Source organism: Pseudomonas sp. LLC-1 (assembly GCF_002992185.1).
GTDB classification, from domain to species: Bacteria; Pseudomonadota; Gammaproteobacteria; order Pseudomonadales; family Pseudomonadaceae; genus Aquipseudomonas; species Aquipseudomonas monteilii.
This window is the reverse complement of sequence record NZ_LUVY01000011.1, coordinates 115,344-322,774: the sequence shown is the minus strand read 5'-3', so window position 1 is coordinate 322,774 and position 207,431 is coordinate 115,344. Positions and strand designations below refer to the sequence as shown.

Annotated in this window: 177 protein-coding genes and 2 pseudogenes (1 of these 179 only partly in view); 95 read left to right on the top strand and 84 right to left on the bottom strand. The window is 62.9% G+C overall.

Annotation, left to right across the window (positions count from 1 at the left end; genetic code table 11):
• Positions 1–43: 43 nt before the first annotated feature.
• A complete protein-coding gene (gene cadR / locus A0O30_RS10920) occupies positions 44–487 on the bottom strand; it encodes a cadmium resistance transcriptional regulator CadR (RefSeq protein ID WP_016489679.1) in 444 nt (147 codons plus the stop codon).
• Between the two features lie 83 nt (positions 488–570).
• Here cadR and A0O30_RS10915 point away from each other — a divergent pair, with 83 nt between their 5' ends.
• The 5 genes from A0O30_RS10915 (at position 571) to A0O30_RS10895 (ending at position 7,687) form a co-directional block, all read left to right on the top strand.
• A complete protein-coding gene (locus A0O30_RS10915; protein WP_105946475.1) occupies positions 571–2,823 on the top strand; it encodes a heavy metal translocating P-type ATPase in 2,253 nt (750 codons plus the stop codon).
• Positions 2,824–2,832: 9 nt separating this feature from the next.
• Complete coding sequence (locus A0O30_RS10910) at positions 2,833–3,702, top strand: LysR family transcriptional regulator (RefSeq protein ID WP_105946474.1); 870 nt, start codon at positions 2,833–2,835, stop codon at positions 3,700–3,702.
• 156 nt (positions 3,703–3,858) lie between these two features.
• The gene (locus tag A0O30_RS10905) at positions 3,859–4,917 is read left to right on the top strand and encodes a putative 2-aminoethylphosphonate ABC transporter ATP-binding protein (protein WP_105946473.1); all 1,059 of its coding nucleotides are present in this window, start codon (positions 3,859–3,861) and stop codon (positions 4,915–4,917) included.
• Between the two features lies 1 nt (position 4,918).
• Positions 4,919–6,643: a putative 2-aminoethylphosphonate ABC transporter permease subunit gene (locus tag A0O30_RS10900; RefSeq protein WP_105946472.1), complete on the top strand. Its 1,725-nt coding sequence runs from the start codon at positions 4,919–4,921 to the stop codon at positions 6,641–6,643.
• Positions 6,644–6,661: 18 nt separating this feature from the next.
• Positions 6,662–7,687 carry a putative 2-aminoethylphosphonate ABC transporter substrate-binding protein gene (locus tag A0O30_RS10895; protein WP_105946471.1) on the top strand — a complete coding sequence of 342 codons (1,026 nt, stop codon included), beginning with the start codon at positions 6,662–6,664 and terminating at the stop codon, positions 7,685–7,687.
• A gap of 114 nt (positions 7,688–7,801) precedes the next feature.
• On the opposite strand, the gene A0O30_RS10890 is transcribed toward A0O30_RS10895, so the two are convergent.
• Entirely contained in the window at positions 7,802–9,166 is a 1,365-nt protein-coding gene (locus A0O30_RS10890; RefSeq protein ID WP_105946470.1) for a GTPase/DUF3482 domain-containing protein, read from the bottom strand.
• Positions 9,159–10,550: a DUF2868 domain-containing protein gene (locus A0O30_RS10885; protein ID WP_105946469.1), complete on the bottom strand. Its 1,392-nt coding sequence runs from the start codon at positions 10,548–10,550 to the stop codon at positions 9,159–9,161. The genes A0O30_RS10890 and A0O30_RS10885 overlap by 8 nt, the downstream gene beginning before the upstream one ends.
• 54 nt (positions 10,551–10,604) lie before the next feature.
• On the opposite strand from A0O30_RS10885, the gene A0O30_RS10880 reads away from it, so the two are divergent.
• Positions 10,605–11,120: a dihydrofolate reductase gene (locus A0O30_RS10880; protein ID WP_105946468.1), complete on the top strand. Its 516-nt coding sequence runs from the start codon at positions 10,605–10,607 to the stop codon at positions 11,118–11,120.
• Positions 11,121–11,180: 60 nt separating this feature from the next.
• Here the strand turns inward: A0O30_RS10880 and A0O30_RS10875 are convergent, their stop codons facing one another.
• Positions 11,181–11,402: a hypothetical protein gene (locus A0O30_RS10875; RefSeq protein WP_105946467.1), complete on the bottom strand. Its 222-nt coding sequence runs from the start codon at positions 11,400–11,402 to the stop codon at positions 11,181–11,183.
• A 133-nt stretch (positions 11,403–11,535) separates the two neighbouring features.
• Positions 11,536–12,927 (bottom strand): L-cystine transporter, encoded by a 1,392-nt coding sequence (locus tag A0O30_RS10870; protein WP_105946466.1) that lies wholly within the window; start codon positions 12,925–12,927, stop codon positions 11,536–11,538.
• Positions 12,928–13,171: 244 nt separating this feature from the next.
• Between A0O30_RS10870 and A0O30_RS10865 the strand changes: the two genes are divergently transcribed.
• Entirely contained in the window at positions 13,172–14,227 is a 1,056-nt protein-coding gene (locus tag A0O30_RS10865; protein WP_105946465.1) for a phosphorylcholine phosphatase, read from the top strand.
• Between the two features lie 2 nt (positions 14,228–14,229).
• Here the strand turns inward: A0O30_RS10865 and A0O30_RS27695 are convergent, their stop codons facing one another.
• From A0O30_RS27695 to A0O30_RS10855, 3 genes are all read right to left on the bottom strand, one after another.
• Positions 14,230–14,508: a hypothetical protein gene (locus A0O30_RS27695; protein WP_146256311.1), complete on the bottom strand. Its 279-nt coding sequence runs from the start codon at positions 14,506–14,508 to the stop codon at positions 14,230–14,232.
• Positions 14,509–14,692: 184 nt separating this feature from the next.
• Positions 14,693–16,534 carry a dihydroxy-acid dehydratase gene (ilvD, locus tag A0O30_RS10860; RefSeq protein ID WP_060544907.1) on the bottom strand — a complete coding sequence of 614 codons (1,842 nt, stop codon included), beginning with the start codon at positions 16,532–16,534 and terminating at the stop codon, positions 14,693–14,695.
• 271 nt (positions 16,535–16,805) lie between these two features.
• Positions 16,806–18,002: a class I SAM-dependent rRNA methyltransferase gene (locus tag A0O30_RS10855; RefSeq protein WP_060498080.1), complete on the bottom strand. Its 1,197-nt coding sequence runs from the start codon at positions 18,000–18,002 to the stop codon at positions 16,806–16,808.
• A 178-nt stretch (positions 18,003–18,180) separates the two neighbouring features.
• On the opposite strand from A0O30_RS10855, the gene A0O30_RS10850 reads away from it, so the two are divergent.
• Positions 18,181–18,999, top strand: coding sequence for an HDOD domain-containing protein (locus A0O30_RS10850; RefSeq protein WP_174244685.1), 819 nt, complete (start codon positions 18,181–18,183; stop codon positions 18,997–18,999).
• Between the two features lie 3 nt (positions 19,000–19,002).
• The gene (gene mutM / locus A0O30_RS10845) at positions 19,003–19,815 is read left to right on the top strand and encodes a bifunctional DNA-formamidopyrimidine glycosylase/DNA-(apurinic or apyrimidinic site) lyase (protein ID WP_016712536.1); all 813 of its coding nucleotides are present in this window, start codon (positions 19,003–19,005) and stop codon (positions 19,813–19,815) included.
• Between the two features lie 30 nt (positions 19,816–19,845).
• Here mutM and A0O30_RS10840 read toward each other — a convergent pair whose 3' ends face one another.
• The 5 genes from A0O30_RS10840 to A0O30_RS10820 form a co-directional block, all read right to left on the bottom strand.
• Positions 19,846–20,097 carry a YfhL family 4Fe-4S dicluster ferredoxin gene (locus tag A0O30_RS10840; RefSeq protein ID WP_016489663.1) on the bottom strand — a complete coding sequence of 84 codons (252 nt, stop codon included), beginning with the start codon at positions 20,095–20,097 and terminating at the stop codon, positions 19,846–19,848.
• A gap of 108 nt (positions 20,098–20,205) precedes the next feature.
• On the bottom strand, positions 20,206–20,685 hold the full coding sequence (coaD, locus tag A0O30_RS10835) for a pantetheine-phosphate adenylyltransferase (RefSeq protein ID WP_014861498.1): 480 nt from the start codon (positions 20,683–20,685) through the stop codon (positions 20,206–20,208).
• A gap of 112 nt (positions 20,686–20,797) precedes the next feature.
• Positions 20,798–22,396 carry a GMC family oxidoreductase gene (locus A0O30_RS10830; protein ID WP_105946464.1) on the bottom strand — a complete coding sequence of 533 codons (1,599 nt, stop codon included), beginning with the start codon at positions 22,394–22,396 and terminating at the stop codon, positions 20,798–20,800.
• A 20-nt stretch (positions 22,397–22,416) separates the two neighbouring features.
• On the bottom strand, positions 22,417–22,902 hold the full coding sequence (locus A0O30_RS10825; protein WP_105946463.1) for a twin-arginine translocation pathway signal protein: 486 nt from the start codon (positions 22,900–22,902) through the stop codon (positions 22,417–22,419).
• Between the two features lie 10 nt (positions 22,903–22,912).
• Positions 22,913–24,343, bottom strand: a complete 1,431-nt coding sequence (locus tag A0O30_RS10820) for a coniferyl aldehyde dehydrogenase (protein WP_105946462.1) — start codon at positions 24,341–24,343, stop codon at positions 22,913–22,915.
• A gap of 151 nt (positions 24,344–24,494) precedes the next feature.
• On the opposite strand from A0O30_RS10820, the gene A0O30_RS10815 reads away from it, so the two are divergent.
• Complete coding sequence (locus tag A0O30_RS10815; RefSeq protein ID WP_019097917.1) at positions 24,495–25,160, top strand: TetR/AcrR family transcriptional regulator; 666 nt, start codon at positions 24,495–24,497, stop codon at positions 25,158–25,160.
• A gap of 35 nt (positions 25,161–25,195) precedes the next feature.
• Positions 25,196–26,050, top strand: a complete 855-nt coding sequence (locus A0O30_RS10810; RefSeq protein WP_105946461.1) for a sulfurtransferase — start codon at positions 25,196–25,198, stop codon at positions 26,048–26,050.
• Positions 26,051–26,062: 12 nt separating this feature from the next.
• Here A0O30_RS10810 and A0O30_RS10805 read toward each other — a convergent pair whose 3' ends face one another.
• The 4 genes from A0O30_RS10805 to A0O30_RS10790 are packed head-to-tail and all read right to left on the bottom strand — an operon-like array spanning position 26,063 to position 30,568.
• Entirely contained in the window at positions 26,063–27,055 is a 993-nt protein-coding gene (locus A0O30_RS10805) for a hydrolase (protein ID WP_105946460.1), read from the bottom strand.
• A gap of 60 nt (positions 27,056–27,115) precedes the next feature.
• Complete coding sequence (rsmD, locus tag A0O30_RS10800) at positions 27,116–27,730, bottom strand: 16S rRNA (guanine(966)-N(2))-methyltransferase RsmD (RefSeq protein ID WP_060498072.1); 615 nt, start codon at positions 27,728–27,730, stop codon at positions 27,116–27,118.
• Complete coding sequence (locus A0O30_RS10795; RefSeq protein WP_105946459.1) at positions 27,730–29,220, bottom strand: pitrilysin family protein; 1,491 nt, start codon at positions 29,218–29,220, stop codon at positions 27,730–27,732. The genes rsmD and A0O30_RS10795 overlap by 1 nt, the downstream gene beginning before the upstream one ends.
• Positions 29,213–30,568, bottom strand: a complete 1,356-nt coding sequence (locus A0O30_RS10790; RefSeq protein WP_105946458.1) for a pitrilysin family protein — start codon at positions 30,566–30,568, stop codon at positions 29,213–29,215. Before A0O30_RS10790 ends, A0O30_RS10795 begins: the two co-directional genes overlap by 8 nt.
• Positions 30,569–30,799: 231 nt before the next feature.
• Here A0O30_RS10790 and ftsY point away from each other — a divergent pair, with 231 nt between their 5' ends.
• The 4 genes from ftsY to rpoH all read left to right on the top strand — a co-directional run bounded on the left by ftsY (position 30,800) and on the right by rpoH (position 35,024).
• Entirely contained in the window at positions 30,800–32,362 is a 1,563-nt protein-coding gene (ftsY, locus tag A0O30_RS10780; RefSeq protein ID WP_105946457.1) for a signal recognition particle-docking protein FtsY, read from the top strand.
• A 2-nt stretch (positions 32,363–32,364) separates the two neighbouring features.
• Positions 32,365–33,036, top strand: a complete 672-nt coding sequence (gene ftsE, locus A0O30_RS10775; RefSeq protein ID WP_012274659.1) for a cell division ATP-binding protein FtsE — start codon at positions 32,365–32,367, stop codon at positions 33,034–33,036.
• A complete protein-coding gene (gene ftsX, locus A0O30_RS10770; protein WP_016712522.1) occupies positions 33,033–34,058 on the top strand; it encodes a permease-like cell division protein FtsX in 1,026 nt (341 codons plus the stop codon). Before ftsE ends, ftsX begins: the two co-directional genes overlap by 4 nt.
• Before the next feature lie 111 nt (positions 34,059–34,169).
• Entirely contained in the window at positions 34,170–35,024 is an 855-nt protein-coding gene (rpoH, locus tag A0O30_RS10765; protein WP_015272155.1) for an RNA polymerase sigma factor RpoH, read from the top strand.
• Between the two features lie 95 nt (positions 35,025–35,119).
• On the opposite strand, the gene mtgA is transcribed toward rpoH, so the two are convergent.
• On the bottom strand, positions 35,120–35,830 hold the full coding sequence (mtgA, locus tag A0O30_RS10760) for a monofunctional biosynthetic peptidoglycan transglycosylase (protein WP_105946456.1): 711 nt from the start codon (positions 35,828–35,830) through the stop codon (positions 35,120–35,122).
• A 64-nt stretch (positions 35,831–35,894) separates the two neighbouring features.
• Here mtgA and A0O30_RS10755 point away from each other — a divergent pair, with 64 nt between their 5' ends.
• The 4 genes from A0O30_RS10755 to trmB all read left to right on the top strand — a co-directional run bounded on the left by A0O30_RS10755 (position 35,895) and on the right by trmB (position 38,167).
• On the top strand, positions 35,895–36,266 hold the full coding sequence (locus A0O30_RS10755) for a DUF423 domain-containing protein (protein WP_060498067.1): 372 nt from the start codon (positions 35,895–35,897) through the stop codon (positions 36,264–36,266).
• A 102-nt stretch (positions 36,267–36,368) separates the two neighbouring features.
• Complete coding sequence (thiS, locus tag A0O30_RS10750; RefSeq protein ID WP_012274654.1) at positions 36,369–36,569, top strand: sulfur carrier protein ThiS; 201 nt, start codon at positions 36,369–36,371, stop codon at positions 36,567–36,569.
• 53 nt (positions 36,570–36,622) lie between these two features.
• Entirely contained in the window at positions 36,623–37,435 is an 813-nt protein-coding gene (locus tag A0O30_RS10745; RefSeq protein ID WP_105946455.1) for a thiazole synthase, read from the top strand.
• A gap of 9 nt (positions 37,436–37,444) precedes the next feature.
• Complete coding sequence (gene trmB, locus A0O30_RS10740; RefSeq protein ID WP_019097204.1) at positions 37,445–38,167, top strand: tRNA (guanosine(46)-N7)-methyltransferase TrmB; 723 nt, start codon at positions 37,445–37,447, stop codon at positions 38,165–38,167.
• Between the two features lie 632 nt (positions 38,168–38,799).
• Here the strand turns inward: trmB and A0O30_RS10735 are convergent.
• The 9 genes from A0O30_RS10735 to A0O30_RS10695 form a co-directional block, all read right to left on the bottom strand.
• The gene (locus tag A0O30_RS10735) at positions 38,800–39,126 is read right to left on the bottom strand and encodes a DUF3392 domain-containing protein (protein ID WP_105946454.1); all 327 of its coding nucleotides are present in this window, start codon (positions 39,124–39,126) and stop codon (positions 38,800–38,802) included.
• A 9-nt stretch (positions 39,127–39,135) separates the two neighbouring features.
• Positions 39,136–40,311 (bottom strand): radical SAM family heme chaperone HemW, encoded by a 1,176-nt coding sequence (gene hemW / locus A0O30_RS10730; RefSeq protein ID WP_105946453.1) that lies wholly within the window; start codon positions 40,309–40,311, stop codon positions 39,136–39,138.
• Entirely contained in the window at positions 40,308–40,904 is a 597-nt protein-coding gene (rdgB, locus tag A0O30_RS10725; RefSeq protein ID WP_019097207.1) for an RdgB/HAM1 family non-canonical purine NTP pyrophosphatase, read from the bottom strand. The genes hemW and rdgB overlap by 4 nt, the downstream gene beginning before the upstream one ends.
• On the bottom strand, positions 40,901–41,335 hold the full coding sequence (locus tag A0O30_RS10720) for a DUF4426 domain-containing protein (RefSeq protein WP_028698439.1): 435 nt from the start codon (positions 41,333–41,335) through the stop codon (positions 40,901–40,903). The genes rdgB and A0O30_RS10720 overlap by 4 nt, the downstream gene beginning before the upstream one ends.
• Before the next feature lie 22 nt (positions 41,336–41,357).
• Entirely contained in the window at positions 41,358–41,978 is a 621-nt protein-coding gene (metW, locus tag A0O30_RS10715; RefSeq protein ID WP_003249106.1) for a methionine biosynthesis protein MetW, read from the bottom strand.
• A 7-nt stretch (positions 41,979–41,985) separates the two neighbouring features.
• On the bottom strand, positions 41,986–43,125 hold the full coding sequence (locus tag A0O30_RS10710; RefSeq protein ID WP_028698440.1) for a homoserine O-acetyltransferase: 1,140 nt from the start codon (positions 43,123–43,125) through the stop codon (positions 41,986–41,988).
• Positions 43,126–43,213: 88 nt separating this feature from the next.
• On the bottom strand, positions 43,214–43,804 hold the full coding sequence (locus tag A0O30_RS10705; RefSeq protein WP_012274648.1) for a YggT family protein: 591 nt from the start codon (positions 43,802–43,804) through the stop codon (positions 43,214–43,216).
• Between the two features lie 10 nt (positions 43,805–43,814).
• Complete coding sequence (gene proC, locus A0O30_RS10700) at positions 43,815–44,633, bottom strand: pyrroline-5-carboxylate reductase (RefSeq protein ID WP_105946452.1); 819 nt, start codon at positions 44,631–44,633, stop codon at positions 43,815–43,817.
• 38 nt (positions 44,634–44,671) lie between these two features.
• On the bottom strand, positions 44,672–45,358 hold the full coding sequence (locus tag A0O30_RS10695) for a YggS family pyridoxal phosphate-dependent enzyme (protein WP_105946451.1): 687 nt from the start codon (positions 45,356–45,358) through the stop codon (positions 44,672–44,674).
• A 65-nt stretch (positions 45,359–45,423) separates the two neighbouring features.
• Between A0O30_RS10695 and A0O30_RS10690 the strand changes: the two genes are divergently transcribed.
• Complete coding sequence (locus tag A0O30_RS10690; protein WP_105946450.1) at positions 45,424–46,422, top strand: type IV pilus twitching motility protein PilT; 999 nt, start codon at positions 45,424–45,426, stop codon at positions 46,420–46,422.
• A gap of 124 nt (positions 46,423–46,546) precedes the next feature.
• Here the strand turns inward: A0O30_RS10690 and A0O30_RS10685 are convergent, their stop codons facing one another.
• Complete coding sequence (locus tag A0O30_RS10685; RefSeq protein ID WP_105946449.1) at positions 46,547–47,173, bottom strand: C40 family peptidase; 627 nt, start codon at positions 47,171–47,173, stop codon at positions 46,547–46,549.
• A 166-nt stretch (positions 47,174–47,339) separates the two neighbouring features.
• Here A0O30_RS10685 and A0O30_RS10680 point away from each other — a divergent pair, with 166 nt between their 5' ends.
• Positions 47,340–47,756: an NINE protein gene (locus tag A0O30_RS10680; protein ID WP_016712505.1), complete on the top strand. Its 417-nt coding sequence runs from the start codon at positions 47,340–47,342 to the stop codon at positions 47,754–47,756.
• Positions 47,757–47,840: 84 nt separating this feature from the next.
• On the opposite strand, the gene A0O30_RS10675 is transcribed toward A0O30_RS10680, so the two are convergent.
• The 3 genes from A0O30_RS10675 to A0O30_RS10665 form a co-directional block, all read right to left on the bottom strand.
• On the bottom strand, positions 47,841–48,539 hold the full coding sequence (locus A0O30_RS10675; RefSeq protein ID WP_016712504.1) for an SPOR domain-containing protein: 699 nt from the start codon (positions 48,537–48,539) through the stop codon (positions 47,841–47,843).
• Between the two features lies 1 nt (position 48,540).
• A complete protein-coding gene (gene argS / locus A0O30_RS10670) occupies positions 48,541–50,277 on the bottom strand; it encodes an arginine--tRNA ligase (protein ID WP_016712503.1) in 1,737 nt (578 codons plus the stop codon).
• A gap of 119 nt (positions 50,278–50,396) precedes the next feature.
• Positions 50,397–52,616 (bottom strand): primosomal protein N', encoded by a 2,220-nt coding sequence (locus tag A0O30_RS10665; RefSeq protein WP_105946448.1) that lies wholly within the window; start codon positions 52,614–52,616, stop codon positions 50,397–50,399.
• A gap of 167 nt (positions 52,617–52,783) precedes the next feature.
• Between A0O30_RS10665 and rpmE the strand changes: the two genes are divergently transcribed.
• From rpmE to A0O30_RS10650, 3 genes are all read left to right on the top strand, one after another.
• Positions 52,784–52,999: a 50S ribosomal protein L31 gene (gene rpmE, locus A0O30_RS10660; RefSeq protein WP_012274639.1), complete on the top strand. Its 216-nt coding sequence runs from the start codon at positions 52,784–52,786 to the stop codon at positions 52,997–52,999.
• A 2-nt stretch (positions 53,000–53,001) separates the two neighbouring features.
• Positions 53,002–53,823 (top strand): thermonuclease family protein, encoded by an 822-nt coding sequence (locus A0O30_RS10655; RefSeq protein ID WP_105946447.1) that lies wholly within the window; start codon positions 53,002–53,004, stop codon positions 53,821–53,823.
• A 178-nt stretch (positions 53,824–54,001) separates the two neighbouring features.
• A complete protein-coding gene (locus A0O30_RS10650; RefSeq protein ID WP_060498054.1) occupies positions 54,002–55,270 on the top strand; it encodes a malic enzyme-like NAD(P)-binding protein in 1,269 nt (422 codons plus the stop codon).
• Between the two features lie 195 nt (positions 55,271–55,465).
• Here A0O30_RS10650 and A0O30_RS10645 read toward each other — a convergent pair whose 3' ends face one another.
• Positions 55,466–57,919, bottom strand: coding sequence for a penicillin-binding protein 1A (locus A0O30_RS10645; RefSeq protein WP_105946446.1), 2,454 nt, complete (start codon positions 57,917–57,919; stop codon positions 55,466–55,468).
• A gap of 191 nt (positions 57,920–58,110) precedes the next feature.
• Between A0O30_RS10645 and pilM the strand changes: the two genes are divergently transcribed.
• The 24 genes from pilM to A0O30_RS10525 all read left to right on the top strand — a co-directional run bounded on the left by pilM (position 58,111) and on the right by A0O30_RS10525 (position 84,503).
• On the top strand, positions 58,111–58,992 hold the full coding sequence (gene pilM, locus A0O30_RS10640) for a type IV pilus biogenesis protein PilM (RefSeq protein WP_105946445.1): 882 nt from the start codon (positions 58,111–58,113) through the stop codon (positions 58,990–58,992).
• Complete coding sequence (locus A0O30_RS10635) at positions 58,989–59,525, top strand: PilN domain-containing protein (RefSeq protein WP_105946444.1); 537 nt, start codon at positions 58,989–58,991, stop codon at positions 59,523–59,525. The genes pilM and A0O30_RS10635 overlap by 4 nt, the downstream gene beginning before the upstream one ends.
• Positions 59,526–59,536: 11 nt before the next feature.
• Positions 59,537–60,538, top strand: a complete 1,002-nt coding sequence (locus A0O30_RS10630; protein ID WP_105946477.1) for a pilus assembly protein PilP — start codon at positions 59,537–59,539, stop codon at positions 60,536–60,538.
• Complete coding sequence (locus A0O30_RS10625; protein WP_105946443.1) at positions 60,462–61,730, top strand: type IV pilus secretin PilQ; 1,269 nt, start codon at positions 60,462–60,464, stop codon at positions 61,728–61,730. Before A0O30_RS10630 ends, A0O30_RS10625 begins: the two co-directional genes overlap by 77 nt.
• A 4-nt stretch (positions 61,731–61,734) precedes the next feature.
• Complete coding sequence (aroK, locus tag A0O30_RS10620; protein WP_028698445.1) at positions 61,735–62,253, top strand: shikimate kinase AroK; 519 nt, start codon at positions 61,735–61,737, stop codon at positions 62,251–62,253.
• 97 nt (positions 62,254–62,350) lie between these two features.
• Positions 62,351–63,448: a 3-dehydroquinate synthase gene (aroB, locus tag A0O30_RS10615; RefSeq protein WP_105946442.1), complete on the top strand. Its 1,098-nt coding sequence runs from the start codon at positions 62,351–62,353 to the stop codon at positions 63,446–63,448.
• Between the two features lie 15 nt (positions 63,449–63,463).
• On the top strand, positions 63,464–65,077 hold the full coding sequence (locus tag A0O30_RS10610; protein ID WP_105946441.1) for an SPOR domain-containing protein: 1,614 nt from the start codon (positions 63,464–63,466) through the stop codon (positions 65,075–65,077).
• Between the two features lie 372 nt (positions 65,078–65,449).
• On the top strand, positions 65,450–69,895 hold the full coding sequence (gene gltB / locus A0O30_RS10605) for a glutamate synthase large subunit (RefSeq protein WP_105946440.1): 4,446 nt from the start codon (positions 65,450–65,452) through the stop codon (positions 69,893–69,895).
• A 123-nt stretch (positions 69,896–70,018) separates the two neighbouring features.
• A complete protein-coding gene (locus tag A0O30_RS10600) occupies positions 70,019–71,437 on the top strand; it encodes an FAD-dependent oxidoreductase (RefSeq protein ID WP_016712489.1) in 1,419 nt (472 codons plus the stop codon).
• 129 nt (positions 71,438–71,566) lie between these two features.
• The gene (gene hemE, locus A0O30_RS10595) at positions 71,567–72,631 is read left to right on the top strand and encodes a uroporphyrinogen decarboxylase (RefSeq protein WP_105946439.1); all 1,065 of its coding nucleotides are present in this window, start codon (positions 71,567–71,569) and stop codon (positions 72,629–72,631) included.
• 116 nt (positions 72,632–72,747) lie between these two features.
• Entirely contained in the window at positions 72,748–73,095 is a 348-nt protein-coding gene (locus tag A0O30_RS10590) for a YgiW/YdeI family stress tolerance OB fold protein (RefSeq protein WP_105946438.1), read from the top strand.
• Positions 73,096–73,215: 120 nt separating this feature from the next.
• Positions 73,216–74,685 carry an N-acetylglucosamine-binding protein GbpA gene (gene gbpA / locus A0O30_RS10585; protein WP_256589644.1) on the top strand — a complete coding sequence of 490 codons (1,470 nt, stop codon included), beginning with the start codon at positions 73,216–73,218 and terminating at the stop codon, positions 74,683–74,685.
• Positions 74,686–74,739: 54 nt separating this feature from the next.
• Positions 74,740–75,252 (top strand): cytochrome b, encoded by a 513-nt coding sequence (locus A0O30_RS10580; RefSeq protein ID WP_060498042.1) that lies wholly within the window; start codon positions 74,740–74,742, stop codon positions 75,250–75,252.
• Between the two features lie 88 nt (positions 75,253–75,340).
• Positions 75,341–75,748 carry a type II secretion system protein N gene (locus A0O30_RS10575; protein WP_177410269.1) on the top strand — a complete coding sequence of 136 codons (408 nt, stop codon included), beginning with the start codon at positions 75,341–75,343 and terminating at the stop codon, positions 75,746–75,748.
• Positions 75,745–77,586, top strand: coding sequence for a type II secretion system secretin GspD (gene gspD / locus A0O30_RS10570; protein ID WP_105946436.1), 1,842 nt, complete (start codon positions 75,745–75,747; stop codon positions 77,584–77,586). Before A0O30_RS10575 ends, gspD begins: the two co-directional genes overlap by 4 nt.
• Positions 77,583–79,034: a type II secretion system ATPase GspE gene (gspE, locus tag A0O30_RS10565; protein ID WP_105946435.1), complete on the top strand. Its 1,452-nt coding sequence runs from the start codon at positions 77,583–77,585 to the stop codon at positions 79,032–79,034. The genes gspD and gspE overlap by 4 nt, the downstream gene beginning before the upstream one ends.
• A 2-nt stretch (positions 79,035–79,036) precedes the next feature.
• Positions 79,037–80,242: a type II secretion system inner membrane protein GspF gene (gene gspF, locus A0O30_RS10560; RefSeq protein ID WP_105946434.1), complete on the top strand. Its 1,206-nt coding sequence runs from the start codon at positions 79,037–79,039 to the stop codon at positions 80,240–80,242.
• A 1-nt stretch (position 80,243) separates the two neighbouring features.
• Positions 80,244–80,690 (top strand): type II secretion system major pseudopilin GspG, encoded by a 447-nt coding sequence (gene gspG, locus A0O30_RS10555; RefSeq protein ID WP_105946433.1) that lies wholly within the window; start codon positions 80,244–80,246, stop codon positions 80,688–80,690.
• A complete protein-coding gene (locus A0O30_RS10550; protein WP_105946432.1) occupies positions 80,687–81,151 on the top strand; it encodes a GspH/FimT family protein in 465 nt (154 codons plus the stop codon). Before gspG ends, A0O30_RS10550 begins: the two co-directional genes overlap by 4 nt.
• Positions 81,129–81,512 (top strand): type II secretion system minor pseudopilin GspI, encoded by a 384-nt coding sequence (gene gspI / locus A0O30_RS10545; protein WP_060498036.1) that lies wholly within the window; start codon positions 81,129–81,131, stop codon positions 81,510–81,512. The genes A0O30_RS10550 and gspI overlap by 23 nt, the downstream gene beginning before the upstream one ends.
• Positions 81,499–82,077: a type II secretion system minor pseudopilin GspJ gene (gene gspJ / locus A0O30_RS10540; protein ID WP_105946430.1), complete on the top strand. Its 579-nt coding sequence runs from the start codon at positions 81,499–81,501 to the stop codon at positions 82,075–82,077. The genes gspI and gspJ overlap by 14 nt, the downstream gene beginning before the upstream one ends.
• Entirely contained in the window at positions 82,074–82,931 is an 858-nt protein-coding gene (locus tag A0O30_RS10535; protein WP_105946429.1) for a general secretion pathway protein GspK, read from the top strand. The genes gspJ and A0O30_RS10535 overlap by 4 nt, the downstream gene beginning before the upstream one ends.
• Positions 82,924–84,036, top strand: coding sequence for a type II secretion system protein GspL (gene gspL, locus A0O30_RS10530; protein ID WP_105946428.1), 1,113 nt, complete (start codon positions 82,924–82,926; stop codon positions 84,034–84,036). The genes A0O30_RS10535 and gspL overlap by 8 nt, the downstream gene beginning before the upstream one ends.
• A complete protein-coding gene (locus A0O30_RS10525; protein ID WP_105946427.1) occupies positions 84,033–84,503 on the top strand; it encodes a hypothetical protein in 471 nt (156 codons plus the stop codon). The genes gspL and A0O30_RS10525 overlap by 4 nt, the downstream gene beginning before the upstream one ends.
• Positions 84,504–84,513: 10 nt before the next feature.
• Here the strand turns inward: A0O30_RS10525 and A0O30_RS10520 are convergent, their stop codons facing one another.
• Positions 84,514–85,698 carry an MFS transporter gene (locus tag A0O30_RS10520; RefSeq protein ID WP_256589647.1) on the bottom strand — a complete coding sequence of 395 codons (1,185 nt, stop codon included), beginning with the start codon at positions 85,696–85,698 and terminating at the stop codon, positions 84,514–84,516.
• A 165-nt stretch (positions 85,699–85,863) separates the two neighbouring features.
• Here A0O30_RS10520 and A0O30_RS10515 point away from each other — a divergent pair, with 165 nt between their 5' ends.
• Entirely contained in the window at positions 85,864–86,763 is a 900-nt protein-coding gene (locus A0O30_RS10515; protein ID WP_105946425.1) for a LysR family transcriptional regulator, read from the top strand.
• Positions 86,764–86,839: 76 nt separating this feature from the next.
• Positions 86,840–87,613: a ParA family protein gene (locus tag A0O30_RS10510; RefSeq protein WP_105946424.1), complete on the top strand. Its 774-nt coding sequence runs from the start codon at positions 86,840–86,842 to the stop codon at positions 87,611–87,613.
• Here the strand turns inward: A0O30_RS10510 and trxC are convergent.
• The 4 genes from trxC to A0O30_RS10490 form a co-directional block, all read right to left on the bottom strand.
• Entirely contained in the window at positions 87,610–88,044 is a 435-nt protein-coding gene (gene trxC, locus A0O30_RS10505) for a thioredoxin TrxC (RefSeq protein ID WP_105946423.1), read from the bottom strand. The genes A0O30_RS10510 and trxC overlap by 4 nt on opposite strands.
• A gap of 129 nt (positions 88,045–88,173) precedes the next feature.
• Entirely contained in the window at positions 88,174–89,634 is a 1,461-nt protein-coding gene (gene selO, locus A0O30_RS10500; protein WP_105946422.1) for a protein adenylyltransferase SelO, read from the bottom strand.
• A 45-nt stretch (positions 89,635–89,679) separates the two neighbouring features.
• On the bottom strand, positions 89,680–92,988 hold the full coding sequence (mscK, locus tag A0O30_RS10495) for a mechanosensitive channel MscK (protein ID WP_025752287.1): 3,309 nt from the start codon (positions 92,986–92,988) through the stop codon (positions 89,680–89,682).
• Between the two features lie 35 nt (positions 92,989–93,023).
• A complete protein-coding gene (locus A0O30_RS10490; protein WP_105946421.1) occupies positions 93,024–94,766 on the bottom strand; it encodes a potassium/proton antiporter in 1,743 nt (580 codons plus the stop codon).
• A gap of 179 nt (positions 94,767–94,945) precedes the next feature.
• Between A0O30_RS10490 and A0O30_RS10485 the strand changes: the two genes are divergently transcribed.
• On the top strand, positions 94,946–96,982 hold the full coding sequence (locus A0O30_RS10485; RefSeq protein WP_105946420.1) for a dermonecrotic toxin domain-containing protein: 2,037 nt from the start codon (positions 94,946–94,948) through the stop codon (positions 96,980–96,982).
• A gap of 53 nt (positions 96,983–97,035) precedes the next feature.
• On the opposite strand, the gene betA is transcribed toward A0O30_RS10485, so the two are convergent.
• From betA to betI, 3 genes are all read right to left on the bottom strand, one after another.
• Positions 97,036–98,733, bottom strand: a complete 1,698-nt coding sequence (gene betA / locus A0O30_RS10480) for a choline dehydrogenase (RefSeq protein ID WP_105946419.1) — start codon at positions 98,731–98,733, stop codon at positions 97,036–97,038.
• 78 nt (positions 98,734–98,811) lie between these two features.
• Positions 98,812–100,284 carry a betaine-aldehyde dehydrogenase gene (gene betB, locus A0O30_RS10475; RefSeq protein WP_027614845.1) on the bottom strand — a complete coding sequence of 491 codons (1,473 nt, stop codon included), beginning with the start codon at positions 100,282–100,284 and terminating at the stop codon, positions 98,812–98,814.
• A 39-nt stretch (positions 100,285–100,323) separates the two neighbouring features.
• On the bottom strand, positions 100,324–100,980 hold the full coding sequence (gene betI / locus A0O30_RS10470) for a transcriptional regulator BetI (protein WP_003259891.1): 657 nt from the start codon (positions 100,978–100,980) through the stop codon (positions 100,324–100,326).
• Positions 100,981–101,513: 533 nt separating this feature from the next.
• On the opposite strand from betI, the gene A0O30_RS10465 reads away from it, so the two are divergent.
• Complete coding sequence (locus tag A0O30_RS10465) at positions 101,514–103,460, top strand: BCCT family transporter (protein ID WP_256589646.1); 1,947 nt, start codon at positions 101,514–101,516, stop codon at positions 103,458–103,460.
• A gap of 65 nt (positions 103,461–103,525) precedes the next feature.
• Here the strand turns inward: A0O30_RS10465 and A0O30_RS10460 are convergent, their stop codons facing one another.
• Positions 103,526–104,947 (bottom strand): serine protease, encoded by a 1,422-nt coding sequence (locus A0O30_RS10460; protein WP_105946417.1) that lies wholly within the window; start codon positions 104,945–104,947, stop codon positions 103,526–103,528.
• A 229-nt stretch (positions 104,948–105,176) separates the two neighbouring features.
• Here A0O30_RS10460 and A0O30_RS10455 point away from each other — a divergent pair, with 229 nt between their 5' ends.
• On the top strand, positions 105,177–109,745 hold the full coding sequence (locus A0O30_RS10455; RefSeq protein WP_256589643.1) for a dermonecrotic toxin domain-containing protein: 4,569 nt from the start codon (positions 105,177–105,179) through the stop codon (positions 109,743–109,745).
• A gap of 5 nt (positions 109,746–109,750) precedes the next feature.
• Here the strand turns inward: A0O30_RS10455 and A0O30_RS10450 are convergent, their stop codons facing one another.
• The 4 genes from A0O30_RS10450 to gpmI all read right to left on the bottom strand — a co-directional run bounded on the left by A0O30_RS10450 (position 109,751) and on the right by gpmI (position 114,907).
• A complete protein-coding gene (locus tag A0O30_RS10450) occupies positions 109,751–110,518 on the bottom strand; it encodes a divergent polysaccharide deacetylase family protein (RefSeq protein ID WP_105946415.1) in 768 nt (255 codons plus the stop codon).
• 8 nt (positions 110,519–110,526) lie between these two features.
• Positions 110,527–111,843, bottom strand: coding sequence for a S41 family peptidase (locus tag A0O30_RS10445; RefSeq protein ID WP_060500663.1), 1,317 nt, complete (start codon positions 111,841–111,843; stop codon positions 110,527–110,529).
• Positions 111,844–111,921: 78 nt separating this feature from the next.
• Positions 111,922–113,229, bottom strand: coding sequence for a murein hydrolase activator EnvC (locus A0O30_RS10440; RefSeq protein ID WP_105946414.1), 1,308 nt, complete (start codon positions 113,227–113,229; stop codon positions 111,922–111,924).
• Positions 113,230–113,371: 142 nt separating this feature from the next.
• On the bottom strand, positions 113,372–114,907 hold the full coding sequence (gpmI, locus tag A0O30_RS10435) for a 2,3-bisphosphoglycerate-independent phosphoglycerate mutase (protein ID WP_105946413.1): 1,536 nt from the start codon (positions 114,905–114,907) through the stop codon (positions 113,372–113,374).
• A gap of 206 nt (positions 114,908–115,113) precedes the next feature.
• On the opposite strand from gpmI, the gene A0O30_RS10430 reads away from it, so the two are divergent.
• Genes A0O30_RS10430 through secB form a run of 3 tightly spaced genes read left to right on the top strand, consistent with a single transcriptional unit; the run spans position 115,114 to position 116,308 of the window.
• Positions 115,114–115,527 (top strand): rhodanese-like domain-containing protein, encoded by a 414-nt coding sequence (locus A0O30_RS10430; RefSeq protein ID WP_105946412.1) that lies wholly within the window; start codon positions 115,114–115,116, stop codon positions 115,525–115,527.
• Position 115,528: 1 nt separating this feature from the next.
• Positions 115,529–115,783: a glutaredoxin 3 gene (gene grxC, locus A0O30_RS10425; protein WP_003249204.1), complete on the top strand. Its 255-nt coding sequence runs from the start codon at positions 115,529–115,531 to the stop codon at positions 115,781–115,783.
• A 39-nt stretch (positions 115,784–115,822) separates the two neighbouring features.
• Positions 115,823–116,308 carry a protein-export chaperone SecB gene (gene secB, locus A0O30_RS10420; RefSeq protein WP_016712467.1) on the top strand — a complete coding sequence of 162 codons (486 nt, stop codon included), beginning with the start codon at positions 115,823–115,825 and terminating at the stop codon, positions 116,306–116,308.
• 163 nt (positions 116,309–116,471) lie between these two features.
• Here the strand turns inward: secB and trmL are convergent, their stop codons facing one another.
• Positions 116,472–116,933, bottom strand: coding sequence for a tRNA (uridine(34)/cytosine(34)/5-carboxymethylaminomethyluridine(34)-2'-O)-methyltransferase TrmL (trmL, locus tag A0O30_RS10415; protein WP_105946411.1), 462 nt, complete (start codon positions 116,931–116,933; stop codon positions 116,472–116,474).
• Between trmL and A0O30_RS10410 the strand changes: the two genes are divergently transcribed.
• A complete protein-coding gene (locus tag A0O30_RS10410) occupies positions 116,932–117,369 on the top strand; it encodes a hypothetical protein (RefSeq protein ID WP_105946410.1) in 438 nt (145 codons plus the stop codon). The two genes, trmL and A0O30_RS10410, sit on opposite strands and share 2 nt — an antisense overlap.
• Before the next feature lie 387 nt (positions 117,370–117,756).
• A complete protein-coding gene (locus A0O30_RS10405; protein ID WP_105946409.1) occupies positions 117,757–117,945 on the top strand; it encodes a hypothetical protein in 189 nt (62 codons plus the stop codon).
• 91 nt (positions 117,946–118,036) lie between these two features.
• On the opposite strand, the gene ntrC is transcribed toward A0O30_RS10405, so the two are convergent.
• From ntrC to glnA, 3 genes are all read right to left on the bottom strand, one after another.
• On the bottom strand, positions 118,037–119,473 hold the full coding sequence (gene ntrC / locus A0O30_RS10400; RefSeq protein ID WP_105946408.1) for a nitrogen regulation protein NR(I): 1,437 nt from the start codon (positions 119,471–119,473) through the stop codon (positions 118,037–118,039).
• Positions 119,470–120,555, bottom strand: coding sequence for a nitrogen regulation protein NR(II) (gene glnL / locus A0O30_RS10395; protein ID WP_016712463.1), 1,086 nt, complete (start codon positions 120,553–120,555; stop codon positions 119,470–119,472). Before glnL ends, ntrC begins: the two co-directional genes overlap by 4 nt.
• 357 nt (positions 120,556–120,912) lie before the next feature.
• Positions 120,913–122,319, bottom strand: a complete 1,407-nt coding sequence (gene glnA / locus A0O30_RS10390; protein ID WP_060500655.1) for a type I glutamate--ammonia ligase — start codon at positions 122,317–122,319, stop codon at positions 120,913–120,915.
• 470 nt (positions 122,320–122,789) lie between these two features.
• Between glnA and thiI the strand changes: the two genes are divergently transcribed.
• The 5 genes from thiI to A0O30_RS10360 all read left to right on the top strand — a co-directional run bounded on the left by thiI (position 122,790) and on the right by A0O30_RS10360 (position 128,410).
• Positions 122,790–124,244, top strand: coding sequence for a tRNA uracil 4-sulfurtransferase ThiI (gene thiI / locus A0O30_RS10380; RefSeq protein WP_016712461.1), 1,455 nt, complete (start codon positions 122,790–122,792; stop codon positions 124,242–124,244).
• A gap of 128 nt (positions 124,245–124,372) precedes the next feature.
• On the top strand, positions 124,373–126,193 hold the full coding sequence (gene typA / locus A0O30_RS10375) for a translational GTPase TypA (protein ID WP_016712460.1): 1,821 nt from the start codon (positions 124,373–124,375) through the stop codon (positions 126,191–126,193).
• Between the two features lie 202 nt (positions 126,194–126,395).
• A complete protein-coding gene (locus tag A0O30_RS10370; RefSeq protein WP_105946406.1) occupies positions 126,396–126,980 on the top strand; it encodes a 2OG-Fe(II) oxygenase in 585 nt (194 codons plus the stop codon).
• 6 nt (positions 126,981–126,986) lie between these two features.
• Positions 126,987–127,817 (top strand): hypothetical protein, encoded by an 831-nt coding sequence (locus A0O30_RS10365; protein ID WP_105946405.1) that lies wholly within the window; start codon positions 126,987–126,989, stop codon positions 127,815–127,817.
• A 53-nt stretch (positions 127,818–127,870) separates the two neighbouring features.
• Complete coding sequence (locus A0O30_RS10360; protein WP_105946404.1) at positions 127,871–128,410, top strand: hypothetical protein; 540 nt, start codon at positions 127,871–127,873, stop codon at positions 128,408–128,410.
• A gap of 190 nt (positions 128,411–128,600) precedes the next feature.
• Here A0O30_RS10360 and A0O30_RS10355 read toward each other — a convergent pair whose 3' ends face one another.
• Positions 128,601–129,005, bottom strand: coding sequence for a YkgJ family cysteine cluster protein (locus tag A0O30_RS10355; RefSeq protein WP_016712459.1), 405 nt, complete (start codon positions 129,003–129,005; stop codon positions 128,601–128,603).
• A gap of 184 nt (positions 129,006–129,189) precedes the next feature.
• Between A0O30_RS10355 and A0O30_RS10350 the strand changes: the two genes are divergently transcribed.
• From A0O30_RS10350 to A0O30_RS10330, 5 genes are all read left to right on the top strand, one after another.
• Entirely contained in the window at positions 129,190–131,640 is a 2,451-nt protein-coding gene (locus A0O30_RS10350; protein WP_105946403.1) for a glycogen/starch/alpha-glucan phosphorylase, read from the top strand.
• 185 nt (positions 131,641–131,825) lie between these two features.
• Positions 131,826–132,836, top strand: coding sequence for a class 1 fructose-bisphosphatase (locus A0O30_RS10345; RefSeq protein WP_016712457.1), 1,011 nt, complete (start codon positions 131,826–131,828; stop codon positions 132,834–132,836).
• A 3-nt stretch (positions 132,837–132,839) separates the two neighbouring features.
• The gene (locus tag A0O30_RS10340; RefSeq protein WP_019098301.1) at positions 132,840–133,436 is read left to right on the top strand and encodes a DUF924 family protein; all 597 of its coding nucleotides are present in this window, start codon (positions 132,840–132,842) and stop codon (positions 133,434–133,436) included.
• A gap of 225 nt (positions 133,437–133,661) precedes the next feature.
• Complete coding sequence (gene bamE / locus A0O30_RS10335; RefSeq protein ID WP_003249234.1) at positions 133,662–133,916, top strand: outer membrane protein assembly factor BamE; 255 nt, start codon at positions 133,662–133,664, stop codon at positions 133,914–133,916.
• Positions 133,913–134,485 (top strand): lipocalin family protein, encoded by a 573-nt coding sequence (locus tag A0O30_RS10330; protein ID WP_019098302.1) that lies wholly within the window; start codon positions 133,913–133,915, stop codon positions 134,483–134,485. The genes bamE and A0O30_RS10330 overlap by 4 nt, the downstream gene beginning before the upstream one ends.
• Before the next feature lie 114 nt (positions 134,486–134,599).
• On the opposite strand, the gene A0O30_RS10325 is transcribed toward A0O30_RS10330, so the two are convergent.
• Positions 134,600–135,964 (bottom strand): formimidoylglutamate deiminase, encoded by a 1,365-nt coding sequence (locus A0O30_RS10325; protein WP_105946402.1) that lies wholly within the window; start codon positions 135,962–135,964, stop codon positions 134,600–134,602.
• A gap of 142 nt (positions 135,965–136,106) precedes the next feature.
• Here A0O30_RS10325 and hutC point away from each other — a divergent pair, with 142 nt between their 5' ends.
• The 7 genes from hutC to hutG all read left to right on the top strand — a co-directional run bounded on the left by hutC (position 136,107) and on the right by hutG (position 144,450).
• On the top strand, positions 136,107–136,817 hold the full coding sequence (gene hutC, locus A0O30_RS10320; RefSeq protein WP_156866887.1) for a histidine utilization repressor: 711 nt from the start codon (positions 136,107–136,109) through the stop codon (positions 136,815–136,817).
• Positions 136,814–137,386: a HutD family protein gene (locus A0O30_RS10315; RefSeq protein ID WP_105946401.1), complete on the top strand. Its 573-nt coding sequence runs from the start codon at positions 136,814–136,816 to the stop codon at positions 137,384–137,386. Before hutC ends, A0O30_RS10315 begins: the two co-directional genes overlap by 4 nt.
• Positions 137,387–137,541: 155 nt before the next feature.
• Positions 137,542–139,215, top strand: coding sequence for a urocanate hydratase (gene hutU, locus A0O30_RS10310; protein ID WP_104833819.1), 1,674 nt, complete (start codon positions 137,542–137,544; stop codon positions 139,213–139,215).
• A gap of 108 nt (positions 139,216–139,323) precedes the next feature.
• Complete coding sequence (gene hutH / locus A0O30_RS10305) at positions 139,324–140,856, top strand: histidine ammonia-lyase (protein ID WP_104833820.1); 1,533 nt, start codon at positions 139,324–139,326, stop codon at positions 140,854–140,856.
• 155 nt (positions 140,857–141,011) lie between these two features.
• A complete protein-coding gene (locus A0O30_RS10300; RefSeq protein ID WP_060500633.1) occupies positions 141,012–142,415 on the top strand; it encodes an amino acid permease in 1,404 nt (467 codons plus the stop codon).
• Positions 142,416–142,430: 15 nt separating this feature from the next.
• Complete coding sequence (gene hutI, locus A0O30_RS10295) at positions 142,431–143,636, top strand: imidazolonepropionase (RefSeq protein ID WP_105946400.1); 1,206 nt, start codon at positions 142,431–142,433, stop codon at positions 143,634–143,636.
• A 10-nt stretch (positions 143,637–143,646) separates the two neighbouring features.
• Positions 143,647–144,450 (top strand): N-formylglutamate deformylase, encoded by an 804-nt coding sequence (gene hutG, locus A0O30_RS10290; RefSeq protein WP_105946399.1) that lies wholly within the window; start codon positions 143,647–143,649, stop codon positions 144,448–144,450.
• Positions 144,451–144,494: 44 nt separating this feature from the next.
• Here hutG and A0O30_RS10285 read toward each other — a convergent pair whose 3' ends face one another.
• Complete coding sequence (locus tag A0O30_RS10285) at positions 144,495–150,017, bottom strand: dermonecrotic toxin domain-containing protein (protein ID WP_256589642.1); 5,523 nt, start codon at positions 150,015–150,017, stop codon at positions 144,495–144,497.
• Positions 150,018–150,187: 170 nt separating this feature from the next.
• Between A0O30_RS10285 and pip the strand changes: the two genes are divergently transcribed.
• From pip to A0O30_RS10250, 7 genes are all read left to right on the top strand, one after another.
• Positions 150,188–151,159: a prolyl aminopeptidase gene (pip, locus tag A0O30_RS10280; protein ID WP_060500625.1), complete on the top strand. Its 972-nt coding sequence runs from the start codon at positions 150,188–150,190 to the stop codon at positions 151,157–151,159.
• Complete coding sequence (dtd, locus tag A0O30_RS10275; RefSeq protein ID WP_019098637.1) at positions 151,156–151,593, top strand: D-aminoacyl-tRNA deacylase; 438 nt, start codon at positions 151,156–151,158, stop codon at positions 151,591–151,593. The genes pip and dtd overlap by 4 nt, the downstream gene beginning before the upstream one ends.
• Positions 151,594–151,856: 263 nt before the next feature.
• Positions 151,857–153,596: a glucan biosynthesis protein G gene (locus tag A0O30_RS10270; RefSeq protein ID WP_218274916.1), complete on the top strand. Its 1,740-nt coding sequence runs from the start codon at positions 151,857–151,859 to the stop codon at positions 153,594–153,596.
• A complete protein-coding gene (gene mdoH / locus A0O30_RS10265) occupies positions 153,589–156,162 on the top strand; it encodes a glucans biosynthesis glucosyltransferase MdoH (protein ID WP_105946396.1) in 2,574 nt (857 codons plus the stop codon). The genes A0O30_RS10270 and mdoH overlap by 8 nt, the downstream gene beginning before the upstream one ends.
• 214 nt (positions 156,163–156,376) lie before the next feature.
• On the top strand, positions 156,377–157,174 hold the full coding sequence (locus tag A0O30_RS10260; RefSeq protein ID WP_025752328.1) for a transporter substrate-binding domain-containing protein: 798 nt from the start codon (positions 156,377–156,379) through the stop codon (positions 157,172–157,174).
• A 79-nt stretch (positions 157,175–157,253) separates the two neighbouring features.
• Entirely contained in the window at positions 157,254–158,216 is a 963-nt protein-coding gene (locus tag A0O30_RS10255) for an amino acid ABC transporter permease (RefSeq protein WP_105946395.1), read from the top strand.
• The gene (locus tag A0O30_RS10250; RefSeq protein ID WP_025752329.1) at positions 158,209–158,943 is read left to right on the top strand and encodes an amino acid ABC transporter ATP-binding protein; all 735 of its coding nucleotides are present in this window, start codon (positions 158,209–158,211) and stop codon (positions 158,941–158,943) included. The genes A0O30_RS10255 and A0O30_RS10250 overlap by 8 nt, the downstream gene beginning before the upstream one ends.
• Positions 158,944–159,065: 122 nt before the next feature.
• On the opposite strand, the gene A0O30_RS28210 is transcribed toward A0O30_RS10250, so the two are convergent.
• The 13 genes and pseudogenes from A0O30_RS28210 to ubiE form a co-directional block, all read right to left on the bottom strand.
• The gene (locus A0O30_RS28210; protein ID WP_371921621.1) at positions 159,066–159,929 is read right to left on the bottom strand and encodes a methyl-accepting chemotaxis protein; all 864 of its coding nucleotides are present in this window, start codon (positions 159,927–159,929) and stop codon (positions 159,066–159,068) included.
• Positions 159,921–161,006, bottom strand: a pseudogene (locus tag A0O30_RS28205) (methyl-accepting chemotaxis protein); the annotation flags it as partial. The gene A0O30_RS28210 and the pseudogene A0O30_RS28205, both read right to left, overlap by 9 nt.
• A gap of 148 nt (positions 161,007–161,154) precedes the next feature.
• Entirely contained in the window at positions 161,155–161,868 is a 714-nt protein-coding gene (locus A0O30_RS28200) for a methyl-accepting chemotaxis protein (RefSeq protein WP_371257697.1), read from the bottom strand.
• A 141-nt stretch (positions 161,869–162,009) separates the two neighbouring features.
• Positions 162,010–162,954 (bottom strand): annotated as a pseudogene (locus tag A0O30_RS28195) (methyl-accepting chemotaxis protein); the annotation flags it as partial.
• Between the two features lie 217 nt (positions 162,955–163,171).
• A complete protein-coding gene (locus tag A0O30_RS10235) occupies positions 163,172–163,879 on the bottom strand; it encodes a 16S rRNA (uracil(1498)-N(3))-methyltransferase (RefSeq protein WP_105946392.1) in 708 nt (235 codons plus the stop codon).
• Positions 163,876–164,664 carry a twin-arginine translocase subunit TatC gene (gene tatC / locus A0O30_RS10230; RefSeq protein ID WP_016712436.1) on the bottom strand — a complete coding sequence of 263 codons (789 nt, stop codon included), beginning with the start codon at positions 164,662–164,664 and terminating at the stop codon, positions 163,876–163,878. The genes A0O30_RS10235 and tatC overlap by 4 nt, the downstream gene beginning before the upstream one ends.
• Complete coding sequence (gene tatB, locus A0O30_RS10225; protein WP_060500613.1) at positions 164,661–165,038, bottom strand: Sec-independent protein translocase protein TatB; 378 nt, start codon at positions 165,036–165,038, stop codon at positions 164,661–164,663. Before tatB ends, tatC begins: the two co-directional genes overlap by 4 nt.
• A gap of 3 nt (positions 165,039–165,041) precedes the next feature.
• The gene (locus A0O30_RS10220; RefSeq protein WP_105946391.1) at positions 165,042–165,314 is read right to left on the bottom strand and encodes a twin-arginine translocase TatA/TatE family subunit; all 273 of its coding nucleotides are present in this window, start codon (positions 165,312–165,314) and stop codon (positions 165,042–165,044) included.
• A 25-nt stretch (positions 165,315–165,339) separates the two neighbouring features.
• A complete protein-coding gene (locus A0O30_RS10215; protein WP_013974545.1) occupies positions 165,340–165,675 on the bottom strand; it encodes a phosphoribosyl-ATP diphosphatase in 336 nt (111 codons plus the stop codon).
• A gap of 1 nt (position 165,676) precedes the next feature.
• The gene (gene hisI / locus A0O30_RS10210) at positions 165,677–166,069 is read right to left on the bottom strand and encodes a phosphoribosyl-AMP cyclohydrolase (protein WP_003249284.1); all 393 of its coding nucleotides are present in this window, start codon (positions 166,067–166,069) and stop codon (positions 165,677–165,679) included.
• A gap of 72 nt (positions 166,070–166,141) precedes the next feature.
• Positions 166,142–167,761 carry a ubiquinone biosynthesis regulatory protein kinase UbiB gene (ubiB, locus tag A0O30_RS10205; protein WP_105946390.1) on the bottom strand — a complete coding sequence of 540 codons (1,620 nt, stop codon included), beginning with the start codon at positions 167,759–167,761 and terminating at the stop codon, positions 166,142–166,144.
• Positions 167,758–168,381 carry an SCP2 domain-containing protein gene (locus A0O30_RS10200; RefSeq protein WP_028698463.1) on the bottom strand — a complete coding sequence of 208 codons (624 nt, stop codon included), beginning with the start codon at positions 168,379–168,381 and terminating at the stop codon, positions 167,758–167,760. The genes ubiB and A0O30_RS10200 overlap by 4 nt, the downstream gene beginning before the upstream one ends.
• Positions 168,381–169,151 carry a bifunctional demethylmenaquinone methyltransferase/2-methoxy-6-polyprenyl-1,4-benzoquinol methylase UbiE gene (ubiE, locus tag A0O30_RS10195; protein ID WP_016712431.1) on the bottom strand — a complete coding sequence of 257 codons (771 nt, stop codon included), beginning with the start codon at positions 169,149–169,151 and terminating at the stop codon, positions 168,381–168,383. Before ubiE ends, A0O30_RS10200 begins: the two co-directional genes overlap by 1 nt.
• 124 nt (positions 169,152–169,275) lie before the next feature.
• On the opposite strand from ubiE, the gene A0O30_RS10190 reads away from it, so the two are divergent.
• Positions 169,276–169,551 carry a polyhydroxyalkanoic acid system family protein gene (locus A0O30_RS10190; protein WP_016712430.1) on the top strand — a complete coding sequence of 92 codons (276 nt, stop codon included), beginning with the start codon at positions 169,276–169,278 and terminating at the stop codon, positions 169,549–169,551.
• A gap of 29 nt (positions 169,552–169,580) precedes the next feature.
• Here the strand turns inward: A0O30_RS10190 and A0O30_RS10185 are convergent, their stop codons facing one another.
• A complete protein-coding gene (locus A0O30_RS10185) occupies positions 169,581–174,338 on the bottom strand; it encodes a dermonecrotic toxin domain-containing protein (RefSeq protein WP_105946389.1) in 4,758 nt (1,585 codons plus the stop codon).
• Positions 174,339–174,531: 193 nt separating this feature from the next.
• On the opposite strand from A0O30_RS10185, the gene A0O30_RS10180 reads away from it, so the two are divergent.
• Positions 174,532–174,951: a phasin family protein gene (locus tag A0O30_RS10180; RefSeq protein WP_012274565.1), complete on the top strand. Its 420-nt coding sequence runs from the start codon at positions 174,532–174,534 to the stop codon at positions 174,949–174,951.
• A gap of 10 nt (positions 174,952–174,961) precedes the next feature.
• Complete coding sequence (locus A0O30_RS10175) at positions 174,962–175,759, top strand: phasin family protein (protein ID WP_105946388.1); 798 nt, start codon at positions 174,962–174,964, stop codon at positions 175,757–175,759.
• 151 nt (positions 175,760–175,910) lie between these two features.
• Here the strand turns inward: A0O30_RS10175 and A0O30_RS10165 are convergent, their stop codons facing one another.
• The 14 genes from A0O30_RS10165 to gshB form a co-directional block, all read right to left on the bottom strand.
• On the bottom strand, positions 175,911–176,525 hold the full coding sequence (locus tag A0O30_RS10165) for a TetR/AcrR family transcriptional regulator (RefSeq protein WP_105946387.1): 615 nt from the start codon (positions 176,523–176,525) through the stop codon (positions 175,911–175,913).
• A 13-nt stretch (positions 176,526–176,538) separates the two neighbouring features.
• A complete protein-coding gene (phaC, locus tag A0O30_RS10160; RefSeq protein WP_105946386.1) occupies positions 176,539–178,221 on the bottom strand; it encodes a class II poly(R)-hydroxyalkanoic acid synthase in 1,683 nt (560 codons plus the stop codon).
• 42 nt (positions 178,222–178,263) lie between these two features.
• Positions 178,264–179,115: a poly(3-hydroxyalkanoate) depolymerase gene (gene phaZ / locus A0O30_RS10155; RefSeq protein WP_105946385.1), complete on the bottom strand. Its 852-nt coding sequence runs from the start codon at positions 179,113–179,115 to the stop codon at positions 178,264–178,266.
• Positions 179,116–179,177: 62 nt separating this feature from the next.
• Positions 179,178–180,857: a class II poly(R)-hydroxyalkanoic acid synthase gene (gene phaC, locus A0O30_RS10150; protein WP_105946384.1), complete on the bottom strand. Its 1,680-nt coding sequence runs from the start codon at positions 180,855–180,857 to the stop codon at positions 179,178–179,180.
• Between the two features lie 268 nt (positions 180,858–181,125).
• Entirely contained in the window at positions 181,126–181,503 is a 378-nt protein-coding gene (locus tag A0O30_RS10145) for a gamma-butyrobetaine hydroxylase-like domain-containing protein (protein WP_105946383.1), read from the bottom strand.
• Positions 181,504–181,691: 188 nt separating this feature from the next.
• Entirely contained in the window at positions 181,692–183,035 is a 1,344-nt protein-coding gene (hslU, locus tag A0O30_RS10140; protein ID WP_060500589.1) for an ATP-dependent protease ATPase subunit HslU, read from the bottom strand.
• Positions 183,036–183,111: 76 nt separating this feature from the next.
• Entirely contained in the window at positions 183,112–183,642 is a 531-nt protein-coding gene (gene hslV, locus A0O30_RS10135; protein WP_003249309.1) for an ATP-dependent protease subunit HslV, read from the bottom strand.
• A 212-nt stretch (positions 183,643–183,854) separates the two neighbouring features.
• Entirely contained in the window at positions 183,855–185,126 is a 1,272-nt protein-coding gene (locus tag A0O30_RS10130) for a dihydroorotase (protein ID WP_105946382.1), read from the bottom strand.
• Complete coding sequence (locus A0O30_RS10125) at positions 185,123–186,127, bottom strand: aspartate carbamoyltransferase catalytic subunit (protein ID WP_011536054.1); 1,005 nt, start codon at positions 186,125–186,127, stop codon at positions 185,123–185,125. Before A0O30_RS10125 ends, A0O30_RS10130 begins: the two co-directional genes overlap by 4 nt.
• Positions 186,128–186,139: 12 nt before the next feature.
• Entirely contained in the window at positions 186,140–186,658 is a 519-nt protein-coding gene (pyrR, locus tag A0O30_RS10120; protein ID WP_016712418.1) for a bifunctional pyr operon transcriptional regulator/uracil phosphoribosyltransferase PyrR, read from the bottom strand.
• A 49-nt stretch (positions 186,659–186,707) separates the two neighbouring features.
• Positions 186,708–187,133, bottom strand: coding sequence for a Holliday junction resolvase RuvX (ruvX, locus tag A0O30_RS10115; RefSeq protein WP_105946381.1), 426 nt, complete (start codon positions 187,131–187,133; stop codon positions 186,708–186,710).
• Positions 187,133–187,702 (bottom strand): YqgE/AlgH family protein, encoded by a 570-nt coding sequence (locus tag A0O30_RS10110; RefSeq protein WP_016712417.1) that lies wholly within the window; start codon positions 187,700–187,702, stop codon positions 187,133–187,135. Before A0O30_RS10110 ends, ruvX begins: the two co-directional genes overlap by 1 nt.
• Positions 187,703–187,872: 170 nt before the next feature.
• Positions 187,873–188,778 carry an energy transducer TonB gene (locus tag A0O30_RS10105; RefSeq protein WP_105946380.1) on the bottom strand — a complete coding sequence of 302 codons (906 nt, stop codon included), beginning with the start codon at positions 188,776–188,778 and terminating at the stop codon, positions 187,873–187,875.
• A gap of 91 nt (positions 188,779–188,869) precedes the next feature.
• A complete protein-coding gene (gshB, locus tag A0O30_RS10100; protein WP_105946379.1) occupies positions 188,870–189,823 on the bottom strand; it encodes a glutathione synthase in 954 nt (317 codons plus the stop codon).
• A 153-nt stretch (positions 189,824–189,976) separates the two neighbouring features.
• Between gshB and A0O30_RS10095 the strand changes: the two genes are divergently transcribed.
• The 7 genes from A0O30_RS10095 to A0O30_RS10065 all read left to right on the top strand — a co-directional run bounded on the left by A0O30_RS10095 (position 189,977) and on the right by A0O30_RS10065 (position 199,568).
• The gene (locus tag A0O30_RS10095; protein WP_060501047.1) at positions 189,977–190,378 is read left to right on the top strand and encodes a PleD family two-component system response regulator; all 402 of its coding nucleotides are present in this window, start codon (positions 189,977–189,979) and stop codon (positions 190,376–190,378) included.
• Between the two features lie 47 nt (positions 190,379–190,425).
• The gene (gene pilH, locus A0O30_RS10090; RefSeq protein WP_016712413.1) at positions 190,426–190,791 is read left to right on the top strand and encodes a twitching motility response regulator PilH; all 366 of its coding nucleotides are present in this window, start codon (positions 190,426–190,428) and stop codon (positions 190,789–190,791) included.
• Positions 190,788–191,342, top strand: coding sequence for a chemotaxis protein CheW (locus A0O30_RS10085; RefSeq protein ID WP_012274550.1), 555 nt, complete (start codon positions 190,788–190,790; stop codon positions 191,340–191,342). The genes pilH and A0O30_RS10085 overlap by 4 nt, the downstream gene beginning before the upstream one ends.
• 47 nt (positions 191,343–191,389) lie before the next feature.
• Entirely contained in the window at positions 191,390–193,429 is a 2,040-nt protein-coding gene (locus tag A0O30_RS10080; protein WP_232888512.1) for a methyl-accepting chemotaxis protein, read from the top strand.
• A gap of 9 nt (positions 193,430–193,438) precedes the next feature.
• Positions 193,439–198,388, top strand: coding sequence for an Hpt domain-containing protein (locus A0O30_RS10075; RefSeq protein ID WP_105946377.1), 4,950 nt, complete (start codon positions 193,439–193,441; stop codon positions 198,386–198,388).
• Positions 198,381–198,854 (top strand): chemotaxis protein CheW, encoded by a 474-nt coding sequence (locus tag A0O30_RS10070; protein ID WP_105946376.1) that lies wholly within the window; start codon positions 198,381–198,383, stop codon positions 198,852–198,854. Before A0O30_RS10075 ends, A0O30_RS10070 begins: the two co-directional genes overlap by 8 nt.
• A gap of 96 nt (positions 198,855–198,950) precedes the next feature.
• Positions 198,951–199,568, top strand: a complete 618-nt coding sequence (locus tag A0O30_RS10065) for a hemolysin III family protein (RefSeq protein WP_060501040.1) — start codon at positions 198,951–198,953, stop codon at positions 199,566–199,568.
• Here A0O30_RS10065 and A0O30_RS10060 read toward each other — a convergent pair whose 3' ends face one another.
• The 3 genes from A0O30_RS10060 to A0O30_RS10045 form a co-directional block, all read right to left on the bottom strand.
• Positions 199,569–200,288, bottom strand: coding sequence for a 16S rRNA (uracil(1498)-N(3))-methyltransferase (locus tag A0O30_RS10060; RefSeq protein ID WP_105946375.1), 720 nt, complete (start codon positions 200,286–200,288; stop codon positions 199,569–199,571). It lies immediately after the preceding gene.
• Between the two features lie 176 nt (positions 200,289–200,464).
• Entirely contained in the window at positions 200,465–201,871 is a 1,407-nt protein-coding gene (locus A0O30_RS10050) for an adenosylmethionine--8-amino-7-oxononanoate transaminase (protein ID WP_105946373.1), read from the bottom strand.
• Positions 201,872–201,950: 79 nt separating this feature from the next.
• Positions 201,951–202,442, bottom strand: a complete 492-nt coding sequence (locus tag A0O30_RS10045) for a hypothetical protein (RefSeq protein WP_105946372.1) — start codon at positions 202,440–202,442, stop codon at positions 201,951–201,953.
• Positions 202,443–202,653: 211 nt separating this feature from the next.
• Here A0O30_RS10045 and A0O30_RS10040 point away from each other — a divergent pair, with 211 nt between their 5' ends.
• The 3 genes from A0O30_RS10040 to A0O30_RS10030 all read left to right on the top strand — a co-directional run bounded on the left by A0O30_RS10040 (position 202,654) and on the right by A0O30_RS10030 (position 205,864).
• On the top strand, positions 202,654–204,510 hold the full coding sequence (locus A0O30_RS10040) for a flavin monoamine oxidase family protein (protein WP_105946371.1): 1,857 nt from the start codon (positions 202,654–202,656) through the stop codon (positions 204,508–204,510).
• 191 nt (positions 204,511–204,701) lie between these two features.
• Complete coding sequence (locus tag A0O30_RS10035; RefSeq protein WP_019096619.1) at positions 204,702–205,253, top strand: cytochrome b; 552 nt, start codon at positions 204,702–204,704, stop codon at positions 205,251–205,253.
• 32 nt (positions 205,254–205,285) lie between these two features.
• The gene (locus A0O30_RS10030) at positions 205,286–205,864 is read left to right on the top strand and encodes a YceI family protein (RefSeq protein ID WP_060501030.1); all 579 of its coding nucleotides are present in this window, start codon (positions 205,286–205,288) and stop codon (positions 205,862–205,864) included.
• Positions 205,865–206,017: 153 nt separating this feature from the next.
• Here A0O30_RS10030 and A0O30_RS10025 read toward each other — a convergent pair whose 3' ends face one another.
• On the bottom strand, positions 206,018–207,431 hold the 3' portion of the coding sequence (locus A0O30_RS10025; RefSeq protein ID WP_105946370.1) for a DEAD/DEAH box helicase. The gene runs 491 nt beyond the window's last position; the window shows 1,414 of its 1,905 coding nt (coding positions 492–1,905); its start codon lies off the right edge, out of view; the stop codon is at positions 206,018–206,020.

Below are 207,431 nucleotides of genomic sequence, written 5' to 3'. Positions count from 1 at the left end.
ACCTGTGGGAGCTGGCTTGCCGGCGATTAGGCCCTTGAGTCAATCAATGCCCGTGGCTTCGCCCTACATGCGAATGCTCGGTATCCGGCACCGATACCGCCCCGTTCGTCTCCAGTTGCTGCAAGATCGCGCACTCACTCCCCTGCGCATTGCAGCGCCGCCGCAGCTCCACCAGCTGCTCCTGTAACGCCACCAACCCATCGATCCGCGCCTGCACATGCTCGATATGCTCGTCGATCAGCGCATTCACGCTACCGCACGAGTCGTCCGGGCTGTCGCGCAGGCGTAGCAGGCTGCGGATTTCGTCCAGGGTCATGTCCAGCGTGCGGCAGTTGCGGATGAAGGTCAGCCGCTCGACGTGGGCCTGGGTATAGAGCCGGTAGTTGCCTTCGGTGCGCGCAGGCTCGGGCAAAAGGTTTTCACGCTCGTAGTAGCGGATGGTTTCCACCGCGCAGTCGGTGGCTTTGGCCAGTTCTCCGATTTTCATCACGAAATCTCCAGCAAATGGCTTGACCCTATAGTGGCTACAGGGTGTTCACTTGGCAACAGGCTCAATTTAAGGATGACCCCATGAACCAGCCTGTCAGCCACGAACACAAGCACCCGCACGATCACGCCCATGGCGAGGTCGACCATGGCCATGCCGCCCACGGCCACAGTTGCTGCGGCTCCAAAGCCGCGCCGGCGCTGGTGCAGCTGAGCGAGAAGGCCAGCAGCCACGCTCAGATCAGCCGTTTCCGTATCGAGGCCATGGACTGCCCTACCGAGCAGACCCTGATCCAGGACAAGCTGGGTAAGCTGGCCGGGATCGAGCAGCTGGAATTCAACCTGATCAACCGCGTGCTTGGCGTGCGCCATACCTTGAGCGGCACCGGCGATATCGAACGGGCCATCGACAGCCTGGGGATGAAGGCCGAGCCGCTTGGTGCCGAAGATGACGGCTCAGCCGCTGCACCGCAACCGGCCAAGACCCGCTGGTGGCCGCTGGCCTTGTCGGGCATTGCCGCGATCGCCGCCGAAGTCGTGCACTTTGGTGCGTTGGCGCCTGAATGGCTGGTGGCGGCATTGGCGCTGGCGGCTATTGCTGGCTGCGGCTTGGGTACCTACAAAAAGGGCTGGATCGCCCTGAAGAACCGCAACCTCAACATCAATGCGCTGATGAGCATCGCCGTGACCGGCGCCGTGCTGATCGGCCAGTGGCCGGAAGCGGCCATGGTGATGGTGCTGTTCACTGTCGCCGAGCTGATCGAAGCGCGCTCGCTGGACCGCGCACGCAATGCCATCGGCGGGCTGATGCAGCTGACCCCGGACATGGCCACGGTGCAGCAGGCCGACGGCCAGTGGCGCGAGGTAGAGGTGCGTGAAGTGGCCATCGGCGCCTTGGTGCGGGTGCGCCCCGGCGAACGCATCGGCCTAGATGGTGAAGTGACCAGCGGCCAATCCAGCGTCGATCAGGCGCCGATCACCGGCGAAAGCCTACCTGTAGAGAAGACAGTGGGCGACAAGCTGTTCGCTGGTACCATCAACCAGGCAGGGGCGCTGGAGTTTCGTGTTACTGCCGCCGCCGGGCAATCGACCCTGGCGCGAATCATCAAGGCCGTGGAGGAAGCGCAAGGCGCGCGGGCGCCGACCCAGCGCTTCGTCGACCGGTTCTCGCGCATCTACACCCCGGTGGTGTTTGTCATCGCCTTGGCCGTGGCGGTAATTCCGCCGCTGTTCATGGCCGGCGCCTGGTTCGACTGGATCTACCGCGCCTTGGTGCTGCTGGTGGTCGCGTGCCCGTGCGCCCTGGTGATCTCGACCCCGGTGACCATCGTCAGCGGCCTGGCTGCTGCGGCGCGCAAAGGCATCCTGATCAAGGGCGGTGTTTACCTGGAGGGTGGTCGCCACCTGGACTTCCTGGCCCTGGACAAGACCGGCACCATTACCCACGGCAAACCGGTGCAAACCGACGCCAAGGTGCTGCAGCCGCTGTTCGAAGGCCGCGCACAAGCTCTGGCCGCCAGCCTGGGCGAGCGTTCGGACCACCCGGTGTCCCACGCCATTGCCCAGTTCGGCAAGGCGCAAGGCCTGGCCTTGAGCGAGGTGAACGACTTCGCTGCCCTGGCCGGTCGCGGCGTGCGTGGCACCATTGCCGGTGAGGTTTACCACTTGGGCAATCACCGCCTGGTAGAGGAACTGGGGCTGTGCTCGCCCGCGCTGGAAGCCCAGCTGGATGCACTGGAGCGCCAGGGCAAGACCGTAGTCCTGCTGCTCGACCGCTCCGGCCCGTTGGCCCTGTTCGCCGTGGCCGACACGGTCAAGGACAGCAGCCGCCAGGCCATCGCCGAACTGCATGAGCTGGGTATCAAGACGGTCATGCTGACCGGCGACAATCCGCATACTGCGCAGGCCATCGCCGCCGTGGTAGGCATCGACCGCGCCGAGGGCAACCTGCTGCCGGCCGACAAGCTGAAAACCATCGAAGCCCTTTACGCCCAAGGCCATCGTGTGGGCATGGTGGGTGATGGCATCAACGACGCCCCGGCCCTGGCCCGTGCCGAAATCGGCTTTGCCATGGCGGCGGCTGGCACCGACACCGCCATCGAGACCGCCGATGTGGCGCTGATGGACGATGACTTGCGCAAAATCCCGGCCTTCGTCAGGCTGTCGCGCCAAAGTGCGGCGATCCTCATGCAGAACATCGTTCTGGCGTTGGGCATCAAGGCAATATTCCTGGCGATCACCTTTGCTGGCATGGCCACCATGTGGATGGCGGTGTTCGCTGACATGGGCGTAAGCCTGCTGGTGGTGTTCAACGGCTTGCGCCTGCTGCGCAAATAGAGGACGTGCATGCTGAGTTCGGAGCTGAAAGCCTTCTACATGGTGGCCCGCCTGGGCAGCATCACCCTGGCGGCGAAGAAGCTCGGGCTCAGCCAGCCCACGGTGACCACGCAGATCCGCAACCTGGAAAGCCAGTACGCGGTCGAGCTGTTCTACCGTGGCGGGCGGCGCCTGGTGTTGAGTGAAGAGGGCGTGCGCCTGCTGCCGATGGTCAAGGCGCTGCTGCAGCAAGAGGCCGATATCGAGTTCGAGCTGCGCAACAGTGGCCAGGCACAGGGCAGCCTGCGTATTGCCGCCACGGCGCCTTACTACATTCTCGACCTGGTGAAGATCTACCGCGAACGCCTGCCGCAAGTGGAGGTGGCGGTGGAGATCGGCAACTCGCAGCAAGTGCTGGAAATGCTTGAAGACTACCGGGTGGATATCGCCGCTTCGTCGCAGCTGGTGGAGGATGCCCGGTTGGTGCGGCGGGTGCTGGGCACGGATCCATTGGTTGTGGCGGTGCATCGCAACCACCCGTTGGCCCACCGCCAGGCGGTGTCCATCGACGTGGTGGCCGGGCATTGCCTGCTGATGCGCGAGAAGGGCTCGACCACGCGCAAGCTGACCGAGCAGATGATGCAGGAGGCCGGGGTGAAGGCCGGGGCTTTGCTGGAGATCGGCAGCCGTGAGTCGATCCGCGAGGCAGTGCTGCGCAATATCGGTATCAGCGTGATTGCCCGGCATGAGGTGCCGCATAACCCTGAATTGCGGGTGCTGGCGCTGGAAGATGCGCCGGTGATGCATGAGTATTTGTATTGCCTGAAGGAGCGGCGCCAGGCCCGCTTGCCGGCTGCATTCCTGGGGGTGGCGCAGGAAGTGGCTGGTTCGCACTTCTAGATCGGTGTGGGCTTCTTCGCGGGTTTACCCGCGAAGAAGCCTTTGAGGGCTAATACAAAATCTGCCAATACCACTATCACTTGCTTTTGCCTTAAAGCCACAGAACCTTCGCACAGCCTTCCTAGCATGGCCCCATCTCTTCGATGAGGCCCTGCCATGAACCACGCCACCCCCGGCGCACAGATGAAAGTGCGCAATATCCACAAGCGCTTTGGTGCCTTTACGGCGCTCAACGATGTCTCGCTGGACATCGCCGCCGGCGAGCTGGTGTGCCTGCTCGGCCCGTCCGGCTGTGGCAAGACCACGCTGCTGCGCTGCATCGCCGGCCTGGAGCGCCAGGACCGCGGCACGCTGTACATCGGCGAGCGCGATATTTCCGAGCTGCCGCCCCAGGCCCGTGATTACGGCATCCTGTTCCAGTCCTATGCGCTGTTCCCCAACCTCACCGTCGAGGCCAACATTGCCTATGGCCTGACTGGCAGTGGCCGCGAGCAGGCCCGTCAGCGGGTGGCTGAAATGCTTGAACTGGTAGGCCTTTCTGGCAGCGAGAAGAAGTACCCCGGCCAGCTTTCCGGTGGCCAGCAGCAACGTGTGGCCCTGGCTCGTGCGCTGGCACCGTCACCCTCGCTGTTGCTGCTCGATGAGCCCATGTCGGCGCTGGACGCACGGGTGCGCGAGCACTTGTGCACCGAATTGCGCCAGCTGCAACGCCAGCTGGGCATTACCACCTTGATGGTCACCCACAATCAGGACGAGGCCATGCTGATGGCTGACCGTATTGCGGTGATGAACAACGGCCAGGTTGAGCAGTACGCCACCCCACAGGAAATCTACGACCAGCCAGCCACACCGTTCGTCGCCGAGTTCGTTGGCCAGGGCAACTGGCTGCCGTTCCAGCGCAACGGTGACAGCCATGCCCAGGTCGGCGCCATGAGCATGCGTCTGGCGCCGGGCTCGGCCCAGGCCAGCAGCGGCCGGCTGTTCTGCCGCCCGGAGGCAATCACGGTCAACCCGGTGGTGCACGAGGAAAACCTGTTCCCGGCCATGGTCCACGAGATTACGTTCCTGGGTAACCGCTGCCGCATGAGCTTCGAACTCAAAGCCCTGCCTGGCCATGCCCTGCTGGCTGAACTGGCCCCCGAGGCCATGCCGCGCCTGGGCTCGCAGGACATCTGGGTGGCCCTGCCGCCGCAGAGCCTGCAGGTGTTTGCCTGAGATGGCCGCGCCAATGTCCCTGCCGCTGAGCCAGGCCAACGCCACGCCACGTGCTGGCGTCGCTCTGGGTGACCGGTTGTTCGTCGTCGGCGGCAAGAGCCTGCTGCTGATCCTTCTGGTGCTGGCTGTGCTGATGCCACTGCTGGCGATTTTCTGGCGTGGCTTCAGCGCTGACGCGGGCCAGGGTGGCGGCCTGCTGGCAGCCCGCGAACTGTTCGCCAGCGACAATTTCCATTGGTTGCTGGGCAACAGCCTGTCGGTGGCGTTCACCGTGGCGGCCATCGTGGTGCCGCTGGCGTACCTGTTCGCCTATGCGCTGCAACGCACGCGGATCCCGGGCAAGGGCGTGTGGCGGGGGATTTCCCTGCTGCCGCTGCTGGCGCCGTCGATGCTGCCGGCGATCGCGCTGGTCTACCTGTTTGGTAACCAGGGGCTGCTGCGCGGGTTGCTCAGCGACAACATCTACGGCTTCTGGGGCATCGTGCTGGGCGAGGCGATCTACACCTTCCCACATGCGCTGATGATCCTGTTGTCGGCGCTGTCGTTGGCCGATGCCCGGCTGTTCGATGCGGCCTCCAGCATGGGGGCCGGCCCGTGCCGGGCGTTTACCAGCATCACCTGGCCAGCCACGCGGCAAGCGGTATTCGCGGCGTTCTGCCTGGTGTTCACCCTGACCATCACCGACTTTGGTGTACCGGTCGTGGTCGGTGGTGACTATCAGGTACTGGCGCTGGAGGCCTACAAGGCGGTGGTGGGCCAGCAGCAGTTCGGCCGTGGCGCGTTGATCGGCATGGTGCTGCTGCTGCCGGCGCTGTTCAGCTTCACGGTCGATGCCTGGCTGCGTCGGCGCCAGGGCGAAGCCATGAGCGGCCGTGCCCAGGTGTTCGAGCCCAAGCCATCGCGCAGCCGAGATGCCTGCTTCCTGGCCATCGTGCTGCTGGTGTGCGCGGCGTTGCTGCTGGTGATCGGCATGGCGGTGTATTCCTCGCTGGTCACCTTCTGGCCGTACAACCTGTCGTTGTCGCTGCGCCATTACATGTTCGAAGACACCGCAGGTGGCGGCTGGCTGGCTTATCGCAACAGCGTGACCATGGCCATTGGCACTGCGCTGATCGGCAGCGTCGTCATCTTCACCGGTGCTTACCTGATGGAGAAAACCCAGGGCCAGCGCCTGCTCAACCAGATGCTGCGCCTGCTCAGTTTCATCCCCATGGCCGTGCCAGGCCTGGTGCTGGGCCTGGGCTACGTCTTCTTCTTCAACCTGAACGGCAACCCGCTGCATGTGCTGTATGGCGGCATGGGGCTGCTGGTGGTGTGCACCATTGCGCACTACCTGACTACCGCGCAGATGACCGCAACCACGGCACTGCGCCAGCTCGACGGCGAGTTCGAGGCCGCCGCGCTGTCGCTGAAGGCACCGCTGTACAAGCACTTCGTGCGGGTGACCGTGCCGATTTGCCTGCCGGCACTGCTGGACATCATCCGCTACCTGTTCGTGTCGGCCATGACCACCGTGTCGGCGGCGATCTTCCTGTACAGCCCCGACACCATTCTGGCCGCCGTCGCCGTGCTGAACATGGACGACGCCGGCAACGTGGGCGGTGCTGCTGCCATGTCCACCCTGATTCTGCTGACCAGTGCCGGCGCTTCACTGCTGCTGGCCGCAGCCTCACGCGGCCTGCTGCGCCGCTCCCAAGCCTGGCGCCAACGCGTCGCGACCGTCTGACCTGTAAGGAACCTACCCATGTACAAGCACCTTGCACTTGCCGCTGCCGTTTCTGCCGTGTTCAGCCTGCAGGCTTCGGCCGCCGGTACCCAGCTGACGGTCTACACCGCCCTGGAAGCAGAACAGTTGAAGAGCTACAAGCAGGCCTTCGAAAAGGCCAACCCGGACATCGAGATCAAGTGGGTACGCGACTCCACCGGCATCATCACCGCCAAGCTGCTGGCCGAGAAAGACCGCCCGCAAGCTGACGCCGTGTGGGGCCTGGCGGCGTCCAGCCTGGCCGTTCTCGACCAGAACGGCATGCTTGAAGCCTACGCGCCAAAAGACCTGGGCAAGATCGCCGCCAACTACCGCGATGCCGCCAACCCACCGGCCTGGGTGGGCATGGACGTGTGGGCCGCGACCATCTGCTTCAATACCATTGAGGCCGAGAAGCAGGGCCTGAGCAAACCGGTGAGCTGGCAGGACCTGACCAAGCCGGAATACAAGGGCAAGATCGTCATGCCCAACCCGGCCTCGTCCGGCACCGGTTTCCTCGACGTGAGCGCCTGGCTGCAGACCTTCGGCGAGCCGCAGGGCTGGGCCTACATGGACGCGTTGCACCAGAACATCGGCCAGTATGTTCACTCCGGCTCCAAGCCATGCAAGCTGGCGGCAGCGGGCGAGTTCCCGATCGGTATCTCGTTCGAGTACCCGGCTGTGCAGCTCAAGCGCCAGGGCGCGCCGCTGGATATCGTGTTGCCGAAGGAAGGCCTGGGTTGGGAGATCGAGGCGACTGCGGTGATCAAGGGCTCGCCCAAGGCGGATGCGGCCAAGCGTTTGGCCGATTTTTCGGCAAGCCCCGCAGCCATGGAGCTGTACAAGGAGAACTTCGCGGTGTTGGCTGCGCCGGGGATCGCTAAGCCGCAGACCGAGTTGCCAGCGGATTATGAACAGCGCTTGATCAAGAACGACTTTGCCTGGGCTTCGAAGAACCGCGACCAGATTCTGGCTGAATGGCGCAAGCGTTATGACGGCAAGTCGGAGAAGGTGGCCCAGCAGTAACCTGCACTGGCCCTATCGCCGGCAAGCCAGCTCCCACAGGTAATGCACAGGTCTCAAGGTCTGTGGTGATCTTGTGGGAGCTGGCTTGCCGGCGATGGGGCCAGACCTGTTTACTCAAAACTGAGAAACCAGCGCCTCCAGCTGTTCCTGCCGTTCAGCCTGATTCAGCTTCGCCCCTGGATTGAGGGTGGACCACTGCGGATGTGCCCGCGCCTTGACCAGCGCCTCTGGCAACTTGCCCTCGCGCCAGGCCTTTTCATCCAGCTCACCCAGCCTGATGCTGTCCTGCGCTGCATGCCCGCGGTTGTCCAGCGCAACCATCAACTGCTGCTGACGCAAGGCCAGCAAGCGCAATACCGTGTCGTCCACGGTCAGCTCGCGCTTGCCCTTAAGCTTGCCCATCAACCGCGACCCATAGTTGCGCGCGGTCTGCAGCGCACCGCCGGCAATTGCACCTGCCAAGGCCGCTGCACCGAGGGTAAGGCCGCCAACCAGCAAATCAACTCCGGCACCGGCGGCCGCCCCGGCCGCCACACCGCTGCCCAGGCGTACGCCCAGCAGCTTCAGGGTTTCGGGGTTGAACAGGTCGTCACCCCAGCGGCCATCCAGCAAAGGCAGGTCGCTGGCATGGGCGTCTTCGCGGCGGAAGGCATACAGTTTGAGCAGTGCCTCGACGCAGCGCTGCTCCCGCTGACGTATGTCCCGGCGTAGCGCTTCGATGGCCCGGGCTTCGGCCGCCGGCTCAGCCTCGACACTGCGCCGGCAGGCGGCGCAGTCCAGCAGCAGCTCGGCGATCAGGCGCTTGCCACTGTGCTGGCGCGCCAGGCGCTGCGCCTGCTGGTCGTCGATCAGCCGCTGCAGGGCAGGGCGAGCGTCTTCCAGCAACAGGGCCAGGCTCTCGTACAAACGCCGCTCGCCATCCTCGGGCGGGGCCACGCTGTCGAACCGCACCAACGCGTGAAGCCCAAGCCGGGCAAGGGCTTCACGCCATTGCGGCTCGCGGTGCTGGTGGCTGGCGACGAAGTTGAGCACCGGCAGCAACGGCTTGCCGCAGCTGGCCAGCACTTCCAGCTCGTCGCGGTATTTGGCCAACACCGGCTCACGCGCATCGATCACGTACAGGCCGGCATTGCTGGCCAGCAGCTGGCGCAGCACCTTGGCCTCCTGCTCGAAACGCTGGCGTGCCTCGCTGCCCTGCAGAAACCGCTCCAGGCGGGCCGGGCCGTCCAGGCGCTCGCCCGGGCGCTCCAGGCGTTCGAGGTAGTCGAGCAAGGCGATGGCATCTTCCAGGCCCGGTGTGTCGTACAGCTCCAGCAAGGGTTCGCCGTCCACCGACAGGCGCGCACCTTCCACATGGCGGGTGGTGCTGGGGCGGTGGGAGACTTCGCCAAAGCCGACGTCACGGGTGAGGGTGCGCAGCAGCGAGGTCTTGCCGACGTTGGTGTGGCCGACCACGGCCAGTTTCAGCGGCTCAGTCATGGCCATGCTCCAGCCAGGTCAATGGCGAGGTGTCGGCGTGCGCCAGGCCAAGGCGGTCGAGGGCTTCGTGCCAGTCACCCAGGCGCTGGGCATCGAGAGCCTGACCAGGCGCGGCCTGTAATAGCCAGATTCGGGTCGCACCGGCATTGCGCGCCAGTTCGGCGAGCAGCGCCAGGCTGCCGCGGTCGGGTGAGCGCCGTGGGTCGCAGGCGACGGCCAGGCGAGCAGGCGGGAAGCGGCCAAGTTGTTCAAGCAGGCGGTTGCGCGATTCACGGCTGTCGAGCACACCGGCATCGGTCACGTTTTTGGGCAGGGCGGGCGGCCAGGGGCGCTGGTCGTCCAGTTCCAGGCCGACCAGCAGGGCACCGCTGCTGCCGCTTTCCAGCTGGCCGGCAGCAAACTGTGGCAAAGCCTCGGGGGCCGCGTCCTGCACGCCGATGCGCTCGCTGCGGGGCATGAGCGCATCACGCAGGTGTGCGTAGCCGGGCAGGCTAAGGTCCAGCGTCAGGCGCTCGCGGCCCTGGCGCCAGCGCCACAGGCACAACGCGGCCAGCAGCAAGCGCGGCAGCAGGCCATACACCAGCACTACGCCGAGCAGCCAGCTGGCCCAGGCCTGGCGGGCCAGGTCCAGCGCGGGCAAGGTGTCGCCGCTGGCGCGGATCATGGCCTCGTCGGGTATGGCAAAGCCCAGCAGCGAGGGCAGGGCGCCCAGCGCCTGGGTCAGGTGGATGAACGGGTCGGCGGCAAGCAGCGTGGTTTCCCAGACAAAGCCATAACGCCGGGTAGCCAGCAAGGCCAGCAGCATGCCCAGCGCGGTGAGCATCGCCAGCAGCCACAGGCCGTGTACCAGCAGGCCGAGCAACCAGCGGTTGAGGCGCTGGCGTTGCAGCAGCACCAGCAGCGCAGGTGCCAGGTGCGCGGCCTTGGCATCGCGGGCAAGGCGTTCGCTAAGCCATAGCCACAGGCGGCCCAGCCCCGTGCCGTGGTCTCCACTGATGGCAAAGCCGACGGCCCAGCCCAGCAGCATCAGCAGGTTCAGCCCGAGCAGGCTGCCCAAGGCCCAGAATACGTTGACCGGCCGTTGCCCATCGCCCAGGGCCGCCAGCGCCATGCCTGCGCCGCTGAGCACGGCCAGCAGCAACAAGGCCAGCAGCGCCAGGCGCGCACCCTGCTTCCAGTGGTGCAAGGCGACAGTCATGCCGTCGCGTTCGGCCAGGCACAGCGCACGGGTTTCGATACGGGCCGCCAGGTCGCCGCCCAGTTGGCGGGCGCGGCGGTTGGCCTCCTGGTCTTCCAGAGGGCCGGCATGTTCTTCACGCAGGCGTACCGCTTCGGTGAGCCAGCGCTTGTCCAGTGAAGTGGGTGCAGTCACAAGGTCTTCCATTGCACAGGTCAGGGCAGAAGCATAACCCACACGCCCGGTGCTATCCTCGCCGGCATGAATACATCACTCCCTCTCAGCCTGATCGCGGCATACGCTGAAAACCGCGTGATCGGCATCGACAACTCCATGCCCTGGCATTTGCCGGGGGATTTCAAATACTTCAAGGCCACCACCCTGGGCAAGCCGATCGTCATGGGGCGCAAGACCTGGGACTCGCTGGGGCGGCCATTGCCCGGGCGGTTGAACATCGTCGTCAGCCGCCAGCCGGGGCTTGAGCTGGCAGGCGCCGAGGTGTTCGCTTCGCTTGAAGAGGCGCTGGTGCGGGCCGAACAGTGGGCGCGTGAGCAAGGCGTTGATGAGCTGATGCTGATCGGCGGGGCGCAGCTGTATGGGCAGGCGCTGGAGAAAGGGCTGGTCAGCCGCATGTACCTGACGCGGGTGGAAATGGCACCGGAAGGGGATGCTTGGTTTCCTGCGTTTGATGAGGGACAGTGGACGCTGGCGTCGAGCCAGGCCCAGGTGGAAGCGGGTAAGCCGGCTTACCACTTCGAGGTATGGGACAAGGTTTGAGATTGCCGGGGCTGCTGTGCAGCCCATCGCCGGCAAGCAGCGCAAGGTGGGCGGTGGTGCTCAGCTGAGCAGCTTGATGATCAGTGCGGTCACCGTCGCCACCGTGGTGACGAAACCGACGGCGATGGCAACCGGGTACCAGAAGGTTTCGCGGGTCATCTTGACGGCCTCGGCATTCAGCTTGCGTGTCTCGGCCATCAGTTTGTCGACTTCGACGCGAATCTTGGCCACCTCAATGCGAAGCTTTTCGGCTTCGGCCTGGGTCATGTCGTACTGGGGCATGGTGTTGCCTTTCCCTCGGAGTGTTCGCTAAGGCGAGCTAGCAGTATAGCGATGCTGCCAGCCGCCTGTTGCCCACTTCCCATGCCATTGCGTTACGGGATATTGGGGCTGTATAGCAGCCCCGGGTGATCCGTCAGGTATGGCTCAACTCAGCATGCTCATCGCCCGCCAGCACAGCCTTGTCGGTCTCTTTCAGCAGTTGGCTGGTGACCACGCCCGCCGTCATCGAACCGTTCACGTTCAACGCCGTGCGGCCCATGTCGATCAGTGGCTCTACCGAAATCAGCAACGCCACCAGCTCCACCGGCAAGCCCATGGCCGGCAGCACGATCAATGCAGCAAAGGTGGCCCCGCCGCCCACGCCGGCAACGCCTGCCGAACTCAGGGTGACGATGGCCACCAGGGTGGCGATCCACAGCGGGTCGAAGGTATCGATGCCTACCGCCGGCGCCACCATCACCGCCAGCATGGCTGGGTAGAGGCCGGCGCAACCGTTTTGGCCAATGGTGGTGCCGAACGAGGCGCTGAAGCTGGCGATGGATTGCGGCACGCCCAGGCGACGGGTTTGCGCCTCGATGTTCAACGGAATGCTGGCGGCGCTGGAGCGGCTGGTGAAGGCGAAGGTCAGCACCGGCCACACCTTGCGGAAGAAGCGCAGCGGGCTCACGCCAGTGGCGGCGAGGATGATGCCGTGCACCACGAACATCAGCCCCAGGCCCAGGTACGACACCACCACGAAGCTACCCAGCTTGAGGATGTCTTCCATGTTCGAGCTGGCCACGACCTTGGTCATCAACGCCAGCACGCCATACGGGGTCAGTTTCATCACCACGCGCACCAGGCGCATCACCCAGGCTTGCAGGGTGTCGATGGCCGACAAGGCACGTTCGCCTTTCTCGGCATCGTCCTTGATCAGCTGCAAGGCAGCCAGGCCGATGAACACGGCAAAGATCACCACGCTGATGATCGAAGTCGGCTTGGCCCGCGCCAGGTCACCCACCGGGTTGCTGGGGATGAACGACAGCAGCAGTTGCGGGATGTTGAGGTCGGCGACCTTGCCGGCATAGTCGCTGTGGATAACCTGCATGCGTGCGCTTTCCTGGGCGCCGGCCACCAGGCCTTCGGCGCTGAGGCCGAACAGGTTGGTCAGCACGATGCCGATCAGCGCGGCAATGGCGGTGGTCAGCAGCAGGGTGCCGATGCTCAGCACGCTGATGCGGCCCAGCGAAGAGGCATTGTGCAGGCGTGCCACGGCGCTGAGGATCGAGGCGAAGATCAGCGGCATGACGATCATCTGCAGCAGGCCGACATAGCCGTTGCCGACCAGGTCGAGCCAGGCGATGGTGGCCTTGAGCACCGGGTGGCCAGCGCCGTAGACCGTGTGCAGGGCCAGGCCGAAGAGCACACCCAGCACCAGGCCCAGCAGCACTTTCTTGGCCAGGCTCCAGTCGGTGCGGCGGGTTTGTGCCAGGCCCAGCAGCAGGGCCAGGAACGCCAGCAGGTTAAGAGACAGCGGCAGGTTCATTGAAGCTCCAGCGAAAAAAAGCAAAGGAAGCATCGCCTCTGTGAGCGATTGCGAACGGAAATGCTAACAGGCTGAAAACAAACGAATTTATATCCAAATAGAATGTGCATAGTCGTTTATGGAATAACGACGTGTCGCAGATTGCAATGAACACGGCGTTTGCAGCTGCATGGAGGTCGTTATCGAGGGCCGTTGGCGGGGAATGTTGCACTAGCGTTTCCGGGTCATTTCAGGAGATTCGTACATGAAGCGCGCCCCTAAAGCCGTGGCCCTCGGCCTGTCTCTGCTGTTCAGTATCGAAACCTTCGCCACCGAGCTCAAGCATTGGCCTGCAGAAGCAGCCAAACAGCTCGACAGCATGATTGCCGCGAATGCCAACAAAGGTAATTACGCGGTGTTCGACATGGACAACACCAGTTACCGCTATGACCTTGAAGAGGCCCTGCTGCCATTCATGGAAAACAAGGGGCTGCTGAGCCGCGACAAGCTTGATCCGTCGTTGAAGCTGATGCCGTTCAAGGACACCGCCGAGCACAAGGAAAGCCTGTTCAGCTACTACTACCGGTTGTGCGAAGTTGACGACATGGTCTGCTATCCGTGGGTGGCTCAGGTGTTCTCGGGCTTTACTCTGAAGGAGCTGAAGGTGCAGGTGGATGAGCTGATGGCTTCTACCAAGCCGATCCCCAGCACTTACTACGAAGGCGACCAAGTCAAGACTATTGAGGTACAGCCACCCAAGGTCTTCAAGGGCCAGGCCGAGCTTTACAACAAGCTGATGGAGAACGGCATCGAGGTGTACGTGATCTCGGCGGCTTCGGAAGAGCTGGTGCGCATGGTCGCGTCAGACCCCAAGTACGGCTACAACGTGAAGCCGCAGAACGTGATTGGCGTGAGCCTGCTGCTCAAGGACCGCGCGAATGGCCAGCTGACCACGGCACGCAAGCAGATCAGCGCCGGGCACTATGACGCCAAGGCCAACGAAGGGCTGGAACTTACCCCGTACCTGTGGACCCCGGCCACCTGGATGGCGGGCAAGCAGGCGGCGATCCTCACCTACATCGATGAGTGGAAGAAGCCGGTGCTGGTGGGCGGCGACACGCCGACCAGTGACGGTTACATGCAGTTTCATGGGGTGGATGTGGGCAAGGGCGGCATCCACCTGTGGATAAACCGCAAGGCCAAATACATGGACCAGCTCAATGGCATGATTGCCAGAAATGCCGCCGCTCAGGCCAAGGAAGGGTTGCCGGTGACGGCGGACAAGAACTGGGTGATCGTGACGCCGGAGCAGATTCAGTAGGCTCATGGTACGTGTACCGTGATTCGATAACTGCCGCTGGAAACACGTTTGCCGTAGCGGTCGTGGATGGCAAACGTGTGACCGACCTGGGTCTCTTGATGAATGACCGTGGCGTACTCGCCAGAGAAAATGTTCTTGGCTTGCAAATGGGCAGGAGGTGCGTTTGATGGGGGGATGGCGCTGGGGCAATCCGTAAAAACCAAACGCCCTTGTTCGGCATCCCAGGCATGGCGACAACCAGGTACATGTACCGAGCCCCTGAAACTGATGGCTCCGGTCATTGCACGCTCCTGACCTTGGGTAGAGGTGGGTACCAGGCATACGTACCCTATGGTCACGCTGTACAGCAGGCTTTTCCAGCTCATGGCTGCCATTGCCCCCTAAGGCTGCTTTTTAGGCAGTATGGGAGCAGAAAAGCAAAAAAAACCGGCGCACGGGGCGCCGGTTGGTGTTTTCAGACGCTTCTTACAGGCCTTCCAACATAGCCTTGTTGCGCACAGCACCCTTGTCGGCACTGGTCGCCAGCAGGGCATAGGCCTTCAGCGCGGTGGTCACCTTGCGTGGGCGTACTTCGGCAGGCTTCCAGCCCTTCTTGTCCTGTTCGACGCGGCGCTCAGCCAGCTCTTCGTCGCTGACCAGCAGGTTGATCGAACGGTTAGGGATGTCGATCAGCACCTTGTCGCCGTCACGCACCAGGCCGATGGCGCCACCCGCAGCAGCTTCTGGCGAGGCGTGGCCGATCGACAGGCCCGAGGTACCACCCGAGAAGCGGCCGTCGGTGAGCAGGGCGCAGGCCTTGCCCAGGCCTTTGGACTTCAGGTACGAGGTCGGGTACAGCATTTCCTGCATGCCCGGGCCGCCTTTCGGGCCTTCGTAACGGATGATCACGATGTCGCCGGCCTTCACTTCGTCAGCGAGGATGCCGCGTACGGCGCTGTCCTGGCTTTCGAAGATTTTCGCGGTGCCTTCGAACACGTGGATCGACTCGTCGACACCGGCGGTTTTCACCACGCAACCGTCGAGGGCGATGTTGCCGTACAGCACGGCCAGGCCGCCTTCTTGCGAATAAGCGTGCTCGAAGCTGCGGATGCAGCCGTTTTCGCGGTCGTCATCCAGGGTTTCCCAACGGGTCGACTGGCTGAACGCGGTCTGGGTCGGGATGCCGGCAGGGCCTGCCTTGAAGAAGGTGTGCACGGCTTCGTCATCGGTCTGGGTGATGTCCCACTTGGCGATGGCTTCTTCCATGCTGCGGCTGTGCACGGTTGGCAGGTCGGTGTGCAGCAGGCCGCCACGGGCCAGCGAACCGAGGATGCTGAAGATGCCGCCGGCGCGGTGCACGTCTTCCATGTGGTACTTCTGGATGTTCGGCGCCACTTTGCACAACTGCGGCACTTTGCGCGACAGGCGGTCGATGTCGCGCAGGTCGAACGCCACCTCGCCTTCCTGGGCGGCGGCCAGCAGGTGCAGGATGGTGTTGGTCGAACCGCCCATGGCGATGTCGAGCATCATGGCGTTTTCGAACGCCTTGAAGTTGGCGATGCTGCGCGGCAGTACCGACTCATCGTTCTCGCCGTAGTAGCGCTTGCACAGCTCGACGATGGTGCGGCCGGCGGTGAGGAACAGCTGCTCGCGGTCGGCGTGGGTGGCCAGGGTCGAACCGTTGCCTGGCAGGGCCAGGCCCAGTGCTTCGGTCAGGCAGTTCATCGAGTTGGCGGTGAACATGCCGGAGCACGAACCACAGGTCGGGCAGGCGCTGCGCTCGTATTCGGCGACTTTTTCGTCGGAGGCCGTGGAGTCGGCAGCGATGACCATGGCATCGACCAGGTCCAGGCCGTGGCTGGCCAGTTTGGTCTTGCCGGCTTCCATCGGGCCGCCGGAAACGAAGATCACCGGGATGTTCAGGCGCAGGGCGGCCATCAGCATGCCGGGGGTGATCTTGTCGCAGTTGGAAATGCACACGATGGCGTCGGCGCAGTGGGCGTTGACCATGTATTCCACGGCGTCGGCAATGATCTCGCGGCTTGGCAGCGAGTACAGCATGCCGTCGTGGCCCATGGCGATGCCGTCATCGACCGCGATGGTGTTGAATTCCTTGGCCACGCCACCGGCGCGCTCGATCTCGCGGGCAACCAGCTGGCCCAGGTCCTTCAGGTGCACGTGGCCCGGGACGAACTGGGTGAACGAGTTGGCGATGGCGATGATCGGTTTCTTGAAGTCTTCGTCCTTCATCCCGGTGGCGCGCCACAGGGCACGGGCGCCGGCCATGTTGCGGCCTTGGGTGGAAGTCTTGGAACGATAATCAGGCATGAAACACTCCTGGCGGCTTAATCAGGTCACAAAAAGGGGAGTGAGCTTCTCTTGTCCTTTGCGCCGCAGGCCGGTTGCCACTGGCACGGATGAGGCCGAAGACCGCGCGGGATCGCCGCGTGCTTGGCCAGAGCTCATAAACCCGCCGGGGATGACTGGCGATGAATAGGCCGATTCTACACCGCTGGCGCGGCGAGGGAATGCAGATGTGGATGGTTGGCGGGGAGTTTGCGGCAGGAAAGGGCCGCTGGGCGGCCCTTTTTAGCAGAGATCAGCTGTTTGGCAGCAACCGGCAGGTGATGCTCTTGATGTAGCGGGTCTCGGCAATGGCCGGGTGCACCGGGTGGTCCGGGCCTTGGCCGCCGCGCTCGAGCAGCTGCATGTTGCGGTCCAGGTGGCGGGCGCTGGTCAGCAGGATGTTGTGCAGGTCGTCCTCAGGCAGGTGCATCGAGCACGAGGCGCTGACCAGGATGCCGTCCTTGCTCAGCATGCGCATGGCCTGCTCGTTCAGGCGGCGGTAGGCCGCTTCGCCGTTCTTCAGGTCTTTCTTGCGCTTGATGAAGGCGGGTGGGTCGGCAATGATCACGTCGAAGCGCTCTTCGGCGGCCTTCAGTTCGCGCAGGGCCTCGAACACGTCGCCTTCGATGCAGGTCAGTTTCTCGCTGATGCCGTTGAGTGCCGCGTTGCGCTCCACGCCATCCAGGGCAAAGCCCGAAGCATCGACACAGAACACTTCGCTGGCGCCGAAGGCACCCGCTTGCACGCCCCAGCCACCGATGTAGCTGAACAGGTCGAGTACACGCTTGCCTTTTACATAGGGGGCCAGGCGTGCACGGTTCATGCGGTGGTCGTAGAACCAGCCGGTCTTCTGGCCTTCACGCACCGGGGCTTCGAACTTGACGCCGTTCTCTTCCAGCGGCACCCAGTCCGGTACTTCGCCGTAGACGGTTTCGACATAGCGCTGCAAGCCTTCGGCGTCACGCGCGGCGGAGTCGTTCTTGAACAGGATGCCGCTTGGCTTGAGCACCTGAACCAGGGCGGCAATCACGTCGTCCTTGTGCGCTTCCATGGTGGCCGAGGCCAGCTGCACCACGAGGATGTCGAAGAAGCGGTCGACCACCAGGCCCGGCAGCAGGTCGGAGTCGCCATAGACCAGGCGGTAGCACGGCTGGTCGAACAGGCGCTCACGCAGCGACAGGGCGACGTTCAGGCGGTGAACCAGCAGCGACTTGTCCAGCGGCAGCTTGATGTCGCGCGACAGCAAGCGGGCGCAGATCAGGTTGTTCGGGCTGAGTGCAACGATGCCCAGAGGCTTGCCGTTGGCTGCCTCGAGAACAGCCTGCTGACCGGCCTGGAAGCCTTGCAGCGGGGTCGCGCTGACGTCGACTTCGTTGCTGTAGACCCACAGGTGGCCGGCGCGCAGACGGCGGTCGGCATTGGCTTTGAGGCGAAGGCTGGGCAGGGACATGACGTCGCTCCGGGAAAAAAGAGCGGGAGTATAACCTGTTGGCCCGCACTTCTGTTCGAGGCGCGACAAAGCGCTTGCGCACTCAACTGGGTTAGAATCCCCCGTCCTAAACGAGTGTGCACGTATGTCCCAAGAACTCAGCGCCGAACAGATCCAGCAAGCCTTGCAAGGCATCACCATCCCGCCGCAACCGCAGATCATGGTTGACCTGCAGTTCGAGCAGTACATGCCTGACCCGGACCTGGAAACCATCGCCAAGCTGATTTCCCAGGACCCGGGCCTCTCCGGCGCCTTGCTCAAACTGGTTAACTCGCCGCACTTCGGCCTGTCCAACAAGATCGGCTCGATCCAGCGCGCGGTGAACCTGCTGGGCAGCCGTTCGATCATCAACCTGATCAACGCCCAGTCGATCAAGGGCGAGATGAGCGACGAGACCATCGTTACCCTCAACCGCTTCTGGGATACCGCCCAGGACGTGGCGAACACCTGCCTGACCCTGGCCAAGCGCACCGGTATCCAGGCTGCGGACGAGGCGTACACTCTGGGCCTGTTCCATGACTGCGGCGTGCCTTTGATGCTCAAGCGCTTCCCCAATTACATGGAGGTGCTGGAGGAGGCCTACGCCAAGGCCGGCGAAGAAACGCGCGTGGTCGATACTGAAAACCATACGTTCAACACCAACCATTCGGTGGTCGGCTATTTCACCGCCAAGTCCTGGCGCCTGCCCGAGCACCTTAGCGCGGCCATCGCCAACCACCATAACGCCCTGGCGGTGTTTCGCGACGAGAGTTCGCGCAATACCCAGAGCCAGCTGAAAAACCTGCTGGCGGTGTTGAAGATGGCCGAGCACATTTGCGCGTCCTACCGGGTGCTGGGCAACCAGGCGGTGGACCATGAATGGAATGTGGTGGGCCCGCTGGTGCTCGATTACATTGGGTTGTCGGAATACGATTTCGAAAACCTCAAGCAGAACATTCGCGAGCTGGGCGGGCACTGACACATGCCGGAATTGCCAGAAGTAGAAACCACCCGGCGCGGTATTGCGCCGCACCTGGAAGGCCAACGCGTCAGCCGTGTGGTGGTGCGCGACCGGCGTCTGCGCTGGCCCGTTCCGGAAGACCTGGATGTACGCCTGTCGGGGCAGCGCATTGTCAGCGTTGAGCGCCGTGCCAAGTACCTGTTGATCAACGCCGAAGTCGGCACGTTGATAAGCCACCTTGGCATGTCGGGCAACCTGCGGCTGGTCGAGCTGGGCTTGCCGGCGGCCAAGCATGAACATGTCGATATCGAGCTGGAGTCGGGGCTGATGCTGCGCTACACCGACCCGCGCCGCTTTGGGGCCATGCTGTGGAGCCTGGACCCGCTGAACCACGAACTGCTGCTACGCCTTGGGCCAGAGCCGTTGACCGACCTGTTCGATGGCGAACGCCTGTTCCAGTTGTCGCGCGGGCGGTCGATGGCGGTCAAGCCCTTCATCATGGACAACGCAGTGGTGGTGGGGGTGGGCAACATCTACGCCACCGAGGCACTGTTTGCCGCAGGGATTGATCCACGCCGCGAGGCGGGCGGGATTTCCCGGGCGCGCTACCTGAAGCTGGCGATCGAGATCAAGCGGGTGCTGGCGGCGGCAATCGAGCAAGGGGGCACCACCCTGCGCGACTTTATCGGGGGCGATGGGCAGCCGGGGTACTTCCAGCAGGAATTGTTCGTCTATGGTCGCGGCGGGCAGCCGTGCAAGGTGTGTGGCACGGAGTTGCGCGAGGTGAAGCTGGGGCAGCGGGCGAGCGTGTACTGCCCGCGTTGCCAGCGCTGAGGCAAGGGCGAGGCCCTTGCCTGGTGATGGTCAGTCCTTGCCGGTAATGCGGCGGTACTTGGCCATCAGCTGTTCTTCGGTTTCCGGGTGGGCTTCATCCAGCGGGATGCAGTCGACCGGGCAGACCTGCTGGCACTGCGGCTCGTCGTAGTGGCCCACGCACTGGGTGCACAGGTTAGGGTCGATCACGTAGATCTCTTCGCCTTGGGAGATGGCCTCGTTCGGGCACTCGGGTTCGCAGACGTCGCAGTTGATGCAATCGTCGGTGATGATCAGGGACATGGGGACTCCGGCCGGGGCTCACCGCCCGGGCATGTTCAACGCAATGGGCACAATTGTGCCGCATTCGCGCCCGCAGTGCACGCGGGCGCGACAATCAGGCGATCAGGCTTACTTCTTGAAGCGTTCGGTCAGCGCCTCGGCCACCACCGGATGGACGAATTTGCTGATATCCCCACCCAGTGCGGCAATTTCCCGGACCAACGTCGAGGAAATGAACGAATAACGTTCCGAAGGCGTGAGGAACAGGCTCTCGACATCGGGGGCCAGTTGCCGGTTCATGTTGGCCAGCTGGAACTCGTACTCGAAGTCGGACACGGCACGCAGGCCACGCAGGAAGACGTTGGCGCCCTGTTCCTTGGCGAAATGCGCCAACAGGGAAGAGAAGCCGATGACTTCGACATTGGGCAGGTGCTTGGTGACCTCACGGGCGAGCTCCACCCGTTGTTCCAGCGGGAACAGGGGGTTTTTCTTCGGGCTGGCCGCCACTGCGATGATCACATGGTCGAACAGCCGCGAAGCGCGCTCGACCAGGTCGCCATGGCCTTTGGTAATGGGGTCGAAAGTACCCGGGTACAACACTCGGTTCATCGCGTCATCCTGGCTGGAGTGCGTTGGGGAGTCGGATGGTAGCGCAGCGACGGCGCCCCGGCCAAGTCATGCGGCCGGCTGATGGCACTATAGACAGGGGGCGTATTCGTTGTCATGCGTTGCGTGCCAGGCGGGCGACCAGTGCTTCGGTGAGCCTGGCGCTGATGGCATACACCGAGAGTTGCGGGTTGGCGCCGATGCTGGTGGGGAACAGCGAACCGTCGTGGACGGACAGGTTTTCCAGCTGGTGGTGACGGCCCAGGCTGTCACACACCGCTTGGCGCGGGTCTTCGCCCAGCGCACAGCCCCCCATCACATGGGCACTGCCCAGGCGTGTGCGGAAGGGTTCCAGGCGCAACGTGTCGATCATGGCCAAGGCCTGTTCCAGGCTGGACGTGGCGCTGGCATCGCTGTGCACGGGGGTGACCTGGGTAGCGCCGGCGGCAAACTGGATCTGCGCCATGCTGCGATAGGCGCGGCGCAAGCCGTCGCGCAGGTAGTCGGTGACCGGGTAATCGAGCACCGGTGAGACATCGCCACGCAGCTCCACGGCACCGCCCTGGCTCTCGGGGTGGAAGCCATCGCGCAGCAGCGCCAACATCACATGGGTGTGCGGCAACTCGGCCATACGCTGGGCGTTTTCCTGTCCGTGCCCACCCAGCAGGGTGCTGGCCAGGGCCGGGTGCAACGGCGGCACTTCCAGTTTGTAGCCGACCGGGCCATCCGTGCCGCCTTGCCACTGGAAGTGGTCGCTGTAGATGGACTGCGGGGCGCCATAGTAGGGGTCGATCCGGTCCTTGAAGCGCGCAGCGCTGAAGTTCACCAGGTGCAGGAAGGTGCGCTTGCCCAGGCGACCATGGGGGTCCGGTGCGTCGGAACGCAGCAGCAGGGCCGGGCTGTTGATGCCGCCGCCAGCGAGCAGGTAATGGCGCGCGCGGACGCTGACCTGCCTGCCGGTGGGGTGTATGCCTCGGGCATCCAGGGCCTGGCATGTGAGGCTCTGGATGCGCTCGCCGTTGTGGGTGAAGCGCTCGGCCCGGGCCAGGTACAGCAGTTCGCCGCCATGGTCGAGGGTGGCGGGAATACGGGTTACCAACATCGATTGCTTGGCATTCACCGGGCAGCCCATGCCGCAGTAGCCCAGGTTCCAGCAGCCGCGCACGTTGCGCGGGATCACCGCCCAGCGGTAACCCAGTTGTTCGCAGCCCCGGCGCAGTACGTCGTTGTTGGCATTGGGTGGCATGGCCCATGGCGTAATGCCCAGTTCCTGCTCCATGCGTTCGAACCAGGGGCGCAGGTCATCTTCGCCCAGGCCCGTCACGCCGTGGGCCGAGGCCCAGTGGGCCAACGTCTGCGGCGGGGTACGAAAGCTCGACGTCCAGTTCACCAGCGTGGTGCCGCCAACGGCGCGGCCTTGCAGGATGGTGATGGCGCCATCCTTGCTCATGCGCCCCAGGCCCTCCTGATACAGGCTGGCATAAGCCTCGCTCTCCAGCAGGTGGAAGTCGCTGCTGGTCTTGAGCGGGCCTTCTTCGATCAGCAGCACCTTGAAACCGGCGGCGCTGAGCATTTGTGCGCTGGTGGCACCGCCGGCACCGCTGCCAATCACGGCAATATCGGCCTCCAGCAAAAGGTCGTGCTCCAGGCGTGACGCGTCATGGGTGATCCAGCCGCGTTCGAGGCCTTGGCGAAACGGGTCGGCTACAGGCATTGGCGATGCTCTTGTTGTTTTCAGATTTTCGGTGGGCCCGGGTAACCGCAGGCGGCCCAGGACTCGGGGCGTTCGTACCAGGCCATTTGCAGCAGCTGCAGCAATGAAGCGTGGCCCATGCGCAGCAGGTTCAGTGAGTTGTCCTGCCAACGTTGCAGGAAGGCTGTGACTTGGGTGGGGCTGGCCTGTTCCCAGGCGCCCCAGACGCCGGTCAACGGGCCACGGGTAAGCGGCAGGCTGAGCACGTCGAACAGTTGCCGGGTGAGCTTGAGCATTTCCGGCGACAAGGCCGCCAGCTTGTGGTCGAGGCTGTGCAGCACCGATTTATCGGTGGCCAGCGTGCCGGCCAGCACCACCGGGATCAGCGCACGCAGCAGTGGCAGGTCGTCGTCGCGCAGTAGTTGGTAACCCTGTGCGCTGGTTTGCGCGGCGCAGCCGACCAGGCCGGCTGCACTCAGAAAGATGCTGGCACCAAGGCTGAAACGCAGCAGGTCACGACGGTGCATAGGCTGCCCCTCAGCGGATGAACAGCTTGTAGACCAGGCGCTGCAAGGCTTTGCCATAAGGCGGGTAGATCAGCCGCGCGGCGTTGAAACGTTGCTTGGCCAGCACGGCCTTGGCCTTGCTGAAGGTCAGGAAACCGTCGTGGCCATGGTAGTGGCTCATGCCCGAGGGGCCGATGCCGCCGAAGGGCAGGTCGTCCTGGGCCACATGCAGCAGGGTGTCGTTCAGGCACACGCCGCCGGAGTGGGTGTGGCGCAGCACGCGTTCCTGCCCGGCCCGGTCATACCCGAAGTAGTAAAGCGCCAGCGGGCGCGGGCGTTGGTTGATGTAGGCCAGCGCCTGGTCGAGGCTGTCGTAGGGCACCAGCGGCAGCAGCGGGCCGAAGATTTCGTCCTGCATCACCTGCATGTCGTCACTCACCTCCAGCAGCAGGTGTGGTGGCAGGCGTCGGCCTTGGCGGGGCTCGCCAGGGTACAGGTCGAGCACTTGCGCACCTTTTGCGCGGGCATCCTCCAGCAGGTGCTGCAAGCGCTGCAGCTGGCGCGGGTTGATGATGGCGGTGTAGTCAGGGTTGTCGGCGACGCGCGGGTACAGGCGCTGAACGGCGCGCTGGTAGGCGTCGCTGAAGGCCGCCAGCCGATCACGTGGCACCAGCACATAGTCGGGGGCGACGCAGGTCTGGCCGGCGTTGAGGGTTTTGCCGAAGGCGATGCGCTCGGCGGCGGTGTCCAGGGGCACGTCGTCCGACACGATGGCGGGCGACTTGCCGCCCAGTTCCAGGGTGACCGGCGTCAGGTTCTGCGCCGCAGCCAGCATCACCTGGCGGCCCACGCTGGTGGCGCCGGTGAACAGCAGGTGGTCGAAGGGCAGGCGGGCGAAGGCCTGGCCCACCTCAACCTCGCCGAGTACCACTCTGACCAGGTCGGAGGGGAATACCCGTTCCAGTAGTTGCTTCAAAGCCTGGCCACTGGCGGGTGTGGCTTCGCTGAGTTTGAGCATGACCCGGTTACCGGCAGCCAGCGCGCACGTCAGCGGGCCGATGGCGAGGAATAGCGGGTAGTTCCACGGCACGATGATGCCGACCACCCCCAGCGGTTGGTATCGCACCTGCGCGCTGGCTGGCTGGAAGGCCAGACCAACGCGTCGCCGGCTGGCGCGCATCCAGCGTTGCAGGTGTTTTTCGGCGTGGCGCAGGCCCTGTATCGAGGGCAGCAACTCGGCCAGCAAGGTTTCGTCGGCGCTGCGTCCGGTAAAGTCCTCGCTGATGGCCTCGATCAGCTCATCCTGGCTGGCCAACAGGGCTTCACGCAGGCTTTTCAGCCATTGCCGGCGCTGGGCGGCCGGTGGCAGGGGGTTACCTGCAAAGGCCTGGCGCTGGGCTGCGAAAAACGCTGCAAGGTCGAGGTCGGATTGCACAGGGGGCAAGGCACTGGGCGAGTTCATGGCGGTGTCGAGTCCGGGCAGGGAATCTCTAGAGCCTATACTCTAATTTGCACGATGGTGCGAATTTTTCCACACGTTCGAACGGTGCATTCCACCTGCAATACGCCGTAAGATGGCCCTTTGAAGTAGGCCCGCAGACTGGGAGCTGAGCATGGCCCCGCGCATGAAGACCCGAGAGCGCATCGTGCAGAACAGCCTGGAGCTGTTCAACCAGCAGGGCGAACGCAGCGTCAGTACCAACCACATTGCCGCGCACATGGAAATCTCGCCCGGCAACCTGTATTACCACTTCCCCAACAAGCAGGCGATCATCGCCCTGTTGTTCAGCCAGTATGAAGAGTTGGTGGACAGCTTCCTGCGCCCGCCACAAGGCCGCGCGGCCACCGTGGAGGACAAGCGCTTCTACCTCAAGGCCTTGCTGGCCGCCATGTGGAACTACCGCTTCCTGCACCGCGACCTGGAGCACCTGCTGGACAGCGATGCCGAACTGGCCGCCCGTTACCGGCGTTTTTCCGAGCGTTGCCTGCGCCAGGGCCAGGCGATCTACCGAGGCTTTGTCGAGGCGGGCATTCTGGCCATGGCGCCGGCACAGATCGAGTCGCTGACCATCAATGCCTGGATCGTGCTGACATCGTGGGTGCGTTTTCTCAGCACCACGCGTGAACATTCCGCGCATTTGGGTGAAGAAGCTTTCAAACGCGGCGTCTATCAGGTGCTGGTGCTGGAGCTCGGCTACGTGACCGACAACGCCCGCGCTGCCGTGGACGCCCTGTGCCAGGAATTCCATGTACCGTTCAACCAGGCCCTGGAGCTCTAGCCCAGGGCCCAAGTGCCATCGATCAGGAGATTGTCATGCCCCTTGCGCAATTGATCACCCCGCAGCAGTTGGCCGAGCGCCTGGACGCGCCCAAGCTGGTGATTCTCGACTGCCGCTTTGCCCTTGAGGATGTGGACTATGGCCAGCGCAGCTATGCCCAAGGGCATATCGCCGGGGCGCATTTTGCCGACCTTGACCGCGACCTCAGTGGGCCGGTGAGCAAGGGGCGCACCGGGCGCCACCCATTGCCCGATGCGCAGCGGCTGGTCGCGCGCCTGCGTGAGTGGGGCCTGGACAACGACAGTGAGGTGGTGCTGTACGACGACGGCCCCGGTGCCTTTGCCGCCCGTGCCTGGTGGCTGTTGGTCTGGCTGGGCAAGCGCAGCGGTGTGGCGATTCTCGACGGTGGCCTGAAGGCCTGGCATGCCGCGCACCTGCCGCTGAGCCTGGACCCGCCGCCCAAACGCGGGGGCAACTTCAAGGGTGAGCCGGACGCCAGGCTGCTGATCGATGCCGACCACCTGGGCAAGCGCCTGGGTAGCAGTGACCTGACCTTGATCGATGCGCGTGCCTTGCCGCGTTTTCGCGGTGAAGTGGAGCCGATCGATCCGGTGGCGGGGCATATTCCCGGGGCCCAGTGCGCAGCGTTTACCGACAACCTGGGGGCTGATGGGTGCTTTTTGCCGACGGACCAGCTCAAGCAGCGCTTTGCCGAAAAGCTGGCCGGGCGCGCGCCGGAGCAGCTCGTGTCTTATTGTGGGTCTGGGGTGACGGCTTGCCACAACCTGTTTGCGCTGGCGCTGGCGGGGTACCCGTTGGGCAAGCTGTATGCCGGGTCCTGGAGCGAGTGGATCAATGATCCGGAGCATGGCGTAGCCACAGGCGAGTAATCGGTAAACGCCCTATTGGCCGTCCACCAGCCACTGCGGAATCCGCCGCTCCAGGTAGTACCCCGGATTTCGCAGGCTGCCATCGACAAAGCCCACATGACCACCGCGGCTGTGCAGTTCGAAGCAGGTGTGTGGCGCCAGCTCACGGGCCGTTGGCAGGCTATGGCCGGACACGAACGGGTCATCGCTGGAATGGATGATCAGCGTTGGCGTGCGGTTCTGGCCGAGGAAGAAGTGGCTCGATGAGCGGCGATAGTAGTCGTGCGCATCGCGAAAGCCGTTAAGCGGTGCGGTGACTTTGCCGTCGAAGTCCCAGAAGGTGCGCAAGTTGGTCAGTTGCCCCAGGCGCTCCAGCGCCGCCAGCCGATCATGCTGACCCTGCGCGTGGAAGTGCCGCTGTTTGAGCTGCACATACGCCAGCATTTCGCGCATGAAGTGCGCCTGATACACCTTGGAGAACCCCTGGCCGATACGGTCGGCACAGTGATCCAGACGAAAGGGCACCGACACTGCAACCGCTGCTTCCAGTTGGCTGGCAACCCCGCTTTCGCCCAGGTATTTCAACAGTACATTGCCACCCAGCGAGTAGCCCACTGCATACAGTGGCGCCAAGGGGCGTTGGGCGCGCAGGTGGCTGACAATTTCTGCCAGGTCTTCACTGGCGCCGGAGTGGTAGCTGCGTGGTAGCAGGTTGGGTTCGCCCGAGCAACCGCGCCAGTTCGCTGCCACGCTGGCCCAACCGCGCCCTTGCAGCGCTTGCTGCAAGCCTTTCACATAGGGTGAATGCGACGAGCCGGTCAGCCCATGCAGCACCAGCACCAATGGTGCATGGGGTTCATGGGGGCCATGCCAGTCGAGGTCGATGAAGTCGCCGTCGGCCAGCCACAGCCGCTCGCGGTTGCGCTGCAGTTCAGGCAGCTTGCGCCACAGGGGCCCCCACAGGGTTTGCAGGTGGGGGTTGGAAAGGCCGGTGGCCGGGCGAAATATGGCGCTTTGGCTGGGCATACTGGGCGACTCGTGATGTGCCTGCCTAGAGTGCCATGAAAAAGCGCCACAGTACCTGCGCTATTGGTCGGTTGTGGCCCTTTGCCAGAGCGCGTAGTGCACCTGACCGGTTTTCTTTTCGCGATGCAGGCGCCAGTTGCCCGGCAGTTGCAAGGTTGAAGGCGCGGCTTCGCTTTCGGTGTAGACCCACGCCTGTTCGCGCAGCCACTGGTTCTGCTCCAGCAGGTTGCAGGTGTTGGCCAGCAGGTCCTGGTGGAACGGCGGGTCGAGGAACACCACATCGAACTGCTGCTTGGCCGGGCCTTGCAGGTAGCGCAGGGCATCGGTTTGCAGGATCTGCCCACGCGGGCAGCGCAGGATTTCGAGGTTGTTCTTCAGGTTGGCGATGGCCGCCGGGTTGCTGTCCAGCGCCACGGCGTCTTCGGCTCCGCGCGACAGGGCTTCGAGCACCAGGGCGCCGCTACCGGTGAAGGCGTCCAGCACGCGGGCGCCCTCGATGTAAGGTGCCAGCCAGTTGAACACGGTTTCGCGCACGCGGTCGGGCGTTGGCCGCAGGCCTTCGCCTTCCGGTACCGCCAGGCGGCGGCTGCGCCACTCGCCGGCGATGATGCGCAGGTGGCCCTGGCCCTTGCTTTGGCCCGATTGGGGGCGGGCGGGAGGGGTGGATCTTGGCATTAGTGCTCCGGTACTCCGAGCGGCTGCTCGGAGGGCTTGTCAGTGGGGGCTGGCAGCGGTTTTTGTGGCACTTTCGGGCCAACGGTGACGATCACCAGTTTATCGGCTGACAGGTGTTTGTTCATGGCCGCCTTGACCTGTTCGACGGTGAGGGCCTGGGACTGCTGCATGAAGTCCTCCAGCCAGGTCAGCGGCAGGTTGTAGAAGCCGATTGCACCCAGTTGCCCGACGATGCTGGCGTTGCTGGCATTGGACAGCGGGAAGCTGCCGGCCAGTTCACGCTTGGCATCGTCCAGCTCTTGCTGGGTAGGGCCCTGTTTGAGGTAGTCGGCAAGAATGTCCTGCACCAGCTTCAGCGTGCCTTCGCTCAGCTCGGCGCGGGTTTGCAGGTTGATCATGAAGGGGCCGCGCACCTGCATCGGGCTGAACACCGAGTACACGCCGTAGGTCAGGCCGCGCTTTTCACGTACTTCGCTCATCAGGCGGGTGCCGAACGCACCGCCGCCGAGGATCTGGTTGCCCAGCGACAGGGCTGGCCAGTCCGGGTCCTGGCGGTCGATACCCAGTTCGGCCAGCATCAGGTGGGTTTGCTTGGACGGGAAGTCGATGTGAGTCAGGCCAGCCTTGGCGTCAGTGGGCTGGGCTGGCGCGGCCAGTGCCGGGCCCTTCGGCAGGCCGGCAGATACCTGGGCCGCAATGGCTTCGGCTTCGGCGCGGCTCAGGTCGCCGACCAGCGCGATGACCGCGTTGCCGCCGGTATAGGCTTTGGTATGGAAGGCGCGCAGCTGTGCCAGGGTGATGCCGTCGATGCTTTCGGCGGTACCGTCGCTGGGGTGGGCATAAGGGTGATCGCCGTAAAGCTTGCCGAACAGCGCCTTGCCCGCGATCTTGCCGGGGTTCTGCTTCTCGTATTCGAAGCCGGCCAGCATCTGGTTCTTGATGCGCTTGAGGGCGTCTTCGGGGAAGGTCGGCTTGCCGGCCACCTCGGTAAACAGTTTGAGGGCCGGTTCGCGCTTGTCCTTGGCGCTGAGGCTGCGCAGCGAGGCCACCGCCATGTCGCGGTAGGAGCCGTTGCCAAAGTCCGCCCCCAGGCCCTCGAAACCTTCGGCGATGGCGGTCACGTCCTTGCCGGCCACGCCCTCGTTGAGCATGGCGTTGGTCAGCGCGGCCACACCTGGCGTAACGCCGTCCTGGCTGCTGCCGGCGGCGAAGGTGACGCGCAGGTCGAACATGGGCAGTTCGCGGGCTTCTACGAACAGCACACGGGCGCCTTCGGCGGTGTTCCAGTGCTGAATGTTCAACTGGCGCCGGCTGGGTGCCTTGCCATCCAGTTCGGCCAAGGATTGCAAGGTGTTGGCTGGGCGAGCGGCGCTGCTGTCGGCCTTGGCGGCGTTGTCGGCCATGGCCGGGGCGGCCAGCACGGTCGCCAGCGCCAGGGCGCGGATACCCGTGGCCAGCAGGGTTGGGCGTGGTGCGCGGCGATCACTCATGAGCGGACTCCTCGGGCAGTACATGGGCAACGCTCAGGCGTTCGCGGGTGAAATAGGTGCGCGCGGCGTTCTGGATGTCCTGCGGGGTGACACGCTTGAGCTCGTCCAGCTCGCTGTCGATCAGCTTCCAGGACAGGCCGACGGTTTCCAGCTGGCCGATGGTGGTGGCCTGGCTGCTGATGGAGTCGCGGTCGTAGACCAGGCCTGCGATGACCTGAGCGCGTACGCGTTCGAGCTCTTCGGCGCTGGGCGGGGTGGTCTTGAGTTCTTCAAGCAACTGCCAGATGCCTTTTTCGACATCGGCGAGGGTTTTCTGCTTCTGCACGTTCGGCGTAGCCGAAATCAGGAACAGGCTGTCGCCGCGGGTGAAGGCGTTGTAGCTGGAAGAAGCGCCGGCCACCAGCTCCTGACCACGCTCCAGGCGTGCCGGCATGCGGGCGCTGTAGCCGCCGTCGAGCAGGGCCGAGATCAGGCGCAGGGCGTGCACGGTGCGTGGGTCCTTGGCGGTGGGCAGGCCGGGCACGTTGAAGCCGTAGATCAGGCTGGGCAGTTGGGTGCGTACATGCAGGGTCAACTGGCGCTGGCCAGGTTCGGCCAGTTCCAGGGGCAGTTTGGCCGGTGGCACGGCGCGCTTCGGAATGCTGCCGAAATACTTCTGCGCCAGGCCCTTGACCTCGTCGGCGGTCACATCGCCGACCACCACCAGCGTCGCGTTGTTGGGCGCGTACCAGGACTCGTACCAGTGGCGCAGCTCCTCGACCTTCATACGTTCAAGGTCGGCCATCCAGCCGATGGTCGGGGTGTGGTAGCCGCTGGCCGGGTAGGCCATGGCGCGGAACAGCTCAAACGCCTTTTGATTGGGCTGGTCGTCCGTACGCAGGCGGCGCTCTTCCTTGATGACCTCGATTTCGCGGCTGAACTCGTCGGCGGGCAGGCGCAAACTGGCCAGGCGGTCAGCCTCCAGCTCCAGGGCTACCGGCAGGCGGTCGCGGGCCAGCACCTGGTAGTAAGCGGTGTAGTCGTCGCTGGTGAAGGCGTTTTCGTCGGCGCCCAGGTCACGCAGGATGCGCGAAGCTTCGCCGGGGCCGACCTTGGCGCTGCCCTTGAACATCATGTGTTCCAGCGCGTGGGACAAGCCGGTCTGGCCCGGGGTCTCGTAGCTGGAGCCCACCTTGTACCAGATCTGCGAGACCACCACCGGGGCGCGGTGGTCTTCGCGCACGACCACTTTCAGGCCATTGTCGAGAATGAATTCGTGGGTGGGTTGCACATCGGCGGCGAGGGCCGCGAGCGGCAGGCAGAGCGTGCCGAACAACAGGCCAGCGGCGCGGCGGGCTAGAGCATTCATACGGTGTTTAACCTGTTCGGCGGCCCGCTGGGTTTAGCGTCGACGGGCCAGGAGGTGCTAGGATACTGATCCGGTTGCCTGGCGACCATGCCTGTCGCCGTTCTGGCCCACAGGACACTAAGACAAAACGTTGCGCATGAACCAGCAGGCTTCAAGATAGTCTGTTCTGCGTAGAGAGAATTCCCGATGTGCCATTGCTGGCTCATCGCTACCCTGAGATAGCCGTCCTCCATGTTTGGTTCCAACGACGACAAAAAAGCGCCGGCCGAGGCTGGCGAAAAGAAAGGCCTGTTCAGCTGGTTTCGAAAGAAGCCGCAGCAACCTGTCGCCGAACAGCCACAAGCCCCCGAACCCCAGGCTGCAGAACCCGTAGCGCCGCAGCCCGCCGTCGAGCGCCCTGAAGCCGCTCCGGTCGAGCCGGTGGTTGCAGCAGCCCCCGCAGCTGTAGCTGAGGCCCCTCGGGCTGCCGAGCCAGCCTTGGCCTCTGAGCCTGCAACGGCGCCAGTGGCGACTCCGGTATTCGAGCCGGCACCTGCCCCTGTGGTTACCCAGGCCCCTGAGCCAACCCCGGCCCCTGTGGTTACCCAGGCCCCTGAGCCAACCCCGGCCCCTGTGGGAGCGGGCGTGCCCGCGAATGCAGAGCCTGCCGCCCCGCAGGTCGAAACCCCTGCACCTGTAGCAGCCCCAGTCATTCATGCCGTCGAGCCCCCTGTCAGCAACCTGGTCCTGCCCGTTGCCGAAGAGCCCGTTGCTCTGGTTCCCGATCTGGAGCCAAAGGCCCCGCCAGCAATCCCCGAGCGCCCGGTAGCAGCGCCTGTCGAGCCAGAGCCGGCCCCTGTCGCTGCCCCAGCCGTTGTCGAACAAGCCAAACCCGGCTTCTTCGCCCGCCTGAAGCAGGGCCTGTCGAAGACCAGCGCCAGCATCGGCGAGGGCATGGCCAGCCTGTTCCTGGGCAAGAAAGTCATCGACGACGACCTGCTCGACGAGATCGAGACCCGTTTGCTGACGGCTGACGTCGGCGTGGAAGCCACCTCGGCCATCGTCCAGAACCTGACCCAGAAGGTCGCGCGCAAGCAGTTGGCCGACGCCGATGCCCTGTACAAGTCGCTGCAGGAAGAGCTGGCCGCACTGCTGCGCCCGGTCGAGCAGCCGCTTAAAGTACAGGCGCAAAACAAGCCTTACGTCATCCTCGTGGTTGGCGTGAACGGCGCCGGCAAGACCACCACCATCGGCAAGCTGGCCAAGAAGCTGCAGATGGAAGGCAAAAAAGTGATGCTGGCCGCTGGCGATACTTTCCGTGCCGCAGCGGTCGAGCAGTTGCAAGTGTGGGGCGAGCGTAACCAGATTCCGGTAATCGCCCAGCATACCGGTGCCGACTCCGCGTCGGTGATCTTCGACGCCGTTCAAGCCGCCAAGGCCCGTGGCGCCGACGTGCTGATCGCTGACACCGCCGGCCGCCTGCACACCAAAGACAACTTGATGGAAGAGCTGAAGAAGGTCCGCCGGGTTATCGGCAAGCTCGACGCCGATGCGCCGCACGAGGTGCTGCTGGTGCTCGACGCCGGTACTGGCCAGAACGCCATCAGCCAGGCCAAGTACTTCAACCAGAGCGTCGAACTGACTGGCCTGGCCCTGACCAAGCTGGACGGCACTGCCAAGGGCGGGGTGATCTTTGCCCTGGCCAAGCAGTTCAACATTCCGATCCGCTTCATCGGTGTGGGTGAAGGCATCGACGACCTGCGTACCTTCGAAGCCGAGCCGTTCGTCAAGGCTCTGTTCGCCGAGCGAGACTGACCATGATCCGATTCGAACAGGTTGCCAAGCGCTATCCCAATGGTCATGTGGGTTTGCATGAGCTGAGTTTCCGGGCGCGCCGGGGCGAGTTCCTGTTCGTCACCGGGCACTCGGGCGCTGGCAAGAGCACCTTGCTGCGCCTGTTGCTGGCCATGGAGCGCCCGACCAGCGGCAAGCTCATGCTGGCCGGGCAGGACCTGGGCCAGATCAGCAATGCGCAGATCCCGTTCCTGCGCCGGCAGATCGGCGTGGTATTTCAGAACCACCAGCTGTTGTTCGACCGCACGGTGTTCAACAACATCGCCTTGCCCCTGCAGATTCTCGGCCTGTCCAAGGCCGAGATCGCCAAGCGCGTGGATTCGGCCCTGGAGCGTGTATCGCTGTCCGACAAGGGCGAACTGTTCCCGGCCGACCTGTCCACCGGGCAGCAGCAGCGGGTAGGCATTGCCCGCGCCATCGTCCACCAGCCGGCCCTGCTGCTGGCCGACGAACCCACCGGTAACCTCGACCCGCGCCTGGCCGCAGAGATCATGGGCGTGTTCGAGGACATCAACCGCCTGGGTACCACGGTATTGATCGCCAGCCACGACCTGGCACTGATTGCGCGCATGCGCCACCGCATGCTGACCTTGCAGCGCGGCCGCTTGATCGGCGATGGGGAGGCCGGGCAATGAGCACTACACGTACGCCGAAGGTTTCCGAGCGGGTTGCACCAAAGCCCGCTGACCCGCAACCGGCGAAGAAAAAGCGCGGCGAAGACGATGATGGCCCGGATTTCCGCACGCTGCTGCATGCCTGGCTGGAAAGCCACCGTGCCAGCATGGCCGACAGCCTGCGCCGCTTGGGCAAGCAGCCGATCGGCAGCTTTTTCACCTGTCTGGTGATGGCGGTGGCGCTGAGCATGCCCATGGGCCTGTCGTTGTTGCTGAAGAACATCGAGCAGCTTGGCGGCTCGTGGCAGCGCGCCGCGCAAATTTCGCTGTTCCTCAAGCTGGATGCCGGCAGCCGTGATGGTGAGGCGCTGCGGGATGAGATCAAGGGCATGCCCGGTGTGGCGGACGCGCAATATGTCAGCCGTGAGCAGGCGCTGGAGGAATTTCAGCAGCAGTCCGGCCTGGGCGAGGCCCTGCGTGAACTGCCCGACAACCCATTGCCTGGCGTGGTGGTCGTGACCCCGACCGAGGTCGACAAACCGGCCCTGGAAGCTTTGCGTCAGCGTCTGTCGGAGCTGCCACGGGTTGAAGTGGCGCAACTGGACCTGGTGTGGGTCGAGCGCCTGGCAGCCATCCTCAAGCTGGGTGACCGCTTCGTCTTCGGCCTGGCCGTGATGCTGATTTCTGCCCTGCTGTTAGTAATCGGTAACACAATTCGTCTACACATTGAAAACCGCCGGATCGAGATCGAAGTGATCAAGCTGGTCGGCGGCACCGACGCCTACGTACGCCGGCCTTTCCTGTATATGGGAGCCCTGTATGGCCTGGGTGCGGGCCTGTTGGCGTGGGGCATCCTGGCGTTTGGCCTGAACTGGCTGAACGAGGCGGTTGTAGGGCTTTCCGGGCTGTATGGCAGTGATTTCGCCCTGGGGGGTGTGCCGGCGTCCGATGGTCTGTCGCTCTTGATCGGAGCAGTGTTGTTGGGGTATATCGGTGCATGGATCGCAGTCGCTCGTCACCTGAACGAGCTGGCACCGCGATAGTTTTTACATGCCAGCATTGACATTTTCTTCACTATGGAACTTGTACCGTCGTTCCAGGTCAATGTTGGCAGCGCCCACAAGGCGCGAGTTTAGTAAGTCGGAGGTTCTTGAATGACCACATCGTTGCAACCTGCCTATGCCCTGGTGCCCGGTGCAAACCTGGAAGCCTATGTGCACACGGTCAACAGCATCCCGCTGCTGACGGTCGAGCAGGAGCGTGATCTGGGCGAGCGTCTCTATTATGAGCAGGATGTCGAGGCCGCTCGTCAAATGGTGATGGCCCACCTGCGTTTCGTCGTACACATCGCCCGTAGCTATGCGGGTTACGGGCTGGCCCAGGCCGACCTGATCCAGGAAGGCAACGTCGGCCTGATGAAAGCCGTCAAGCGCTTTAACCCGGAAATGGGCGTGCGCCTGGTGTCGTTCGCCGTGCACTGGATCAAGGCAGAAATCCACGAATTCATCCTGCGCAACTGGCGTATCGTCAAGGTGGCGACCACCAAGGCCCAGCGTAAACTGTTCTTCAACCTGCGTAGCCAGAAGAAGCGTCTGGCCTGGCTGAACAACGACGAAGTGCATCGCGTGGCAGAAAGCCTTGGCGTAGAGCCGCGTGAAGTGCGTGAGATGGAAAGCCGCCTGAGTGGCCAGGACATGGCGTTCGACCCGGCAGCCGAGGCGGATGACGACAGCGCCTTCCAGTCGCCAGCGCACTACCTGGAAGACCACCGGTACGACCCGGCGGTGCAACTGGAGGATGCCGACTGGAGCGACAACTCCACCAGCAACCTGCACGAAGCGCTGCAAGGGCTGGATGAACGTAGCCGCGATATTCTCTACCAGCGCTGGTTGGCGGAAGAGAAGGCCACGCTGCATGAACTGGCAGACAAGTACAGCGTGTCGGCTGAGCGGATTCGCCAGCTGGAGAAGAATGCGATGAACAAGGTCAAGGCGTTGATCGCAGTCTGATCAAGCCTGGCTGCAAACAAAGCCGCTGGCCTGGATAGGGTGAGCGGCTTTTTTTGCCTGTGAAATATTGGGGCTGCGCAGCAGCCCCAAAAGACTCAAAGCTTGCGTGAAGTATCGAGTTGCATCAGGTAGCCAGGTCCACCCAACTGGCTCATCTGCCGGCGAATCCACCCGGCCCGGCTTGCCACATAGGCACTTGGCCGGCTGGCACTCCACTTGATCGGGCTCGGCAGCACCGCCGCCAGTTGCGCCGCTTGCTGGCGGCTGAGCCTGCTGGCATCCACGCCAAAGTGATAGCGCGCCGCCGCTTGGGCGCCGAACACGCCCTTGCCCCATTCGGCACTGTTCAGATAAACCTCAAGAATGCGTTCCTTCGACCAGAACAGCTCGATCAAGGCCGTGAACCACGCCTCCAGCCCTTTGCGGAACCAGCTGCGCCCGGACCACAAAAACAGGTTCTTGGCCACTTGCTGGGTCAGGGTGCTGGCACCGCGAACACTGCCGCCGCGCTCGTTATAAGCCAGCGCCGCCTGGATGGCCGGGATGTCGAACCCCCAATGGCTGGCGAACTTCTGGTCCTCGCCCGCAATGACCGCAACCTTCAGTTCATCGGAGATGTTCTCCCACGGCTCCCAGTCGCGTTGCAGGTCGATCGGCTCGCCGCTGACCCACGATTGCACCTTGCGCTCGATCATCAGTGCCGTACCGGGCGGTGGCACCCAGCGGAACACCAGCACCAGCACGATGCTGCCGGCTGCGAACCAGAGCAGGGCACGGGAAAGGCGGCGCAGAAGAGTTGGAAGCATGGCGATGGCTTGGCCGTACGGGTGGAAGGGGCCATTATACAGACCCGATCCAAGGAGTCGTCCCATGCTTCGCAGCTTCCTGATGCTTGCCGCCTTTTTCGGCTTTACCGGGGTCGCCCTGGGTGCCTTCGCCGCACACGGCCTGAAAAACCGTCTGACGGCTGACTACCTGGCCATTTTCCACACCGGCGTGACCTACCAGCTGGTGCATGCCCTGGCGATCTTCGGCGTTGCCGTGCTCTCGGCACACCTGCCCGGGCGCCTGGTGGGCTGGGCTGGCGGCCTGTTTGCCCTGGGGATCGTGCTGTTCTCCGGCAGCCTGTACCTGCTGACTCTCAGCGGCCTGGGCAAGCTGGGCATCATCACCCCGATTGGCGGCCTGTGCTTCCTGGCCGGCTGGTTGTGCCTGGGCCTGGCAGCCTGGCGGCTGGGCTGACCGAGTGGTCCACAATCGCGACTAATGGCGCGCACCGCCCTTGGGTTGCAGGGCGGTTCGGCGCTAGAATGCGGGCCCCAAAGAACAATGGTGGCCGTGCGCATGCGCATTCAATTGAACGGTGAACCTTACGAACTGCCTGCTGGCGAGAGCGTTGCAGCCCTGCTGACGCGCCTGGAGCTTGCCGGGCGCCGTGTCGCAGTGGAACTGAACCTGGACATCGTGCCGCGCAGCCAGCACGACAGCACGCTGCTGAACGACGGCGACCAGGTCGAAGTGGTCCACGCCATTGGTGGCGGCTGACAGCAGCCCTGCGGTTCACAAGCTAGCCCTGCAACCTTTCCCGAGGAACAACGATGAGCAACGTTCGTAGCGACAAGCCCTTCACCCTGGCCGGGCGCACTTTCCAGTCGCGCCTGCTGGTGGGCACCGGCAAGTACCGTGACATGGAAGAAACCCGCCTGGCCACAGAGGCATCGGGCTCCGAAATCGTCACCGTCGCCGTGCGCCGCACCAACCTTGGCCAGAATGCGGGCGAGCCGAACCTGCTCGACGTACTGTCGCCCGACAAGTACACCATCCTGCCAAACACTGCCGGCTGCTTTGACGCGGTGGAAGCGGTACGCACTTGCCGTCTGGCCCGCGAGCTGCTCGATGGCCGCAAATCGCACGAATCCCGCACGCTGGTAAAGCTGGAAGTGCTGGCCGACCAGAAAACCCTGTTCCCCAACGTGATTGAAACCCTCAAGGCCGCCGAAGTGCTGGTCAAGGAAGGTTTCGACGTGATGGTGTACACCAGCGATGACCCGATCATTGCTCGCCAACTGGCCGAAGCCGGCTGCATCGCGGTGATGCCACTGGCTGGCCTGATTGGTACCGGCCTGGGTATCTGCAACCCCTACAACCTGCAGATCATCCTGGAAGAATCCAAAGTCCCGGTGCTGGTCGATGCCGGCGTGGGCACCGCATCCGATGCCACCATCGCCATGGAAATGGGTTGCGAGGCCGTGCTGATGAACTCGGCCATTGCCCACGCCCAGCAGCCGGTGATGATGGCTGAAGCCATGAAGCACGCCATCGTCGCCGGTCGCCTGGCCTACCTGGCCGGCCGCATGCCGAAGAAACTCTATGCCAGCGCCTCTTCGCCGCTGGATGGTCTGATCAAGTAAGAGCCCCTGATGACTGAATCGCACGATACGCCGATCACCCCCGACGGCGACGCCCGCCCACACCGCCGCATCAAGAGCTTCGTGATGCGCGCCGGGCGCATGACCGAAGGCCAGCAACGCGGCCTGGACCAGGGTGGCCCGCTGTACATCCTGCCGCTGGCCGACAGCCCGGTGGACTACGACCAGGTGTTTGGCCGCTCGGCGCCGCGCACCCTGGAGATCGGCTTCGGCATGGGCCATTCCCTGCTGGAAATGGCTGCTGCCGCGCCTGAGCAGGACTTTATCGGCGTGGAAGTGCACCGCCCGGGTGTGGGCGCGCTGCTCAACGGCGTGCTGACCCAGGGCCTGAAGAACCTGCGGGTATACGACTGCGATGCCATTGAAGTGCTGAACCGCTGCGTGGCGGACAACAGCCTCGACCGCTTGATGCTGTTCTTCCCCGACCCATGGCACAAGGCGCGTCATCACAAGCGTCGTATCGTGCAGCTGGAGTTTGCCGAGCTGGTACGTCGCAAGCTCAAGCCTGGTGGTGTGTTCCACATGGCCACCGACTGGGAGCCGTATGCCGAGTACATGCTGGAAGTGATGAGCGCTGCCCCGGGCTATCGCAACCGTGCAGCCGACGGCACCTACGTGCCACGCCCGGAAGAGCGCCCGATCACCAAGTTCGAACGCCGCGGCGAACGACTGGGGCATGGGGTCTGGGATTTGAAGTTCGAGAAGGTGGATTGATCGGCTGAACTAGCCATTCGATGCGCTGGAGCTTGCAGAAATGCAGGCGAAAAAAAACCGCTCTGAGAAGAGCGGTTTTTTTGTGTGAGCGACAGGACTGAGTATCCTTCGCTCTTGGGTATCACCGAAAACACCCCCACGGTCAAAAGATCATAGGCAGGCTGAGATTGCTCGTCAATAATGAGAAACATCCAGCATTAAGTGTGTCGAAGCGTCTAACAGCTTTGGCAGTGCACACCAAGTATCATCAAGCTGCTCCTGTGGGGATGAGTTCGGTGATGGGCCGGGTAGGAGAAGAATTCTGCTTTCTGGCCCCTTCGACACGGCCTGAGAACCGTGCCGGTAACTGAAATCGAAGGGCCATCAACCTGGCCACTTCACCGAAAACACTCCCCCGGTTTTCGAAGGCATCGAAGTGCCGGTTAGATGCTGGAAGATTGGCCCGCCAACACGGAGGCCAAGGCATATGAAGCGTTTGCTTGATGCGCTGAGCCGCGCCTGGAAGCTTGTCCGGATCTTGATTGTGTTCAAGACTGTTCGGGACTTCATGCGCGACCACTTTGATGATGCCCGTTAAAGGCTAGTCAGGTGGTAGGGCTGCCCTGGTATCCCGGGGCAGCTTTTAGCAATGCTTACCCGCGGCGATCCGCCACCACACCAATCAACACCAGCACCACCACCAGCACCGGCGCCAGCGCGTAGTTGTTGAACTGGCTCAACCCCTTCACCACCCACGGCGTGGCGTAGATCAGCGCCGCACCGCTGCCGATCATCACCATCAGCGCCATGAACGGCACGCGCAGGGCGCCTGCCAAGCCACCTAGCCGCTGCTCGGCCCAGGCTTTGACATCGCTACCAAACAGCACCAGCAGGCAGCCTACCAAGGCCAGTGAAATCTCCGACAGGTTACCGCGGCTCCAGCGGGAAACCGTCGCGAGCAGATCAAGTACCAGATCCATGGGTCATCCTTAGGTCAAGAAATACTGCAGCAGGTCATTGAGGAACAACTGGCCCCTCGGCGTGGCCATCAGTCGATCCGGTTCGACCTGCAAAAGGCCCTTTTGTTCGGCGGCGCGGCGTGCCTCGCGCAGTTGCTCCAGTGGCAAACCGGTGCGCTGGGTGAACAGCTCGGCTTCCACTCCGTCGGTCAGGCGCAGGGCGTTCATCAGGAACTCGAATGGCAGCTCGTCCACCGGCAGCAGTTTCTCGCCGGCCTTGAATGGCTTGGCCAGGTTCAGGTAATCCTTGGGCAGGCGGGTCTTCCAGGTACGCAGGATGCGTCCGTCGGCGAAAGTCAGCTTGCCGTGGGCACCAGCGCCGATGCCGATGAAGTCCCCGAAGCGCCAGTAGTTCAGGTTGTGCCGGGCAGCGCGGCCCGCCTGGGCGTAGGCCGATACCTCGTACTGGCGGAAGCCATGCTCGGCCATCAGTGCCTGGCCGGCTTCCTGAATATCCCAAAGGATGTCGTCCTCGGGCAGCTCAGGCGGCTGGTTCCAGAACACCGTGTTTGGCTCCACGGTCAGCTGGTACCACGACAGGTGCGTCGGCCCCAGGTCGATGGCCTGGCGCAGGTCGCCCAGCGCATCCTCCAGCGACTGGTCGGGCAGGCCGTGCATCAGGTCCATGTTGAAGTTGTCGAAGCCGGCCGCACGCGCCATGCCGGCAGCACGGACCGCTTCATCGCCATTGTGGATGCGCCCCAGCGCCTCCAGCTTGGCGGGCTGGAAACTTTGCACGCCGATGGACAGGCGGTTGATGCCGGTTTGCCGGTAGGCCTTGAACTTGTCCTGCTCGAAGGTGCCCGGGTTGGCTTCCAGGGTGATTTCGATGTCGGGTGCGAACGGGATGCGTTGTTCCACGCCTCGCAGCAACCGGCCCAGGGCGTTGGCACTGAACAGGCTGGGCGTACCGCCACCGAAGAAGATCGAACTGATCGGGCGGCACTGTACGGCAGCCAGCTCCTGATCGAGGTCGTCCAGTAGTGCTGTGACGTAGGCGTCTTCCGGCAGTTCAGGCCCGGCAGCGTGGGAGTTGAAGTCGCAGTAAGGGCACTTGCGTACGCACCACGGAATGTGGATGTACAGCGCCAGCGGCGGCAGGCTGGTGAAACCCGCCGCGCCGGGGGTGGACAGCGTTGCGATCATGCCAGGCCCAGACGTTGGCGCAGCAGGGCCATGGCGCGGGCGCGGTGGCTGAGCTGGTTTTTGTCCACAGGGGCCAGGTCGGCGCTGGAGCAGTTGCGCTCCGGCACCCAGAACAGCGGGTCATAGCCAAAGCCATGCTCGCCGCTGGCCTCGAACAGGATGCTGCCGTGCCACAGGCCTTCGCACAGGATCGGCAGCGGGTCGTCGGCGTGGCGCACCAGCGCCAGTACGCAGACAAACTGCGCACCGCGCTCGGCTTCGGGCACGTCCTTCAAGGCTTCGAGCAGCTTGGCATTGTTGGCCGCGTCACCCTTGCCGTCGGCGTAGCGCGCCGAGTAGATACCCGGCGCACCACCAAGGAAGTCCACCGCCAGGCCGGAATCGTCAGCCAAGGCCGGCAGGCCGGAGATACGTGCGGCGTTACGCGCCTTGAGAATGGCATTTTCAACGAACGACAGGCCGGTTTCTTCTGGCTCTACCTGGCTGAATTCGCCAATCGAACGCAGTTGCACGGACTGGCCGAGCATGGCCTGCAGTTCCTTGAGTTTGCCGGCGTTGTGGCTGGCCAATACGAGTTGCTGGAAATTCATCATTCGCCTGGGAACACTTCCTGGTTGAAGCTAAGGGAATTGCTGATACCGCCGGTTTCGATATTCAGGTCGAAGGTAACGGTTTCTGGCTGTTCGATCTTGAACTGGGCGATGTAGTACACCGCGCCCTGTTCGGTAATCTGTTTGAACGACAGTGGGCTGCTACGCCCGGTCAGGTCCTTGACCGTGCCGCTGACCACCGCTGTGGCAGGTTTGTTGGCCTTGAGTACGGCAATGTTGAGCACGCCCTGGTTCTTGCTGCGCACCAGGCCGGTGGCTGCGGCCACCTCGGGCGTGAGCATGCTCGACGTGAACGCGCTGTAGTGCACCGTCACGTCGCCAAACACTTCCTTGCGCTCGGGCCGGGCGGCATCGGCAGCCAGTACCGGCAAGGCCAGGCACAGGCTGATCAGGAACAGGGCTAGGCGACGCATGGGGCGATTCCTCCGGTGGGCGTCAGACCGCGAGCTGGTGCTCTTGCAGGCCCGGGCTGCTGACGCGATAGATGCCGATCTCACCTAGAAGATTAGGCCAAAGCCGGCCACCCCACCCGTTGCGGTGCAAGTGATCGACGGCCAGGCGGTCGAGCACCTTGGCCCTGCGCTCGTGCACCAGCTCTTCGAAGTCGGCGAAGGTGCAGAAGTGGATGTTCGGCGTGTTGTACCAGGTATACGGCATGAAGTCCGATACCGGCATGCGTCCCTTGGTGGCCAGGTACCAGCGGCAGCGCCAATGGCCGAAGTTCGGGAAGGTGATGATGCACTGGCGGCCCACGCGCAGCATCTCGTCGAGGATGCGGTCGGGGTACTCCACGGCCTGCAGGGCCTGGGTCATGATCACTACGTCGAAACTGTTGCTGGCGAAGTTGCCCAGGCCTTTGTCCAGGTCCTGCTCGATGACGTTGACGCCCTTGGCCACGCATGCGGCGATGTTGTCGGCGTCGATCTCCAGGCCATAGCCGGTGACCTGCTTGCGGTCACGCAGCGAGGCCAGCAGTTCGCCGCTGCCGCAGCCCAGGTCGAGTACCCGGCTGCCGGCGGGGATCCAGTCGTGGATGATTTCCAGATCGGCTCTCATGCTGTCCTCAGATGGCAATGCGGTTCATGTAGTTCGAGAAACCCTGCATGTAGCGAGGTGTGGGGATCAGGAAGGCATCGTGCCCGTAAGGCGAGTCGATCTCCAGGTAACACACGTTCTTGCGGGCCGCCATCAGGGCGTCGACGATTTCGCGCGAACGGGCCGGCGAGAAGCGCCAGTCGGTTGTGAACGACATGATGCAGTAGTCCGCCTTGACGTGGGCCAGCGTGGCAGCCAGGTCACCGCCCTGGGCGGCGGCCGGGTCGAAATAGTCCAGCGCCTTGGTCATCAGCAGGTAGGTATTGGCGTCGAAACGGCCAGAAAACTCCTCGCCCTGGTAGCGCAGGTAGCTTTCGACCTGGAACTCGACACTGTGGAAGTCGTAGTTGAGCTTGTCGCTCTTGAGCTCACGGCCGAATTTTTCACCCATCGAGTCGTCCGACAGGTAGGTGATGTGGCCGACCATGCGCGCCAGCATCAGGCCGCGCTTGGGGATCACGCCCTGGTCCTGGAACGAACCGCCGTGGAACTCTGGGTCGGTAAGGATGGCCTGGCGTGCCACTTCGTTGAAGGCAATGTTCTGCGCTGACAGCTTGGGCGCCGAGGCGATGTCGACACAATGGCGCACACGCTCGGGGTAGGTCATGGTCCATTGCAGTGCCTGCATGCCACCCAGGCTGCCGCCGACGATGGCCGCCCATTGCGCAATGCCCAGGCGGTCTGCCAGGCGTGCCTGGCTGTGTACCCAGTCTTCGACAGTCAGCACCGGGAAATCGGCGCCGTAGGGCTTGCCGGTGGCCGGGTTGATGCTGCTGGGGCCGGTGCTGCCGTTGCAGCCGCCGAGGTTGTTCAGGCTGACCACGAAGAAGCGGTTGGTGTCGATGGGCTTGCCAGGGCCAATGCAGCTGTCCCACCAACCCGGCTTGCGGTCGGTGTCGGCATGGTAGCCAGCGGCATGGTGGTGGCCGGAAAGGGCATGGCAGATCAGCACGGCGTTGCTCGCGCTGGCGTTCAGGGTGCCATAGGTCTCGTAGACCAGCTCGTAACTGGCCAGGGAACGGCCACAGGCCAGGGCCAGCGGTTCATCGAACCGGGCGGTTTGCGGTACTACCAGACCGACGGAATCTTCGGGAAAGACAGTGGACATCGACCCTGCTCACGCTTGACGGAGGCGTAAGTCTAAAGAGCGCTACCCCCAGCGGCAAGCAAAGGCTTGCCGCTGGGGGTAACCAGGGTCAGATCATGCGCCACAGTTCCTGTGGCATGCCGGCGTAGGCGGCCAGCGGGGGCATGACGAACGACTGGATCACCTGGATCGCCAGGAAGGCGAAGATCGGCGAAATGTCCATGCCGCCCAGGTTAGGCACGAGGCGGCGGAACGGTGCCAGCACCGGCTCGCTGATCTGGTAGGCCAGCTCGGCCGCCGGGTTATGGCTGTTGGGCGCGACCCACGAAACGATCACCATCACGATCATCGCCACCCAGAAAATCTTCAGGAACAGCGAGGTGATGCCGATGATCGCCCACATCAGCAAGTGCAGGATGTCGCCGAACGTGCCGTAGGTGACCATCAGCACGAAGCCCATCAGCAGGGCCTGGATAACGATTGCCAGCAGCAGCGACGAGGTGTCGAGCCCGCCGACACTGGGGATGACCCGGCGGATCGGCTTGAGCAGCGGCTGGGTGGCGCGCACCGCGAACTGGCAAAGCGGGTTGTAGAAGTTGGCCTTGACCAGCTGCAGCACGAAGCGCAGCAGGACGATCACCAGGTACAGGCTGACCAAGGTTTGCACCACGAAGATCGCGGCACCGGACAGTGCATTCATCTAAAGCTCCTTATTTGCCCAGTTGTTCGGCCAGCTCGGCAGAGCGCGTGGCCGCAGCCTGCAGTGCCTGCTCGACGATGGCTTCGAAGCCGCTGGCCTGGAACGACTTGATCGCCGCTTCCGTGGTGCCGGCGGGCGAGGTGACGCGGCGGCGCAGTTCGGCGGCATCGACATCGCTGGCAACCGCCATGCGCGCAGCGCCCAAAGCCGTCTGCAAGGTCAGCTGAGAGGCGGTTTCGCGTGGCAGGCCGAGTTTTTCGCCTGCCGCTGTCATGGCCTCGATCAGCAGGAAGAAGTACGCCGGGCCACTGCCGGACACGGCAGTCACGGCATCCAGTTGCTGCTCCTGCTCCAGCCACAGGGCAGTGCCCACGGCCGACAGCAGTTGTTCGGCCTGCTGGCGCTGTTCGCCGGACACCTCAGCGGTGGCGTACAGGCCGCTCACGCCCTGACGCAGCAGCGCCGGGGTGTTGGGCATGCATCGCACCACAGGGCGAGCGCCCACCCAGCTTTGCAGGCTGGCGCAGGTGATGCCGGCGGCGATGGACACGATCAGCTGGCCATCCTGCAGGTTGGGTTGCAGGGCCTGGCACACGGCTTTCATGACCTGCGGCTTGACCGCCAGCACGATGACGTCGGCACCGTCGATGGCCTGGGCGTTGTTCTCGAAGGTTTCGATGCCGTGCTCGGCCTGGATGCGGCTGCGGGTCTCGGCGCCCGGGTCGCTGGCGCGGATCTGCGAGGCGTCCAGGCCCTGGGCACGCAGACCACCGATCAGGCTGGCGGCCATGTTGCCGGCGCCGATAAAGGCAATGCGAGTCTTGCTCATGTCAGGTCCTTGTGGAAAAGAGTGAGTGAAGCATGGAATCAGGTGTTGCCGTAGTCGCGTGCACCGAACAGGGCGGTACCGATACGCACCCAGGTCGCACCCTGAGCAATCGCCGCTTCCAGGTCGTGGCTCATGCCCATCGACAAGGTATCCAGGCCAAGGCCCAGGCCTTCTTGCAGCGTGCGCAGGCTGGCGAAGGCGGCCTCCTGGGCGGCGCGATCATCAGTGGGTTCGGGGATTGCCATCAGCCCGCGCAGGCGCAGGTTGGGCAGCGCGGCCACGGCCTTGGCCAGGGCCGGCAGGTCGGCGGGGGCGCAGCCGGACTTGCTGTCTTCGCCACTGACGTTCACCTGCAGGCAGATGTTCAGTGGCGCCAGCCCGGCAGGGCGCTGCTCGGACAGGCGTTGGGCGATTTTCAGGCGGTCCACGGAATGCACCCAGTCGAAATGCTCGGCAATGGCTTTGGTCTTGTTCGACTGAATGGGGCCGATGAAGTGCCAGATCAAGGGCAAGTCGCTGAGCGCCTGCTGCTTTGTCAGCGCTTCCTGTAGGTAGTTTTCCCCGAAGTCACGCACGCCGGCAGCGTGGACCTCGCGGATGGCGCTGGCGGGCTTGGTCTTGCTCACAGCCAGCAACTGGACGCTGGCCGGATCACGCCTGGCTGCCTGGGCAGCACTGGCGATACGGGCGGAAATCGCGGAAAGGTTGTCTGCTAGGGTGGACATGGATGGATGCCGGCAGCTGTAGGGTTTGCGGCATTCTACCTACTTGAAGGCCTTTGGGGAGTCTCATGGATGTGACCGACCTGTTGGCCCGGGCCGTGGAGGCGGGGGCTTCGGACCTGCACCTGGCGGCGGGCCAGATACCGATGCTGCGCCTGGACGGTGAATTGCAGCGCATGAACTTGTCGCCGCTGGTGGCGGCAGACCTGGCCGAGGGCATGGTGCCCTTGTTGGCAGAGCAGCAAAGGCGGCAATGGGCCGAGGGTGATGAACTGGACCTGGCGCTGGCGTTGCCCGCGCTCGGCCGTTTTCGGCTGAACCTGTTTCGCCAGCTGAATGGCCCTGGGGCAACCTTTCGGCTGATCCCCGGGCGGATTGCCACGCTGGATGAACTGGACCTGGGGGATGTGTATCAAGCTGTTGCGCACTGCCGAGATGGCTTGATCCTGGTGGGGGGGCCGACCGGCAGCGGCAAGTCCAGCACCCTGGCGTCGCTGCTTGACCAGCTGAACCGCGAACGGGCGCTGCATATCATTACCCTTGAAGACCCGGTCGAAGTTATCCACAGCAGCCAACGCAGCCTGGTCAATCAGCGTGAGATTGGCCGCCACAGCGGCGGCTTTGCCCAAGGGCTGCGCAGTGCCCTGCGACAGGACCCGGATGTGATCATGATTGGCGAATTGCGCGACCTGGAGACCGTTCGCCTCGCTTTGCGAGCGGCCGAGACTGGGCACCTGGTGCTGGCGACGGTGCATACGCGTTCGGCAGTCAACAGCGTTGATCGGTTGGTGGAGGTGTTTGCTGCCGAGGAAAAGCCGTTGGTGCGGGCGATGTTGGCTGAGTCGTTGCGCCTGGTGGTGGCGCAGGTGCTGGTCAGGCGCGTAGGTGGCGGGCGGGTGGCGGCGCGGGAAGTGCTGGTGGCAACGACAGCGGTGCGTAACCTGGTGCGTGAGGGGCGGATGGCGCAATTGTGTTCGGTGATGCAGGCGGGTGGTGCAGAAGGGATGCGGACGATGGAGGGGGCAATGCGAGGGCTGAAGCAGAAAGGGTTGATCGAGAATTTATAGTGCTTGCTCTGGCCCTATCGCCGGCAAGCCAGCTCCCACAGGTACAGCACAGCTTTTGAAAACTGTGAAGGAACCTGTGGGAGCTGGCTTGCCGGCGATAGGGCCAGTACAGACAGAGCAAGGGTCAGCGCTTGGCCAGGCTCAGCTGCTGCTGTTCTTTGGGCAGCACCCGCTTGGCCACTACGTAGTGCTTTTGCCAGTAAGGCTTGCTCAGGGTGTCGATGCTCACCCGCTTGCCACGCCGTGGCGCATGGATGAAGCGGTCGTTGCCCAGGTAGATGGCAACATGGTTCACCCGGCGGCTCTTGATGTTGAAGAAGATCAGGTCACCAGGCTTCAGGTCACCCTTGGCCACCTTCACGCCGTGGCCTTGGGCCATGGCATTGGAGGTACGCGGCAGGTCGACGTCGGCAACATCGTTGAAGGCGTATTTGACCAGGCCACTGCAGTCGAAGCCTTTTTTCGGGCTGCTGCCACCCCAAACGTAAGGGGTGCCGAGCACATTCACCGCACGGCTGAGCACATCGCTGCTCTGCTTCGGCGACATGGCAGCAACAGGCGCACCGCGACTGCTGGCAGCGTTGCTCGGGCGCGCGCGCAGGGTGGCCTGCTTGGTTGGCGCATGTCTCACCGAGGCATTGGTGGTGTAGCCGGTGAAACCATTGGGAAGACGTTGCTCACGATTGGTGGCGTGGGCGGCCAGGGGCAATAATAGACAGAGGGTCAGCCATGTCTTGAATAAAGGCGGCATAGATGAAGCTCTTATGAATAGTTATGTGTTGGGCGCGCAACTTTATAACAGCTTTTTGATCAATCTTTGATCCGTTGGTCGATTGCCCGGCTGCCGTACGTCGGCCTGCGACGAGAAAGTCACATTTTTTTTTAGAAAATTTTCAGATAACCCACGAGGGCTATGAATGAACAGTTATCAACAGGGTGTGCCCTACCACGACACTCACAGCAAGACCATCGGCTACCTGCTGTGGATTTTCGGCTTCACCGGCTCACATCGCTTCTACTACGGCAAGCCGATTACCGGGACGATCTGGTTCTTCACCTTCGGGCTGCTAGGCATTGGCTGGTTGATCGACCTGTTTTTGATCCCGTCCATGGACCGTGAAGCCGATCTGAGGTTCCAGTCCGGGCGTATCGACTACAACATCGCCTGGATCCTGCTGACCTTCCTCGGGGTGTTTGGCCTGCACCGGCTGTATCAGGGCAAGTGGATCACCGCGATCATCTACTTCTTTACTGGCGGGCTGTTCCTGGTGGGGGTGCTGTATGACTTCTGGACGTTGAACAGCCAGGTTTCCGAGAGGAATGCTTTGCGTTGAAAGGCTTCGCGGGTGAACCCGCGAAGCGGCCGCTAGCGCCCACAAAAAAGGCCTTGTCGCGTAGAAGCGGCAAGGCCTTTTTTGTTACTGGCGGGTTTGTCGCTGCTGCAGCAACAGGTTGCTGAACCCTGCCCCGGACAATTGCTTTTGCGCCCCGGTCAGCTGCTCGCGGTTGCTGAACGGGCCCACCAGCACGCGGTACCAGGTTTCGTCCTTGACCGTACCCGACTCCACCTTCACCGACTGGCCCAGCAGGATGATCTGCGCGCGCACTTTGTCGGCATCGGCCTGCTTGCGGAACGAGCCGGCCTGCAGGAAGTACTGGGTGGTGGCTGCGGGCTTGATCACCGGTGGTGCCGGTGGCGGGGTCTGGCCGAGCAAGGCCGCCTGGGCCCGTGCGGTGTCGATTTTCGCCGCTTCTGCTGGCGTCACCGGGGTGACCGGCTGGGCCGGCACCGGTGGCGTTTTCTCCGGCACGGCCTCTGGCGGCACGATCACCTCGGATTCCGGCAGCAGGGTGTAGAAGTCGTATTTCGGCTTCACCGGCTGCTGCGGGGAGGGCTGCGCTGCCTTGCTCGCTTCGGCCACTTTCTCAGGCTTTTGCTGCTCGGGCTTGGCGCGCTTGATGTCTTCGCTACCAGGTTCGAGCTTCATCAGGAACACGATGAATGCGCCTACGGTCAGGCCGACGGCCAGCCATACCCAGCCGGGGATCGGCTGTTTGGCCGGCGCCGTCTGGCGGCTGGCGCCGCGCTTGGGTGCGGGTTTTTTCTTGGCAGCCAACTTACATGCGCTCCAGGGTTTCCAGGCCGAGCAGTTCCAGACCTTGTTTGAGGGTGCGGCCGGTCAGGGCTGCCAGGCGCAGGCGGCTTTGCTGCTGCTCTGGGGTGTCCGCAGCGAGGATCGGGCAGTTCTCGTAGAAGCTGGAGAACAGGCCGGCCAGGTCGTACAGGTAGCTGCACAGTACGTGCGGCGTGCCCTTGTCAGCGACGTTGTTGAGGATTTCGCCAAACTGCGCCAGGCGTGCGGCCAGGTCCTGCTCGTGGGCAGCCTGCAGCACGATGTTGCCGTCGACTTCGTCAAAGCCCTTGCCCAGCTTGCGGAACACGCCAGCCACGCGGGTGTAGGCGTACAGCAGGTAAGGGGCGGTGTTGCCTTCGAAGTTGAGCATCAGCTCGAAGTTGAAGCTGTAGTCGCTGGTGCGGTGCTTGGACAGGTCGGCGTATTTCACCGCGCCGATGCCTACCACTTCACCGATGTGGCGCAGGTCTTCGTCGGCCAGGCTCGGGTTCTTTTCCTTGACCAGCGCATAGGCGCGTTCCTTGGCCTCGGTAAGCAGGTCGATCAGCTTCACGGTGCCGCCGTCACGGGTCTTGAACGGGCGGCCGTCGGCGCCGTTCATGGTACCGAAGCCCATGTGTTCCATCTGCATCGGGTGGCCGACAAAGCCTGCACGGCGTGCCACTTCGAACACCTGGTTGAAGTGCAGGGCCTGGCGCTGGTCGACGAAGTACAGGGCGCGGTCGGCCTTGAGCACGTTGCTGCGGTAGCGCACGGCTGCCAGGTCGGTGGTGGCGTACAGGTAGCCGCCGTCGGCCTTCTGCACGATGACCGGCAGTGGCTCGCCTTCGCTGTTCTTGAACTCTTCGAGGAACACGCACTGGGCGCCTTGGTCTTCGACCAGCAGGCCTTTGGCCTTGAGGTCGGCCACCACGTTGGCCAGGTCGTCGTTGTAGGCGCTTTCGCCCATCACGTCGGCCATGGTCAATTTGACGTTGAGCAGCTCGTAGGTCTTCTGGCAGTGCGACAGCGAGATGTCCTTGAAGCGCGTCCACAGGGCCAGGCAGTCCGGGTCGCCGGCCTGCAGCTTGACCACCAGGCCGCGGGCGCGGGTGGCGAACTCTTCCGACTCGTCAAAGCGCTTCTTGGCGGCGCGGTAGAAGTTTTCCAGGTCCGACAGCTCGTCGCTGGTGATCGGGTTTTCCTGCAGGTAGGCCATCAGCATGCCGAACTGGGTACCCCAGTCGCCCACGTGGTTCTGGCGAATGACGTTGTCACCCAGGAATTCCAGGACGCGAGCCACGCTGTCACCGATGATGGTCGAACGCAGGTGGCCGACGTGCATCTCTTTGGCCAGGTTCGGCGCCGACATGTCGATGACGACTTTCTCGCTCGGGCCGGCCTTGCGCACGCCCAGGTGGGCATCGGCCAGGGCAGCGTCCAGGCGGTTGGCCAGGGCGTCGGTGTTCTGGAAGAAGTTGAGGAAACCAGGGCCGGCAATCTCGACCTTGCTGATGTCGGCGCTGGCCGGCAGGGCATTGATCAGCTTTTCGGCCAGGTCACGCGGCTTCATGCCCGCCTGCTTGGCCAGCATCATGGCGATGTTGCTGGCGAAATCGCCGTGGGTCTTGTCCCGGGCGTTTTCCACCTGGATCGCCGGCGACAGCCCTTCAGGCAGCACACCGTCGGTGACGAGTTGGGTGAGGGCTTGCTGGATCAGCTGGCGAATGGTGTCTTTCATGGGGATCTCTTTTCGACCGCAAGCGCGGTGAGCGCCTGGATGCGCAGGTGGAAAAACTGGGCATTATCCGTGGCTGGGAGCGGGTTGCCAACCTTTGGGGCTGCAAAGCAGCCCGGACGTCAGTACAGGTCGACCGGGTCGACATCCAGTGACCAGCGCACTTGGCGCCCGCTCGGCATCTGCTCCAACACTAGCAACCAGGCGCTGATCAGTCGATGCAAAGGCGCCCGGGTATTGGCCTGTATCAACAGTTGCGCACGGAAGCGCCCGGCGCGGCGCTCCATGGGGGCCGGTACTGGGCCTAGCAGTTCGATACCTGGCAGGCATTGTTCGGCCACCAGGCGTTCGGCCGCGGCGCAGGCTTCGTCGAGGAAGCCTTCGGCCTGCCCCGGCTTGTGGGCTTCGGCGCGCAACAGCGCCAAATGAGAATAAGGTGGCAAACCGGCGGCGCGGCGCTCGTCCAGGGCCTGTTCGGCAAAGGCGAAGTAGCCCTGTTCGGTAAGCTGCACCAGCAGCGGGTGGTCGGCCAGGTGGGTCTGGATGATGACCTTGCCGGGCTCTTCGGCACGCCCGGCACGCCCGGCCACCTGCACGATCAACTGCGCCATGCGTTCGCTGGCGCGGAAATCACCCGAGAACAGCCCGCCATCGGCGTCGAGGATGGCCACCAGGGTAACCCGTGGGAAATGGTGACCCTTGGCAAGCATCTGCGTGCCGACGAGGATGCTCGGCTGGCCACGCTGGATGGTGCTGAACAGGTTGTGCATGGCGTCCTTGCGCGCCGTGCTGTCGCGGTCCACCCGCAGGATCGGGTAGTCCGGGAACAGCACCTTCAGGCGTTCTTCGGCGCGCTCGGTGCCGGCACCGACCGGGCGCAGGTCCACGTGGTTGCATTGCGGGCACTGGTGCGGCAGGCGCTCGTCATAACCGCAGTGGTGGCAGCGCAGCACGCCGGAGCGCTGATGCACGGTCATGCGTGCGTCGCAACGCGGGCATTCGGACAGCCAGCCGCAATCGTGGCACAGCAGGGTCGGGGCGAAGCCGCGGCGGTTGAGGAACACCAGCACTTGCTGACCGGCTTCCAGGGTCTGGCGGATGGCCTGCTGCAGCGGGCCGCTGATACCGCTGTCCAGCGGCAGGCTTTTCACGTCCAGGCGCAGCATGCGTGGCGGGCGGGCACCACCGGCACGCTGGTTCATGCGCAGCAGGCGGTAGCGGCCGGTCAGGGCGTTGTGCAGGGTTTCCAGCGACGGCGTGGCAGAGCCGAGCAGGATCGGGATGTTTTCCTGGTGGGCGCGCACCAGTGCCAGGTCGCGGGCGTGGTAGCGCAGGCCCTCCTGCTGTTTATAGGAGCCGTCGTGCTCTTCGTCGATGATGATCAGGCCGGGGTTTTTCATCGGCGTGAACAGTGCCGAGCGGGTGCCGATGATGATGTCGGCCTCGCCGTCGCGCGCTGCCAGCCAGGCGTCCAGGCGTTCGCGGTCGTTCACCGCCGAATGCAGCAGGGCAATACGGGCGTTGAAGCGTTGCTCGAAGCGCGCCAGGGTTTGCGGGCCGAGGTTGATTTCGGGGATCAGCACCAGCGCCTGCTTGCCGGCTTCCAGGGTTTCGCGGATCAGTTGCAGGTAGACCTCGGTCTTGCCGCTGCCGGTGACGCCGGCCAGCAGGAACGCGCCGAAGCCGCCAAAGCCCTCGCGTACGGCGTCAAAGGCATCGCGTTGTTCTTCGTTGAGCGGCAGTTCCGGTTGTGCCAGCCAGTGTTCGTGGCGCAGTGCCGGCAAATGGCGACGAACCTCGACCTGTACCAGTTCCTTGGCCAGTAGCAGGTCGAGGCTGTCCTTGTTCAGGTTGAGCTTGGCCAGCAGGGTGTGGGCCACGCCATGCGGGTGCTGGGCCAGGGTCTTGAGGGCGTCGCGCTGGCGCGGCGCGCGGGCAATGCGAGGGTCTTCCAGTCGTGCGCCGGGGGCAATGTGCCAGAAGCGCTCCTGGCGCATTTCGGCGGGTTCGCCCTGGCGCAGCAGTGTGGGCAAGGCCCAGCTCAGGGTGTCGCCCAGGCTGTGCTGGTAGTACTGGGCGGTCCACAGGCACAGCTTGAACAGCGATGCCGGGATGGGGGACACCGGGTCGAGCAGGGCGCTGGCCGGTTTCAGCTTGTCGGCAGGCACTTCGCTCTGTGCGCATACCTCCACCAGCACACCGATCATTTCGCGGCGGCCAAAGGGCACGCGGATGCGCATGCCCGGGGTCAAGGCCTGGCGCGCCATGCTCGCCGGCGCCTTGTAGTCGAACAGGCGGCGCAGCGGGGAGGGCAGGGCAAGGCGCAGGATGACGTCGGACACGCAAAAAGTCTCGGAGGGCGTTACAAGAACTGGCGAGCCTAGCAGACGACGGTCGGTGCAAGCGACATCTTGCACTGACGCTGTGCTCTGGTATTATTCGCCGCCTAATTACGTGCGGTATTCAACAATTGGTGTTGGGTGGCGGCACGCAGCTCGAGGAAGTGACCATGAAAGAAGGTATCCACCCGAACTACGAAGTAGTTGCAGTCACCTGCAGCTGCGGCAACAAGTTCGAAACCCGTTCGACCCTGGGCAATGTCCTGTCGATCGACGTTTGCAACCTGTGCCACCCGTTCTACACCGGTAAGCAGAAAGTCCTGGACACCGGCGGCCGCGTACAGAAGTTCGCCGATCGCTTCGGTATGTTCGGTACCAAGAAGTAATCATGCGCATGGCGAACCCCTCGGGTTTCGCAATGCTGCAAAAAAAGGCGCCCCTTGTGGGCGCTTTTTTTATGGGCGTCATCTGGGCCTTTCCCGCCATGGCATTCTGCCCGCTGCCACAGCAGCCACAGCAGGTGCTGGTGCGCCAGGTGGTGGATGGCGATACCGTGCGCCTGGCCGATGGCCGCAGCGTACGCCTGATTGGCATCAACGCCCCGGAAATTGGCCGCAACGGGCGCACCAGCGAGCCTTATGCCGAGGCTGCGAAGCGGCGCTTGCAGGCGCTGGTCAAGGCCAGTGACGGGCGTGTAGGGCTGGTGCCAGGCGTTGAGGCCAAAGACAAATATGGCCGCACACTGGCGCATATCTACGGTCGCAATGGCGACAATCTGGAAGCACAGTTGCTCAGCGAGGGTTTGGGCTACCGCGTGGCAGTTGCCCCGAATGTACGTCTCAGCGGTTGCCAGCAGCTTGCCGAGCAAGCGGCGCGCAAGGCAGGCAGCGGCTTGTGGCGCCGTTCGCCCGTGGTGCCGGCAGGGGAAGTCAGGCAGTCGGGTTTTGCTGTGGTTGGTGGCCGCATCAAGGGTATCGAACGCAACCGTGGCGGTGTCTGGCTGACCCTGGACGACGCCGTGGTGCTGCAGGTTCCCGCTCGTCTGCAACGTAACTTCCCCGCCAGCTTCTTCGATAACCTCAAGGGACGCCAGGTCGAGGCGCGTGGCTGGGTGCTGGATCGTTCCCGCAAGGGCGGCCTGAAGCCCGGGCAGCGACGCTGGGTGTTGCCATTGACCGATCCGAGCATGTTGGAGCGTATTTCAGGCTAAAAGATGTAGACATTTCGCTATTAGATTGTACACACTGTGAGCCGTATGCCCCCGTGGGTTATAGCGTAAAGTCGTAGGCTAAAGGCCTTGACACAAGTGACCGACCAGTCTTGTGACTCCCCGGCTCTTTGCGTATCCTCGGCGGTCCGTCAGAACAGTAAATAGCGGAATGCCCACCATGTCAGACCTGAAAACCGCCGCTCTCGAATACCACGCTCAACCTCGTCCGGGGAAACTGAGCGTCGAGCTCTCCAAGCCCACTGCCACCGCCCGTGACCTCGCCCTGGCCTACAGCCCAGGTGTTGCAGAACCCGTGCGTGAAATCGGCCGTGATCCAGAGCTGGCTTACAAGTACACCGGCAAAGGCAACCTGGTTGCGGTGATTTCCGATGGCACCGCCATCCTCGGTCTGGGCGACCTCGGCCCACTGGCTTCCAAGCCGGTCATGGAAGGCAAGGGTGTTCTGTTCAAGCGTTTCGCCGGTATCGACGTGTTCGACATCGAAGTCGAATCGGAAAGCCCGCAAGCGTTCATCGACACCGTTCGCCGTATTTCGATCACCTTCGGTGGCATCAACCTCGAAGACATCAAGGCGCCTGAGTGCTTCGAGATCGAGCGCACCCTGATCGAACAGTGCGACATTCCGGTGTTCCACGATGACCAGCACGGTACCGCCATCGTGACCGCTGCCGGCATGATCAACGCCCTGGAAATCGCCGGCAAGAAGCTGGAAGACGCCAAGATCGTCTGCCTGGGTGCTGGTGCAGCCGCCATCTCCTGCATGAAGCTGCTGGTGAGCATGGGTGCCAAGGTCGAGAACATCTACATGATCGACCGCAGCGGCGTGATTCACGCTGGCCGTGACGACCTGAACCAGTACAAGGCGCAGTTCGCCCACGCTACCGACAAGCGCACCCTGGCTGATGCCCTGAACGGTGCTGACGTGTTCGTAGGCCTGTCCGGCCCGAACCTGCTGAGCCCGGAAGGCCTGAAGTCGATGGCGGCCAACCCGATCGTGTTCGCTTGCTCGAACCCGGACCCGGAAATCTCGCCAGAGCTGGCGCACGCCACCCGTAACGACGTGATCATGGCCACCGGTCGTTCCGACTACCCGAACCAGGTCAACAACGTGCTGGGCTTCCCGTTCATCTTCCGTGGTGCTCTGGACGTTCGTGCCAAGCGCATCAACGAAGAAATGAAGATCGCTGCCGCTATCGCCCTGAAAGACCTGGCCAAGCTGCCAGTGCCGAAGGAAGTATGCGAAGCCTACGGCGTCGAAGGCCTGGAGTTCGGCCGTGAGTACATCATTCCGAAGCCGCTGGACGCACGTCTGATCACCGTCGTTTCCGACGCTGTGGCCAAGGCCGCCATCGAATCCGGCGTGGCTACCCTGCCGTATCCGAAGCACTACCCGCTGACCAGCGTGGATGACGTGTTCAACGGCTGATTGCCGCTGTAGCGACATGAAAAAGCCCCGGTTCGTATGAGCCGGGGCTTTTTATTGGCTGATGGGAATGTGTCAGGGCTGACAGGTGCTTGCCACAACAGGTTTGGCGCCTGTGAGATCGAGCGCCGCCCGCGCGGCGCTCGATTTACGCGCCCACGCAAAACCAGAGTCGGGCACCTAGCCAGGCACCCAGCCTCAGAACAAATCCATCGGCGCCGCTTCATCCGCAGGCAGCGGGCTGCCTGGTGCTGCGCCATTGCCCAGCTCATCCACCGACGGCGGCGAGTCTTCGGCCTTGAACAGCTCGAAGTACGCATTCGGCGTGCTCGGCGAGGCAGCGCGGCCACTGACCGGGTCCACACGCAGGCTGAGGATGCCTTCCGGCTCTGCTGGCGCATGCGCCGGCTTGTCCTTGAGCGCCGCGCCCATGAAGCTCATCCAGATCGGCAAGGCCGCCGTACCGCCGTATTCGCGACGGCCGAGGGTTTCTGGCTGGTCGAAACCGACCCACACGGTGGTCACGTAATCGGCGTTGTAGCCGGAGAACCAGGCGTCCTTGGATTCGTTGGTGGTACCTGTCTTGCCCGCCAGGTCGGTGCGGCCCAGTGCCAGCGCCCGGCGGCCGGTGCCGCGCTTGATCACGTCCTGCAGCATGCTGGTGAGGATGTAGGTGGTGCGCCCGTCGATGATTTGTTCGGCCACCGCAGGTGCTTGAGGTGCATTCGCAACCTGGCTGAAGGCCGGCGGCGCCTCACCTGGCATGACGGCGGTGCTGATCGGCTGTTCGGGTGCGGCCAGGCCAGCCTGGTCCTCGGCACCCTGCGGTACGCGGGCCGGGTTGGCGGTGAACAGCGTTTCGCCGCTGCGGCTTTCGATGCGGTCGATCAGGTACGGGGTGATCTTGTAGCCGCCGTTGGCGAATGTGCTCCAGCCGGTGGCGATTTCCATCGGGGTCAGGGTGGCGGTGCCCAAGGCCAGCGACAGGTTGCGTGGCAGGTCCTGCTTGTTGAAGCCGAACTTGGCAATGTAGTCGATGGTGCGGTCTACACCCATGGCCTGCAGCAAGCGGATCGACACCAGGTTGCGCGACTTGTACAGCGCTTCGCGCATGCGGATCGGGCCGAGGAAGGTGTTGGTGTCGTTCTTCGGCCGCCACACTTTGTCCACCGACTCGTCGACGAACACGATGGGCGCATCGTTGACCAGGGTGGCGGCCGTGTAGCCGCTGTCCAGTGCGGCACTGTAGATGAACGGCTTGAAGCTTGAACCCGGTTGGCGCTTGGCCTGCATGGCGCGGTTGTAGTTGCTCTGCTCGAACGAGAAGCCGCCAACCAGCGCACGAATGGCGCCGTTGTAAGGGTCGAGGGTGACCAGGGCGCTTTGTGCGCCAGGCACCTGGCTGAACTTGAGCTTGCCATCGTCCAGACGCTGCAGGCGCACCAGGTCGCCGACCTGGGCCACGTCGGCCGGCGACTGCGGTGTACGGCCCTGGGCGTTGCTGTTGATGAACGGGCGCGCCCACTTCATGGTGTCCCAGGCAACCTCGGCTTGCTGGCCGTCGCGGGTCAGCACCTTGAGGCCGGTTTTCTCGACATGGGTGACGATGGCCGGTTCCAGGCCCCCAAGGATGCGCTGCTTGCCCAGTTCCTGCAGCCAGGCTGCCTGGGTGCGGCCCGGGAAGCGGGCTTCGGGGCCGCGGTAACCGTGGCGCTCGTCGTAGTCGGAGAGGCCGTTGAGGATGGCCTTGTTGGCCATTTCCTGCATGTCGCTGGGCACCGTGGTGGTGACGCGGAAGCCTTCGGTGTAGGCGTCGCTGCCATAACGGCCGACCATTTCCGCGCGGGCCATTTCAGCGATGTAGGGGGCATTCACCTCAGGCGTCGGCACGTGATAGCTGGCATTGAGCGGCTCGGCCAGGGCAGCCTGGTAGCTGGCTTCGTCGATCTTGCCCAGCTTGTACATGCGGCCAAGGATCCAGTCGCGGCGCTCCTTGGCGCGCACCGGGTTGGCCAGTGGGTTGAAGCGTGACGGTGCTTTGGGCAGGCCGGCGATCATGGCCATCTGCGCCAGGCTCACGTCGCGGATCGACTTGCCGTAATACACCTGCGCGGCAGCGTCGATGCCGTAGGCGCGGTTGCCCAGGTAGATCTTGTTCACGTACAGCTCAAGGATCTCGTCCTTGGTCAGCTCGCGCTCGATCTGCAGGGCCAGCAGGATCTCGTTGGTCTTGCGCGAGAAGCTGCGCTCGCTGGTGAGGAAGAAGTTTTTCGCCACCTGCATGGTGATGGTGCTGCCGCCGGTCTGGATATGCCCGGTTTTTACCAGCTGGGTCGCCGCGCGCATCAGGCTGCTGGGGTCGACACCGTAGTGGTTGAGGAAATTGTCGTCCTCGGCTGACAGAAGTGCCTGAATGAACTGTGGCGGAATTTCCGCGAAGCGGATCGGCGAGCGGCGCATTTCGCCAAACTCGGCAATCAGCTTGCCATCGCTGCTGTACACCCTGAGGGGGATCTGCAACTGGATGCTTCTGAGCGACTCGACCGAGGGCAGGCTGGGGCTAAGATACAGAAACGCACCGCTCACACCGAGTACGAGCGCGCAGATGACTGCGACGGAAGACCACCAGAAGAACTTCAGCAGACGTATCAAGGCTTTTCGGTGTCCAGGTTGAGAGTGGATTGCACGCAGGTCCGGCGGACCAGAAAACGCTGGGCATTATAAGCATTTTTTCGCCTCTCCGGGTTACCGGCCAGGCTGCCCGTCGCCCCGATGAGCAGCCCTGGCCCAGTGTTACCGCGGGGTTGCGACAGACCGCTGCGACACGCAGCAAGGAAGCCGCGATGTTAGGACGCTTCGGCAAGGATGCCGGTTCACTGGTGGGGGTAGAAATTGCACCGGACGCTGTTCGGGTTGTACAGCTTCAGCGGCGCAGCCGGCGTTGTCGGGTGCTTGCCTCGGCGCAGGAACCGTTCGAGTCAGCGGCGGGCAAGGATTGGACAGCGGAGCCTGCTGCGGTGGTGGCAGCCTTGCGTCGTGCCTACCGGCGCAGTGGTCTCAGGCAGCGACGGGTAGCGTTGGCGTTACCCGCCAACCAGGTGATCTGCAAGCTGTGTCATCTGCCGATGGAGCAGGCTGGTGTGGGGCTGGAGGCGCAGTTGCTGGCCGATGCCGAGCGACTGTTTCCGTTTCCGTTGGAGGACCTGGCCCTGGATTTTCAGGTGTTGAGGGCGTCTCGCGTGCAGCCGGGATGCGCCGAGGTGATGGTGGCCGCATGCCGGCAAAGTGCGTTGGCGTCACTGGAGGCCATCGTCGACGAGGCAGGGTTGCAGCTGGAAGCCGTCGAGGTCGATAACATCGCCCTGTGCCGCATGTTGCCTCAGGGGTGCTTCGAAGGCTCGGCATTACTGCGTGTAGAGGCACATGGTGCAGTTCTGTATGACTGGCATCCCGGTCGGCCCAGCCAGCGTCGTGAATTGCAAACGCAGGGGCAGAAGGGGATGGGGCCGCTGTCGGAGGCGCTGCATGCGCTGCTTGCCGATGAGCATTTGCCTGCGGGCCTGTGGATAACCAGCAGTTGTTCGCTGGATCCTGACTGGCTGCAAAGCCTGGGCCGTCAACTGAAAACGACGTGCCGGCATTTGCCTGGCCAGGCCGGGCTTGAGCATGTCGACGGGTCGATGCTGCTGGCTTGCGCCCTCGCTTATGGAGGATTGCGGCCATGATGCGACTGAACCTGCTGCCTTGGCGTGAGCGGCAGCGCCAGGCCACGCTTCGGCGTTTTCGCTCCCGCTTGGTCGCTGGCGCCATTCTGGCGCTGTGCGCGGTGATGCTGGTCGACCAGTTGGCCCGTCAGCGCGGGCAGCAGCAGGCGCTGTCCAACACCCGGCAACAGGCCGCGCTTGAACGCCTGGCCGAGCAATTGCGGCCGTTGGATGATGTGCGTGCACAGCATCAGGCGCTACTTGAGCGTTTGGCTGCGCTTGAGCGTTTGCGCACTCAGCAGGGCATTCTGGGTGATGTGTTCACTGAGCTCGAAGGGGCGCTGCCGATGGGCGTGCAGCTTCTTGACCTCAACCTGGAAAACGGCCACTTGCAGCTGGCCGGGCTGGCTACCTCCGGCGCCGTGGTTGCGCAGTTCATGCGCGACCTGGAACATTCGCGTGTTCTGCTCGACCTGGAACTCAAGCGCATCAGGAGCGTGCCGGGTGGCGATGAGTTTCTGTTGGCCGCGCGCGTTTCGGCGTTCTGGTCGTGAATGTGGCGCCGATCTTTGCCTGGCTGGCGGTCGCCGAGCACTCCAGGCGTATCAGGTGCCTGGCGCCAGCCATGGTCGCTGTGCTGGTGTTCGGTCTGGGTTGCGCGTTGCGCCTGCCAGCAGCGCTCCAGCAACAGGCACAAGAGGCGTCCAGGCAAGCCTCATTAGATGAACAGCAGTCAGCCAGCACGGCGAAGCTGGTCGAGCTGGAGCAACTGCGGGCAGCGCTGATTGTTTCCGAGCAGGCGTTGCTGGAGGCTCACTGGCACCTGGCCAGCGGGGAGGACATGAGCGACTTGCTCGGCAGCCTGGCTTCGTCGGGGCATGCGCACGGCCTACTGGTCGAGCGGTTCGATGTGCATGAAAGCGAGCAGCAGGCAGGCTACCGCAAAACACCCCTGCAGGTGCAGGTGATGGGGCCTTACACGGCCTTGCGTCAATGGCTGCACGACTGGCTGGGCCAGGCGCGCCTGCTGCGTAGTGGCGACATCAACCTTTCTATTGTCGAGGGGCAGCCAAGGCTTTTGCGCCTGCAACTGGGTGTAGAGGCCTTCGAGGCAGCCGCACCTGTGCCGGCACCCGAGGCGTTTGCACGCACCTCGGCCCGGGCCGCCACACCAGAACCTGTGGTTGACCCCTTCACACCAGCAGCGAGACGAATGGCCGGCTTTGGGCTGGGCAGTGTGCCGTTGGCGCAATTGGAAATGGTCGGCAGCCTGTCGCGCGGGATGTCGCACGAGGCGCTGCTGATGGCGGCTGGCAGGCTCTATAGGGTTCGGGCAGGCGAGCGTTTAGGGCGTAACCACGGTGTGGTGGAGCGGGTCGACCAAGGCCAGGTCGAGGTACGCGAACGGCTGTTCATGGCGGGGGTGTGGCATGAGCGCACAGCGTTTATCACCCTTGCAAAGCGCCTGGGCAAGGAGGCCCCGGACCGGAATGAAAATGTTGATGAAATGGGTGTTGGCAGCCCTGCTGCCGATCCCGCTGGCGTCGGCGATGCCTTACCAGGGTGAGCCCCTGTCTTTGAACTTCCAGGATGTGGAAGTGCGCTCGGTGCTGCAGGTGCTGGCTGATTATGCGGGCGTCAACCTGGTTGCGGGTGACGATGTACAAGGTAACGTCACCTTGCGTTTACAGGATGTACCTTGGGATCAGGCACTCGACCTGGTGTTGCGAAGCAAGGGCCTGGCCCGGCGGCAGGAGGGTAATGTACTGCTGGTGGCGCCTGCGGCAGCGTTTGCCGCGCAGCCGTTCGATGCCCCCGTGGGGCTGGAGCCGGATGCGCAGGTGCAGCCGCTACGCCGTGAGCTGATACCGATCCATCATGCCAAGGCCGCCGAGCTGGTTGAGCTATTGCTGACCAGCCTGGCGGATGACGGCACCCTCACTGTCAGAGGCAGCCTGGCTGTCGACGAGCGCACCAACACACTGGTGGCGTACCAGCCCGCCGACCGCCTGGCGGAACTGCGGCAGCTGGTTGCGCAACTGGACGTGCCGGTGCGCCAGGTGGCGATCGAGGCGCGTATCGTCGAAGCCAACGTCGATTACGAGAAAAGCCTGGGGGTGCGCTGGGGCGGGCCGCTGTATAGCGAAAACCTGCGGCCGGGCCAGGAGCTGTTTGTCGATCTTGGTGTGGAGCGTGCGGGCAGTAGTCTCGGTCTGGGCCTGCTGCGTGGCGACGTGTTGCTTGACCTGGAGCTCAGCGCCATGGAAAAAAGCGGCAACGGCGAGATCATTTCGCAGCCCAAAGTGGTAACGGCCGACAAGGAAACGGCCAGGATCCTCAAAGGCACCGAGGTGCCCTATCAGGAAACCAGTCAGAGTGGCGCCACCTCGGTGTCGTTTCGTGAGGCCTCGCTGTCGCTGGAGGTGACACCGCAAATCACCCCGGACAACAAGGTGATCATGACCGTCAGGGTGACCAAGGACGAGCCGGATTACGTCAATGCCTTGAACAACGTACCGCCGATTCGCAAGAACGAGGTCAATGCCAAGGTTCGCGTGGCGGACGGTGAAACGATCGTGATTGGTGGCGTGTACTCGACTTCGCAAAACAATGTGGTCGACAAGGTGCCATTTTTCGGCGATCTGCCGTATGTTGGGCGGCTGTTTCGACGCGATGCATTACAAGAGAAAAAATCCGAGCTGCTGGTCTTCCTGACTCCGCGTATCATGAGTGACCAGGCGATTGCTGTGAGTCGTTGATTCTGTGCGAAATTTGATACTTGTGGGGCCCATGGGCGCTGGTAAAAGCACCATTGGACGCCTTTTGGCCAAAGAGCTGCGCCTGCTGTTCAAGGATTCCGACAAGGAAATCGAACTGCGATGCGGCGCCAATATCCCGTGGATTTTCGACAAGGAAGGCGAGCCGGGTTTTCGTGATCGCGAGCAAGCGATGATCGCCGAACTGTGCGCGCTTGACGGCGTGGTCCTGGCCACCGGCGGCGGCGCGGTGATGCGCGAAGCCAACCGCCAGGCATTGCACCAGGGTGGCCGGGTGATCTACCTGCACGCCTCGGTGGAGCAGCAGGTTGGCCGCACCGCGCGCGACCGCAATCGCCCGCTGTTGCGCACCGCCAACCCCGAGGCGACCTTGCGCGCCCTGCTGGAAGCGCGCGACCCGCTCTACCGCGAGATCGCCGACCTGGTGGTGGAAACCGACGAGCGGCCGCCACGCATGGTGGTGATCGACATTCTCGAGCGCTTGCAGCAGTTGCCGCCCCGTTAACCCGGGACTATTCTCGGCCACCAGCGCCGAGGCGAGGTTCAACGTTACCGCGCAGGTTGCCCATACGGCGCCGCGCCCAAGTACATTGTGGGGATACATGCAGACACTTAAGGTCGACCTGGGCGAGCGTAGCTACCCGATCTACATTGGCGAAGGCTTGCTGGACCAGCCCGAGTTGCTGGCGCCGCACATTGCCGGCCGGCAAGTTGCCATCGTTTCCAACGAGACCGTCGCGCCCCTGTATCTCGAACGCCTGACCAAGACCCTGGGCGCCTATTCGGTGCTGCCAGTGGTGTTGCCTGATGGTGAAGCCTACAAGAACTGGGAAACCTTGCAGCTGATCTTCGATGGCCTGCTCACCGCGCGCCATGATCGCCGCACTACCGTGGTTGCCTTGGGCGGCGGCGTGATCGGTGACATGGCAGGCTTCGCGGCCGCCTGCTACCAGCGTGGTGTCGATTTCATCCAGGTGCCGACCACCCTGCTGTCCCAGGTCGACTCCTCGGTGGGCGGCAAGACCGGTATCAACCACCCGCTGGGCAAGAACATGGTCGGTGCCTTCTATCAGCCCAACGCAGTGCTGATCGACACCACCAGCCTGAAGACGCTGCCAGCACGCGAGCTGTCGGCTGGCCTGGCCGAAGTGATCAAGTACGGCCTGATCTGCGACAAGCCGTTCCTCACCTGGCTCGAAGACAATATGCAGGCCCTGCGCGGCCTGGACCCTGTGGCCCTGACCGAAGCCATTCGTCGTTCCTGCGCGGCAAAGGCTGCGGTGGTCGGGGCGGATGAGCGTGAGTCCGGCGTACGGGCCACGCTGAACCTGGGGCATACCTTCGGGCATGCCATCGAGACCCACATGGGCTACGGCGTGTGGCTGCACGGCGAAGCCGTGGCAGCGGGCACGGTGATGGCCCTGGAAATGTCCATGCGCCTTGGCTGGATCGACCAGGCCGAGCGCGATCGCGGAATCCGCCTGTTGCAGGACGCAGGTTTGCCGGTGGTGCCACCACAGGAAATGACCCCGGCGCATTTCATGGAGCACATGGCGGTCGACAAGAAGGTGCTCGACGGTCGTCTGCGTCTGGTGCTGCTGCGCCAGATGGGCGAGGCCGTGGTGACCGACGACTATCCGAAAGAGATTCTACAGGCCACGCTGTCGGCGGATTACCGCGCGATCGTGGCCCAGCTTTGAGGTTGTGACAGCGCAATGACCAGTTTGCATGCCGATGAGGCCTTTCTCGACCATTACCAGTTGAGCCACGATCCGTTCGCACCCCGCGTGCCCGGCTTCAAGTTTTTCCCGGCCCAGCGCAAGCCCGTGCTTGGCCAGTTGCACCACCTGGCACGCTACAGCCAGTTGATGCTGGTAGTCAGCGGCCCGCTGGGCAGCGGCAAGTCGCTGCTGCGCCAGGCCCTGGTGGCCAGTACCAACAAACAGGCGGTGCAGAGCGTGGTGGTGTCTGCCCGCAGTGCCAGCGATGCTTCCGGCATGCTGGCCCAGGTCGCCCAGGACCTGGGGGTGGACCAGGCTGAAGTGCAGGCGATTCTGTCCAAGGTGGTGCAGTTGGCACTCACCGGGCAGGAAGTGTATTTGCTGGTAGACGATGCGGAACAACTCGACGAGTCGGCACTCCAAGCGTTGCTGGAATTGGCGGCCGGTGTACCGGAAGGGCGCCCGCATGTGTTCCTGTTCGGTGAACCGTCACTGATTGCCGGGCTGGATGAGCTCAATATCGAGGAAGAACGCTTCCACATCATCGAGCTCGCCCCCTACAGTGAAGAGGAAACCCGCGAGTACCTGGAGCAGCGTCTGGAAGGCGCTGGCCGGGGCATCGAGGTGTTCAGCCGTGAACAGATCGTCGATATCCATGAAAACTCCGACGGTTGGCCTGGCAACATCAACCAGGTCGCCCGTGACACTTTGATCGAAGCCATGATCGCCAGCCGCTCGACGGCCAAGCGACCATCCATGGGGTTCAAGATGCCTAAAAAACATGTGCTCGCGCTGTCCGCTGTGGTCGTGGTCGCCGTTGGCGCCGCGGTGTTGATGCCCAAGAAAGGCGACAAGGCGCCGGCCGATGCGCCAGCCGCCCAAGCCCAGTTGCCGCTTGGCGAAGGCAAGCAAGGTGCTGCCATCGAGTTCTCTGGCTCGTCCCAGCCGATGCCACTGCCTTTGGTTGGCCAGTCCCAGCCGGTGATGCGCGAACCGCTGGCCCAGGCCGCAGGCATGGGTGAAGGTGAAGAAGGCAGCCCGGCAGGCGATACTGCACTGCAGCCTGGCAACCCACCGCCCACCGTGACCACCATTGCCCCGCCGCAAGGCGTGCCGGCCGGCCCGGCACCTGCGCCTGCCCAGCCCGTTGCCAGTGTGCCTGCCCAGCCAGTGCAGCCGGTGGCGCCTGCGCCGAAACCCGTCGCAACCCAGCCGGCCAAACCGGTTGCACCTGCCAAGCCTGCGCCAGCACCGACCCAGGTTGCCGTGGCCAAGCCAGCCGCAAAACCGGCTGAAAAACCAGCGGCATCCGGTGGTGGCAGCGGTGGCTGGTACGCCGGGCAAAAGCCGGGTAACTATGTGGTGCAGATCCTCGGCACCAGCTCCGAGGCTTCGGCCCAGGCGTACGTCAAGGCCCAGGGTGGCGACTATCGCTACTTCAAGAAAAACCTGCAGGGCAAGCCGTTGTACGTCGTGACTTATGGCAGCTTCGCCAACCGCGATGCAGCGGTTGCGGCAATCAAGAACTTGCCAGCGAAGGTGCAGGCTGGTAAACCTTGGCCACGTACCGTCGCCAGCGTCCAACAAGAGCTGGCCTCGGCCCGCTGATACCTTCCGGGCGGCATCACCCCGCCGCCCAGTAGCTAAGCGAATTCTAGCTTTCGACTAGCCTGCTGCGTTTTAACGCGGCAGGCTTTTCTGTCCCAGACTGCCGGCCACAAGCCTTACTTGCAGTCATGGCTGAAACGCTTCAGACTCGAGCCAAGCCGCTATCACGGCGCATGGCGCAAAAACATTCAAAATTGCGACATAAATTTTCAATGGTGAGACATGAAAATTTGTGGGCATCGCTGTTGCTGTGCAACAATGGTTTTCCATGGCCACCGCAAAAAAGCTGGCGTTTGATCGGCGTGGATGGTAAGTGGTTGTTAAAAAAGAGATTTGCCTCCGTTGAGAGGTGAACCTGGTGAGAATGTGTCTATGAAAACAGGTCTGTACCATCCCGAAGAATTCAAGGACAACTGTGGTTTTGGCCTGATCGCCCATATGACGGGCGAACCGAGCCACCACCTTCTGCAAACCGCCATGCAGGCGCTGACCTGCATGACCCACCGCGGCGGCATCAACGCCGACGGCAAGACCGGTGACGGTTGCGGTCTGCTCATGCAGAAGCCCGATCAATTCCTGCGTGCCGTGGCCCAGGAGCACTTCGCCGTCGAGCTGCCCAAGCAGTATGCCGTCGGCATGGTGTTCTTCAACCAGGACCCGGTCAAAGCTGAAGCCGCCCGCGCCAACATGGACCGCGAAATCCTCGCAGCCGGCCTGAAGCTGGTCGGCTGGCGCAAGGTGCCGATCGACACCAGCGTGCTCGGCCGCCTGGCCCTGGAGCGCCTGCCGCAGATCGAGCAGGTGTTCATCGGCGGTGAAGGCCTGAGCGATCAGGAGTTCGCGATTAAGCTGTTCAGTGCCCGTCGCCGTTCGTCGGTGGCCAACGCCCACGACGCCGACCACTACATCTGCAGCTTCTCGCACAAGACCATCATCTACAAAGGCCTGATGATGCCGCGCGATCTCGCGGCGTTTTACCCAGACCTGGGTGACGAGCGCCTGCAAACCGCGATCTGCGTGTTCCACCAGCGCTTCTCCACCAACACCCTGCCGAAATGGCCGCTGGCGCAGCCGTTCCGCTTCCTCGCCCACAACGGCGAGATCAACACCATCACCGGCAACCGCAACTGGGCCATGGCCCGTCGCACCAAGTTCGCCAACGACCTGATCCCCGACCTCGAAGAGCTCGGCCCGCTGGTCAACCGCGTGGGTTCCGACTCGTCGAGCATGGACAACATGCTGGAACTGATGGTGACCGGTGGCATCGACCTGTTCCGTGGTGTGCGCATGCTGGTACCGCCAGCCTGGCAGAACGTCGAGACCATGGACGCCGACCTGCGCGCCTTCTACGAATACAACTCCATGCACATGGAGCCGTGGGACGGCCCGGCCGGTATCGTCATGACCGAAGGCCGCCACGCGGTGTGCCTGTTGGACCGTAACGGCCTGCGCCCGGCGCGCTGGGTGACCACCACCAACGGCTACATCACCATCGCCTCGGAAATCGGCGTATGGGGCTACCAGCCTGAGGAAGTACTGGCCAAAGGCCGTGTCGGCCCGGGGCAGATCCTCGCCGTGGACACCGAAACCGGCCAGATCCTCGACACCGACGCCATCGACAACCGCCTGAAGTCGCGTCACCCGTACAAGCGCTGGCTGCGTCAGCACGCCACCCGTATCCAGGCGACGCTGACCGACGACCAGGGCGTGGCCAGCTATGACGCTGACCAGCTCAAGCAATACATGAAGATGTTCCAGGTCACCTTCGAAGAGCGTGATCAGGTGCTGCGCCCGCTGGGTGAGCAGGGCCAGGAAGCCGTCGGCTCGATGGGTGACGACACGCCGATGGCCGTGCTGTCGCAGCACGTGCGTTCGCCGTACGACTTCTTCCGCCAGCAGTTCGCCCAGGTGACCAACCCGCCGATCGACCCGCTGCGCGAAGCGATCGTGATGTCGCTGGAAATCTGCCTGGGCGCCGAGCGCAACATTTTCCAGGAGTCCCCGGAGCATGCTTCGCGGGTGATCCTCAGCTCGCCGGTCATTTCGCCCGCCAAGTGGCGTTCGCTGATGAGCCTGGAGCGCGAAGGTTTCGACCGCCAGCTGATCGACCTCAACTATGAAGAGGGCGTCGGCCTGGAAGCGGCCATCCGCAATATCGCTGACCAGGCTGAAGAAGCCGTGCGCGCTGGCAAGACCCAGCTGGTGCTGAGCGACCGCTACATCGCCCCGGGCAAACTGCCGGTGCACGCTTCGCTGGCCGTGGGTGCAGTGCACCACCGCTTGACCGAACAGGGCCTGCGTTGCGACAGCAACATCCTGGTGGAAACCGCCACCGCCCGCGACCCGCATCACTTTGCAGTGCTGCTGGGCTTCGGTGCCTCGGCCGTTTACCCGTACCTGGCTTATGAAGTGCTGGCCGACCTGATCCGCACCGGCGAAGTGCTGGGTGACCTGGACGAAGTCTTCAAGTACTACCGCAAGGGCATCTCCAAGGGCCTGCTGAAGATCCTGTCGAAGATGGGCATCTCCACCATCGCCTCGTACCGTGGTGCGCAGCTGTTCGAAGCCATCGGCCTGGCCGAGGAAGTGGTCGGCCTGAGCTTCAAGGGCGTGTCCAGCCGTATCAAGGGGGCGCGCTTCGAAGACCTGGAAAGCGACCAGAAGCTGCTGGCGGCCGAAGCCTGGAGCGCGCGCAAGCCGATCCAGCAAGGCGGCCTGCTGAAGTTCGTTCACGGTGGCGAGTACCACGCCTACAACCCGGACGTGGTCAACACCCTGCAAGCCGCCGTGCAGCAGGGCGATTACGCCAAGTTCAAGGAATACACCACGCTGGTCGACACCCGCCCGGTGTCGATGATCCGCGACCTGCTGAAAGTGAAAGTGGCCGACCAGCCGCTGCCGCTGGAGCAGATCGAACCGCTGGAGGCCATCCTCAAGCGTTTCGATTCCGCCGGTATCTCGCTGGGTGCCCTGTCGCCGGAAGCCCACGAGGCGCTGGCCGAGGCCATGAACCGCCTGGGCGCGCGTTCCAACTCCGGTGAGGGCGGTGAAGACCCGTCGCGCTACGGCACCATCCGCAGCTCCAAGATCAAGCAGGTGGCCACCGGCCGCTTTGGTGTGACCCCGGAATACCTGGTAAACGCCGAAGTGCTGCAGATCAAGGTCGCCCAGGGCGCCAAGCCCGGTGAGGGCGGCCAGCTGCCGGGCGGCAAGGTCAACGGCCTGATCGCCAAGCTGCGCTATGCGGTACCGGGCGTGACCCTGATTTCGCCACCGCCGCACCACGACATCTACTCGATCGAAGACCTGGCCCAGCTGATCTACGACCTCAAGCAGGTCAACCCGCAGGCGCTGGTGTCGGTCAAGCTGGTGGCGGAAGCCGGCGTGGGCACCATCGCCGCTGGTGTGGCCAAGGCCTATGCCGACCTGATCACCATCTCGGGTTACGACGGTGGTACCGGTGCTTCGCCGCTGACCTCGATCAAGTACGCCGGCGCCCCGTGGGAACTGGGCCTGGCTGAAACCCACCAGACCCTGCGTGGCAACGACCTGCGCGGCAAGGTGCGGGTACAGACCGACGGCGGCCTGAAAACCGGCCTGGATGTGATCAAGGCGGCCATCCTTGGCGCCGAAAGCTTTGGCTTCGGTACCGCGCCAATGATCGCCCTGGGCTGCAAGTACCTGCGCATCTGCCACCTGAACAACTGCGCCACCGGCGTAGCCACCCAGAACGACAAGCTGCGCAAGGACCACTACATCGGCACCGTCGACATGGTGATCAACTTCTTCACCTTCGTCGCCGAAGAAACCCGTGAGTGGCTGGCCAAGCTGGGCGTGCGCAGCCTGGGCGAACTGATCGGCCGTACCGACCTGCTCGACGTATTGCCAGGCGACACCGAGCGCCAGCAGTACCTGGACCTGTCGCCGCTGCTGGGCAGCTCGCACATCCCGGCTGACAAGCCGCAGTTCTGCGAAGTGGACAAGAACCCGCCATTCGACCAGGGCGAGCTGGCCGAGAAAATGGTGGAAATGGCCATGCCGGCCATCCGTGACCAGGCCGGTGGCGAGTTCAACCTCGACATCTGCAACTGCGACCGTTCCATCGGTGCGCGTGTGTCGGGCGAAATCGCCCGCCTGCACGGCAACCAGGGCATGGCTGCGGCGCCGATTACCTTCCGCTTCAAGGGGACTGCGGGCCAGAGCTTCGGTGTGTGGAACGCCGGTGGCCTGAACCTGCACCTGGAAGGCGACGCCAACGACTACGTCGGCAAGGGCATGACCGGTGGCAAGCTCACCATCGTGCCGCCAGCCGGCAGCCCGTTCGAAACCCAGCACAGCGCCATCGTCGGCAACACCTGCCTGTACGGTGCCACTGGCGGCAAGCTGTTTGCTGCGGGTACTGCGGGCGAGCGCTTCGCTGTGCGTAACTCCGGCGCCCACGCTGTTGTCGAGGGCACTGGCGATCACTGCTGTGAATACATGACCGGCGGCTTTGTCTGCGTGTTGGGCAAGACCGGTTACAACTTCGGTTCTGGCATGACTGGCGGCTTCGCCTACGTGCTCGACATGGACAATAGCTTCGTCGACAAGCTCAACCACGAACTGGTGGAAATCCAGCGCATCAGTGGTGAAGCGATGGAGGCGTACCGCAGCCACCTGGCGCGTGTCCTTGCCGAGTATGTGGAAGAAACCGGCAGCGAGTGGGGGCGTGAGCTCTCGGAGAACCTGGACGACTACGTGCGGCGCTTCTGGCTGGTGAAGCCGAAGGCAGCCAACCTGAAGCAACTGCTGTCCAGCACCCGTGCCAACCCGCAGTAACAACAGCTGCAAGTGGCAAGCCTCACGCTGCATGTAAAGGCAGTACGAGGTTTGCCCGGCTTAAGTGATCGTCTTGCGGCTTGCAGCGTGTAGCTTGCAGCTGCTGTAAAGAGGTTTTGAAAAATGGCTGAACGTCTGAACAACGACTTCCAGTTCATCGAAGTGGGCCGCAAGGACCCGAAGAAAAAGCTGCTGCGCCAGCGCAAGAAAGAGTTCGTGGAAATCTACGAACCGTTCAAGCCGCAGCAGTCCGTGGACCAGGCACACCGCTGCCTGGGCTGCGGTAACCCGTATTGCGAATGGAAGTGCCCGGTACACAACTTCATCCCCAACTGGTTGAAGCTGGTTTCCGAAGGCAACATCCTGGCCGCCGCCGAGCTGTCGCACCAGACCAACACCCTGCCGGAAGTGTGCGGCCGCGTGTGCCCGCAAGACCGCCTGTGCGAGGGTGCTTGCACCCTGAACGACGGCTTTGGCGCGGTGACCATCGGTTCGGTGGAGAAGTACATCACCGACACCGCCTTCGCCATGGGCTGGCGCCCGGACATGTCCAAGGTCAAACCAACCGGCAAGCGCGTCGCCATCATCGGCGCCGGCCCGGCCGGCCTGGGCTGCGCCGACGTACTGGTGCGTGCCGGCGTGACCCCGGTGGTGTTCGACAAGAACCCGGAAATCGGTGGCCTGCTGACCTTCGGCATCCCCGAGTTCAAGCTGGAAAAAACCGTGCTCAGCAACCGCCGCGAAGTCTTCACCGGCATGGGCATCGAGTTCCGCCTGAACACCGAGGTGGGCAAGGACGTCACCATGGAACAGTTGCTCGCCGAGTACGACGCCGTGTTCATGGGCATGGGTACGTACACCTACATGAAGGGTGGCTTCCCGGGCGAGGACCTGCCAGGCGTGCACGACGCGCTGGACTTCCTGATCGCCAACGTCAACCGTAACCTGGGCTTCGAGAAGTCGCCGGAAGACTTCGTCGACATGCAAGGCAAGAAGGTGGTGGTGCTGGGCGGTGGTGACACCGCGATGGACTGCAACCGCACGTCGATCCGTCAGGGCGCCAAATCGGTGACCTGCGCCTATCGCCGTGACGAAGCCAACATGCCGGGTTCGCGCAAAGAGGTGAAGAACGCCAAGGAAGAGGGCGTGAAGTTCCTCTACAACCGCCAGCCTATCGCCATCGTTGGCGAGGACAAGGTGGAAGGCGTGAAAGTGGTCGAGACCCGCCTTGGCGAGCCGGATGCCCGTGGCCGCCGCAGCCCCGAGCCGATCCCGGGTTCTGAAGAGATCCTGCCGGCCGATGCCGTGGTGATCGCCTTCGGCTTCCGCCCAAGCCCGGCGCCGTGGTTCGAGCAGCATGGTATCCAGCTGGACAGCCAAGGCCGCGTGGTTGCACCGGAGAAAGGCAAGTTCAAGCACCAGACCAGCAACCCGAAAGTGTTTGCCGGTGGCGACATGGTGCGCGGTTCTGACCTGGTGGTGACGGCGATCTTCGAAGGGCGTACCGCTGCTGAAGGCATCCTGGACTACCTCGAAGTCTGAAATCATTTAGATTTTGTATACAAAATCTATTGATCCAGGACATACCCATAGAGAAAAGGCACGGCAATGAGCCGTGCCTTTTCTTTGTGCGTCTGAGAAAATGCCCGCACTATTTTTCCGGATGCCGACATGACTGCCCTGAAGAACGATCGTTTCCTGCGTGCACTGCTCAAGCAACCCGTAGACGTCACCCCGGTGTGGATGATGCGCCAGGCCGGCCGCTACCTGCCGGAGTACCGCGCCAGCCGCGCCAAGGCCGGTGACTTCATGAGCCTGTGCATGAACCCGCAGTTCGCCTGCGAGGTCACCCTGCAGCCGCTGGACCGCTACCCGCTGGACGCGGCGATCCTGTTCTCGGACATCCTCACCATCCCCGACGCCATGGGCCTGGGCCTGTACTTCGAAACCGGCGAAGGTCCGCGTTTCAAGAAGGTCATCAGCACCCCGGCCGACATCGAAGCGCTGCCAATCCCCGACCCGCAGAAAGACCTGGGCTATGTGATGGACGCGGTCAGCACCATTCGCCGCGAACTCAATGGCCGTGTGCCGCTGATCGGCTTCTCCGGCAGCCCGTGGACCCTGGCCACCTACATGGTTGAAGGCGGCTCGTCGAAAGACTTCCGCAAGACCAAGGCCATGGCCTACGACAACCCGCAAGCCCTGCACCTGCTGTTGGACAAGCTGGCTCAGTCGGTGACCAGCTACCTGAATGGCCAGATTCTGGCCGGTGCCCAGGCCGTACAGATTTTCGACACCTGGGGCGGCAACCTGTCGGCGGCGGCCTACCAGGAATTCTCCCTGGCCTACATGCGCAAGATCGTCAGCGGGCTGATCCGCGAGCACGAAGGGCGCAAGGTGCCGGTGATCCTGTTCACCAAGAACGGTGGCCTGTGGCTGGAAAGCATCGCTGAAGCCGGCGCCGATGCGCTGGGCCTGGACTGGACCTGCGAGATCGGCGACGCCCGCCGCCGCGTGGGTGACAAGGCGGCCCTGCAAGGCAACATGGACCCGACCGTGTTGTACGCCAAACCGGAAGCCATCCGCCAGGAAGTGGCGCGAATCCTGGCCAGTTACGGCCACGGCACGGGCCATGTGTTCAACCTGGGCCACGGCATTACGCCGGAAGTCGACCCGGAGCACGCGGGTGTGTTCATCAACGCCGTGCATGAGTTGTCGGCGCAGTATCATCAGTGATCTGAAGGCTGAAAACCCAAGCCCGGCCGTGTGCCGGGCTTTTTGTTGCATTAAGTTTTAATTCAGCGATCGTCGCTAATCTGGTCCCATCGAAACCCAAACAGGACCCGATCCTCATGAAAGCACGTTACCTTGCCCTGATCCTCGCCCCTCTGTTCAGCACCGCCGCACTGGCTGCGACCTATACCGGCCCCGGCGCTCAGTCGGTCACTACTGTTGCCGCTGCCAACGACGCTGCCGATGACACTCCGGTTGTGCTGCAAGGGTTTGTGACCAAGAAGATCAACAACGACGACAAGTACGAATTCAGGGACAACACCGGCACCATCACCGTCGAGATCGATGACGAAGACCTGCCGCCCACGCCGTTCAACGACAAGACCAAGGTCAAGTTGACCGGTGAGGTGGAAAAGCACCTGATGAGCCGTGAGGTTGACGTGGATATTGTCGAGATCATCAACTGATCCTTGAAGATGCCTGCTGATCGGCAGGAATTTTCCTATGTTTCGCAGCCTTTCGCATTTTTAGAATGACGCACTCCTGTCGGGAGCCCCCGACGCAAACTCAGCAGTTTGGAGTGCGTCATGAGTACACGAAAGCACCTACGAAGGGTTGTTGCCAGCAGCGCATGGCTGGCGATTGCCGGGGTGGGCATGCATGCCCAAATGGCCAGCGCACACGGTTACGCCAGTGAACCGCCTTCCAGGGCGTATGCGTGCCGACTTGGGATGAACACCGAGTGTGGCCAGGCCATGTACGAGCCGCAAGCAGTCGGGGAGGCCGAAAAAGGCTTCCCGGCCCGCGGCCCGGCTGATGGCAAACTCGCCAGTGGTGGCGTGCGGTCCGACTTCGCAGCGCTGGATGAGCAGTCTGCCAACCGCTGGTCGCTGACGCCCATCAAGCAGCGCGACGTCGCCTTCGACTGGTATTACACCGAAGGGCACAAGACGACGGGTTGGGAGTACTTCATCACCAAAGCGGGGTGGAACCCGAATGCACCCCTGGGGCGCGATGCGTTCGAGTCGACGCCTTTCTGTACCGTTGATGGGCATGGGAAGCCGGCTCGTGGTGAGGGGCAACCCACACATGGACCAGCCCTTGTAAAGCATCAGTGCACGTTGCCTGCTGACAAGACCGGGCAGCACATCATCCTGGGTGCCTGGACAGTCGATGACACTGCTGCAGCGTTCTACAACGTCATGGACGTGGATATTCAGTCTGAAGGTGGCCCCGCCCCTGAGTGGCCGCAAGTGGGCAGCATCAACCCACATCGTGACCTGCAGGTTGGCGACAAGGTCAGGGCTCGCGCGTTCGTGGCCGGCTCGGAAAGCGCTCAATTCAGCGTAGGTATCGTTATTGACAGCGCTGAGGAAGGCCTTGCAGCAAACTGGTCCTACAAGCTTGCAAAGCGCATCAATGAAACCCAGTCCTTGGTACAAGCGGGCCACCTTGATAGCGAGGGCAACATCAAGCCGGTCCAGGGTGCCAACAGCATCTTCGCCAAACCCGAGACGGGCATCAGCAGCTATCAGCTGGATTTCGAAGGCGTACCTGTCGATGACAGCTACCTGCACCTGCATGACCTCAAACCTGAGTACTTGCTGGAAGACGGTAAGGCGAACCTGGACTTCACGGTAATGACCAACCGTAAGCTGCAGGTCAGCGCGCGGCTGTTCGACAGTGCCAACCAGCAAGTCGGCTTCACTCGTCAGGACGTGGACGCCACTACCCGTCCGATGACGCTGCAAGCGAGCAGTGTCGAAGGCGAGCACCTGCTCAAGGTGGTCGGCGTGAACAAGGCCGGGCGCATCCTGCTGCAGGAAGAGCGCACGGTTCAGCTGAAGGCTGCAGGTGGCGAAGGCCACGACTTTGAATTCCCTCAATCGATTGCAAGCTACAAGGCCGGTACACGTGTACTGCAACCGAAGACGGGTGAAGTGTTCGAGTGCAAGCCGTTCCCGTTCGAGGGCTGGTGCAAGAGCTATTCGGCAAGTGCCACCCAATATGAGCCGGGCGTAGGCAGCCACTGGCAGGACGCCTGGATCAAACGCTGAAGGAATGTGCCCTGGCAGCCGGAGTAGCGGCCAGGGCACAACACGGTATTTTCGATGCAAGTACACAAATATTGCTGGCAGCAGATCCTGTTGCACTGGGTCTCTGCCTTGGTGATCGGCTGGGCGCTGGTCAGTGGCTTTTATGTTTCCGGCTTTGATGTCGAACCCGCCACTGCCCATCTGGTCGGTTTCGTGAATGTCGGGCTGACCACGCTGTTCATCCCGGTTTTCTTGCTGCGCTGGCTGGTGCGATTGGTCAAGGCCAGGCCGGGTGCGCTGAATGAGAACCCTCGGGCGCGCCGGGCTGCCCATGCTGTACACGAGGGTATGTACTGGCTGACCGCGCTGGTGCTGTTATCTGGTGTACTGATGATGGACCGCGCAATCGACGTGTTTGGATGGTTTGCCATCTCGCCGTTGATCAGCGACCCGTCATGGCTCAGTGCCTGGCTGAAGCTGCATGTTGCAGCCAACGTGGTGCTGACCATGGTTGTGGCGCTGCATGTCGGGGCCGTCATTCTGCACGAGTGTTCTGGGCGGCAGGTGCTTCGCCGGATGTTGCCCTGAGCCAATGAAGCCGTTTTCGACTCTGTCCTGGGTGGCAGCTCCCCTGTTGGCGATTGCTTTTCTGGTCGTGCGAGAAACGACCCGGCCCGTGGCAGAGCGCATCGGGCAGGAGCAGGTCGCGCCCGCATCAACTGCCCAGAAGCCATTACCCACAGCAACCCTGGCACTGGCATTTGGGTATAGCGAGCCAGTCGGCCAGGCTGCCAGCCAGGCCGAACTGGTTCTCAAGGCGTGTTTCGTATCAAGCCTGGGCCAGGCCCATGCGCTGGTTGCAAGCCGCGAGGGTGAAAGCCTGTACCGGGTTGGCGACCGTATGCCGGGCGGCAGCGTGTTGCGTCGGATCGATGTGCGTTCCATCACCCTTTGGAACGGTGAGCGCGAGCAAACGCTGGCGTTGTCCGGCAGCCGCGCCAGCGTCTTCGTTCAATCGGGCAGTACCCCTACGCGTGGTCCTGCCTCTGCCGATTTACCCCGCCTGCTGCGGGAGGTGCAATGACATTTCAACGCTTTCTACGGGTGGCCTCGTTCGGGGCCTGTCTGACTTTGACCTGCCCGCTGGCCCTGGCTGATGCGCCGACCTGGCAGCTGGCGATGAGCGATGCCGATGTACGCGATGTGGTGCGCGAAGTCGGGGCCATTCTTGACCAGACAATTGTGCTTGATCCGCGCGTGCAGGGCCGTATTACAGTCTTGTCCAATGAAGCGCACGATCGTGAGGGCGTGCGCCGGCTGTTCTACTCGGTGCTGAATGCACAAGGGTTCGCCGCAGTGAACGATGGTGATCGCTTGCTGGTGCTGCCGGCGAGTGAGGCAAAAGCCTGGGCCAACCAGCAGGTCGATGCCATTCCTGCCGCATTCACCACGCGCGTGTTCAGCTTGTCTGGAAGCACTGCGGCTGACCTGGCGGGCTTGCTGAGGCCGTTGGTGTCCAGCAATGGTTACATTGGCCCGTCCAGTTCGGCCAATGCCTTGGTCGTTACCGATTCGGCTGCAAACCTGGAGCGCCTGCAAAGCCTGGTGGCGCAACTGGACAGCGGTCAACGGCATGACTATGAGCTGGTGACCTTGCGTACCGCACAGGCCGTGGATGTGTTGCCTGTGGTAGAGGCTTCGGCGGGCGGCCCGGACAGTGGCGTGCGGGTGCTGTCCGACTCGCGCAGCAACCGCCTGTTGATACTCGGCCCGGAAAAGTCCCGGCAACGCCTTGCTCGCCTGGCCCGCGAGCTGGATGTGCCCGCGCCTGTCAGTTCGCAGAACTGGCGAGTGGTGCGCCTTCAGCATGGCAATGCCGAGCAACTGGCCGAGGTGCTCAGTGAAGTGGGCAAACGGCTGGATGGCAAGGCAGGTACTGAAACCTTGGGCCAGCCGCTTGCGGCAGGGGCCATGGTCAAGGCCGATGTCAGCCAGAATGCGCTGGTGCTTCTGGGTGAGCCCCAGACGTTGGGTAATGTGGTACAGATCATCGAGCAACTCGACCAGCCACGCGCGCAAGTGCTGATACACGCTGCCATCGTCGAGGTCAGCGGGGATATCAATGAAGCCTTGGGGCTGCAGTGGGGGATAGATACAGGCAGCCTCAAGGGCGGTGTGACATTCCCCGACAGCGGTGTGGCGTGGGCTGACCTGCTGGGCGCAGACAAGGCACTGCCGAGCGGTGCGGCACTGGCATTGGGTTCTGACCGTTTCGGCCTGCTGGTTTCCGCGTTGGCCAGCAATACCCGCAGCAATTTGCTGTCCACCCCCAGCCTGCTCACGCTAGACAACCAGGAGGCGCAGATCCTGGTGGGGCAGAACGTGCCCTTCAAGACCGGCTCGTACACCACATCAGGGAGTGGCGCCGACAACCCGTTCACGACCGTGGAACGCAAGGACATCGGTATTAGCCTGAAGGTGCGCCCGCACATCAATGAGGGCAGGAGTTTGCGCCTGGAAGTCGAACAGGAAAGCTCCGAACTGGCACCTGGCACGGTCGAAGGTGACCTGATCACCAGCAAGCGGACGCTCAAGAGCACCATCCTGGCTGCGGACGGCGAGATCATCGTGATCGGCGGCCTGATCAAGGACAGCGTGCGGACAGAGCAGCGCGCAGTGCCGTTGCTAAGCCGCATCCCGCTGCTTGGTGGCTTGTTCCGCTGGACCAGGGACACTCAGGAAAAGACCAACCTGATGGTGTTCCTGAGGCCTACCGTCTTGCGTACCCAGGAAGACCTGATCGACTCCGGCCGCCGCGCCTATGGCGACGTACAGGCGTCCGACCCGGCACGAGTACCGAAAGACCCCCGCCAAATGTTCGAGGCGCGCCCTGCACCGATGGGCGAGGAACCTGGCCGGTGAGCGATCTGATTCCATTCGGCTTTGCCCGGCGCTTTGGCATTTTGCTTGACCGCCACACGTTGCTGATGCGCAACGGCGCCTCGCTGGAGTCGCTTTCCGAAGCGTTGCGCGTGGTCGGGCAGCATGTTCCGCTGCGGGTGGTGGACGATGACGCGTTTGCCATCCACCTGGCCGGTTGCTATGGCGGCGCCCAGGATGCGGCACAGTCGGTTATCCAGGAGCTGGATGACCACATCGACCTGTCACGCATGGCTGAGGGCTTGCCGCAGGCCAGTGACCTGCTCGATCAACAGGACGATGCGCCGATCATCCGGTTGCTCAATGCGTTGCTCAGCGAAGCGGTCAGGTCACGCGCTTCCGATATCCACTTGGAAACCTTCGAGCAGCAGTTGCGTGTTCGCATGCGCATCGATGGTGTCATGCGCGAAGTGCTCACGCCGCCCAGGGCGCTCTCGGCATTGCTGGTATCGCGCATCAAGGTCATGGCGCGCCTGGACATTGCCGAGAAACGTGTGCCACAGGATGGCCGCATCAGCTTGCGGCTGGCAGGCCATGAGGTGGATGTGCGTGTGTCCACCTTGCCTGCAGCCCATGGGGAGCGGGTGGTGATGCGCTTGCTGGATAAGCAGGCGGTACGCCTGGACATACAACACATGCAGATGCAGCCCTCTGTGCAGAAGGCGTTCCTGGCATTGCTGGACAAACCCCATGGCATTTTCCTGGTGACCGGCCCCACCGGCTCTGGCAAGACCACTACGTTGTATACGGCGTTGTCGGTACTGAACCGTGAGTCGCGCAACATTCTCACCGTCGAGGACCCGGTTGAATATCACTTGCCGGGCATCGGCCAGACGCAGGTCAACAGCAAGGTTGAGATGACCTTTGCACGCGGGCTGCGGGCGATCCTGCGGCAGGACCCGGATGTCGTGATGGTGGGTGAGATCCGTGACAGGGAAACGGCCGAAATTGCCGTGCAGGCATCGCTGACGGGCCATCTGGTGCTGTCGACCCTGCATACCAACAGCGCACTGGGTGCCATCATGCGGTTGGCGGACATGGGGGTGGATACCTGCCTGCTTGCATCATCGCTCGCCGGTGTCATGGCTCAACGCCTGGTGCGCGTGTTGTGCCCGCATTGTAAGGTCGCGTGCGAGGTGGATGACGCCATGGCCGCTGCCCTGGGCAATCCCGATGACTTACCGCGGCAGCTGTATCAGGCTGTTGGTTGTGAGCTGTGCCAGTTGGGCTACAGCGGGCGTGTGGCTTTGCACGAAATGGTCGTGATCACCCCGCAGCTGGCACAGGCTATTCACGGCCGCGCATCCTTGGCACAGATGCGGGCATTGCTGTGCCCGCACTCGACCAGCTTGTTTCAGCACGGTATCGAGCGAGTCTGCCAAGGACAGACCAGTGTCGAGGAACTGCTGCGCGTCACAGGCCAGGACTGAGCATGGCGGTTTTCCGGTATCAGGCTCAGCGCATCGATGGCACGCGTCAGCGCGGCACGCTAGAGGCAGCCAGTGCACGCCAGGCCCGACAGCAGTTGCGCGAGCAGGGCTGGTCGGTATTGGTGATCGAAGAGGTACAGCCGTCGCCCTTTGCCGCGCTGACTGCACGCAACCGCCTCTCGCTCGTGCAGCGTTGCCTGCTGACACGACAGCTGGCAACACTGTTGCAGGCCGGCATCCCGTTGACTGAAGCATTGCAGGCGGTGGCTGCGCAGAGCGGCCAGCGTCTGGTCAGGCAGGTGTTGCTTGGTGTGGCTGAGCGGGTCGCCGAAGGTAATACCTTTGCCGATGCGTTGGCACATTACCCCTCGGCATTCCCGTTGGTCTACCGCGCCACGGTCGAGGCGGCAGAGCGTTCAGGGCACCTGGCCGGCGTACTGGAGCGGCTGGCTGAGCATGGCGAGGATCAGCGGGCACTGCGCCAGAAGGTGCAGTTGGCGATGCTTTACCCCTTGATCCTGACGGTCGTGGCACTGCTGGTGGTGGGGTTTCTGCTTGGCTATGTGGTGCCGGACGTGGTGCAGGCCTTTGCCCGCGACCAGGCGCAGTTGCCACTGGCAACGCAGGTGCTGATCGCACTCAGCGATGCCTTCGGCCGCTTTGGGCTGTTGGCCTTGCTGGTGATGCTGGCAGGCGCTACAGCGGTCGTCTTGCTGTTGCGCAAACCCGCCAGACGAAGGCAATGGCATGCCATGGTCCTGCGCATACCCGGTTACGCCGGTTTTGTGCTGGCCAGTGAAGCCGCGCGTTTCATCAGCACCCTGGCAATTCTGGGGCGCAGCGGCGTCGTGCTGGTCGATGCCATGAACATCGCAGCCGGCGTGGTGGGCAATCTGGTGCTACGCGATCGCTTGCAAGCCGCTGTGCGTGAAGTGGGCGAAGGCGCAACGCTGGCCCATAGCCTGGCACGTAGCCAGACCATGCCTGACCTGATGCTGCACATGATCGCCAGTGGCGAGCGTGCCGGGGAGCTGGACGGCATGCTGGAACGTGGCGCCGATCTTCAGGCCAGGCAACTGGCAGGTCGTATAACCCTTCTGGTGAGCCTGTGTGAACCCCTGATGCTTTTGGTGATGGGCGGCATCGTGCTGTTCATCGTGCTGGCCATCCTGCTGCCCATTCTCAACCTCAACCAACTGGTCAACTGATATGTCCTATGGCTTTGCACGCCGCGCGCAACGCGGTTTCACGCTGATTGAAATCATGGTGGTGGTGATCATCCTGGGGGTACTCGGTGCCTTGGTGCTACCCAATGTGATGAGCCGTCCGGACCATGCCAAGCTCACCGCAGCGCGTACCGATATCCAGTCCATTGCCACAGCGCTGGAAATCTACCGCCTGGACAATGGGCGCTACCCCACCACGGCTCAAGGCCTGGAGGCGCTCGTCCGGCGTCCAACCCTGGCGCCACTGCCCCGGCAGTGGAGCGCCCAGGGTTACCTCAAGCGTCAGGCGATGGACCCGTGGGGGGCACCTTATCAGTACGCCAACCCAGGTACGCGATCAGACCAGGGGTACGACTTGTTCTCTTTGGGGGCCGACGGCCAGCCCGGCGGTGAAGACGCGGATGCCGATATCGGTAACTGGGCCGAATGAGGCAGAACCGGTCGAGGGGCTTCACCCTGCTTGAAATCATGCTGGTGCTGCTGCTGGTGGGCGTTGTCCTGGCCATGGCCGGGCTACAGGTGGGGCAGGGGCCCCAACGGTTGGCACGGCAGGAAGCCGCCCTGTTTCTGCAACTGGTCCAGTACGCCAGGCAGCAGGCGGTCCTGGAGGGGCGGGATTTGGCTGTGCACGTCGACCCCCGCGGCTATCAGCTAGTGAAGGGTGAAGGGCACAGCGTGGCAGCGCAGGGGCAGCGCCGGGACACCGGGCTGGACCTGCATCTCGAAATCGACGGGCTGGCAGTGATGCCCGGCAAGCCGGAAGGCACTGCGCAACTGGTGTTTTCCCGTAGCGACGAGCACATCCCGTTTTCGTTGTCATTCCATGAGGCTGGCGTCAGCCTGGCCCAGGTATCAAGCGATGGCCTCAATGACCCCTGGCTCGAACGTTGAACGTGGGTTTACGTTGCTGGAAGTGCTGGTGGCGCTGTCTGTTTTTGCCGTGCTGGCTGCTGCTGTGACCACCGCCAGCCAGCATGTGCTGGAGCAGTCGCAGGGCCTGCGTGACCGGCTGTTCGCCAGCTGGATTGCCGATAACCACCTTGCTGAACTGCGTCTGCACGCGCCTGCGGCTGCACAGCGGCGTACCCTGGAGGTCCGGTTCGATGAGCGGGGCTGGTGGTTGGTCGAGGCGAGGCATCCTCTGGCTGATGCGCCCCTCGTCGAAGTGAACGTGAGTGTCGGTTTGGCGCCGGATCGGCAGCCACTTCATCACACGGTGGGCTGGCTGGAGGTTGTCGATGGTGCGCCGTGAGCCAGCCTGTACCCAACGCGGCTTTACCCTGCTGGAGTTGTTGCTGGCCGTCGCCATCTTCGCCTTGTTGGCGGCAGGCACCAGCCAGTTGCTGGCTGCATTCACCCGGGCCGATGCAGCGCGCCAGGCCCACGCCGACGAACTGCGTGCCTTGGGGCGGGCAATGAGTGTGATGCAGCGGGATGCACTGCAAGGGTACTGGCCCGCGAGCGGCAAGAACGGCACGAGCCACGGCGTCCTGTTGACGCCGCATCGGGTGAGCTGGTTGTTGGGTGCCGAGCGTGATCGGCAGCCCTTGCCGCGCAGCGATCTGAGGGTTGTCGAATACTGGCTGGAAGACGGTGTGCTGTGGCGCCAGCGGCGTACTCTGGAGCACGGGCAGGTACGCCCGCAGCGCGTGCTCGACGGTATTGTGGAATTGCGCTGGCGTATGTATGGCGCAGAGGGTGGCTGGGTTTCCAGCTGGACGGCTGCGCAGCCGCCACAGGCGCTCGAAATCACGCTTTCGACCCGGCGTTTCCAGGGCATACGTCGCGTGCTGCCAATGGCGGGGGCAAGCCTGTGAAGAACACTCGGCAGCGGGGCGTGGCGCTAATCACCGTGCTGTTGGTCATGGCGCTGCTGACCGTGCTGGTTGCCAGCATGTTGCGTAGCCATCAAGGCATGCTGGGTAGCGTCAGGCAGCAAATCGATGCCTCGCGCCTGCTGCAGTTGACGCATGCGGGGGAACGCCAGGCCTCGGTGCAACTGAAACAACAGGCTGCAACCCTGCTGCAAGTGACCCATGGTGGTCAGCCCTGGGCGAAAGCCCGGATGCTGGACCTTGAGCAGGGGCAGGTTCGCCTGCGTCTGGAAGACCTTTCCGGGCGCTTCAACATCGCTGCGCTGACCGCACGGAAAAATCTCGACCCTGTGCTGCTAGAGCGTTGGCAGCGGTTATGCCGTGCGCTGCAGATCGAGGCGCCAGTGCTGGATTCACTGGCAGGCCAACGCATGCTCGACCCTAGCCAGTTGCGCACCCTGCCAGGGGTTGATGATGACGTGATGACACGCCTGCGGCCATGGGTCGTGGCGTTGCCTGTGAATGCGGGGCTCAACGTCAATACCGCCCTGGCGCAGGTGCTCGAAGGCCTTGAAGGCGTGGAAGCATCCACGGCCCGGCGTTTGATAGGCGAACGGCCCGAAGAGGGTTTTGCCAGCGTTCAGCAGTTTCTGGCGCAACCGCGTCTGGTCGGTCTTGGTATCGACAGCCATGGACTTTCGGTGACCAGCCGCTGGTACCGCTTGGAGGTGCGCGCAGCGCTGGCAGGCAATGTTGGGTACCTGTACAGCGACCTTGAGATCGACCTGAACACGCATCAGGTGCGTGTGTTGCGTCGTGTTTTTTCTGCACAGCCGGAGCAAATGCCAGATGAGTGATGTTTACCTGTTTCTACTGGCGGAGGGTATGGCCGCAGCCGACGGGACATGGCCGGTGCTTGTGCGCACAGCGCAGGGGCAGCTTGACCGGTCAACGTTGGGCGATCTGCCGCCAACACTGGCCGATGCTGGCGTGGTGCTCGTCCTGCCGATGGAGCTGGCAGGGTACTGCAGGGTTGGGCCAGTGCCGGGCAGGCGCCCCGGCCGGGAGGCGTTGGGCTATGCGGCCGAAGAGCAGTTGGCAGCACCTTTGGAGGCCTCGCACCTGGCGTTCGGGCCAGAGGATGATGAGGGGCGGCGAAAGGTGCTGGTGATAGCGCTGGAGCGCCTGCGCCCGCTGATGTCGCTGCTGCTTGAGCAGGGTATCGACCCGGTCGCGGTGCACGTCGATGCCGACCTGCTGAGTGCCGCACAGGCGTGTGCCCTGTGGTTCGAGGGGCGCTGGTTGCTGGGAGGCACCGAAGGTGCGCGCCTTGCGGTCAGTGCCCAGGCTGCTCAGGTACTGAAGCAGAGCCATGCGTCGATACCCTGGATGGCCGAGGCAGGGGCAATGGGTGCGCACTGCTGCGATCAGGAGGTCGACAGTGCTGTGGAACTGCTGGTGCAGGGTAAAACTGGCGCCGTGGACCTGCGCCAGGGCACCTTGCGCCGACGGCGCAGTGCGCCGGCATGGCAAGCGATGGCAGGTAGTGTGGTGCTGGCATTGCTGATGGTTTGCCTGGCTGAATACTGGCGAACCGAGTGGTTGATGCGTCAGGTATCACTGCAGCACACCGACAATGTTCGGGTGCTGCAACGCTGGGCGCCTGAACCGCTGGCCGGAGGCGATTTGGCCACGCAAATCCGGTTGCTGGAACACATGCCCAGGCAGTCGACTGCTGTGGAGCAGCTTGCCCAGTTCTCCGAGCAGCTGGTCAGCAGCGGTAATCTGGTGATTGAACGAGCGGAAACGACAGCCGGGCAGGGCTGGCGTGTTGATGTCATCGCTCAAGGCTTTGACGATCTCGAACGGCTAGGGGAGCGTGTTGCCGGCATGCGGATGGAACAGGGGCGACAGACTGCCCAGGGCGTGCGGGCAACCCTCGCCTGGCAGGGGGCAGAATGAAAAATCTCAACGAGCATGCATGGGTTCGCCAGTGGAAAGAGATACCAGCAGGCCGGCGTGCGCTGTTGAGTGCAGCGTTTTGGGGCCTGCTGTCGATCGTGATCTGCCAGCTTCTCTGGTTGCCCGGGCAGGCTCGCATGCAGCAAGCGGAACACGCGCTGGCGCGTGAGCATGAGCTGGCGGCCACATTACAACGAATAGTACAGGGGCCGCGCCGGTCGCCAGGCGCCGTCGAGTTGCTGACACCGGCTGGGCTGAATGAGCGTGCCAAGGCGGCAGGGGTCCACATCGTCAGCCTGGAAGCCAAGGCAGGGCAAGTGGATGTCGGCCTGGAGGGGCCCGTCGCCGCAGTGCTGGCCTGGCTGCACGTACTGGAGCATGACGGTGGCGAAGCGCTGAACATCCAGTTGCAAGCCGAGGGCGAGCTGCTTCAGGCGCGCTTGGTGATGGCACTGCCCAAAGCCTGAGCACGGGCGCCTATCCCTTGGGAGGCAGCTTGCTCAAGTGCAAGGCCACCAGCAACGCCACCGTCAGCAAGCTGCCAATGAACAGCCCGATGCCATTCCAGCCCCACTGGTGCCAGAACATCCCGCCCGCTGTACCGGCCACGCTCGAGCCTGCGTAATAGCTGAAGAGGTACAGCGACGACGCCTGCCCCTTGGCCTTCAGCGCCCGGCGCCCGATCCAGCTGCTGGCCACCGAGTGCGCACCAAAGAAGCCGAAGGTGAACACCAGCATGCCGACGATCACCATCGCCAGCGGGCTGGCCAGGGTCATCAGCAAGCCACCTGCCATCACCACGATACTGGCCCAGAACACCTTGCGCCGGCCCAGCTTGTCCGCCAGTGCGCCGACCTGCGCCGAGCTGTAGATGCCAGACAGGTACACCACCGACAGCAGGCCGACCAGTGCCTGGTTCATGTGGTAGGGCTCAGCCAGCAGGCGGTAGCCGATGTAGTTGAACAGGGTGACGAAGGCCCCCATCAGCAGGAAGGCTTCAAGGAACAACCAAGGCAGGCCGGCATCCTTGAAGTGCATGACAAAGCCGTCCAGCAGGCTGCGCGGGTTCATCGACTGTGGGCGGAAGTTGCGCGATTCGGGCAATACCTTCCAGAACACCAGCGCGGCCACCAGCGCCAGGCCGCCGATGGTCAGCATCGCCGTGTGCCAGCTGACGAAGTCGATCAATACGCCCGTGATGAGCCGCCCACTCATGCCGCCAATCGCGTTGCCCCCGATGTACAGGCCCATGGCCAGGCCGATGTGCTGCGGGTGAATCTCTTCGCTGAGATAAGTCATTGCCACTGCCGCCAGGCCACTCAACGACAGGCCGACCAATGCGCGGGTGGCCAGTACCAGTTCCCAGCTCGGCATCACTGCGCTGGCCAAGGTGGAGAGGGCGGCGCAGACCAATGCAAACACCATCACCGGCTTGCGTCCGATGCGGTCAGAGATAGGGCCGGTGATCAACAGGCCGAACGCCAGCATGGCGGTGGACACCGACAGCACCAGGCTGCTTTGCGCCGCGTTGATGGCAAATTCCTTCGACAACAGCGGCATCATCGGCTGCACGCAGTACAGCAGGGCGAAGGTGGCGAAGCCGCCGCTGAACAGGGCCAGCACCGTCTTCATGAAGGCGGGGGTGCCTTTCTCGATCCACATTTCGTTCAGGGGGGCAGGTTCTGGCTCGGCGGGAAGGGGGGCTACAGCAGTTTTCACGGGCGGGTACCTCTGGCGCAATGAAAAAAGCATATAGCTGGCTAATGATTAGATCCAATATATTGTTCGACCTATTTAAGATGTTTTGCGACCTGTTTGGAGCCAACTATGGAACTGCGCCATCTGCGTTACTTCATCGCCGTGGCCGAAGAGCTGCACTTTGGCCGTGCCGCGCAGCAGCTGGGCATTTCGCAGCCGCCGCTGAGCCAACAGATCCAGGCCCTGGAGCAGGAACTGGGGGCTCGCCTGTTCGAGCGTACCAACCGTCGGGTGGAACTGAGCGAGGCAGGGCGGTTATTCCTTGAGGAAGCGCGTCAGGTGCTGGCGCAGGTGGAGAAGGCGGCCGATGTGGCCCGGCGTGCTCAGTTGGGAGAGCTGGGCGAGATGAAGATCGGCTTTACCTCGTCGGCACCTTTCACCTCGAAGATCCCCAAGGCCATCCATGCCTTTCGCCAGCGTTTCCCGGCGGTGCACCTGAACCTCAAGGAAATGAGCAGCCGTGATGTCGCCGAAGGGGTGTTCGATGAGTCCATTGAAGTCGGGTTGATGCGGCCGATGCCGTTGCCGGAAGGTTTGGTGGCCACAGAGTTGTTCCGCGAGCCCCTGGTGGCGGTAATCAACGCTTCGCATCCGCTGGCGGAGGGCTCTGAGCAGGGTGTGTACATGGCGGCGTTGGCCCATGAGCCGTTCGTGTTCTTCCCGCGCAGTTACGGCAGCGGCCTGCATGCGCAGTTGCTGAGCCTGGCACGACAGGCGGGTTTCAGCCCGCACTTTGCCCAGGAGGCGGGGGAGGCGATGACCATCATCGGCCTGGTGTCGGCAGGGCTCGGGGTGTCGGTGTTGCCGGCGTCGTTCCAGCGCATGCGCATTGACGGGGTGGTGTATCGCACACTGCTGGATGAGGGGGCGATGTCGGCGGTATGGCTGGTGCAGCGCGAGCGCGGTCATTCGGTGATGGCCAAGGCATTTGCCGAGCTGTTGACCGGGCAGGTGGTCGGCCAGGGCTGATGCCGGTCAAATGGCACTGGCCATTGCCGCAGTGCCGCCACATACTCGGGCATTCGTTGAAACACGGAGGTCAATCATGCGGCGCGTGGTGTTCAATCAGAAAGGTGGCGTGGGCAAGTCGAGCATTGCCTGCAACCTGGCGGCGGTCAGTGCCAATGAAGGCTATCGGACCCTGTTGATCGACCTGGATGCCCAGGCCAACTCGACCCAGTACCTCACCGGCCTTACCGGCGAGGACATCCCCATGGGGATTGCCGACTTCTTCAAACAAAGCCTGTCCAGCGGGCCGTTCAGCAAGAAGAACAAGGTCGATATCTACGAAACCCCGTTCGACAACCTGCATGTGGTTACCGCCACGGCCGAGCTGGCTGACTTGCAGCCCAAGCTTGAGGCCAAGCACAAGATCAACAAGCTGCGAAAGCTGCTGGACGAGCTGGATGAGGATTATGACCGGATCTACATCGACACCCCGCCAGCGCTGAATTTTTACGCGGTTTCTGCACTGATCGCCGCTGATCGTGTCTTGATTCCCTTCGACTGCGACAGTTTCTCACGCCAGGCGCTGTACGGCCTGTTGGCCGAGATCGAAGACCTCAAGGATGACCACAACGAAGACCTGCTGGTCGAAGGCATCGTGGTCAACCAGTTCCAGTCCCGCGCCAGCCTGCCGCAGCAGATGCTCGACGAACTGCTGGCCGAAGGCCTGCCGGTGCTACCGGTGTACCTGGGCAGCTCGGTGAAGATGCGTGAATCGCACCATGCCAGCCTGCCGCTGATTCACCTGGAGCCAAAGCACAAGCTGACGCAGCAGTTTGTCGAGTTGCATTCGTTGCTCGAAGAGAACGCTTAAACCCCCTGGCTGCGCACCCACTCCAGCAACGACTGAAGTGGGAATGCCCCGGCCTGGCGGCTGATTTCGCGGCCGTTCTTGAACAGCAGCAAGCTGGGGATCGAGCGGATGCCCAGTTGCCCGGCGAGGTTGCGGTTGGCTTCGCTGTCGAGTTTGGCCAGGCGGCAGCGACCGGCCAGTTGGCGGGCGGCTTGTTCGAAGGTGGGGGCGAAGGACTTGCATGGGCCGCACCAGTCGGCCCAGATGTCGACCAGCAGGGGCAAGTCGCCTTTGATCTGGCTGGCGTAGCTGGCTTCGGTGAGCTCGAAAGGGGTGCTCAGCAGCACGTCTTGTTTGCAGCGGCCGCATTTCGGGGCATCGCTCAGACGCTCGGCGGGCAGGCGGTTGAGGCCATTGCAGTGGGGGCAGGGGATTACCAGTGGGTCGGACATTTCATCTCCTTGGTTTTTTTGGGGCTGCTGTGCAGCCCATCGCGACACAAGGCCGCTCCTACAGGGGAATGCGTGCTTTTTGTAGGAGCGGCCTTGTGTCGCGAAAGGGCCGCGCAGCGGCCCCAGGGTTCATGACGAGCAGCTGATTTCCAGGTGCTTGCCCCACTCAGGCGGGCGTTCGGCGTAGGCCTGCATTCCAGACTGTTCCTCGAACGGCCTGCTCAGCACCTGATGCAACCGCCGCACTTCACTGTAATCCCCCGCTTCAGCCGCTTCGATGGCTTTCTGCGCCAGGTAATTGCGCAGCACATACAGCGGGTTCACCGCATGCATCCGCTCACGGCGGCCTTGGGCATTAACCGGCTCGCGTTCACAGCGGGCCAGGTAATCTGCGCCCCATGCATCGAAAGCGGCCAGGTCGATGAAATCATCACGCACTACGTTCAGCGCCTCGGCTACCGGCTGCTCGCCCAGTTTGCGGAAGAACAGGCTGTAGTCCACGCCACCCCGCTGCATGCATTGCAGCAGGCGCTCGACCAGCGCCATGTCGTCATCCTCGGCAGTGGTCAGGCCCAGGCGGCGACGCATGAGGTCCAGGTAGTGGGCCTGGTACAGCGGCAGGAACAGGCCCAGCGCTTCTTTCAGGGGCTCCACCTCGATCACCGTGGTCAGGGCCTGGGCCAGCGCGCTGAGGTTCCAGTGGGCGATGGGCACCTGATTGGCGTAGCTGTAGCGGCCGCGGTCGTCAGAGTGGTTGCAGATGAAGTTGGCGTCGAAGTCGTCGAGGAAGGCGTAGGGGCCGAAGTCGAAGGTGATGCCCAGGATCGACATGTTGTCGGTGTTCATCACCCCGTGGCAGAAACCATAGGCCTGCCAGCGGGCGATCAGTTCGGCATTGCGCTCGACGATGGTGCGGAACATGGCCAGGTACGGTTGCTCGGCATCCTGGCATTCAGGGTAATGCTGCTGCAGTACATGGTCGATCAGCACGCGCTGCTGCTCGGGCTGTTTGGTGTAGTAGAAGTATTCGAAATGGCCGAAGCGCACATGGCTCTGCGCCAGGCGGGTAAGCATGGCAGCGCTTTCGCGGGTTTCGCGCCATACCGGGGTGCTGGAGCCGACTACGCACAGCGCACGGCTGGTGGCGATGCCGAGGGCGTGCAGGGCTTCGGAGGCGAGGAACTCGCGGATCGACGAGCGCAGCACAGCACGGCCGTCGCCCATGCGCGAATACGGGGTCTGGCCGGCCCCCTTCAGGTGCAGGTCCCAGTGTTCGCCTTTGTCGTTGAGCACTTCGGCCAGCAGCAGGCCACGGCCATCGCCCAGGCGTGGGTTGTAGGAGCCGAACTGGTGGCCGGAGTACACCATCGCCCGTGGGTCGGCTTCTTCCCACAGTTTGTGGCCGCTGAACAGCTCGGCGAACACCGGCAGGTCGGCCTGGGCGGGGTCGAGGTCGAGCAGGGCCATGGCCGACTCGCTCGCGACGACCAGGCGCGGGTCTGCGATGGGTTCGGGCAGGACCTGGGTGGAGAACGCATCGCCCAGGCGGGCGAAGCGGTTGTCGAAAGTGAGTTGGTCGAGGGCTTTCACGGGCTGCTCCTGAGATTCAGCACAGAATAAAGCATTCGAGCCCACTCAGGCCGGTGCAGTGCCATCCGGTTTGGGCTGCTCCATCGGAATCAACTGCTGTTTGCCGCCGTTGGGGTCCATCAGGAACACCTCGACTTGGCGTACCGAGATCTTGATGTTGTGCGCCTTGAACTCCCGGCTGATGTAGCGGTTGATCTCGTCCAGCGTCGGGTTGCGGTCGCCCAGGTCGCGTACGTGCATGCGCAGCTCGTGGTCCAGCGAGCTTTCGCCGAAGTTGAGGAAGTACACGATCGGTTCCGGGTCCTTCAGCACCCGTGGGTTCTCATGCGCGCCCTTGAGCAGCAGGTCGCGTACCAGGTCCAGGTCGGAGCCGTAGTCAATGCCCAGTTTCAGCGTCACCCGGGTGACCGTGTCGGTCAGCGACCAGTTGATCAGCTGGCCGGTGATGAAGGTCTTGTTGGGGACGATGATGTCCTTGCGGTCGAAGTCGGTGATGGTGGTGGCGCGGATGCGGATCTTGCTGACCGTGCCGGACAGGTTGCCGATGGTGATGGTGTCGCCAATGCGCACCGGGCGCTCGAACAGGATCATGATGCCGGAGATGAAGTTGGCAAAAATCTCCTGCATGCCGAAGCCCAGGCCCACCGACAGTGCAGCCACCAGCCATTGCAGCTTGTCCCAGCTCACCCCCAGGGTGGACAGGGTGCTGACGATACCGACGCCGACGATGGTATAGGACAACAGCGTGGTGGTGGCGTAAGCGCTGCCCTGGGCCAGGTTCAGGCGTGACAGCACCAGTACCTCCAGCAGGCCTGGCAAGTTGCCGGCCAGGGCGAACGTGATGCCGACGATCACCAGCGCACCCAGCAGGTCGCCGAGGCTGATCGGTACCATGCTGGCGGCGGCGCCGGTGCCGCTGGTGTATTCATAGAGGACGAAGTTGTTGAGGTAGGCGAACACCGAAATCAGGTCTGCCCACACCCAGTACAGGCCGGCGATGAAGCCGCCGAGCAGGGCCAGGCGGATCAGGCGCAGCGACTGCTGGTTGACCTGCTCGATGTCCAGCGTCGGCTCTTCGGTGATGACTTCGCCATCCAGCCCTTCCTTGGCTGCAGCCCGCTTGCTCAGCGCCCGCTGGTAGGCCAGGCGCCGTGCCGCGACCGACAGGCCACGCACGAATGCAGCCTCGATCACCAGCCAGAACAGCAGCAGGTACAGGGTGTAGATCAGCCGGTCGGTGAGTTTCAGCGCGGTGTAGTAGTAGCCGAAGCACACGGCGACGAACAGGGCGATGGGCAGGGCGGTAAAGGCCACGCCCACTGCCTTGCGGAACAGTGAAGTGTCGCGGTGTGCGGGGCTGCTGAGCAGCAGGCGGCTGAGCAGCCAGGCCATCAGTGCGTAGCAGGTGAGTACCACGCCGATACCCAGCACGTCGTCGGCCAGCGCCGATGGTTGGTGCTCGGCCACCGCCACCACACCGACCAGCGCCAGTACCACGGTGCCCAGGCGGCGCACCCAGCCGCGCAGGAACTCGACCTGAGGCTTGTGCCAGCGGAAGTGGATTTCGGCCACGCCACCCGGGGCGAGGATGCGGTAGGCGGTGTAGAACACCAGCCAGGCCTGGGCCAGTTGCCAGAGGGCGGCGCCCAGGTTGGCGTTTTGCCCGCGGGCGTCGATCTGCAGGGCGTAGCTGCACAGCGCCAGGCCAAGGCTGACCGGCATCGCCAGCAGGATATTGATGAGGATTGCCTGGGGCGTGTGCCATTGGCTGTCACGGCGGAAATGGCCGATGTCCTGGTGCACCTTGCCCAGCCGTTGGTACAGGTACTTGCGCCGCCACAACAGGGCGCCAATCACCAGCAGCAATGGCAGGAACAGCAGCGGGCGCTGGCTGAGGCCGTCGGCCAGCTCCTTCAGGCCCGAACCCCACGGCAGGTTGGCGACCTGGTCAGCCAGGCGCTCTGGCACATAGCTCAGCCAGTCCCAGTCCAGCGGCTTGTTGCTGGGGATCCAGAACATCTGCTCGTCGAGGGTAGTGCGCAGGCTCTGCGCGGTGCCCAGCAACTGCTTCTGATTGAGCTGCAGGGTGATCGATTCGTTCAGCAGCGCCGACAGCTCGCGGTTCAACCGCTCCAGCAGGTCGCTACGGTTGATGGCCACTTCCAGCAGGGCCTTGCGCAGCTGAGGCGTCACCTCTTCCTGCGGTTGGGCGGCCAGCAGCTTGTCGACATAGGTGACCGGGCTGCTCATTTGCTCGCGCTGCTGGTTGACCTCGAACTGGTACAGGCGGGTGTCGGCGATCTGGTCGGCCAGGTCGCGGTCGACCTTCAGGTGCGGCAGGGTCTGCTTCTGCTTGTAGAGGATCTTGGACAGCAGCAGGCTGCCCTTGAGCACGTTGATCTGCTCGTCCAGCGCCTGGTCGGCCTGGGTCAGGCTGTCCAGTTGCTGCTTGGTGCGCAGGTTCTGCTGGGTCAGTTCGTTCAGGCGGTCGGTGCTTTTCAGCAGGTAGTCGGAAAGCTTGAGGTTAAGCGCGCTTTCGGTGGCCAGCAGGCTGCTGCCGCCGGCCTTCTGGGCTTCGATGGACTGCTGGGTTACCGCCTCCTGGGACTGGGCCAGGCGCTTGTCGTTGATCAGGGTCTGCAGGTCCTGGATTTCCTGCTCCAGGCGTGTGGCGCGTTCGATCAGCAGGTCGTGGCGGGCGTTGCCCAGGTCTTGCAGCAGGCTGTTGCCGGCCAGTTCCTGACGGCGCAGCAGGGTCAGCGCATTGAGCGAGGCCAGCTCGGCATTGAGCTGGTTGCGCTGGTCGGCGTTGATGGATTTGCCGCCGTCCTTGCCGGTTTTGAGGATGTTGTTGATCTGCTGGGTACGGGCCTGGCTGTTGCTGATTTCGGCCTGGGCGCGTTCCGGGCGGGTTTGCGAATTGATGATCAGGCTGTTGGCTTCGGACAGCGCCTTTTGCAGCTCGCCCTGTTGGGTGTTGCGCTCGCTGAGCATCTGCTCAAGCTGCGGCACGCTCAGCGTGGCATAACGCTGGGCGACGGGCTGGGGCTTGCTTTCCTTGAGCCTGGCGAGCTCTTTCTGGCTGTCGCTGGTTTCTTTCGGGGCCCCGGCCAGCTGCTGCTTCAGCGCGGCAAGCTTCTTCTCGCTGTCTTCCTTGCTGGCGAGCTGGCTCAAGGTCTGTTCGAGCACCTGCTGCAGGGCCTTCTGGTCGGCCTCGGGCAGCTTGCGCTCAGCGATCTTGTCGAGGCTGTTCTGGATGCTGGCGGTGGTCGGGGCCTCTGCGGCAGTGGCCGCAAAGGAAAGGGACAGGCACAGCCCGAGCAGGGCTGTGCGAAGGTACACGCGCAGGGACATAGGCAGACTACTTGTGGATCCGGCAGAAACGAAGTTTAGAGGAACAATCCTGGTCCGGGTCGCGTTCCTTCGGGGAATCTGACGCCCACTTTCTGGATCTTGTTCCCGTCCATGGTCGCCACGGTCCAGATCGTGCCATGCCATTCGACCTGGTCACCTACTACTGGAGCGCCTCCGACCTTCTGTCGGATGAACTGCGCCAACGGCATTTTCGCGTCCAGGCCATCGAGTTTCAGGCCGTACAACGCTGCCACCGCGCCCAGTTCGGCATCGCCTTCGAGTACGAAGTCGCCGAAGAAGCGCAGGTCCAGGCCACGCTGTGGCGCCTGGCTGAACAGTTTGCCCAGGGCCGGCAGGTTGTGCTCGTGGCCGATCACGCAGAGCATGTCGCCTACTTCCAGGACGGTACTGCCCGACGGGTGCAGCAGTTGCTCGTTACGGAACAGGGCGGCAATCCGCGTGCCTTCGGGCATTTTCAGCTCGCGCAGGGCGGCGCCGATGCACCATTTTTCGGCACCCAGGCGGTACACGAACAGCTCCCACTCGCTGGTGATGTGCACTTCCAGGGCAGAGCGGGAGATCGGTGCCGGGTCTGGCGGTACGGTCACTTTTAGCAGCTTGGCCATCCACGGCAGGCTGGTGCCTTGCACCAGCAGCGACACCAGCACGATGAAGAACGCCAGGTTGAAGAACAGCTGGGCGTCCGGCAGGCCGGCCATCAGCGGGAACACCGCCAGAATGATCGGTACCGCGCCGCGCAGGCCGACCCAGGAAATGAAGCCTTTCTCGCGGCCATGGAAGGCCTTGAAGGGCAGCAAGGCTGCGACCACCGACAGCGGCCGCGCCACCAGGATCATCCACAGCGCCAGGCCCAGTGCCGGCAGGGCGATGGGCAGCAGGTCGTGCGGGGTGACCAGCAGCCCCAGCACCAGGAACATGCCGATCTGGGCCAGCCAGGCCATGCCGTCGAGCATGTGCAGGATGCCGTGGCGGCTGCGGATCGGCTTGTTGCCCAGCACCAGGCCGCACAGGTACACGGCGAGGAAACCGCTGCCGTGCAGGGCGTTGGTCAGCGAGAACACCACCAGGCCACCAGCCACCACCAGGATCGGATACAGGCCGCCAGCCAGGTTGATGCGGTTGACCAGTTGCAGCATCAGCCAGCCGCCACCCAGCCCCAGCAGGCCGCCGATGCCGAACTCGCGCAGCAGGTGGGTGAGCAGGCTCCAGTGCAGGCCAGTCTGGCCGCTGGCGATCATGTCGATCAGGGTGACAGTGAGGAACACCGCCATCGGGTCGTTGCTACCCGATTCGATCTCCAGGGTGGCGGTAACCCGCTCGTTCAGGCCCTTGCCGCCCAGCAGCGAGAAAACTGCTGCGGCGTCGGTGGAGCCGACAATGGCGCCGATCAGCAAGCCCTGGATCAGGCTGAGGTTGAACAGCCAGGCGGCGACCAGACCGGTGAGGGCGGTGGTGATCATTACCCCGACCGTGGCCAGCGACAGCGCCGGCCACAGTGCCACGCGAAAGCTTGCCACCCGTGTGCGCAGGCCACCGTCGAGCAGGATCACGGCCAGTGCCAGGTTGCCCACCAGATAGGCGGTGGGGTAGTTGTTGAAGATGATGCCGCCACCATCCACACCGGCGACCATGCCGACGGCGAGGATGATGACCAGGATAGGGATGCCCAGGCGCGACGACAGCGAGCTGACCAGGATACTTGCACCCACCAGCAATGCGCCGATCAGGAACAGGCTATTGATGGTGCTTGCATCCAAAGGCAGGTACTCCGAAACAGCGGGGGAAGGGACTTGGTAGCGGATTTTTCAGCAAAAGCTAGCAGGTCGCGTGCCAATCGATTCTAACCTGAGGCTGATGCGGGCTGTAAAGCGATACCGCATCGTTGCTGTGGCTTGCGGATGTAGTGGCGCCCCCCACAGTCAGGCAGCCGAGTAGCATGAACGATAAACAACTCCTCCCTCTTGCCCAGGTGGCCCAGCGCCTGCTCGGGCAATTTCCGGATTTGCACGGCCTGGCGCGCCAGGCGGCGGGCCATGTGCTGCGCCAGCAGCTGGGATACTGGCTGGACCCGGACACGCTCTACTGGCATGAATTCCAGTCGGCGGCCAGCAGCTCGCGCAGCTACACCGGCTGGCGCCACCGTGGGCCGCCACGGCGGTCGCTGAGCCTGACCGAGCTGGTGATCCAGCGTTTCAGCCCTCAGCAGCAGACTGCTGCAGATGCGTTGAGTGTTTACGGTGGTTTCTACCGGGTAGATGCCAGCCACGCGCACTATGACGAGCGCAACGAAGTGCGGCTTGACCCGCAGCGGGTGCTGAAGGCGTTCTGGCAAATGGATTTTGCGGGGCGCTACAGCGAGGCACTGAGCCGTTTTCGTGAGCAGCGTGGCGAAGATTACTGCGTACTGGCCCGCGCCCGCTTTCTTGCCGCTGTCGGCCAGTCCGTGCTGAGCGAACTTGAGCGGCGTGAACTGCTTGCGGCAACGCTGCGTGTGACGCTGCTGCCGAGTAGCCTGAAAGCGCTGTGCGAGGATTATCCTGCAAATGCCCGGGGTGGCTGGCGTTCGCTTTCCAGCAGCGACCCCGGTGTCAGGCCGCTGTTCCTGTACTCACTCAAGACCGGCAGGCAGTGCGTCTATCTACCCGATGCGCAGAATGTGCTGGTGGTCTTGGACGATCGCGCAACGCTCCAGGCCTGGATAGAAGCACATGTGGCCTCGAATGACACGCAGCGGCAAGCTGTTGTGGGTGACCTGTTTATTCATGTTCGTGAGATGTTCATGGATCAGCTGACCCATGAGGCCCACGAACGGCTGACCACCAATGCACAGTTGCGCAAGGCTGAATGGCTGGCTGGGTTGCAGGCTGCAAGCATGTTGATTGCGCCTATGGCGCCACTTGGTTGGCCAGTGATCCTGACGTCGCTTGGCCTTGGCACGGCAAGCCTGGTACTGCACCTGGACAGAGCAATCAATGGCAAGGTTGCCTGGCGCACGGCAGCCTGGTGGGCAGTGCTTGTGGATGTGCTGTTCATCCTGCTCGATGGGGCAATGCTGCGGGCCAGTGAGTTGTTCGCCGATGCCCGGCTACCGCCACGTGTGGCTGGACTAGCGCAAACCCCCGCTGCTGCAGTGGACTGGGAGCGTTACATGGCACCGGCTGCAGATGAGTTACTGGCCATGTCGGACCAGGCGTTGGCACGGCAGGAAGCCCTGCTGGGGACGGTGCCTTGGGCCGATCTCGATAGCGTGAGTGCGAGCGGCACTTATCTCGATGCTTTTGGTGAGCCCTACCCGGTTTACCGCGATGAGCACGGTTTTGGCTCGGCCGCCATTGCCGAATACACCAGCTCGCCGGAGCGCTACAACAACTTGTGGCAAGGTTTGCCTTTGGAAGGCTCGCGTGCCGAGAGCATCCGGCGCAGCCACGACCTTGCACATGCGCTTGGGCAATTAGGCGTGAACAATCAAGTGCGGCTGTACCGTGCGGCGTCCGGCCTGCGTGGTTCTGGCATACCGACGACAGGCGAGGGTGCCCTTGCAGTGGGCGACGTGTTGGTGACCAGCGATTTCACGTCGTTCACAGAAAACCCTTATGCCCTGTGGGAGGTGTTCAACGACCCGCAGACCCAGGCGAGCGGCAAGGGGGCTTTTGGCGACAATGCGTTGGTGTATGTGCTGGAGCCGGGTGAGGACGTGCAGGCAACGCCGATCGGGCCGTTCTCAAGGCGTCCGGACGAGGCGGAGTCGCTGATGATGCCGGGGCGTTATTTGCAGGTTGAAAAGCTGACGCCGGTGAAGGGAGACAATCATCGCTTCATGGAGGTGTGCCTGAAGGCACTGGCGCGGGCGCCGGAGGGGGCGAGGGTGCGTGAGATGCGCACGGGGGCGTTGTTTGATCGCCAGGTGATGGCTGAACGATTGGGTGTGGAGGATGACGGGTTGATGCGCACGTTCTTTGCGCTACCGACCTGATGCCAGTCAGTCGAGAGATTTGGGGCCGCAAAGCAGCCCCATTACTACTGGTGTCAGGCCTGCTTCACTTCACGCATCGGCTTGCCCTTAACCGGTGCATCGCCTGCCACATAGTACTTGGCAGTGCTGCGCGCCAGCGGCTTGCGGCCACGGATCTTGTCCGAGATTTTCTCGGCGATCATGATCGTAGTGGCGTTGAGGTTGCCGGTGATGATCAGCGGCATGATCGACGCATCGACCACACGCAGGCCCTTCATGCCGTGCACACGGCCTTCGCCGTCGACCACTGCCATGTCATCGGTGCCCATCTTGCACGAGCAGGACGGGTGGAAGGCAGTTTCGGCGTGCTCGCGGATGAACTTGTCCAGTTCTTCGTCGGTTTGCACGTGGGCGCCCGGGCTGATTTCGCGGCCACGGTACGGGTCCAGCGCCGGCTGGGCCATGATTTCACGGGTCAGGCGGATGCCGTCACGGAATTCCTGCCAGTCCTGCTCGGTGGACATGTAGTTGAACAGGATGCTCGGGTGCTGGCGCGGGTTCTTCGATTTGGCCTGGATGCGGCCACGGGCCGGCGAGCGCATGGAGCCCATGTGCGCCTGGAAGCCGTGTTCCTTCACGCCATTGGAGCCGTTGTAGTTAATGGCGACCGGCAGGAAGTGGTACTGAATGTTCGGCCACTTGAACTCAGGGCGGGTACGGATGAAACCGCCAGCCTCGAACTGGTTGCTGGCGCCGATGCCGGTGCCGTTGAACATCCACTCGGCACCGATGGCCGGTTGGTTCCACCACAGCAGCGAAGGGTACAGCGATACTGGCTGGGTGCAGGCGTATTGCAGGTACAGTTCCAGGTGGTCCTGCAGGTTTTCGCCTACGCCTGGCAGGTCGTGCACCACCGGGATGTCGAGGCTTTCCAGCAGGGCACGCGGGCCGACGCCGGAACGTTGCAGCAGCTGTGGCGAAGCGATGGCGCCGGAGCTGACGATCACTTCCTTGCGCGCACGGGCTTCAACGCGCTCTTCGCTGTCGCCGACCAGGTAAGTCACGCCAACGGCGCGCTTGCCGTCGAACAGCACGCGGTCGCTCAGGGCGTGGGTGACGATGGTCAGGTTCGGGCGCTTCTTGGCCTGGTCCAGGTAGCCACGGGCAGTGCTGGAGCGGCGGCCGTTCTTGGTTACCGAACGGTCCATCGGGCCGAAGCCTTCTTGCTGGTAGCCGTTCAGGTCTTCGGTGCGCGGGTAACCGGCTTGTACGCCGGCCTCTACCATGGCGTGGAACAGCGGGTTGTTGCCAGCCTTTGGCGTGGCCACGCTGACCGGGCCTTCGCCGCCGTGGTAGTCGTTCGGGCCGATGTCGCGGGTTTCGGCTTTACGGAAGTACGGCAGGCAGTCCAGGTAGGTCCAGTCTTGCAGGCCTGGCAGCTCTGCCCAGCCGTCGAAGTCCATGGCGTTGCCGCGGATGTAGCACATGCCGTTGATCAGCGACGAGCCACCCAGGCCCTTGCCGCGGCCACATTCCATGCGGCGGCCGTCCATGAACGGCTCCGGGTCGGTCTCGTAGGCCCAGTTGTAGCGGCGGCCCTGCAACGGGAAGGCCAGGGCGGCTGGCATCTGGGTGCGGAAGTCGAAGCGGTAGTCGGGGCCACCGGCTTCCAGCAGCAGTACGGTAACGCCGGCGTCTTCGGTCAGGCGGGTAGCCAGGGTGTTACCGGCCGAGCCGGCACCGACGATGATGTAATCGAATTCTTGGGACATGAAAGTACCCTCGTGTTGGCGGTGATCAGGGAGCGGGAACGCCCGTGCGCGGGGGCACGGGCGTGGCTGGACAGGGCCTTAGAAGACCGAGTTGTAGCCGCCCAGCTCGACCTGGACCGACTTGATGCGGGTGTATTGAGCCAGCGAGCTGACGCCGTTTTCACGGCCGACGCCCGACTGCTTGTAGCCACCGACCGGCATTTCGGCCGGCGATTCGCCCCAGGCGTTGATCCAGCAGATACCGGCTTCCAGCTTGTGGATGATGCGGTGGGCGCGGGTGATGTCGTTGGTGCACACACCGGCGGCCAGGCCGTACTCGGTGTCGTTGGCGCGACGGATCACTTCTTCTTCGGTTTCGTAGGTGAGGATGCTCATCACCGGGCCGAAGATTTCTTCCTTGACGATGGTCATGTCGTCGGTGCAATCGGTGAACACGGTCGGGGCCACGAAGGCGCCCTTGGCGAAGTCACCGGCAGTCAGACGCTCGCCACCGCACAGCACACGGGCACCTTCTTCTTTGCCCTTGGCGATGTAGCCCAGCACGTTTTCCATGTGCGGGAAGCTGACCAGCGGGCCGAAGTTGGTGTTTTCGTCTTCTGGGTTGCCAACGCGAATGCGGGCAACGCGCTCGGCGATCTTGGCTTCGAAAGCCGCTTTCATCTCGGCAGGGATGAACACGCGGGTGCCGTTGGTGCACACCTGGCCCGAGCTGTAGAAGTTGGCCATCATGGCGATGTCGGCGGCCTTGTCCAGGTCGGCGTCGGCGCAGATGATCAGTGGCGACTTGCCGCCCAGTTCCATGGTGACTTCCTTCAGCGAGGAGCTGGAGGCGCTGGCCATGACCTTCTTGCCGGTGGTGGTGCCGCCGGTGAAGGACACTTTTTCAATGCGTGGGTGCTCGGTCAGCCAGGTGCCGACTTCGCGGCCGCTGCCGGTCAGTACGTTGAACACGCCGTTCGGCAGGCCGGCTTCGGTGTAGATCTCGGCCAGTTTCAGGGTGGTCAGCGAGGTGACTTCCGACGGCTTGAAGATCATCGCGTTGCCAGCGGCCAGGGCCGGGGCGGACTTCCACAGGGCGATCTGGATCGGGTAGTTCCAGGCACCGATACCCACGGTGACGCCCAGCGGCTCGCGACGGGTGTAGACGAAGGACGATTCGCGCAGCGGGATCTGTTCGCCTTCGATGGCCGGTACCAGGCCTGCGTAGTATTCCAGCACGTCGGCGCCGGTGACGATGTCGACGTAGCGGGTTTCGGAGTACGACTTGCCGGTGTCCAGGGTTTCCAGCATGGCCAGCTCATCGTTGCGCTCGCGCAGGATGTCGACGGCGCGGCGCAGGATGCGCGAGCGCTGCATGGCGGTCATTGCAGCCCAGACCTTCTGGCCGCGTTCGGCGCTTTCCACAGCCTTCTCGACGTCAGCCTGGGTGGCACGCTGTACGTGGGCGAGGACTTCGCCGGTAGCCGGGTTGATGGCTTCGAAGGTGGCATCGCTGCCAGCGTCGACGTAAGCGCCATCAATGTAGAGTTTTTGCGTTCCGAAACGGGCCATAGTGTCCTCGCAAGTGCAGTGTGTGGTTTGGCTTGCGCGTCACGCTCCAGCCGGGTTGGCAAGGGCCGTGCGCGGTTGTTCAGCGGCCTGGTCGTTTGTACCCAGGGTGTGCTGTTTAGCCAGTTGTAGATCCATGTATTCGTAAGCAATCCGTATCGCCTGGTCGGTGTCGAATGCATCACCCGACAGGGCACCACGCAGCCACAGGCCATCGATCAAAGCTGCCAGGCCGCGGGCTGCCTTGCGCGCATGGTAGAGCGGCAAGGCGCGGCGGAACTGGCAGCACAGGTTGGAATACAAGCGGTGGTCGTTGATCCGCTGCAACCTGTGCAAATCGGGCTGGTGCATGCTGGAAGCCCAGAAGGCCAACCAGGTTTTCATTGCCGGGCCGTTCACCTGGCTGGCATCGAAGTTGCCCTCGATGATCACTTTCAGGTGGGCGCGCGGGCTGTCGTCCGTCAGGGCCTGGCGACGTGCTCGAACACCTTCGTTGAGCATGTTCATGATGTAACCCATCGTCGCTGCAATCAGGCCGTTTTTGTCCCGAAAGTAGTGACTGATGATGCCGTTCGACACACCGGCCAAACGGGCAATCAGCGCAATGCTGGCGTCCCCCAGACCGACCTGATCGACCGCCTGCAACGTGGCTTCGATCAACTGCTGGCGGCGGATGGGTTGCATACCGACCTTGGGCATCTTGCTATCTCCTCAGGCCTGCGAGCAGACGACGGGCGGCTGACTCGGCGAAGGCCAGTCTATTTTGTTTTGATTGAACGTTCAATCAATAAAGAATAAGCTCTGCGACAATTTGTGCCATTGACAGTTTTTCAGGCGGTCGAGAAGGCACGAGTTGACACCCCAGGAAATCGCGTAACCCCCGGAATACAAGGCGTTGACGGGCATGAGCGATGCGAAATGCAGATTCTGCCGTACGGTCACTGGCCCTGCGACAGGCCCTTGGAGCGGGCGGGGTGATCTGTGACGAATGCGCGCACCTCTGCCGAGGTGTGGCTTTTTCAGCAGGCCACCTGTCTGTTTTTTTGCAACGTATCGATTCGGGATCACGGTTTCCAGGGTGCTTTTATAACACCTGATGCAGTGGGGATATTCCACCAATTGCTCGGGAAAGACTGATTAGCCTCCACAGCCGTACTGCCCGGAGCATTCGTGCAATGAGTTCTGCCTCACTTACCAAGCCCCCCGCCGAGAGGGTACGGGTCAACCGCGTGGTGTTCTTCACCTCCGCGCTGATGATCCTTGTTCTGACTGCCTTGCTGATCGCTGTACCCGAAACCGCCGGCCAGGTGCTGGGCGTGGCCCAGAAATGGCTGACGCGCACCTTTGGCTGGTACTACATGCTGGTGATCTGCGGTTACCTGCTGTTTGTCGTCTACCTGGCCTTCTCCGACTACGGCAGCCTCAAGCTGGGCGGCAAGGACGACCAGCCGGACTTCAGCTACGGCGCCTGGGCCGGCATGCTGTTCTCCTCCGGTATCGGTATTTCGCTGCTGTACTTCGGCGCCTCCGAGCCGCTGGACCACTACTTCAACCCGCCGGAAGGCACCCCGGCCAGCCTCGAAGCGGCGCGCCAGGGCCTGCAACTGACCTTCCTGCACTGGGGCCTGCACGGCTGGGCAATCTATGCCCTGGTCGGCCTGGCCGTGGGTTACTTTGCCTACCGCCACAACCAGCCGCTGGCACTGCGCTCGGCGCTGTACCCGCTGGTGGGTGAGCGTTGGGTCAAGGGCGCTGCCGGCAACGCCGTGGACATCTTCGGCATGTTCGTAACCCTGCTGGGCCTGGTGACCAACCTGGGGATCGGCTCGATGCAGGTGTCCTCCGGCCTGGAATACCTGTTCGGCATGGACCACAGCAAGACCAACCTGCTGGTGGTGATCCTGGTCATGGCCGGTGTGGCCACCGTGGCGGCGGTGTCGGGTGTGGAGAACGGCATTCGCCGCCTGTCCAACCTGAACATCATGCTGTTCAGCGGCCTGCTGATCTTCGTATTGCTGGGTGGTGAAACCCTGCACCTGCTCAACGGCTTCGTGCAGAACATCGGCGACTACCTCAACGGCATCGTGCTGAAAACCTTCGACCTGTACGTGTATGAAGGCGAGGCGGGCAAGTCCGAGCGCTGGCTGGGCCTGTGGACCGTGTTCTACTGGGCCTGGTGGATCTCCTGGGGCCCGTTCGTCGGCATGTTCATTGCCCGTATCTCCAAGGGCCGCACCGTGCGCCAACTGGTGATGGGTGTGCTGCTGATCCCGCTGGGCTTTACCCTGGCCTGGCTGTCGATCTTCGGCAATACCGCGCTGGACCTGGTGATCAACCAGGGCGCTGTAGAACTGGGCAAGACCGCGTTGGAACAACCGTCGATGTCGATCTACCAGCTGCTGGAATACTTCCCGGCAGCCAAGATCGTGATCGGTGTAGCGGTGTTTGTCGGTTTCGTGCTGTTCCTCACCCCGGCCGACTCCGGCGCGGTGATGATGGCCAACCTGTCGTGCAAAGGCGGCAAGGTCGACGAAGACGCTCCGCACTGGATGGTGGTGTTCTGGTCGGTGGTTATCACCCTGGTCACCATTGGCCTGCTGTTTGCCGGTAACTTCGAAGCCATGCAGACCATGGTGGTGCTGGCGGGCCTGCCGTTCTCGGTGGTGCTGGTGCTGTTCATGTTCGGCCTGTACAAGGCCATGAAGCAGGATGTGGCGGTGGAGAGCGAGCGCGCCGAGCTGGCCGCCCGTGGCCGCCGCGGCTTCAGCGAGCGCCTGACCCAGCTGGAGCTGCAGCCGACCCAGGCCGTGGTGCAGCGCTTCATGGACAAGCAGGTAAGCCCGGCGCTGAAAGAAGCGGCCGCGCAGCTGCAAACCCTGGGCTTTGAGGTGGAAACCCGTGTTGGCCAGTCGCGTAACATGATGGGCCTGCGGGTGATGATGGACGAGGGTAACCCGTTCGTTTACGAAGTAAGCCTGGACGGCTATATGGCCGCGCCGAGCGAGGCGCCGGTGGAAGGCGAGCCGGAAGTGCGCCAGCGCTTCTACCGTGCCGAGGTCTACTTGCACGATGGCAGCCAGGAGTACGACCTGATGGGCTTTGCGCCGGAGCAGATCGTGCGGGATGTGCTGGACCAGTTCGAAAGCCACCGCCAGCTGCTGGTGCGTGTGTATAGCTGACCCTGAACGGGTTGGATGAACGAAGGGCCTGTTTTCGAACAGGCCCTTTTTTTATGCGGTCAGGTTCAAGCCCCGCTTTCTTCCAGCAAATCGGTGCGATACGCCGAGCGTTGCTCGATCAGGTCGATGGCAACGCTGCACACCTTCAACGGCAATTTCGAGGCTTTGACCACGATGTGCTCCTGGCGCAACAGGCGGTAGCCTGCCGGGTCTTCGCAGTCGGTCGTGTCTGGCGCTCCACGCTTCACTCGGTAGAACAGCACGCCTGGTTCTTTATGCCAGGACAAGCTGATGTTTCCGTCCTCAAAGGCCTCACGGGTGACCTGTGCGGTAGGTTTGCCCGGTGGCAGCAATTTAAGCGCGATGCTGAGGCTATTGGCCATGAGCGCATGGGAGGGGCGTTGGTCTGCAGACTGCACACCCATCAGGCACAGGTAGTGTGTGCCAGGCTCAGGCCCCACTGCATCATTGATCAATGCCTCGCTGGCGAGGATGGTGCCGCTGTATCCGGTCGGCTCTTCACAGGCCAAGGCATCGGCAGCCAGCTTGTAGCGATAGCGCGGCGTGTCGATGTTGAAAGCAAAATTCCAGGTGGCTGGCTGCAAAGTGCCGTCATCCAGTGTGCGGGCTTTGGTGGAGGTTTTGAACGCGCTGTCAGGGCGTTGCTCAAGCTGGAAACCCGGTACCAGGTTGCAACCGTCCAGGCCCAGATCGACCTGGCCCGCCGCGAAACAGCCAGATATACGGTGTACAGGAATAGAACCGGCTTCATCGCCCTGGAGGCTGTTGATGACGCTGGTCAAGCGGCCAAGGTTGGGGTCGAATACCGGGCTACCCGAAACGCCTGTGCCAAGCCCTTGGCAGTCGTTGTTCCTGACATTGCGCCATACCCAGCTGCCCACACTTGAGGTAGGGGCATACCATTCCGAGCACTTGGAAAGCCTTAACCCATTGTCTGTCGACGCAGAGGGCTCGCCGATAACCCAGACTGCTGCGCCTGAGGCGGGCGAGGCGCCGAGTTTCAACGGGGTGATTCCCAAGGCCAATAGTTCATCGAGGGTGGCGTCAAGCTCAAGCAAGGCCAGGTCGGCACCCTGCGTGCTGTTCCAGACCGTGCGTTTCAAGGGGCGCGTATGGCGCTTTTGCACTGTGTCGGTGAAGTAATTGAACTGGATGCTGCCCTCTACGGGCTGGTCGACAAGTATCTTGCCATTCACACCGCCAGCGCAGTGGCCGGCAGTCAGGACATAGGCCGGGCCGTTCGGGCCCGCCAGGGCGTCATGTGTATCAAGCAGGGTGCCTATGCAGCGCTTGCCCGCCAGTGACAAACGCCCGATGCCTGTCCACTGAGCATTCTCGCCATTGCTGTTGGTCAAGGTGACAGGAGCAGTGGCCGGCGTACGTTGGGCTGCACTGTCGTTGCCTGTGGCATACGCCTGGGTACTGAGTAGTGCGCAGCTCAAGGCGATCAATAGGGATGGTTTCATCTCGAACCTCCTTTGAAATGGAGGTAACAGGGTGCAGAGCTGTTGGAAGGCCAGGCAGTAAATAGGTATGAGCCTGCAATAAGTAGCACCGGGAGCGCAGGCAATCGCGCAAGGCTTTCTGCTCACTCAAGAGGAAGTTATTGGCATGCCCCACTCCGACACATTCACATTTGACTTCAGGCGCGCTGCTGCCCAGCAGTTTGGCGAGCGTCCCACCTTGCGCCAGGTGGTGAGCCAGCAGTTGCTCAAGCTGTTGCTTGCAGAGCTACCGTGGCTAGCCTATGTGCAACCCGGTTTGCCGTCCGCCGATGCGTTGGCACTGGAGAGTCCGGCGCCGGGCTTGTCCTACTGGACCACTCAGCCACTGGTCGACCAGGTTCTGCAGGCCATGCTGGAGACTGGCTCGCTCGACCTGGAGCCACTTGGCGAGCGCCACTACAACCTGGGCCTCAGTGAACCCTATCGCTTCGCAGGCGCCAAAAGCCAGTTCGAATCGCGGCAGATCAGCGGCCTTACCGGCCCACTGAACGCACTGATCGAGCAGTTGCCGCAGCACTTTTGTGAGGCACAACTCGATTTCTGGCGTGGCCAGGGGCGCACCGGCACCAGCCGCGACCAATGGCTGCAGTTGCTGCTGAAGACGGCCCTGTTGCGTGGCCTGCCTCTACAAGGCCTGGATGCTCAGGAGCAGGCATGCATCCGTGGCCTGATACGCGGTGGTGCCGACCAACCGAATGTGAGCTTCGTGCAAGCCCGGCTGTCGAAGGGGGAAAACCATTCGGATGAAATGCTGAACCATCTGTTGGTGACGGGGGAGTGGGATGAACGTCAGGTGGTCTTATGGTGTGCGCCTTCCGGCCAAGTGCACAGCTTTGCGTCGTTGGCCGAGTTTGCCTTGGCCCTGCGTGACGACCTTGCTCGGCACTACAGCTTCGATGACATGACCTGGCAACGTTACCCGGTTGAGGGCAATGCCTTTGCGCAACAGGTTGCACAGCTGCTCGAAAGTGTGTTCGACAGGGTTGCGCGGGTGCGCTATGGGCGCCTGGCCGATGTTGCAGCGCTAGAAAAACTATTCGTCGAGCTGAGCGATCCGGCGCAGTGGTTCGTCACCTACCTCGACGACACGTCGGCGGTAACACCTCCTCCTGGCGTTTCGGCACGTTCAGGCTCCGGTGCCATTGCCTGCCATGGCGCCTTGCTGCAACTGGCGATCGACCAGTTGGACGCCGAAGGTGTCGGTGCGCTGGATGGTGTCCAGAGCCTGCACACCTACGCCCGTCAGCGCTTGAGTGAGCAGATGCTCAAGGCGCATGCCGACGACACATCGCCGGACGACCTGGTTCTTGAGTTCTACCTGGCGCAAGGCGTGCCCGGTGGTGCCGGGGTGGGAGCGGGAGGCGGCGAGCCCTTGGCCCTGGAAGGCGAGAAGACCCTGACCGAGTTCGCTATCGGCAACCTGAGCGCACTCAGCCAGGCTTCGGTCATACGTATTCGCCATGCTCGTGGGGCACAGGTACCTGAATGGCTGGATGCCAACGCCGCGAGGCGCTTGGTAACCCAGGTGGATATCGGCGGCACCTACCCTCGCTATGTCGCCGGTTTGCTGGACGACCCGCTCACCCGTGAGCAGCGGGTCAAACGGTTCGGCCGGGAGTGGCGCAGCACTCTGCGCTTCAGCGCGTTGCAGGGCAAACTGGATGGCAAGCTCACGGAGACGGGATTGCAGTGCGTCATGACGTTCTGTGCAGGCCATGACGACCCGGAAACCCCTCGAATGGTCCTGATGCCGCTGACCTTCAGGCGTCAGCCAGGCTCCCATCGGTTTGATCGGGTGCGAGGCATGTACCTGTTGTTCTGCGTCGAGCCGGCGCTGGTATTGCTGTACCGCCCGCTGTTCAAGCAGGACACGCTGCGCGAGTACGCGAGCCTGAGTGCGTTGCTTGAGCACATACAGGATTCGTCTCTTCTGCAAGCGAGCATTCTTGAGTGGTTGGAACCTGAGGTTCGGCATATCTATGACAATGGCGGCTTCCGTGAGCCGCATGTCAGCAGCGTGGGCATCGACCCTTACAGCTTGCCTGAGCCTGTGGTTGCGCCGGTCATTCATCCGCAGTTCTGGCGTACTGGCCTTGATGACAAGCTCTACAGTGCCAATCGCGACCTGCTCGTCGAAATGGCCGATCTGCAGTCCACGTCCAATGTGGAGCGTCGATGGGAAACCCTGTGCCAGGGCGCCTGGCTGCTGTTCGATGTGGTTACCCTGGTGCTACGGGGGCCGGTGGCGAGCGTGGCGTGGCTGGTGCAACTGCTGGCGTCCCTGCAGAACGATTTGCTTGCCCTTGAACAGGGCGGGGAATTTGATCGTTCCGCCGCGATAGCGGATTTATTGATGAACCTGGGCATGGTGCTGATGCATGCACGGCAACCGGGCCTGAAACCCGGCACATACGGGCAGCTTCCCGACCTCGCCAACTTTGAAAGCGTCTCTATGCAGCGTGGCGCATTTGCCGAAGTCTCGGTGACACCCACTGGCGGAGTGCCGCAGGCGATCGGCGCGTTAGCGGCCTTGCCGGAGCGCCGGCTGGACTTGTCCTGGCGTGGCAACCACGGCTTCAACTGGTTGCCACCCACACAGCGCCAGGCGCTGCGAGCCATGCGCTCAGGCGTACATTTCGAAGCCTCAGACTTGCAAACCCAGGGACAGGCTGCTGGCCTGTACCGGGTCCAGGGCCAGCTCTACGCCGTGATGGGCGGGGATGCTTACCCGGTCGACGTATCGGTGGGGGGCGTGCGTGTTCTGGACGGTAAAGGCGGCCATGGGCCGTGGTTGATCAATAGAGACGGGGGGTGGCGGGTTGACGGCACGCTACGTCTTGCGGGTGGCATGCGCCAGGGCGGCATGCGCGAAAAACTTGCCGAGCGCTTCAACAAACTGGTTCATGCTATCAACCAGCATGTCGATCAGGTCAATGAAGTAACCGAAAGATACACGGGGCTTCAAGGTGAGGTTAAAGCGTTGCAGAGTAAAACGGCCAAGCTGAAGGCCCTTCGGGACAAGGAACAGCTAAAGCTGGACACTGCGCACGCTGAAGATGACATGGGGGCTTCTGCAAGGCTTGTTGAGCAGTACGATGCGCGCCTCGCCGACTGGACATTGCAGCTCGCTGACAAACGCGAAGCAGCCGTACGATGCCTTGAAGAAATTGTGCGATATGACAGTGAAAAGTTGGCCAATCTCGAGACCATGCTTGAACCCAAGTTTACGGCGCAGCGAAGAAAAGGATGGGACGCTCAGTTGGCCACGCAGAAACGTACCGCTCTAATCAACCAGATAGCTAATAACGATTTCATCATCCACGAGTTGTGGCACTTGGCAGAGTATCCGCAGCTGGTTGCAATCCAGGACGCGGTCAATGGGCGGCCATTGCTGCAGGTTCATGAAGAGTACCTTGCATACCGCCGTAAGCTGGAAAGCGTTGTGGCATTTGAGGATCGGATTCTGCTTGCACATGAGCTCCTCGATGCGGCGGTAGTTGAGGCACCCGGTGAATGGGTGATCAGCAGCGAAGGCGAAGCGGTTGTTCGAACGGTCGACTCACTGATCGCCAAGCGTACCTTCAGTACGGTGCAGTACCGCTTCCATCAGGCATTGAATTTTGCAGGCCTGGCTTTGCACGCGGACTCTGTCAGTGGTCAGCGCAGCATCCGCATGTTCAAAGAGGAGCTGGCGGGGCGCGCCTTGCGCAATGCGGCGGGCGCGCACGGAACACTCGATTTTGCCAACCTGCCAGTCGAGGATCGAATCACCATTCTTCAAGACGCCTGGGACAGGTATGCAGAGGCCCTGCTCAACAGCGCGCGTATTCGTAAAGAAGGTGGGGCCCTGATCGAGGTTGCAATGATCGACCGCTACCGCACCGAGCTGGAAAAGCTAAAGCGGGATGCCGGTTCTCGTCTGGTCGAGGCATTCAAGGAGCAAGACGGTGTCAGCGCTCCGCCCCGGCGGCTTGCTTACTTGCCATCCAGCAAGCCGCAGTTCGTGGTGCGCAACGTCGAAGGGCAGCTACTTATCGGTAACGTACTCTCTGAAGGCGGGCGCAGGGTGCTTGAGGTGAACGAGCCATTCGGTGGCAAGGCACTGGCCCACTTTGAGTGGGAGGCGGGGAAGTGGCGTGAACGTAACCAACAGCAGGCCCAGGCGGATGCAGAGCCGGTCGATACGGCTGATCGTGTGCAGGCCTTGCTGGATGAAAACGAGCGGCTCATCCGTAAAGCGGACGAATATATTGGCAGTGATATCAAAGGCACCTTGCTTGCACAGCTGTTCGACCGCCAGTTGGTTGTGCTCGACAAGGCAGCCGTATCACCTGGTAACGCTGCCATTCGCCTGAAGGACGCGGCGGCCAGGCTGCGGTCGGAGAAAACCCTGAAACTGACTGCGCTCTACACCGGTACACGTTACCCAAGTGCCGAAGCACTCAAGTTCATGCATGAGCAGGAGTTGATCAAGGTGGAATATGTCAGCCCAAGGAAAACCATGAGCGATGGCAGTGCTTTTGACGAGTACAAGATCATGCTTGTGGCGCAGCCCGGTGCGAAGCCAGGGCGGACACTGTGGGTAGCGCACTTTCACATGCCCTCCGTTGACGCACTGCCACGGGCGTTCACGCGGGGCCACCTGAAAACCTGGCGTCAGCGACATATGGGTGGGCGTGAGGAAGGTGGGTCGGGTTATCGCGTGCACCGGGGTGAACTGACGCTGGAGCAGGCAACCGGCATCATCCCGTTCGATTGACGCCGTCAGCGGTTGCTGTATCGGCCATGGCTGCCATGTGCGGGCATGGCCTGGTTACCCCGTTCGGCGATCATCTGCGGCAGGCCGATCAACGTGATGCCTTGGGCCTTGAGTCTCGGTAGCTCGCGCTCAAGCACGTCCAGCGTTTGCGGGTAAGGGTGCCCGATCAGCACTGCGGATCCCTGCCGCTGAGCCAGCTGAACGGCCCGGCTCAGTTGCCCCATGATGGCCGCTGTGGTGCGTTCGTCGTCCAGAAACACGTCCCTTGAGACGTGGGCAAGCCCCACTGCCTGCGCCTGCGCGGCAGCCACCGTCGCGGCGCTGGTACGGCTGTCGACGAAGAACAGGTGTCGTTGCTGCAGTTCACCCATCAGCCAGGTCATGGCATCACGCTGGGCGGTCATTCGGCTGCCCATGTGGTTGTTGATGCCGGCGGCGAATGGCACCTTGGCCAAGGCTGCGTCCAGCCTGCTGGCCAGGACCGGCAGCGGCAACTCGGGGTGCCAGGCATAGGGACCGGTCGCAGGGTCCATCGGCATGTGCAGGATCACCGTCTTGCCAGCTTTGTGTGCCTGACGAGCGAAATCGCTGGCATGTGGGGTGTCGGGCATGATCGCCATGGTCACCGGGCCGGGCAGGGCGAGGGTGCGGCTGTCCCGCTCGGTGCTCTGGCCCAGGTCGTCGATGATGATGCTCATGTAGACCTTGTTGGCCGGTGCCGCTTGCGCGACCCCGGCCAACACGCAGAACAACAGACACAGCAGATACCGCATAGGGTGAATCACTTGCCTGAGGTGATGTTCAGCCCTTTGAGCAGGCTCAGCGCCTGGCTCAACTGGAAGTCGTCATCCTGTGGGCGCTCCTTGCGCTTGCTGCTGCCAGTCGGGCGGTCGGCGCCGCCGTTGCCGTTGCCCAGGTGGCCCTGCAGGTCGGCTTCCTTGAAGTTGTCGGTGTCGACTTCAGCGGTGAGCTTGGCCGGGCGCACTTCGATATCGGGGACGATGCCCTGGGCCTGGATCGAGCGGCCATTGGGGGTGAAGTACAGCGCGGTGGTGAGCTTCAGGGCGCGGTCGTTGGCCAGCGGCAACACGGTCTGCACTGAACCTTTGCCGAAGCTGTCGGTACCCATCAGCACAGCGCGTTTCTGGTCCTGCAGGGCGCCGGCGACAATCTCGGAGGCCGAGGCACTGCCGCCGTTGATCAGCACCACCAGTGGCACGCCTTCGCTGGCGTCGGCCGGGTCGGCGGAGAAGCGCAGTTCGGAGTTGGCGATGCGGCCTTTGGTGTAGACGATCAGGCCCTTGGTCAGGAAGTGGTCGGCCACTTCCACCGCCGATTGCAGTACGCCGCCCGGGTTGTTGCGCAGGTCCAGCACGACCCCGCGCAGCTTCTTGCCGTTGTCCTTGCGCAGCTTGGCCAGGGCCTTGCCCACTTCGTCGCCGGTCTTGACCTGGAACTGGGTGATACGGATGTAGCCGTAGTCATTTTCCAGCAGCTGGCTCTTCACGCTCTTGACCTGAATGACCGCGCGGGCCAGGGTCACGTCAAACGGGTTGCCGCCGTCGCGCACCAGGGTCAGGGTGATTTTTTCGCCGACCTTGCCGCGCATCTTGTCGACCGCCTCGGTCATGGTCTGGCCGCGGGTCGGGGCGCCGTTGATCTTGACGATCAGGTCGCCGGCCTGCACGCCAGCCCGTGAAGCCGGGGTGTCATCGATAGGCGAGACCACTTTGATGAAGCCGTCTTCCTGGCCCACTTCGATGCCCAGCCCGCCGAATTCGCCGCTGGTGCTTTCCTGCAGCTCCTGGAAGTCTTCGGGGCCGAGGTAGGCCGAGTGCGGGTCAAGGTTGCTGAGCATGCCTTTGATGGCATTTTCCAGCAGGGTCTTGTCGTCCACTGGCTCTACATAGGCCGCCTTGATGCGGTCCATGACCTCGGCGAAGGTGCGCAGCTCTTCCAGTGGCAGTGGTGCCTTGGCCGTGACCTCGGTGGCGGGCACTGCGGCGGCCTTGGCCGGCTCTGCAGCGACGGCCAGGGGCGCACCGACCGCCAGGGCGATGGACAGGGCCAGCTGGGTGAGACGAGGCGAGTGCAGCATGTCGAACGAACTCCTGATCCTGTAAGCGCTCCCTGGGGAGCATCGGCGCAGCACTCAGGCTACGCCGTAGAAATTTGACTAGCCCCGGCACCATTGCGAAGGGTCGGTCGGCCGGCCCTGCTGGCGGATGGCGAAGTACAAGCCTGCCGCGTCCTGGCCACCGCTGTCGCCAACGGTGGAAATGGCTTCACCGGCCTTGACGATATCACCGGCGCTCTTGAGCAGGCTCTGGTTGTGGCCGTACAGGCTCAGGTAACCGTTGCCATGGTCGAGAATGACCAGAAGGCCGGCACCGCGCAACCAGTCGGCGAACACTACACGCCCGCCGTGCACCGCACGTACCTGGGTGCCTGGGTTGGCGCTGATCATCACCCCGTCCCACTTGGCACGGGCATCGCTGCCGCGGGCATCACCAAAGCGTGCCAGCAGTCGACCATTGACGGGCCATGGAAGTTTGCCCCGCGCGGCAGAAAAAGCGCCGCCGTAGTTGGCGCCATCGCTGGAAACCATCGGGCCGAGGGTGGTGCGGGCCTTTTTCGGTGGCTCCACCGGCTCCTTGGCCTGTTCGCGGGCAGCGGCGGCGGCCAGGGCCTCCTGCTGGCGGCGTTTTTCCGCTTCCTGCTGGGCCAGCAAGGCTTTCTTGCGCGCTTCCTCGGCTTCGCGGGCCTGACGGGCCAGGGTTTCCTCGATGGTCTTGAGTACTTTGGACAGGTCGGCCTGGTCCTGCTCGCGGGCCTGCAGCTTCTGGTCGCGGTCCTTCATGTCGCCATTGAGCTTGGCCAGCACCTGCTGGCGCTTGCCGCGCTCGGCTTCCAGGGCCTGGCGGCGGCTGTCGAGGTCGGCGCGCTGGGCCAGCAACTGCTCTTGCTGGCTGGCAATTTCCTGCTCGACGTTGGCCAGCTGGCGCAGGGTCTCGTTGAAGGTACGCAGTTGTTCCAGGCGCGCCTTGCTGATGTAGTCGTAATACGTGAGGGTGCGGGCGAACTTCTCGGGGTTCTGCTGGTTGAGCAGCAGCTTGAGGTATTCCTCGCGGCCGTTGTTCTGGTAGGCCGAGCGGGCCTGGATGGCGATCAGTCGCTGTTGTTCAACGCGGGCGCTCTGGAGTTTTTTTTTCTCGGTATCAAGGCGCTCCAGATCGCCCTCGGTCTTTTTTAGCTCTTGCTGCAGTGCCTCCACCTGTTTTTCGAGGTCGCCGATGTCGGTCTCGGTGGCTTTGAGGTCCTTTTGCACGCCGGCCTTTTCTTCCTGGAGCTTGCCCAGCGTCTTCTTGAGCTCGGCAATGTCCTGGCGGGTGGCGTCCAGTTGCTGCTGGGTCTGCGCACGCTCATCGGCAAAGGCCGGGCTGAGCAGGCAAGACAGGGCTAGGAGAATCAGGGCGCGAAGCATGGGGTTTGGCGTACCAAGGATGGAGACTGGCCTAGTATGCCCGCCCGGGCAGGCAAAAAAAACGCCTCGCTGCGGGTGCAGAGGGGCGTTTGTCTGGAATTCATGTGTCATGGGGGCTCAAAGCGGCCCCCGATGCACAGAATCAGGCGTCAACCAGGATCGAGGTGCCGGTCATTTCCACCGGCTTCTCCAGCCCCAGCAGCTTCAGCATGGTCGGCGCCACGTCGGCCAGCACGCCGCCATCACGCACTTTCACGTTGCGCTTGCCCACATAGATGAACGGCACCGGCTCGGTGGTGTGTGCGGTGTGCGCCTGACCGGTGCATTCGTCTTCCATCTGCTCGACGTTGCCGTGGTCGGCGGTGATCAGCGCTTCGCCGTCCACCTTGGCCAGCGCTTCGACGATGCGGCCGACGCAGGTGTCCAGTGCTTCAACTGCCTTCACCGCAGCCTCGAACACGCCCGTGTGGCCGACCATGTCGCCGTTGGCGTAGTTGACCACGATCACGTCGTAGCGCTGCTGCTCAATGGCTTCGACGATGCGATCGGTTACTTCCGGCGCGTTCATTTCCGGCTGCAGGTCATAGGTGGCGACCTTTGGCGATGGAATCAGGATGCGCTCTTCGCCTTCGAACGGCTCTTCACGGCCACCCGAGAAGAAGAAGGTGACGTGGGCGTACTTCTCGGTCTCGGCAATCCGCAGCTGGGTTTTGCCGTTCTTTGCCAGGTACTCGCCCAGCACGTTGTTCAGGCTGGCCGGTGCAAAGGCTGCAGGTGCCGGAATCTTGGCCGAGTACTGGGTCAGGCCGATGTAGGCCGCCAGTTTTGGCAGGCGGGCACGCGGGAATTCGTTGAAGTCGGCTTCGACGAACACGCGCGACAGCTCGCGGGCACGGTCGGCGCGGAAGTTCATGAAGATCACGGCATCGCCGTCTTCGACCTTGACCGCTTCACCAATGCGCGTGGCCTTGACGAACTCGTCGCTCTCGTCACGGGCGTAGGCCGCTTCCAGGCCAGCCAGGGCGGTGTCGGCGGTATATTCGGCGGCGCTGTCGACGATCAGGTTGTAGGCGGCGCTGACGCGGTCCCAGCGGTTATCCCGATCCATGGCGAAGTAGCGGCCGATCAGGCTGGCGATGCGGCCCTTGCCCAGCTTGGCGAAGGTGGCGTCGAGCAGTTCGATGGACGACTGCGCGCTGCGTGGTGGGGTGTCACGGCCATCGAGGAAGGCGTGCAGGTAGATTTTTTCCGCACCGCGCTGTGCGGCCAGTTCGGCCATGGCCACCAGGTGGTCCTGGTGGCTGTGTACGCCGCCATCGGACAGCAGGCCGAGGATGTGCACGGCCTTGCCGGCGCTGGCGGCCTTGTCCACGGCACCAGTGAGCACCGGGTTTTCGAAGAATTCGCCGTCACGGATGGCCTTGGTCACCCGGGTGAAGTCCTGGTACACGACGCGACCGGCGCCCAGGTTCATGTGACCGACTTCGGAGTTGCCCATCTGCCCGTCCGGCAGGCCGACATCCATGCCTGAGCCGGAAATGAGGCCATGCGGCTGGGTAGCGCGCAGGCGGTCATAGACCGGCGTGTTGGCGGCAAAGATGGCGTTGTGTTCGGGGATTTCGCTGTGGCCGAAGCCATCCAGGATGATCAGGACCAGGGGTTTGGGCGTACTCGTCATCAATCAAACTCACGGTTGTTCAAAGATGATAAAGACACGCATTTTAGGGCAAATCCGCCACCAGCGGCGAATATTCGTCCTATTGCCTGACCAGTGCGCCCGATGTAGCAACATGAAGGTACCTTTCCCTCCGGCCTGTCGGGCTTTGGTGGCACTGGGGGGCTGTGTATACTGGCCGGCATTTTCAATCGCCTGGAACACCGCTGATGGTTGCTCACCTGATTCAATTCGCGACAGATCACTACATCCTGGTTGCGATCTTCGTTGTTCTGCTGGTCCTGCTGCTGCTCAATGAAATCCGCCGTGGCGGCCAGAGCCTGACCAACGGCCAACTGACCGCCCTGGTCAATGCCGACAAGGGCCTGGTCGTCGACATCCGTACGGCCAAGGAATACGCCGCCGGCCACATCGTCGGTGCGATCAACATTCCGCAGGACAAGCTGGCCACCCGCATGAGCGAGCTGGACAAGCACAAAGAGAAGACCCTGATCGTCGTCGACGCAATGGGCCAGCAGTCCGGCACCCACTGCCGCGAACTGCTCAAGGCTGGCTACACCGCTGCCAAACTGAGCGGTGGCGTTTCCAGCTGGAAAGCCGATAACCTGCCCCTGGTGAAGTGATATGAAGCCCGTCATCGTCTATTCCAGCGACTACTGCCCCTACTGCATGCGCGCCAAGTACCTGCTTGAAAGCAAAGGCGTGGCCTTCGAGGAAATCAAGGTCGACGGTAAACCGCAGGTTCGCGCCGAGATGAGCCAGAAGGCCGGCCGCACCTCGGTGCCGCAGATCTGGATCGGCAGCACCCATGTCGGTGGATGCGATGACCTCTATGCCCTGGAGCGCGCCGGCAAGCTCGACGCGCTGCTGGCGGCCTGATTTGCACTGCATTCAAAAACATTAGGATAAGGATCTGCCATGACTGACCAACAGACCAACGGCGCTGCTGCAGAAGACAACAGCCCTCAGTTCTCCCTGCAGCGCATCTACGTGCGCGACCTGTCGTTCGAAGCCCCGAAAAGCCCGCAGATCTTCCGCCAGAGCTGGGAGCCGAGCGTCGCGCTGGACCTGAACACCAAGCAGAAAGCCCTGGAAGGCGACTTCCACGAGGTGGTGCTGACCCTGTCGGTTACCGTCAAGAACGGTGACGAAGTGGCGTTCATCGCTGAAGTACAGCAGGCCGGTATCTTCCTGATCGCCAACCTGGATGCGGCTTCGATGAGCCACACCCTGGGTGCGTTCTGCCCGAACATCCTGTTCCCGTACGCCCGTGAGACCCTGGACAGCCTGGTGACCCGCGGTTCGTTCCCGGCCCTGATGCTGTCGCCGGTCAACTTCGACGCCCTGTATGCGCAAGAACTGCAACGCATGCAGGAAGCGGGCGCTGCGCCAACTGTGCAGTAATAGCTGCCGGTATCACGAAAGCGCCTCTCGGGGCGCTTTTTTATTGCCTGTACCGGCCCTTTCGCGGGCACGCCCGCTCCCACAGGAATGATGCAAACCTTGAGGGCGACGCTCTACCTGTGGGAGCGGGCTTGCCCGCGAAGAGGCCAGAGCAGGCTACAGATCAGCTCCCGGCAAACCCATTCTGCCGCCACGCCTCATACACCGTCACCGCCACGGTATTGGACAGGTTCAGGCTACGGCACCCTGGCCGCATCGGCAGGCGCAGGCGTTGTTCGGCTGGCAGGCTGTCCAGCACCTCGGCTGGCAATCCGCGGCTCTCTGGCCCGAACAGGAAGGCATCGCCCGGCTTATACGCCACTTCATGGAACGGGTGCGAGCCCTTGGTGGTGAAGGCGAACAGCCTTGGATTGCCCAGGCTTTCCAGGCATCCGGCCAGGCTCTCATGGCGCTTGAGCGTGGCATACTCGTGGTAATCCAGCCCCGCGCGGCGCAGGCGCTTGTCATCCAGTTCGAAACTGATGGGTTCGATCAGGTGCAGGTGGCAGCCGCTGTTGGCGCACAGGCGAATGATGTTGCCGGTATTCGGCGGAATTTCTGGTTGAAAAAGGATGACGTGAAACATGCACGGCTCCAAGCGTGAAGATGACGGGCATTCTACCCCTGAACCGGACGTGCGTTCGAAGGCCTTCCCACGGATGATGCTGTCGCTGGCGATCGTTGGCGTTATGGTCGGGTTGATGATTGGTCGCCTGACAACGCCCGAAGAGCGGGTGTTGCAGCAGGTGGAGGTGGTGCAGGATGGCTTGGACCTTTGGTTCAATGAAGAACCGCAGCTGCACGGCGAGAACGTGGAAGGGACGGTTGCGTTGCTGTTCCAGGCCCAGGGCAAGGCCCAGCAAGGGCAATTGAGCCTGGCGGGGAAGCCGGTGAGCTGGCGGGTGCAGAAGAGCAAGGAAGGCTTGTTGCTGACAGTGGTGGCCGCGCGTCCCCTGCACGGCGAGTGGGCCGGTGCAGAGGACGCTGGGCGCTGGCGTGTGCAGGTGCAACTGCACGAGTAAAAGAGGGGATATCCCGGCCTGCCTGTACCAGGGTCCCCAAAAGGGGTACTGCGTATTGCGTGTAAAGGGGGGATGTCCCGGCCTGCCTGTACCGAGGTCCCCAAAACGGGCGGTGTTGCAAATAAAAGAGGGGTTCACCCGGCCTGCCTGTACCAGGGCCCCCGAAACTGGGTATGTATTAGGTATTGCAGGGGGCGTGCCAATTTTGCAAAGCCCGTGAATATTGGGCTTTGAGGGGTATTTGGCCGGGTTTTGAGGGGATTTGTGCCTTCGAGAGGTGCATTGGGCACAGGAACGGTGCAGGAAGCATTACCGCATTTGATCATGGGTCGCGGAACTCTAACTTCTGGGTCGGCATATGCCATTTATGGAAACAGGAGTTGACCTATGAGTGAAATACAGCAGCCTGCCAATCTGAACGATGCAGTGGCGCTTTTGGATGACCTGTCCCAGCTGGGGAAAGTCGAAGAGATCAGTAACGATGAGCGGCAGTCTCTGGCGGATCAGGTAGACAAACTGCTAGGCGTGCAGGGGGCATTCAACAAGTGGCGAGAGAAAGCTAAATATAGCAAGTGAGCCAACAAGGGTAACGCATCGCCAGATACCACCTACCTGAGGCATAGGTAAGTGGTATCGCTCCAGCGAGTTGGGGTTCACCCGCACATCATCAATGTTCGTCCCCCTCTTCTTCATCCCCCCCCGCCACATTCATCCCCAGCTCCTTGATCTTGCGCGTCAGGGTATTGCGCCCCCAACCCAGTAACAGCGCGGCATCCCGGCGGCGGCCGGCGGTGTGCTTGAGCGCCGTCTCGATCATGATCCGCTCAAAGCTCGGCACCGCGCTGTCCAGCAGGTTCGACTGCCCGCGCGCCAACGCCTGGTCGGCCCACTGGCGCAGGGCCTGTTCCCAGTTGGTGACCGGTGCGGCATCCTGCGGCAGGTTCAGCAGCTCAGGCGGCAGGTCGCCGATCAGCACCTCGCGGCTGGAGGCCATCACGGTGATCCAGCGGCAAGTGTTCTCCATCTGTCGCACGTTGCCCGGCCACGGCAGGTTGCGGATGAACTCTTCGGTCTCCGGCTTGAGAATTTTCGGCTCCACCGCCAGCTCCTGGGCGGCGCGGGCGAGGAAGTGACGAGCGAGGGCGGGGATGTCCTCACGGCGGTCGGCCAGCCGAGGAATATGGATGCGAATCACGTTCAGGCGGTGGAACAAGTCTTCGCGGAACTTGCCGGCCTGCACCAGCGACTCCAGGTTCTGGTGGGTCGCGGCAATGATGCGCACATCGACCTTGACCGGCACGTGGCCGCCAACGCGATAAAACTCGCCATCGGCCAGCACCCGCAGCAGGCGGGTCTGGGTGTCGGCAGGCATGTCACCGATTTCGTCGAGGAACAGCGTGCCGCCATCGGCCTGCTCGAAGCGGCCCCGGCGCAGGTTGGCCGCACCGGTGAAGGCGCCTTTTTCATGGCCGAACAGTTCGGACTCCATCAAGTCCTTGGGGATGGCGGCCATGTTCAGGGCAATGAACGGCGACGCCGCACGCGGGCTGTGGCGGTGCAGTGCATGGGCGACCAGCTCTTTACCGGTACCCGACTCACCGTTGATCAGCACGGTAATGTTGGAGTGACTGAGGCGGCCGATGGCGCGGAACACCTCCTGCATGGCCGGTGCTTCGCCGATGATTTCCGGTGTGCGCGCCAGGTTCTGTGGCACATCCAGCCCTTGCTGTTCCTGGGCATGCTGGTTGGCACGCTTGACCAGCGAGACAGCCTCGTCCACGTCGAACGGCTTGGGCAGGTATTCGAAGGCCCCCCCCTGGTAAGACGCCACGGCGCTGTCCAGGTCGGAATGAGCGGTCATGATGATGACCGGCAGGCGTGGGTGCTGCTCGCGAATCTGTGCCAGCAGGTCGAGGCCGCTGGCACCCGGCATGCGGATGTCGGAAATGATCACGTCCGGTTGCTGGCGCGCAAGGCGGCCCATCACACCATCTGCGCTGTCGAAGCTCTGGGTGGTCATGCCTTCCTGTTGCAGGGCTTTTTCCAGTACCCAGCGGATGGAGCGATCATCGTCGACGATCCATACGGTTTCACTTCGGCTCATGAGGCGGTGGCTCCTTGTTCCAGAGGCAGGTAGATCGAAAAGGCGGTGTGGCCTGCGTGGCTTTCACACTCGATCAGGCCCTGGTGCTGGCTGATGATGTTCTGGGTAATGGCCAGGCCCAGCCCGGTACCGTCGGGGCGGCCACTGACCATGGGATAGAAGAGGGTGTCTTGCAGTTCCGGCGGGATGCCCGGGCCGTTGTCGATGATCTCCACCCGCGCCACCAGGCGATGGCGCACATGGCCGATGGTGAACTGGCGCAAGGCGCGGCTGCGCAGGGTGATGCGGCCCAGGCGCAGCTCGTTCTGCGAACTGATCGCCTGCATGGCGTTACGCACGATGTTGAGGACGGCCTGGATCATCTGCTCGCGGTCGATCAAGACGTCCGGCAGGCTTGGGTCGTAATCGCGCACCAAAGTGATGCAACCCTGGCTTTCGGCCTCGACCAGGCTGCAGACCCGCTCCAGCACTTCGTGGATGTTGGTCATGGCCAGCGATGGCAGCTTGTTCGAGCCGAGCATGCGGTCCACCAGGTTACGCAGGCGGTCGGCTTCTTCGATGATCACGTTGGTGTAGTCGCGCAGGCCTTCCTCGGGCAATTCGCGTGACAGCAACTGCGCCGCGCCACGGATGCCGCCGAGGGGGTTCTTGATTTCGTGGGCCAGGCCGCGCACCAGCATCTTGGTGGTTTCCTGCTTGCTCAGCTGGGCCTCTTCCTTGGTGATGCGCAGCAGCCGGTCGCGCGGGTGCACCTCCAGCAACAGCAGGGTCTGGCCCTGGTTGAGGATAGGGGTTACCGCGTAGTCGACGGTGATGGTCTGCCCGGTCAGCGAGGTGAGCTGCGCTTCGCGCTTGGTGAACGGGTGCGCCTGTTCGACCGCCTGGCGCAACGAGCTGAGCGCTTCGGTCGACTCGGTGAACAGCTCGCTGATGAACTGCCCATGGCTACGTTGGCCGCTGACGGCCAGCAGCATTTCTGCGGCTGGGTTCATGTACTCCAGGCGCAGCTCGGCATTGAGCAGCAACGTGGCGGTGGTCAGGTTGTCCAGAAGCAGACGGTGCTGTGCATCGCTGATGGTCATAAGGCGTCGTTGACCTCTTTTGGCGCTTGCCTGGCACTGCTTTGGCCAGGGCCAGGTGCGGTGGCCCCGCCGATGCGAGGCTCTCTACCTGCTAGAAATGCAAGAAACAAACCAAAGCTCCGAAAAGAAGCGGGATTTGCCGATAAAGGCCTGTATCTGCGCAAATTCGGATCAGAAACTCTGGATGAAACGTTTCATTTGAACCAGATTGGGGAGCAAATAGGGGCAAGGCGCTTTGTTGTGCACCAAGATAGAGCATAGCGTGGGTGAGGTGATTTCTGTGTGGCGCAGAAACGAAAACGGCCTCCCGAGGGAGGCCGTTCCTGATCATGTCATCGGCGCGAGGCGCCGATCAGATCAGCAGCTGTAGTACAGCTCGTATTCCAGCGGGTGCACGAAGGTACGGACCTTGATCTCTTCTTCCGACTTCAGCTCGATGAAGGCATCGATGAAGTCGTCGGAGAACACGCCGCCCTTGGTCAGGAACGCACGGCCTTTGTCCAGCTCTTCCAGGGCTTCTTTCAGGCTGCCGCACACTTGCGGAATGTCCTTGGCCTCTTCTGGTGGCAGGTCGTACAGGTTCTTGTCGGCAGCATCGCCTGGGTGGATCTTGTTCTGGATGCCGTCCAGGCCAGCCATCAGCAGGGCCGCGAAGGCCAGGTACGGGTTGGCCGATGGGTCCGGGAAGCGTGCTTCGATACGGCGGGCTTTCGGGCTGCCGACGTAAGGAATACGGATCGAGGCGGAACGGTTGCGAGCCGAGTAGGCCAGCATTACCGGGGCTTCGAAGCCTGGTACCAGACGCTTGTACGAGTTGGTCGACGGGTTGGTGAAGCCGTTCAGGGCCTTACCGTGCTTGATGATACCGCCGATGAAGTACAGGGCGGTGTCGGACAGGCCGGCATAGCCTTCACCCGAGAAGGTGTTCTTGCCGTCTTTCCAGATCGACATGTGTACGTGCATGCCCGAACCGTTGTCGCCGTACAGTGGCTTCGGCATGAAGGTGGCGGTACGGCCGTAAGCGTCGGCAACGTTGTGCACGACGTATTTCAGGGCTTGTACTTCGTCAGCCTTCTTCACCAGGGTGTTGAACTTGACGCCGATTTCGTTCTGGCCGGCAGTCGCCACTTCGTGGTGGTGAACTTCAACGGTCTGACCCATTTCTTCCAGTGCGTTGCACATGGCAGTACGGATTTCGTGGTCGTGGTCGAACGGCGGAACCGGGAAGTAGCCGCCTTTCACGCCTGGGCGGTGGCCTTTGTTGCCGCCTTCCACGTCAGCACCGGTCATCCACGAGCCTTGCTCGGAGAAGATCTTGAACATCGAGCCGGAGATGTCCGACTGGAACTTCACTTCGTCGAAGATGAAGAACTCAGGCTCTGGGCCGGCGAATACGGTGTCACCGATGCCGGTGCTCTTCAGGTACTCTTCGGCGCGCTTGGCGATTGCACGTGGGTCACGATCGTAGCCCTGCATGCTCGACGGGTCGACGATGTCGCAGGTGATGATCAGGGTTGGTTCTTCGGTGAACGGGTCCAGAACGGCGGTATCGTCAACCGGCATCAGGATCATGTCGGAAGCTTCGATGCCTTTCCAGCCAGCGATGGAGGAACCGTCGAACATCTTGCCGACTTCGAAGAAGTCCTCGTCCAGCGCATCACGCGACGGCATGGTCACGTGGTGCTGAATGCCTTTGGTGTCCGTGAAACGCAGATCAATCCACTTGACGTCATGATCTTTGATGAGTTGAACCGACTTCGACATGTTGTCCTCCGGATGGTCTAGAGCGCGGTGGGCCGCTGCCCTGGAAAAAGGGTGTTGCCGGGCGCGGATAGTCGGCCAAGCTTACCTGCCTCACAAGGGAGCAAATTGCATGCCAGTGCCCGAAAATGGCGAGCGCGGGATAAAAGGGGGCGTTTGCGGGCATTTGGCGCGGGGCTGGCGGCGAAAAATGCACCCTTAAGATGCGAATTCCGGCAGGCATGCACCAATAGTGTGCATTGGCGAGTTGATGTGCTTTTTTTGAGGGCCCTATCGCCGGCAAGCCAGCTCCCACAGGTAGGGTGCAAGTCTTGCGGCCTGTGGATGGCCTGTGGGAGCTGGCTTGCCGGCGATGAGGCCGGTGCAGGCAATATAAATCCGACCTTCTGTACAAAAGTTGGTCAAATCCTGAGCAATTTCCGCTATAATTCGCGCCCCTCATTTTCGGCAGGCCCTGCGCGCGCTGTTAACCAATGAAACTTATCGTCAAAGTCTTCCCAGAAATCACCATCAAGAGCCGGCCGGTGCGCAAGCGCTTCATCCGCCAGCTCGGCAAGAACATCCGTAACGTGCTCAAGGATCTCGACCCTGAGCTCGCGGTCGATGGTGTCTGGGACAATCTCGAAGTGGTCACCCGCGTCGAAGACGAGAAAGTCCAGCGCGAGATGATCGAGCGCCTCACCTGCACGCCGGGTATCACCCACTTCCTGCAGGTAGAGGAATACCCGCTGGGTGACTTCGACGACATCGTCGCCAAGTGCAAGCACCACTTCGGCCATCTGCTGGCCGGCAAGCACTTCGCCGTGCGCTGCAAGCGCGGTGGCCACCATGACTTCACCTCGATGGACGTCGACCGCTACGTCGGCAGCCAGCTGCGCCAGCAATGCGGCGCCGCCGGCATCGAGCTGAAGAACCCTGAAGTGCTGGTGCGCATCGAAATCCGCGACCAGCGCCTGTACGTGATCCACAACCAGCACAACGGCATCGGCGGTTACCCGCTGGGCGCCCTGGAGCAGACCCTGGTGCTGATGTCCGGTGGCTTCGACTCCACCGTGGCGGCCTACCAGATGATGCGCCGTGGCCTGATGACCCACTTCTGCTTCTTCAACCTCGGCGGCCGTGCCCACGAGCTGGGCGTGATGGAAGTGGCCCACTTCCTGTGGAAAAAGTACGGCAGCAGCCAGCGCGTGCTGTTCATCAGTGTGCCGTTCGAAGAAGTGGTCGGCGAAATCCTCAACAAGGTCGACAACAGCTACATGGGCGTCACCCTCAAGCGCATGATGCTGCGCGGTGCCGCGCACATGGCTGACCGCCTGCAGATCGACGCGCTGGTCACCGGCGAGGCGATTTCCCAGGTGTCCAGCCAGACGCTGCCGAACCTGTCGATCATCGACTCGGCCACCGACAAGCTGGTGCTGCGCCCGTTGCTGGCCAGCCACAAGCAGGACATCATCGACCAGGCCACCGAAATCGGCACCGCCGACTTCGCCAAGCACATGCCAGAATACTGCGGCGTGATCTCGGTAAACCCGACCACTCACGCCAAGCGCCACCGCATGGAGCATGAAGAAAAGCAGTTCGACATGGCCGTGCTGGAGCGCGCCCTGGAACGCGCCAAGTTCATTTCCATCGACCATGTGATCGACGAGCTGGGCAAGGACATCGAAATCGAGGAAGTGGCCGAGGCGTTGCCAGGCCAGATCGTCATCGACATTCGTCACCCCGATGCCCAGGAAGACGAACCCCTGGCACTGGAAGGTATCGAAGTCCAGGCCATGCCGTTCTACGCGATCAACAGCAAGTTCAAGCACCTGGACCCCACGCGCCAGTACTTGCTGTATTGCGACAAGGGTGTGATGAGCCGTTTGCACGCACACCACCTGCTCAGTGAGGGACATGCCAATGTGCGTGTTTATCGTCCGACATAAGACGCCGGGGCTGTATGGCGGCAGTATCCGCCATCGCCCTCCCGACCGCCGGGCCCGCTGAGCCTTAAACAGTACATATTGGCCGCCTACACTGGGCGGCAACCGAATCCTCTGATCGAGATACACTTGTGATCGAAAATCTGCGTAACATCGCCATCATCGCCCACGTTGACCATGGTAAAACCACCCTGGTCGACAAACTCCTGCGTCAGTCCGGCACTCTGGAGCGTAACGAGCTCAACGACGAGCGCGTCATGGACTCCAACGACCAGGAAAAAGAGCGCGGTATTACCATTCTGGCGAAAAACACCGCCATCAACTGGAACGGCTACCACATCAACATCGTCGACACCCCCGGCCACGCCGACTTCGGTGGCGAGGTTGAGCGTGTAATGTCGATGGTCGACTCCGTGCTGCTGCTGGTCGACGCCCAGGACGGCCCTATGCCGCAAACCCGCTTCGTGACCAAGAAGGCCTTCGAAGCCGGCCTGAAGCCAATCGTCGTGATCAACAAGGTTGACCGTCCGGGCGCGCGTCCTGACTGGGTTCTGGACCAGATCTTCGACCTGTTCGACAACCTCGGTGCTACCGACGAACAGCTGGACTTCAAAGTCGTCTACGCCTCGGCCCTGAACGGCATCGCCGGCCTGGACCACACCGAGATGGGCGAAGACATGACCGCCCTGTACCAGTCGATCGTCGACAACGTACCTGCGCCGTCTGTTGACCGTGACGGCCCGTTCCAGATGCAGATCTCCGCACTGGACTACAACAGCTTCCTCGGCGTTATCGGTGTTGGCCGTATCGCCCGTGGTCGCGTCAAGCCGAACACCCCGGTTGTCGCCATCGACACCAACGGCAAGAAGCGTAACGGCCGTATCCTGAAGCTGATGGGCCACCACGGCCTGCACCGTGTAGACGTTGAAGAAGCCCAGGCTGGCGACATCGTCTGCATCAGCGGTTTCGACGAGCTGTTCATCTCCGACACCCTGTGCGCCCCGGATGCGGTAGAAGCGATGAAGCCGTTGACCGTTGACGAGCCGACCGTTTCCATGACCTTCCAGGTCAACGACTCGCCGTTCTGCGGTAAAGAAGGCAAGTTCGTCACCAGCCGTAACATCAAGGATCGTCTGGACAAAGAGCTGCTGTACAACGTTGCTCTGCGCGTTCAGGAAACCGATTCCCCTGACAAGTTCAAGGTATCGGGCCGTGGTGAGCTGCACCTGTCGGTTCTGATCGAAACCATGCGCCGTGAAGGCTTCGAGATGGCCGTAGGCCGTCCTGAAGTAATCATCCGCGAAGTTGACGGCGTGAAGCAGGAGCCGTTCGAGAACGTCACCATCGACATCCCTGAAGAATCCCAGGGCAAGGTGATGGAAGAGATGGGGCTGCGTAAAGGCGACCTGACCAACATGGTTCCGGATGGCAAGGGCCGTGTGCGCCTGGAGTACAACATTCCAGCCCGTGGTCTGATCGGTTTCCGTAACCAGTTCCTGACCCTGACCAACGGTGCAGGCATCCTGACCTCGATCTTCGATCGCTACGACACCATGAAGTCGGGCCAGATGTCCGGCCGCCTGAACGGCGTACTGGTTTCGGTCGAAACCGGCAAGGCGCTGACCTACTCGCTGGAAACCCTGCAGGCGCGCGGCAAGCTGTTCGTCGAGCACGGTCAGGAGATCTACAACGGTCAGATCATCGGCCTGAACAGCCGTGACAACGACCTGGGCGTGAACCCGACCAAAGGCAAGAAGCTCGACAACATGCGTGCTTCGGGCAAAGACGAAGTCATCGCCCTGGTACCGCCAGTTCGCCACACTCTGGAACAGGCTCTGGAATTCATCCAGGACGACGAGCTGTGTGAAGTGACTCCTAAGTCGATCCGTCTGCGCAAGAAGATCCTGGACGAAGGCGAGCGTACCCGCGCTGCCAAGAAAGCCAAGAACTGAGTTAGCTCAGGCTGAATGAAAACGCCCCCGGTCGAAAGGTCGGGGGCGTTTTTTTATGCCTTACGTTCATCCAAAGTTAGTTTTTTCAGGTGTGTAGATTTCTGGTAAATACCACTGCGCCAGTACATATTTCCATATGCCTGGATGTTTAAATATTCTTTAGCCTCATCTCTCTACTTTATTTGAGGCTGAGGAATTGAGTATGTCTGATGTGATTGTCGGCAAAGATATATGCATTATCGATGACGGCATTACCGATAAAGAGCATGCGCAAATCTTGCGGCTCCTTACGGATTCGGTGTGGCGCTATGGGTGGCCTTATCCTTATTCGCCGCTTGAGCGCCCTTGCTGGCACAGTTTCATAGCCGGCTCTCGCAGAGACGCGTTGGAAGATTGCGAGCAGGAGCTGCGTGAGCGCTCGGACTGGGGTTTTCTGGCGGACATCTGGGCACGCATTAAAGCCGCTCACATGCCTTCAGCTGTATTGCTGGGTGTGTACGCGAACGGACAAACCACCAGTCAGGATGGGCCGATACATCGGGATAATACCGCGAAGGCGCCGGGACGAACTGTCATGCTGTTCTGTAGTGAACATTGGGCTACTTGCTGGGGAGGAGAGTTAATGTTCTACGACGCCGGCAAGGAGACCATCATTATGTCGGTACAGCCCAAGCCAAGAAGGGTTGTCGTTTTCAATGGCGAGATACCGCACGCCGCACGGGCACCTGCAGCAAGCTGTAACCGTCTGCGTATGAGTATCGCCTTCAAGACGATGATAAAGGAGTGATGGCAGATGGCTAAAACAGTTGAAATAATCCTGGGCTATGTCGATGCACCCGTCGCGGTGGGGGCGGCTTCGACCTCCATAGTGGATCAGTACGATAGCGACAAGTCTGGTTTCGATTTGGTGAACCAGAGTGCGCAGACAGGTGCTGCGGTCGCAGGCGTCACGTCGATTGTAAAGCTGACAGCGGGTTTTACACCATTTCTGAACATAAAAACGAATACCCTGGCGGCAACTACAGTGCTTCTAAAGATTACAGCGAGGTACAAGACGAAGCAGGAATTTGAAACCGGAGATGTCTTAAGTCTGATTGGGAATGTTGCTGGGATTGTCGGAGGAATTACCTTGCTGGCTGGTGCAAGTTCAGCTGCAGTGGCATTCACAGCTGTGGGTGTAGGGGCTAATGCGTTTGGGGTTTTTAATTCTGATGTGGCGAAGAAATTGTATCATTCTGCAATTATCCCTGTTCTGGAAAAATATTTTGTTGCGGATACAAACGCGGTGTTTCCAGATTACTGGGTTGCACCGGACTTGACACTTGCATCTCTTGATCAAATAATTGCGAGCTACTCAGGTGGTATTGCGGTAAGTCAGTGGAATCCTGATACACATGACGTTTCGCTTGGCAGTAACTCCGTTTACATATTTGGAGTAGGCGCGGGAAGTGGGGGCGGATATATAGAGGGTGACAGTGGAGGGAGTCAGGTCATTCCACTGACTGGCTCCGGTTGGGGTATTGGCGTCGGTCCTCTAGAGTACCCAGGGTGGAATATTGATATTGGTCCCATACAAATTATCGAGCCTGGCGGTAGTAATTGGGGTGTTGACAGGTATCACTGAAGAGCGTAGTTCTGCATTGTTTTGGTAAGATATAAGGAGGGGGTGTGCATTCAATGTCTGGTTTTTTCAAAATATACAGAGCCTCCCCTCCGTTTAAACGTATTCAATTGCTATCAATTGTTTTGGTTGCAATGCTGTCATTTACAGCGCTGTATTACAGTGACTTAAAAGTATACAAAGCTCCGGATTTTTCCAAGTTGACGTTTGTTGAAGGGCGTGTATCGGGTTACCCGGACACTTGGGAGCATAATCGTTCGATTATACATTTCGCAGTTGCATACACGCTGGATGGAGTACGGTATGGTAAAGGGATCTACACGTATCCGGCGTTGTACAAGGAGTCAGGGCTGCGAATAAACAAGAAGGTATCCTTGACGGTGGAGCGCCTGGACGACGGCAGCCAAGTGCGTGAACTGGCCACCTTGGATGGCCGTGTCCTTTTCGATGATCGATTCCATCAGCAAGTCATCGCTTGGAACAATCAATCAATAAAGTTCAAGGTGGTGTTGGCAGGCCTGATGTCATTTGGGCTCGCTGTCGCGGCTTTGGTCGTAGCTATACGTCATCGGGGCAAGCTTTTTCAGGCTGGTTGAGCTCAGGATTGCTTCAACTAGAAATACGACGCCCCCAGTCGAAAGGCCGGGGGCGTTTTTTTATGCCTTCAGGAGTTGTGTTGCCCCTTTCGCGGGCTTGCCCGCTCCCACAGGTTTTGCACAGGTCTGAATGATGTGGAGATCCTGTGGGAGCGGGCAAGCCCGCGAAGAGGCCCTTGAAGGCTACAGATCAGCGCCCAACGACCTTGGGTTTATAGGCGCAGTAACCAGGCCGCGGCCCAACCTTGGGGTGGTTGCGGCAGGTATCCGGGCGCTTGTCATAAATGGTGCACAGCCGGCTCTTACGATCCAGATACATGCAGTCATCGTTGCTCATCCGGGTCAGGGTGAAGATGCCTGACTTCTGGTTGAAGCGTTCGATGATGCCTTCTTTTTGCAGGCGCTTGGCCACGTTTTTCGGCGGCTCGTCTTTTTCGAACTCGTCTACCACGCCGATACGGATCAGATCCTTGATCTTCACCTCCACCGGCAGGGTGCAACAGGTCGAGTGGCAGCCACCGCACATGTGGCTGGCATAGCGCTGCCAAGTCTCCAGGCGGTCGACTTCGGCGGCGGCGATCAGGGTCGTTTTCATCTTTATAGGGTGGATCACGGTCTTGGGGCGCGCGATGATACCGGAATTGTTCAATTTATGAACAACCTTTTGCCGGAATCGCAGAGTGGGCATGAAAACTGCGAACCGTAACTGTCACTCCCGGTCGAAGGGTCTAGTCTCAACAATCTCCCTCCGCTTTCGTCAACTTGCCCGAGGATGTCGCATGTCCCAGGAACCCAAAGCACGTGACGCCGAAGTCGCGGATTTTCGCGCCGCCGTACTGAACAAGCTGACCTATGCGGTCGGCAAGGACCCGGAGCACGCCTTCGACCATGACTGGTTCGAAGCCATTGCCCTGGCTGCGCGCGATCACATGGTCGACCACTGGATGGACCATACCCGCCAGGCCTATCGACGCAGCCAGAAGCGGGTCTACTACCTCTCCCTGGAGTTCCTTATCGGGCGCCTGCTGTACGACAGCCTGAGCAACCTGGGGCTGCTGGACATCGCCCGCGATGCACTGGAAGGGTTGGACGTGGACCTGGAGCGCATCCGCCTGCTCGAACCCGACGCCGCGCTGGGTAACGGGGGCCTTGGCCGGCTGGCGGCGTGCTTCATGGAAAGTATGTCCACCTTGGGCATTGCCGCCCATGGTTACGGCATCCGCTACGAGCATGGGCTGTTCCGTCAGGCCGTGGTCGATGGCTGGCAGCAGGAGCAGACCGAAAACTGGCTGGATTTCGGCAACCCCTGGGAGTTCGAGCGTGCCGAGGTGATCTACCCGATCAGTTTCGGCGGTAGCGTCGAAACGGTGCACGATGGCAACGGTGCCCAGCGCCAGGTCTGGTCGCCGGGTGAGACAGTGCGGGCGGTAGCCTATGACACGCCCGTGGTCGGCTGGCGCGGGTCCAGCGTCAACACCTTGCGCTTGTGGCGTGCGCGGGCGCTGGAAGAGCTGCACCTTGAACGCTTCAATGCGGGCGACCACCTGGGGGCCGTGGCCGAAGTGGCGCGGGCCGAGAGCATTTCTCGCGTGCTGTACCCTGCGGATAGCACCGAGGCGGGGCAGGAACTGCGCCTGCGTCAGGAGTACTTCTTCGTGTCGGCTTCGTTGCAGGATTTGCTCCGCCGTCACCTGAACATGCACAAAGACCTGCTCAACCTGCCCGATGCGGCAGCCATCCAGCTCAACGACACCCACCCATCGATTGCCGTGGCGGAGTTGATGCGGCTGTTGGTGGATCAGCATGAAGTACCGTGGGAAAAGGCCTGGGAACTGACCGTCGGCACGCTCGCCTACACCAACCACACGCTGCTGCCCGAAGCCCTGGAAACCTGGCCGGTCGCGCTGATGGAGCGCATGTTGCCCCGGCACATGCAGATCATCTACCTCATCAATGCCTACCATATCGACTCGCTGCGCGCCAAAGGCCTGCACGATTTCGACGTGCTGCGCGCCGTGTCGCTGATCGAGGAAGACAACGGCCGCCGCGTGCGCATGGGCAACCTGGCATTCCTTGGCTCGCACAGCGTCAACGGCGTGTCGGCGCTGCACAGCAAATTGATGAAGAGCACCGTGTTCTCCGAGCTGCACAAGCTTTACCCGCAGCGTATCAACAACAAGACCAACGGCATTACCTTCCGCCGCTGGTTGTACCAGTCCAATCCTCAGTTGACCGACATGCTGGTCGAGGCGCTCGGGCCGGAACTCAAGGACGACCCTGAAGGGCGCCTGGCCGGCCTGGTGCCGTTTGCCGACAAGCCCGGTTTTCGCAAGCAGTTCGCCGCCCAGCGCCTGCACAGCAAGCGCGCCCTGGCCAGCATCATTCAGGATCGCATCGGCGTCACGGTAAACCCCGAGGCGCTGTTCGACGTGCAGGTCAAGCGCATCCACGAGTACAAGCGCCAGTTGCTCAACCTGCTGCACACCGTGGCGTTGTACCAGGCCATACGCAACGACCCCGGTACCAACTGGGTACCGCGGGTGAAGATTTTCGCCGGCAAGGCGGCAGCCAGTTATCACCAGGCCAAGTTGATCATCAAGCTGGCCAACGACATCGCCCGGGTGGTGAACAACGACCCGACTGTCCGTGGCCTGCTGAAGGTGGTGTTCCTGCCCAACTACAACGTCAGCCTGGCCGAGAGCATCATCCCGGCGGCAGACCTTTCCGAGCAGATTTCCACGGCCGGCTATGAAGCCTCCGGTACCAGCAACATGAAGTTCGGGCTGAACGGCGCGTTGACCATCGGCACGCTGGATGGCGCCAACGTGGAGATGTGCGAACAGGTGGGCGCCGACAACATGTTCATCTTTGGCCTGACCGCCCAGCAGGTCGAGGCACGCAAGAAGGCGGGTGATTTTGGTGCCAGTGCGGCGATTGCCGCGTCCAACCGCCTGAATGACGTGCTGCAGGCGATTCGCAGCGGTGTGTTCTCGCCAGACGACCCTTCGCGCTACGCCGGCTTGATCGACGGGCTGGTGGCGTATGACCGCTTCCTGGTGTGCGCCGACTTCGATGCCTACTGGGATGCCCAGCGGCGGGTCGAGGAACTGTGGCACACGCCGCAGGAGTGGTGGCGCATGGCGGTGCTGAACACGGCGCGGATGGGGTGGTTCTCGTCGGACCGGACCATTCGGGAGTATGCCACCGAGATCTGGAAGGCTTTGGATTGATGTGGGGCCATTCGCGGGCGGTCCCGCGAATGGCCTCACAACCAGACCACCGGCCTGGCGAAGGCTGAACTAGCGACCTATTGTGCCGTCAGAGAGCCGTGGCGAGTCTCATCACTCGCTAGCCTGCAACTCTCCCTGTAAACTGCGGGGGTTTTTCATCCCCCCCAATCCGTTCGGAGCCATACATGTCCCGCGTTACCCTGAGTCGCTATCTGATTGAGCAGACCCGCAGCAACAATACCCCTGCCGATCTGCGCTTCCTGATCGAAGTGGTGGCGCGTGCGTGCAAGGAAATCAGCCATCACGTGTCCAAAGGCGCCCTGGGTGGTGTGCTGGGCAGCATGGGCACTGAAAACGTGCAGGGCGAAGTCCAGAAGAAACTGGACGTGATTTCCAACGATATCCTGCTGGAAGCCAACGAGTGGGGCGGCCACCTGGCCGGCATGGCGTCCGAAGAAATGGACAACGCCTACCAGATTCCGGGCAAATACCCGAAAGGCGCCTACCTGCTGGTCTTCGACCCGCTGGACGGTTCGTCGAACATCGACGTCAACGTGTCGGTCGGCACCATCTTTTCGGTACTGCGTTGCCCTAACGAATACCTGAGCCAGAACGAAACCCTGAACGAAAACGCCTTCCTGCAGCCAGGCACCCAGCAGGTCGCCGCCGGTTACGCCATCTACGGCCCGCAGACCATGCTGATCCTCACCCTGGGCAATGGCGTGAAGGGCTTCACCCTGGACCGCGAGCTGGGCAGCTTCGTTCTGACTCACGAAAACATCCGTGTGCCGGAAAGCACCGCCGAATTCGCCATCAACATGTCCAACCAGCGCCACTGGGAAGCCCCGGTACAACGCTACGTGGGCGAGCTGCTGGCAGGCGAGACCGGCCCGCTGAAGAAGAACTACAACATGCGCTGGATCGCCTCGATGGTGGCCGACGTGCACCGCATCCTGACCCGTGGCGGTCTGTTCATGTACCCACGTGACGCCCGTGAGCCAAGCAAGCCGGGCAAGCTGCGCCTGATGTACGAAGCCAACCCGATGTCCTTCATCATCGAGCAGGCCGGCGGCGCCTCTACCAACGGTTACGATCGCATCCTCGACATCAAGCCAGAAAGCCTGCACCAGCGCGTGTCGGTGATCCTCGGCTCGAAGGAAGAGGTCGAGCGCGTTACCGCCTACCACAAGGAGTAAGTCATGCTCGCACCTTGGCAGCCGTTGCTGGAATGGTGGTTCGGTTGGGGCACCAGTCCCCAGGCCGTGGCTGACGAGAAGAGCACGCTGTGGTTCGGCAAGCATCACGATGCCGATGCCCATGCGCTGTTTGGCGACCTGACCGAGCAGGCCTTGGCCGGCGGGCTCGACGAGTGGCAGCAAAGCCCGCAGGGCTGGCTGGGCCTGCTGATTCTGCTGGACCAGTTGCCGCGCATGATCTACCGCGACACGCCGCGGGCCTTCGAGGGCGACCGGCGTGCCCAGGTGGTGGCCATGCAGGGCCTGCAGAAGGGCTGGGACTACCAGTTGCTGCCCATCCAGCGGGTGTTCGTGCTGCTGGTGCTGGAGCATGCCGAGGTGCTGGACTGGCAGAACCTGTGTGTCGAGCGTTATCAGGTATTGCTCGACGAGCAGCCAGAGGCCCATCGCCGGCTGTTCGAAGGCTTCCTCGACTATGCCGAGCAGCATCAGCGCGTGATTGCCCGGTTCGGGCGCTTCCCGCACCGCAATCTGGTGCTGGAGCGGCCGAGCACCAGTGAAGAGATGGACTTTTTGCTGGAGCCCGGGTCCAGGTTCTGAGGCATTGGGCCTGCTGCGCAGGCCGTCGCGACGCAAGGCCGCTCCTACAAGGGGCGGCCTTTTTTATTGGGAGATGACTATTACTTTGTGATTAATCGCACGGTAGTGGCCACCCGACCAATGGTGTAGGGGTAAATGGGGTGGGGCAGGGAACCCGGGAGGGTTTTTTCCGTCGAAGGTCACTGCAGGCCACTCGCCTGTATCCCCTCTCCAGGAGTGTCCTTCATGTCGTTGCGTTCCCTCGCCCTGTTGTCGCTGTGCGTCGTCCTGACTGCCTGCAGCAAGATCAACCAGGAAAACTATTCCAAGATCAAGGCCGGTATGAACAAGGCCGAGGTCGAGCAGTTGCTCGGCACGCCGACCGAGTGCTCTGGCGCGCTGGGCATGAGCAGCTGCACCTGGGGGGACGAGAAGAGCTTCATCAGCGTGCAGTACGCAGCTGACAAGGTGCTGATGTATTCAGGGCAGGGTCTCAAATGAGGCGTGCGTACCTGCTGATGGGGGTATGCCTGGCGTTGCTGCTGGGCGGTTGTGCAGGCTCCGTGCACGACCCGCTGGCGCCGAAAACCGCCGGCAATGTCGACCTCAAGCGCTATCAGGGCAAATGGTTCGAGCTGGCACGCCTGCCTATGCGCTACCAGACCGGCTGCGAGCAGTCCGAGGCGCACTACAACCTCAAGCCGGATGGCAGCTTTGGCGTGCTCAACCGCTGCCGCACCATGGGTGATGAATGGCTGCGTGCCGAGGGGCACGCCAGCATTCAGGAACCGGGGCATACCGACAAGCTGTGGGTCGAGTTCGATAACTGGTTCACCAAGCTGGTACCGGGCGTGGCTCGGGGCGAGTACTGGATTTTGTATGTGGATGACCGTTACCGCACGGCGGTGGTCGGCAGCCCGGATCGCAAGCACCTGTGGATTCTGTCGCGTACGCCGACATTGCCGGCGTGGGAGCGCGAGAACCTGCTGTCCAAGGCACGACAGCAGGGGTATGACACCAGCCGACTGATCTGGCGGGCGTCCGATCAGCAAATAGTAAAAATGCACTGATTTTCTGGGGTTGCTTTGCAACCCTTCGCGGGCACGCCCGCTCCCACAGGGTTTAGCGCAGAACCTGTGGGAGCGGGCGTGCCCGCGAAGGGCTGCAAAGCAGCCCCAATATGCTCAGCCCAAGAGTTGCCGCAACACCCCAGCAAACGCCCGCCCGCTTTCCTCTTCCTGTGCATGCCGCCCCTGGCGCACTACCCACTGCCCATTCACCATCACATCCCGCACCTGGCGATCCCCGCCCGCAAACAGCCAGCGGTTGAGAATGGCATCGCCATCGGCCAAGGCGATGTAAGGGTCCTGCCCGTCGAGCACCAGCCAGTCGGCACGCTTGCCCACGGCCAGCTCTCCAATTCCTTGCCCCAGCGCCTGCGCACCACCTGCCAGTGCCGCGTCATACAGCGTGCGCCCGACTATCGGCTGATCGCCGCGGTACAGGCGGTTACGCCGCTGGTCACGCAGGCGCTGGCCATATTCCAGCCAGCGCAGTTCTTCCACCACGCTCAGCGACACATGGCTGTCGGAACCAATGCCCATGCGCCCGCCCTGCGCCAGGTAGTCCACCGCCGGGAAAATACCGTCACCCAGGTTGGCCTCGGTGGTCAGGCACAGCCCGGCCACGGCACCGCTGCGGGCCATGGCGGTGACTTCATCCGGCTCGGCATGGGTGGCATGCACCAGGCACCAACGGTGATCGACATCCACATGTTCGTACAGCCATTGCAGCGGGCGCAGGCCGCTCCAGGCCAGGCAGTCGTCCACTTCCTTCTGCTGCTCGGCGATATGGATATGCACCGGGCAATGCTTGTCGCTGGCCGCCATCACGTCGGCGATCTGCCCAGGCGTTACCGCACGCAGCGAGTGGAAGCACAGGCCCAACTGCTGTGCAGGCTGCGCGGCCAGGATCGGGGACAGTTGCGCCTGCAGTTGCAGGTACCCTTCGGTGGAATTGATGAAGCGCCGCTGCCCGTCGTTCGGTGCCTGGCCACCAAACCCGGCGTGGCTGTACAGCACCGGCAGCAAGGTCAGGCCAATGCCGCTGTCGGCCGCAGCCGCGCTGATGCGGCGGGAAAGCTCGGCCGGGTCGGCGTAGGCCTTGCCGGCATTGTCATGGTGCACGTAATGAAACTCGGCTACCGAGGTGTAGCCGGCCTTGAGCATCTCGATGTACAGCTGGCGGGCGATGACCTGCAGCTGGTCCGGGGTGATCTGCCCGACCAGGCGGTACATCAGGTCGCGCCATGTCCAGAAACTGTCGTTGGGGTTGCCGGCGACTTCCGCCAGGCCTGCCATGGCGCGCTGGAAGGCATGCGAGTGCAGGTTGGGCATGCCGGGCAGCAACGGGCCGGCCAGGCGTTCAGCCCCTTCGGCCGAAGCGCCCGGCTCGATGCTGGCTACATGGCCATCGCTGGCGACCTCGATACGGACATGGCTGGCCCAGCCCGTTGGCAGCAGGGCGCGTTCGGCGAAGTAGGCGGACATCGGTGAAATCCTGTTATTGTTAACTTGTATATACATATACAGGCGTTTGCCTGCCGGGTAAACTGCGGCAAGCTACCGCTCATTCCATTGCAAAGGACTCAACGCCGTGCCGACACCTCCTGTCTCCGCGCTGGTTGCCCAGATGGGCGAGGGCCCGGCGCCGCTGTATGCCCGGGTCAAACAAATGATCGTCCAGCAGATCGACAACGGCAGCTGGCCGCCACACCACCGGGTTCCCTCCGAGAGCGAACTGGTCAGCGAGCTGGGTTTCAGCCGCATGACCATCAACCGCGCCCTGCGCGAGCTTACGGCTGAAGGCCTGCTGGTGCGCATGCAAGGCGTGGGTACCTTCGTGGCTGAGCCCAAGGGCCGATCGGCGTTGTTCGAGGTCAACAACATTGCCGACGAAATTGCCGCGCGCGGCCATCAGCATAGCTGCCAGGTGATCACCCTGGCTGAGGAAGCCGCCGGCTCCGAACGGGCCCTGGCGCTGGACATGCGTGAAGGCCAGCGGGTGTTCCACTCGTTGATCGTGCATTTCGAGAATGGCGTGCCGGTGCAGATCGAGGACCGCTACGTCAACGCGGCAATCGCACCCGACTACCTCAAGCAGGATTTCACCCGGCAGACGCCTTACGCCTACCTGTCCCAGGTGGCGCCGCTGACCGAGGGCGAGCACGTGGTCGAGGCCATCCTGGCCGAGCCGGACGAATGCACCCTGTTGCAGATCGAGCGGGGCGAGCCTTGCCTGCTGATTCGCCGCCGCACCTGGTCCGGCCGCCAGCCGGTGACCGCTGCACGGTTGATACACCCCGGTTCCCGTCATCGCCTGGAAGGACGTTTCAGTAAATGAGCCAACTGCAGTTGTTGCGTGCGCAGGATTACCCGCGCATGCCGTGGAAGAACGGTGGTGGTTTCACCGAAGAAATTACCCGCGACAGCGGTGAAGGGCTGGACGGTTTTGGCTGGCGCCTGTCGATTGCCGATATCGAGGAGTCGGGCGGCTTTTCCACGTTCGCCGGCTACCAGCGGATCATCACTGTGCTGCAGGGCGATGGCATGCGACTGCTGGTCGATGGCCAGGCCAGCCGACCGTTGTTGCCGTTGGATGCCTTTGCCTTCAGCGGCGAAAGCCAGGTCAGCTGCAAGCTCTTGGGCGGGCCGATTCGCGATTTCAACCTGATCTATGCACCGCTGCGGTATCGGGCGCGGTTGCAGTGGTTCGATGGCACCAGCCGGTTGTACAGCTCGGCGTCGACGGTGTTGTTGTTTGCGGCCAGTAGCCAGGTTGAGGTGACCATGGCAGGGCGTGAGGTGCAGCGGTTGGGGTTGCATGACTGCCTGCGGCTGGAGGGCAATGACGAATTGCTTGGGCTGGAGGTTCAGGGGCGGTTCTGCCTGATCGAACTCATTTCACACTGAGATAGCCGGGGCCGCAAAGCGGCCCCGTTTTTTTCAACCATTCAGCGGATCAGTCCGAAATTTTTAGTTGTCCATGCTTGTACATACAAGTAAAGGTGTGTTTGTATATTGACCACGACATACCCGCCCGCGGACGACCGCAGAGGACCTTTCCCGTGACCGACAACAACAAATACCGTGACGTTGAAATCCGTGCCCCACGTGGCAACAAGCTGACCGCCAAAAGCTGGCTGACCGAAGCGCCACTGCGCATGCTGATGAACAACCTCGACCCGCAGGTCGCGGAAAACCCGAAAGAACTGGTGGTGTACGGCGGTATTGGCCGCGCCGCCCGTAACTGGGAATGCTACGACAAGATCGTCGAAACCCTCACCCGCCTGGAAGACGACGAAACCCTGCTGGTGCAGTCGGGCAAGCCGGTCGGCGTGTTCAAGACCCACAGCAACGCCCCACGCGTGCTGATCGCCAACTCCAACCTGGTGCCGCACTGGGCCAACTGGGAACACTTCAACGAACTGGACGCCAAAGGCCTGGCCATGTACGGCCAGATGACCGCCGGCAGCTGGATCTACATCGGCAGCCAGGGCATCGTCCAGGGCACCTATGAAACCTTCGTCGAAGCCGGTCGCCAGCACTACGGCGGCAGCCTGAAAGGCAAGTGGGTACTCACCGCAGGCCTGGGCGGCATGGGCGGCGCACAGCCACTGGCCGCTACCCTGGCCGGCGCCTGCTCGCTGAACATCGAATGCCAGCAGAGCCGCATCGACTTCCGCCTGGAAACCCGCTACGTCGACGAGCAGGCCACCGACCTCGACGACGCCCTGGCGCGCATCGCCAAGTACACCGCCGAAGGCAAGGCCATCTCCATCGCCCTGCACGGCAACGCTGCCGAAATCCTGCCAGAGCTGGTCAAGCGTGGCGTGCGCCCGGACATGGTCACCGACCAGACCAGCGCCCACGACCCACTGAACGGCTACCTGCCAGCCGGCTGGACCTGGGAACAGTACCGCGACCGTGCGCAGACCGAGCCGGCTGCCGTGGTCAAGGCCGCCAAGCAGTCGATGGCCGTGCACGTACAAGCCATGCTGGACTTCCAGAAACAAGGCATCCCGACCTTCGACTACGGCAACAACATCCGTCAGATGGCCAAGGAAGAAGGCGTGGCCAACGCCTTCGACTTCCCGGGCTTCGTGCCAGCCTACATCCGCCCGCTGTTCTGCCGTGGTATCGGCCCGTTCCGCTGGGCGGCGCTGTCTGGCGATGCCGAGGACATCTACAAGACCGACGCCAAGGTCAAAGAACTGATCCCCGACGACGCCCACCTGCACCGCTGGCTGGACATGGCCCGCGAGCGCATCAGCTTCCAGGGCCTGCCGGCACGTATCTGCTGGGTTGGCCTGGGCCTGCGCGCCAAGCTGGGCCTGGCGTTCAACGAAATGGTCCGCAGCGGCGAGCTGTCGGCACCGGTGGTGATCGGCCGTGATCACCTGGACTCGGGTTCGGTCTCCAGCCCTAACCGCGAAACCGAAGCCATGCGTGATGGCTCGGACGCTGTTTCCGACTGGCCGCTGCTCAACGCCCTGCTGAACACCGCAGGCGGCGCCACCTGGGTGTCGCTGCACCACGGCGGTGGCGTGGGCATGGGCTTCTCGCAGCACTCGGGCATGGTCATCGTCTGCGACGGTACCGATGAAGCCGCCGAGCGTATCGCCCGCGTGCTGACCAACGACCCGGGGACTGGTGTGATGCGCCACGCCGATGCCGGTTACGACATCGCCATCGACTGCGCCAAGGAGCAGGGCCTGGACCTACCGATGATCACTGGCTGATCGCCACGCTTTGGATCACACCCCACAAGGGGTGATACTGAACAACAAGAAGGAGCGCGCAGGCACCGAAAAACGGGCCTGCGGCTCCACGCGATTTGGAGTAGCAACGTGACCGAACTCACCCTCAAGCCTGGCACCCTGACCCTGGCCCAGCTGCGCGCGATCCACGCCGCGCCCGTGCGCCTGCAACTGGATGCCAGCGCCGCGCCGGCCATTGACGCCAGCGTTGCCTGCGTCGAGCAGATCATTGCCGAAGACCGTACCGCCTACGGCATCAACACCGGTTTCGGCCTGCTGGCCTCGACCCGCATCGCCAGCCACGATCTGGAAAACCTGCAGCGCTCGCTGGTGCTGTCCCACGCAGCCGGTGTTGGCGCGCCGCTGGATGACGACCTGGTGCGTCTGATCATGGTGCTGAAAATCAACAGCCTCAGCCGTGGCTTCTCCGGCATTCGCCGCAAGGTCATCGACGCGCTGATCGCCCTGGTCAACGCCGAAGTCTACCCACACATCCCGCTGAAAGGCTCGGTGGGCGCATCCGGTGACCTGGCGCCGCTGGCGCACATGTCGCTGGTGCTGCTGGGCGAAGGCAAGGCCCGCTACAAAGGCCAGTGGCTGTCGGCCACCGAAGCCCTGGCAGTTGCCGGCCTCGAACCGCTGACCCTGGCTGCCAAAGAGGGCCTGGCCCTGCTCAACGGTACCCAGGCTTCCACCGCCTACGCCCTGCGCGGCCTGTTCCAGGGTGAAGACCTGTACGCTGCCGCCATCGCCTGCGGTGGCCTGAGCGTCGAAGCGGCATTGGGCTCGCGTTCGCCGTTCGATGCGCGTATCCACGAAGTGCGTGGCCAGCGCGGCCAGATCGACACCGCCGCTTGCTTCCGCGACCTGCTGGGCGATTCCAGCGAAGTGTCGCTGTCGCACAAGAACTGCGACAAGGTCCAGGACCCGTACTCCCTGCGCTGCCAGCCGCAGGTCATGGGCGCCTGCCTCACCCAGCTGCGCCAGGCTGCCGAAGTGCTGGGCATCGAAGCCAACGCCGTGTCCGACAACCCGCTGGTGTTCGCCGCCGAAGGTGATGTGATTTCCGGTGGTAACTTCCACGCCGAGCCGGTGGCCATGGCTGCCGACAACATTGCCCTGGCCATCGCCGAAATCGGCTCGCTCAGCGAGCGCCGCATCTCGCTGATGATGGACAAGCACATGTCCCAGCTGCCGCCATTCCTGGTGGAAAACGGCGGGGTCAACTCCGGTTTCATGATCGCCCAGGTGACCGCTGCCGCCCTGGCCAGCGAAAACAAGGCCCTGTCGCACCCGCACAGCGTCGACAGCCTGCCGACTTCGGCCAACCAGGAAGACCACGTGTCGATGGCCCCGGCAGCTGGCAAGCGCCTGTGGGAAATGGCTGAAAACACCCGTGGCGTGCTAGCCATCGAATGGCTGGGCGCCTGCCAGGGCCTGGACCTGCGCAAAGGCCTGAAGACTTCCACGAAGCTGGAGCAGGCGCGCAAGGCGCTGCGCAGCGAAGTGCCGCACTACGACCGTGACCGTTTCTTCGCGCCAGACATCGAAAAGGCCGTGGAACTGTTGGCCAAGGGTAGCCTGACCGGTTTGCTGCCGGCGGGTGTGCTGCCAAGCCTGTAATGCCTCTAGGGCCGCTGTGCGGCCCATCGCCGGCAAGCCGGCTCCCACAGTTGGAGATGCGACACACCATCTCTGTGGGAGCTGGCTTGCCGGCGATTGGGCTGCAAGGCAGCCCCCTCGATCTCACGACCACAAAAACAATTTAAGGACGTGACATGCAACAAGCTCAAGGTCTCAAGCGCGGGCTAAGTGCCCGCCACATCCGTTTCATGGCCCTCGGTTCTGCCATCGGCACCGGGCTGTTCTACGGCTCCGCCTCGGCCATCCAGATGGCCGGCCCGGCCGTGCTGCTGGCCTACCTGATCGGCGGCGCTGCCGTATTCATGGTCATGCGCGCCCTCGGCGAAATGGCCGTGCACAACCCGGTGGCCGGCTCCTTCGGCCACTACGCCAGCACCTACCTCGGCCCCATGGCCGGCTTCATCCTCGGCTGGACCTACGCCTTCGAAATGGTCATCGTCGCCATCGCCGACGTCACCGCCTTCGGTATCTACATGGGCTTCTGGTTCCCGGAAGTGGCCCGCTGGATCTGGGTGCTGGGCATCGTCTTCCTGATCGGCGGCCTCAACCTGTGCAACGTCAAGGTATTCGGCGAGATGGAGTTCTGGCTGTCGCTGCTCAAGGTCGGCGCCATCGTGGCGATGATCCTGGCCGGCCTCGGCATCATGGCTTTCGGCTTCAGCCAGGTGGGTACCGGGCATGCCGTCGGCGTCAGCAACCTGTTCGACCACGGCGGCTTCATGCCTAACGGCGTGGGTGGCCTGATCGCGTCGTTTGCCGTGGTGATGTTCGCCTTCGGCGGCATCGAGATCATCGGCGTCACCGCTGGTGAGGCCAAAGACCCGCAGCGCGTCATTCCCAAGGCGATCAACGCCGTGCCGCTGCGCATCCTGCTGTTCTACGTACTCACCCTGTTCGTGCTGATGTGCCTGTACCCATGGCCGCAGATCGGCAGCCAAGGCAGCCCGTTCGTGCAGATCTTCAGCAACCTGGGCATTGGCTCTGCCGCCGCCGTGCTGAACATCGTGGTGATTTCTGCCGCCATCTCGGCCATCAACAGCGACATCTTCGGCGCCGGCCGCATGATGTATGGCCTGGCCCACCAAGGCCATGCGCCACGCAGCTTCGGCAAACTGTCGAAACATGGCGTGCCGTGGATGACCGTGGTGGTGATGGGCGCTGCACTGCTGATCGGTGTGCTGCTCAACTACCTGATCCCGGAAAACGTGTTCCTGCTCATCGCGTCCATTGCCACCTTCGCCACTGTGTGGGTGTGGCTGATGATCCTGCTTACCCAGGTGGCCATGCGCCGCAGCATGAGCCGTGAGGAAGTGGCCCAACTCAAGTTCCCGGTACCGTTCTGGCCTTACGGCCCGGCCATGGCCATTGCGTTCATGGTGTTCATCTTTGGTGTGCTCGGCTACTTCCCGGACACCCAGGCGGCACTGATCGTCGGCGTGGTCTGGGTGGTGTTCCTGGTGGCGTCCTACCTGCTGTGGTGCAAGCCGCGTGCAGGGCAGGGCAAGCCGGCCGCAGAACCCGTCGAGCTGCACCGTTAGTAAAGGAGATTGTGCATGAGAACCCTCTGGCAGCATTGCCATGTGGCTACCATGGCCGAGGGCCGTTATTCGGCCATCGAGGACGCGGCCATCGTCACCTGTGCCGGGCTGATCGAGTGGATCGGCCCACGCGCCGAGCTGGCGCCGGTCGACGCTGACCGCACGGTGGACCTGGGCGGCGCCTGGGTCACCCCGGGGCTGATCGACTGCCACACCCACGCGGTGTTCGGTGGCAACCGAAGCGGTGAGTTCGAGCAGCGCCTGCAGGGCGTGAGCTATGCCGAAATCGCTGCCCAGGGCGGCGGTATCGCCAGCACCGTGCGGGCTACCCGTGCGGCCAGCGAAGACGAGCTGTTCGCCAGTGCTCGCCAGCGGGTTCAGGCGCTGATGCGCGATGGCGTGACCACGATCGAGGTCAAGTCCGGCTACGGCCTGGACCTGGCCAACGAACGCAAGATGCTGCGCGTGGCCCGGCGGCTGGCCGACGAACTGCCGCTGGCGGTGCGCGCCACCTGCCTGGCCGCGCACGCCTTGCCACCGGAGTACGCCGGCCGGCCCGACGACTACATCGCGCACATCTGCGACGAGATGCTGCCTGCCCTGGCGGCCGAAGGCCTGGTGGATGCAGTAGATGCCTTCTGCGAACACCTGGCGTTCTCCCCGGCCCAGGTCGAGCGGCTGTTCATCAAAGCGCGTGAGCTGGGCTTGCCGGTCAAGCTGCACGCCGAACAACTGTCGTCGCTGCACGGCTCCAGCCTTGCAGCGCGTTACCAGGCACTGTCGGCTGACCACCTGGAGTTCATGACCGAGGAAGACGCCATCGCCATGGCCGCCGCCGGCACAGTCGCTGTGCTGCTACCGGGCGCCTTCTACTTCCTGCGTGAAACCCAGTTGCCGCCCATGGATGCCTTGCGCCGCCACGGGGTGAAAATTGCCCTGGCCAGCGACCTCAACCCCGGCACGTCACCAGGGCTGTCGCTGCGGCTGATGCTGAACATGGGCTGCACCTGTTTCCGCATGACCCCGGAAGAAGCGTTGGCTGGCGTAACGGTACATGCCGCCACGGCACTGGGCCTGGGCGACAGCCACGGCTCGCTGGAAGTGGGCAAGGTGGCCGACTTCGTCGCCTGGCAAATCGAACGTCCTGCCGACCTGGCCTACTGGCTGGGCGGCGACCTGCCCAAGCGCGTGGTGCGCAAGGGCAACGAAATCTCCAATTGAGCGAGGCACGATGGACAAGGTACTGAGTTTTCACCAAGGCCACCTGCCGCTGCTGATCAGCATGCCGCACGCCGGCCTGGGCCTGAGCAACGCGGTGCGCGACGGCCTGGTCGATGAGGCGCGCAGCTTGCCGGACACCGACTGGCACATCCCCCGGTTGTACGACTTTGCCCGCGACATGGGGGCCAGCGTGGTCGCGGCGGAGTATTCGCGTTTCGTCATCGACCTCAACCGCCCGGATGACGACAAGCCGTTGTATGCCGGCGCTACCACCGGCCTGTATCCGGCCACGTTGTTCGAGGGCGAGCCGCTGTTCAAGGATGGGCTGGCGCCCTCAGGCGAAGAACGCAAAGGCTACCTGGAGCAAATCTGGCGTCCCTACCATGGCACGATCCGCAGCGAGCTGGACCGGTTGCGCGAGCAGTTTGGGTACGCCCTGCTGTGGGATGCCCATTCCATTCGTTCGCTGATCCCGCACTTGTTCGACGGCAAGCTGCCGGACTTCAACCTGGGCACTTTCAACGGCGCCAGTTGTGATCCGGCATTGGCTGAGCGGCTGCAAGGCGTGTGCGCCAAGGCGCAAGGTTATAGCCATGTGCTTAATGGCCGCTTCAAAGGCGGGCACATCACCCGGCATTACGGTGACCCGGCCAACCATATCCATGCTGTGCAACTGGAGCTGGCACAAAGCACGTACATGGACGAAACCGAGCCGTTTGCCTACCGGGAAGACTTGGCCAGACCGACGCAAGACGTACTGAAGCAGCTTCTGCAGGCGCTGCTGGCTTGGGGCGCGGAGCGTTACAAGCGTTGAACGGAAGGGGCGACGCCATCGGCGTCGCCCCGCTTCATGGGGGTTCAGTCGTTGGCTACCTGCGCAATGGTCAGTTCGCGCAGCAGCTCCGCTTCCTCCTGTTCCTTGTCGTGTTGCAAACCCTTCTGCAACTCCAGTTCTTGCGCAAGCGGGTAGTCGGCACTGGCCAGTTCGAGTACGCGCAGACCGAAGCGAGCCTCTATTTCGTCGAAGCGGTCCGCATACTCGGCACGCAGGCGTGCAGTCCAGTCGCTGTTCGCCAGCATGTAGTCGACCAGTACGTCGCTACGTTCAATTTTCCGAACCTTTTCCAGCACACTGGAAAGCTCATTGCGCGCCAGGTTTGCAGCGCCACGAAAACGCATGCTGTCGGCGATCGGGAGGTCCAGTTCCTTGGCCAGTTCGCGGCGGTAGGCCAGGCGTACCGACACCAGGTCACCCGAGCCTGAGCGCTTGTTGGCCAGTAACTCCAGCTGATCGATCCGGAACAGCTGCAACAGACGCTGACGCAGCGTTTGCAACGTATCTCCCGCATCAACCAGCAATCGCTGACCCATCAGGTACAGCTCGATATTGTTGAACTCCTGCAAGGCACCATCGTGGCAGGTTTGCGAGCCGGTTTCCGGGTCTGGCAATGCGGCTGCGGCGATGCTTTCCATCACCGGGCGCTCGGTATCGTTACTTGCCGCCACTACCAGCATCATGCGTACCCGCTCGCAGAAGCTGGCCCGGGTATTCGGGTCGACGTACGGCGCGGCGTTGTGCAATCGGCCCACCAGCCGTAAAAGATCACTGCCTTCCAGTGTTTGCCAGCAGTCTTGTAACGCTTCGTTCTGCAATGGGTTGCCTAGCATCCAGTTCTCCAGCATTGGCCTGTCGTCGCCTAGCAAAGGGAAGTGCGGGTGGTCGAGTGAACCTTCGCTCGAAGAGTCAGCAAGCATCAGGTTGTTCGGGATATCCAAGGCAAAGGAATAGCTGTGCTGGCTGTCCGAGAAGGTGCGCACGCGCAGGATCGTTTCAAGCGGTAAAGGGTTGTCGAACAAGGCGATCGATGAGATCGGCATGGGGTTGTTCAGGTTCGTGAGGATGTGTTCGGGCAACTGGGTGATGCTGTTGGAGCTCAAATCCAGAAGCTCCAGCGGCAGCAAGCCGTCGCACCAGCTTGGCCACGCTTGCAGGTTCATGTTGGTCAGTGCCAGTGATTGCAGATTGCTGGCCAACTGTGCCGGTACCTGGTTGATGGCGCCCACGCGGTTGCCCGAAAGGTCCAGTGATGTCAGGTGGTCCAGCCCCGCAAAAATATCCAGCATGGCCTGGTCGACTTCCAGGCCCATGTTGTGAAATTCCAGGTGCGAGAGTTGCCTAAGGCGCAGCAAGGCAGAGGCCAGGGAAGGGGTCGCTGCCTGGTGGGCATCGATGGTCAGCCGGGTGATGTTGGGGAAGCGGCTGAGCAGGTCATCAAGCTGTGAGGCGGTACCACGCAAACGTGTCAGGCTCATGGCTTGCACGCGCTCGGCAAAGAAGGATGGAAGCCGCCTGGGGAAATGTTCGATGGCTACATCTTCGAGTTGCAGGCGCAGGTACAGCTGGCCCTGCTCCTGGTGCTCCCAGAATTGGCTAATGGCGGTTTCGATGCTGTGTCGGTCGGCCAGTGCGGCCTGGGTCAGTGGGTTGCCAGAGCTGGAGGCCTGGGCCCAGCCATCGATCGCGTCGCGCATTTGCTGCCGTTCACTGCGAATGCGCGCAAGCCTTGTGGTGAGTTCTACCGGCACATCAACGGCAATGTTGGCCCGCTCGGCCTGCTCGCTCAGCAGCAAGCGCTGCAAGTGGGTTTCGTTGATGCTGTTACCCTGCAGCGAGATCACCGGCGTGTTGAGCAAGACGTCTGCGTCATTGAGCAGGAACGTGGGTAGCGACCTGAGGTTGTTGTTGCGCAGTGACAGGTGGGCGATACGGCCCAAAGCATCACTGCCAATGCCGATAGGCCATTGAGCCAGCTGCATGTGGTCCAGCCCCAGATAGTCCAGTGTCAGTTCATGGAAGCTTGGTCTGTTGTGCTGTGCCAGCCGGTTACCGCTCAAGTCCAGATGCCTCAAGCGGCGAAGGCCGGCCAACAGATTCAGGTCGTTTTCAGACAGTGCGATGTTCTGGTTGGTCAGCACCAGCTGCTGTAGCTCGGGCAAGTTCGTGGTGATGGTAGGGATGCTGAAAAGGAAGGACGAAGGGCTTGCCCCCGGGTCGTAAGAGCGGCTGATTTCCAGCGATTCCAGTTGCGGCATCTGCCTGAGCAGGCGTTGCAGCAAACGCTCGTTCTGGGTCCAGCCCGCAAGGCCTTCCGAGAGCAGGTCGAGCAGGCTCAGGCGGCGAACACGCGTGTTGAAAAAGTCTGGCAGATTCAGCGGAATGTCGGCCAGCGGGACACGCGTTATCTGTAGTTCGGCCGGGTGCTCAGATGCTTCCAGGGCCGTGTCATACCAGTGCTGCAAGATCGCATCACCGACGCTGTCATGATCGCGTGCCGCCTGTTCTGTCGTTGGCGTGATGGCTTCGCTCCAGTCGGCCAGCCTGCTTTGCAGCTCATTGCGCTGTTCCAGCAACAGCTGCAGGTGTTCCAGCATCTGCGCGTGTGTACGCCCGTGACTGGCAAGTGCCTGCAATACCTGATCCGCCGACCGCCCCGTTCGGGCTGGCAGGCCTGAGGCTTCTACAGCGTCGATCAACTGTTGGCGGGTGACGCCTTGCGCAGTGGGGGCCCCGCCACTGAGCGGGTAACCCAGGCGGCCATCGGCGAGGCGCATGGGTGAACGGTAGCCAGGGCGTACGGGCTGCATACCCAGTACCGTCCTCAAGGTTGGGCGGGGCAGCAGGGGGCTTTCCCGAGCCAGGCGCTGCAACGCTTGCTGATCGGTGGCACCCAGCTGCGCCATGGCCTCTGGCAGCGCCGCATGCAAAGCGGCAAAAAAGCTTGGGTAGGCAGTGACCACCGTATTTGGCTGGCGCTCATCGTGGATGATGTACCCAGCCCTGGCATGGGTGATGGTGGTAGACGGGTGCGTGTCCAGCGGGCCAATGGCATGCTCTTCGGCCGGCCAGTGCATGCGTTGGAGCACCTGCAGTTTTGTTTCGGCAGGCCAGCCTGGCAGGCGCTTGAGCGTATGCATGATCAGGCGGTCGCTATCCCAGCTTGGCACACAGGACAGGTACAACCCTTCATACGCGCGGGCCAGGCGGATGTGTTGCTGGTAAATGCGGATTTCCTCGCCAAGGCGCAAGGGCACCTTGCCGCTGGCGAGCATGTGCAGTTCGTGGGTGCTGGCGCCGCGTGCCAGCTCATCGATGACGGCGGCCGGCAGTTTGGGGTATGCCCGCTGGATGGCTTCGGCACCCGGCGCCAAGCTGCCCGGAAGGCGGGCGTAGGCGCTGGAAAACTCGGCTTGCCACGTACCCGCATCCGGCAGTTGGCTGACCGTTTCGTCCAGCTTGAAGCGTTGCATCGTGTCTTCCAGCAAGGCCGGTAGCCGTTGGCTTTGTGCCAAGGCCCGGCGTAGCACGTCTTCGTGCGTGTCGCTGACGGCGACAATGCGCTGCAGTGTCGGGTCGTCGAAATGCGCGTTCAAGTGACCGATCCGGCGCAGCAGTGTCATTCCCGACCAGCTCAGCGGTTTGTCCGTTATCTGCAACCAGGCCCCGGCACCGTTATGCCTTACGGGTGGCCGGTAGCGGCGAGGGTTGTTGGGGTGTTGCAGGTGGTACTCGCCAGTGCCCGGCACTTGCTCGACGGCATATCGGTTGCCGTCCAGCACCAGCCAGCGTCCGCCTTGGTGGTGACGCAGGCCGTGCGCGTCCGGCTCCAGGTCGTCGGGTAGCACTTGAGCGCTCTGGTACGGCGTAAGGTCGGGCTTCCACAGGCGGCGTTGGCCATCCGGTGTCTCGATGTCGTCCAGCTCCTCGATGAAGGAGGGGGTTTCCACCGGAATCCGCTCTGCCTCGGGCTCTTCGACTTCGGGATCCTCCACCCTTGGCCCTGCCTCGGCACCGCCCGATTCGCCGCTTTTGGCACCTTTCAGCACCTTGGCCGCTGCGCTAAGGGCGGCCATTACCGCGACGTTTTCAACCACATCGATCATGTACCCATAAGCGGTGTCGCGCTCATCGTTTTCCCAGGCTTCGATACCCTCATAGACTTCAAAGGCCAGTTGGGTCATGCATACGGCCAGCATCGCCGCACCCAGCCCAGGGACGAAGAAACCCGCGATGTTCAAGGCTGTCAGCACGCGGCCGGCAATCAGTTCCCGGTGCGCCTGGGCAGTACGCCGGTCGACGATTTCGGTCGGTATGGCGTGGTACAGCACATCCTTCTCGTGGCGTTGGGCTTTCTGGAACGCCATCACGCCCTGGAAGGCATGGGTAAAGGGCTGTGGGACCGGGCGCAAGGTGGCATGTGGGTCCGGGACCGGCTCATGCAGGCCGCGCGTACTCCAGCCGAGCGGTGTGAGCCGGTCCTTTAGGCGGGCAAGGATTGGCGCTTTGTCGCGGTCGGCGAGGTGCTTGTCCAGGTAGTGGATGTTGGCGTGGAGGCGATCGCGCAGTGCATCCTGCAAGGCTTCCCAGGTGTCGAACTCCTGGAGCGGCGTCGTGCTGTCCTCGGGAATATACAAAACCATGGCTTGGCGCCCTGCAGCTTGCAGGCCAATGAGCGCAACGCCAGTCAGTTCGGCTTCCCACAGGTTGAGCAGGCTGAACGACACGGGTGAGCGGGCCTGCGGGGCTTGATCAAGCGGCGTGGCAAGGGCAGCGGTGTAAAGCGCCTCGCTGATGTCACCTTTCAAGCGGGCGAAATGCAGGGACTGCCGGTAAGCCGAGACTTCGGCCCGCCCCAGGGTTTCATAAACGGCCAGGGCAACTTCATCGGCGCTGAGCTGTGCCGTGGCCGCAGGGTAATAGATGGCATGCACCAGCGCATGGTATTGACCGCCGATGTCCAGGGTACGGCACAGGCCGGCAAAGTCTTCCGCGCCTAGCCCTACAGCATTGGTGATCGGGACGGTGCCCATGAAGCGCCGGTGGTCGAGAATGACGGATTTCTTCAGCAGGGCCTCGGGCGCATCCATGCCATGCTCTGCACAGGCGGCCAGGTCGAAGTTGTGCAAGGCACTGTGCAGCAGCGAGCGGGTGGCCTGGTTGATCGCCTGGCGAGCGTCGCTTGCGTGGGCTGTGTCGATCAGGCGGGCATCGACCAGGTATGTGTTGCGAACATCAAGGTCCAGCCCGAATCGCTGCTTGATGGCGTCGGTCAGGGCTTGGGCAGCGTAGGTTTCCAGGTCGGGGAGTTGCTCGAACAGTTTCTGCACCTGTGCCTGGTGTTCACGGTGGCGGGCATGCTCCGCCTGCCATGCACTGGCAATTTCCGGGTGTTGCGCGATGGCTGTTGCCAGCCAGGCGGGTGCCTGCTGCCAGTTGCGCATCTCACGATGGGTTTCAGCAGGGGCTTGCCTGAGCCACGCAGGGACCCTGCGCTCGATGGTGGTGTAGTGGATGCTGGGCGGTGCAGTGACTGATGTTGGCATGTGGGGAGGCCTTGCAGGACAGGAAGCAAGGGACTATCGCCGCGCCGCTTGGCTGGCTGGGGGTAGATATGTGTGCCCGCAAGGTTGGCCGTATCAGCGAGGACGGTGCTGAAAGTGCAATTCAGGTTTATGATGGCCCACGGCCGAATAATCCTCACACGGAGTGCGCAATGCAGACCCTCTACCCGCAGATCAAACCCTACGCCCGGCACGATCTGGCCGTGGAAGCGCCGCATGTGCTGTATGTCGACGAAAGCGGCTCGCCAGAAGGTCTGCCGGTGGTGTTCATCCACGGTGGCCCGGGCGCCGGTTGCGACGCCCAGAGCCGTTGCTACTTCGACCCCACGCTGTACCGCATCATCACCTTCGACCAGCGCGGCTGTGGCCGTTCCACGCCACACGCGAGCCTGGAGAACAACACCACATGGCACCTGGTCGAGGACCTGGAGCGCATTCGTGAGCACCTGGGTATCGACAAGTGGGTGCTGTTCGGCGGTTCGTGGGGCTCCACCCTGGCCCTGGCCTATGCCCAGACCCACCCCGAGCGCGTGCATGGTTTGATCCTGCGCGGCATCTTCCTGTGCCGGCCGCAGGAGATCGAGTGGTTCTACCAGGAAGGCGCCAGCCGAATGTTCCCGGACTACTGGCAGGACTACATCGCGCCAATTCCGCCGGAAGAGCGCGGCGATCTGGTCAAGGCCTTCCACAAGCGCCTGACCGGCAATGACCAGATTGCCCAGATGCACGCCGCCAAGGCCTGGTCCACCTGGGAAGGCCGCACTGCCACCCTGCGCCCCAACCCGCTGGTGGTCGATCGCTTCTCCGAGCCGCAACGTGCGCTGTCGATCGCCCGCATCGAGTGCCACTACTTCATGAACAATGCGTTCCTTGAGCCGGACCAGCTGATCCGCGACCTGCCGAAAATCGCCCACCTGCCGGCGGTTATCGTGCACGGCCGCTACGACGTGATCTGCCCGCTGGACAACGCCTGGGCACTGCACCAGGCCTGGCCGAACAGCGAACTGAAAGTCATCCGCGACGCCGGCCACGCGGCTTCCGAGCCGGGTATTACCGATGCCCTGGTGCGTGCCGCCGACCAGATGGCCCGGCGCCTGCTCGACCTGCCGCTGGAAGAAGCATGAGGGGCCTGCTCCAACGCGTGCGCGGTGCGCGGGTTGAGGTAGCGGGGGAGGTGGTCGGCGCCATCGACCAGGGTTTGCTGGTGCTGGTGGCCGTCGAGCCTGAAGATTCCCGTGAACAGGCCGATAAGCTGTTGCACAAGCTGTTGAACTACCGTGTGTTCAGCGACGAGCAGGGCAAGATGAACCTGTCGCTCAAGGATGTCGGTGGCGGTTTGTTGCTGGTGTCGCAGTTCACCTTGGCGGCGGACACCCGCAACGGCATGCGCCCGAGCTTCTCGACGGCAGCGCCACCGGCCCTCGGCGCCGAGTTGTTCGACTATCTTTTGCAGCAGGCAAACGCGCAGCACACCGACGTGGCCAGTGGCCGCTTCGGTGCGGACATGCAGGTGCACCTGGTCAATGATGGCCCCGTAACATTTATGTTACAAATGTGAGCTCAAAAAACCCTTTGTTTATAGGAAAACAAGGGGTTTTGTACGATAAATAGTTGTTCCAGCCTGATGCGTTGTCACGCGACCTGCTGGATAATCGCGCGCTGCATGGACCTGCGTTCGCAGGTTCGTTTCACTCTGACTCGAGCATTGTCTGGATCCGTTTGGGGAATCATTACGCCCTCACGGGGTCCGAACAGTGCTCGCCAACCCGGCATTTGTCGCTGGCCGTTGGTTTCATGATCTGTTTTCGGCGAGGGTTGCTCGTGATTGTTAGTCCCCAAAAAGCATCAAGAATCCCCGGAACCGGGCTGCGCAAGGCTTTGATGGCCAGTGTGGCACTGGTCGGCCTGATGAGCGCGGGCCAGCTGTGGGCATTCAATCTTGACGATGTTGCAGCCAAGGCAAAGGATCTGGCCGGCCAGAAGTACGAAGCACCCAAAAGCAACCTGCCGGCCGTATTCCGCGACATGAAGTTTGCGGACTATCAGAAAATTCATTTCCTGCAGGAAAAGGCCGAGTGGGCCAAGGACAAGACCCCGTTCAAGCTGTCGTTCTATCACCAGGGCATGCACTTCGATACCCCGGTGAAAATCAACGAGGTCACCGCCACCAAGGTCGAGGAAATCAAGTACGACCCGAGCCGCTTCGAGTTCGGTGACGTGCCACACGACCCGGAAACCACCAAAAACCTGGGTTACGCCGGCTTCCGCGTGCTGTACCCGATCAACAAGGCCGACAAGCAGGACGAGATCATGACCCTGCTTGGCGCCAGCTATTTCCGCGTGGTCGGCAAGGGCCACGTGTACGGCCTGTCGGCCCGTGGCCTGGCCATCGACACCGCGCTGCCATCGGGCGAGGAATTCCCGCGCTTCACCGAGTTCTGGGTCGAAAAACCCAAACCGACCGACAAGCACCTGGTGATCTACGCCCTGCTGGATTCCCCACGCTCCACCGGTGCCTACAAGCTGACCCTGCGCCCGGGCAACGATACCGTGGTCGACGTACAGTCCCAGGTCTTCCTGCGTGACCAGGTCAGCCGCCTGGGCATTGCCCCGCTGACCAGCATGTACCTGTTCGGCCCTAATCAGCCGTCCAAGGTGCTCAACTACCGCCCGGCCCTGCACGACTCCGAAGGCCTGTCGATTCATGCCGGCAACGGCGAGTGGATCTGGCGCCCGCTGAATAACCCGAAACACCTGGCCGTGAGCAACTTCAGCGTCGAGAACCCGCGTGGTTTCGGCCTGATGCAGCGTCAGCGCGCCTTCAGCGACTACGAAGACCTCGACGACAACTACCAGAAGCGCCCAAGCGCCTGGATCGAGCCGAAGGGTGATTGGGGCAAAGGTACTGTCGACCTGGTCGAAATCCCGACTGCCGACGAGACCAACGACAACATCGTTGCCTTCTGGAGCCCGGAAAAGCTGCCGGAGCCAGGCAAGCCGTTCGAGTACGCCTACCGCCTGCACTGGACCATCAACGAGGCGAAGTTCCAGGCGCCTGAGTTGGGCTCGGTCAAGCAGACCCTGCGTTCCACCGGTGATGTGAAGCAGTCCAACCTGATTCGCCAGCCAGACGGCAGCGTGGCCTTCCTGGTCGACTTCGCCGGCCCGGCCCTGGCCGCACTGCCGGAAGACACCGCCGTGCGCAGCCAGATCAGCGTGGGCGACAACGCCGAGGTGGTCGAGAACAATCTGCGCTATAACCCTGAGACCAAGGGCTGGCGCCTGACCCTGCGTTTGAAGGTCAAGGAAGCCAACAAATCGACCGAAATGCGTGCCGCGCTGGTGCACGATGTGCCGGTCGAACCCGCCAAGCCTGCGCAGGACGCCAAGCAGGACAAGGCCGCAGCCAAACATGCCAAGGCCGAGAAAGCCGTCAAGGCTGAGCAAACTGCCAAGGCCGAACAACCTGCCGCCGATGCGGCGCCCACCAACGGGGCCCCGGCCACCACCGAGAAGGTGCTGACCGAGACCTGGAGCTATCAGTTGCCTGCCGATGAGTAACTCAAGCGCAAGGCCAGTATCGCTTGGCGAGTACCTGGCTCACCTACCACTGAGTGACGAGCAACGGGCGGAACTCGCCAATTGCACGTCGTTCAGTGAGCTGCACCAACGTTTGGCGGCCAAACCGGCCGCCGACGCTGCCGAGGCCGTGCAGGCCTCGGTGGGCCCGCGCCTGACCGTGGGCAGCGCCGCCGAGCTGGAAGACGCCGAAATGCTCGGTGTCGACGGCAGCGGCCGCCTGTGCCTGAAAATCGCCCCGCCGATCAAACGCACCAAAGTGGTGCCAGAGCCTTGGCGCACCAACGTGCTGATCCGCATGTGGCGGCGCATGACCGGCCGCACCAATGCGCCGCAGCCACCCAAGCGCGAGCTGCCGCCGGCGCGCTGGCGCACGGTCGGCTCGATCCGCCGTTACATCCTGCTGGCCCTGATGATCGGCCAGACCATCGTCGCCGGCTGGTACATGAAGGGCATCCTGCCGTACCAGGGCTGGTCGTTCGTCGATCTCGACGAAATCCTCAACCAGTCGCTGTGGGATACGGTGGTGCAGGTGTGGCCGTATGCCTTGCAAACCTCCATCCTGATCCTCTTCGGCATTCTGTTCTGCTGGGTGTCGGCGGGCTTCTGGACTGCGCTCATGGGCTTCCTCGAGCTGCTCACCGGGCGCGACAAGTACAAAATTTCGGGCAGCAGCGCCGGCAACGAGCCGATTGCACCCGAGGCGCGTACCGCACTGGTGATGCCGATCTGTAACGAAGACGTGCCGCGCGTGTTCGCCGGCCTGCGTGCAACGTTCGAGTCGGTGGCCGCCAGCGGCAACCTCGACCGTTTCGACTTCTTCGTGCTCAGCGACACCAACGACACCGACATTGCCGTGGCCGAGCAACAGGCCTGGCTGGACGTGTGCCGCGAAACCAAAGGCTTTGGCCGCATCTTCTACCGCCGCCGTCGGCGCCGGGTGAAGCGCAAGAGCGGCAACCTCGACGACTTCTGCCGTCGCTGGGGTGGCGAGTACAAGTACATGGTCGTGCTCGACGCCGACAGCGTCATGAGCGGCGAGTGCCTGAGCAGCCTGGTGCGCCTGATGGAGGCCAACCCGGACGCCGGCATCATCCAGACCGGGCCGAAAGCCTCGGGCATGGATACCCTGTATGCGCGCATGCAGCAGTTCGCCACCCGCGTGTACGGCCCGCTGTTCACCGCCGGCCTGCACTTCTGGCAGCTGGGCGAGTCGCACTACTGGGGCCATAACGCGATCATCCGTATGAAGCCGTTCATCGAGCACTGCGCCCTGGCGCCGTTGCCGGGCAAGGGCGCGTTCGCCGGTGCAATCCTTTCTCACGACTTCGTCGAAGCTGCGCTGATGCGCCGTGCCGGCTGGGGCGTGTGGATCGCCTACGACCTGCCGGGCAGCTATGAAGAGCTGCCGCCAAACCTGCTGGACGAGCTCAAGCGCGACCGCCGCTGGTGCCACGGCAACCTGATGAACTTCCGCCTGTTCCTGGTCAAGGGCATGCACCCGGTGCACCGTGCGGTGTTCCTCACCGGGGTGATGTCGTACCTGTCGGCGCCGCTGTGGTTCCTGTTCCTGGTGCTGTCGACTGCGCTGCTGGCGACCAACACGCTGATGGAGCCTCAGTACTTCATCGAGCCGTACCAGCTGTACCCGCTGTGGCCGCAGTGGCACCCGGAGAAGGCCGTGGCGCTGTTCTCCACCACCATCGTGCTGCTGTTCCTGCCCAAGCTGCTCAGTGTCATCCTGATCTGGGCCAAAGGTGCCGTCGAGTTCGGCGGGCGGGTCAAGGTCACCTTGTCGATGCTGATGGAGATGCTGTTCTCCATGCTGCTGGCACCGGTGCGCATGATCTTCCACACCCGCTTCGTGCTGGCCGCGTTCCTCGGCTGGGCCGCGACCTGGAATTCGCCCCAGCGTGACGACGACTCCACCCCGTGGGGCGAGGCTGTGCGTCGCCATGGTCCGCAAACCCTGCTGGGTATTGCCTGGGCTGGGCTGGTGGCGTGGCTGAACCCGAGCTTCCTGTGGTGGCTGGCGCCTATCGTTGGCTCGCTGGTGCTGTCGATCCCGGTTTCGGTGATTTCCAGCCGTACGCGCCTGGGCCTGGCAGCCAAAGACGAGAAGCTGTTCCTCATTCCCGAGGAATACGCTACCCCGCAGGAGTTGCTGGCCACCGACCGGTACACCCACGAGAACCGCTGGCATGCCCTGCATGACGGCTTCGTGCGGGCCGTGGTCGACCCACGGCAGAACGCCCTGGCTTGTGCCATGGCCACTGCCCGTCATGGTCAGGCGGCGCCGATCGAAGCGCTGCGTGCAGAGCGTGTGGCCAAGGCGATGGAGGTTGGGCCGAAAGGGCTTGACCTCAATACCCGCCTGGCCCTGCTCAGCGACCCGGTGGCGCTGACCCGCCTGCACGAGCAGGTGTGGGCAGAGCACAATGCGGCGTGGATCGATGTGTGGCGCGCTTCCATCAAGAACGACCCGCATTCGCCGTTGCTGCCATTGCACCCGGAGAACGAAGGCCAACCGGCACTCGTCGGCGCCTGAACCATCGCAATCGCGGATAAATCCGCTCCTACCAGGGTTACCCCTGTAGGAGCGGATTTATCCGCGATGCTTTTTTGGCCAACAAAGTCCCCCCCGGCTCTAGGTCCCCGAGCCGCCATGCGTTAGCATCCCATTCCGATACGACGCCTCGGCCAGTACGGCCGTGCCAATACAATAAGATTCGCTACTTTTCTTGCTAGGGGACTTGGTGATGATCAAGAAATACCTTTCGCGACTGCTGGTCGGTGTTACCGCCCTGGTCGCCGTGACAGCGGCCCAGGCCGGCGCCATCGATGATGCAGTCAAGCGCGGCACCCTGCGGGTGGGCATGGACCCGACCTACATGCCGTTCCAGATGACCAACAAGCGTGGCGAAATCATCGGTTTCGAGGTCGATATCCTCAAAGCCATGGCCAAGTCCATGGGCGTCAAGTTCGAAGCTGTATCCACCGCCTATGACGGCATCATCCCGGCCCTGCTGACCGACAAGTTCGACATGATCGGCAGCGGCATGACCCTGACCCAGGAACGCAACCTGCGCCTGAACTTCAGCGAACCCTTCATCGTGGTTGGCCAGACCCTGCTGATCCGCAAGGAACTGGCTGGCGAGATCAAGTCGTACAAAGACCTGAACAACGAGAAGTACCGCCTCACGTCCAAGCTCGGCACCACCGGCGAGATGGTTTCCAAGAAGCTGATCGGCAAAGCCAAGTACCACGGCTACGACAACGAGCAGGAAGCGGTGATGGACGTGGTCAACGGCAAGGCTGACGCCTTTGTCTACGACGCACCGTACAACGTGGTGGCCGTTGAGAAGGCCGGCGCTGGCAAGCTGCTGTTCCTCGAAGAACCCTTCACCTACGAGCCGCTGGCCTTCGGCCTGAAGAAAGGCGACTACGACAGCATCAACTTCATCAACAACTTCCTGCACCAGATCAAGCATGACGGGACCTACGATCGTATTCACGACAAGTGGTTCAAGAACAAGGACTGGCTGAAGGAAATGGAATAAGGCCCAGGCCACAAGCCCGGCTTTATGACCCCGACGCGCAGGCAAACCCTGCGCGTTCGCATTTACGGAAGTACCCCACGTGATCAAACACAAGAAAGCCCAGTGGCCCTGGCATGGGCTGACGGCCCTGGTTCTGGTGGGCCTGGCGTTCAGCCTGTATATGGCCACCTCGATGATTTCCTACGAGTGGCGCTGGAACCGCGTACCGCAATACTTCGCCTACAAGGCCGAGGAAACACAGCGCGCTGCCAATTACGGCACTGTGCAGGACATCGTCATCTCCGGCGATAACGCCCGCGTCACGCTGAAAGATGAAAGCGGCGCCGAACAAGTACTTGATGTGGCCAAGGACAGCCTGCAACTAAGCCGTGGCGACGATGTTGCCGAAGGCGACGCGATAGGCGTAACCCGCCATTGGGCAGCGGGCCCGCTGGCCTGGGGCCTGTGGACCACCTTGTGGATTTCGGTGGTGTCCGGGGCGCTTGGCCTGGTGATCGGCCTGTTCGCCGGCTTGTGCCGGTTGTCGAACAACCCGACCCTGCGTGACCTGTCGACCGTTTATGTCGAACTGGTGCGCGGCACGCCGCTGCTGGTACAGATCTTCATCTTCTACTTCTTTATCGGCACCGTGCTCAACCTCTCCCGCGAGTTTGCCGGGGTGGCGGCGCTGGCGCTGTTCACCGGCGCCTATGTGGCCGAAATCGTCCGTGCCGGGGTGCAGTCCATTGCCAAGGGCCAGAACGAAGCGGCCCGCTCGCTGGGCCTGAACGCGGGCCAGTCGATGCGGCATGTCATCTTGCCGCAGGCGTTCAAACGCGTGCTGCCGCCGCTGGCCGGCCAGTTCATCAGCCTGGTCAAAGACACCTCGCTGGTGTCGGTAATTGCCATTACCGAACTGACCAAGAGCGGCCGTGAGGCCATCACCACCTCGTTCTCGACGTTCGAGATCTGGTTCTGCGTGGCAGGCCTGTACCTGCTGATCAACCTGCCGCTGTCGCACATTGCCAGCCGGCTTGAGCGGAGGCTTGCGCAAAGTGATTGAAGTCCGTGACCTGCTGAAAGTCTTCGACACCCGTGGCCAGGTGGTACGGGCTGTGGATAACGTCACCACCCAGGTCGCCAAGGGCGAAGTGGTGGTGGTGCTCGGCCCATCGGGTTCGGGCAAGTCGACCTTCCTGCGCTGCCTGAACGGCCTGGAGCATTTCGACGAAGGCCATGTGGCCATCGACGGCCTGCAGCTGGCCGACCCCAAGACCGACATCAACGCCTACCGCCGCGAAGTGGGCATGGTGTTCCAGCACTTCAACCTGTTCCCGCACATGACCGTGCTGGAAAACCTGTGCCTGGCGCAGAAGGTGGTGCGCAAGCGCAACAAGGCCGAGCGTGAAGCCAAGGCCCGTGCGCTGCTGGAAAAAGTGGGCATTGCGCAGAAGGCCAACGAATTCCCGTCGCGCCTGTCCGGTGGCCAGCAGCAGCGGGTAGCGATTGCCCGCGCCTTGGCCATGGACCCGAAAGTGATGCTGTTCGACGAGCCCACTTCGGCGCTTGACCCGGAAATGGTCGGCGAAGTGCTGGACGTGATGAAGACCCTGGCCCAGGAAGGCATGACCATGGTCTGCGTTACCCACGAAATGGGCTTCGCCCGCGAAGTGGCGGACCGCGTGCTGTTCTTCGACCATGGCAAGCTGCTGGAAGACTCGGCTCCGGCCGCCTTCTTTGCTGCCCCGAAAGACCCAAGGGCCCAGGCTTTCTTGCGCCAGGTGCTGTAAAAAAAGCGGGGGCGCTATGCGCCCCAATCGCCGGCAAGCCAGCTCCCACAGGTATGGCGCTGTCCTGCTTTTTGTGGGAGCTGGCTTGCCGGCGATTGGGCTGCAAAGCAGCCCCGGCAATCTCAAATGTTGAACCGCCCGACCATCCCTCGCAATTGCCGCCCCAACTGCTCCAGCTCCCCACTCGAAGCCGCCGTCTGCTCACTGGCCGCACTGGTCTGATCTGACGCATCCCGCACACTGATGACGCTTCGGTTGATCTGCTCGGCCACCACGCTCTGTTCCTCGCTGGCCGTGGCGATCTGCTGGTTCATGCCCTGGATGCTCGACACCGTGTCGGTGATCTGGCTCAGTGCATCCCCGACGCGGCGGCTCAGTTCCACGCTCTGCTCGGTCAGGTGCTTGCTGTTGTCCAGCAGGCGGGTCACTTCGTCGGTGCCGTTGTGCAGGCTGTCGATCAGCTGGCCGATTTCTTCGGTGGCCGTCGAGGTCCGTTGGGCCAGGCCGCGTACCTCGTCGGCCACCACGGCAAATCCACGCCCGGCTTCACCGGCCCGCGCCGCTTCGATCGCCGCGTTCAGGGCCAGCAGGTTGGTCTGTTCGGACACCGACTTGATCACATCGAGGATGCTGCCAATCCGCTGGCTTTCGCCCGCCAGGTGCTGCATGGCCGTCAGGCAATGGTCCATCTGTCCGGCCAGTTGCTCGATACGGCCGATGGCTTCGGCTACCACCTGGTCACCCAGTTGCGCCTGCTGGTCGGCGTTGGTCGCGGCCAGCGAGGCCTGCTCGGCGTTCTGTGCCACTTCCTGCACGGTGGCGCTCATCTGGTTCATGGCGGTGGCCACCTGGTCGGTTTCCTCACGCTGCTGGTTGATGCGCAGCTTGGTGTCCTCGCTGCTGGTCGCCAGCTGTGTGGCAGCCTGCGACAGCTGACCGACACCCTGGTCGATGCCCCCGATCAGCTCGCGCAGGCTCAAGGTCATCTTGCGCATGCTGGTTTGCAGCTGGCCCATTTCGTCGCGGCGTTGCACGGTGTCAACCTGGCTCAGGTCACCCTTGGCGATGCGCGCAGCCACGGCCAGTGTCTGGCGTAGTGGCTGCGTGATCTGCAGGGTAATCAGCCAGGCGGCTATCACCCCGAGCACCAGCGCCAGCAGCGCCACGCTGGTGAGCAGCGAGCGGGCGGCCAGGGCTTCGCTGTCCCGTTGTTCAACTTTGCGCCCGGCCAGTTCTACACTCGCCACGCCCAGTTCGTCGCCCATCTTTTCCATGCTGCCCTGCAGCTGCTCGGCGCGCACCGCTGCACGGCGGTACTGATTCAGGCTGGCCCGGTATTTGGCCAACTCGACGCCGGGCTGCTCGGTCAGTGATCGTGGCAAGCTCAGCGGTGCCAGGGCCTTTAGCAGTTGCTCAAGGCTCTTGTCGGCGGCGTCCAGTGCATCGTCGCCGACCTTGGCGAACGCCTCGACAGGCGAGAAGGTGTAGGCCGGTACAAGGCTTTGCTGGTTGGCGCCTTCGACATGGCGACTGAGGCTTTCCATCAGGCCCAGCGCGCTGCCTTGTTGACTCTCAGACATCGTCAGCAAAGCTTGGGTCTGCAAGTCGTCGATGACATCGTCCAGTTTGAGCGCTTGCGCTTGCATGGCCTGGCGCAGTGTCGTACGGCTGGCGACGGTGCTTTGCAGCTCGATGAAGTCTTCGCGCAGCTGTTGCAGCAATTGCAGTTTTTGTGTGAGCAACTGACGGGACTCGTCAACGTTGCTGCGCTGCTGCAACGTGGTCAGCATGCGCTCCAGTTGCTCGATGGCCTGCTGGATGCGTGCCTTGCTGGTGTCGTCGCTGAGTACGCGGAAGGTGATGCGCTCGGCACGCAGGTCTTTGACCAGATCGTTGATCTGGCCAATTTCACTGAGCTGTTGCGAGCGGTTGATGGCGCCATCCAGAGCACGCCAGCCGCTGATGGTGGTGGCCAAGGTGAGCAGCAGGACCACGGCGAAGCCGAGGGCCAGTTTGGCGGCGACATTGAGGTTGCCGAGCTTGCGGTTGAGGTAGCCGAGCATGGGAAGTCTCCGTGCGATTGGGGGAGGGCATGCAGGCGTATTGCCGGCATGACACCTCTGCCAATCGGCAGCGGAGCTGTAGGACTTGACCTGATAATCAGGTAGGAAATTTCACTGCTGTATGTAGGAAGGTTCTCCGACCCTCGGTTTAGAGCCTGAACCGCCCCACCAACCCCTGCAGGTGGGTGCCCAGCCGCGCCAGTTCCACGCTGGAGCTGGCCGTCTCTTCACTGGCAGCCGAGGTCTGGTCGGAAATGTCCCGCACATTCATCACACTGCGGTTGATCTCTTCGGCCACGGCCGTCTGTTCTTCTGCAGCCGTGGCAATCTGCTGGTTCATCGCCTGAATCGACGACACGGTACGGGTGATGGTTTCCAGCGAACTGCCGGCGCGGCGGGTCAGCTCGACGCTGCTGTCGGTCAGCTGGCGGCTGTTGTCCATCACAGTGGCCACCCGTTGGGTGCCGCTTTGCAGGCCGGCAATCAGCTCTTCGATCTCTTCGGTCGACTGCTGGGTGCGCTGGGCCAGGCTGCGCACTTCGTCGGCCACCACGGCAAAGCCACGCCCGGCCTCGCCGGCGCGGGCGGCTTCGATGGCGGCGTTCAGGGCCAACAGGTTGGTCTGTTGAGCCACCGACTTGATCACGTCGAGCACGCTGCCGATCTTGTCGCTCTCGGCCTTGAGCTGGTTCATCGCTTCGCTGGAGTTGACCACTTCGCCCGCCAGGCGCTCGATCTGTGCCACGGCCTCGCCCACCACACGGTCACCTTCGCGGGCTTGCTGGTCGGCCATCAGGGCGGCTTCCGAGGCCTGCTCGGCGTTGCGCGCCACTTCATGCACAGTGGCGGTCATCTGGTTCATGGCGGTTGCCACTTGATCCGTCTCGACCTTCTGGTTGTTGACCCCGGCGCTGGTTTGCTCGGTGACGGCAGAGAGCTGTTCGGCGGCGCTGGCGATTTGCGTTACCCCGTCGCCAATGCCGCCGATCAACTCGCGCAGGCCTTGGGTCATGCGCTGCATGCTGGCCTGCAACTGGCCCAGTTCGTCGCGGCGCTGTACGGGCAGGCTCTGGGTCAGGTCGCCATTGGCCACGCGCTCGGCAGCGCGCAGGGTCTGGCGCAGCGGGATGATGATCTGCCGGGTAATGGCCCAGGCGGCCACCAGGCCGAAGGCGAGGGCCAGCACGGTGGCAAGCGCGAGCAGGGTTTTGGCCTGGGCTGCAGCGGCGTCGCGCACCTCGGTTTGAGACGTGGTCATCGCCTGGCTGGTCTGCAGCAGTACCGTGCCTTGTTCTGCCATGCGTTGCAGGGCTTGCTCGCTGGCGGTCTGGGCATTGCCGAACTGGATGACCGCATCGCGGTAGCCAGCCATGGCTGTGGCGGCATCGTCCAGGCTGGCGGCATGTTCGGCAGGCACCTTGGACGGCAGCGCGCGCAACTCGGCCAGTGCCTGGTCGATGGCCTTCAACGCCGTTTGCTGGAAGTCGGCGTTGCCGCTGTAGGTGTAGCCGCGCACCTGAAAACGTGCCTGCTGCAGCAGGGCGCTCACATCCACCGCATGCTGGTACTGGTTGATATCGCCACCTTGTTGCAGGCCTCGCTGCACGCGGCCGATCAGTTCCGCTGCCTTGTCGGCGCTGTCGCCGAGCACGTCACGGCTGGCTTCGCGGCGCTGGCCGGCCTGCTTCAGCTCGTTGAATGCCTGCTGGTAGGTGCGCACGGCTTCGCGCTGCTGCTCCAGGCGTTGGCGATCGGCGGGAAGCTCGATCAGCCCGAGCATCAGCTGTACCTGGCGGTCGAGGTTGGCCAAGGCCTTTTCCAGTTCTGCCACCGAGGCATCGTCACGCCGGCGCTCGTAGTGCTGGCGAGCAATGCGCAGTTCCTGGGTGTACTGCTGGATGACCGAGATGTTCCCCAGCTTGTCGCCACGGTCGATGATGCTGTCCATGCCGTGCCAGCCGGTCAGGGTGATAGCCAGGGTCAACAGCAGCACCAGGCCGAAGCCCAGCCCCAGTTTGCGATTGACGCTCACATTGCCCAGCGATTGGGCTAACCATTGATACATGTACGACTCCCTGGCGACTTGGCAGTACAAATAGTTGTTGTATTGCCAAGGCATCGGCCTGGGAGAGGGAAACTTGATGGGCGAAAAAACGGCGTTTGCGTCAGAAAATACGCGAAAGCAGCGCCGTTACCGCGGTCTCGACCCGCAAGATACGGTCACCGAGTTGCACCGGCGCCAGCCCGGCGTTGCCCAGCAGGTCGACTTCGTAGGGGATCCAGCCGCCTTCGGGGCCGATGGCCAGGGTAACGGCTTGCTCCACGGCACGGGGGCAGGCGGGGTAGGGGCCGGGGTGGCCGACCAGGCCCAGGGTGCCAGCCGCGATGGCGGGCAGGCGGTCTTCGACGAAGGGCTTGAAGCGCTTTTCGATGATGACTTCGGGCAGCACGGTGTCGCGCGCCTGTTCCAGGCCAAGGATCAGGTTTTCGCGAATGCTCTCGGGCTGCAGGAAGGGCGTTTGCCAGAAGCTTTTCTCGACCTTGTAGCTGTTCACCAGGATCAGGCGTGGCACGCCCAGGGTGGCCACGGTCTGGAACAGCCGACGTAGCATTTTCGGCCGAGGCACCGCCAGCACCAGGGTTAGCGGCAGCTTGGCCGGTGGGGGCTGGTCAAACGCAACTTCCAGCTCGGCTTCGTGCTTTTCCAGGCGCAGCACCGTGGCCTTGCCCATCAGGCCGTTGATACGCCCCACGCGCAGGTTGTCGCCCACCGCCACGCGGTGGATGTCCTGCATGTGGGTGAAGCGCCGGTCAGCAAGAACGACGCGGTCGGCCGAAACGAAGTCGGCCTCTTCAAGAAGCAGCAGGTTCACGGTTGGGTCGCAGGTGGCTGGTCGTTATGGTCGTCGGCGGTTTCGTCATGGGCGCTGCGTTTGCGGATCATGCTGCCGCACAGCACACCCACCTCGAACAGCAGCCACATGGGCACGGCCAGCAGGGTCTGGGAGAAGATATCCGGCGGGGTGAGCACCATGCCGACCACGAAGCAGCCGATGATCACGTAGGGGCGGATTTTCTTCAGGTACTTGACGTCGACCACGCCGATCCACACCAGCAGCACCACCGCTACCGGGATTTCGAAGGCCACGCCAAAGGCGAAGAACAGCGTCATCACGAAGTCGAGGTAGCTGGCGATGTCGGTCATCATCGACACGCCTTCCGGCGTGGCGCTGGCGAAGAAGCCGAAGATCAGCGGGAACACCAGGAAATAGGCGAACGCCATGCCGGCATAGAACAGGAAGATGCTCGACACCAGCAGCGGAATGGCGATGCGCTTTTCATGGCGGTACAGCCCGGGTGCGATAAAGCCCCAGATCTGCTGCAGGATGAACGGAATCGCCAGGAACAGCGACACGATCATGGTCAGCTTGAACGGCGTGAGGAACGGCGAGGCCACGTCGGTGGCGATCATCGTCGCATTGGCCGGCAAGTGCTCGCGCAGCGGCGCCGAGACCAGTGTGTAGATCTGCTGGGCGAAGGAGAACAGCCCGGCAAAAATCAGGAAAATGACGGCAACGCACCGCAGCAGGCGGGTGCGCAGTTCGGTCAGGTGCGAAACCAGCGGCATCGGCTGGTCGTGTTCCGGGATCTCGCTCATGGGGCTCGCGGCGGTTGAGGCGGTTCAGAAGGCGTGGCCGGGGCGGCAGGCGGCTCGACCGGCCTGGCTTCCAGCCCGGCAGGTGGCTGCACGCTGGCCGTGGTTACCGGCGGCTGTGCGGGTGGCGTCATCGGGTTGAGGATGCGTTTGGCTTCCTCTTCCATCTGCAGGATGTGCTCGTTGTGCAGCTGGCGGCGGATGTCGTCGGCGCCAATTTCGCGCTCCACTTCCATCTTGATGCTGTTGAAGCTGCGCTTGAGCCGGCCGATCCACAGGCCTGCCGTGCGCGCGGCACCCGGCAGGCGCTCGGGGCCGAGCACCAGCAGAGCGACCAGGCCGACGAGCAGCAGCTCGCTGAAACTGATGCCGAACATGGGTCAGTCTTTCCGCTGTGGCTCTTGGACCGGCTGGGCCTGGCCTTCGATGGTGTGGCCTTGGCTCTGCTGCGCAGTGTTCTGCACCGGCGGAACAGGTTGGGCAGGCGGCGGGGTTTGCTCGGCCGGCTTGTTCTCTTCGTCGTTCATGGCCTTGCGGAAGCCCTTGATCGACTCGCCCAGGTCACTGCCGAAGTTTTTCAGCTTTTTGGTGCCGAACACCAGGACCACGACGACCAGCAGGACGATCCAGTGTTTCCAGTCAAAAATACCCATGGTGCTCTCCTAGAATGCGTTGTGCTCAAGCCGAAGGCTGTCGCGCGGCCTTTTCATCGTGCCCGGACAGCCCGAAACGGCGCTCCAGCTCATCGAGCACGGCTTGTGGATGCTGTCCCAGCGCGCTGAGCATCACCAGGCTATGAAACCACAGGTCGGCGGTTTCGTAGATGACATCGCTGTAATCCTTGCTCACGGCGGCATCTTTGGCCGCGATGATGGTCTCGACCGACTCTTCGCCGAGCTTTTCGAGGATCTTGTTCAGGCCTTTGTGGTACAGGCTCGCCACGTAGGAGCTGTCAGGCGCCGCTTGCTTGCGTTCTTCAAGCACTTCGGCCAGGCGGTTGAGGGTGTCGCTCATGTCAGTGTCCTGCGCTGTAGATGGCATCCGGGTCCTTCAGGACCGGGTCGACGATTTTCCACTGGCCGTCTTCGTACACGCGGTAGAAGCAGCTTTCACGGCCGGTATGGCAGGCGATATGGCCCAGTTGCTCGACCATCAGGATGATCACGTCGGCGTCGCAGTCCAGGCGCAGCTCATGCAGCTTTTGCACATGCCCGGATTCCTCGCCCTTGCGCCACAGCTTGCCACGCGAACGCGACCAGTAGATGGCGCGTTGCTCGGCGGCGGTAAGCGCCAGCGATTCGCGGTTCATCCAGGCCATCATCAGCACGCGTCCGGTCTTGTGGTCCTGGGCGATTGCCGGTACCAGGCCATCGCTGTTCCACTTGATCTCGTCCAGCCAGTCTTTCATCGTCGACTCCAAAACGGGCCCGCTCCTGTACCGGGCCCTTTGCGCTAGTGTGCCAGCCACGGGCGCGGCTGGCTATTGGCGTACGATCAGGTAAAGGCCTGCGGCCAGCATCAGCCAGGCCGGCCACGCGGCCGGGGCGGCCAGGCTGGCGGCTTCAGCGGCGCCAGCGGCCAGTACCGCACCTCCACCGAGCAGGCCGGCGCCCAGCAGGCGCAGTGCCCAACGGTCGCCCTGGCGGCGCCGTTCCGGCAGTTGCAGATCTTGCAGGTGCGGCTGTGACAGGCGTTCGAGCAGGTCGCGGGCCATGTCGGCCAGGTGCGGCAGTTGCTCGACCTGGCTGTGGATGTTGCCGAACACGGCCTTGGGGCTGTAGCGGTCGCGCATCCAGCGTTCGAGGAATGGCTTGGCGGTGCTCCACAGGTCCAGGTCGGGGTACAGCTGGCGGCCCAGGCCTTCGATGTTGAGCAGGGTCTTTTGCAGCAGCACCAACTGCGGCTGCACTTCCATGTTGAAGCGCCGCGCGGTCTGGAACAGGCGCATCAGCACCTGGCCGAAGGAAATATCCTTTAACGGTTTTTCGAAGATCGGCTCGCACACGGTGCGGATCGCTGCTTCGAACTCGTTGACCTTGGTGTGCGCCGGTACCCAGCCCGAGTCGATGTGCAACTGGGCGACACGGCGGTAGTCACGCTTGAAGAAGGCAATCAGGTTGCGCGCCAGGTAGTCCTGGTCCTCGGCCGTCAGGCTGCCGACAATGCCGCAGTCGATGGCAATGTACTGCGGGCTCCACGGCTTGACCGTGCTGACGAAGATGTTGCCCGGGTGCATGTCGGCATGGAAGAAGCTGTCGCGGAACACTTGGGTGAAGAACACTTCCACGCCACGCTCGGCCAGCAGTTTCATGTCGGTGCGCTGGTCGGCCAGGGTGGCCATGTCGGTCACCGGCACGCCGTAGATACGCTCCATTACCAGTACCTTGGGGCGGCACAGGTCCCAGTACACCTGGGGCACGTACATCAGCTCGGAGCCTTCGAAATTGCGCCGCAGCTGGCTGGCGTTGGCCGCTTCGCGCAGCAGGTCGAGCTCGTCGTAAATGGTTTTTTCGTAGTCGCCAACGATTTCCACCGGGTGCAGGCGGCGGGCATCGGCCGAGGCGCGTTCGGCGGCCTTGGCGATCAGGAACAGCCAGGCCAGGTCCTGGGCAATGACTGGCTTCAGGCCCGGGCGCACGACCTTGACCACCACTTCTTCGCCGGTTTTGAGACGTGCAGCATGCACCTGGGCCACCGAGGCCGAGGCCAGTGGTTCCACGTCGAAGCGGCTGAACAGCTGCGCCACCGGGGCGCCCAGCTGTGCCTCGATCAAGGCCACGGCCTGTTTGGGGTCGAACGGCGGCACACGGTCCTGCAGCAGCATCAGCTCATCGGCGATGTCGTTGGGCAGCAGGTCGCGACGGGTGGACAGCAACTGGCCGAACTTGATGAAGATCGGCCCCAGGTCCTGCAGCGCCAGGCGCAGGCGTGCGCCACGGCTCAGTTCGGACGGCTTGCGCGGCAGCCAGCGCCACGGCATCAGCAGGCGCAGGCTCATCAGCCACCAGGGCAGCGGCAGGTCGAACAGCAGGTCATCGAGACGGTAGCGGATCACCACACGCTGGATGCGAAAAAGACGGCGGACGGCGAGCAGCTTCATGCGTTATCGCTGGTATCAAGGGATCGGGAGAGGCGCTTGAGGCGGGCCTCAAGGCGTTCTGTGTCGAGCTTCAGGGCATCGAGTTCGCTGAAGGCGGCTTCGGCTTCGCGTTTGCCCACCAGGGTGCGGGACTCTTCGGCCAGGTACTCGGACAGGTTCTGGCTGAAGCGCGCCAGGCCCTGGCGAGTCCAGCGTGCACGCAAGCGGATATGGCCGGCCAGCATGGCCGTGGCGACCGGGCCAAGCCAGCGTTGCAGCTCGTGCTCCCAGTCCAGCTCAAGGTCTTGCAGCACGCCGAACAGGTCCAGCAGTACGGCGCTGTCGCCATGCAGCTCAACCTGCGGGCTGTGCAGCACGGCGGTCTTGTCCTTGGCCAGGGCCAGTTGCGCCAGGCTGCCAGCCGGGGCGCGCAGGCTGCAGTCGACCTCGCCCTGCCAGTGCGCGGCGAGCATCAGGCCTTCTTCATCGGGCAGGATGAACACCTGCAGGGCCGGTTGGCGGCAGTCGATCTCGATGACCTTGCCTTCCAGCGCGGCCAGGCGCGGCAGGGCCGTGCTGTCCATGCGCAGGATGCGGTTCAGGCCATGTTCGACGCTGGCGAGCAGCCCGGCCAGCAGCATCAGGGTTTGATCCCCCGGTGCACGGCAACGATGCCGCTGGTCATGTTGTGGTAGGTGACGCGGTCGAAACCGGCCTCGACCATCATGCTCTTCAGGGTTTCCTGGTCCGGGTGCATGCGGATCGATTCGGCCAGGTAACGGTAGCTTTCCGAGTCGTTGGTGATCAGCTTGCCGGCCAGTGGCATGAAGGCGAACGAGTAGGCGTCGTAGGCCTTGGACATCAGCTTGTTGGTCGGCTTGGAGAACTCCAGGATCAACAGGCGGCCGCCCGGCTTGAGCACGCGCAGCATCGAACGGATGGCTTCGTCCTTGTGGGTGACGTTGCGCAGGCCGAAGGCGATGGTCACGCAGTCGAAGTGGTTGTCCGGGAACGGCAGCTTTTCAGCGTCGGCCTGGACGAACTCGATGTTGCCGGCCACGCCACGGTCGAGCAGGCGGTCACGGCCGACCTTGAGCATCGAATCGTTGATGTCGGCCAGCACCACCTGGCCGGTCGGGCCTACAAGGCGCGAGAACTTGGCGGCCAGGTCGCCGGTACCGCCGGCGATATCCAGCACGCGGTTGCCGCTGCGCACGCCCGACAGCTCGATGGTAAAGCGCTTCCACAGGCGGTGCATGCCGCCGGACAGCACGTCGTTCATCAGGTCGTACTTGGCGGCCACCGAGTGGAACACTTCGGCGACTTTCTTCGCCTTCTGGCTTTCAGGGACGTCCTGGTAGCCGAAATGGGTGGTGGGTTCGGCGTGTTCGCCTTTGCGCTGGTCGTTCATATCGCTTCACCGGAAAAAATTACCGCCATTCTAGGGCGAACGGGCGGATTTGTCTTGGCGGGGTGTGCCAGTGGGCAGGGGCGGGCATAATGCCGATTATGTCTACATCTTCAGGAACACCCGCATGACCCAGATCAGCGTCGAACGCAAACACTCCCTCGGCCGCGATGCCGCCCGTGCCAAGGCCGAAGCTCTGGTCGACAAGCTCAGCCGCGAATACGACCTGAAGGCCACCTGGAACGGTGACCGGGTCGATGTGGCGCGCAGCGGCGCCAACGGCAGCGTGCACATCGGTGAGGACAGCATCCGTGTGGAGCTGAAGCTGGGCATGATGCTGTCGATGATGAGCGGCACCATCAAGGGCGAGATCGAGCGGGCGCTGGACAAAGCCCTGGCGTGATGCCAGGGCAGGCCCGTTGATCAGGGTTGTCAGGTAGCCGGGAAGGGAATGATGCCTTCGACTTGCTCCAGGCGCAGGTCACCGCGATAGATCTCGATGCGTTCGGCCGCTGTATTGGCCTTCTCCAGCTGGGCCTCACGCTCTTTGCCAAGCCTGGCATCGCCTGGCAAGCGTGGTTCCCAGAGCTTCAGGTGGCCTTTGGCGAAGGTTTTGGGCGCTGCATCGGCGCTGCGGTAGTGAAAGTGAGCCTCCCACAGCACATTTTTCGGCGCCTGCACGTCCTTGATCTGGTAAACGTCGAGGTAATCGTTGGCGTTGCGAAGCGCTTTGCGAGACTGGGTCAGGGTGATCTGAAGCCGTTTTTGCTGGTGCAGGTAACGTAGCGCGCTGCTGTCCGGGTGACGGGTGCCCAGGTAGGCATTTGTCAGCAGGCGTTGTTTTTCCGTGGATACTGCGGCGATGGCATCGCGCAGTCGCGCGCTCAATGTCGTGCTGGGTTGGTCATGTGCGGTGCTCAGTTGCTGCTCCACCTCGCGCATGTCCTCGACCTGCCAGTCCAGCAGATCTGCCAGGCTGTTCGGTTCGTGCGCGTAGCGTGCCGCCGATGCGATCCGGGCATCCTTCTGTGTCAGCAGGCTTTGTGCACGGCGGCGCAGCTGTGCGGTGTCTTGCGAGGGCGTCGCCTTGTTGCCTACCACTTCATGCCACTCACCCTCTCGACGTTCATAAGTGCCTGCTGGCTGTTGGGTCGCCGGGTTGTGCTGCACTGCACGCTCCCCTTGTGGGTCCTGCTCGACGAGTACCGGGCGCCCACGTGAAGTGCGGATCAGCGTCTGTTTGCCAGGCCTGGTACGGTGGGCCACGGAGCTTGGAGCCGGTAGTGTGCCACGCTCGACATTGGCCAGTGCGCAGCTCAGCTCGGTTTCCGCCATGCGCTCCAGGCCGGTCATTTCATTGATGTATTCATCGAGTATCTGCGTGTCCAGCGCGGGTTCCGTAAACGACTGCAGGTACTGAGCCTTGCCGAGGGCTGCACGATAGTCGCGCAATACGTTGTTCAGCACTTCGACCTGCTGGTCGGCAGGCAGGTTGGTTGATGCCAGGCCATCATGGTTCCACAGGGATGCCGACAAGTCCTTGTTGCTGAGGCCAACCTGCAGCGGCAATAGTTCGGCAGCGGCCTCGGCGGTCAGCAGGGTTTTGTCCAGCGTCAGGTAGGCCAGGTCGCTGATGATCTGCGCACGGACGATCAGTGAGGAGTAGGGGCGCAGTTTGATGGTGCGTTCGATCTTGGCATTTTTGTCGGGATAGTCGACCCGAGCGTCGCTCAGCGCCAAGGGGAGTGTGCTGTCCAGCCGTTCACTGACCTTGAGCAGGCGTCGACTGACCTTCAGCGAGTGCCGGGTTGATTCGCGGAACGTACTGTGGCGTTGCTTTTGCTCCTCGTTGTCGGGCAACCAGCGCAAACCCATGGACTGCTCCTGCAGCTTTTCGTGGTCGATCAGTTCGAGCAGGCGCCTGAGCAGGAGCATATCGGTGTCGATCGCCGTTTCGGTCCAGTTACTGAGCCTGCGTGGTGTCGCTGCGGAGCGGTCGTACTTGAGGAAGCGGGGTTCGAGCATTTTCCGGAAGATGTCGACGTTGGCGTGCAGCAGGGTGGTTTGCTTCTCCAGGTACAGGGCGGCTGCGGTGATGTCGGACATATGCTCGTTGCGTAGCCTCAGCAGTTCCGTGCGCTGTTGTGCAAGCGCCTCTGGCAGCGTGCTGACGTCGGGGTTGGGCAGTGCATTGAACGCCAGGGTGAAGACGGCTGCCTTGTCGTCAAAGGCTTCAAGCTGTTCCCGATTACGTTCCATCAGTGGTTCGAGTTTGTTCAGCGCTGCCTGGTTCGCTTGAGTATCGGTTTGCAGTGCTTCGAACTGCTGGCGATTCTGCGCGGTGATGGCCTCGCGGGTCTTTGGCATGCCGCCTGCGAGGCTCAGGTCCAGCACCCACTCTTCGTTCCAGCGTGTCAGCCAGGGGCCTTTGCTGCGCTCTCGTCCGACGATGTAATAGCCATCCGGTGCACCTCCCCAATACGATTGCCATTCACCTTGGTGGGTTTCCGGGCCGATGATCTGTACGCCCCCCCAGGTCTCGTGCACCTCGTAGGCGACGTCTTGAAGCTTCACATACAGCTGCTCCCCAACCTTGTACAGCCCACGCAGGCGGCCGTGTGTTTCGGCAGCATGGCCTTGCAGGGAAACGGTTGCCCGCAGCTCAGCCAGGCGCTGACGTGCTTCAGCGGGCAGGTTCCCCACACGTTGGCTGTTCCGCCAGCTTTCCACGTGGATGTGGCTTGGGTCTGGTGACTGTTCGTGCGCAACCCAGTCCGTAGCCGTGGGTGGTTCGACCGTTACTGACGTGAATGGGGCTCTGGTGGCAAGGCCCTCAAGGGCCAGTGCTGGCGTAGCAGTTGCGGCGACGGCACTTGTCGATTGGCCTGATGACGTGTGCATCAGTAGCATGGCCAGGTTGCTCAACAGGTCCGCAGCGGCCATGGCTTGCTCTTGCGGGCTGCCTTGGTAAAGCGCTGGCAGGTCATCCTTGAGTGTGGCCAGGGCGGCCACCAGCCAGGCCAGCGTTGCCGCCGGGCCACGCACCAGCGGGGTGACCGTGTTGAACACCACCCAGGCCAGCTGCACGATCAACGCCCAGCGTTGCTGGGCGTTGGAAGTACTCTGCCGGGATGCCAACAGTAGCAATGCCTGGATGCGGGCTTCGTAGAGGTGGCTGTCCAAGTCTTCCGACCAGGGCTTGTGCCACGCGCTGACCGGTACTTTCAAACGTTCCACAATGGCATCGACCAACGCCGACTCCGTGCCTAGCAGGTGCGCCAGTGCAGAAAGGCCGGGGTGCAGGTGTGGGCGCTCGAATCCACCCTGTTGGTAAATGACCCGGGCGTCATCGTCCATCCAGGCAAGCAGGCTTTGCTGCAAGGCCTGATCTGTCCGGATTCGCGCCATCAGGCTGTCCAGGCTGGCAAACTCGATCAAGGTGTCTTGCGCGAACAACGGACGGTACAAGGCCCAAACCTGGCTTGCATGAATGTTGATCAGGAACATGCCATGTACGCGATCACCCTTGGCGGCACCTGGCGCCGGCAGGAATGCCAGTGGCGCAACCGTCAGGGAAGCAGCCTGTGTGGCGGTGGCACGGCAGAAATCGACGATGGCCTGGCAGGTGTGCGCACGCAGTTGTCCTTTTAGTCTGGCTTCGAGTGCGGCAAACCGCAGGGTGTTGCGCCATTGTGTGGCGTGACACCGAATGCGTGTGGCCTTGAGCGTGGTGTCTTTCAGCTGGTCTGTGACATAGACCGGGTATTGGCCACCAACGTCCACCTTAGAGATCAGTGCATTGACGTAGTCAAGGTTCAGCCAGCTGTCGAGGGGGCGTGCGTGGGTGTCGGCAAGGCCGGATGCCACTTCGTTTGCATCCGTGTGCAAGCGTGAAATGGCCAGTTCGGTCAGCGTCATGCTTTTCAGGTACTGCAGTTGCGCAGGCCCTGAGGATGACAACGGTACCACCACAGAGATCTCTACAAGCAGTTGGTCCGGGTCATGGGGCGCTTTGCCCGGGTGATCCAGGCGCATCTGCTTGCGTAGCAGGTCGGCGGCATAACGGTCCAAAGGCGCTATCGCTTCGAACGATGTCTTGCCTTGGGCTTGCGCGTGGCTGGCTGCAAGCTCTAACAGTGCACCACCGTACAGCATGCGCCCGGTGGTGTCGGCCTGGGTGAGCCAGGCCGGCAGGCTGATGAGCGGTTGCGCAGTGTTCGACAGGGGCAGATCGAGGAAGTTGACAGAGGGGTCGCTCAAGGCGCTGAAGGCTGCTTCAAGGTCATGAACGCAGGTAAGCGCCGACAACTGCAGGCGGCCGATCCTGTCGAGAATGCCGTTCAGCAATGCCATGGCCTGGTAGTGGAACGGGTCGGTATCCAGCGGCTGCCGTGCCCAGCGCAAGGCACTGAATGGGTAGCGCTGTGCCAGCTCATCGCGAAGGGCTTCGGCGAAGGCCGCCAGCCCTTCATGGCTGCGCACTGCGCCGCAGGGCTTGCACCACAGCACGCGCCCAGAGGTACCGGTGATCAGCAGGTCGGGTAGCGTCTGGGGCGGGTGGTCATCCAGGGTAACCTGCAGGCCGTTGACTACCAGCCCTTGTTCACTGCCATTGATCAGGCCGTACAGCGTGCTTCTTTCCGGGGCGGCCAAGCCTTGCTGTTCCACACCACCGAGCAAGGCTGCTTTCAGGGTTTGTGCCAGCCAGTGCAGAGGTGAGAATGCCGATGTGGCATCGCTCGCAGCCCAGAAGCCAATCTGTGCATGCTGGAAGGCTTGGGGGAGTGAGGCCAACACTTCATCGAAGACCTCGTTCAGCTTCTGCATGCTCAGGTTGATTTCGGGTTGTGTGCTCGGGTCTGCACCTTGTTCCTGCGGGCGAAAGGGTGCAGGCGGCACAATGCTGAGCATGTCGGTGTCGGTGAACGCCAGGCTGCCCCCCGTCAGGAAGTGTTCCAGCAAGGTGTCCACAAGGGCAACCTGCCCAGGCTCCTTGCCTTCGCCATGCATCAGGGTGAAAGCGCCAAGTGAGTTCAATTGTGGGTGATTGCGGGTAATCCACGGGTAGCGGTCGGCAAGTACCGCGAAGCCGACTTTGCCGATGACTCCGCGCAGGGTGGGGCGCTTGGCGAAGCGGCTGGCAACCAGTTGCTTGAAGGTGATGGTTTGCGTGTCAAACGTTTCAGGCATTTTGTTCGGGCTCCGTGGGTGGCAGTGCCTGAACGCTAGGGTGAATGACTGTGTCGAAGGCTGTACTTAAATGCCCCCCGCGCAACTGCAGGGTGACCTTAGGGTGAGGTTTCTAATTTTTCTCCCTACCTTATGCTCAAGCCCAACCTCCATGGGCGGTTCCTCCTCCACTCATGAGTATGAGGTACAGAGCATGGCCAAAGTGACGGTGAAGAAAAAGGACGACGCCCTGGGTACGCTGGGCGAAGTGCGCGGCTACGCGCGCAAGATCTGGCTGGCTGGCATCGGCGCTTATGCGCGGGTGGGCCAGGAAGGCTCCGACTACTTCCAGGAGCTGGTCAAGGCCGGCGAAGGCGTCGAGAAGCGTGGCAAGAAACGCATCGACAAAGAGCTCGATGCTGCCAACAACCAGATCGACGAAGCGGCTGAAGAAGTCAGTCGCGTACGCGGCAAGGTAGAAATTCAACTCGACAAGATCGAAAAAGCTTTCGACGCACGGGTAGGGCGCGCCTTGAATCGCCTTGGCATTCCGTCTAAACATGACGTTGAGGCGCTGTCGATCAAGCTTGAACAGTTGCACGAGCTGCTTGAGCGCGTCGCGCACAAACCATAAGGAGAGCAGGATGGCTGGCAAGAAGAACACCGAAAAAGAAGGCAGCTCCTGGGTCGGCGGGATCGAGAAATACTCCCGCAAGATCTGGCTGGCGGGGCTGGGTATCTATTCGAAGATCGACCAGGACGGCCCGAAGCTGTTCGACTCGCTGGTGAAGGATGGCGAGAAGGCCGAGAAGCAGGCGAAGAAAACCGCTGAAGACGTGGCCGAAACCGCCAAGTCCTCCACCACTTCGCGCGTGTCTGGCGTGAAGGACCGTGCATTGGGCAAATGGAGCGAACTCGAAGAGGCTTTCGACAAGCGCCTGAACAGCGCCATCTCGCGCCTGGGTGTGCCGAGCCGCAACGAGATCAAGGCCCTGCACCAGCAGGTGGACAGCCTGACCAAGCAGATCGAGAAGCTGACCGGTGCGTCGGTTACGCCGATTTCGTCGCGCACCGCTGCTGCCAAACCGGCTGCGAGCAAGGCGGCGGCCAAGCCTCTGGCCAAAGCGGCAGCCAAGCCTGCGGCAAAAACCGCAGCGGCCAAGCCGGCAGCTAAAACCGCAGCGGCAAAACCGGCTGCCAAGCCTGCAGCCAAGGTGGCGGCGGCCAAGCCGGCAGCCAAACCGGCAGCCAAACCGGCAGCGGCCAAGCCTGCTGCGGCGAAGAAGCCTGCGGTGAAAAAAGCCCCGGCCAAACCGGCAGCCGCCAAGCCAGCAGCCCCAACGGCCAGCGCCGCCCCGGCCGCTACCGCAGCACCGGCACCTGCCGCCGCCCCGGTCAGCAGCACGCCGTCGGCACCAACGGGCACCGGTACCCTGATCTGATACCGCGTCGCCTGCTTCGCGGGCTTGCCCGCTCCCACAGGTTTATCGCAGAGCCCTTGGTTTGTGCGATCCCTGTGGGAGCGGGCGAGCCCGCGAAGGGCTGCAAAGCAGCCCCAGTCAAACTGGAGGACTCAGTTGGCTGGCATCATTGTTACCCCTCCAGATACCGCACCGCCAACTGCTCCGCCGCCGCTCGCGCCTGCGCCTGCAAATGCGGCGCCACCAGCATCATCACCTGATACACCACAATCCCCACATCCCCCTCGCGCCCCAGTACCCGCTGGTAATCCAGCGAGAACATCAGCGTCAGGGTGATCTGCTCCACCAACTGCCCCAGCGCCTGGGTGTCACTCTCCACCAGCCCCTGGCCCTTGAGGCTGGCCAGCAACGCCGCCAGCGTACGCTTGAGCGCGTTGATCAGGCTGCGCATGCCGCGCGCCAGCTTGGGCAGGCGCCCGGTCAGGTTGGACAGGTCCTGGAACAGGAAGCGGTACTGGGCCATGTGCTCGACGATCAGGTGCAGGAACAGCCAGTAATCCTCGGCATCCAGGCGCACCTCCAGCGGCGGGTCGAGCAGGGGCATCAGCGCTTCTTCAAAGCGCTCGAACAGGCCCAGCACCAACGGCTCCTTGCCGTGGAAGTGGTAATACAGGTTGCCCGGGCTGATACCCAGTTCGTTGGCAATCTCCAAGGTGGAAACGTTCGGTTCGCCCTGCTGGTTGAACAGTTGCAGGGCGCATTCGAGGATACGGTCGCGGGTCTTCATCCAGTTGTCGGGCTCATCGGGTCAGGACATAGGTGCCTGGCGCCGGGCCGAGCGGTGGATACGTGCTGTTGCCCAGTTCGGTACGGGGTGCCTTGAGCGGGCCGGAACGTGGCGTGATCCATTCCAGCCACAGGGGCCACCAGCTGCCGTCGCTGCGTTTGGCTTCGTAGAACCAGGCGCGCGGGTCGCCCGAAAGCTTGGGGTTTTCCAGGTAGTAAGCCTTGGGGTTGCCCGGCGGGTTGATGATGCTCTGGATGTGCCCGCTATTGGCCAGCACGAAGCGCCGGTCGCCACCGAGCAGCAAGGCCGAGCGATACACGGCATCCCACGGGGTGATGTGATCGTTGCTGCCGGCCACGGTGAAACTGTCCAGGTCGACCTGCTTGAGGTCGATGGGCGTGCCGCACACTTCAAGGCCTGCGGGGTGGGTCAGCGGGTTGTGCTTGAAGAAGTCCAGCAAGTCGCCGTGCAGGGCTGCCGGCAGGCGCGTGTTGTCGGCGTTCCAGTAGAGGATGTCGAACGCGGGCGGCGCCTTGCCCAGCAGGTAGTTGTTGACCCAGTAATTCCAGATCAGGTCGTTGGGGCGCATCCAGGCGAAAATCCTGGCCACCTCGCCGCCGTCCAGCACCCCCCGTTGATACGAGCGACGTTTGGCGGCCTCGACGGTCTGCTCGTCGGCGAACAGGCTGGCCGGGCTGTCGAACTTGCTGTCCAGCAGGCTGACCAGGTACGTGGCGCTACGTACCCTGCGCAGTTGGCGCTTGGCCTGCAGATGCCCCTGCAGCGCGGCCATGGTCAGCCCGCCGGCGCAGGCGCCCATCAGGTTGGGGTCGCGGTTGCCACTGATGCTGCGGCAGGCGTTGAGCGCTTCCTCCAGGGCCTGCACATACGAGGACAGCCCCCACTCGCGGTGGCGTGGGTCGGGGTTGCGCCAGCTGACCATGAACACCTGCAGGCCGTTCTTGAGCATGTACTGGACGAAGCTGTTGTGTGCCTGCAAGTCGAAGATATAGAACTTGTTGATTTGTGGCGGCACCACCAGCAAGGGCCGGGCGTGCTGCTTTTCACTCATCGGCTTGTACTGGATCAGCTCCAGCAGCTCGTTGCGAAACACCACCGCGCCAGCTGTCGCCGCCAGGTTGCCACCCACCTCGAAGGCGCGTTCGTCCACCTGGCGCGGCAGGCCGTCGTTATGGCGCAGGTCGTCGAGCAGGTGGGCCACGCCACGCACCAGGCTTTGCCCGCCGGTATTGAGCAGTTCCTTTACCGCCAGCGGGTTGAGCAGCGAGTTGCTCGGCGCCAGGGCGTCATTGATCAAGCCAAACAGAAAGTGCGCGCGGGCCCGGTCATCGTCGTCCAGGTGGCTTTCGTCGATCCATTGGCGGGTCTGCTTCTGCCAGGCCAGGTAGGCCTGCAGGCCACGGCGGTAAAACGGGTTCTGGCTCCAGGTCGGGTCGCTGAAGCGGGCGTCGCGGGGGTTGGGCTGGTAGGGCGAGTCGCCCAGCATCACGCGGCCCAGCTGGCCGCCGAGTGCCAGCAGGTGGCGCGCCGTATGCAGCGGGTTGGTCAAACCGTGGCGGCCCACCCTGCGCAGGGTCGACACCAGGTCGCGCCCGCGCAGGCCGAGTATGGCGTTCTGTACGTTCATGCTGGTGGCGGGGAGCGTTTTCGTTCCTTTGGCCGGTTTGTCTGTCATGGCAACACTCCCTCGTCTTACCCGTTTTCCGGGCAGCGACAATCAACCGCCGGAGGCGGGGCGCGGATGCATGACCGCGCGCTGACGTTCTTCCTGGAGAAACTTCATGATGATCGGTGCGACGGCCTCGGCCCGGGTAATCAGGAACAGGTGGCCATCGTCGATTATGTGTAGCTGGGCGTTGGGAATCCGCCAGGCCAGCAGGCGCATGTTGATCAGCGGAATAAGCGGGTCGTCGTCACCGGCCAGCACCAAGGTCGGCTGGTGGATCTTGTGCAGCCAGTGGATGCTCGTCCAGCCCAGGCCTGCGAACAGTTGCCAGTAGTAACCCATCTTGCCGCCGGAACGGACCTTGGACGCATGGTGCATGGCCAGGTCCGGGTCGCGACGGAAAGCGCCGCCATAGATCATCGGCGCGATGCGGATGACATGGGAGGGCTGCACGTAGCGCCTGGGGCTGGCCATCATCCACAACACTTTGGGCTTGCCCGGCACCATGACGGCGCCGGCGGCAGTGGCAGCCAGCACCAGCTTCTTGCAGCGCTCCGGGTAATCGTGGGCGAACTGCTGGGCCAGGGCGCCGCCCCAAGACACGCCGATGGCGCTGACCTGGCCGTAGTCCAGGTAATCGAGCATGCGCGCGGTCAGCTTGGCCAGCCCCGGAAAGCGATAGGGATGACGCGGTGTGGACGAACCACCCACCCCGGGCACATCGAAGGCGATGACCTCAAGGTCCGGGTCCAGCGCCTCGATGAACGGGAACACCAGCTCCAGGTTGGCGCCGATGCCGTTGAAAATCAGCAACGGTGTCAGGTGCGGCTTGCCCGGGCGGACGGCAGTGCGAATGGATTGGTCGTCCAGTTCGACGGTCCTGAAGATGTAGGGTTCCGGCATGCGTTCGACTCTTCGGTGAAAAAAGCACCGTGGCGCGCCGATGGCGGCCACGGCAAGGCCACTCAACGCTCGTGAACGTAGGTGCCCGGTGAGGCTTCGCCAGCGGCATAGGTGCGGTTGCCCAGACGGGGCGGCGCCTTTTTAAGCTCCCCGGCACGTTCGCTCAGCCAGCTCTGCCAGTGCAGCCACCAGGAGTCGGCATGCTTGGTCGCGTTTTCCTGCCAGGCCACCGGGTCACCCGGGCGATCGGCGCCGGTCATGAAGCGTGCCTTGGGGTTGCCTGGCGGGTTGAGGATGCTCTGGATATGGCCACTGTTGGACAGCACGAACTCGATCTTGCCGCCGAACAGGTGCGCCGAGCGGTAGCACGACTGCCACGGGGTGATGTGGTCGGCGGTGCCGGCGACGCTGAAGATGTCGCACTGCACTTTCTTCAGGTCGATCGGGGTGCCGCACACTTCAAGGGCGTCCGCACGCGTCAGCGGGTTGCTCTTGAACATTTCGATCAGGTCGCCGTGGAAGGCGGCCGGCAGGCGTGTGGTGTCGTTGTTCCAGAACAGGATGTCGAACACGGGCGGCTCGTTGCCGAGCAGGTAGTTGTTGACCCAGTAGTTCCAGATCAGGTCGTTGGGGCGCATCCAGGCGAACACCTTGGCCATGTCGCTGCCTTCCAGTACGCCGGCCTGGTAGGAATGGCGCTTGGCAGACTCCAGGGTCTGCTCGTCGACGAACAGCGCAACCTGGGTATCCATGGTGGTGTCCAGCACGCTGACCAGCAGGGTCAGGGCATTGACCTTGTTCTCACCGAGGGCGGCATAGTGGCCTACCAGTGCGGTGCAGGTGATGCCGCCGGAGCAGGCACCGAGCATGTTCAGGTCCTTGCTGCCGGTAATGGCCAGCACGGCATCGACCGCTTCCTTGAGCGCATCGATGTAAGTGGACAGGCCCCACTCACGCTGGGCCTTGGTCGGGTTGCGCCAGCTGATGATGAAGGTTTGCTGCTGCGAGCGCAGGCAGTAGCGGGCCAGGCTCTTCTCCGGGCTCAGGTCGAACACATAGAACTTGTTGATCTGCGGCGGCACCACCAGCAGCGGGCGGGCATGCACCTGTTCGGTGATGGGGCTGTACTGGATCAGCTCCAGTACATCGTTGCGGTACACCACGGCACCTTCACTGGTGCCCAGGTTCTTGCCCACTTCGAAGGCGTCCATGTTCACCTGGCTGGGCATGCCGCCGTTGTTGACCATGTCCTTGGCCAGGTTGGACAGGCCGTCGAGCAGGCTCTTGCCACCGGTTTCGAAGAAGCGTTTGACCGCTGCCGGGTTGGACAGGGTATTGGTCGGTGCCATGGCTTCGGTCATCAGGTTGATGACGAACTGGCCGCGGCTGATGTCTTGCGGTGACAGGTCGCTGCTGCCAATCCAGTCCTGCAGCTCCTTGCGCCAGGCCAGGTAGGTTTGCAGGTAGCGGCGGTACAGCGGGTTGTTGCTCCAGGCCGGGTCATTGAAGCGACGGTCGTCGCTTTCCGGGGCCAGGCTGGATTTGCCCAGCAGCACGTTCTTCAGCTCCAGGCCAAAGTGGGCCACATGTTTGGCGCTGTGCAGCGGTTGGCGCACGGCCTGGCGCAGCACGGTACGTGCCGAGCTCAACAGGTCCTTGCGGCGAATGCCGATGACCGGGTTCAGCCCCAGGGTATTGTCCGAGGCCTGCCGCTGCAGCTCATCGTTGTTCTTGTTACTCATCTACGACGCTCCGTTGTCCTGAGACGAGTACCGGTTGCTGTGACAGGAGCACAGCCCTGAGCCCGGTACTGCTACTCGGGTGACCAGTGATAAGGAACAGCGGTGCTGCGGGGGTTCTGACTGCCTGCAAAATGATGCAGGGAACTTGCCACACCCATTGGTTACCCGACTTTCATGTAATGCGCAAGACAGCCCTTCACTGGGCTGTCTGTAAGTCATTCAAACAGATGAATTTAGAAAATGCGCTCTAAACCCTGCAGCCCTTGCGCTAGAGCATGAGTTTCACGACCGATTCGGCCGGGTCGCGGGATTTCCCGGCCTTGTGCAGTTCGTCGAGGTACTCGGCCCACAACTGTTCCTGGCGCAGGCACAGCTGTTCAAGGTATTCCCAGGTGAACAGGCCGCTGTCATGGCCGTCGTCGAAGGTCAGTTTCAGTGCATATTGGCCGGCAGGTTCCAGGCCGATGAGGCCGACGTTGATCTTGCCAAATTGCAGGATGGGGTTGCCGTGGCCCTGGACCTCGGCGGAGGGGGAGTGCACGCGCAGGAATTCGGCGGGCAGGGTGTAGGCCTCGCCGGGGGCGTAGGTGAGGGTGAGGGTTTTCGAGGCTTTGTGCAGGTTGATGGCGGTGGGCAGGCGGGCCATGGGCGGAATCTCTCGGGAGCTGATAGTGCACAGCTTCGGGAGATTCGGACCATTGTGCAAGGGGGCTGCCCTGCAGCCCAATCGCCGGCAAGCCAGCTCCCACAGGAATACCACAGGCCTGGAGGGCAGTGATTTCCTGTGGGAGCTGGCTTGCCGGCGATTGGGCCGCAAAGCGGCCCCGTGCGGTCTTACAGGATGTAACGCGACAGGTCTTCGTTCTGCGCCAGTTCACCCAGGTGGCTGTTCACATACGCCGCGTCGATCTGGATCGGCGTTTCGTCGTGGGTGCTGGCCAAGTCGCCAGCGCTGAACGACACCTCTTCAAGCAAACGCTCAAGCAGGGTGTGCAGGCGGCGGGCACCGATGTTCTCGGTTTTCTCGTTCACCTGGTAGGCAATTTCGGCCAGGCGCTTGATACCGTCCGCCTGGAACGCGATGTTCAGGCCTTCGGTTTTCAACAGGGCCTGGTACTGCTCGGTCAGCGAGGCATGCGGCTCTTGCAGGATGCGCTCGAAGTCTTCCGGGGTCAGTGCCTTCAGTTCCACGCGAATCGGCAGACGGCCTTGCAGCTCGGGCACCAGGTCGCTTGGCTTGCTCAGGTGGAATGCACCCGAGGCAATGAACAGAATGTGGTCGGTCTTGACCATGCCCAGCTTGGTGTTGACGGTGCAGCCTTCGATCAACGGCAGCAGGTCGCGCTGTACGCCTTCACGGGACACGTCAGCGCCGCCAACGTTGCCACGCTTGGCAACCTTGTCGATTTCGTCGATGAACACGATGCCATGCTGCTCGACCGCTTCCAGGGCCTTGGCCTTGAGCTCTTCTTCGTTGACCAGGCGGCTCGCTTCTTCATCGCGCACCATCTTCAGCGCTTCTTTCACCTTCAGCTTGCGCGCCTTGCGCTTGCCTTTGCCCATGTTGGCAAACAGGCTTTGCAGCTGGTTGGTCATTTCTTCCATGCCGGGTGGCGCGGCAATTTCGACGCCCACGGCATCGGCCACTTCGATTTCGATTTCCTTGTCGTCGAGCTGGCCTTCACGCAGGCGCTTGCGGAACAGCTGGCGGGTGTTGGAGTCGGTGCTGGTCTGTGCGGCTTCCTCGGCGAAGCTGCTCACCCGTGCCTGCGGCAGCAGGGCATCGAGGATGCGGTCTTCGGCGGCATCTTCGGCGCGGTGGCGAACGCGGATGATCTCCTGCTCGCGCAGCATCTTCAGCGCGGCATCGGCCAGGTCACGGATGATCGACTCGACATCACGGCCCACGTAGCCCACTTCGGTGAACTTGGTGGCTTCGACCTTGAGGAACGGCGCATTGGCCAGTTTGGCCAGGCGACGGGCGATTTCGGTCTTGCCGACGCCGGTAGGGCCGATCATCAGGATGTTCTTCGGGGTTACTTCGGCACGCAGCTCGGCAGGCAGCTGCATCCGGCGCCAGCGGTTGCGCAGGGCAATGGCCACGGCGCGTTTGGCGTCGTCCTGGCCGATGATGTGGCGGTTGAGTTCGTGGACGATCTCGCGGGGGGTCATGGACATGGTCAATACGGTCCTTGGGCAGATGAATCAGCGTGGAAAAGCCCCGTCACCGGGAAGGGGCGCCAGAACAGCTGAGTCAGTCGGCCAGGTCCTGCTCCTCGATGGTCAGGTTGTGGTTGGTGAACACGCAGATATCACCGGCGATGTTCAGGGCGGTTTCGGCGATTTCACGGGCCGAGAGGTCGGTCTTGTTCAGCAGGGCGCGGGCTGCGGCCTGAGCGTAGGCGCCACCGGAACCCATGGCGATCAGGCCGTCTTCGGGTTCGACCACGTCGCCGTTACCGGTGATGATCAGGGAAGCGTCCTTGTTGGCCACGGCCAGCATGGCTTCCAGGCGGCTCAGGGAACGGTCGGTACGCCATTCCTTGGCCAGCTCGACGGCGGCACGTACCAGGTGGCCCTGGTGTTTTTCCAGCTGGCCTTCAAAGCGTTCGAACAGGGTGAAGGCATCGGCGGTGGCACCGGCGAAGCCCGCAATGACCTGGCCGTGGTACAGGCGGCGCACCTTCTTGGCGTTGCCTTTCATCACGGTGTTGCCGAGGGATACCTGGCCGTCGCCACCCATGACGACTTTGCCGTTACGGCGGACAGAAACGATGGTGGTCAAGGGGAGAGTCTCCACGCAGCGGGGCGAAAGTGCCTGATGCAGACTCATATGGGGGTGGGGGGAAGGATTTCAACCGTGGGGGATGAATGGTCGCGCTTGGCAGGGGGAGCCGTGCGAGGGCATTCGCGGGCATGCCCGCTCCCACAGGGTTACCACATGCCTTGGGTTAGTGGTGATCCTGTGGGAGCGGGCGTGCCCGCGAAGAAGGTTACTCAGCCCTCGTGGCAAACATGCCCATCGACCAAGGTATAACGTACCGCACCCGGCAGGCAGTGGCCGATGAACGGGCAGTTCTCGCCGCGCGAGAACCATTGCTCGCCGGCAACGGTGGAGGCTTGCGGGTCGAACAGCACCAGGTCAGCTGCGCCACCCACCTTCAGCTCGCCAGCCGGCAGGCGCAGGGCAGCAGCCGGGCCGCTGCTCAGGCGGGCCAGCAGGGTCGGCAGGTCGAGCAGGCCGTCCTGCACCAGTGTCATGGCCAGTGGCAGCAGCAACTCGACGCTGCTGATACCCGGCTCGGTGGCGCCGAACGGGGCCAGCTTGGCGTCGCGTTCGTGCGGCTGGTGGTGGCTGGAAATCGCCTGGATCACACCCGACTTCACCGCCTCGCGCAGGCCGTCGCGGTCGGCGGCGGTACGCAGTGGCGGCTGCACGTGGTACAGGCTGGAGAACTCGCGCAGCGACTCATCGGTGAGAATCAGCTGGTACAGCGCCACATCGGCGGTTACCGGCAGGCCGAGGGCCTGGGCCTGGGCGATCAACCGTGCGCCACGGGCACTGGTGATCTGGGTGAAGTGCGCACGCACGCCGGTCTGTTCCACCAGCAGCAGGTTGCGCGCCAGGGCCACGGTTTCGGCGGTTTCCGGGATGCCCGGCAGGCCGAGGAAGCTGGCCATGGCCCCTTCATGGGCCAGGCCGCCCTGGGACAGGTCGCGGTCCTGGGAGTGGAACACCACGGTCAGGTCGAAGGTGGCGGCGTATTCCAGGGCGCGGGCCAGGGTACGGTTGTTGGGGATTTCCTTCAGGCCGTTGCCGAAGGCCACGCAACCGGTGTCGCGCAGGGCTACCAGCTCGGCCAGTTGTTCGCCTTCCAGGCCCTTGGTCAGGGCGCCGATCGGGTAGACCTTGCTGTTGGCGGCTTCGCGGGCGCGGTCCAGGATCAGCTCGGCCACGGCCGAGGTGTCCAGTACCGGTTTGGTTTGCGGCGGGCAGCACAGGCTGGTGACACCACCCGCCACGGCAGCGCGGGTTTCACTGGCGATGTTGCCTTTACGGCTGTAGCCCGGCTCGCGCAGGGACACGCCAAGGTCGACCAGGCCGGGCGCGGCAACCAGGCCATCGGCCTGGATCGTGCGGCTGGCGCTGAAGCCGGCCGGGGCAGCGCCGATGGCGGCAATGCGGCCACCGTCCAGGTGCAGGTCGGTCACCTGATCCAGGCCTGTCTTGGGGTCGATGACCCGGGCGCCGAGAATACTGAGGGTCACTGGGCGTTCTCCTGGTCGAATTGACGTTGCGCGTTCTGCCCGCTCATGGCCATGGACAGCACGGCCATGCGCACGGCGATGCCGTAGGTGACCTGGTTGAGGATCACCGAGTGCTTGCCGTCGGCCACCGCCGACTCGATTTCCACGCCCCGGTTGATCGGGCCCGGGTGCATGACGATGGCGTCGGGCTTGGCCCCGGCCAGGCGTGCAGTGGTCAGGCCGAACAGGCGGTAGAACTCGCCCTCGCTGGGTAGCAGGCCACCCGCCATACGCTCGCGTTGCAGGCGCAGCATGATCACCACATCGACGTCTTTCAGGCCTTCGGCGAGGTCGGTGTACACCTTCACGCCGTACTGCTCGATGCCGATCGGAATCAGGGTTTTCGGGCCGATCACGCGGATGTCCGGGCAACCCAGCGCCTTGAGCGCCAGCATGTCGGAGCGGGCCACGCGTGAGTGCAGGATGTCGCCGACGATGGCCACCGAGAGGTTTTCGAAGCTGCCCTTGTGGCGGCGGATGGTGAGCATGTCGAGCATGCCCTGGGTCGGGTGCGCGTGGCGGCCATCACCGCCGTTGATCACGGCAACGTCCGGGCACACGTGCTCGGCGATGAAGTGTGCGGCACCGGAGTCGGAGTGGCGCACGACGAACATGTCGGCGGCCATGGCTTCGAGGTTGCGCAGGGTGTCGAACAGCGTCTCGCCCTTGCTGGTCGAGGAGGTCGACACGTTCAGGCTGATCACGTCGGCCGACAGGCGCTGGGCCGCCAGCTCGAAGGTGGTACGGGTACGGGTGGAGTTCTCGAAGAACACGTTGCACACGGTCTTGCCGCGCAACAACGGGACTTTTTTCACGGCCCGGGCACCAACTTCCAGGAAGGAGTCGGCGGTGTCGAGGATTTCGGTGAGCAGTTCGCGGGGCAAACCGTCCAGCGAGAGGAAGTGGCGCAGCTGGCCCTGATCATTGAGCTGCAGCGGGCGCTTGGCGTCGAATGGCGTCATCGCGGGGGACTCTTAAAGGGCGGAAGCGGAGGCGAGGTCCTGGCGCTCGAGGGCGAGCGGTGCGGGTCCGGTCAATTTTACCCGTTCATGGGCGGCCAGCGACAGGGTGGCACCCAGCACATTCGGACGGATTGGCAGTTCGCCGGCATCCAGGTCCAGCAGGCAGACCAGGGTGACGCTGGCCGGGCGGCCATAATCGAACAGTTCGTTGAGTGCGGCGCGCACGGTACGACCGCTCATCAGCACGTCATCCACCAGCACCAGGTGCTGGCCTTCCACTTCGAACGGCAGCTCGGACGGACGCACTTGCGGGTGCAGGCCGTTCTGGCTGAAGTCGTCGCGGTAGAACGAAACGTCCAGGGTGCCCATGGGGCTGGTATCACCCATGGCTTCCTGCAGGGCCTGGGCAACCCAGACACCGCCGGTGCGGATGCCGATGTAACGTGGCTCGCTGATGTTGCGGCGGGCCAGGTGGGCGCGAAGGTCGACAGCCATCTGCCGGATCAGCTCGGCGGGATTGGGTAGGCTCATTGCGGGCTCCTCGGAAGGGTGCGCCGGGCGGGCCCGGCGGCAAAGATGATCAGGTATTGGCCTCCAGCCAGCCTTGTAGCAACAGGGCGGCGGCGATGGCATCGACCGGGTTGTCGCGGTAGCTGCCGCGCTGGCCGCCACGGGCCATGCGCTCGCCTTTGGCCTCGAAGGTGGTCAGGCGCTCGTCGTGGGTGTGCACGGGCAGGTTGAAGCGGCCATTCAGGCGTCGGGCGAACTTTTCGGCGCGGGCGCTCATTTCGCTGGGTGTGCCGTCCATGTTCAGCGGCAGGCCGACGACGATGGCGTCGGGTTTCCACTCAGTGATGAGCTTTTCCACCTGAGCCCAGTCCGGTACGCCGTTTTGTGCCTTAAGGGTGCACAGTTCGCGGGCCTGGCCGGTGACCACCTGGCCAACGGCCACGCCGATCTGTTTGCTGCCATAGTCGAAGCCCAGCAGCAGTCGTAGTTCGGCCATCAGGCGTGGCCCGCCTGGCTGGTCAGCAGGTTCAGGTTGATCCCCAGGCTGGCGGCGGCGGCGTCCAGGCGCAGGTCGCTGGCCAGGCCAAAGATGATTTCCGGGTCGAACGGGCAGTTGAGCCAGGCGTTGTCGGCCAGCTCGGCTTCCAGCTGGCCGGCTTCCCAGCCGGCGTAACCGAGGGTGATCAGGCTTTGTTTCGGGCCTACCCCGGCAGCGATGGCCAGCAAGATGTCCTGCGACGTGGTCAGCGCCAGCCCTTCCAGCGCCACGGTGGCCTGGAAGCTGCACTCGCTGCTGTGCAACACGAAGCCGCGGTCGGTCTGCACCGGGCCACCCTGGTAGATCGGCACCTGCAAGGTGCTGGCCGGTGGTGTTTCATCCGGGCGCAGCTGCTCGAGGATGTCGGCCAGGCTCAGCTCCTGCGGCCGGTTGACCACCAGCCCCATGGCGCCATGCTCGTTGTGCTCGACGATGTACGTGAGGGTCTGGGCGAAGTTCGGATCGGCCATGTGCGGCATGGCGATCAGGAACTGGTGCTTGAGGTAGCTCGGGGCGAGGGTTTTCATGGGGGATAGTGTGGCGCCAGGTGGCGAGGCTGACAAGGTGCGGATTTGTGTCGTTTGTGCTGGCCTCTTCGCGGGCAAGCCCGCTCCCACAGGTACCCCTCAGGACTTGGAGTCGATGAAGATCCTGTGGGAGCGGGCTTGCCCGCGAAAGGGCCGGTACTGCCAATAAATCAGTTACTGGACAAACGGTCCCCACGCGCAAACCGCCAGGTCCGAATGATCTCCAGCCGGTCAAACTCGGCCAGATCCCCGGTAAACGGCGCAAATGGCGCCGCCAGCCGCACGATGCGCTGTGCCGCCTGGTCCAGCACCGGCTGCCCCGACGATTCCAGCACCAGCACCTCATACAACGAACCATCGCGGTTGATCGACACCATCATCCGCAAATTGCCGTAAATCTGTTGCCGGCGCGCTTCGTCGGGGTAGTTCAGGTTGCCCACCCGCTCGACCTTCTTGCGCCACTCTTCCTTGTACCAGGCGCCCTTGTCGCGCATGGTCGATGCAGCATTCAGGCGGTGAATCTTCGGCCGCTTGGCGTACATCTGCTGTTCGTTGGAAAGCTCCGCTTCCAGGCTGGCGATCTGGCTGGACAGCTGCGAGCTGTCAAAGTCTGGCGCTGGCGCCGTCGGCTTGGGCTGTGGCTTGCTTTCCTTGGGTTTGGGCTCAACCTTCTGCGGCTTGGGCGCCGTGGTCACCACCGCCGACTTTTGCGGGGTAGGGGGCGGCACCACCTCGGGCTTGGCGGCAGGCGGTGGGGTAATCTTGTTGATCTTGCTGTCCTGGAACGGCGCCAGCTCGGTGGTTGTGGGTACCGCTTTCTTGTCCAGGGTGCCGCTGCCCTGCTGGTTGTCCTGGGCCTGGAAATCGGCCTTCTCGGGCGGTTTCTCGCTCTTGAAGGTGGCCAGGGTGATGTCCATGGTGTGGCGGATTTCGGCCGGCTTGACCACGCTGAAGCCGACGCCAAGGATCAGCGCCAGGTGCACCAGGGCAGCCAGGAACAGGGTAAAGCCTAACCGGTCCACCGGGCGAACACGGGGAGGCAGCAGGGTGGCGGGGATGTCAGCGGGCAGCGTCATCAGGTATCCAGCAACCGCAGGGCGGGGCAGCAGCTCAGTCGAATAGGACCGGCATCATACCCCACTCTACGGTTTTGCTTCGCGTTGGCTGTCAGCGCGCCTTCAGCTTGCGATCAATGGCATCCATCAACTTGCCACCGATATCGGTGTTGTAGGCGGCATCGATCTCGCGGATGCAGGTAGGGCTGGTGACGTTGATCTCGGTGAGGTAGTCGCCGATCACATCCAGGCCCACGAACAACAGGCCTTTTTCGCGCAGGGTCGGGCCGACCTGGGCGGCGATCCAGCGGTCGCGGTCGGTCAACGGGCGGGCCTCGCCACGGCCGCCGGCGGCCAGGTTGCCGCGGGTTTCGCCGCTGGCCGGGATGCGCGCCAGGCAATAGTCCACCGGCTCGCCATCGATCATCAGGATGCGCTTGTCGCCGTCTTTGATCGCCGGCAGGTAGGCCTGAGCCATGATCTGCTGGGTGCCCAGCGCGGTCAGGGTTTCCAGGATCACCGACAGGTTGGGGTCGCCAGCCCGGTGGCGGAAGATCGATGTGCCGCCCATGCCGTCCAGCGGCTTGAGGATCACATCGGCATGCTTGGCCGCGAATTCACGAATGATGTCCGGGCGGCGGCTGACCAGGGTCGGCGTGGTGCACTGCGGGAACAGCGTGGCGAACATCTTCTCGTTGCAGTCGCGCAGGCTTTGCGGGCGGTTGACCACCAGCACGCCGTCATTTTCGGCCTGTTCCAGCAAGTAGGTGCTGTAGACGAATTCCATGTCGAACGGCGGATCCTTGCGCATCAGGATCACGTCCAGGTCAGCCAGCGGGCCGTCCTGCTCCTCGCCCAGTTCGAACCAGTGCGCCGGGTCGGCAAACACCTTCAGCGGGCGCATGCGGGCGCGGGCCTTGCTTTCGCCCTGGTACAGGTCTTGCTGTTCCATGTAGAACAGGCTCCAGCCGCGTGCCTGGGCGGCCAGCAGCATGGCCAGCGAGCTGTCCTTCTTGTAGGAGATGGACGCGATGGGGTCCATGACAATGCCGAGGCGTACGCTCATGGGGTGGTTCCTCTTGGCGGCAGGTGCCGCGATGGCTCGAAAGAAAAGTGGCTCAGGGTGGCGCCGCAAACGCCGCCGGTCAAGGGGCGGCGCAGATGGAATGGCCACCCGGAGTGTGCTAAAAATGCAGCTAATTTCCATTGGTAGGCGTCTATGGAACAACCCCTGAAGGTGATGGTGATCGACGATTCCCGCACGATCCGCCGCACCGCACAGATGTTGCTCGGTGAAGCGGGCTGCGAGGTAATCACCGCCAGCGATGGCTTCGATGCCCTGGCCAAGATCGTCGACCACCAGCCCGGCATCATCTTCGTCGATGTGCTGATGCCGCGCCTGGACGGCTACCAGACCTGCGCCGTGATCAAGCACAACAGTGCTTTCAAGGACACGCCGGTCATCCTGCTGTCGTCGCGCGACGGCCTGTTCGACAAAGCCCGCGGCCGGGTGGTCGGTTCTGATCAGTTTCTGACCAAACCGTTCAGCAAAGAAGAACTGCTCGATGCGATCCGCGCCCACGTGCCCGGTTTTGCCGCAACCCAACAACCCGCACCCTGACCGTGCCCCGCCATGGCATGGTCTTACTTTCCTGATGGGGAAACAGCATGGCCCGAGTTCTGATTGTCGACGACTCGCCGACAGAGATGTACCGCTTGACCGAGTGGCTGGAAAAGCACGGCTACCAGGTGCTCAAGGCCAGCAACGGTGCCGATGGCGTGGCCCTGGCCCGGCAGGACAAGCCCGACGCGGTGCTGATGGACATCGTCATGCCCGGCATGAACGGCTTTCAGGCCACCCGCCAGCTCAGCAAGGACCCGGAAACCGCCGCCATCCCCGTGATCGTGGTCACCACCAAGGACCAGGAAACCGACCGCATCTGGGCCACGCGCCAGGGCGCCCGTGACTTCCTGACCAAACCGGTGGAAGAAGACGCGCTGATCGCCAAGCTCAAAGAAGTGCTGGGGGCTTGACCACCCGCCCGCAAGGCGCGTCGCTGACCGCCTTCGAGTTGTTGCTGGACATCGACCGGCGCTGCCGCCTGCTGGTCGCCGACCAGCCCCCGCAGGACAACCGCCTGCAACAGTGGAGCGGTATCGGCTTTCGCATTGCCGGGCAGTGGTTCGTCGCGCCCATGGGGGAGGTGGCCGAGGTACTGCGCGAACCGCGCAGCAGCCGCGTCCCGGGTGTGCAACCGTGGGTGTGCGGGGTGGCCAACCTGCGTGGCCGGCTTTTGCCGGTCATGGACCTGAGCAGCTTCTTCGGCCTGGGCCACGCCGCGCCTGGCAAGCAGCGGCGGGTGCTGGTGCTGGACCACGACGACCTGTTCGTCGGTTTGCTGGTGGACGAGGTGCTTGGCCTGCAACACTTCGCCCTCGACAGCCTGCAACTGTCGCCGCCGCAGCCATTGATCCGCGCCGCTGCACGCTTCGTGCAGGGGCACTTCCCGCGTGAACGCAACTGGGCAATCTTCAGCCCCTTCGCCCTGGCCCAGGCGCCGGGCTTTCTTGATGTGGCGTTATAGGACCTGCGAACGTGAACAAGCCTGCCGCCCCCGTCACAGCCACCACTGTGACCCCACGTACCCGCAGCATCGCGCAGATCACCGTGCTGTTTCTGATCCTGATCCTGTCGATCATCCTGCTGTTCGCCAACTTTGCCTACCTGAACACCCAGTCCAACTACGACAAGCAGTACATCGGCCATGCCGGCGAGCTGCGGGTGCTGTCTCAGCGCATTGCCAAGAACGCCACCGAAGCCGCCGCCGGCAAGGCCCTGGCCTTCAAGCTGCTGTCGGATGCACGCAACGACTTCGAGCGGCGCTGGGGCTACCTGCGCCAGGGTGACAAGTCCACCGGGTTGCCAGCTGCGCCGCCTACGGTGCGAGACGAGATGGAGGCGGTACGCCGCGACTGGGAAAACCTGCGCAAGAACACCGACACCATCCTGGCCAGTGAGCAGACCGTGCTGTCGCTACACCAGGTGGCGGCCACGCTGGCCGAAACCGTGCCGCAGTTGCAGGTGGAATACGAAAAAGTGGTCGAGATCCTGCTGCAAAGCGGCGCTCCGGCCAACCAGGTGGTGGTGGCGCAGCGCCAGCTGTTGCTGGCCGAGCGCATCCTCGGTTCGGTCAACACCGTGCTGGCGGGTGACGATACCGCCGCTCAGGCGGCGGATGCCTTTGGCCGCGATGCCGGGCGCTTTGGCCAGGTGCTGGAGGGGATGCTCAGCGGTAACGCGGCCATCCAGGTAACCCGTGTCGAGGACGCCGACGCCCGTGCGCGGCTGGCCGAAATCGCCGAACTGTTCCAGTTCGTCGCGGGCTCGGTCGACGAAATTCTCGAAACCTCGCCCGAACTGTTCCGCGTGCGTGAGGCCGCGGGCAACATCTTCAGCCTGTCGCAAACCCTGCTGGACGAGGCGTCACACCTGGCCAACGGTTTCGAGAACCTGGCCGGCGGACGTACCCTCGATACCGTTGGCGGCTATGCCCTGGGCCTGCTGGCGCTGGCCTCGATCATCCTCATCGGCCTGGTCATGGTGCGCACCACCAACCGCCAGCTGCGCGAAACGGCAGAAAAGAACGAACGCAACCAGCAGGCAATCATGCGTCTGCTGGATGAAATCGAAGAGCTGGCCGACGGCGACCTGACCGTGACCGTATCGGTGACCGAAGACTTCACCGGCGCCATTGCCGATTCGATCAACTATTCCGTGGACCAGCTGCGCGACCTGGTCGCCACCATCAACCACAGCGCCGTGCAGGTTGCCGCTGCCGTACAGGACACCCAGAACACCGCCCGCCAGCTGGCCAAGGCTTCCGAGCACCAGGCCGAGCAGATCAGCGAGGCCTCCGAGGCGGTCGGCGACATGGTCGAGTCGATCGACCGGGTTTCGGCGCATGCCTACGAGTCGGCCAAGGTGGCCGAGCGCTCGGTGGCCATTGCCAACAAGGGCAACGAGGTGGTGCATAACACCATCAACGGCATGGACAACATTCGCGAGCAGATCCAGGACACCGCCAAGCGGATCAAACGCCTGGGCGAGTCTTCCCAGGAAATCGGCGACATCGTCAGCCTGATCGACGACATTGCCGACCAGACCAACATCCTTGCACTCAACGCGGCCATCCAGGCCTCGCTGGCCGGCGAGGCTGGCCGTGGTTTTGCCGTGGTTGCCGACGAAGTGCAGCGCCTGGCAGAGCGCTCGTCGTCGGCCACCCGGCAGATCGAGGCGCTGGTGCGTACCATTCAGGCCGACACCAACGAGGCAGTCATCTCCATGGAGCAGACCACCGCCGAAGTGGTGCGTGGCGCTCGCCTGGCGCAGGATGCCGGGGTGGCGCTGGCCGAGATCGAAGGGGTGTCGCAGAACCTGGCCGATCTTATCCACAGCATCTCTGACGCTGCCCAGTTGCAGACCTCGTCGGCCGGGCAGATTTCCCACACCATGGCGGTGATCCAGCAGATTACCGCGCAAACCTCCGCCGGCTCCGGTGCCACCGCCGACAGCATCCGCCACTTGGCCCGCATGGCCAGCGAGATGCGCCGTTCGGTGTCCGGTTTCACCCTGCCGCCACCTGCGCAAAGCCCCACCGATGCGCCGCGCTGAGGAGTGCCCATGGCTTCTGCTGCTGTAAGTCCCGAGCGCCACGACACGGTAGCGCTGGCCTGGACCAAGGCTGCCATCCTCGACTGCCTGGGCCAGGCGCGCCAGGCGCTGGAGCGTTTTGCCGGCGAACCGGGCGACCTGTCGATGCTGGCCTTTGTGGTCGACAACCTGCATCAGGTACAGGGTTGCCTGCGCATGCTTGAGCTGCGCGGTGCGACGCGCCTGGCCGAAGAGCTGGAACTGTTCGCCAAGGCGCTGGCCGACGGCCAGGTCAGCCCACGGGGCGATTGCCTGGGGGCGTTGTTTCGTGGCCTGGAGCAACTGCCCTCGTACCTTGAGCGCTTGCGCGGTGCCCGCCACGACCTGCCCTTGGTGATGCTGCCGCTGCTCAACCAGCTGCGCGCCTGCCGCGGCATCGAGCCGCTGGCCCAGGCCAGCCTGATCAGCGGTGCAGCACAGCGTTTTGCCGGGTCCGACGACCTGGCCAACCTTGACCTGTCGCTGGGCAATTGGCGTGAACAATTGCAGGCCGGGCCGGGCCGCGATGCCCTGCGCTCGGTGGTGACCGCACTGTGCGACGACCTGATGCGCATCAAGGAGCGTCTGGACCAGTTCGTGCGCGGCGACCGCCAGCACAGCGAGCAGCTCGATGCCCTGCTGGCGCCGCTGCGTCATGTGGCTGATACCCTGGCTGTGCTGGGCTTCCAGCAACCACGACGGGTTATCATCGACCAGGTGCTGGCGCTGCAGGCCCTGGCCCAGGGCGAGCGCGTGGTGGACGACGCGGTACTGATGGATGTGGCGGGCGCCTTGCTGTACGTGGAGGCTTCGCTGAACGGCATGGTCGGCCCGCTGGAAGAAAACGGGCAGGGCGGGCTGCCTGGCTCGGACCTGGCCGAGATACGCCAGCTAGTGCTGAACGAATCGCTGAACGTACTGCAGCAGGCCAAGGACCTGATCGGCGACTACCTGGAGTCCGACTGGCCGCGCCAACGCCTGCAACCGTTGCCGGGGCTGTTGCAGCAGATTCGCGGCGCGCTGGCCATGTTGATGCTGCCCGCCGTAGCCGAGCTGTTCGCCGGCTGCGCCAGCTATGTGCAGCGCTGGTTGCAGCACCTGGATGTAGAGCCGCCCGCCGATGAGCTGGCCCACCTGGGTGAAGCCATGAGTGCCGCCGAATGCTACCTGCAGTGGCGGGTGGCCGACCCGCTGGCGGATGCCCAGCCGTTCATCGACATGGCCCGTGCAAGCCTGGCAGCGCTGGGCGTGTATTGTGCGCAGGCCGACACCCGTGCAGGCCAGGATGCCAATGGCGACGGCATTGATGACGAGCTGCGCGAGGTATTTCTCGATGAAGCCGGCGAGCTGCTGCCGGAGATCGAGCGGCACTGGCTGCGCTGGCGTGCCGACAACCAGCAGCGCGAGGCGCTGGGGGAAGTACGCCGTGCGCTGCATACGCTCAAGGGTAGCGGCCGCATGGTGCATGCCGAAGCGGTGGCCGAGCTGGCCTGGGGCGCCGAGCACCTGCTGAACCGGGTGCTGGAGGGCCGTAGCGTGCTGAGCCCGGAGGGCGTGGTGGCCCTGCAGCAAGTGTTCGTCCACCTACCCGATTTGCTGGCCGACTTTGCGGCTGGCCAGTTGCCGCAACTGACCGAAATCGAACAGTTGGCTGGGCACCTGCATGCCCTGGCAGAAAACGACGCACCGGGTGCTGCCGATATCGATGGCCTCGACCCGCAGCTGCTGGATATTTTCCGCACTGAGGCGCAAGGCCACCTGGCCAGCCTCGATGTGTTTCTGCAGGGCGCAGACGGCCACGATACGCCGGTCAGCGATGGCCTGCAGCGCGCCCTGCATACGCTCAAGGGCAGCGCTGCCATGGCCGGGGTGATGCCGGTCGCCGAGCTGGCCACCGCCTTCGACCGCCTGGCCCGGGAATACAAGGGCCACCAACTGCCTCTGCAAATGGCCGAGATCGAATGGCTGGAGGCCGCACGCTCGCTGTTCCACCTGGGCCTGGCGCAACTCGACAGCACGCCGTTGGCCGCCATCCCTGGTGCTGCGGAGCTGATCGAACAGGTTGGCCAGGCCGTAGACGCGCGGCTGGCCAGCTTGCATGACGACCCGCAGCATGTCCGGCGCGGCAAGCGCGACCCGCAGTTGGTCGCCAGTTTCCTGGCCCAGGCCATGGATATCCTCCTCGATGCCGAGTCGTTGCTGTCGCGCTGGCAGCAACAGCCTGGGCAGCGTGATGCGCTGGACACCCTGCTCGACCAGCTGACCACCCTGGGCCACGCCGCGCACCTGGCCGACTTGTGGCAGATGGATGATGTGTGCGAGGCCTTGCTGGATGTGTATGGCGCCGTGGAGGAGGGCAGCCTGCCTGCCAATGCGCGCTTCTTCGCCCACGCCCGGCGTGCCCATGAAGCCCTGCTGGACATGCTCGATGAAGTGGCGGCCGGGCAGGACATCGCGCCGCGGTCAGAAACGGTCGACGGCCTGCGCAACCTGCTGGACCAAGCCTTGGCGCCAGAGGCCACTGGCCTGGTGGGCATCGACACGGTCACGCCGTTGCACCCGGACATGGACGTGGCCGACACCCTGGGCCTGGGGCTGCCCCATCAGCCGCAGTTGCCTGACATGACCGAGCCTCTGGTTGAGGAGCCTGAAAGCCCAGGCGAAGAGCTGCTGGAAGTGTTCCTCGAAGAAAGCTCGGACATCGTCGAAAGCGCCGCCGCAGCCCTGGCGCGCTGGCAGGCCGACCCGCGCAGCAGCGTCGAGGTAGACAACCTGATGCGCGACCTGCACACCCTCAAGGGTGTGGCGCGCATGGTCGAAATTGCCCCCATCGGTGACCTGGCTCACGAACTGGAGTTTCTGTACGAACTGCTGGCTGCCGGCCGCTTGCCGCCGAGTGCGCCTTTGTTCGCGCTGTTGCAAAACTGCCACGACCGCCTGGCGCACATGCTCGATGCCGTGCGCCTGGGGCAGCCACTGCATGCCGCCACGGCGCTGATCGACTATATCCGTAACTTCAGCAGCGCGGCCCTGACCGACAGTGCTGCCGGCCAGGGGCCGGTCGAAGCCGCCGCCAGCGAGGTGCCGACAGCAGCGCCAGAGCGGGCGCCAGGCGACATGGTCAAGGTCGATGCCGAGTTGCTCGACGACCTGGGTAACCTGGCGGGTGAGCATTCGATCATTCGTGGGCGCATCGAGCAGCAAGTCAACGATGCACAGTTCACCCTCAACGAGATGGAAACCACCCTTGAGCGCATGCGCGACCAGCTGCTGCGCCTGGACATCGAGACCCAAGGGCGAATCTCCAGTCGCCAGCAGTTCGAAGGCGATGCCTATGACGATTTCGATCCGCTGGAAATGGACCGCCATTCTCAGTTACAGCAGTTGTCGCGGGCCTTGTTCGAGTCCGCCTCGGACTTGCTCGACCTGAAGGAAACCCTGGCTCAGCGTGCCCAGGAGGCCTACAGCCTGCTGCAGCAGCAGGCGCGGGTGAACAGCCAGTTGCAGGAGGGCCTGACCGCCACCCTGATGGTGCCCTTCGAGCGCCTTGTGCCGCGCTTGCAGCGCGTGGTACGGCAGGTGGCCAGCGAGCTGGGCAAGCAGGTAGAACTGGTGGTCGGCAATGCCGAAGGTGAACTGGACCGCAGTGTGCTGGAGCGCATGGTGGCACCGCTTGAGCACATGCTGCGCAACGCCGTTGACCATGGCCTGGAAAGCCGCGAAGCGCGCCTGGCTGCCGGTAAGCCGGAGCAGGGCACCATTCACCTGAACCTGCTGCACGAAGGCGCCGATATCGTCATCGAAATGACCGACGACGGTGCCGGTGTGCCTCTTGAAGCCGTGCGGCGCAAGGCCATCAAGCGTGGCCTGCTGGACCCGCAGGCACAGCTGAGCGATCACGAGATCTTGCAGTTCATCCTGCGCCCGGGCTTTTCCACCGCTGAAAAGATCACCCAGATTTCCGGGCGTGGCCTGGGCATGGACGTGGTGCACGAAGAGGTCAAGCAGTTGGGGGGCTCGATGAGCATCGAGTCGGCCCAGGGCAAGGGCGCACGCTTCTTGATCCGCCTGCCGTTCACCGTATCGATCAACCGTGCGCTGATGGTGCATTTGGGCGAAGAGCAGTACGCGATCCCGCTGAATACCATCGAGGGCATCGTCCGTGTGCCGCCGGCAGAGCTGGCGGCGTGCTATCAGCTGGACCCGCCCCGCTATGTTTATGCCGGCCATGAATACGAGCTGCGTTATCTGGGCGAGTTGCTGCAAGGCCTGCCGCGTCCGGCCTTGCTGGGGCAGAGTGTGCCGTTGCCGGTGCTGCTGGTGCACGCCAAGGAGCAATCGTTCGCCATTCAGGCCGATAGCCTGTCGCCCAGCCGCGAAATCGTGGTGAAGAGCCTGGGGCCGCAGTTTGCTGCGGTTGCCGGGCTGTCGGGGGCGACGCTGCTGGGCGATGGCCGGGTCGTGCTGATTCTCGACCTGCTTGGCCAACTGCGCGGCCAGCAGCGGCGCCTGGCCCGTTTGCCCGGTGGCGGCACCCCGCGCCAGTTGCTCGGCCCGGTGCCGCGCCGCGCATTGTTGGTGATGGTGGTGGACGACTCGGTGACTGTGCGCAAGGTCACCAGCCGCTTGCTGGAACGCCACGGCATGAGCGTGCTGACGGCCAAGGACGGGGTCGATGCCATGGCCTTGCTGGAAGAGCACCGCCCGGACGTGTTGCTGCTGGATATCGAGATGCCGCGCATGGACGGCTTCGAGGTGGCCACCCGCATTCGCCGTGACGCACGGCTGAAAGACCTGCCGATCATCATGATTACCTCGCGTACCGGGCAGAAGCACCGCGACCGCGCCATGGCCATCGGCGTCAACGAATACCTGGGCAAGCCGTATCAGGAGTCGTTGTTGCTGCAGAGCATTGCACACTGGAGCCAGCCCCATGCTTGAACTGATTGCCGGGCAGCGCAGCAGCCTGACTGGGCTGTTGCTGCCCTTGGGCGACCGCACCCTGGTGTTGCCCAACGTGGCGGTGGCCGAGTTGAGCGGCCAGCGCAATTTGGTGTGCCAGCGCGGTGAGCCGGCCTGGCACCTGGGCTGGATCGACTGGCGCCAGCAGCGCCTGCCGCTGATCGGGTTCGAAGCGGCGTGTGGTGGCGAGACGCCGTGCGGCGAGCGGGCGCGGGTTGTGGTGCTCAATGCCCTGGGCGACACCGGGCTGCGTTATTTGGCGCTGTTGCTGCAGGACATTCCGCGTTCGTGCAAGCTCGACAGCCAGCTGAATTATGTGGATGTGGCGCTGGGGCGCCTGGAGCTGGCGGCGGTGCAGGTGGGTGAGCAAGTGGCGCGGGTGCCGGACTTGGCTGGGCTGGAAAGGCTGGTGCGTGACGCGGAACTGCAACCTGAGCTTGGGTAGGATGTAAGGCACAGGGCCCTTTCGCGGGTTTACCCGCGAAGAGGCCGGAACAGACTGGCGCAGGAACCCAGCCCACCTCAGGAGGTCTGTGTTTGCATGTATTACGGTGAACGCTTCAACGCCTGGACCCACCTGGTCGGTGCTGTTCTGGCCTGTATCGGTGCGATCTGGCTGATCGTGGTCGCGGGCCTGCAAGGCGACCCGTGGAAGATTGTCAGTTTCTCCATCTACGGCAGCACGCTGTTGTTGCTGTACAGCATCTCCACCCTGTACCACAGCACCCGCGGGCGGGCGAAGGTGATCATGCGCAAGCTCGATCACCTGTCGATCTACCTGCTGATCGCCGGCAGCTACACACCCTTCTGCCTGGTCAGCCTGCGCGGCCCCTGGGGCTGGAGCCTGTTTGGCGTGGTCTGGGGGCTGGCGGTGATCGGCATGCTGCAAGAGATCAAACCGCGCTCCGAGGCGCGGATTCTGTCGATCATCATCTACGCGGTGATGGGCTGGATCGTGCTGGTGGCGGTCAATCCATTGCTCCACTCGCTGGGCACTGCCGGTTTTGCCTGGCTGGCTGCCGGCGGGGTGTTCTACACCGTCGGCATCATCTTCTTCGCCTTGGACAGCCGCTTGCGCCACGGGCACGGCATCTGGCACTTGTTCGTGATTGCCGGCAGCCTCATGCACTTCGTGGCGGTGTCGTTCTACGTACGCTAGTTAAAAATCGCCCCAAAGCTGTTGTGCCACCGACAGCGCCACCACTGGCGCGGTCTCGGTGCGCAGTACCCGTGGGCCGAGGCGTGCGGCGTGGAAGCCGGATGTTTTGGCCTGCTCGACTTCGGCTTCGCTCAGGCCGCCTTCGGGGCCGATCAGGAAGGCCAGGGTGGCAGGCTTGTCGTGGCTTGTGAGCGGCTCGGCCATCGGGTGCAGCACCAGTTTCAGCTCGGCCTTGGTGCTGTTCAGCCACTCGGCCAGGGTGACCGGTGGGTGGATGACGGGCAAGGTCGAGCGGCCGCATTGTTCACAAGCGCTGATTGCCACTTGGCGCCAGTGGGCCAAGCGTTTGTCGGCGCGTTCGTCCTTCAGCCGCACTTCGCAGCGCTCGCTGATGATCGGGGTGATTTCGTTGGCGCCCAGTTCGGTGGCTTTCTGGATCGCCCAGTCCATGCGCTCGCCACGGGACAGGCCCTGGCCGAGGTGTACATGCAGTGGCGAATCGGCCTGGCCAGGCAGTGCCTGGTCGAGGTTGACGCGTACGGTTTTCTTGCCCACTTCGAGCAACTGGCCGAGGTATTCCTGGCCGCTGCCGTCGAACAGCTGCACGGCGTCGCCGGGGGCCATGCGCAGTACGCGGCCGATGTAGTGGGCCTGGGCTTCGGGCAGGTCGTGCTCGCCAAGGCTCAGGGGGGCGTCGATGAAGAAGCGGGACAGTCTCATGGGGTGCTCGTCAAGAAGGGTGTACTTGGCCCCTTGTGGGAGCGGCCTTGTGTCGCGAAAGGGCCGCAAAGCGGCCCCGGCAATCTCTGCTGCGAAGCTAAGAACCTGGGGCCGCTTCGCGACCCTTTCGCGACACAAGGCCGCTCCCACAAGGTTCTGTGTATTGGCAAACGGATTTAGCCCGGGTCGCGGAAGTCGGGGTGGAAGTTGGCCGGCACGGCAACGCTGATGCTTTCCCGGGTAGCAATGTCGATGCCTTCACTGGCCACTTCCGCCAGGAAGTCGATCTGCTCGGGCGTGATCACGTAAGGCGGCAGGAAGTACACCACGCTGCCCAGCGGGCGCAGCAGGGCGCCGCGGCTCAGGGCATGCTCGAACACCTTCAGGCCGCGCCGCTCCTGCCACGGGTAGGCAACCTTGCCAGCCTTGTCCTTGACCATCTCGATGGCCAGGGCCATGCCGGTCTGGCGGATCTCGGCTACATGCGCGTGGTCGGCCAGGTGCGCGGTGGCGCTGGCCATGCGCGTAGCCAAGGCCTTGTTGGCCTCGATCACGTTGTCCTGCTCAAAGATGTCGAGGGTTGCCAGCGCCGCAGCACACGCCAGCGGGTTGCCGGTGTAGCTGTGCGAGTGGAGGAACGCCCGCAGGGTCGGGTAGTCGTCGTAGAACGCCTGGTACACCTTGTCGGTGGTCAGGCAGGCGGCCAACGGCAGGTAACCACCGGTCAGGGCCTTGGACAGGCACAGGAAGTCCGGGCGGATGCCCGCCTGTTCACACGCGAACATCGTGCCGGTGCGGCCAAAGCCCACGGCGATCTCGTCGTGGATCAGGTGCACGTCATAGCGGTCGCAGGCCTCACGCAGCAGCTTGAGGTACACCGGGTGGTACATGCGCATGCCGCCAGCGCCTTGGATCAGCGGCTCGACGATCACGGCGCTGATGGAGGCGTGATGCTCGGCCAGGGTCTGTTCCATGGCCTGGAACATGTTGCGCGAGTGCTCTTCCCAGCTCATGCCCTCGGGGCGCAGGTAGCAGTCGGGGCTGGGCACCTTGAGGGTGTCCAGCAGCAGCGCCTTGTAGGTTTCGGTGAACAGCGGCACATCGCCCACCGACATGGCGGCAATGGTTTCGCCGTGGTAGCTGTTGGTCAGGGTAACGAAGCGCTTCTTGCCTGGCTTGCCGACGTTTTGCCAGTAATGGAAGCTCATCTTCAGCGCCACTTCGATGCACGACGAGCCATTGTCGGCATAGAACACCCGGTCGAGCCCGGCCGGGGTCATGGCCACCAGGCGCTCGGACAGCTCGATCACCGGCTGGTGGCTGAACCCGGCCAGAATCACATGTTCCAGCTGGTCGACCTGGTCCTTGATACGCTGGTTGATGCGCGGGTTGGCATGGCCGAACACGTTGACCCACCAGCTGCTCACCGCGTCCAGGTAGCGCTTGCCTTCGAAGTCCTCCAGCCACACGCCTTCGCCGCGCTTGATCGGGATCAGCGGCAGCTGCTCGTGGTCTTTCATCTGGGTGCAGGGGTGCCACAGGACCTTGAGGTCACGTTGCATCCACTGATCATTGAGGCCCATGGGCACTTCTCCTGGCTTTGCGGCGTGGTTCGACCGCGTAAGCCTAAGCAATGCCGCAGGGCAGGACAACCATCGTGGTTCAGTGCCGGTGGGTGCCGGTCCATTCGAGGCGGCGGATGTGCACGGTACCTGCCTGTGAAGTGGAGATGGTCAGGCGCCGAAATGGTCCGTCGATTACCTGATGGTAAGGGTGTGTGGCGATGGGACCGGGCCGCAGGTCGCGAAAACCGCTGCCTTCCAGCGTGATCCAGTAGAAGTTACGTGGCGCAGGGGCGACCAGGTCGTAATGATGGTTTTCGGCATCGAACAGCATGTGCAGGTCGTCACAGAGGAAATCGCTGACCACATAGTACTCCAGCCGCAGGCACTCGACTTCATGGGCGAAGCCAATTTCGACCTCGCAGTGTTCTCCGATAACCAGCTCCGAGCCTTCATCGCCCTTGAACGCTTCGTGAATACCTGCCCATGAAGTACTCTTGGAGCGGATCCTGAGCCCTGATTCGGTACGGAGTACGTGCCTGTACCAGAGAAACTGCCTTTCGACGTGATTGAACTGCTCCTCGAAGATCATGCGCATGCCCTCCTGGCGGGGCTTATGGCCATCCTCGCCAGCTTCGCCTGCGGCCGTGTGACATGGCTACTGGCAAAAATGTCAGTTGCCAAAAGCACTTGATGTCACTGCGCTGGCAGGGTTGGCGGAGGTGACGTATTCTTAACGCATCTCTCTCGGGGCATTCCTGCCTCTTCCCGTATCTGTAACCTCTGACTCGGAGTTCGCCGACATGGCTGCTGCTTGGGTGCGCCTGTGCGCGTTGGTATTGATTGGTGTGTCCAGCGGCGCCGCGCTGGCAAAGGACAAGACGCCCACGGCAATCGTGGTGGGTGGCGGCCTGGCAGGCCTGACGGCAGCCTACGAGCTGCAGAACAAAGGCTGGCAGGTGACCCTGCTGGAAGCCAAATCGGGCATGGGCGGGCGTTCGGGCCTGGCCACCAGCGAATGGATCGGCAACGCCAAGGCGCAGCCGGTGCTTAATCAGTACCTGGACCGTTTCAAGCTTGAAACACTGCCGGCGCCGGAGTTCGTGCGTACCCCCGGTTACCTGATCGACGGCGAGTATTTCAGCGCCACCGACCTGACCACCAAGCAGCCGGCTACCGCCGAAGCACTCAAGCGTTACGAGAAAACCCTCGACGACCTGGCCCGCTCCATCGACGACCCGCTGAACCCACAGGCAACCAGCACATTGTTTGCCCTAGACCAGATCAATGTCTCCACCTGGCTCGACAAGTTGCAGCTGCCGGCCACGGCCCGTCAGCTGGTCAACCAGCAGATCCGTACCCGCTACGATGAGCCGTCGCGCCTGTCGCTGCTGTACTTCGCCCAGCAGAACCGCGTGTACCGTGGCGTCAGCGACCGCGACCTGCGTGCCGCACGCCTGCCGGGTGGCAGCCCGGTGCTGGCCCAGGCTTTCGTCAAACAGCTGAAAACCATCAAGACCAGCTCGCCGGTTACCGCCATCGTCCAGGACAAGGACGGGGTAACGGTAAAAGTCGGCAGCGTCGGCTACCAGGCCGATTACCTGGTCATGGCCGTGCCGCTGCGAGCCCTGGCCAAGATCCAGATGACCCCGGGCCTGGACAACCAGCACCTGGCAGCGTTGAAGGGCACCAACTATGGCTGGCGCGACCAGCTGATGCTCAAGTTCAAAAAGCCGGTATGGGAAAGCCGCGCACGCATGTCGGGTGAAATCTTCAGTAACGCCGGCCTCGGCATGCTGTGGATCGAGCCTGCGCTCAAGGGCGGCGCCAACGTGGTGATCAACCTGTCCGGCGACAACGCCCGCCTGCTGCAGGCATTTGGCGACAAGCAGATGGTCGACCAGGTACTGATCCGCCTGCATGCGTTCTACCCACAGGCCCGTGGTGCGTTTACCGGTTACGAGCTCAAGCGCTACAGCACCGACGCCGGCACTGGCGGCGCCTACCTGGCTTATGGCCCGGGGCAGATCAGCAAGTACTGGCGCTTGTGGGAGCGCCCGGTGCAACGCATCACCTTTGCCGGTGAGCATACCGATGCCCTGTACCCTGGCACCCTGGAAGGTGCCCTGCGCAGCGGCCAGCGTGCGGCCAGCCAAGTGCAGGACCTGTTGGCCGGCAAGTCGTTCGACCCGGCCAAAGCGGCGCCGGTTGCGGCGGCAGCGGCAGCCGGTGCGGTGGCCGCCAAGGAAAGCAAGGGCGGTTTCTTCTCCAATCTGTTCGGTGGTTCGTCCGACAAGGCTGACAAGGCGCCAGTGAAAGAGGAGCCGAAAAAGGTCGAAGAGGCCAAGCAGGACAAGCCGGGCTTCTTCAAGCGCCTGTTTGGCGGGGCGGACACGCCAGAGGTGAAGGCCGTGCCGATCGCCAAGGCTGAGGAAGTGGCGCCGGCACCCGCGCCAGCTCCACAAGCCGCGCCGGCCCCGGTTGCACCTGCTCCTGCGGTCAAGGAGGCGGCTGCCAAGCCAGCAGCGACCAAGGCGGCCCCGGCCAAGCATGCGCCGGCGCACAAACCCGCGCACAAGCCTGCCGAGACCAAGAAGGCGACTGCCAAGTCCGAACCGACCAAGAAACCTGTGGCCAATACCCAGGCCAAGGCGGGTTGATTTGTTGCCAGTGCCGGCGGTAGGGCCGGCACTGGCAACCCTGAGCGCTCCGGCTATCGTTAATGTTTCCTTAATGGGAAGCTTACAGAATAACTATCGGATTTCTTGATAATCCGAAGCAATTTTTTCCGCTTTTCTTCGATACATTTCGCGTTAGTCTGTGTACAGCTTTCACGGGGAAACACGCCAACATGCAACTGCGCAATTCATCTTCTCGCTACGGCGTGGTCAGCATCATCCTGCACTGGGGTGTGGCGCTGGCAGTCTTCGGCCTGTTCGGCCTGGGCTTGTGGATGGTCGGCCTCGACTATTACAGCCCTTGGCGCAAAGCCGGCCCGGACCTGCACAAGAGCATCGGCCTGGTGCTGTTGGCGGTGATGTTGCTGCGCGTAGTCTGGCGTTTCGTCAGCCCGCCACCTCCGGCGCCGGCCAACCATGGCGCCTTCACCCGCCTGGCGGCCAAGCTGGGGCACCTGGCCCTGTACCTTGGGCTGTTTGCGGTGATGGCGGCCGGTTACCTGATTTCCACCGCCGACGGCGTCGGCATTCCGGTGTTCGGCCTGTTCGAAGTGCCGGCATTGATCAGCGACTTGCCCGATCAGGCAGACGTGGCGGGTGTGATTCACCTGTGGCTGGCCTGGGGCCTGGTCATTTTTGCCGTGCTGCATGCCTTGGCAGCGCTCAAGCACCATTTCATCGACCGTGACGCGACCCTGACCCGCATGCTGGGCCGCAAAGCTTGACCCTCAACCTCAATTGCATAGGAAGGAACAGGATGTTGAAAAAGACTTTTGCCGCTCTGGCGCTCGGTACCGCACTGCTCTCCGCTGGCCAGGCCATGGCTGCCGAGTACAAGATCGACAAGGAAGGCCAGCACGCGTTCGTTGACTGGAAAATCAGCCACCTGGGCTACAGCTTCATCCACGGTACCTTCAAGGACTTCGACGGTAACTTCACTTGGGACAGCGCCAAGCCTGAAGCCAGCAAGATCAACGTCGACCTGAAAACCGCCAGCCTGTGGTCGAACCACGCCGAGCGTGACAAGCACATCGCCAGTGCCGATTTCCTCGACGTGAAGAAATACCCGGAAGCCAAGTTCGTCTCCACCAGCGTCAAGTCGACTGGCGACAAGACGGCTGACGTGACCGGCGACCTGACCATGCACGGCGTGACCAAGCCGGTCACCTTCAAGGCTACCTTCAATGGCGAAGGCAAGGACCCATGGGGCGGCGAGCGCGCTGGTTTCAACGCCACCACCACGCTGAACCTGAACGACTTCGGCATCAAGGGCCCAGGCCCGACTTCGCAGACCCTGGACCTGGATATCAGTGTTGAAGGTGTGAAGCAGAAGTAATCTGCTGTAGCTGAAATGTCGAGGGGGCTGCTTCGCAGCCCTTTCGCGACACAAGGCCGCTCCCACAGGTATTGCGCAGATTTCATGTACTGCGCAATACCTGTGGGAGCGGCCTTGTGTCGCGAAAGGGCCGCAAAGCGGCCCCCTGTCGTATCAGCCCTTACGGGTCAGCAGCGCCGGGCGCTCACCGCGTGGGCGGCTTGGCAGGTCATCCAGCTGCTCAGGCGTTGGGTAACGGTCGAGCTTGGATTCCTTGCGGATGATCACCGGCTGTTTTTCCGGCTGGCGCGGGTTGCGCACCGCCGGCTCTTGCCGGGCGGCATCGTCACGGGCAGGGCGGCCACGGCCTGCGCCGCCACCATCACGGCGGGCACCGCCACCGTTGTTGGCGCGAGGTGGGCGTTTTTCGCCGCCGCCGCTACCGCTGCGCTGTTGGCCACCACTGCGGGCCTGGCCCTGGCCACCGGCATTGCTGCGCTGGCCATTGCCTTGGCCCTGACCTTGCCCGGCACCACCACCTGGGCGGCGGTTGCGGCCCTGGTTCTTGCCCTGGTAGGGGCTGACGTAGTCAGCACGGTTACCGAAGTTGTCGATATCGTCGTCCAGGAACTCTTCCGGGTCACGGTCGGCTGGCGCTTTCGGTACGCTGCTGTTGCTGGCCTGCTGCTGTTGCTGCTGGCGCGGCTTCTTGTCACGCGGCTTGCGTGGCTGCTGTTGCTTGTCGCCGCTCTTTTCCTTGTCGGCCGGCTTGTCCGCAGCCTGCTGCTTGGCCTTGCCTTTATCCTTGCCTTTGTCCTTGCGGCCGCCGTTGGCGTCTTTGCCGCCTTCGCCACGGGCCTGCTGGTTACGGCCACCGCGCCCGTTGTTTTGCGGGCGCTCGCGCACTTCAGGCTTTTCGGCTTCTACCTGGCTGGCGTCAAAGCCCATCAGGTCGCCATCCGGGATGCGCTGCTTGGTCACCCGTTCGATGCTCTTGAGCAGCTTCTCTTCATCTGGCGCGACCATGGAAATCGCCTCGCCCGAACGACCGGCACGGCCGGTACGGCCAATGCGGTGAACGTAATCTTCCTCGACATTGGGCAGCTCGAAGTTGACCACATGAGGCAGTTGGTCGATGTCCAGGCCGCGGGCGGCGATGTCGGTGGCAACCAGCACGCGCACGCTGTTGGCCTTGAAGTCGGCCAGCGCCTTGGTGCGGGCGTTCTGGCTCTTGTTGCCGTGGATCGCAGCGGCGGTCAGGCCGTGCTTTTCCAGGTATTCGGCCAGGCGGTTGGCGCCGTGCTTGGTACGGGTGAACACCAGCACCTGCTCCCAGGCACCCAGGGTAATCAGGTGTGCCAGCAGCGCGCGCTTGTGGCTGGCAGGCAGGCGGTAGACGCGTTGCTCGATACGTTCGACCGTGGTGTTCGGCGGGGTGACCTCGATACGCTCCGGGTTATGCAGAAGCTTGTCGGCGAGGTCGGTGATGTCCTTGGAGAAGGTGGCCGAGAACAGCAGGTTCTGGCGCTTGGCCGGCAGGCGGGCCAGTACTTTCTTGACGTCGTGGATGAAGCCCATGTCGAGCATG

Bases quoted from the DNA above. Each gene is read 5' to 3' on its own strand.
- cadR (WP_016489679.1), bottom strand. From the start codon at position 487: ATGAAAATCGGAGAACTGGCCAAAGCCACCGACTGCGCGGTGGAAACC.
- A0O30_RS10915 (WP_105946475.1), top strand. From the start codon at position 571: ATGAACCAGCCTGTCAGCCACGAACACAAGCACCCGCACGATCACGCC.
- A0O30_RS10910 (WP_105946474.1), top strand. From the start codon at position 2,833: ATGCTGAGTTCGGAGCTGAAAGCCTTCTACATGGTGGCCCGCCTGGGC.
- A0O30_RS10905 (WP_105946473.1), top strand. From the start codon at position 3,859: ATGAACCACGCCACCCCCGGCGCACAGATGAAAGTGCGCAATATCCAC.
- A0O30_RS10900 (WP_105946472.1), top strand. From the start codon at position 4,919: ATGGCCGCGCCAATGTCCCTGCCGCTGAGCCAGGCCAACGCCACGCCA.
- A0O30_RS10895 (WP_105946471.1), top strand. From the start codon at position 6,662: ATGTACAAGCACCTTGCACTTGCCGCTGCCGTTTCTGCCGTGTTCAGC.
- A0O30_RS10890 (WP_105946470.1), bottom strand. From the start codon at position 9,166: ATGACTGAGCCGCTGAAACTGGCCGTGGTCGGCCACACCAACGTCGGC.
- A0O30_RS10885 (WP_105946469.1), bottom strand. From the start codon at position 10,550: ATGGAAGACCTTGTGACTGCACCCACTTCACTGGACAAGCGCTGGCTC.
- A0O30_RS10880 (WP_105946468.1), top strand. From the start codon at position 10,605: ATGAATACATCACTCCCTCTCAGCCTGATCGCGGCATACGCTGAAAAC.
- A0O30_RS10875 (WP_105946467.1), bottom strand. From the start codon at position 11,402: ATGCCCCAGTACGACATGACCCAGGCCGAAGCCGAAAAGCTTCGCATT.
- A0O30_RS10870 (WP_105946466.1), bottom strand. From the start codon at position 12,927: ATGAACCTGCCGCTGTCTCTTAACCTGCTGGCGTTCCTGGCCCTGCTG.
- A0O30_RS10865 (WP_105946465.1), top strand. From the start codon at position 13,172: ATGAAGCGCGCCCCTAAAGCCGTGGCCCTCGGCCTGTCTCTGCTGTTC.
- A0O30_RS27695 (WP_146256311.1), bottom strand. From the start codon at position 14,508: ATGACCGGAGCCATCAGTTTCAGGGGCTCGGTACATGTACCTGGTTGT.
- ilvD (WP_060544907.1), bottom strand. From the start codon at position 16,534: ATGCCTGATTATCGTTCCAAGACTTCCACCCAAGGCCGCAACATGGCC.
- A0O30_RS10855 (WP_060498080.1), bottom strand. From the start codon at position 18,002: ATGTCCCTGCCCAGCCTTCGCCTCAAAGCCAATGCCGACCGCCGTCTG.
- mutM (WP_016712536.1), top strand. From the start codon at position 19,003: ATGCCGGAATTGCCAGAAGTAGAAACCACCCGGCGCGGTATTGCGCCG.
- A0O30_RS10840 (WP_016489663.1), bottom strand. From the start codon at position 20,097: ATGTCCCTGATCATCACCGACGATTGCATCAACTGCGACGTCTGCGAA.
- coaD (WP_014861498.1), bottom strand. From the start codon at position 20,685: ATGAACCGAGTGTTGTACCCGGGTACTTTCGACCCCATTACCAAAGGC.
- A0O30_RS10830 (WP_105946464.1), bottom strand. From the start codon at position 22,396: ATGCCTGTAGCCGACCCGTTTCGCCAAGGCCTCGAACGCGGCTGGATC.
- A0O30_RS10825 (WP_105946463.1), bottom strand. From the start codon at position 22,902: ATGCACCGTCGTGACCTGCTGCGTTTCAGCCTTGGTGCCAGCATCTTT.
- A0O30_RS10820 (WP_105946462.1), bottom strand. From the start codon at position 24,343: ATGAACTCGCCCAGTGCCTTGCCCCCTGTGCAATCCGACCTCGACCTT.
- A0O30_RS10815 (WP_019097917.1), top strand. From the start codon at position 24,495: ATGGCCCCGCGCATGAAGACCCGAGAGCGCATCGTGCAGAACAGCCTG.
- A0O30_RS10810 (WP_105946461.1), top strand. From the start codon at position 25,196: ATGCCCCTTGCGCAATTGATCACCCCGCAGCAGTTGGCCGAGCGCCTG.
- A0O30_RS10805 (WP_105946460.1), bottom strand. From the start codon at position 27,055: ATGCCCAGCCAAAGCGCCATATTTCGCCCGGCCACCGGCCTTTCCAAC.
- rsmD (WP_060498072.1), bottom strand. From the start codon at position 27,730: ATGCCAAGATCCACCCCTCCCGCCCGCCCCCAATCGGGCCAAAGCAAG.
- A0O30_RS10795 (WP_105946459.1), bottom strand. From the start codon at position 29,220: ATGAGTGATCGCCGCGCACCACGCCCAACCCTGCTGGCCACGGGTATC.
- A0O30_RS10790 (WP_105946458.1), bottom strand. From the start codon at position 30,568: ATGAATGCTCTAGCCCGCCGCGCCGCTGGCCTGTTGTTCGGCACGCTC.
- ftsY (WP_105946457.1), top strand. From the start codon at position 30,800: ATGTTTGGTTCCAACGACGACAAAAAAGCGCCGGCCGAGGCTGGCGAA.
- ftsE (WP_012274659.1), top strand. From the start codon at position 32,365: ATGATCCGATTCGAACAGGTTGCCAAGCGCTATCCCAATGGTCATGTG.
- ftsX (WP_016712522.1), top strand. From the start codon at position 33,033: ATGAGCACTACACGTACGCCGAAGGTTTCCGAGCGGGTTGCACCAAAG.
- rpoH (WP_015272155.1), top strand. From the start codon at position 34,170: ATGACCACATCGTTGCAACCTGCCTATGCCCTGGTGCCCGGTGCAAAC.
- mtgA (WP_105946456.1), bottom strand. From the start codon at position 35,830: ATGCTTCCAACTCTTCTGCGCCGCCTTTCCCGTGCCCTGCTCTGGTTC.
- A0O30_RS10755 (WP_060498067.1), top strand. From the start codon at position 35,895: ATGCTTCGCAGCTTCCTGATGCTTGCCGCCTTTTTCGGCTTTACCGGG.
- thiS (WP_012274654.1), top strand. From the start codon at position 36,369: ATGCGCATTCAATTGAACGGTGAACCTTACGAACTGCCTGCTGGCGAG.
- A0O30_RS10745 (WP_105946455.1), top strand. From the start codon at position 36,623: ATGAGCAACGTTCGTAGCGACAAGCCCTTCACCCTGGCCGGGCGCACT.
- trmB (WP_019097204.1), top strand. From the start codon at position 37,445: ATGACTGAATCGCACGATACGCCGATCACCCCCGACGGCGACGCCCGC.
- A0O30_RS10735 (WP_105946454.1), bottom strand. From the start codon at position 39,126: ATGGATCTGGTACTTGATCTGCTCGCGACGGTTTCCCGCTGGAGCCGC.
- hemW (WP_105946453.1), bottom strand. From the start codon at position 40,311: ATGATCGCAACGCTGTCCACCCCCGGCGCGGCGGGTTTCACCAGCCTG.
- rdgB (WP_019097207.1), bottom strand. From the start codon at position 40,904: ATGATGAATTTCCAGCAACTCGTATTGGCCAGCCACAACGCCGGCAAA.
- A0O30_RS10720 (WP_028698439.1), bottom strand. From the start codon at position 41,335: ATGCGTCGCCTAGCCCTGTTCCTGATCAGCCTGTGCCTGGCCTTGCCG.
- metW (WP_003249106.1), bottom strand. From the start codon at position 41,978: ATGAGAGCCGATCTGGAAATCATCCACGACTGGATCCCCGCCGGCAGC.
- A0O30_RS10710 (WP_028698440.1), bottom strand. From the start codon at position 43,125: ATGTCCACTGTCTTTCCCGAAGATTCCGTCGGTCTGGTAGTACCGCAA.
- A0O30_RS10705 (WP_012274648.1), bottom strand. From the start codon at position 43,804: ATGAATGCACTGTCCGGTGCCGCGATCTTCGTGGTGCAAACCTTGGTC.
- proC (WP_105946452.1), bottom strand. From the start codon at position 44,633: ATGAGCAAGACTCGCATTGCCTTTATCGGCGCCGGCAACATGGCCGCC.
- A0O30_RS10695 (WP_105946451.1), bottom strand. From the start codon at position 45,358: ATGTCCACCCTAGCAGACAACCTTTCCGCGATTTCCGCCCGTATCGCC.
- A0O30_RS10690 (WP_105946450.1), top strand. From the start codon at position 45,424: ATGGATGTGACCGACCTGTTGGCCCGGGCCGTGGAGGCGGGGGCTTCG.
- A0O30_RS10685 (WP_105946449.1), bottom strand. From the start codon at position 47,173: ATGCCGCCTTTATTCAAGACATGGCTGACCCTCTGTCTATTATTGCCC.
- A0O30_RS10680 (WP_016712505.1), top strand. From the start codon at position 47,340: ATGAACAGTTATCAACAGGGTGTGCCCTACCACGACACTCACAGCAAG.
- argS (WP_016712503.1), bottom strand. From the start codon at position 50,277: ATGAAAGACACCATTCGCCAGCTGATCCAGCAAGCCCTCACCCAACTC.
- rpmE (WP_012274639.1), top strand. From the start codon at position 52,784: ATGAAAGAAGGTATCCACCCGAACTACGAAGTAGTTGCAGTCACCTGC.
- A0O30_RS10655 (WP_105946447.1), top strand. From the start codon at position 53,002: ATGCGCATGGCGAACCCCTCGGGTTTCGCAATGCTGCAAAAAAAGGCG.
- A0O30_RS10650 (WP_060498054.1), top strand. From the start codon at position 54,002: ATGTCAGACCTGAAAACCGCCGCTCTCGAATACCACGCTCAACCTCGT.
- pilM (WP_105946445.1), top strand. From the start codon at position 58,111: ATGTTAGGACGCTTCGGCAAGGATGCCGGTTCACTGGTGGGGGTAGAA.
- A0O30_RS10635 (WP_105946444.1), top strand. From the start codon at position 58,989: ATGATGCGACTGAACCTGCTGCCTTGGCGTGAGCGGCAGCGCCAGGCC.
- A0O30_RS10625 (WP_105946443.1), top strand. From the start codon at position 60,462: ATGAAAATGTTGATGAAATGGGTGTTGGCAGCCCTGCTGCCGATCCCG.
- aroB (WP_105946442.1), top strand. From the start codon at position 62,351: ATGCAGACACTTAAGGTCGACCTGGGCGAGCGTAGCTACCCGATCTAC.
- A0O30_RS10610 (WP_105946441.1), top strand. From the start codon at position 63,464: ATGACCAGTTTGCATGCCGATGAGGCCTTTCTCGACCATTACCAGTTG.
- gltB (WP_105946440.1), top strand. From the start codon at position 65,450: ATGAAAACAGGTCTGTACCATCCCGAAGAATTCAAGGACAACTGTGGT.
- A0O30_RS10600 (WP_016712489.1), top strand. From the start codon at position 70,019: ATGGCTGAACGTCTGAACAACGACTTCCAGTTCATCGAAGTGGGCCGC.
- hemE (WP_105946439.1), top strand. From the start codon at position 71,567: ATGACTGCCCTGAAGAACGATCGTTTCCTGCGTGCACTGCTCAAGCAA.
- A0O30_RS10590 (WP_105946438.1), top strand. From the start codon at position 72,748: ATGAAAGCACGTTACCTTGCCCTGATCCTCGCCCCTCTGTTCAGCACC.
- gbpA (WP_256589644.1), top strand. From the start codon at position 73,216: ATGAGTACACGAAAGCACCTACGAAGGGTTGTTGCCAGCAGCGCATGG.
- A0O30_RS10580 (WP_060498042.1), top strand. From the start codon at position 74,740: ATGCAAGTACACAAATATTGCTGGCAGCAGATCCTGTTGCACTGGGTC.
- gspD (WP_105946436.1), top strand. From the start codon at position 75,745: ATGACATTTCAACGCTTTCTACGGGTGGCCTCGTTCGGGGCCTGTCTG.
- gspF (WP_105946434.1), top strand. From the start codon at position 79,037: ATGGCGGTTTTCCGGTATCAGGCTCAGCGCATCGATGGCACGCGTCAG.
- gspG (WP_105946433.1), top strand. From the start codon at position 80,244: ATGTCCTATGGCTTTGCACGCCGCGCGCAACGCGGTTTCACGCTGATT.
- A0O30_RS10550 (WP_105946432.1), top strand. From the start codon at position 80,687: ATGAGGCAGAACCGGTCGAGGGGCTTCACCCTGCTTGAAATCATGCTG.
- gspI (WP_060498036.1), top strand. From the start codon at position 81,129: ATGACCCCTGGCTCGAACGTTGAACGTGGGTTTACGTTGCTGGAAGTG.
- gspJ (WP_105946430.1), top strand. From the start codon at position 81,499: ATGGTGCGCCGTGAGCCAGCCTGTACCCAACGCGGCTTTACCCTGCTG.
- gspL (WP_105946428.1), top strand. From the start codon at position 82,924: ATGAGTGATGTTTACCTGTTTCTACTGGCGGAGGGTATGGCCGCAGCC.
- A0O30_RS10525 (WP_105946427.1), top strand. From the start codon at position 84,033: ATGAAAAATCTCAACGAGCATGCATGGGTTCGCCAGTGGAAAGAGATA.
- A0O30_RS10520 (WP_256589647.1), bottom strand. From the start codon at position 85,698: ATGTGGATCGAGAAAGGCACCCCCGCCTTCATGAAGACGGTGCTGGCC.
- A0O30_RS10515 (WP_105946425.1), top strand. From the start codon at position 85,864: ATGGAACTGCGCCATCTGCGTTACTTCATCGCCGTGGCCGAAGAGCTG.
- A0O30_RS10510 (WP_105946424.1), top strand. From the start codon at position 86,840: ATGCGGCGCGTGGTGTTCAATCAGAAAGGTGGCGTGGGCAAGTCGAGC.
- trxC (WP_105946423.1), bottom strand. From the start codon at position 88,044: ATGTCCGACCCACTGGTAATCCCCTGCCCCCACTGCAATGGCCTCAAC.
- mscK (WP_025752287.1), bottom strand. From the start codon at position 92,988: ATGTCCCTGCGCGTGTACCTTCGCACAGCCCTGCTCGGGCTGTGCCTG.
- A0O30_RS10485 (WP_105946420.1), top strand. From the start codon at position 94,946: ATGAACGATAAACAACTCCTCCCTCTTGCCCAGGTGGCCCAGCGCCTG.
- betA (WP_105946419.1), bottom strand. From the start codon at position 98,733: ATGTCCCAAGAATTCGATTACATCATCGTCGGTGCCGGCTCGGCCGGT.
- betB (WP_027614845.1), bottom strand. From the start codon at position 100,284: ATGGCCCGTTTCGGAACGCAAAAACTCTACATTGATGGCGCTTACGTC.
- betI (WP_003259891.1), bottom strand. From the start codon at position 100,980: ATGCCCAAGGTCGGTATGCAACCCATCCGCCGCCAGCAGTTGATCGAA.
- A0O30_RS10460 (WP_105946417.1), bottom strand. From the start codon at position 104,947: ATGAAACCATCCCTATTGATCGCCTTGAGCTGCGCACTACTCAGTACC.
- A0O30_RS10450 (WP_105946415.1), bottom strand. From the start codon at position 110,518: ATGCGGTATCTGCTGTGTCTGTTGTTCTGCGTGTTGGCCGGGGTCGCG.
- A0O30_RS10445 (WP_060500663.1), bottom strand. From the start codon at position 111,843: ATGCTGCACTCGCCTCGTCTCACCCAGCTGGCCCTGTCCATCGCCCTG.
- A0O30_RS10440 (WP_105946414.1), bottom strand. From the start codon at position 113,229: ATGCTTCGCGCCCTGATTCTCCTAGCCCTGTCTTGCCTGCTCAGCCCG.
- gpmI (WP_105946413.1), bottom strand. From the start codon at position 114,907: ATGACGAGTACGCCCAAACCCCTGGTCCTGATCATCCTGGATGGCTTC.
- A0O30_RS10430 (WP_105946412.1), top strand. From the start codon at position 115,114: ATGGTTGCTCACCTGATTCAATTCGCGACAGATCACTACATCCTGGTT.
- grxC (WP_003249204.1), top strand. From the start codon at position 115,529: ATGAAGCCCGTCATCGTCTATTCCAGCGACTACTGCCCCTACTGCATG.
- secB (WP_016712467.1), top strand. From the start codon at position 115,823: ATGACTGACCAACAGACCAACGGCGCTGCTGCAGAAGACAACAGCCCT.
- A0O30_RS10410 (WP_105946410.1), top strand. From the start codon at position 116,932: ATGCACGGCTCCAAGCGTGAAGATGACGGGCATTCTACCCCTGAACCG.
- trmL (WP_105946411.1), bottom strand. From the start codon at position 116,933: ATGTTTCACGTCATCCTTTTTCAACCAGAAATTCCGCCGAATACCGGC.
- A0O30_RS10405 (WP_105946409.1), top strand. From the start codon at position 117,757: ATGAGTGAAATACAGCAGCCTGCCAATCTGAACGATGCAGTGGCGCTT.
- ntrC (WP_105946408.1), bottom strand. From the start codon at position 119,473: ATGAGCCGAAGTGAAACCGTATGGATCGTCGACGATGATCGCTCCATC.
- glnL (WP_016712463.1), bottom strand. From the start codon at position 120,555: ATGACCATCAGCGATGCACAGCACCGTCTGCTTCTGGACAACCTGACC.
- glnA (WP_060500655.1), bottom strand. From the start codon at position 122,319: ATGTCGAAGTCGGTTCAACTCATCAAAGATCATGACGTCAAGTGGATT.
- thiI (WP_016712461.1), top strand. From the start codon at position 122,790: ATGAAACTTATCGTCAAAGTCTTCCCAGAAATCACCATCAAGAGCCGG.
- A0O30_RS10370 (WP_105946406.1), top strand. From the start codon at position 126,396: ATGTCTGATGTGATTGTCGGCAAAGATATATGCATTATCGATGACGGC.
- A0O30_RS10365 (WP_105946405.1), top strand. From the start codon at position 126,987: ATGGCTAAAACAGTTGAAATAATCCTGGGCTATGTCGATGCACCCGTC.
- A0O30_RS10360 (WP_105946404.1), top strand. From the start codon at position 127,871: ATGTCTGGTTTTTTCAAAATATACAGAGCCTCCCCTCCGTTTAAACGT.
- A0O30_RS10355 (WP_016712459.1), bottom strand. From the start codon at position 129,005: ATGAAAACGACCCTGATCGCCGCCGCCGAAGTCGACCGCCTGGAGACT.
- A0O30_RS10350 (WP_105946403.1), top strand. From the start codon at position 129,190: ATGTCCCAGGAACCCAAAGCACGTGACGCCGAAGTCGCGGATTTTCGC.
- A0O30_RS10345 (WP_016712457.1), top strand. From the start codon at position 131,826: ATGTCCCGCGTTACCCTGAGTCGCTATCTGATTGAGCAGACCCGCAGC.
- A0O30_RS10340 (WP_019098301.1), top strand. From the start codon at position 132,840: ATGCTCGCACCTTGGCAGCCGTTGCTGGAATGGTGGTTCGGTTGGGGC.
- bamE (WP_003249234.1), top strand. From the start codon at position 133,662: ATGTCGTTGCGTTCCCTCGCCCTGTTGTCGCTGTGCGTCGTCCTGACT.
- A0O30_RS10330 (WP_019098302.1), top strand. From the start codon at position 133,913: ATGAGGCGTGCGTACCTGCTGATGGGGGTATGCCTGGCGTTGCTGCTG.
- A0O30_RS10325 (WP_105946402.1), bottom strand. From the start codon at position 135,964: ATGTCCGCCTACTTCGCCGAACGCGCCCTGCTGCCAACGGGCTGGGCC.
- hutC (WP_156866887.1), top strand. From the start codon at position 136,107: ATGGGCGAGGGCCCGGCGCCGCTGTATGCCCGGGTCAAACAAATGATC.
- A0O30_RS10315 (WP_105946401.1), top strand. From the start codon at position 136,814: ATGAGCCAACTGCAGTTGTTGCGTGCGCAGGATTACCCGCGCATGCCG.
- A0O30_RS10300 (WP_060500633.1), top strand. From the start codon at position 141,012: ATGCAACAAGCTCAAGGTCTCAAGCGCGGGCTAAGTGCCCGCCACATC.
- hutI (WP_105946400.1), top strand. From the start codon at position 142,431: ATGAGAACCCTCTGGCAGCATTGCCATGTGGCTACCATGGCCGAGGGC.
- hutG (WP_105946399.1), top strand. From the start codon at position 143,647: ATGGACAAGGTACTGAGTTTTCACCAAGGCCACCTGCCGCTGCTGATC.
- A0O30_RS10285 (WP_256589642.1), bottom strand. From the start codon at position 150,017: ATGCCAACATCAGTCACTGCACCGCCCAGCATCCACTACACCACCATC.
- pip (WP_060500625.1), top strand. From the start codon at position 150,188: ATGCAGACCCTCTACCCGCAGATCAAACCCTACGCCCGGCACGATCTG.
- dtd (WP_019098637.1), top strand. From the start codon at position 151,156: ATGAGGGGCCTGCTCCAACGCGTGCGCGGTGCGCGGGTTGAGGTAGCG.
- mdoH (WP_105946396.1), top strand. From the start codon at position 153,589: ATGAGTAACTCAAGCGCAAGGCCAGTATCGCTTGGCGAGTACCTGGCT.
- A0O30_RS28210 (WP_371921621.1), bottom strand. From the start codon at position 159,929: ATGACCTTGAGCCTGCGCGAGCTGATCGGGGGCATCGACCAGGGTGTC.
- A0O30_RS28200 (WP_371257697.1), bottom strand. From the start codon at position 161,868: ATGAACCAGATGACCGCCACTGTGCATGAAGTGGCGCGCAACGCCGAG.
- tatC (WP_016712436.1), bottom strand. From the start codon at position 164,664: ATGAGCGAGATCCCGGAACACGACCAGCCGATGCCGCTGGTTTCGCAC.
- tatB (WP_060500613.1), bottom strand. From the start codon at position 165,038: ATGTTCGGCATCAGTTTCAGCGAGCTGCTGCTCGTCGGCCTGGTCGCT.
- A0O30_RS10220 (WP_105946391.1), bottom strand. From the start codon at position 165,314: ATGGGTATTTTTGACTGGAAACACTGGATCGTCCTGCTGGTCGTCGTG.
- A0O30_RS10215 (WP_013974545.1), bottom strand. From the start codon at position 165,675: ATGAGCGACACCCTCAACCGCCTGGCCGAAGTGCTTGAAGAACGCAAG.
- hisI (WP_003249284.1), bottom strand. From the start codon at position 166,069: ATGAAAGACTGGCTGGACGAGATCAAGTGGAACAGCGATGGCCTGGTA.
- ubiB (WP_105946390.1), bottom strand. From the start codon at position 167,761: ATGAAGCTGCTCGCCGTCCGCCGTCTTTTTCGCATCCAGCGTGTGGTG.
- A0O30_RS10200 (WP_028698463.1), bottom strand. From the start codon at position 168,381: ATGCTGCTGGCCGGGCTGCTCGCCAGCGTCGAACATGGCCTGAACCGC.
- ubiE (WP_016712431.1), bottom strand. From the start codon at position 169,151: ATGAACGACCAGCGCAAAGGCGAACACGCCGAACCCACCACCCATTTC.
- A0O30_RS10190 (WP_016712430.1), top strand. From the start codon at position 169,276: ATGACCCAGATCAGCGTCGAACGCAAACACTCCCTCGGCCGCGATGCC.
- A0O30_RS10185 (WP_105946389.1), bottom strand. From the start codon at position 174,338: ATGCCTGAAACGTTTGACACGCAAACCATCACCTTCAAGCAACTGGTT.
- A0O30_RS10180 (WP_012274565.1), top strand. From the start codon at position 174,532: ATGGCCAAAGTGACGGTGAAGAAAAAGGACGACGCCCTGGGTACGCTG.
- A0O30_RS10175 (WP_105946388.1), top strand. From the start codon at position 174,962: ATGGCTGGCAAGAAGAACACCGAAAAAGAAGGCAGCTCCTGGGTCGGC.
- A0O30_RS10165 (WP_105946387.1), bottom strand. From the start codon at position 176,525: ATGAAGACCCGCGACCGTATCCTCGAATGCGCCCTGCAACTGTTCAAC.
- phaC (WP_105946386.1), bottom strand. From the start codon at position 178,221: ATGACAGACAAACCGGCCAAAGGAACGAAAACGCTCCCCGCCACCAGC.
- phaZ (WP_105946385.1), bottom strand. From the start codon at position 179,115: ATGCCGGAACCCTACATCTTCAGGACCGTCGAACTGGACGACCAATCC.
- phaC (WP_105946384.1), bottom strand. From the start codon at position 180,857: ATGAGTAACAAGAACAACGATGAGCTGCAGCGGCAGGCCTCGGACAAT.
- A0O30_RS10145 (WP_105946383.1), bottom strand. From the start codon at position 181,503: ATGGCCCGCCTGCCCACCGCCATCAACCTGCACAAAGCCTCGAAAACC.
- hslU (WP_060500589.1), bottom strand. From the start codon at position 183,035: ATGTCCATGACCCCCCGCGAGATCGTCCACGAACTCAACCGCCACATC.
- A0O30_RS10125 (WP_011536054.1), bottom strand. From the start codon at position 186,127: ATGACGCCATTCGACGCCAAGCGCCCGCTGCAGCTCAATGATCAGGGC.
- pyrR (WP_016712418.1), bottom strand. From the start codon at position 186,658: ATGAGCCTACCCAATCCCGCCGAGCTGATCCGGCAGATGGCTGTCGAC.
- ruvX (WP_105946381.1), bottom strand. From the start codon at position 187,133: ATGGCCGAACTACGACTGCTGCTGGGCTTCGACTATGGCAGCAAACAG.
- A0O30_RS10110 (WP_016712417.1), bottom strand. From the start codon at position 187,702: ATGAAAACCCTCGCCCCGAGCTACCTCAAGCACCAGTTCCTGATCGCC.
- A0O30_RS10105 (WP_105946380.1), bottom strand. From the start codon at position 188,778: ATGACGCTGCCCGCTGACATCCCCGCCACCCTGCTGCCTCCCCGTGTT.
- gshB (WP_105946379.1), bottom strand. From the start codon at position 189,823: ATGAGCGTACGCCTCGGCATTGTCATGGACCCCATCGCGTCCATCTCC.
- A0O30_RS10095 (WP_060501047.1), top strand. From the start codon at position 189,977: ATGGAACAACCCCTGAAGGTGATGGTGATCGACGATTCCCGCACGATC.
- pilH (WP_016712413.1), top strand. From the start codon at position 190,426: ATGGCCCGAGTTCTGATTGTCGACGACTCGCCGACAGAGATGTACCGC.
- A0O30_RS10075 (WP_105946377.1), top strand. From the start codon at position 193,439: ATGGCTTCTGCTGCTGTAAGTCCCGAGCGCCACGACACGGTAGCGCTG.
- A0O30_RS10070 (WP_105946376.1), top strand. From the start codon at position 198,381: ATGCTTGAACTGATTGCCGGGCAGCGCAGCAGCCTGACTGGGCTGTTG.
- A0O30_RS10065 (WP_060501040.1), top strand. From the start codon at position 198,951: ATGTATTACGGTGAACGCTTCAACGCCTGGACCCACCTGGTCGGTGCT.
- A0O30_RS10060 (WP_105946375.1), bottom strand. From the start codon at position 200,288: ATGAGACTGTCCCGCTTCTTCATCGACGCCCCCCTGAGCCTTGGCGAG.
- A0O30_RS10050 (WP_105946373.1), bottom strand. From the start codon at position 201,871: ATGGGCCTCAATGATCAGTGGATGCAACGTGACCTCAAGGTCCTGTGG.
- A0O30_RS10045 (WP_105946372.1), bottom strand. From the start codon at position 202,442: ATGATCTTCGAGGAGCAGTTCAATCACGTCGAAAGGCAGTTTCTCTGG.
- A0O30_RS10040 (WP_105946371.1), top strand. From the start codon at position 202,654: ATGGCTGCTGCTTGGGTGCGCCTGTGCGCGTTGGTATTGATTGGTGTG.
- A0O30_RS10035 (WP_019096619.1), top strand. From the start codon at position 204,702: ATGCAACTGCGCAATTCATCTTCTCGCTACGGCGTGGTCAGCATCATC.
- A0O30_RS10030 (WP_060501030.1), top strand. From the start codon at position 205,286: ATGTTGAAAAAGACTTTTGCCGCTCTGGCGCTCGGTACCGCACTGCTC.